The sequence below is a fragment of the Paenimyroides baculatum genome (assembly GCF_008629655.1).
Lineage (GTDB): Bacteria > Bacteroidota > Bacteroidia > Flavobacteriales > Flavobacteriaceae > Flavobacterium > Flavobacterium baculatum.
Genome location: NZ_VWSG01000007.1, coordinates 1 through 201197 on the forward strand (window position 1 = coordinate 1; position 201197 = coordinate 201197).

At 34.8% G+C, this 201197-nt stretch carries 191 protein-coding genes and 1 tRNA gene; 79 read left to right on the plus strand and 113 right to left on the minus strand.

The genetic code is table 11. The features are described from left to right. Positions 1-144 precede the first annotated feature (144 nt). From rpsA to F0460_RS10020, 3 genes are all read right to left on the minus strand, one after another. Positions 145-1911, minus strand: a complete 1767-nt coding sequence (rpsA, locus tag F0460_RS10010; protein WP_150012789.1) for a 30S ribosomal protein S1 — start codon at positions 1909-1911, stop codon at positions 145-147. Positions 1912-2110: 199 nt separating this feature from the next. Next, positions 2111-3772, minus strand: coding sequence for a DUF6029 family protein (locus F0460_RS10015; protein ID WP_150012791.1), 1662 nt, complete (start codon positions 3770-3772; stop codon positions 2111-2113). Then, a complete protein-coding gene (locus tag F0460_RS10020) occupies positions 3772-4260 on the minus strand; it encodes a TlpA family protein disulfide reductase (RefSeq protein ID WP_150012793.1) in 489 nt (162 codons plus the stop codon). The genes F0460_RS10015 and F0460_RS10020 overlap by 1 nt, the downstream gene beginning before the upstream one ends. A gap of 120 nt (positions 4261-4380) precedes the next feature. Here F0460_RS10020 and F0460_RS10025 point away from each other — a divergent pair, with 120 nt between their 5' ends. Continuing rightward, positions 4381-5214, plus strand: a complete 834-nt coding sequence (locus F0460_RS10025; protein WP_150012795.1) for an Omp28-related outer membrane protein — start codon at positions 4381-4383, stop codon at positions 5212-5214. 96 nt (positions 5215-5310) lie between these two features. Further along, positions 5311-6780, plus strand: coding sequence for an MAC/perforin domain-containing protein (locus F0460_RS10030; RefSeq protein ID WP_150012797.1), 1470 nt, complete (start codon positions 5311-5313; stop codon positions 6778-6780). 77 nt (positions 6781-6857) lie between these two features. On the opposite strand, the gene dinB is transcribed toward F0460_RS10030, so the two are convergent. Together dinB and F0460_RS10040 are read right to left on the minus strand one after the other, a co-directional pair. Beyond that, on the minus strand, positions 6858-7940 hold the full coding sequence (dinB, locus tag F0460_RS10035) for a DNA polymerase IV (RefSeq protein ID WP_150012798.1): 1083 nt from the start codon (positions 7938-7940) through the stop codon (positions 6858-6860). Between the two features lie 11 nt (positions 7941-7951). Further along, a complete protein-coding gene (locus F0460_RS10040; protein ID WP_150012800.1) occupies positions 7952-10000 on the minus strand; it encodes a recombinase in 2049 nt (682 codons plus the stop codon). A 47-nt stretch (positions 10001-10047) separates the two neighbouring features. Here F0460_RS10040 and F0460_RS10045 point away from each other — a divergent pair, with 47 nt between their 5' ends. Then, positions 10048-10521 carry a CYTH domain-containing protein gene (locus F0460_RS10045; protein WP_150012802.1) on the plus strand — a complete coding sequence of 158 codons (474 nt, stop codon included), beginning with the start codon at positions 10048-10050 and terminating at the stop codon, positions 10519-10521. On the opposite strand, the gene F0460_RS10050 is transcribed toward F0460_RS10045, so the two are convergent. From F0460_RS10050 to F0460_RS10065, 4 genes are all read right to left on the minus strand, one after another. Beyond that, positions 10502-10903 carry a septal ring lytic transglycosylase RlpA family protein gene (locus F0460_RS10050; protein ID WP_150012803.1) on the minus strand — a complete coding sequence of 134 codons (402 nt, stop codon included), beginning with the start codon at positions 10901-10903 and terminating at the stop codon, positions 10502-10504. The genes F0460_RS10045 and F0460_RS10050 overlap by 20 nt on opposite strands. After that, the gene (locus F0460_RS10055) at positions 10887-11531 is read right to left on the minus strand and encodes a septal ring lytic transglycosylase RlpA family protein (RefSeq protein ID WP_150012805.1); all 645 of its coding nucleotides are present in this window, start codon (positions 11529-11531) and stop codon (positions 10887-10889) included. The genes F0460_RS10050 and F0460_RS10055 overlap by 17 nt, the downstream gene beginning before the upstream one ends. A gap of 82 nt (positions 11532-11613) precedes the next feature. Further along, positions 11614-12036, minus strand: coding sequence for a hypothetical protein (locus F0460_RS10060; protein WP_150012807.1), 423 nt, complete (start codon positions 12034-12036; stop codon positions 11614-11616). 146 nt (positions 12037-12182) lie between these two features. Then, positions 12183-14438 carry a TonB-dependent receptor plug domain-containing protein gene (locus tag F0460_RS10065; RefSeq protein WP_150012809.1) on the minus strand — a complete coding sequence of 752 codons (2256 nt, stop codon included), beginning with the start codon at positions 14436-14438 and terminating at the stop codon, positions 12183-12185. Positions 14439-14531: 93 nt separating this feature from the next. On the opposite strand from F0460_RS10065, the gene F0460_RS10070 reads away from it, so the two are divergent. The 4 genes from F0460_RS10070 to F0460_RS10085 all read left to right on the plus strand — a co-directional run bounded on the left by F0460_RS10070 (position 14532) and on the right by F0460_RS10085 (position 17166). Beyond that, the gene (locus F0460_RS10070; protein ID WP_150012811.1) at positions 14532-15188 is read left to right on the plus strand and encodes a metal-dependent transcriptional regulator; all 657 of its coding nucleotides are present in this window, start codon (positions 14532-14534) and stop codon (positions 15186-15188) included. 1 nt (position 15189) lies between these two features. After that, positions 15190-16020 carry a ZIP family metal transporter gene (locus F0460_RS10075; protein ID WP_150012813.1) on the plus strand — a complete coding sequence of 277 codons (831 nt, stop codon included), beginning with the start codon at positions 15190-15192 and terminating at the stop codon, positions 16018-16020. Positions 16021-16089: 69 nt separating this feature from the next. Further along, positions 16090-16758, plus strand: coding sequence for a phytanoyl-CoA dioxygenase family protein (locus F0460_RS10080; protein ID WP_317132147.1), 669 nt, complete (start codon positions 16090-16092; stop codon positions 16756-16758). 102 nt (positions 16759-16860) lie between these two features. Beyond that, positions 16861-17166, plus strand: coding sequence for a GIY-YIG nuclease family protein (locus tag F0460_RS10085; RefSeq protein ID WP_150012817.1), 306 nt, complete (start codon positions 16861-16863; stop codon positions 17164-17166). Between the two features lie 72 nt (positions 17167-17238). Here the strand turns inward: F0460_RS10085 and F0460_RS16395 are convergent, their stop codons facing one another. From F0460_RS16395 to F0460_RS10105, 4 genes are all read right to left on the minus strand, one after another. Continuing rightward, positions 17239-17445, minus strand: coding sequence for a FeoB-associated Cys-rich membrane protein (locus tag F0460_RS16395; protein WP_317132146.1), 207 nt, complete (start codon positions 17443-17445; stop codon positions 17239-17241). Continuing rightward, positions 17367-19478 (minus strand): ferrous iron transport protein B, encoded by a 2112-nt coding sequence (gene feoB / locus F0460_RS10095; protein ID WP_150012821.1) that lies wholly within the window; start codon positions 19476-19478, stop codon positions 17367-17369. Before feoB ends, F0460_RS16395 begins: the two co-directional genes overlap by 79 nt. 6 nt (positions 19479-19484) lie before the next feature. Then, positions 19485-19706 carry a FeoA family protein gene (locus tag F0460_RS10100; RefSeq protein WP_150012823.1) on the minus strand — a complete coding sequence of 74 codons (222 nt, stop codon included), beginning with the start codon at positions 19704-19706 and terminating at the stop codon, positions 19485-19487. Positions 19707-19813: 107 nt separating this feature from the next. Next, complete coding sequence (locus F0460_RS10105) at positions 19814-20512, minus strand: SCO family protein (protein WP_150012825.1); 699 nt, start codon at positions 20510-20512, stop codon at positions 19814-19816. A gap of 121 nt (positions 20513-20633) precedes the next feature. On the opposite strand from F0460_RS10105, the gene F0460_RS10110 reads away from it, so the two are divergent. Together F0460_RS10110 and F0460_RS10115 are read left to right on the plus strand one after the other, a co-directional pair. After that, entirely contained in the window at positions 20634-22685 is a 2052-nt protein-coding gene (locus F0460_RS10110) for a M13 family metallopeptidase (RefSeq protein ID WP_150012827.1), read from the plus strand. Between the two features lie 73 nt (positions 22686-22758). Beyond that, complete coding sequence (locus F0460_RS10115; protein WP_150012829.1) at positions 22759-24810, plus strand: M13 family metallopeptidase; 2052 nt, start codon at positions 22759-22761, stop codon at positions 24808-24810. A 133-nt stretch (positions 24811-24943) separates the two neighbouring features. Here the strand turns inward: F0460_RS10115 and F0460_RS10120 are convergent, their stop codons facing one another. From F0460_RS10120 to F0460_RS10130, 3 genes are read right to left on the minus strand one after another with little or no spacing between them, the layout of a single operon-like run. Continuing rightward, positions 24944-25504, minus strand: a complete 561-nt coding sequence (locus tag F0460_RS10120) for a DUF3575 domain-containing protein (RefSeq protein WP_150012831.1) — start codon at positions 25502-25504, stop codon at positions 24944-24946. 38 nt (positions 25505-25542) lie between these two features. Then, complete coding sequence (locus tag F0460_RS10125) at positions 25543-26271, minus strand: metallophosphoesterase family protein (protein ID WP_150012833.1); 729 nt, start codon at positions 26269-26271, stop codon at positions 25543-25545. Then, a complete protein-coding gene (locus F0460_RS10130) occupies positions 26264-27409 on the minus strand; it encodes a DUF5929 domain-containing protein (protein ID WP_150012835.1) in 1146 nt (381 codons plus the stop codon). Before F0460_RS10130 ends, F0460_RS10125 begins: the two co-directional genes overlap by 8 nt. A 153-nt stretch (positions 27410-27562) precedes the next feature. Here F0460_RS10130 and F0460_RS10135 point away from each other — a divergent pair, with 153 nt between their 5' ends. The 10 genes from F0460_RS10135 to F0460_RS10180 all read left to right on the plus strand — a co-directional run bounded on the left by F0460_RS10135 (position 27563) and on the right by F0460_RS10180 (position 38324). Then, the gene (locus tag F0460_RS10135) at positions 27563-28567 is read left to right on the plus strand and encodes an AAA family ATPase (RefSeq protein WP_150012837.1); all 1005 of its coding nucleotides are present in this window, start codon (positions 27563-27565) and stop codon (positions 28565-28567) included. A gap of 74 nt (positions 28568-28641) precedes the next feature. Beyond that, the gene (locus F0460_RS10140) at positions 28642-29505 is read left to right on the plus strand and encodes a DUF58 domain-containing protein (protein WP_150012839.1); all 864 of its coding nucleotides are present in this window, start codon (positions 28642-28644) and stop codon (positions 29503-29505) included. Further along, positions 29459-31108, plus strand: coding sequence for a BatD family protein (locus F0460_RS10145; RefSeq protein WP_150012841.1), 1650 nt, complete (start codon positions 29459-29461; stop codon positions 31106-31108). The genes F0460_RS10140 and F0460_RS10145 overlap by 47 nt, the downstream gene beginning before the upstream one ends. Beyond that, positions 31101-32102 carry a vWA domain-containing protein gene (locus tag F0460_RS10150; protein WP_150012843.1) on the plus strand — a complete coding sequence of 334 codons (1002 nt, stop codon included), beginning with the start codon at positions 31101-31103 and terminating at the stop codon, positions 32100-32102. Before F0460_RS10145 ends, F0460_RS10150 begins: the two co-directional genes overlap by 8 nt. Position 32103: 1 nt before the next feature. Next, the gene (locus F0460_RS10155) at positions 32104-33138 is read left to right on the plus strand and encodes a VWA domain-containing protein (RefSeq protein ID WP_150012845.1); all 1035 of its coding nucleotides are present in this window, start codon (positions 32104-32106) and stop codon (positions 33136-33138) included. A 1-nt stretch (position 33139) separates the two neighbouring features. Next, the gene (locus tag F0460_RS10160; RefSeq protein ID WP_150012847.1) at positions 33140-33946 is read left to right on the plus strand and encodes a tetratricopeptide repeat protein; all 807 of its coding nucleotides are present in this window, start codon (positions 33140-33142) and stop codon (positions 33944-33946) included. A 4-nt stretch (positions 33947-33950) separates the two neighbouring features. After that, positions 33951-35783, plus strand: a complete 1833-nt coding sequence (locus tag F0460_RS10165) for a BatD family protein (RefSeq protein ID WP_150012849.1) — start codon at positions 33951-33953, stop codon at positions 35781-35783. A 1-nt stretch (position 35784) separates the two neighbouring features. Further along, the gene (locus F0460_RS10170; RefSeq protein WP_150012851.1) at positions 35785-36543 is read left to right on the plus strand and encodes a tetratricopeptide repeat protein; all 759 of its coding nucleotides are present in this window, start codon (positions 35785-35787) and stop codon (positions 36541-36543) included. 58 nt (positions 36544-36601) lie between these two features. After that, a complete protein-coding gene (locus tag F0460_RS10175; RefSeq protein WP_150012853.1) occupies positions 36602-37900 on the plus strand; it encodes an NAD-dependent succinate-semialdehyde dehydrogenase in 1299 nt (432 codons plus the stop codon). A gap of 22 nt (positions 37901-37922) precedes the next feature. Continuing rightward, positions 37923-38324: a DUF4279 domain-containing protein gene (locus F0460_RS10180; RefSeq protein ID WP_150012855.1), complete on the plus strand. Its 402-nt coding sequence runs from the start codon at positions 37923-37925 to the stop codon at positions 38322-38324. Between the two features lies 1 nt (position 38325). Here the strand turns inward: F0460_RS10180 and recO are convergent, their stop codons facing one another. From recO to F0460_RS10195, 3 genes are all read right to left on the minus strand, one after another. Beyond that, on the minus strand, positions 38326-39036 hold the full coding sequence (recO, locus tag F0460_RS10185; protein ID WP_150012857.1) for a DNA repair protein RecO: 711 nt from the start codon (positions 39034-39036) through the stop codon (positions 38326-38328). Further along, positions 39036-41315 (minus strand): type IX secretion system anionic LPS delivery protein PorZ, encoded by a 2280-nt coding sequence (gene porZ / locus F0460_RS10190; RefSeq protein ID WP_150012859.1) that lies wholly within the window; start codon positions 41313-41315, stop codon positions 39036-39038. The genes recO and porZ overlap by 1 nt, the downstream gene beginning before the upstream one ends. 120 nt (positions 41316-41435) lie before the next feature. After that, entirely contained in the window at positions 41436-42578 is a 1143-nt protein-coding gene (locus tag F0460_RS10195; RefSeq protein WP_150012861.1) for a cystathionine gamma-synthase, read from the minus strand. Positions 42579-42669: 91 nt separating this feature from the next. Here F0460_RS10195 and F0460_RS10200 point away from each other — a divergent pair, with 91 nt between their 5' ends. From F0460_RS10200 to F0460_RS10260, 14 genes are all read left to right on the plus strand, one after another. Next, positions 42670-43425, plus strand: coding sequence for a DUF3298 and DUF4163 domain-containing protein (locus tag F0460_RS10200; protein WP_150012863.1), 756 nt, complete (start codon positions 42670-42672; stop codon positions 43423-43425). Between the two features lie 5 nt (positions 43426-43430). Next, a complete protein-coding gene (locus tag F0460_RS10205) occupies positions 43431-44900 on the plus strand; it encodes an oligosaccharide flippase family protein (protein ID WP_150012865.1) in 1470 nt (489 codons plus the stop codon). Next, positions 44897-45331, plus strand: a complete 435-nt coding sequence (dut, locus tag F0460_RS10210; protein ID WP_150012867.1) for a dUTP diphosphatase — start codon at positions 44897-44899, stop codon at positions 45329-45331. Before F0460_RS10205 ends, dut begins: the two co-directional genes overlap by 4 nt. 16 nt (positions 45332-45347) lie before the next feature. Further along, entirely contained in the window at positions 45348-46358 is a 1011-nt protein-coding gene (locus F0460_RS10215; protein WP_150012869.1) for a sugar phosphate nucleotidyltransferase, read from the plus strand. 58 nt (positions 46359-46416) lie between these two features. Beyond that, positions 46417-47232 carry a DUF4292 domain-containing protein gene (locus F0460_RS10220; protein ID WP_150012871.1) on the plus strand — a complete coding sequence of 272 codons (816 nt, stop codon included), beginning with the start codon at positions 46417-46419 and terminating at the stop codon, positions 47230-47232. Between the two features lie 25 nt (positions 47233-47257). Then, entirely contained in the window at positions 47258-48550 is a 1293-nt protein-coding gene (locus tag F0460_RS10225; protein WP_150012873.1) for a murein hydrolase activator EnvC family protein, read from the plus strand. A 2-nt stretch (positions 48551-48552) separates the two neighbouring features. Further along, positions 48553-49086: a 3-hydroxyanthranilate 3,4-dioxygenase gene (locus F0460_RS10230; RefSeq protein WP_150012875.1), complete on the plus strand. Its 534-nt coding sequence runs from the start codon at positions 48553-48555 to the stop codon at positions 49084-49086. 62 nt (positions 49087-49148) lie between these two features. Next, positions 49149-50669 carry an L-piperidine-6-carboxylate dehydrogenase gene (gene amaB, locus F0460_RS10235; RefSeq protein WP_150012877.1) on the plus strand — a complete coding sequence of 507 codons (1521 nt, stop codon included), beginning with the start codon at positions 49149-49151 and terminating at the stop codon, positions 50667-50669. Positions 50670-50679: 10 nt separating this feature from the next. Beyond that, positions 50680-51087 (plus strand): DUF2059 domain-containing protein, encoded by a 408-nt coding sequence (locus tag F0460_RS10240; protein ID WP_190304132.1) that lies wholly within the window; start codon positions 50680-50682, stop codon positions 51085-51087. A gap of 109 nt (positions 51088-51196) precedes the next feature. Then, on the plus strand, positions 51197-51622 hold the full coding sequence (locus F0460_RS10245) for a hypothetical protein (RefSeq protein WP_150012881.1): 426 nt from the start codon (positions 51197-51199) through the stop codon (positions 51620-51622). Between the two features lie 72 nt (positions 51623-51694). After that, the gene (locus F0460_RS10250) at positions 51695-52078 is read left to right on the plus strand and encodes a YchJ family protein (protein WP_150012883.1); all 384 of its coding nucleotides are present in this window, start codon (positions 51695-51697) and stop codon (positions 52076-52078) included. A gap of 26 nt (positions 52079-52104) precedes the next feature. Then, positions 52105-52263, plus strand: coding sequence for a hypothetical protein (locus F0460_RS16190; protein WP_190304133.1), 159 nt, complete (start codon positions 52105-52107; stop codon positions 52261-52263). 1 nt (position 52264) lies between these two features. Beyond that, positions 52265-53479, plus strand: a complete 1215-nt coding sequence (locus tag F0460_RS10255; protein ID WP_150012885.1) for a metallophosphoesterase family protein — start codon at positions 52265-52267, stop codon at positions 53477-53479. A 3-nt stretch (positions 53480-53482) separates the two neighbouring features. Next, complete coding sequence (locus F0460_RS10260) at positions 53483-56521, plus strand: SbcC/MukB-like Walker B domain-containing protein (RefSeq protein ID WP_150012887.1); 3039 nt, start codon at positions 53483-53485, stop codon at positions 56519-56521. Here the strand turns inward: F0460_RS10260 and F0460_RS10265 are convergent, their stop codons facing one another. Next, positions 56522-57337 carry a hypothetical protein gene (locus tag F0460_RS10265; RefSeq protein WP_150012889.1) on the minus strand — a complete coding sequence of 272 codons (816 nt, stop codon included), beginning with the start codon at positions 57335-57337 and terminating at the stop codon, positions 56522-56524. It abuts the gene before it with no gap. Between the two features lie 61 nt (positions 57338-57398). On the opposite strand from F0460_RS10265, the gene F0460_RS10270 reads away from it, so the two are divergent. Together F0460_RS10270 and F0460_RS10275 are read left to right on the plus strand one after the other, a co-directional pair. Continuing rightward, positions 57399-58223, plus strand: coding sequence for a UDP-2,3-diacylglucosamine diphosphatase (locus tag F0460_RS10270; protein ID WP_150012891.1), 825 nt, complete (start codon positions 57399-57401; stop codon positions 58221-58223). Further along, positions 58220-59188 (plus strand): glycosyltransferase family protein, encoded by a 969-nt coding sequence (locus tag F0460_RS10275; protein WP_150012893.1) that lies wholly within the window; start codon positions 58220-58222, stop codon positions 59186-59188. The genes F0460_RS10270 and F0460_RS10275 overlap by 4 nt, the downstream gene beginning before the upstream one ends. Positions 59189-59339: 151 nt before the next feature. Here F0460_RS10275 and F0460_RS10280 read toward each other — a convergent pair whose 3' ends face one another. The 6 genes from F0460_RS10280 to F0460_RS10305 form a co-directional block, all read right to left on the minus strand. Continuing rightward, positions 59340-59573, minus strand: coding sequence for a VF530 family protein (locus F0460_RS10280; protein ID WP_150012895.1), 234 nt, complete (start codon positions 59571-59573; stop codon positions 59340-59342). 50 nt (positions 59574-59623) lie between these two features. After that, positions 59624-60124, minus strand: a complete 501-nt coding sequence (locus F0460_RS10285; protein ID WP_150012897.1) for an FKBP-type peptidyl-prolyl cis-trans isomerase — start codon at positions 60122-60124, stop codon at positions 59624-59626. Between the two features lie 231 nt (positions 60125-60355). Next, the gene (locus F0460_RS10290) at positions 60356-61120 is read right to left on the minus strand and encodes a hypothetical protein (RefSeq protein ID WP_150012899.1); all 765 of its coding nucleotides are present in this window, start codon (positions 61118-61120) and stop codon (positions 60356-60358) included. A gap of 85 nt (positions 61121-61205) precedes the next feature. Next, positions 61206-62753, minus strand: a complete 1548-nt coding sequence (locus F0460_RS10295; protein ID WP_150012901.1) for an acyl-CoA carboxylase subunit beta — start codon at positions 62751-62753, stop codon at positions 61206-61208. A gap of 68 nt (positions 62754-62821) precedes the next feature. Further along, on the minus strand, positions 62822-64267 hold the full coding sequence (gene accC / locus F0460_RS10300; RefSeq protein ID WP_150012903.1) for an acetyl-CoA carboxylase biotin carboxylase subunit: 1446 nt from the start codon (positions 64265-64267) through the stop codon (positions 62822-62824). An 86-nt stretch (positions 64268-64353) separates the two neighbouring features. Next, positions 64354-64839, minus strand: coding sequence for an acetyl-CoA carboxylase biotin carboxyl carrier protein subunit (locus F0460_RS10305; RefSeq protein WP_150012905.1), 486 nt, complete (start codon positions 64837-64839; stop codon positions 64354-64356). A 115-nt stretch (positions 64840-64954) separates the two neighbouring features. Between F0460_RS10305 and F0460_RS10310 the strand changes: the two genes are divergently transcribed. Both F0460_RS10310 and F0460_RS10315 read left to right on the plus strand, forming a co-directional pair. Continuing rightward, on the plus strand, positions 64955-65509 hold the full coding sequence (locus F0460_RS10310; protein WP_190304134.1) for a 2'-5' RNA ligase family protein: 555 nt from the start codon (positions 64955-64957) through the stop codon (positions 65507-65509). 32 nt (positions 65510-65541) lie between these two features. Continuing rightward, a complete protein-coding gene (locus tag F0460_RS10315; protein ID WP_150012909.1) occupies positions 65542-66408 on the plus strand; it encodes a CPBP family intramembrane glutamic endopeptidase in 867 nt (288 codons plus the stop codon). Here F0460_RS10315 and pgi read toward each other — a convergent pair. The 15 genes from pgi to uvrC form a co-directional block, all read right to left on the minus strand. Beyond that, on the minus strand, positions 66405-67997 hold the full coding sequence (pgi, locus tag F0460_RS10320) for a glucose-6-phosphate isomerase (RefSeq protein WP_150012911.1): 1593 nt from the start codon (positions 67995-67997) through the stop codon (positions 66405-66407). The genes F0460_RS10315 and pgi overlap by 4 nt on opposite strands. Further along, positions 67997-69244 (minus strand): peptidoglycan DD-metalloendopeptidase family protein, encoded by a 1248-nt coding sequence (locus F0460_RS10325; RefSeq protein WP_150012913.1) that lies wholly within the window; start codon positions 69242-69244, stop codon positions 67997-67999. Before F0460_RS10325 ends, pgi begins: the two co-directional genes overlap by 1 nt. Beyond that, a complete protein-coding gene (locus tag F0460_RS10330; protein WP_150012915.1) occupies positions 69244-70179 on the minus strand; it encodes a tryptophan 2,3-dioxygenase family protein in 936 nt (311 codons plus the stop codon). The genes F0460_RS10325 and F0460_RS10330 overlap by 1 nt, the downstream gene beginning before the upstream one ends. Then, positions 70179-70949 (minus strand): DUF3108 domain-containing protein, encoded by a 771-nt coding sequence (locus tag F0460_RS10335; RefSeq protein ID WP_150012917.1) that lies wholly within the window; start codon positions 70947-70949, stop codon positions 70179-70181. The genes F0460_RS10330 and F0460_RS10335 overlap by 1 nt, the downstream gene beginning before the upstream one ends. 259 nt (positions 70950-71208) lie before the next feature. Beyond that, positions 71209-72369, minus strand: coding sequence for a 4-hydroxyphenylpyruvate dioxygenase (gene hppD / locus F0460_RS10340; protein WP_150012919.1), 1161 nt, complete (start codon positions 72367-72369; stop codon positions 71209-71211). A gap of 37 nt (positions 72370-72406) precedes the next feature. Beyond that, positions 72407-72841 (minus strand): CCC motif membrane protein, encoded by a 435-nt coding sequence (locus tag F0460_RS10345; RefSeq protein ID WP_150012921.1) that lies wholly within the window; start codon positions 72839-72841, stop codon positions 72407-72409. 11 nt (positions 72842-72852) lie between these two features. Beyond that, complete coding sequence (locus F0460_RS10350) at positions 72853-74010, minus strand: homogentisate 1,2-dioxygenase (RefSeq protein ID WP_150012923.1); 1158 nt, start codon at positions 74008-74010, stop codon at positions 72853-72855. Between the two features lie 190 nt (positions 74011-74200). Beyond that, a complete protein-coding gene (locus F0460_RS10355) occupies positions 74201-76408 on the minus strand; it encodes a patatin-like phospholipase family protein (RefSeq protein ID WP_223810800.1) in 2208 nt (735 codons plus the stop codon). A gap of 113 nt (positions 76409-76521) precedes the next feature. Beyond that, positions 76522-76800, minus strand: a complete 279-nt coding sequence (locus F0460_RS10360; RefSeq protein ID WP_150012925.1) for a hypothetical protein — start codon at positions 76798-76800, stop codon at positions 76522-76524. Next, positions 76800-78152, minus strand: a complete 1353-nt coding sequence (locus tag F0460_RS10365) for a TolC family protein (RefSeq protein ID WP_150012927.1) — start codon at positions 78150-78152, stop codon at positions 76800-76802. The genes F0460_RS10360 and F0460_RS10365 overlap by 1 nt, the downstream gene beginning before the upstream one ends. A gap of 4 nt (positions 78153-78156) precedes the next feature. Then, positions 78157-79254 carry an efflux RND transporter periplasmic adaptor subunit gene (locus tag F0460_RS10370; RefSeq protein ID WP_150012929.1) on the minus strand — a complete coding sequence of 366 codons (1098 nt, stop codon included), beginning with the start codon at positions 79252-79254 and terminating at the stop codon, positions 78157-78159. 97 nt (positions 79255-79351) lie between these two features. After that, entirely contained in the window at positions 79352-80620 is a 1269-nt protein-coding gene (locus tag F0460_RS10375) for an ABC transporter permease (protein WP_150012931.1), read from the minus strand. A gap of 1 nt (position 80621) precedes the next feature. Further along, positions 80622-81869, minus strand: a complete 1248-nt coding sequence (locus tag F0460_RS10380; RefSeq protein ID WP_150012933.1) for an ABC transporter permease — start codon at positions 81867-81869, stop codon at positions 80622-80624. After that, entirely contained in the window at positions 81862-82563 is a 702-nt protein-coding gene (locus F0460_RS10385) for an ABC transporter ATP-binding protein (protein WP_150012935.1), read from the minus strand. The genes F0460_RS10380 and F0460_RS10385 overlap by 8 nt, the downstream gene beginning before the upstream one ends. Before the next feature lie 98 nt (positions 82564-82661). Then, the gene (gene uvrC, locus F0460_RS10390) at positions 82662-84458 is read right to left on the minus strand and encodes an excinuclease ABC subunit UvrC (protein ID WP_150012937.1); all 1797 of its coding nucleotides are present in this window, start codon (positions 84456-84458) and stop codon (positions 82662-82664) included. A gap of 98 nt (positions 84459-84556) precedes the next feature. Between uvrC and F0460_RS10395 the strand changes: the two genes are divergently transcribed. The 4 genes from F0460_RS10395 (at position 84557) to F0460_RS10410 (ending at position 86815) form a co-directional block, all read left to right on the plus strand. Then, the gene (locus F0460_RS10395; protein ID WP_150012939.1) at positions 84557-85555 is read left to right on the plus strand and encodes a succinylglutamate desuccinylase/aspartoacylase family protein; all 999 of its coding nucleotides are present in this window, start codon (positions 84557-84559) and stop codon (positions 85553-85555) included. Beyond that, positions 85524-86087 (plus strand): 5-formyltetrahydrofolate cyclo-ligase, encoded by a 564-nt coding sequence (locus F0460_RS10400; RefSeq protein WP_150012941.1) that lies wholly within the window; start codon positions 85524-85526, stop codon positions 86085-86087. Before F0460_RS10395 ends, F0460_RS10400 begins: the two co-directional genes overlap by 32 nt. 4 nt (positions 86088-86091) lie before the next feature. Then, positions 86092-86340 carry a hypothetical protein gene (locus tag F0460_RS10405; protein WP_150012943.1) on the plus strand — a complete coding sequence of 83 codons (249 nt, stop codon included), beginning with the start codon at positions 86092-86094 and terminating at the stop codon, positions 86338-86340. Positions 86341-86434: 94 nt separating this feature from the next. Beyond that, positions 86435-86815, plus strand: coding sequence for a DoxX family protein (locus tag F0460_RS10410; RefSeq protein ID WP_150012945.1), 381 nt, complete (start codon positions 86435-86437; stop codon positions 86813-86815). Between the two features lie 100 nt (positions 86816-86915). Here F0460_RS10410 and F0460_RS10415 read toward each other — a convergent pair whose 3' ends face one another. The 9 genes from F0460_RS10415 to F0460_RS10455 all read right to left on the minus strand — a co-directional run bounded on the left by F0460_RS10415 (position 86916) and on the right by F0460_RS10455 (position 96610). After that, positions 86916-87242: a hypothetical protein gene (locus F0460_RS10415; RefSeq protein ID WP_150012947.1), complete on the minus strand. Its 327-nt coding sequence runs from the start codon at positions 87240-87242 to the stop codon at positions 86916-86918. 15 nt (positions 87243-87257) lie between these two features. Further along, positions 87258-87947, minus strand: coding sequence for a Bax inhibitor-1/YccA family protein (locus F0460_RS10420; RefSeq protein WP_150012949.1), 690 nt, complete (start codon positions 87945-87947; stop codon positions 87258-87260). Between the two features lie 60 nt (positions 87948-88007). Beyond that, positions 88008-88604: a lipoprotein signal peptidase gene (locus tag F0460_RS10425; RefSeq protein ID WP_150012951.1), complete on the minus strand. Its 597-nt coding sequence runs from the start codon at positions 88602-88604 to the stop codon at positions 88008-88010. 73 nt (positions 88605-88677) lie between these two features. Then, positions 88678-89064 carry a TraR/DksA family transcriptional regulator gene (locus tag F0460_RS10430; protein ID WP_150012953.1) on the minus strand — a complete coding sequence of 129 codons (387 nt, stop codon included), beginning with the start codon at positions 89062-89064 and terminating at the stop codon, positions 88678-88680. Positions 89065-89075: 11 nt separating this feature from the next. Continuing rightward, entirely contained in the window at positions 89076-92477 is a 3402-nt protein-coding gene (gene ileS, locus F0460_RS10435) for an isoleucine--tRNA ligase (RefSeq protein WP_150012955.1), read from the minus strand. A gap of 293 nt (positions 92478-92770) precedes the next feature. Further along, positions 92771-93502 (minus strand): DUF3575 domain-containing protein, encoded by a 732-nt coding sequence (locus F0460_RS10440; RefSeq protein WP_150012957.1) that lies wholly within the window; start codon positions 93500-93502, stop codon positions 92771-92773. A 133-nt stretch (positions 93503-93635) separates the two neighbouring features. Further along, positions 93636-94670, minus strand: coding sequence for an asparaginase (locus F0460_RS10445; RefSeq protein ID WP_150012959.1), 1035 nt, complete (start codon positions 94668-94670; stop codon positions 93636-93638). Continuing rightward, positions 94663-95796 carry a 1-acyl-sn-glycerol-3-phosphate acyltransferase gene (locus tag F0460_RS10450; RefSeq protein WP_150012961.1) on the minus strand — a complete coding sequence of 378 codons (1134 nt, stop codon included), beginning with the start codon at positions 95794-95796 and terminating at the stop codon, positions 94663-94665. Before F0460_RS10450 ends, F0460_RS10445 begins: the two co-directional genes overlap by 8 nt. A gap of 43 nt (positions 95797-95839) precedes the next feature. Continuing rightward, positions 95840-96610 carry a TatD family hydrolase gene (locus F0460_RS10455; RefSeq protein WP_150012963.1) on the minus strand — a complete coding sequence of 257 codons (771 nt, stop codon included), beginning with the start codon at positions 96608-96610 and terminating at the stop codon, positions 95840-95842. A 145-nt stretch (positions 96611-96755) separates the two neighbouring features. Here F0460_RS10455 and F0460_RS10460 point away from each other — a divergent pair, with 145 nt between their 5' ends. Then, positions 96756-97193 carry a retropepsin-like aspartic protease gene (locus tag F0460_RS10460; protein ID WP_150012965.1) on the plus strand — a complete coding sequence of 146 codons (438 nt, stop codon included), beginning with the start codon at positions 96756-96758 and terminating at the stop codon, positions 97191-97193. On the opposite strand, the gene F0460_RS10465 is transcribed toward F0460_RS10460, so the two are convergent. After that, on the minus strand, positions 97176-97760 hold the full coding sequence (locus F0460_RS10465; RefSeq protein ID WP_150012967.1) for a DUF3109 family protein: 585 nt from the start codon (positions 97758-97760) through the stop codon (positions 97176-97178). The two genes, F0460_RS10460 and F0460_RS10465, sit on opposite strands and share 18 nt — an antisense overlap. Before the next feature lie 134 nt (positions 97761-97894). Between F0460_RS10465 and F0460_RS10470 the strand changes: the two genes are divergently transcribed. From F0460_RS10470 to F0460_RS10480, 3 genes are read left to right on the plus strand one after another with little or no spacing between them, the layout of a single operon-like run. Further along, positions 97895-98470 (plus strand): MarC family protein, encoded by a 576-nt coding sequence (locus F0460_RS10470; RefSeq protein ID WP_150012969.1) that lies wholly within the window; start codon positions 97895-97897, stop codon positions 98468-98470. Positions 98471-98517: 47 nt separating this feature from the next. Then, positions 98518-98712 (plus strand): hypothetical protein, encoded by a 195-nt coding sequence (locus F0460_RS10475; RefSeq protein WP_091520752.1) that lies wholly within the window; start codon positions 98518-98520, stop codon positions 98710-98712. Position 98713: 1 nt separating this feature from the next. Next, positions 98714-99328 (plus strand): FAD-dependent oxidoreductase, encoded by a 615-nt coding sequence (locus F0460_RS10480; protein WP_150012971.1) that lies wholly within the window; start codon positions 98714-98716, stop codon positions 99326-99328. Between the two features lie 51 nt (positions 99329-99379). Here the strand turns inward: F0460_RS10480 and F0460_RS10485 are convergent, their stop codons facing one another. Next, entirely contained in the window at positions 99380-99613 is a 234-nt protein-coding gene (locus F0460_RS10485) for a DUF6341 family protein (protein ID WP_091520745.1), read from the minus strand. A 109-nt stretch (positions 99614-99722) separates the two neighbouring features. On the opposite strand from F0460_RS10485, the gene F0460_RS10490 reads away from it, so the two are divergent. After that, positions 99723-100652, plus strand: a complete 930-nt coding sequence (locus F0460_RS10490) for a DUF6427 family protein (RefSeq protein ID WP_150012973.1) — start codon at positions 99723-99725, stop codon at positions 100650-100652. On the opposite strand, the gene upp is transcribed toward F0460_RS10490, so the two are convergent. Beyond that, positions 100647-101288, minus strand: coding sequence for a uracil phosphoribosyltransferase (gene upp, locus F0460_RS10495; protein WP_150012975.1), 642 nt, complete (start codon positions 101286-101288; stop codon positions 100647-100649). The genes F0460_RS10490 and upp overlap by 6 nt on opposite strands. 67 nt (positions 101289-101355) lie before the next feature. On the opposite strand from upp, the gene F0460_RS10500 reads away from it, so the two are divergent. The 4 genes from F0460_RS10500 to F0460_RS10515 are packed head-to-tail and all read left to right on the plus strand — an operon-like array spanning position 101356 to position 104391. Continuing rightward, the gene (locus F0460_RS10500; protein WP_150012977.1) at positions 101356-101961 is read left to right on the plus strand and encodes a DUF4254 domain-containing protein; all 606 of its coding nucleotides are present in this window, start codon (positions 101356-101358) and stop codon (positions 101959-101961) included. 42 nt (positions 101962-102003) lie between these two features. Then, entirely contained in the window at positions 102004-102303 is a 300-nt protein-coding gene (locus F0460_RS10505; protein WP_150012979.1) for a hypothetical protein, read from the plus strand. Position 102304: 1 nt separating this feature from the next. After that, positions 102305-103336 (plus strand): glycosyltransferase family 9 protein, encoded by a 1032-nt coding sequence (locus tag F0460_RS10510; RefSeq protein WP_223810801.1) that lies wholly within the window; start codon positions 102305-102307, stop codon positions 103334-103336. Continuing rightward, entirely contained in the window at positions 103333-104391 is a 1059-nt protein-coding gene (locus F0460_RS10515; protein WP_150012981.1) for a M20 family metallo-hydrolase, read from the plus strand. Before F0460_RS10510 ends, F0460_RS10515 begins: the two co-directional genes overlap by 4 nt. A 1-nt stretch (position 104392) precedes the next feature. On the opposite strand, the gene F0460_RS10520 is transcribed toward F0460_RS10515, so the two are convergent. The 4 genes from F0460_RS10520 to F0460_RS10535 all read right to left on the minus strand — a co-directional run bounded on the left by F0460_RS10520 (position 104393) and on the right by F0460_RS10535 (position 109465). After that, a complete protein-coding gene (locus F0460_RS10520; protein ID WP_190304135.1) occupies positions 104393-104821 on the minus strand; it encodes a hypothetical protein in 429 nt (142 codons plus the stop codon). A 302-nt stretch (positions 104822-105123) separates the two neighbouring features. Next, positions 105124-105540 (minus strand): hypothetical protein, encoded by a 417-nt coding sequence (locus F0460_RS10525; protein ID WP_150012985.1) that lies wholly within the window; start codon positions 105538-105540, stop codon positions 105124-105126. Next, the gene (mfd, locus tag F0460_RS10530; RefSeq protein ID WP_190304136.1) at positions 105537-108887 is read right to left on the minus strand and encodes a transcription-repair coupling factor; all 3351 of its coding nucleotides are present in this window, start codon (positions 108885-108887) and stop codon (positions 105537-105539) included. Before mfd ends, F0460_RS10525 begins: the two co-directional genes overlap by 4 nt. Continuing rightward, a complete protein-coding gene (locus F0460_RS10535; protein ID WP_150012989.1) occupies positions 108887-109465 on the minus strand; it encodes a hypothetical protein in 579 nt (192 codons plus the stop codon). Before F0460_RS10535 ends, mfd begins: the two co-directional genes overlap by 1 nt. Positions 109466-109617: 152 nt before the next feature. On the opposite strand from F0460_RS10535, the gene F0460_RS10540 reads away from it, so the two are divergent. Together F0460_RS10540 and F0460_RS10545 are read left to right on the plus strand one after the other, a co-directional pair. Further along, entirely contained in the window at positions 109618-110562 is a 945-nt protein-coding gene (locus F0460_RS10540) for an L-threonine 3-dehydrogenase (RefSeq protein ID WP_150012991.1), read from the plus strand. Between the two features lie 93 nt (positions 110563-110655). Then, on the plus strand, positions 110656-111054 hold the full coding sequence (locus tag F0460_RS10545) for a DUF3794 domain-containing protein (RefSeq protein WP_150012993.1): 399 nt from the start codon (positions 110656-110658) through the stop codon (positions 111052-111054). A 15-nt stretch (positions 111055-111069) separates the two neighbouring features. Here F0460_RS10545 and F0460_RS10550 read toward each other — a convergent pair whose 3' ends face one another. Beyond that, positions 111070-111624, minus strand: coding sequence for a CvpA family protein (locus F0460_RS10550; RefSeq protein WP_150012995.1), 555 nt, complete (start codon positions 111622-111624; stop codon positions 111070-111072). Between the two features lie 75 nt (positions 111625-111699). Here F0460_RS10550 and F0460_RS10555 point away from each other — a divergent pair, with 75 nt between their 5' ends. The 3 genes from F0460_RS10555 to F0460_RS10565 all read left to right on the plus strand — a co-directional run bounded on the left by F0460_RS10555 (position 111700) and on the right by F0460_RS10565 (position 113711). Then, positions 111700-112056: a hypothetical protein gene (locus F0460_RS10555; RefSeq protein ID WP_150012997.1), complete on the plus strand. Its 357-nt coding sequence runs from the start codon at positions 111700-111702 to the stop codon at positions 112054-112056. 70 nt (positions 112057-112126) lie between these two features. Continuing rightward, positions 112127-113146: a phenylalanine--tRNA ligase subunit alpha gene (gene pheS / locus F0460_RS10560; protein ID WP_150012999.1), complete on the plus strand. Its 1020-nt coding sequence runs from the start codon at positions 112127-112129 to the stop codon at positions 113144-113146. Between the two features lie 70 nt (positions 113147-113216). Beyond that, on the plus strand, positions 113217-113711 hold the full coding sequence (locus tag F0460_RS10565; protein WP_150013001.1) for an RDD family protein: 495 nt from the start codon (positions 113217-113219) through the stop codon (positions 113709-113711). 26 nt (positions 113712-113737) lie between these two features. Here the strand turns inward: F0460_RS10565 and F0460_RS10570 are convergent, their stop codons facing one another. The 3 genes from F0460_RS10570 to F0460_RS10580 are packed head-to-tail and all read right to left on the minus strand — an operon-like array spanning position 113738 to position 115117. After that, positions 113738-114076 carry a hypothetical protein gene (locus tag F0460_RS10570; protein ID WP_150013003.1) on the minus strand — a complete coding sequence of 113 codons (339 nt, stop codon included), beginning with the start codon at positions 114074-114076 and terminating at the stop codon, positions 113738-113740. Positions 114077-114095: 19 nt separating this feature from the next. Further along, positions 114096-114773: a hypothetical protein gene (locus tag F0460_RS10575; protein WP_150013005.1), complete on the minus strand. Its 678-nt coding sequence runs from the start codon at positions 114771-114773 to the stop codon at positions 114096-114098. Next, on the minus strand, positions 114773-115117 hold the full coding sequence (locus tag F0460_RS10580; protein WP_150013007.1) for a PadR family transcriptional regulator: 345 nt from the start codon (positions 115115-115117) through the stop codon (positions 114773-114775). The genes F0460_RS10575 and F0460_RS10580 overlap by 1 nt, the downstream gene beginning before the upstream one ends. Positions 115118-115350: 233 nt before the next feature. Between F0460_RS10580 and F0460_RS10585 the strand changes: the two genes are divergently transcribed. Together F0460_RS10585 and F0460_RS10590 are read left to right on the plus strand one after the other, a co-directional pair. Further along, positions 115351-116397: a ferredoxin--NADP reductase gene (locus F0460_RS10585; protein ID WP_150013009.1), complete on the plus strand. Its 1047-nt coding sequence runs from the start codon at positions 115351-115353 to the stop codon at positions 116395-116397. After that, the gene (locus tag F0460_RS10590; RefSeq protein ID WP_150013011.1) at positions 116387-116863 is read left to right on the plus strand and encodes a hypothetical protein; all 477 of its coding nucleotides are present in this window, start codon (positions 116387-116389) and stop codon (positions 116861-116863) included. Before F0460_RS10585 ends, F0460_RS10590 begins: the two co-directional genes overlap by 11 nt. Positions 116864-116913: 50 nt before the next feature. Here F0460_RS10590 and purD read toward each other — a convergent pair whose 3' ends face one another. The 12 genes from purD to F0460_RS10650 all read right to left on the minus strand — a co-directional run bounded on the left by purD (position 116914) and on the right by F0460_RS10650 (position 131638). After that, complete coding sequence (gene purD / locus F0460_RS10595) at positions 116914-118185, minus strand: phosphoribosylamine--glycine ligase (protein ID WP_150013013.1); 1272 nt, start codon at positions 118183-118185, stop codon at positions 116914-116916. Positions 118186-118230: 45 nt separating this feature from the next. Continuing rightward, positions 118231-119574 carry an exopolysaccharide biosynthesis polyprenyl glycosylphosphotransferase gene (locus F0460_RS10600; RefSeq protein WP_150013015.1) on the minus strand — a complete coding sequence of 448 codons (1344 nt, stop codon included), beginning with the start codon at positions 119572-119574 and terminating at the stop codon, positions 118231-118233. Continuing rightward, positions 119574-120557, minus strand: coding sequence for a UDP-glucuronic acid decarboxylase family protein (locus F0460_RS10605; RefSeq protein ID WP_150013017.1), 984 nt, complete (start codon positions 120555-120557; stop codon positions 119574-119576). The genes F0460_RS10600 and F0460_RS10605 overlap by 1 nt, the downstream gene beginning before the upstream one ends. A gap of 49 nt (positions 120558-120606) precedes the next feature. After that, a complete protein-coding gene (locus tag F0460_RS10610; RefSeq protein ID WP_150013019.1) occupies positions 120607-121686 on the minus strand; it encodes a glycosyltransferase in 1080 nt (359 codons plus the stop codon). Then, entirely contained in the window at positions 121664-122890 is a 1227-nt protein-coding gene (locus F0460_RS10615) for an O-antigen ligase family protein (protein ID WP_150013020.1), read from the minus strand. The genes F0460_RS10610 and F0460_RS10615 overlap by 23 nt, the downstream gene beginning before the upstream one ends. Beyond that, positions 122877-124034: a glycosyltransferase gene (locus tag F0460_RS10620; protein WP_150013022.1), complete on the minus strand. Its 1158-nt coding sequence runs from the start codon at positions 124032-124034 to the stop codon at positions 122877-122879. The genes F0460_RS10615 and F0460_RS10620 overlap by 14 nt, the downstream gene beginning before the upstream one ends. Further along, positions 124006-124854, minus strand: coding sequence for an O-antigen ligase family protein (locus F0460_RS10625; RefSeq protein WP_150013024.1), 849 nt, complete (start codon positions 124852-124854; stop codon positions 124006-124008). Before F0460_RS10625 ends, F0460_RS10620 begins: the two co-directional genes overlap by 29 nt. Positions 124855-125324: 470 nt before the next feature. Then, complete coding sequence (locus tag F0460_RS10630; protein ID WP_190304137.1) at positions 125325-126515, minus strand: MATE family efflux transporter; 1191 nt, start codon at positions 126513-126515, stop codon at positions 125325-125327. Between the two features lie 110 nt (positions 126516-126625). After that, a complete protein-coding gene (locus F0460_RS10635) occupies positions 126626-127582 on the minus strand; it encodes a hypothetical protein (RefSeq protein WP_150013028.1) in 957 nt (318 codons plus the stop codon). Position 127583: 1 nt separating this feature from the next. Continuing rightward, entirely contained in the window at positions 127584-129269 is a 1686-nt protein-coding gene (locus tag F0460_RS10640) for a DUF6909 family protein (protein WP_150013030.1), read from the minus strand. Positions 129270-129274: 5 nt separating this feature from the next. After that, a complete protein-coding gene (locus F0460_RS10645) occupies positions 129275-130144 on the minus strand; it encodes a peptidase associated/transthyretin-like domain-containing protein (RefSeq protein ID WP_150013032.1) in 870 nt (289 codons plus the stop codon). 3 nt (positions 130145-130147) lie between these two features. Next, positions 130148-131638 (minus strand): GH3 family domain-containing protein, encoded by a 1491-nt coding sequence (locus F0460_RS10650; protein ID WP_150013034.1) that lies wholly within the window; start codon positions 131636-131638, stop codon positions 130148-130150. Positions 131639-131811: 173 nt separating this feature from the next. Here F0460_RS10650 and tatA point away from each other — a divergent pair, with 173 nt between their 5' ends. After that, positions 131812-131997 (plus strand): twin-arginine translocase TatA/TatE family subunit, encoded by a 186-nt coding sequence (gene tatA / locus F0460_RS10655; RefSeq protein ID WP_150013036.1) that lies wholly within the window; start codon positions 131812-131814, stop codon positions 131995-131997. Positions 131998-132010: 13 nt separating this feature from the next. After that, positions 132011-132202 (plus strand): twin-arginine translocase TatA/TatE family subunit, encoded by a 192-nt coding sequence (locus tag F0460_RS10660; RefSeq protein ID WP_091520626.1) that lies wholly within the window; start codon positions 132011-132013, stop codon positions 132200-132202. 441 nt (positions 132203-132643) lie between these two features. Here F0460_RS10660 and F0460_RS10665 read toward each other — a convergent pair whose 3' ends face one another. Continuing rightward, entirely contained in the window at positions 132644-134776 is a 2133-nt protein-coding gene (locus F0460_RS10665; protein WP_150013038.1) for a Tex family protein, read from the minus strand. Positions 134777-134827: 51 nt separating this feature from the next. Between F0460_RS10665 and F0460_RS10670 the strand changes: the two genes are divergently transcribed. Continuing rightward, on the plus strand, positions 134828-135103 hold the full coding sequence (locus F0460_RS10670) for a DUF1294 domain-containing protein (protein WP_150013040.1): 276 nt from the start codon (positions 134828-134830) through the stop codon (positions 135101-135103). A 127-nt stretch (positions 135104-135230) separates the two neighbouring features. Here F0460_RS10670 and rpiB read toward each other — a convergent pair whose 3' ends face one another. Beyond that, positions 135231-135662 (minus strand): ribose 5-phosphate isomerase B, encoded by a 432-nt coding sequence (rpiB, locus tag F0460_RS10675; protein ID WP_150013042.1) that lies wholly within the window; start codon positions 135660-135662, stop codon positions 135231-135233. Positions 135663-135707: 45 nt separating this feature from the next. On the opposite strand from rpiB, the gene F0460_RS10680 reads away from it, so the two are divergent. From F0460_RS10680 to F0460_RS10700, 5 genes are all read left to right on the plus strand, one after another. Then, positions 135708-136283, plus strand: a complete 576-nt coding sequence (locus F0460_RS10680) for a hypothetical protein (RefSeq protein ID WP_150013044.1) — start codon at positions 135708-135710, stop codon at positions 136281-136283. A 96-nt stretch (positions 136284-136379) separates the two neighbouring features. Beyond that, entirely contained in the window at positions 136380-138563 is a 2184-nt protein-coding gene (rnr, locus tag F0460_RS10685; RefSeq protein ID WP_150013046.1) for a ribonuclease R, read from the plus strand. Next, positions 138563-139246 (plus strand): GIN domain-containing protein, encoded by a 684-nt coding sequence (locus F0460_RS10690; protein WP_150013048.1) that lies wholly within the window; start codon positions 138563-138565, stop codon positions 139244-139246. Before rnr ends, F0460_RS10690 begins: the two co-directional genes overlap by 1 nt. A gap of 68 nt (positions 139247-139314) precedes the next feature. Then, positions 139315-139986, plus strand: a complete 672-nt coding sequence (locus F0460_RS10695; protein WP_150013050.1) for a LysE family translocator — start codon at positions 139315-139317, stop codon at positions 139984-139986. Between the two features lie 100 nt (positions 139987-140086). Next, on the plus strand, positions 140087-140485 hold the full coding sequence (locus tag F0460_RS10700; RefSeq protein WP_150013052.1) for a hypothetical protein: 399 nt from the start codon (positions 140087-140089) through the stop codon (positions 140483-140485). A gap of 32 nt (positions 140486-140517) precedes the next feature. Here the strand turns inward: F0460_RS10700 and F0460_RS10705 are convergent, their stop codons facing one another. The 5 genes from F0460_RS10705 to folB all read right to left on the minus strand — a co-directional run bounded on the left by F0460_RS10705 (position 140518) and on the right by folB (position 143693). Beyond that, positions 140518-141981, minus strand: coding sequence for an APC family permease (locus F0460_RS10705; protein ID WP_150013054.1), 1464 nt, complete (start codon positions 141979-141981; stop codon positions 140518-140520). A gap of 141 nt (positions 141982-142122) precedes the next feature. Then, a complete protein-coding gene (locus tag F0460_RS10710; RefSeq protein WP_150013056.1) occupies positions 142123-142674 on the minus strand; it encodes a hypothetical protein in 552 nt (183 codons plus the stop codon). A gap of 36 nt (positions 142675-142710) precedes the next feature. Beyond that, a complete protein-coding gene (locus F0460_RS10715) occupies positions 142711-143016 on the minus strand; it encodes an NTF2 fold immunity protein (protein ID WP_150013058.1) in 306 nt (101 codons plus the stop codon). 184 nt (positions 143017-143200) lie between these two features. Then, a tRNA-Cys gene (locus F0460_RS10720) sits at positions 143201-143271 on the minus strand. Positions 143272-143333: 62 nt separating this feature from the next. Beyond that, positions 143334-143693, minus strand: a complete 360-nt coding sequence (gene folB / locus F0460_RS10725) for a dihydroneopterin aldolase (protein ID WP_150013060.1) — start codon at positions 143691-143693, stop codon at positions 143334-143336. A gap of 101 nt (positions 143694-143794) precedes the next feature. Here folB and F0460_RS10730 point away from each other — a divergent pair, with 101 nt between their 5' ends. Then, positions 143795-145480, plus strand: a complete 1686-nt coding sequence (locus F0460_RS10730; RefSeq protein WP_150013062.1) for a glutamine--tRNA ligase/YqeY domain fusion protein — start codon at positions 143795-143797, stop codon at positions 145478-145480. A gap of 144 nt (positions 145481-145624) precedes the next feature. Here F0460_RS10730 and F0460_RS10735 read toward each other — a convergent pair whose 3' ends face one another. Beyond that, complete coding sequence (locus F0460_RS10735) at positions 145625-147061, minus strand: dicarboxylate/amino acid:cation symporter (RefSeq protein WP_150013064.1); 1437 nt, start codon at positions 147059-147061, stop codon at positions 145625-145627. 160 nt (positions 147062-147221) lie between these two features. Here F0460_RS10735 and F0460_RS10740 point away from each other — a divergent pair, with 160 nt between their 5' ends. From F0460_RS10740 to F0460_RS10750, 3 genes are read left to right on the plus strand one after another with little or no spacing between them, the layout of a single operon-like run. Beyond that, positions 147222-147602: a YtxH domain-containing protein gene (locus F0460_RS10740; RefSeq protein WP_150013066.1), complete on the plus strand. Its 381-nt coding sequence runs from the start codon at positions 147222-147224 to the stop codon at positions 147600-147602. A 3-nt stretch (positions 147603-147605) separates the two neighbouring features. Continuing rightward, positions 147606-147956, plus strand: a complete 351-nt coding sequence (locus F0460_RS10745; RefSeq protein ID WP_150013068.1) for a hypothetical protein — start codon at positions 147606-147608, stop codon at positions 147954-147956. A gap of 5 nt (positions 147957-147961) precedes the next feature. Continuing rightward, positions 147962-148225: a DUF6327 family protein gene (locus F0460_RS10750; protein ID WP_150013070.1), complete on the plus strand. Its 264-nt coding sequence runs from the start codon at positions 147962-147964 to the stop codon at positions 148223-148225. 20 nt (positions 148226-148245) lie between these two features. Here the strand turns inward: F0460_RS10750 and F0460_RS10755 are convergent, their stop codons facing one another. The 9 genes from F0460_RS10755 to F0460_RS10795 all read right to left on the minus strand — a co-directional run bounded on the left by F0460_RS10755 (position 148246) and on the right by F0460_RS10795 (position 161114). Next, positions 148246-149235, minus strand: coding sequence for an SPFH domain-containing protein (locus F0460_RS10755; protein ID WP_150013072.1), 990 nt, complete (start codon positions 149233-149235; stop codon positions 148246-148248). Between the two features lie 59 nt (positions 149236-149294). Beyond that, entirely contained in the window at positions 149295-149780 is a 486-nt protein-coding gene (locus F0460_RS10760) for a hypothetical protein (RefSeq protein WP_150013074.1), read from the minus strand. 198 nt (positions 149781-149978) lie between these two features. Continuing rightward, positions 149979-151496, minus strand: a complete 1518-nt coding sequence (gene gltX / locus F0460_RS10765; RefSeq protein ID WP_150013076.1) for a glutamate--tRNA ligase — start codon at positions 151494-151496, stop codon at positions 149979-149981. Positions 151497-151530: 34 nt separating this feature from the next. Then, the gene (locus tag F0460_RS10770) at positions 151531-152817 is read right to left on the minus strand and encodes a phenylacetate--CoA ligase family protein (protein WP_150013078.1); all 1287 of its coding nucleotides are present in this window, start codon (positions 152815-152817) and stop codon (positions 151531-151533) included. Continuing rightward, positions 152814-154430, minus strand: coding sequence for a C45 family autoproteolytic acyltransferase/hydolase (locus tag F0460_RS10775; protein ID WP_150013080.1), 1617 nt, complete (start codon positions 154428-154430; stop codon positions 152814-152816). Before F0460_RS10775 ends, F0460_RS10770 begins: the two co-directional genes overlap by 4 nt. After that, entirely contained in the window at positions 154423-155949 is a 1527-nt protein-coding gene (locus tag F0460_RS10780; RefSeq protein WP_150013082.1) for a phytoene desaturase family protein, read from the minus strand. The genes F0460_RS10775 and F0460_RS10780 overlap by 8 nt, the downstream gene beginning before the upstream one ends. Beyond that, on the minus strand, positions 155936-159580 hold the full coding sequence (locus F0460_RS10785) for a 1-acyl-sn-glycerol-3-phosphate acyltransferase (RefSeq protein WP_150013084.1): 3645 nt from the start codon (positions 159578-159580) through the stop codon (positions 155936-155938). Before F0460_RS10785 ends, F0460_RS10780 begins: the two co-directional genes overlap by 14 nt. Continuing rightward, positions 159580-160746, minus strand: a complete 1167-nt coding sequence (locus tag F0460_RS10790; protein WP_150013086.1) for a DUF2062 domain-containing protein — start codon at positions 160744-160746, stop codon at positions 159580-159582. Before F0460_RS10790 ends, F0460_RS10785 begins: the two co-directional genes overlap by 1 nt. Continuing rightward, complete coding sequence (locus F0460_RS10795; protein ID WP_150013088.1) at positions 160746-161114, minus strand: hotdog family protein; 369 nt, start codon at positions 161112-161114, stop codon at positions 160746-160748. Before F0460_RS10795 ends, F0460_RS10790 begins: the two co-directional genes overlap by 1 nt. A gap of 192 nt (positions 161115-161306) precedes the next feature. Here F0460_RS10795 and F0460_RS10800 point away from each other — a divergent pair, with 192 nt between their 5' ends. Then, entirely contained in the window at positions 161307-162023 is a 717-nt protein-coding gene (locus F0460_RS10800; RefSeq protein WP_150013090.1) for a 3-ketoacyl-ACP reductase, read from the plus strand. 29 nt (positions 162024-162052) lie between these two features. Here F0460_RS10800 and F0460_RS10805 read toward each other — a convergent pair whose 3' ends face one another. The 23 genes from F0460_RS10805 to F0460_RS10915 all read right to left on the minus strand — a co-directional run bounded on the left by F0460_RS10805 (position 162053) and on the right by F0460_RS10915 (position 181906). After that, positions 162053-162676, minus strand: a complete 624-nt coding sequence (locus tag F0460_RS10805) for a LolA family protein (RefSeq protein ID WP_150013092.1) — start codon at positions 162674-162676, stop codon at positions 162053-162055. Next, positions 162676-163449: a polysaccharide deacetylase family protein gene (locus F0460_RS10810; protein ID WP_150013094.1), complete on the minus strand. Its 774-nt coding sequence runs from the start codon at positions 163447-163449 to the stop codon at positions 162676-162678. Before F0460_RS10810 ends, F0460_RS10805 begins: the two co-directional genes overlap by 1 nt. Further along, entirely contained in the window at positions 163443-164492 is a 1050-nt protein-coding gene (locus F0460_RS10815; protein WP_150013096.1) for a beta-ketoacyl synthase chain length factor, read from the minus strand. Before F0460_RS10815 ends, F0460_RS10810 begins: the two co-directional genes overlap by 7 nt. Further along, positions 164489-165682, minus strand: coding sequence for a beta-ketoacyl-[acyl-carrier-protein] synthase family protein (locus F0460_RS10820; protein ID WP_150013098.1), 1194 nt, complete (start codon positions 165680-165682; stop codon positions 164489-164491). Before F0460_RS10820 ends, F0460_RS10815 begins: the two co-directional genes overlap by 4 nt. Next, entirely contained in the window at positions 165682-165939 is a 258-nt protein-coding gene (locus F0460_RS10825) for a phosphopantetheine-binding protein (RefSeq protein ID WP_150013100.1), read from the minus strand. The genes F0460_RS10820 and F0460_RS10825 overlap by 1 nt, the downstream gene beginning before the upstream one ends. Position 165940: 1 nt before the next feature. Beyond that, a complete protein-coding gene (locus F0460_RS10830; RefSeq protein WP_150013102.1) occupies positions 165941-166531 on the minus strand; it encodes a 3-oxoacyl-ACP synthase in 591 nt (196 codons plus the stop codon). Beyond that, entirely contained in the window at positions 166518-167648 is a 1131-nt protein-coding gene (locus tag F0460_RS10835; RefSeq protein WP_190304138.1) for a beta-ketoacyl synthase N-terminal-like domain-containing protein, read from the minus strand. Before F0460_RS10835 ends, F0460_RS10830 begins: the two co-directional genes overlap by 14 nt. Then, positions 167648-168094 carry an acyl-CoA thioesterase gene (locus tag F0460_RS10840; RefSeq protein WP_150013104.1) on the minus strand — a complete coding sequence of 149 codons (447 nt, stop codon included), beginning with the start codon at positions 168092-168094 and terminating at the stop codon, positions 167648-167650. Before F0460_RS10840 ends, F0460_RS10835 begins: the two co-directional genes overlap by 1 nt. Next, entirely contained in the window at positions 168069-169346 is a 1278-nt protein-coding gene (locus F0460_RS10845) for an ABC transporter permease (RefSeq protein ID WP_150013106.1), read from the minus strand. The genes F0460_RS10840 and F0460_RS10845 overlap by 26 nt, the downstream gene beginning before the upstream one ends. Before the next feature lie 175 nt (positions 169347-169521). Further along, the gene (locus tag F0460_RS10850) at positions 169522-170661 is read right to left on the minus strand and encodes a beta-ketoacyl-ACP synthase III (protein WP_150013108.1); all 1140 of its coding nucleotides are present in this window, start codon (positions 170659-170661) and stop codon (positions 169522-169524) included. A gap of 13 nt (positions 170662-170674) precedes the next feature. Next, positions 170675-171454 (minus strand): dialkylrecorsinol condensing enzyme DarA, encoded by a 780-nt coding sequence (locus F0460_RS10855; protein ID WP_223810802.1) that lies wholly within the window; start codon positions 171452-171454, stop codon positions 170675-170677. Between the two features lie 249 nt (positions 171455-171703). Further along, positions 171704-172453 (minus strand): ABC transporter ATP-binding protein, encoded by a 750-nt coding sequence (locus F0460_RS10860; RefSeq protein WP_150013112.1) that lies wholly within the window; start codon positions 172451-172453, stop codon positions 171704-171706. Between the two features lies 1 nt (position 172454). Then, positions 172455-173450: a BtrH N-terminal domain-containing protein gene (locus F0460_RS10865; RefSeq protein WP_150013114.1), complete on the minus strand. Its 996-nt coding sequence runs from the start codon at positions 173448-173450 to the stop codon at positions 172455-172457. Beyond that, entirely contained in the window at positions 173451-173852 is a 402-nt protein-coding gene (locus F0460_RS10870) for a hypothetical protein (RefSeq protein WP_150013116.1), read from the minus strand. A gap of 1 nt (position 173853) precedes the next feature. Continuing rightward, on the minus strand, positions 173854-174318 hold the full coding sequence (locus F0460_RS10875) for an ABC transporter permease (protein WP_223810803.1): 465 nt from the start codon (positions 174316-174318) through the stop codon (positions 173854-173856). Continuing rightward, a complete protein-coding gene (locus tag F0460_RS10880) occupies positions 174315-174749 on the minus strand; it encodes an ApeP family dehydratase (protein WP_150013118.1) in 435 nt (144 codons plus the stop codon). The genes F0460_RS10875 and F0460_RS10880 overlap by 4 nt, the downstream gene beginning before the upstream one ends. A gap of 1 nt (position 174750) precedes the next feature. Continuing rightward, positions 174751-175887, minus strand: coding sequence for a beta-ketoacyl-ACP synthase III (locus tag F0460_RS10885; protein WP_150013120.1), 1137 nt, complete (start codon positions 175885-175887; stop codon positions 174751-174753). Next, a complete protein-coding gene (locus F0460_RS10890; RefSeq protein ID WP_150013122.1) occupies positions 175862-176791 on the minus strand; it encodes a dialkylrecorsinol condensing enzyme DarA in 930 nt (309 codons plus the stop codon). The genes F0460_RS10885 and F0460_RS10890 overlap by 26 nt, the downstream gene beginning before the upstream one ends. A 99-nt stretch (positions 176792-176890) precedes the next feature. Then, entirely contained in the window at positions 176891-177769 is an 879-nt protein-coding gene (locus F0460_RS10895; protein WP_150013124.1) for an LpxL/LpxP family acyltransferase, read from the minus strand. Between the two features lie 2 nt (positions 177770-177771). After that, positions 177772-178026 (minus strand): acyl carrier protein, encoded by a 255-nt coding sequence (locus tag F0460_RS10900; RefSeq protein WP_150013126.1) that lies wholly within the window; start codon positions 178024-178026, stop codon positions 177772-177774. An 8-nt stretch (positions 178027-178034) separates the two neighbouring features. Then, complete coding sequence (locus F0460_RS10905) at positions 178035-179258, minus strand: beta-ketoacyl-[acyl-carrier-protein] synthase family protein (RefSeq protein WP_150013128.1); 1224 nt, start codon at positions 179256-179258, stop codon at positions 178035-178037. A gap of 388 nt (positions 179259-179646) precedes the next feature. Continuing rightward, positions 179647-180381 carry a 3-oxoacyl-ACP reductase FabG gene (fabG, locus tag F0460_RS10910; RefSeq protein WP_150013130.1) on the minus strand — a complete coding sequence of 245 codons (735 nt, stop codon included), beginning with the start codon at positions 180379-180381 and terminating at the stop codon, positions 179647-179649. Between the two features lie 7 nt (positions 180382-180388). Further along, complete coding sequence (locus F0460_RS10915) at positions 180389-181906, minus strand: HAL/PAL/TAL family ammonia-lyase (protein WP_150013132.1); 1518 nt, start codon at positions 181904-181906, stop codon at positions 180389-180391. Between the two features lie 102 nt (positions 181907-182008). Between F0460_RS10915 and F0460_RS10920 the strand changes: the two genes are divergently transcribed. The 9 genes from F0460_RS10920 to F0460_RS10960 form a co-directional block, all read left to right on the plus strand. Further along, on the plus strand, positions 182009-183253 hold the full coding sequence (locus tag F0460_RS10920; RefSeq protein WP_150013134.1) for an NAD(P)/FAD-dependent oxidoreductase: 1245 nt from the start codon (positions 182009-182011) through the stop codon (positions 183251-183253). Between the two features lie 674 nt (positions 183254-183927). After that, entirely contained in the window at positions 183928-184347 is a 420-nt protein-coding gene (ybeY, locus tag F0460_RS10925; RefSeq protein WP_150013136.1) for an rRNA maturation RNase YbeY, read from the plus strand. Between the two features lie 39 nt (positions 184348-184386). Beyond that, positions 184387-186264 (plus strand): tRNA uridine-5-carboxymethylaminomethyl(34) synthesis enzyme MnmG, encoded by a 1878-nt coding sequence (gene mnmG, locus F0460_RS10930; protein WP_150013138.1) that lies wholly within the window; start codon positions 184387-184389, stop codon positions 186262-186264. A 64-nt stretch (positions 186265-186328) separates the two neighbouring features. Continuing rightward, positions 186329-187159 carry a class I SAM-dependent methyltransferase gene (locus F0460_RS10935; RefSeq protein WP_150013140.1) on the plus strand — a complete coding sequence of 277 codons (831 nt, stop codon included), beginning with the start codon at positions 186329-186331 and terminating at the stop codon, positions 187157-187159. A gap of 302 nt (positions 187160-187461) precedes the next feature. Beyond that, entirely contained in the window at positions 187462-188094 is a 633-nt protein-coding gene (locus F0460_RS10940) for an OmpH family outer membrane protein (RefSeq protein WP_150013142.1), read from the plus strand. Between the two features lie 43 nt (positions 188095-188137). Next, on the plus strand, positions 188138-190381 hold the full coding sequence (locus F0460_RS10945; RefSeq protein ID WP_150013144.1) for a helix-turn-helix domain-containing protein: 2244 nt from the start codon (positions 188138-188140) through the stop codon (positions 190379-190381). A 375-nt stretch (positions 190382-190756) separates the two neighbouring features. After that, positions 190757-192424 carry a sensor histidine kinase gene (locus F0460_RS10950; RefSeq protein WP_150013146.1) on the plus strand — a complete coding sequence of 556 codons (1668 nt, stop codon included), beginning with the start codon at positions 190757-190759 and terminating at the stop codon, positions 192422-192424. 169 nt (positions 192425-192593) lie between these two features. Then, positions 192594-193235 (plus strand): response regulator, encoded by a 642-nt coding sequence (locus F0460_RS10955; protein WP_150013148.1) that lies wholly within the window; start codon positions 192594-192596, stop codon positions 193233-193235. 717 nt (positions 193236-193952) lie between these two features. Further along, positions 193953-201197: HYR-like domain-containing protein (locus tag F0460_RS10960; protein ID WP_150013150.1), on the plus strand; the 7245-nt coding region annotated here is incomplete at its 3' end.

The window sequence follows — 201197 nt, forward strand, 5'->3', positions numbered from 1 at the left end:
CACCAAATACTTAATCGAATTTTATGTTAGCTTCTATGATGATTTTTCCAGATTTTGTTTTGAAACTAAATGTAAGGGGAACGCCCAAAAACAAAAAAATCCCGCTAGTGAACTAACGGGATTTGATTTACTGGAGAAAACTAATTAGTTTTTACCTTCCATTTTAGCTTTTAATTCTGCTAAAGCGTCGATATCACCTAAAGTTGTTTTTTCGTTTGATGAATTGTTAGAAGAAACTTTTTCTTCTGATGCTCTTACATTCTTCTCTTCCTCTTCGCGGAAAGTAGCAGTATGTGAAGCTACAACTCTTTTGAATTCTTTGTTGAATTCGATAACTTTGAAATCAGCTGTATCGCCTTTTTTCAATTTTTTACCGTCTTCTTTCTCTAAATGACGTGTTGGGATGAACGCAACTACATCTTCTTCGAAGTTTACAGTAGCACCTTTATCGTTTAAGTCTGCAATTGTACCGTTTTGTACTGTACCTACACCGTAAGCTGCTTCGTGAGCATCCCATGGATTGTCTGTAGTTTGTTTGTGACCTAATGATAATTTACGACCTTCAACATCTAATTCTAACACTACAACATCTAACTTGTCACCTACGTTAACAAATTCTGATGGGTGTTTGATTTTTTTAGTCCAAGATAAATCAGAAATATAAACTAAACCGTCGATACCTTCTTCTAATTCAACAAAAACACCAAAGTTTGTAAAGTTACGAACTGTACCTGTATGTTTAGAACCTACTGGGTATTTAGATGTAATGTCTGTCCAAGGATCGTTTGATAATTGTTTGATACCTAATGACATTTTACGATCGTCGCGATCTAATGTTAAGATAACTGCTTCTACTTCATCACCGATTTTTACGAAATCTTGAGCTGAACGTAAATGCGTTGACCATGACATTTCTGAAACGTGGATTAAACCTTCTACACCTTCTGCAACTTCGATGAATGCACCGTAATCAGCCAAAACAACTACTTTACCTTTTACTTTGTCACCAACGTTTAAGTTAGCATCTAAAGCATCCCATGGATGAGCGTTTAATTGTTTTAAACCTAATTGGATACGTGTTTTTTCGTCATCAAAATCAAGGATTACAACGTTTAATTTTTGGTCTAATTCTAATACTTCAGATGGGTGGTTGATACGAGACCAAGATAAGTCTGTAATGTGGATTAATCCGTCAACACCACCTAAATCAATGAATACACCGTATGAAGTAATGTTTTTAACAACACCTTCTAATACTTGACCTTTTTCTAACTGACCGATGATTTCTTTTTTCTGAACTTCGATATCAGCTTCGATTAATGCTTTGTGAGAAACTACTACGTTTTTGAATTCGTGGTTGATTTTAACAACTTTAAATTCCATAGTTTTGTTTACGTATTGATCGTAATCGCGGATTGGTTTCACATCGATTTGAGATCCTGGCAAGAAAGCTTCGATACCGAATACATCAACGATCATACCACCTTTAGTTCTACATTTAACAAAACCGTTAACGATTTCGCCTGTATCATGAGCTGCGATAACACGATCCCAAGCTTTGATTGTACGAGCTTTACGGTGAGATAATACTAATTGTCCGTTTTTATCTTCGCGAACGTCGATTAAAACCTCTACTTTATCACCAACTTTTAAGTGAGGATTGTAACGGAACTCATTTAAAGAAATAACACCTTCAGATTTAGCGTTGATGTCAACGATTGCATCTCTGTCTGTGATTCTTACTACTACACCTTCTACAACTTCTTCTTCACCAGTTGAGATAAAAGTTTTTTCTACTAAATCTTCGAATTCTTGTAAGTTTTGAGCGTCTACTGCATCAATACCGTTTTCATAACTTTCCCAGTTGAAAGTATCTAAGAATTCTTTTGCGTTTTGTGTTTGTTCAGACATGTCTGATAATAAATTTGTATTCTGTTTATTTAAGGATTGTAACGAAGTTTTAAACAGAAGTTGTTATTGATTTATGTTTCAACCTTTTAGCCATTCCTTTATCTTCTACTAAAAAGTGGTGCAAATTTACGTTGTTTTTTTTTATCTTCCTAAAAATCAATAAAAAAAAGTCTGAATATTAATTCAGACTTTAAGTTATTTAGAAATTTGTTGTTAGGTTTAAAGTAAATCCTGTAGCCTCTGGCACCATTCTACAAACACCGCCTACACAGATTAAACCTCCGCGTTGACGCCCGTAACTTGCAGCAACACGAGTTGCACCTTTAGTAAAACTTCCTCCAACGCTGTAATAATGTAACTGCATATCAGGGTCATCATTTCCATAATTATAGATATCATGCACAAAAAACGAAAATTTACTATTTGGCATATACTCTAATGTACCACCTGCCCAATTTTTACGATCTCCATCTGCCCATTGATGCTGTAATTCTAAACGAACCGAACTAGTTGGTTTGAAAAAATACAAACCTTCTGCAACAGCAACATTTGAATGAATCTGCCCGTATGTTTCTTCAACATATTCTCTGTTGTAATACTGATTAAGATACATAAAAATTGAACTGAATTTTTCAGACCATTTTCTTCTGTATTCAACAGCAAAATCGCGATAATATTTTTGACCAAAATCTGCAAAACCTGTAGATTTAAGATTACCATCTGGCTGTTCTTCTGTTTTTAAACCAGCCCAATATGATCCATTCACAATTAAATTTGCACCATATTTACCACCTAAAAAAGTTTCTTTTTTCAGTTCATAAAACACATCAAACTGCCCGCCAATTTCACCAATTTTATGAATATTCATATAACCATATTTAGGTTGAGACTGATAAACAAAGATATTTTGTAAAGCAAAATCGTATTGTTTTGTTAATGCTGGAACATAATTTATCATACCTACATTAAATGCATTTCCTGTTAACTCCCGGTTTGAGAAGAATGACATATTTTCCATTCTACGTAAATTAACATTTGCTGCAAAACCTTCAACGGTATAACCCATATTAACTAAAAAGGCATTTCCGTAACCTGATCTTTCAGGAAAAATTGTGCCTAGATTTTCAACAAGAACGTCTTCTGTTTTATAAACGTATTCACCGCCAATTGAGAATTTTTCACCAACGTAATCCAATCTTGTAGACATTACGTTTGTGTTTGGGTCAACTGTTGGATACTCAACAGATATGTCTTCGCGACGTCCAACAAACGAAGCTCCAAATTTCAGCAGATAATTATCTTTTTCTAAAATATTTGTGATATCAACTTCTGCATTGGCGCCGTAAATAATTCCATCTGATAAATCAAAACCTAAACCAACACGTTGTTTACCACCTAATAATGTTAAATTGGTTGAAGGATGCATACGTACTTTAAAACGCCCCCCAAAAATAGCATTGTTAATACCTAATGCCCTATCTTCCCAAGAACGCAAGGCTAAACCGCTACCAAATTGCTCGTAAAAGTGTCCTAATGTAATATCTACACCTTTATCGTAGTTATTGTATCGGGCATAAACAGTTCCTATACCCATTCCCTCTAATTCGGGATTGTAATTTAAAAGTGCTTTTGGAAGATAGCCTTCAGCTTGCATTCCTACTTCGAAATAATTTTTAAGATAATCTATCTTTATATAGTTATTTGAACGGAATGGATCCTCTTTTGCGCTTTCATCTAATTTAATTTTATCGTCTTCTGTGTAGTATTGAGAATTAGATTCGATCCCCACATTAACTTGAGCTTTACCTTGGTAAGACAACAGTACTATTAAGCCTGCTGCAATTAAATATTTAGATTTCATTACGATTTACCAATAGCTTTTTTAACTTGTTTGTAGATTTCGTTTTCGATACCTGGCGTATAACTAGAATGTGAATAAACCACTTTTCCTTTATAAATCACCATAGTATAAGGAACATTACCTACATTTAAAGCACGCTTTAATTCTTGGTTTTCATCTAAGACCACGGTATATTTCCATGATTTACCTTTAACCTGCGGTTTAACTCTTGCTTTTGTTCTAGCATCATCAATAGAGACCGCTACTAGTTCTACACCAGTTTCTTTTTGCCAAGAGGCATAAACTTCATTAATAGCAGTAAGTTCTTTTACACACGGACCACACCAAGTTGCCCAAAAACTTACAATTATTGGTTTATCAGAATTATTATACTTAGACATGTTAATAGATTTACCGTCTAAATCCTTTAACGTTACATTAGGTAACTTTTGTGCGTAACTAGCAAAGCTTAATAATAGAAACGCAACAAACACTTGAATTTTTAACATATTAGTTATTTAAATAAATTGGAAAAACAAATTTATAAAACTTTTTAACAACTTTTTTTTTTATTCTCAAAAAATTTACGTTTACTTTGTTTTAAATTAACAAACAATTAAGCTGACTTTATGAAAAAATTACTTTTTTTAAGTACGATTGCCTTGGGCGGATTAGTGATGGGATGTTCATCATCTGATGATTCTCCTAAAGAAGAAGAAAATCAATCACAAAAAATGAAAGTTGTGGTTGCTGTATTAAATGCAAATGGTGATGCTATTAACGTACAACAAGCGGATGCAAATACAACAAAAGACTATGTTATGGTTGGAAATAAATTTCAACACAGAGTTCTAATTGAAGATTTTACTGGTGCTTGGTGCGGATGGTGTCCACGCGTAACTTTTTCTATTGAAGAATTAGAAAAAAACAATGGAGATAAAATTGTTCCTGTTGCACTACACAACGGTGACAAGTTTGCTTTTTCTCCACATGAAAGAACATTATCTACTGCTTTATGGGAGAAATTTGGAATTCCTTCAAACCAAAGAGGCTATCCATTTGCTGTGTTAAACAGATCTGCCGAATGGGAAGCTGCTAGTGGTAATGCTATGAAAACTGCTCAAGCTTTAGCTTTGGCAAAAACTGATTCTGAAGTAGGTATTAAAATCGCATCTAGTTTAACTGAGACAAGTGGTAAAATTAATGTTTCTTTTAAATTTGCAGATGGTATTGCGAAAGATTTAAAATATGTTGTTTATGTGCTTCAGGATGGAGTGGTTTTAACACAATCTAACTACACTACTAATTTTGGTGGAAAAGGTAACAAACCTGATTTTGTACACAATGCTATTGCAAAAGCTTTGAATGGGGACGTTATGGGTACTGCAATTCCTTCTGACAAAATTGTTGTAGGTCAGGAATATACTCCAGCAGAAATTAATGTTTCTTATAAAAACTTTTAATAAAAAGTTTTTTCAAAAAAAGCTGTTTCAAAAAAACAGCTTTTTATATATATATTTTAACTTTTTAATAAAAAAATTACTGAATAAATTAAACTTATGAAAACAAAAAATATTTTACTGTTAGGAATTTTATCTATACTATTTAGCTGTAGTCCAGAAGAAGTACAAGAAGATAATAACACAATGAATTCCGAAATGGAAGCTGTGACAGACTCTGGTTATCAAACTTACAGTTCTGGAGATGGACTCTGGGATGTACTTGGATATGGATATGACGTTAAAGGTGATTTTGCTGATCCAACTTACGCCAAAGCCAATATATTAAAATTAAATTTACTAGAGAATGAGAATAGACTTACTTCACATACGCTTACAGTAAGTGAATCATCAGTAATAGCAAATTACAATGCCACAGAATACAAAAAAGATGTATCTACCAAAGTTAACCTTGGCGGCAGTGGTTTCTTTAAATTATTTGATGCCTCATTATCAGGGAAATTTGATAAAGGAGTAGTTGCTAATGGCGCATACTCCTTTGGAAGTAGTGATTATTTAATTTTAAGAAAGAAATTTTCTATTGATATAGACCCCTTAGATTTAACTCAATATCTAACAACTAACTTCAGAGAAGATGCTGATCAATTAACGCCACAAGCCTTTACAAATATTTATGGTACGCACTTAATTAAGACTGCTTATTTAGGAGCTAAATTAAGTGTTTCATATACAGGAAGTTCTACTCTTAATTCTTCTGCAAAGAAAACGGAAGCTGGTTTAACGGTTTCTTTTTTATCTGGTAAGATTTTTGGATTAAATGTTGGCGCAGGATATGACTCATCATATAATTATGCAAATAAATTCGCGAATAGCCAAGTATATTGTAAATCTATTGGAGGTTCTTACCCTATTGCAATAGGACCTCTTGACATTAGTAACCCAACAAATGTTCCAACAATGAATATTGATAATTGGTTGAATTCTATTACTGATAGTAATTCCAGGTTAATAAATTTTGATAGTACAAGCCTTTTGGCTAATTATGAATTAGTATTAGACACTAAAATTTCAAACGAAATAAAAAATTACATTAAGACAGGAATTAATAGTTACGCATCAGACAATCTAACTGAATACACTAATTTTGGACAGAAAACTTTCGTACCAGGAGATATGGTTATGTATTACAAAGCCAATTTTGATAGAGTGATCTTAATGAAAACAAGAAGAGGTAGATGGATTGAAGTAGCAGATGTGAGTAATTATAACAGCACTACAGGCTCCTACACCACCTCTTTAAAAAATAATTTATTGATTTTTCCAACAACCTTACCATTATTGCAAGCAAGCTTTACTAATGAAAATTTTGAAATCGTTAAACAAAATTCTTACATAAGTTTAGTAATCAATCAAGAAAATGGTAAAAAGTATATGGTATATCAGAATGGATATGATAAAAGAGCCTACCTGATAAAGAATGATTTGACTGCACAAAAATATAAACTTATTTATGGCTTACCAACTACATCTATTTCAAATTTGGATAATTTTATTATCAAAGTTCTTTAATTGCTTAATTGATATCAACAATTACAAAATTAAGAATTTCTCAAAAAACTCAAACCTTTCGGTTTGAGTTTTTTATTTCAAAACCTAAACTTCAGCTGCACGTATTCTGCTTTTTTCTGGTTGATGTTTAAATTACTTACCTGAATACCAATTAAGCGTACCGAAGCTTTTAAATTGCTTTGTTGTAACAGTTCCAAAGAAGTATCAAACAATAAATCAAAACTGCTCATGTAATACAGCAACGTTAAGCTTTTTGTCTGTAAATTAAAATCGCTGTATTTTATTTTAAGGGTGATTGTTTTGCCCGAAAGATTTCGTTTTTGCAATCGAGTTGAGACTTCTTCACAGATATCAATAAGCTTTTCTTTTAAAGGAATGATTGATGTAAAGTTTTCTTGAAACGTTCGTTCGGCTCCGATTGATTTTGGTAAACGATTTGGAACAACCGCCGAATTACTTATACCACGCGCCAACTGATAAAAATGAACACCCGAATTTCCGAAATGATGTTCTAAAAAATCTAACGATTTTTGGCGTAAATCGGCACCCGTGAAAATACCCAGATGATACATTTTTTCACAGGTTTTTTTTCCAACACCAAAAAAGCGTTTAATTTCTAACGAATCTAAAAACGGAATTATCTCGTCAGGTTTAATTGTTTTTTGTCCGTTTGGTTTGTTGTAATCGCTTGCTATTTTTGCAAGGAACTTATTGATTGAAATTCCTGCTGAAGCTGTTAACCCTGTAGTTTGAAAGATTTTCAAGCGAATTTCTTCTGCCATTAATGTGGCACTTTTCAACCCTTTTTTATTAACGGTTACATCTAAAAAAGCTTCGTCTAACGACAATGGTTCTACCAGATCGGTATATTCTAAAAAGATTTGTCTTATTTGGTTTGATACTTCTTTGTATCGACCAAAACGAGGTTTTACAAAAATTAATTCCGGACATTTTTTTATTGCAAGCTTACCGCTCATCGCACTTCGAACTCCAAATTTTCTAGCTTCGTAACTGGCTGCCGATATCACGCCTCTTTCTTCAGATCCGCCCACGGCAAGTGGTTTACCTCTTAATTCAGGAAAATCTAATTGTTCTACCGAAGCGTAAAACGCATCCATATCAACATGAATTATTTTGCGATGCGTCTGATTTATTTCCATTACAATCTACATCAATTAATAACAGTTTCTTTGCTTTTACGAGGTGGAAAAAAGAAATGTAACGGCTGTTTTTTAAAGTGTTTCCAAACCGATTTCTGCAAAGAAAAAACTTCTGTCCAAGGAATATTTCTTGATCGGAATGCCAAACCTAACGACAAACCAAAACTTACGATAAAATTCATAAATCCTACAAAAAACAAACCTAAAACACACCACACCCAAGTTATCCATGGTAGTTGAAAATCGGCTCCGTAAGCACCTAATGCTATATTTCCACTTACAAAAGTAATATGACGGATATCCAAATTCAAACCTAAAAAGATTCCAATGGAATGTGTGCTTCCCATAAAAACACCAAACCAAAGATTAGAAATAATTCCCGGCCATTTTTTCTCTAACCAACCAGCTAATCTGTTTGCTTTATACGCACCAATGGTCGATTTTAAAAACGGATTTTCCTGTATGCGATAATAAACCTGATTGTGCTTATTCTTGTTTGATACGTTACCCGAAATAATTCCCGACAGAAAAAGAAAAACGCCCGCAATAGCCGCATGAAAAATAGCTAACGAATGTGCCGGACTTGAATCTTTTAGCAACGTATGCCATTTGGTATCGGTAATATTAATGCCGGTAATGCTGTCAATTACCCAAATTAAAAGCAATGCTACGCCAAAAGCCATAATTACGTTGCCCACAAAGGCAATAAACTGCGAGCGGAACAACCTTGCAAACAATTTCGCAAAAGAACTATGTTGTTCGGTTGTTGATGTCTGATTTTTTCTACCTTCTTCAATTGCCTTTATAATGGTCGATGCTGTCATTGCAGGCTGTTTTGTTGCCAAGGCAAAACCGCATAAGTAAATTACAATGAAACCGAAAGCGTAATTAAGACTGTACAAAAAGGCAAAGCCAAAATCGCTTGTGTTTGCTTTAGATAAAAGCACTTTAAAAATACATAAGAAACCAACCACAAGCCCTGCACCCATTGATGCTTTAAACATTGAAAAATATTCTTTGGCAGTTTCGGTAATGTAATGCTCGCCTGTTTTGGCGGTGTACTGGGTAATTTCGTACGATACAACCTGCGTACTTTCGGCAATTAATTTGCTGATATTATTTTTGTAACAGTTGTATTCTATTAATCGTAATGATAGTTTTACGGTATTTTCGATTCGATCTTTAGAATGATCTACAACCATAAAATTCATTAAAATTTGAATTCTTTCCAATTGCTGTCTTATACGCAGTAAGCTTTGATTTACTTTAAGGGTAATACCAAATGTTGCACTGTTTTTATAGGCGTGCTTAACCAAATCTACACACTGGTTATACAAAATAACCATTTGCTTGTAGTTTAAATCATTGGAATCTACAAACTGTATTTCACCTTTTCGCAAACGGTTTTCAATCTCTAAAAACTCGTTTTCGAAACCTAAAAACGGACTTCCCAAATGGTTGTATTTCGGTATCATGTTCAAAATACTTGTTTCCATAGAACGCCCGCTCATTCGCTGGGTTAAAAGTCCCATGGCATATAATATTTCAGACAAAGCACCGTCATCTGCCTTTTCAAAACTGTAAATATCTTTGATCTGTAAAATTTCAACCAGTTCAATTAATTCGGCTAATGGAATTTTATTGATCCATACAAAATCGTTTTCCTTATAAAAAACCTGATTCAAGGCATATTCTAACGTATCTCTTTGTGGCTGATAAGGAAGTATTTTTGCCGAAATACGCTTTCTGATCTCATACAAAAAATCTGAATCCTGCAAAATACCGGCATCTGAAACCATTCTATGGAAAGATCTTCCCGATAAAATATTTTTCAAATAATTAGCAAGGATTACACGGTGCTTGTCGAATTCTATCAAATGATCCAACAGTTCGCGCAAGGTAATATTGGCAACTGCTTTTGGATTTCTTGGACGGTAATATCGCACCAAATCGTATAAAAAATACAGTCGTTCTTGCAAAACCACCTGATCATCTACAATGTATTTTGTAAATATTTCATTGACATTTTTATAGGTTAACTGTTTTTTTATTAAACTCATAAATTCTTTTTTACGATATTTGATTTCGAAGAAAATCCAGAAAATCAATGTTAGAAATTGAAAGAAAATTCAGCGTTAAAAGTACTACTTTTTTGGCGAATGCTAAAGAAAGCTACAAGATAACTCAAGGCTATTTGAATACCGATAAAAACCGAACGGTTCGCGTGCGCACCAAAGGAAACAAGGGGTTTATTACTGTGAAAGGCATAAGTTCTGCGGATGGTTTATCGCGGTTTGAATGGGAAAAAGAGATCGACATTAAAGATGCCGAAGCGCTTTTATTGCTGTGCGAAGATTTTGTGATTGATAAAACCCGGTATTTAATTCCGTTTGATACTATTGTTTTTGAGGTTGATGTTTTTGAAGGCGCAAACAAAGGACTTGTTATTGCCGAAGTGGAACTGCAAACAGCAGATCAGCAATTTGAAAAACCCGACTGGTTGGGAGATGAACTAACAGGCGACGAACGTTTTTACAATGCGTATTTAAGCAATGTGCCTTTTACTTCTTGGAATCGTTAATCAATTCTAATTTAACCTGAAGTTTACCCGCTTTTTTATCGTGCGAAATGGCATCGAATGCTTTTTTGCTTAAATCAATTTCCAAACCTTTTGTAAACGGTCCGCGATCGTTAATTTCAACAATTACGCTTTTATCGTTTTCTATATTGGTAACTTTAACTTTAGTACCAAACTGCAATTTTTTATGTGCTGCGGTTAATTTACTGTTAGAAAAAACTTCTCCGCTTGCTGTTTTTCTGCCATTAAATTTGTTGTGATAATAACATGCAAAAACCTCATCTTTATACAATGAGGTTTTTGTGTTTTTTGTGCGGTTTGCCGTTTTACAACTTGCAAAACACAATATTATTAAGATACTAAAAAGGCTATAACGCAAATTCATGTAAGTCTAAATCATTTGGAACCGAAGTTACTACATTCAATTCTTCTTGTATTTCGATTTTCTTGTCTTCGTAATCTTCCGGTAACACTTCAACTTTAACGCTTAATGTACCGTGGTTGCGGTTATGGGTTAAGTCCATAAAAGCTTTTTTGCTTAAATCTAACTGGCGTCCTTTAGAAAATGGTCCGCGATCATTGATTTCAACAATCACTTCTTCATCATTTGTAAGATTTGTTACACGCACTTTAGTACCAAAAGGTAATGTTTTATGCGCTGCCGTGTATTTTTTATTACTAAAAACCTCACCGCTTGCTGTTTTTTTACCGTTGAATTTATCGTGGTAGTAAGATGCTTTGGTTTCTTCGTGAACTGTTTCAACTTCGCTTTCTAAAGCTTCTAGTTCAGCATTTAACTTAATTAATTCACTCTTTAATTCAGCTTCTTTTTCGTTTATTTTAGAAGAATCTTTACTCAAATTATTAGCTGTTGCTATTTCTGCATACGCTAATTCCTTCCCTACAACTTTTACATTGTTATCCGTCTCATTGTTTTTTGTTACAACACTAAATCCAGTTACTACTGTTAGTGTTACTAATCCTGCTAAAATTAATGAAAAATGCTTCTTCATAAATTGTAATTTAATTAAACTTCTTTTTTTCTTGTAAAGACAAGAGAATTCTTTTTCTTTTTACGGAATTAAGAATCGTATTTTATAACCAAGCGCTCCAAGGAATTCTTGATAAAATCAAAATTGTTCCTAAAGCAAACATGATTGCAATTGATTTAAATTTTGCTTTGCTTGTTGTCATTTTTTTATGACGCGACCAACCAATTGTAATTAATACTACTGCTATAATATTAATTAATGGGTGTTCTAAAGCATACAATCGTAATGTACTGTCTTTCATTGCAACTGAAAAAGACTGAACCATTGGAGACACAAAATAAAGTATGATTCCAATTAACAATTGTGTGTGTGTAAAAATTAAAGCGAATAACGATAATTTACGATCGCCATCTTTAAATTCTTTGTTTGATGTCATCCCGATAATTGCATTTATCGATGCTACAATCAGTAAGATTAAAGCCGCAAAAGCAATGTAAGAATGCGCATGTTGTAAACCTGTGTACATAGTTATATTTATTGTTGTTTGCTGGCAAAGATAGGCTTTTTTCGTTGCAAAAAACTACCTTTAAATTTTCACACAAAAGCAAATATATTGAATTACAACAACATAGCAAAATTAATTATTAAAATAGTTTTGTTTTTAACATAATTTTAGAAGTTGTATCGCACACCAAAAAACGTTCTTAAGCCTTGGTTTGGTGCGTAAATATAGGTAGGATCAAACACTAAACCGTACGGATTTTCGGGTGTAACCAAAGCCGTTCCGTTGGCATCATATTGCACATTTTTGTTAAACGGATCGTTAGATCGGGCAATTAAAAACGGGTTATTCTTATTAGGCGTCCAATTCAATAAATTTTTAACGCCACCGTATAATTCAAAATGCTTAAAACCTTTATAAGTTAACTGAATATTCTGAATACTGTAAGTTTCGGAATACGGCAAACGCGGATCTAATTCGCTAACCAAAGGCAAACGCATGGGTCCGTACAAATTTCCAGAATAATCTGCGGTTAGGTTTAAACGGTTAAAAGTGTAGGAAACAACCCATGTTCCAGAAAATTTTTCGGTAAGCATTTGCTGTGTGCGTACATTATCTTCTACCTTGCTTACATCTTGCAGTGTTACACCCATCATTATTTTAAGATTGTTGGCATAAACTGCATCAACATTTAGGCTGATACCTTTTGTTTCAGCATATCCTTCTAAATTTTTATAGATGATCTGGTTTGGATTGCTGTCGTAATCTGGAATTATGGAATTGGTAAAATAAGTGTACCATGCAGCAGCTTCAGCCTGAAGGATAAAATCATCTTTCAACATCCAGGTTTTTAAATAATTTACATTTACGTTATACGATTTTTCGGGCTTTAGATCTTCTAAAACAAATACATCACGAGCACCCGAAAGCGCGGCGTGTTCTTCGGTAAACAAATTCACTACACGGAAACCTGTTCCGGCATTCAAACGTAAAATATCTCCTTTATCAGATTCGTATCTAAACGCAAAACGTGGTGTAATAATGCTTTTGTGATCTTTATGATAATCATATCTTAATCCACCCAACAAACTAAAATGCTTGTTTATTTCGTACGAATCCTGAACAAAAACACTTGGAATAAATGTTTCATGGGCTGTTGGTGTTGCTGCACTGTTGTCATCGTACATCTGATATCTTGCGGCTGTTCCAACTAACAAATCGTGCTTGCCGTAGGTTTTATCCCAATAAAACTGTGTAAAAGCAATGTTTTGTTTTGCCATAAACGGCGTATCGCCATACATTGAATTCTGATCGTGTGCCGTAATAGAAAACTGACTCGTAATTTTTTCGGTAAATGGCAGTTCATATAAACCAAGCAATTCAAATCTGTTCGTATAAATCGATTCCCCGTAAACATCGGTTCCGCCACGGTGACTTCTGTTCCAATTCATTTGTCCGCCCCAACGGTCTTCGTAAAAATAGCGGGTTGCCAGTGCAAATTGTTTTTTAGATTTTCGATCGAAAGTAAACTTGTTAAAAATCGAAATACGGTCTTGCAACGTAACATCGGTAAATCCGTCTTTATTTTTATCGATCGGATTGGAATAATTGAAATAATTCACGCCCATTAACCAATGAACTTTGTCTGAAACTTTTAAAGACAATCCCAAATCGGTATTTATCTCGCCCCACGAAGTCCCGAAAACATCAACAGCATATTTTGATGCATACAACGGATTTTTTGTAATGATATTGATCAATCCGCCCACAGCCTCACTGCCGTACAACGACGAAGCCGGACCTTTTACGATTTCGACTTTCTCAATCAATGAATTCGGAATTCCCGATAAACCATAAACGGTTGACAAGCCACTTACAATAGGCATTCCATCGATCAAAACAAAAGTGTACGGACCCTCTAATCCGTTAATATGAATGTCGCCCGTATTACAAACACTGCAATTTACCTGCGGTTTTACGCCGTTTACGTTTTGCAAAGCTTCAAAAATATTGGGCGTTGGGTTCTTTCTGAAAAATGTTGGCGTGTAAACCTCAACCGGAACCAAACTTTCCGATCGAAGCACGGGTTTCATAGTGCCCGATATCACAATTTCGTTCAGTAAATCGGTTTGCGGATTTTCGTTTGATAAAACAAATTCAAATTGTTCTTCCGGTTTTGTTAGATTCAATTCAAAAGCCTGAATGAATCCGCTGCTGTTTTCAATATTGATATGATAAATACCTGCATTTTCGAATTGATACGTAAAAGCTCCTTCTGCATCAGTTTGAACTTCCTCATCGGCTTCAACAATATAAACCGCTGTTTGTATAGCATTTTTGTTATCAGTCACTTTTCCGGTGAATTGTACTTGTGCCGCTAAAGTTGAAACACTTAAAAGTAAACTGAAAAATATAATTAGTTTCATTTGAATTAAATTTTAGACAAATCTAAAAATATTTTTTAAACAACTTAAATTAAAACTAGATTATTTAATTATATTTGATTTTTATTTGAAACTATGCTTACCCATACCGAAGAAAATTACCTGAAAGTGATTTATCATTTGTCGCAAACCGAAGATGAAGGAATTTCAACCAATGCCATTGCGCAGAAAATCGATACAAAAGCGTCATCGGTAACCGATATGATTAAAAAACTGAAAGAAAAAAAACTGATTACACACGAACGATATCAAGGTGTTTTTATAACCACTTTAGGCTTACAAACAGCTAAAATGATTATTAGAAAGCACCGTTTGTGGGAAGTTTTTTTGGTTAATAAGTTGAATTTTAACTGGGACGAAGTGCATGATGTTGCCGAAGAATTGGAACACATTAAATCTGAAAAGCTTATTAATGCATTGGATGCTTTTTTGGGTTTCCCGAAAGAAGATCCTCATGGCGATCCTATTCCAAATTCTAAAGGCGAAATTCCGTACCGTGAAAAAGAACTGCTTACCGAAACCAAAATCAATCATAAATATATGTGTGTGGGTGTAAAAGATACGTCAGCTGCTTTTCTTCAATATTTAGATCGACAAAAAATTGCCTTGGGAAGCACTTTTACCGTTTTAAAGCACGAAAATTTCGATCATTCGGTAACTATTCTGTTTCAAGAAAACGAGCTGACCTTATCTAAAGTGGTTGCTCATAATTTATTTGTAAAAAAGATCTGATATGTTTGATCAACTCATAGCCTTTTTTGAATCGGTTGACCCAGTTTGGGCAGCACTTTTCGCAGGATTATTCACTTGGGCATTAACGGCAATTGGTGCGGCTTTGGTATTTGTTTTTCGAAATCCGAGTAAAAAATTATTAGACGGAATGTTGGGTTTTACTGGTGGTGTAATGATTGCAGCCAGTTTTTGGAGTTTGCTTGCACCAGCTATAAACATGAGTCAGGGCGAAGGTTTTACTAAAGTAATGCCCGCTGCTATTGGCTTTGCGTTAGGCGCGTTGTTTTTGTTTGTGTTAGATAAAATTTTGCCGCATTTACACTTGAATCATCCCGTATCGAAAACCGAAGGCGTTAAAACCAAAACTCCTTGGCAAAAAACAACTTTATTGGTTTTGGCAATTACCTTGCACAACATTCCCGAAGGTTTGGCAGTTGGCGTTTTGTTTGGCGGTGTTGCAGCCGGAATTCCCGAAGCGACTATTGCCGGTGCTTTAACATTGGCAATTGGAATTGGTTTACAGAATTTACCCGAAGGTTTGGCAGTTTCGTTTCCGTTGCGAAGAGCCGGTATGAGCAAAGGCAAAAGTTTTATGTACGGACAAAGTTCTGCTTTGGTTGAACCTATTGCGGCGGTAATTGGTGCGTTGGCTGTCGGTTTTTTTACGCCAATTTTACCTTATGCGTTGGCTTTTGCAGCCGGAGCCATGATTTTTGTGGTGATTGAAGAAGTTGTTCCCGAAACCCAGCAAGGCGATAACGGCGATATTGCAACCCTTGGTTTTATAGGTGGATTTATTGCCATGATGATGTTAGATGTAGCTTTGGGGTAATCGAAAATAAAAGAATATGCAGATAATTTAAATATAGCTAAAGATAATTTATACAACAAAGGTTTTTCAATTGTTGATGGAATTTTTAATGATGCAGAAATCGAATCAATTATTTCGTGCATTAATAAAGCTGATCAAACAAATACTACTTTTCGTAAATCGGAAGATTTATTCGCGATAAGACAAGTTGTTAAAGAAATCCCGGAAATACTTCAATTCATTTTTAATGATAATCTTAAAGATCTGATATCAAGTATTCTTGGGAATGATTATTTCATTGTGAAAAGCATCTATTTTGATAAACCCGAAAATTCTAATTGGTATGTTGCTTATCATCAGGATCTGACCATTTCGGTAGATAAAAAAGCGGAAATTGAAAACTTTGTTAATTGGACTAAAAAGCAAAATCAGTTTGCTGTTCAGCCACCAATTTCTATTTTAGAAAATATTGTAACCTTACGAATCCATTTGGATGAAACAAATTTAGAAAACGGCGCTTTAAAGGTTATAGAAAATTCTCATTCAAAAGGAATTTACAGACCGGAATCTATCAATTGGGAAAATGAAAAAGATGTAACCTGCAATGTTAATAAAGGCGGAGTTATGCTTATGAAACCATTGCTACTCCATAGTTCGGGCAGAACAACAAACAGTAAAAAGCGAAGAGTAATTCATATTGAATTATCAAACATCGATCTTCCAAAAGAAATAAACTGGTCTGAAAAACAAGAAATATAAAACGTTTCGACAGGCTCAACGTCCGAAGAATTTTAATATTTAAAGATCTCACCCACCGGTCACTGAGCTTGTCGAAGTGACTTCTCACAAAAATTTAAAGTTATGAAAGGATATATGTATATTTTAATCTGCTGTGATGGTAGTTATTACACTGGAAGCACAACAGATTTAGAACTTCGAATTACACAACATCAAGCAGGCGTGGGAGCGAATTATACAAAAAAGAGACTTCCTGTAAAACTGGTTTATTATGAAGAATTTCAGAGAATAGATGAAGCTTTCTATAGAGAAAAACAAGTTCAAGGTTGGAGTAGAAAGAAAAAAGAAGCTCTAATTAATAACAACTCAGAATCTCTACCTTTATTATCAAAAAATTATTCCCAATTCCCTAAAGATTCTAGTCACTGATTTTGTTTAAGTGACAATTTATATATAAAAAACGTTTCGACAGGCTCAACGTCCGAGAAACTTTATCGTTTTTTACCCACAACCACAGTTATTATCATTACCGCAACTGCCCTTTTTCTTCTTTTTAAAAACAAACTTTTTCAGTAAAAAGGCAACTGCCATGCATAACAATATATAAACAATAACATCTTGCATACGCTTTATTTTAAAAGTTGATAAGCAATTAACGCTGCAACATACGCTACGGCTGTCATAAACACCAACTGAACAAACGTCCATTTCCACGAGTTAGTTTCCTTTTTGGTAACCCCAACAGTTGATAAACACTGCATAGCAAAAGCGTAAAACAACAATAACGAAATTCCGGTTGCGACAGTGTAAACCGGCGTTCCGTCTGCGCGTTTTTCATTTGCCATTCTGTCGATAATCTTGGTTTCGTCTTCGGCAGCTTCTTCGCCTAAATTATATAAGGTTGCTAAATTTCCAACAAAAACCTCACGTGCAGCAAACGATGTTAAAACAGCAATACTTATTTTCCAATCGTATCCCAACGGACGAAAAACAGGTTCAATTGTTCTACCGATGATTCCAATGTACGAATGTTCTAACTGATAACCTGCAATTTCGCTTGCCAATTGTTCTTCGGTCAAACGTTCGGTCAAACGTTCGTTCATCTGCTTTTCGGCAACCATTTCTTCGGCATTTCCAAACGTATCACTCGGCCCGTGCGATCCTAAAAACCATAAAATAACCGATAACGCTAAAATAATTTTTCCGGCACCCACAACATACGAAACTACTTTTTCGTACATATTTAAAAACACATTCTTTAAAATGGGTGCTTTGTACGTAGGCATTTCAATCACAAAAAACGATTTTCTGTCGGCTTTAATAATCTTGCTTAAAACCAAACCAGAAAGCAACGCAGCTAAAAATCCTAAAACGTACATCATAGTCATTACAAAAGCCTGCAACGGTACAAAACCTAAAATATATGTTTTTGGAATAATGAGCGATATAATGATAATGTACACCGGAATACGTGCCGAACAGGTTGTAAACGGCGTAACCAGCATGGTGATTAATCGTTCTTTTGGATTTTCGATGTTACGTGCACTCATGATTGCCGGAATGGCACATGCTGTTCCCGAAACTAACGGAACGACGGATTTTCCGCTTAAGCCGAAAGGTTTCATGATACGATCCATTATAAAAACCACTCGGCTCATATAACCGGTTTCTTCTAAAATCGATATTAAAAAGAATAAAATGGCAATTTGCGGAACAAACATCAACACGCCTCCCAATCCGGGAATTACACCATCGGCAAGTAATTCGGTTAATTTTCCTTCAGGCAAATTGGCGCTTGTCCAACTTGATAAATCGGCAAATAATCCATCAACAAAATCCATTGGGAAAGCTGCCAGTTCAAAGATCGATCCGTAAATCAACAGCAAAACAAAGAAAAAGATAATGTAACCCCAGAATTTGTGCGTTAGAATTCGATCGAACTTCATGCGGATATCCGTTGCCTTTGAAGTATCTATTTTATAGGTGTCCTTTAAAATCTTGTTAATAAACTGATAACGCTTTATGGTTTCGCGCTGTTGTAATTTTTTGAGTTCGGTTTCTGATTTTTGAACGGTAGAACTGCTTGAAACAACCGGACTTAATTGTTCGAACTGAAAAACACCTGTCTGCGTAAGCCAAACTTTGTAAGGATTTTGATTTGGATATAAATGCCCTAAAAGCGTAAAATAGCTTTCATCGATCGATTTTAAATCGAAAACACTATTGGTATTGTAGTTTGAATAATTTAAAACGGCTTGTTTCAACTCATCAATTCCTTCATTTTTTCTTGCGGAAATCAGAACAATTTTAGTATCCAACGCTTTTTCCAACGCAGGCACATCAATAGAAATTCCTTTCTTTTCCATTTGATCTGCCATGTTCAATGCCAGAATAGTAGGAAACCCCAAATCTTTAACCTGCGTAAAAAGCAACAGGTTTCGTTTTAAATTTTCTACTTCTGCAACCACAACAATTACATCTGGAAAATCTTTGTTCGATGCATCGAAAATGGCGTTCAACGCAATTTCTTCGTCTTTAGAATTTGGATTTACAGAGTAAACACCCGGTAAATCTATAATATGTGCTTTGGTATCTTTTGCTAAAGTTGCCGTACCAATTTTACGTTCTACGGTTACGCCGGGATAATTTCCTACGTGTTGGTTTAAGCCTGTTAACGCGTTAAAAACGGAAGTTTTACCTACATTTGGGTTTCCAATTAACGCTACTTTTAGTTGTTTCATTAAATGTTATATCAGTTCAACTTCAATTTCTTTTGCCAGATCTTTACGAATGCTTAAAAACGAATCGTTTACTTTTATGTAGATCGGATCTGATAGAGGTGCAATTTGCAAAACCTCGACAATATTGCCGGGTAAGCAGCCCATTTCAATTAATTTTAAAGGAACATTGTCTGCATTTATAGCGATGATAGTTCCTTTTTGGCTCTTTTTTAAAAAATTAAGAGTCATAATCTTTTTATTTAGATTGATTTTAGATTACAAATCTACTTATTAAAAAAGGAAATCCGAATTTAATTTGAATTTCCCTTCTTTTTTTGATCTGTTTTATAAATATTTTAACTTTTGCTATTCAACCATTTAATGTCTTCTAAAAGTTGTATCATGTTTTTGGTATCATCGCCTTTGTCTTGATCTAAATTGGTTCCGTCGTAAAATCCGCGAATGCGTCCGTTTTTATCAACCAAGATAAAATTTTCTGTGTGAACCATATCGTACAATTCGCCTGTGGTTTCGGTTTTTACAGCCAAAAACGATTTTCTTGCCAAATAATAAATATCCTTTTTATCGCCTGTAACCATATTCCACTTGGCATCAATCACTCCTTTTTTATCGGCATATTTTCGCAAAACTTCGGGTGTATCAATATCAGGCGTAACAGAAAATGACAATAGCTTTACATTAGGCATATCTTTAATTTTATCTTGCAGCCACACCATATTATCGGTCATAATTGGGCAAATAGTTGGGCAGGTTGTAAAAAAGAAATCGGCAACATAAATCACGTTTTCGTAATCTTTCTGGGTAATGGTTTTATTGTTTTGATTTTGAAAAGAAAAATCGGCAATCTTGTGCTTCATTTTATTGTTTTCGTGCTGAACCAAACTGTCAACCAACTCCGGATTTACCATTGCAGGTGTGTAAATAGGCAATTGTTTTTCGGGTTTCAAAGCATTGTAAAACAGCGATAAAATAATAACCGACAATACACCAATGGTAAGAAACAAGTAGCGGTAACGATAAAAAAGATCTTTCATTACTTAAATTTTGTGCAAAATTACAAAACGTTTCAGCTAAAAAGGGTTAAATAAGTTATAAAACAGTCTTTTAATTACGTTTAGTTTTTATTTTTGTAAGTATATACCTAATCTATTAAAAATGAATAAAAAATTTATGTTTTTACCTGTAACCTTGCTAATGATTTTTTCATCGGTAAATGCACAGGATAAATCTGCAGAAAGTCACGGAATCAACTTGGAATACATGGATAAAAACGTGAAGCCGGGCGATGATTTCTTTAGATATGTAAATGGCGAATGGTTTGATAAAACCGAAATCCCTGCCGATAGAACGCGTTGGGGAAGTTTTGACGAACTGCGTCAGAATACCGATATTGATGCGTTGACCATTTTAAAAGAAGCAGTTAACAATAAAAAGTTAGATCCAAAATCGGATCAAATGAAAGCGGTTAATGTTTTTAAAACCTATTTAGATCTTGATACGCGTAACAAATTAGGTATTAAACCTATTCAATCTACGTTAGATCAAATCAACAAAATTAAAAATGCGAACGACGTTGTTTCTTTATTAAAAGAGAAAATGCCCGAAGGTAGTTTAGGATTTTTTGGATTGTACGTAGGTGCTGATGCTATGGATTCTAACAAAAATACCATTTACGTTTCTCCAGGAAGCATTGGTTTACCAGACCGTGATTATTATGTTTCTAAAGATGCAGACTCGCAAGATAAAAAGCAGAAATACGAAGTACACGTTGCCCGTATGTTGCAGTTTTTAGGCATTGATGAAGCGTCGGCAAAAAAACAGGCAGCACAGGTTGTTGCTTTAGAAACCAAAATGGCTGAAGCACGTTTAGACCGTGTGGAACGTCGCGATCGTAGAAAAACCTACAATCCAATGTCGGTTGCCGAATTGCACAAGCTAACTCCATCTGTAAACTGGAACAATTATCTAACGGCAGCCGGATTAAAAAATGTGGATCAAGTAGTGGTTTCTATGCCAAAATACATGGAAACATTAGAAAATATTTTTAAAACTGCAAGTGCCGATGAATTGAAGGCGTATTTACGTTGGATGTTGATCAACAAAAACACCGGCGTTTTAACTACAGCTATTGATGAAGCGAACTTCGATTTTTACAGCAAAACCTTAACCGGAGCCATTGCACAACGTCCAATTGAAGAGCGTGCGTTGCAAGTTGTAAACGGAACGGTTGGTGAAGCTTTAGGTAAACTGTATGTGGAGAAGAAGTTTCCGCCAGAGGCGAAAGCAAAAGCAAAAGAAATGATCGATTATGTTTTCTTGGCATTTGAAAACCGTATCAACAATTTACCTTGGATGACACCTGCAACTCGTCAGGGAGCTATCGAAAAATTGCGTAAATCAACCGTAAAAATTGGATATCCTGACAAATGGGAAGATTATTCAAAAGTTGAAATTAAATCACCAGAAAACGGAGGAACGTATTACGAAAACATGAAAAACGTAGCACGTTGGGGCTTTGCAAAAAACATTGAAGAATATGGCAAACCGGTAGATAAAACCAAATGGGGTATGTCGCCACAAACGGTAAACGCGTATTTTAACCCAACAAACAACGAAATTGTGTTCCCTGCTGCTATTTTACAACCACCTTTTTACGATTATAAAGCCGATATGGCGGTAAATTTTGGTGGAATTGGTGCGGTAATTGGTCACGAAATTTCGCATGGATTCGATGATTCTGGTTCTCGATACAATGCCGACGGTAACTTGGTGAATTGGTGGACAGAAGACGATTTAAAACAGTTTACAGGATTAGGTGGAGCTTTGGCAAATCAATATTCGTCTTTAGAACCGCTTCCAAATACATTTGTTGATGGTAAATTTACTTTAGGCGAAAATATTGGCGATTTAGGTGGAGTGAACGCAGCTTATGACGGATTACAGTTGTATTTAAAAGATAAAGGTCGTCCGGGATTGATCGACGGATACACGCCTGAACAACGTTTCTTTATTTCATGGGGAACCATCTGGAGAACAAAAATGCGCGATGAAGCCATTAAAAATCAGGTAAAGACTGATCCACATGCTCCGGGAATGTATCGTTCGTATGTGCCGTTGCAAAATGTTGATTCTTGGTATAAAGCTTTCGACATTAAACCAGGTGATAAATTATACGTTTCACCAGAGAACCGAGTAAAAATCTGGTAAAACAATTCTTAAACTGCAATGTAACAATTGCAGTTTTTTTATACTAATTTTAAAAAATTAACTTTTTGTACTAATGAAAAAAATAACGCAACTAAGTTTGGTGGCTGTTTTGGCATTGGCGTCTTGTAAAAAAGATAAGCCAGATACAGACAACCAAACACACGGTATCGCTTTACAGTATATGGATACTACCGTTAAACCGGGCGATGATTTTTACCGTTTTGTAAATGGTAAGTGGTTCGATAAAACCGAAATTCCTGCAGATAAATCAACTTGGGGTAGTTTTGACGAACTGGCTAAAAACACCGATTTAGATGTTTTGAACATGCTGAAAGAAGCTGCCAATAACAAAGATTTAAAATCGAGCTCTGATGAAGGTAAAGCGGTAAATCTTTATAAAACCTATTTAGATACGGTTTCGCGTGCCAATTTAAGTATTAAACCTATCGAAGCTGATTTAGCTAGAGTTGCAGCCATTAAAACCATTGATGATGTAAATGCCTTGATTCAAGCTACTATTTTTGAAGGTGGAACAGGATTATTCGGCACGTATGTAAGTGCTGATGCATTGAATTCAAACAAAAATGTAGTTTATGTTTACGGAACTTCAACCGGATTAGGCGAACGCGATTATTATCTTTTGAAAGATGCCGAAACAACAGAAATTCGCAAGAAATATGAAAAGCACGTTGCCCGAATGCTTAAAGCGATAGGCAATAATGAAGCAGATGCTACAGCTAAAGCAGCGAAAGTTTTGTCTTTTGAAACTAAAATATCTGAAGCAGAATTAACAAAAGTAGAACTACGTGACGATCGTAAAACCTACAACCCAATGCCTGTTACCAAACTGCAAAGTATTGCTTCAAACATTAATTGGACAGCTTATTTTGATAAAACCGGTTTAAAAAATATCGATTCTGTAGTGGTTTCACAGCCTAAAGCATTGGCTAAAATGAACGAATTACTTAAAACAACACCTATCGAAGATTTAAAAGCTTACTTAACATGGAATGTGATCAACGGTTCTGCTTCTATGTTGTCGCCAGAATTAGAAAGAGCAAACTGGGAGTTTTTCAGCAAAGTTTTATCGGGTGCGCAAAAGCAAAAACCAATCGAAGAACGTGGTGTGAACATTGTAAATAGTTCGTTAGGTGAAGCTTTAGGAAAATTATATGTAGATAAAAAATTCCCGGCTGAAGCGAAAGAAAAAGCACAGGAAATGATCGAAAATGTGGTTAAGGCATACGAAAACCGTATTAAAAATCTTCCTTGGATGGCTCCGGCAACGCGTCAGGGTGCATTAGATAAATTAGCGAAATTGAGTATCAAAATCGGATATCCGGACAAATGGGAAGATTATTCAAAACTTACTGTGAAAAGTCCAACTGAAAAAGGAACTTATTACAACAATATGAAAGCCATTACACAATGGAACATTAAAAAGAATTTTGACGAATACGGAAAACCTGTTGATAAAACCAAATGGGGTATGCCGCCACAAATGGTAAATGCTTACTATAACCCGGCTTATAACGAAATTGTTTTCCCGGCAGCGATTTTACAACCGCCTTTCTATGATTACAAAGCAGACGAAGCTGTAAATTATGGTGGAATTGGAGCTGTAATTGGTCACGAAATTTCGCATGGTTTTGATGATTCTGGTGCACGATACAATGCCGATGGTAATTTAGTTGACTGGTGGCAACCAAGCGATTTAACGCAGTTTACCAAATTAGGAAAAAGCTTGGCAGCACAATACAGTGCATTACAGCCTTTCAGCGGTATTTATGTTGATGGAGATTTTACTTTAGGAGAAAACATTGGTGATTTAGGTGGAATTACTGCTGCTTACGATGGTTTACAGATTTTCTTGAAGAAAAATCCACAAGAAAAAATCGATGGATATACTCCGGAACAACGTTTCTTTATTTCGTGGGCAACCGTTTGGAGAACAAAATCTCGTGACGAATATGTAAAAAATCAGGTTAAAACTGATCCACATGCACCAGGAATTTACCGTTCGTATGTGCCTTTACAAAATTTAGATGCTTGGTACGAAGCTTTTAATGTTACACCAGAAAACAAGTTGTACATTAAACCGGAAAACCGAGTGAAAATTTGGTAAGTTATCACTAAAATAGAACATTTAAAAACCTCTGCCAAAGTTTAAAACTTTGGCAGAGGTAAACATAGAGTTTTAAATAAAAAAAACTGTTTCAAATTGAAACAGCTTTTTTTATTTTATAATGTTCTTTTAATTAAAAACGGTAACCAATATTAATACCTGCATTTAATTCAACTCCCATAAATTCATCAGAAACTTCTTGACTAAAGTTTCTACCGATATTAACGAAAGGTGAAACTGTAAAGGCGTCGTTTTTAACTAATTTGTATCCTGCTCCTACTCCAAGAATAAATGCATTCATATCTACTGTTTGTCTTTGGTAAACACTTTTAGCGATTTCTACATCGTGTTCGTAATCACCAAAACGGTATTTTAAGAACGGTTGTGCGTAAAAGCCCGATGCATGTTCGCCTTCTTTACCACCAAAATAAAAGCTGTAGTTTACGGCAATTGCATTGGTATTGAACTGCTTAAATTTCCCTTCTTTTTTGTTTTGTCCGTAGTAAGAAAAACGATCGTTAATTAATAAATCTACACCAACAGATTGGTCTTGATCTATAAAATGCTCATAACCAATTTCAACCGACTGATTTACAATTGTGTTAAAAATGTTTAATTCTACTTCGTTTAAAGCCTGTGACTGCGCGTTTGCTGTGCCCACTAAAGCGCAAACTGCTAAAAGTAATCTTTTCATAATCATGATATTTTTGACAAATATAAATATTTTTGTAGTTAATTTCTTCCTTTTTCGGCAGGATATAAATCGGGCAGCGAATCACTTTGCCAATATTCCTTGGTATCAACATTTAAAATGGATAGTTTTCCGGTAAAAGCTGCACCTGTATCAACATTCCAAACATTTGCGAAATTCATGGGTGCCGATGCTCCAAAACGTATAACCGGCGTGTGCCCAACATAGATTTCTTTGTACAGTTTTAAACGTTGCGGATAGCGTACACTGTCTGCACTTAAATTGCCGTCTACAGCCATGGCGGTTTCCCACAGAGTTCTGTCCCACCACAGCATTCCGCGAAAATATTCAAAAGCAACGCCTTTTAAATGTGTAAAACCGGCATGTACAAACAGTCGGTTTTTGTTATCGATATAATATTCGTTCAGCTTTTCAAGAAAAGAAATATGTCTTTCTATTGTTTTCAGCGGAATATTCTGATATGCCTGTACCGTAGCTTCGCCACCATGAAAACGCCAAAGTTCGTTATCGTCTTCCTTCTTCAACCATTTTATAAGCATTTCTTCGTGATTTCCCTGCATAAAAACACAGGAATAGGTTGTAGATAAATCAATCAAAAAATCTAAAACAGCAGGTGTTTCGCTCCATCCATCAACATAATCGCCTAAAAAAATCAGCTTGTCATTGGTGGTTACATTTGCACGGTTTATAACCTGTTGCAATGCTTTTAAGCCTCCGTGAATATCGCCAATTACAAATGTATTACTCATTTTGTGTTTCGTATTTTAATTTTCGAAGAATGCGCATTACTTCTTTAAAAGAGGTGTATAAAAAAGGTTGTTTGTAATTTTTAAAGACCTCTTTATGATTAATAAGTACTTCTTTGGCTTTCTTGAAACCGTGAAGATAACATAACATAAGCGAATAACAAAGGTTTTGCAGATCGTTTTGTTCTGTTAAGCCCAGGCGTTTGTGTTGCAAAAGTTTGTTTAAAATAAGCGTGTAGTAATTGTACAGATGATATAGGTGGCGCTTGTCTATTTCGGGCGTTTCAAAAATAATTTCCGATGTAATTTGATACGTCATAGAATCGCTAAAGATAATTTTCTGCATGCTGAACGGAATGTATCGGTTATTTTTACGGAAACCTATTTTCACGTATTCGGTAATTATAAATTCGTTTTCGTTATAAGTGATCGAAACCTCATCGAGTGCCGAATAAAATATTTTAACCTGTTCGTTGATCAGCTCGATATCAACCCGAGATAAATAAACTTCGCCTTTTTTTACTTTTTCGATACCTGCCCAACAAAGCGTAAAATATTCTTTAAAAACATGATATTTCGGCTTCATGTCAGGATGCTTTTTTGTAACAAAATGTAGCACACTGTCAATAGTACTCTGCAAATTGGTAACCGATGCCTTTAAAATACTGTCGACAATTTCACTGTTGTTAATTTTTACCGATAGATATTCCGGATGTGATATACTGCCAATTCGTGAAAACGATGCACCTTCGTCTACGGTATAAATCCGTTTTTTAAAGTAACATTTACCTTTTTTGGGATAAATGGTAACCAAGCCAACCACCATTCCGTTTTCCAAATGCGGAAAAATAACGTTCTCGTACTGAATCTGCGGCGGATTTTCCAAATAAGCGTTCAATAGGTTTTGAATATGACTGTCGTCGTAAAAATCAATACCCATTATGGTATTTTTCTCGTCTTCAATTCCCACCAAAATAAAAGACTGATTGTAAGGATTTGAATTAGATAAAGAACAAACATGTTTTAAAAATTTGGCTTTTCCTTCTAAAGTATGTAAGTTTAGCTGCTGCTTTTTATCAAAGAAGCTATTTTCGGTATGGTGAGCCAGTAAATTCTTTATTAAAAGGCGTTTGTTTATCACAATTAAAGATTTATCTTAAAATTATAAAAAGAAAATGATAATACATACTTAAAACAAATATACAAATGTGTATTTTAACCATTTGTTAACAAGTTAAGCAAATAAATTTTAATCAATTTGTAAGGAAAATTAATACATAGAGAAAACAATATAATGGAAGCAACAACATCCACGACTGACATTCGATCTATTAACGATAAAATAGAACGTGAAAGTGCATTTATTGATTTGCTTACTGCCGAAATGAACAAAGCAATTGTGGGGCAAAAACACATGATTGATCGCCTACTGATTGGTTTGCTTGGGCAAGGGCATATTTTACTGGAAGGTGTACCAGGTTTGGCTAAAACATTAGCCATTAATACACTTGCAAAAGCTGTGGACGGATCTTTTAGCCGCATACAGTTTACACCCGATTTATTACCTGCCGATGTGGTTGGTACTATGATTTATAACGTAAAGGTTAACGATTTTAGTATTAAAAAAGGACCTGTTTTTGCTAATTTTATTTTAGCCGATGAAATTAACCGTGCCCCTGCAAAAGTGCAGTCGGCGTTGTTAGAGGCTATGCAGGAAAAACAAGTTACCATTGGCGATACTACACATAAACTGCAAAAACCATTTTTGGTAATGGCTACGCAAAACCCTGTGGAACAAGAAGGAACGTATCCGTTACCGGAAGCACAAATGGACCGTTTTATGCTTAAAACAGTGATTGATTATCCAAAGTTAGAAGAAGAACGTTTGGTAATCCGTCAAAATTTAGCAGGAACCGTTCCAACTATTAATTCTGTGGTTTCTATTGAACAGATTCTTCGTGCACAACAAACCGTGAAAGAGGTTTATATGGATGAAAAAATCGAAAAATATATTTTAGATATCATCTTTGCAACACGTTATCCGGAACAATTCAAACTAGAAAGTTTAAAACCTTACATAAGCTACGGTGCATCGCCTCGTGGATCTATCAATTTAGCTGTGGCAGCAAAATGTTATGCGTTTATTCGCCGTCGTGGTTATGTAATTCCAGAAGATGTACGTGCGGTTGTTTTAGATGTACTGCGTCACAGAATCGGAATTACTTACGAAGCCGAGGCCGATAACGTAACCAGCGTAGACATCATAAACAAGATTGTTAACGAAATTGAAGTGCCATAAAATTTTGTTTCAAGTTTAATGTTTCAAGTTACAGCAACCTGAAACAAAGAAAACTTTAAACCTTAAACAAAAAAATGGAAACAAAAGATATTTTACAAAAGGTTCGAAAAATCGAAATAAAAACCCGTAGGTTAAGCGATCATATTTTTTCGGGCGAATACCATACCTCTTTCAAAGGAAAAGGAATGTCGTTTGCCGAAGTTCGCCAGTATCAGTACGGAGACGATATTCGTGCAATCGATTGGAATGTTACTGCGCGCTACAGCGAACCTTATGTAAAGGTTTTTGAAGAAGAACGCGAGTTAACGTTAATGTTGATGATTGATGTAAGCGGATCGCAGGATTTTGGTTCTACAAACGATTTTAAACGCGATATTGTTACAGAAATTGCCGCAACACTGGCTTTTTCGGCAACTACAAACAACGATAAAATTGGTCTGATTTTATTTTCAGATCAGATCGAACTGTTTATTCCGCCTAAAAAAGGAAAATCGCATATTTTAAGAATCATTCGCGAACTGATCAATTTTCAGCCAAAAAGCAATCAAACCAATATTGGGCAGGCGTTTGAGTATCTTTCTAAAGTAATGAAAAAGAAGGCAATTGTTTTTGTACTGTCTGATTTCATGACGAAAGATTACGATCGTATTTTGCGCATTGCAGCCAAACGCCACGATGTTACCGGCATAAAAGTGTACGATAAACGCGAACAAGATTTAAACAATGTTGGTTACGTTTTAATGCAAGATGCCGAAACAAACGAAGCACAATACGTAAACACAAGCGATGCCAACGTACGCAAAGCCTACCGCGAACATTACCAGGAATTAGAAGATTATTTTACAACAACATTTACACGCAGCGGCGCCGGAGTTATTAAAACAGCTACCGATGACAGCTACGTTAAAAAACTATTGGCTTACTTTAAAGCACGATAATATGAACAAATTAGTAGTTGCGTTATTTTTAAGTTTATGTACTTTGGCAAGTTTTGCTCAGGTAACATCGGCGGTAGATTCAACTCAAATAAAAATAGGTTCGGCGTTTAACCTAACCGTTAAAGCAACCGCTAACGAAGGCAGCAAAGTTGTTTTTCCAAACCAGCAGAATATTGGTCCGTTTGAAGTGTTAGAACAATCTAAAACCGATACTGTTTTAGACGGAAAACGCATGGAACTGATCAAAAAATACACCTTAACCCAGTTTGATGAAGGTGATTATGTAGTTCCGCGTTTATCGGTTTATATCGACGGGAAAAATCATCAAACCAATTTGTTCAACATAAAAGTGAACAATGTTACGGTTGATACGTTGAAACAGCCAATGCACGATATTAAAGCACAAATTGGCGGCGAAACCGATACCGATAAATTATGGAAATATCTGGTTGCTATTGCACTTTGCTTTTTAGCCGGTTTGGCAGCCTATTTTATAATAAAACGCATACAGAATAAGAATTTAACCGAAGAAGATTTATACAAAACTCCGTTAGAAAGAGTAACCAAAAAATTACAGTTGTTAGATTCTAAACGATTGGTTTTAAACGGTGATGTAAAATCGTATTATTCTGAAATGACCGATGTTATCAGGGATTACATTGAAGAAGTTTTTGAAATTCCGGCAAAGGAATCAACTACATCAGAAGTTATTCAGATGCTTTTTCAAACGATACAATCTAAAAAATTACAGTTAAGCAAAGAATCGATTAACGATTTAAAACGCGTTTTGCAAACTGCCGATCTTGTAAAATTTGCAAAATCGGAACCAATGATGAACGAGATCGAACAAGATCGAAGAGCATCAGAAGTTATTTCGGTTTCTATTGATAAAGCCATTCCTCGTTTTTCAGAAGAACAGTCCGAACGTGTAAAACTGCGTGAACGTCGTTTCAAGAAACGTCAGCAAATGCGTTTGTGGATACCAATCGGTGTAACAACATTGTTGCTTTTCGCTACTTGTATTGTGTACATAGTTCAGGCAGTTCGTTCGGGGTACGAATGGAGCATTTTTGCATCGAACAAAAGCTTGTACGAACGTGAATGGGTAACGTCTGATTATGGTTTTCCGGCAGTTATCTTAAGCACGCCCGAAGCGTTAACGCGTGTTCAAATGCCACAATCCGACAAAGAAAAACAGCAATCGCAAACCAGCGTTTTTGCCTATTCAAACCTTAAAACTCAATTGATAATCGCAGTTGGTACAACCGCAACGCAAACAAACGATTCTATTAATTTAGATCAAATGCTGAAGTACAAACTCGATCTAACAGCAAAACAATACGGTGCTAAAGATGTTACCTACAATGCCGAAGAATTCACCCAAAACGGTGTTCGCGGAATTAGAGGCACAGGAACATTGGTTGCGCAGAATTTTGTATCGGGCGAAGCAATAAAAATGCAGTACGATATGTACGTTTTTATTCAACAAAACGGTATTCAAGAAGTAAGTGTGTTGTATAAAGAAGGTGATGAATACGGAGCAAAAATAGATCAACGAATTATTGAATCCATTCAATTAAATGTAGCAAATCCAAATGAGTAATATAACCTTTTTAAATCCGCAGTTTTTTTGGTTGTTATTACTTTTACTGCCATTGGGCTGGTATTGGTACGTTAACAGAAAAAACGAGAAAGTTCCTGTAAAAATAAGCAGCATACAAGGTTTTAAAAACAGTAAAACCTTATTAACAAAAATGTACCCATTGCTTTTTGTATTGCGTGCCATAGCATTCGCTGCGTTAATTGTAGCGTTGGCTAGACCACAAACGGTTGATAAAAGCACAAAATCTAAAATTACAAACGGAGTTGATATTGTTTTAGCTACCGACGTTTCTGGTTCGATGCTTTCACGCGATTTAAAACCAAATCGTTTGGAAGCCTTAAAAAGTGTAGCTGCCGATTTTATTAAAGAACGTACCGATGACCGTTTGGGAATTGTAGTTTATGCTGCCGAAGCATACACCAAAGCACCTGTAACAAGCGATAAAAACATGTTGTTGAATCAGTTGGCTGACATAAAATATGACCGAATTATTCAAGACGGAACAGGTATTGGCGTTGGTTTGGCAACAGCGGTTAACCGTTTAAAAGACAGCAAGGCTAAAAGCAAAGTGGTTATTTTAATGACCGATGGTGTGAACAATTCCGGATTGATCGATCCGCAAATGGCTGCCGATATTGCCAAAGAGTTTAAAATTAAAGTTTACACAATTGGTATTGGTACCAACGGCATGGCAGAGACACCTGTATCAGTCAAACCTAACGGCGAACTGGAATACAAACGCATGAAAGTAGAAATTGATGAAAATCTGATGAAAATCATCGCTCAAAAAACAGGCGGTAAATATTTCCGTGCAACAGATACCAAACGATTAGAAAATATTTATGATGAAATTAATCAGCTGGAAAAAACAAAAATCGATGAGCAAAAGTTTGTCCAACGTACCGAATTATTTCGTTCGTTAGTGCTTTTAGCATTGGTTTTATTATTGGTTGAATTTATTTCGAGAAAAACATTATTTAAAGGATTCGTGTAAAATGTGGGGATTAGATACACCTTTTTATTTCTATTTACTACTATTAATTCCAATATTAATAGCAGTTTACCTATGGAATACCGTTTGGAAAAAAAAGAAAATTGCCGAATTTGGTTCTGGTAATTATTTAAAACGTCTGGCTCCAGAAGCATCAACCACTAGCAAACCGCTTATAAAAATGGTTTTGCTGGCTGTAACGGTTTTTGCTTTGATTATTACATTGGTAAATCCAAAATTCGGAACAAGAATAGAAACCGTAAAGCGCCAAGGTGTTGATATTGTGTTTGCAATAGATGTTTCTAAAAGTATGCTGGCAGAAGACATTGCGCCATCGCGTTTGGGAAAATCAAAACAACTGGCATCGCAAATCATCAATAATCTGGCATCTGATCGTATTGGAATTGTAGGTTATGCGGGATCGGCTTTCCCAATGTTGCCAATTACTACCGATTACAGCATGGCAAAAATGTATATTCAGGATATGCACACCGATATGGTTTCTAGTATGGGAACTGCACTGCGTGAAGCTATTGAAGTTGGAAGCAATTATTTTGATGATCCAAAAACCAGTAAAGTAATGATTTTGATTTCTGATGGAGAAGATCACGGCGAAGGAATCAGCGATGCTATTGCAATGGCGAAGGATAAAGGCATTAAGATTATTACCGTTGGAGTTGGAACACCAGATGGCGGACAAATTCCTATCAAACAAAACGGCAGAACAATTGATTATAAGAAGGATACCGACGGATCTACCGTTGTTACCAAATTAAACGATGCTACTTTAAAGGAGATTGCAAAAAGTACTGGCGGCGTTTTTATTTACGGAAGTAAAACTGATGAGGTGTTGCAATTGGTAGATCAAACATTACAAAAAATAGAAAAAACCGATTTTGAATCACAGCAAATTGCCGATTTTCAATCGCAGTTTCAATGGTTTGTCGGTTTGGCTTTATTGCTATTGATTATTGATAGTTTGGTGTTGGAACGCCGCACTGCATGGGCAAAGAAAATTAATTTATTTAACGAGAAATAACATGAAACACTTTTGGTATATCATATTAGTACAACTAGTTATGCTGAATGCTGTTCAGGCACAATCATATAAATCGGAATTAGCGAACGGTAACCAGAGTTTTAGTGTGAAAAATTACACCAAAGCAGAGCAAACCTACCGCAAAGCATCGGCTAAAGAAAAACAGAATACTGCTGCACAATACAACAAGGCAAACAGTATTTACAAAATGCAGTCTATGAACGAAGCAGTTTCGGCGTATCAAACTGCAATAAAATCAGCAAAAACAAAAGAAGAAAAACATCAGATTTTTCATAACATGGGCAATGCTTTTATGAAATTGAAAGATTACGGAAGTGCCGTTGAAGCTTACAAAAATGCGTTGCGAAACAATCCGAACGATAATAAAACGCGTTACAATTATGCGTTAGCAAAAAAAATGCAGAAAGAAAATCCTGATCAGAATAATGATAATAAAGACAACAAGAAAAATCAGGATCAAAACAAAGACAAAAAAGATCAGGACAAAAAAGACGATCAAAACAAGGATCAGAAAGACAAGAACGATCAAAATAAAGATAAAAAAGACGATAAAGGCGATCAGGATAAAAAAGATCAACAAGATAAAGACGGACAAGGCGATAAAGATAAAAAAGACAAAGAACAGCCTAAACCAAATCCGCAGCAACAAAAACAAAATCAGTCTAAACAGCAAATGGAAAACATGTTAAAAGCGTTAGACAATCACGAACAAGGCGTTCGCGAACGTATTCAGGGTCGTGAACAAAAAGGCAAACCGGTATCGTCACCAACACAAAAAGATTGGTAAAACTATGTACGCAAAACATTTCATATATATGTTTTTAGCTTTATTTACAAGCGTAGCTACTTGGGCACAGTTTCAGCTTAAAACCCAGGTTAGCAGTCAGTCTATTGGAATTAATCAGGTATTGGAAGTTCGCTTTACAATGACCGATGACGGCGACGATTTTAAACGACCTTCGTTTGAAGGATTTGAAGTTGTTGGCGGACCTATGCAATCTGTTAGCCACAGTTGGGTAAACGGAAAAACAAGTATGGAGAAAAGCTTTTCGTTTTTTGTTCAACCTAAAAAGAAAGGAAATCTGGTTATTGGATCGGCTTCGGCTACGTTTGAAGGTAAGCAGTACAAATCGCAACAAGTTACCATAAAAGTTGGCGATGCTGTTCAGGAACAACCGCGTCAGCAGCAACGTCGTCGTGATCCTTTTGCTATTTTCGACGAGATGGAAGAGGAATTGTTGCGTAGACAACGCCAACAACAACAACTTCCTAAAAACATGGGGCAAGGCATTCATTTGGTTGCAAAAGTATCAAAAACCAGTGCCTATGTTAACGAACCTGTTACCATTGAATATGGTTTATATGTAAGCGATCAGGCTGGATTTAATACTATGGCGGTGAAAAATATGCCGAAGTACCAGAACTTTTGGAATCACATGATCGAACAAAAACAGCAAAATGTAACAAGAGCAACATTAAACGGAAAAAGCTACCGCTACCTTGCCTTGCAAAAAGCTGTTTTACTACCACAAAAAGACGGAACTCTGAAAATTGATCCTTTAGAGCTAGAATTAGACGAACAATACTATACAGGTCGTGCGGATGTTTTTGGAATGCCCGAAATAGGAATCCGTAAAAAAGTATATTCATCGGGTACAAAAACAATTCAGATAAAACAATTACCGCTCGATAGTCAACCTGCGGGCTATACTGGCGCAGTGGGATCGTATCAGTTTAATGTTCAGGCAAACAAAACATCGGTAAAAGCAAACGAACCTTTAGAGTTGATTTTAACCGTTCAAGGAAAAGGAAATTTAGATTTATTAACCTTGCCAAAACCGGTTGCGCCAACTGCTTTGGAATTGTACGATCCTGAAAAAATCAACCGTGTAAATAAAAGTATATCGGCAGGAATGGAAGGTTCAAAAGCCGAAAAATATGTAATTGTTCCGCAGTATAAAGGTACATATACTATTGAACCGATTACTTTTTCGTATTTTGATACCGCTTCAAAAACCTATAAAACCATCACGTCGCAACCTATAACGATTGAAGTGACCGATGGTCCGGAATTGCCTACGAACGCTTCTATGAACAATAAAGCCGAAGTGGTTAGCGATAAAATGCAAATGCAGCCGCTGAATAAGAACATTGAATGGTTTAACGGGAATTTCATTACACAGAACAAATCGTTTTATGCATGGTGGTTAGCGCCTTTATTACTGTTGCCAATTGTATTTTTGGCTAAAAATGCATCCGACAAAAAAGCAGGAGATGTTAGCGGAAATAAACTTAAAGCAAGTAACAAACTAGCTAAAAAATACCTTTCGGCAGCTAAAACGCAAATCGGAAACAAAGAAGCGTTTTACGAAGCGTTGGAACGATGCCTTCACAACTATTTAAAGGCGAAGTTAAAAATTGAAACTACCGAAATGAGTAACGATACCATTACCGAACTGTTGCAGAACAACCAGATTAACAGTGAGGATATTTCTACATTTATATCGATAAAAACAACGTGTGAAATGGCTCGATACGCTCAAATGGATATTCAAACCATGCAGAACGATTACGATTTGGCGGTCCAGTTGATCAATTCAATCGATAAACAAATAAAAAAGTAATATGAAACAGTTACTGATACTTTTTTTAAGTTTTTGCTTTTCGTTGGGTTTACAAGCTCAAGAAAATAACGATGCGCTTTTTACCAAAGGAATAAACGCTTTTAACGAGAAAGATTACGCAGCATCGACACAAGTTTTTGAAAAATTAGTTAAGACAGATTCTTTAAACGCTACGTTGCATTACAATTTAGGAACCGCTTATTTACGTTTGCAGAATACGAGTTTAAGTATTTATCATTTGGAAAAAGCGTTGAAATTGCAACCAGATTATGAGCCTGCACGCATCAACCTGAATTTTGCCGAAAAGCTTAAAACCAAAGTTACAAAAGGTAATTTGCCAATTCCGCAACAGCAAATGTTGTACAGCGTTTTTAATTTTCTAAAACCAAATGCGTGGGCTTACCTGGCAATTGCTAGTATGTTTTTAACGGTTATTGTTCTTGTGATTTATCGTTTAAATAGTAATGCAACTGCTAAGAAAGCGCTTTTTACGTTGAGTATTTTTACGTTGGTAATTAGTATCGGAAGTTATTTTATATCTAAAAACCAGTCCGATTATTTGTTGATGAACAATTATGTGATTGTAAAAGATAGCGATGTTTCGCTAATGAACGAGCCAAGATCAGTTGCTAAAATAACCGCGACGTTGAACGAAGGCGAAAAAGGATTTATACAGGAAGAAACCAATCAATGGATAAAAATTCAGCTGCAAAACGATACCATTGGCTGGGTTGATAAAAAAAATGTGTTACAGTATTAAATTTTGGTAAGTTTCGGCTTACCATTTTTATTTAATAACTTTATAAAAACAAATTTCTATGGCACAAGACAGCACCTCCGTAATTATAGAAACTATGCAATCGAGTTTTTTAAAATGGCGCGATTTTTCTCTGGATGACCGAATTTCGGTTTTAAAAGATATCAAAGAAAAGTTGCTTCAAAACAAACGCGATTATGCAGACGCAATTACAACCGACATGAACAAGCCAATAAAACTAGCAATTGCCGAGGTGGAGAAATGTGCTTACTTGTGCGATTATTACATAGAAAATGCAGCAAAGTTTTTAGAAAATCAGGAAGTAAAAACTGGTTGGAGTAAAAGTTATATTACGTTTCGTCCGTTGGGTGTATTATTGGGTGTTATGCCTTGGAATTTTCCTTTTTGGCAGGTGTTTCGTTTTGTAATTCCAAGTTTACTTACCGGAAACGTATTTGTGGTGAAACACGCAAGCAACGTACCTTTAAGTGCCAAAGCATTGGAAGATGTTTTTAATGTTGATACCATTGATTTCCCAATTTACAAAGATCTTTCTATAAAAAGCAGCGAAGTTGCCAATGTAATTGCTAATCCAATTATTAAAGCGGTTTCATTAACAGGAAGCGAAAACGCAGGAAGATCGGTTGCAGAAACGGCAGGAAAACATCTTAAAAAATGTGTATTAGAATTAGGTGGAAGCAATGCGTTTATTGTTTTGAATGATGCCGATTTAAACTACGCTGCCGAAAAAGCAGTTAGCGCACGCATGCAGAATGCCGGACAAAGCTGTATTGCATCGAAACGATTTCTGATTCAGGAGGATGTGTATGCACAGTTTATAGATTTGTTCAAACAGAAATTAAACACTTTGATTCTAGGCGATAAATACGATGAAACGGTTACTTTCGGAGCGATGGCGCGAGAAGATTTAGCGATAGAATTAGAACATCAATTGGAAAAAAGTGTAGCAAAAGGTGCAACAATCATTGCGGGCGGTAAACATAACGGAGCATTTTTTGAACCTACTTTGGTTACAAATGTTACGGTTGATATGCCTATTTTTGCCGAGGAAACTTTTGGTCCGTTGGCTGCAATCATGCCTTTTAAAACCATTGACGAAGCGATTGAATTAAGCAACAAATCAAACTTTGGATTGGGTGCAAGTATTTTTACTAATGATCCGCAACAATTAGATACTTATTTACATTTGTTTGATGAAGGTGCTTTGTTCATTAACGAAATGATTGTATCGGATCCACATTTGCCTTTTGGCGGTATTAAAAATTCCGGTTACGGACGAGAATTGTCACATTTTGCTTTGTATGAATTTGCGAATATTCAAACGGTTGTTGTGAAATAGATTAAAATGAAATTTAACTAAAATGAAGACAGAAGGAGAAATTTATTTTGTTATAAAAACTGAAAATCCTGATATTGATATTGACATTTTTAATCAATATTTATCAATAAAACCTACAACATTTGATAAAATGTTTGTAAAAGGAATTATTCCAAAGTGTACAAGTTGGATATATTCGTCAGGAAAATTGATAAATGCTGATTACTCTTTAGAGATCGAAAAATTAATTTCTAAATTAATAGATCGTCGGAAAGAATTTATCAATTTACAGAACTTTTATCCTGAATTTCAGTTTTCCATACAAATTGTAATTTATCTAGGAACAGATAATCCTGCATTACATTTCAACCTTAATATATTAAATTTTCTAAACAATATTAACACAGAGATTGATTGTGATATATACAATAGTTTAGCTAAGTAATTTAAAAAAGTTCTGACAAAATTTCTATTGACTTAACCTGTTTAAATCCTAGAATATGTATTTCATAATAAGCCAGCAACAGTTTTAAAAGTGTCCTTCGTTGAATATAGGTTAACTGTGTTTGCTTTTCGTTTACAGAAAGATCGAACAATTTTCGGAATAAAGCTGTTTCTTCATCATTAAAACAGTTTGGAGTATAATGCATGGTAAAACTACCTTCGTGCGGATTGAAATATATCGAATTTTTATCGGAATCATCAGGATAAAAACCCAAATATTTAGTAAGGTTTATTAAAATCCACAAATGAAAATCGGGCGAAAAAGAATGTTCATCGAACCAAACCAAAGTGGTTTTTAAAAACAGAAACAAATCACTGTTTGGCTGTTCTTCTTTTATGCTGTGACTTAAAACTTCAGCAATAAAAATGCTGACGCTGTTTTTGTAAAATTCCAACGAAATAGTCTGATACGGATAAGACAGCTTCAGTTCGTTAATATACTCTAACGAACCTTTATTTTTATGTGTCGCATCAATAGACAACTGATTCAACGGTTGAAAATACGCGCTGTTTAATCCTTTGTTTTTTGCCGAAAAAGCATTGCGTACAAAATAGGTTTTCAAGCCGAAATGTTGCGTAAAACATTTAACAATCAGACTTTTTTCCTGATAACGCAAGGCACTTAAAACAATAGCTTCGGTTTTAATCTGCATTAACGAATAATCATCACTTTTTTAACTGCGTCTAATTCGCCGTCTGCCGATGTAATAAAGATCATATATACACCAGATGGCACTTTCGTTCCAGAAAAAGAAAGCGTGTTCCAAGTTACCGTTCCACCTAACGATTTGGTTTCGTGAACCAGATTTCCTGCGATATCGGTAATTTTTACAGTAGCATCGCTAACCAATCCGCTGATTTTTACATCTCCCGAAAAACCAGGCTTCACAGGGTTTGGATACACTTTAATATTGTCTAAATCTGCTGTAGGTGTTGTTGCAAAGTTTTTAAAAGACACCATACCTTCACGTGTTACAAAATACACCTCTCCAGTAGATCCATCGATAGTTACAGCAGTAACATCGTTACTTGGCAGAGGAGAATTAGATGTTGTAAAATTATAAATAGTTTCATCTCTGTCAGAAATTAAAAACACTCCTGATTCTGCTATAGAAACCCATTTATTGTTCGATCCATCAATCGTAATATTTAAAATTTCCTGTTCATAGAACAATTCCTGCGCCTTGCCTTCTTCTTCAATAATGATATTAGTTGCTGTTAACTGCGTGCTGGTTAAAAATTGATCTATGTTTCTAATAACTCTTAGTCCTTTTGCTGTACCAATCCACAATGCATTTTTATAATCTATTGCAATAGATCGTACACCTACACTAGGCAAACCATTATTTGTGCCAATTTTCATTGCCTTATTGTTGCGTGTTTCGTTAAAAGCAAACAAACCACTTAAACGGCTGGCAAACCATTTGGTATTGTTTTTATCGATCACTGGCAGTAAATACGCATCACTTTCAGTATTATTGCTTTCAAGAATATTTGATATGTATTTATTAAACTGAATGTTTGTATTTATAGAAATCAAAGCGGGATCTGCACCTGCCGTATTTGTCATCCAACCTGTTCCGTTTCTGTCAAAAGCTACTCCATAAATACGTAAGTCGGTTGGGATAATAGGTGTAAAAACATCAGTATTTGTATCGTCGTAAACAGCCAGTTCCTTTTGGTTTAGATCGAAAATTCCCAATCCGTCGTTAAAAGTACTTAAATACGCGAAGTTGGGTTTTTGAGGATTGAAACTGATATTTACTGTTGATTGTAATCCGTTTAATTCTTGATTTGAAATATGTTGCCACGACTGCATATTTTTGTAGGTACTAATACCATATTTTGTTAACCCATTTGGCTGATAAGGATCCATAGCAACTCCATACCCTCCAAAAGTTAACCATAAATCTTTTTTGTTTATAACTGCCGACGAGATATTGTTACTTAACGGACCGCTTGGTGAAATAACTTCGATATTTTCTTTATTTTCTAAAGGCACTTTTAAACCACCGTTTTTATTGGATGCCAAATAATAATTTCCGTTAGAAAATGTAGCATCACTTACACCACCTTTTTCATCAAATGAGTAGATAAAATCGTTGTAAACCGATAAATCTGTAGCTCGTAAACGAGCCGCTTCTCTAGTAATTTCAATTAAAACATCGCCCGAAATACTAAATTTTAAAAAACCACCCCAAACATCACCTACATTATCAATCTGATTTGTTGCAGAGATCGTATTTAAAGATAAATCGTCCTTAACACCGATTAATTTGTTTGAAAAAGTTGCCAATTCAATCCAATTACCAAAATCAATAACCTGCCAATTGTTATAATCGATCAAATTACTGTTGATCGATGCTTTTTTAATTCCTTCGTTTTCAACCGCAGCATACACCTGATTATTAAAAATAGCCATTGTTTTTACGTTCGCCATTTCGCCACCAACTGCTACATAAAAGGTATCGCCAAAATGATTGTCGTTTAACCGAACCGTTGTTATACCGTAACCCGTAGCCAGATAGGCAAAACCGGCATGAATAACTATTTTATTGATTTTCTTTTGATTGTCTGGAATGTTGGTTTTAGAAAAAATATCGTTTAAATGATAAATTTTATCCGCAGCCAAGTCAATAATCGCTACTTTACCATTGTTGCTTCCTATAACTAACTTTTTATAATCTTTGGCATAACCAAGAGCATTAATTCCATTGATTTTTAAGCCACTAACGGTATTAAAAATCTCGGTTTCTTTACTATACTCGTTATAGGCAAAAACGCTGTTATCTGTTGCAACGTATATGTTTTGATCGTCTTTTTCAATGGCTTTTGTTTCCTGATACGAATAGTAACCTTTCCACAACTGGCTTGTTTGTGCTACTGAAACAAACGATACTAAAAAGAAAAATAATTGATAATAGAATTTCATACGGACTTGATTTCAAAGATTGAAACGTTTTTTTTATAAAAATAGTATAAATTGAGATATGTAACGCTATGAAATTAAAAAAGTCATTTCTAAAGAAATGACTTTTTATTCTGTTTGTTTTTATTTCAACGCCTGTTCAATATCGGCAATTAAATCTTCAATATCTTCTACACCAACGCTTAAACGCACCATATCGTCGGTAACGCCGATTTCTGCACGTTTTTCAGCTGGGATTGATGCATGTGTCATCAACGCCGGATGATTCGCTAACGATTCAACTCCACCTAACGATTCTGCCAAAGTAAACACTTTTAATTTCTCTAAAAACGAAATAGCATCGGCTTTTGTACCCGATTTAAACGTAAGTGAAACCATTCCGCCAAAACCTTTAGGCATTTGCTTTTTAGCCAAATCATGTTGCGGATGCGATGCCAAACCAGGATACAACACTTTATCAATTAGCGGATGTTGCTCTAAAAACTCCGCTACTTTTTGTCCATTAAAACAATGACGTTCCACACGTAAATGCAAGGTTTTAATTCCGCGCAAAACCAAGAAACATTCTTGCGGTCCCAAAGTTGCACCCGTTGCAAATTGTGTAAAATGAAGTTGTTTTCCTAATTCTTCGTCTTTAATAATCAAGGCTCCGGCAATGACATCTGAATGTCCGCCTAAATATTTTGTAGCAGAATGCATAACGATATCAGCACCCAAATCTAACGGTTTTTGTAAATACGGAGTTGCAAATGTATTATCAACCGCAAATAATAAATTGTGCTTTTTGGTAATGGTTGCAATCGCTTCGATATCTGCCAGTTTCATTAACGGATTTGTTGGTGTTTCAATCCAAACTAATTTAGTTTTATCGTTAATCTTCGATTGAAACAACTCTAAATCGTTCATATCGATAAAATGAAACTTAATACCTAAATCCTGATAAAATCGAGTAAATAATCTATACGTTCCACCATATAAATCGTCCATCGCAATTACTTCATCGTTCGGTTTCAACAAGCGCATAACGCAATCAATGGCAGCCAAACCAGACGAAAATGCCAAACCGCGCGCGCCGTTTTCAATACTTTCTAAAGCATGCTCTAAAGCAGTACGTGTAGGATTGTCGGCACGGCTGTATTCGTATCCAGTATGGACGCCCGGACTTGTTTGTGCAAAGGTTGATGTATGATAAACCGGCGGCATTACCGCACCTGTCGATGGGTCGTGATGCTGCCCGCCGTGTATAACTTTGGTGTTGAATTTCATAATTTTTAGACTTTAAAAAATATGAGCAAAGATACCACTTAAAACCGACTAAAATTTATAGATTTGCTTAAAATTAGAGGCACTGTTTTTAATGATAAAATATTTACTATTTATTTGTTTATCAGTAGGTTTTGTAAGCTGTAAGAAGGAAATTCCGTTGCAGATTACTACTAAAACCTACGATCTTAAATCGGATTTGGACTGTACGGCGGGCAATTGCACGTATGTTCATTTTGAAATTCCATTTGTATCGGGTAACGACGCGGTTTCAAAATCTATGAACAATCGTTTTTTTAAGTTTGTTCAAAGCATTGTAGCTCTTCAAAACGATAAAAAAACCAGTTCGTACGATACACTGGCATTAAATTTTATTCATAATTATAACGAAGTTTACAGAACCTATCCGGATCATGCTGTTGCTTGGGAAGCCAATTTTAAGGTAAACCATAAAGAGGTATCGCCTAAAGTTTATCAGGTAGTTTGGGATTATTATATTTTTACGGGCGGTGCACACGGAATGCAGGCTTCAAAGGTTTTTTTGTTTGATTTATCAACGGGAGATACCATTCCGACCAAAGATCTGTTCATCAATTTTGAAGGATTTAAACAGTATGCAGAAACCGAATTTAAAAAGCAATTGAATATTTCAAGCAGTTTGAACGATGCCGGATTTACTTTTGAAAAAAATCAGTTTAAATTGCCCGAAAACTTTTACGAAACCACAAACGAATGGATTTTATATTACAATACGTACGAAATTGCGCCGTATGTACAAGGATCAACCATAATAAAACTGCCTAAACAACAAGTAGAACGTTTTTTAAACCCACTTTACTTTAAAAATTAATTATTTTGAGCGTTTATAAAAATCTGTTTAAAACCACTTTAATCTACGGAATAGCTACGGTTGTTCCTAAAATGATTGGTTTTTTCATGACACCGTTTCATACTAAATGGCTGCCTGTTGGAGCATATTCAGACTACACGTTAATTTTTTCGTGGATGATGTTTTTCAATGTGGTACTTTCTTTTGGAATGGAAACGGCTTTTTTTCGCTTTTATAACAAACAAGAAAATAAAAACGAGGTTATTAATAACACTTTGTGGTTTTTAATTGCCGTTTGTGCTATTTTTTTAGGAGGGATTTATCTTTTTAAAGATATTATAGATGCTTACTTTGGAATTCCGCCAATTGTTGTTAGTTTTCTTATCTGGATTTTGGTTTTAGATACCTTGGTTGTAATTCCGTTTGCAGTATTAAGAGCCCAGCAACGACCGATAAAATACAGCTTTTTAAAAATTTTGAATGTTGCTGTTAACGCAGGTATTTCAATTGTTTTATTATATTTAATTCCTACTTATTTAGAGCAAAATCCGGCAAGTGAAATATCAAATTATTTTATTCCTCATTTTGAAGTAGGTTATCTGTTTATTTCAAACTTAATCGCAAGTGCTTTAGTTTTAATACTGCTTTCTAACTATTATCGAAATTTAAATCCAAAATTCAATAAAGTTTTATGGAAGGATATGATTATCTACAGTTTTCCGGTAATGATTGCAGGTTTGGCTTTTGTAGTGAATGAAACATTTGATAAAGTTTTTTTAAAAGAATTACTGCCCGAAAGTTTTAAAGGGCTTGGTTTGGCAAGTTATGGTGCCATCTATAAAATTGGTGTTTTTATGGTTTTATTTAGAACAGCCTATTCTATGGGAATTGAACCTTTCTTTTTTAGTTATGCCAAAAACGATGATGCACCTGTAAAATATGCTACAATAACAAAATACTTTATTATTTTTGGAAGCTTGGCTATGTTGATCATTGTAGTTCTTGCCGATTTTATTAAACCATTTTATATACCCGAACAAAAGTATTGGATTGCAATGGAAATTGTTCCATACATTATTTTAGCAAACCTTATGTTGGGTATTTACACTAATTTATCAGTTTGGTACAAAATTCAAGACAAAACAAAAATCGGAGCATATATTTCGGTTTTCGGAGCAATTGTAACAGTAGTTTTAAATTACATCTTAATTCCAAAAATCGGTTTAATCGGATCTGCCATAACAACATTAGCAGCGTATGCAACAATGATGCTTATTTCGTTTGTGTTGGGGCAAAAATCGTATCCAATTCCTTATGATAAAAAAGCAATTGCGCTTTATTTAGGAACTGCCGTTTTGTTTTCTTTTGGATACTTTTACAATTTCAGAGAGAATTATTTCGTTGGAATAACATTCATTCTTATATTCGTAGCATTGATTTATTACAACGAAAAAGTAATGATTCAACGCATATTAAAATCTGTTTTAAAAAAATGAAAATAAATATTATCAACAAATCGCAACATGCTTTGCCAAGCTACGAAACTATTGCTTCGGCAGGTATGGATCTGCGTGCAAACCTAACACAGCCAATCGTTATCGAGCCTATGGAGCGTGCATTGATACCAACAGGTTTGTTCATGGAATTGCCAATTGGTTACGAAGCACAAGTGCGTCCGCGCAGTGGTTTGGCATTAAAAAAAGGAATCACCTGTTTAAATTCACCCGGAACAATCGATGCTGATTACCGTGGCGAAGTCGGTGTTATTTTAGCTAACTTATCAAAAGAAACCTTTGTGGTAGAAAACGGCGAACGCATTGCACAAATGGTGATTGCAAAGCACGAACGTGCCGAATGGGTTGAAGCAGAAGAATTATCAACAACAGAACGCGGTGCAGGCGGATTTGGCAGCACCGGTGTAAAATAAAATCAGAAAAAAGAAAATGAAAATAATCGTACCAATGGCAGGTCGTGGTTCACGCTTGCGTCCACATACATTAACAACTCCAAAACCATTAATTCCAATTGCAGGTAAACCGATCGTTCACCGTTTGGTAGAAGATATTGCTAAAGTAATTAATCAACCAATCGATGAAATTGCATTCATTATTCACGAAAGTTTCGGTAAAAACGTAGAGAAAGATTTAGTTGCTATTGCAGAAAAATTGGGAGGTAAAGGAACTATTTGTTATCAAAACGAAGCATTGGGAACAGCGCATGCCATTTTGTGTGCTAAAGAAAGTATGCAAGGACCAATTGTGGTTGCTTATGCTGATACTTTGTTCCGTGCCGATTTTACATTAGATGCTTCAGCCGATTCTGTTATCTGGGTTAAAGCTGTAGAAGATCCATCGGCGTTTGGAGTAGTTCAATTGAACGATAAAAACGAGATTGTTGATTTTGTTGAAAAACCGACAGAATTTGTTTCTGATTTAGCAATTATTGGAATTTATTTCTTTAAATCTGCCGAAAATTTACGAAGCGAATTAGAATATCTTTTAGATAATAAAATTGAAAAAGGCGGCGAGTATCAGTTAACCGATGCGTTGGAAAACATGAAACAGAAAGGTTTGCGTTTTGTTCCGGGTAAAGTTGATGAATGGATGGATTGCGGAAACAAAAACGTAACGGTTGATACCAATAACCGTATGTTGAACTTTTTACATATCGATAATGAAAACCTTGTAGCATCAACAGCTGTTTTAGAAAATTCTACCATTATCCCGCCGTGTTATATTGGCGAGAATGTAGTGCTTAAAAACGCAACGGTGGGGCCAAATGTTTCTTTGGGCGATAATTCTAAAGTTGAAAACGCTACGATTAAAAACAGTCTGATACAAACCAACGCCACCGTAAAAAATGCCGATTTAGACAATGCAATGATTGGTAATTTTGCAAGCTTTAACGGTAAGTTTACCAACATAAGTATAGGCGATTACAGTGTGTTAGAATAATCATAAAAAAATCCGTGTTCGCGGATTTTTTTGTTTCTTTATAGTTTTAATTTCAAGAATGAAACAATTTTTTATCATATTAAGTATTGCTCTTTTTGCGGTTTCCTGTAAATCGTCAAAGAAAAATACGTCTGCGCCGGAAAATCAAACCGAAAATACTGCAGAAACTATTATCGTAGAACCAAAACCCGAAAACACTTCAAAAAAAGCAAATAAGAAAGCTGTTACCGAAATCGCCATTAATCATTATGCCTTGTTTAACGATTTTAATACGTTAAGCATTACTGCCGATGTTGATTATAAAGATAAAAACATGGATCAGTCGCCACGAGCGGATATCAAAATAGAAAAAAACAAGCAGATCTTAATTTCTGTAAAAATGTTCGGAATTACAGGTGCCAAGGTTTATTTAACTCCAGAACGAGCAAGCTATTACGAAATTGTGAACGGTACACATTACGATGGCAACTATAAATTTATTAAAGACTTTTTAGGAACCGAAGTAACTTACGAAAACGTTGAAAACTTGTTGTTAGGTAAGGCTTTTTACGATTTAAACACCAACGATTATCAAAAAATAAAAAGCAATGAATTAGAGTTAAGACTGAACCAATTCTTAATGCGTTTGGTTTTAGGATCTAAAAATCAGGTGTCATCAACAGAAGTTACCGAAGATAACGTTGCCGATAAACTGGTTATTCAATATCCGTCGTATCAGTCAAGCGAGAACATCTATCTCCCTAAAGAAATAAAAATTCACGCAATGCGCAAAGACGATGTACAAATCAGGATCGATTACAAAAAAGTTTCGGTAAATCAATCAGTTGATTTTAAATATAAAATACCAAGTGGTTCCAAAGCAATAAAAATTTAGTTATTTTTGAACAAAATTCAAAGTAATGCATCGCATTTTATCAATCATACTATTATTATTTTCCGTTAATACATTCGCGCAACAAGATTACGAAGCACAACAACGTAAGCTGGAAGAGCGTAAAGCCGAGATTTTAAAAGAAATCAAAGAATTTCAAACCTTGCTTAACACCAATAAAAAGCAGGAACGCAATATTTTGGCAGAATTAAACGAGCAAAACAAGAAAATAAAACTTCAAACCGAATTAATCAATAATTCGCAAAAACAGATACGAACTTTATCTAACGATATTTACGTAAACACACTGGCATCAAACAAATTAAGACGCGAATTAGGTGTTTTAAAAGATGATTATGCTAAAACCATCGTAAAATCGTACAAATCTCGATCGGAACAAAACAGAATTATGTTCATTTTATCGAGTAACAACTTCTTGCAAGCCTACAAACGTATGCAGTATATTAAGCAATATGCGAAATACCGTAAATCTCAAGGTGATGAAATTCGATCAAAATTTGAAGAATTAGAACGCATTTCTGCCCACATGGAATCGCAGAAAAACAAACAGCAAAAGGTTGAAAACGATCAACAAAGCCAGCGTAAAGAATTAGAGGTTGAAAAAGGCAAACAAACCGAATTAATGAGCTTGGTTAAAAAAGACAGCAAAAAATTCAGCTCTCAAATTAAGACCAAACAGCAGGAAACCAAAAAGATCGACCAGCAGATTAAAGCGATTATTAAAAAGATAATTGAAGAAGAAAACCGTAAGCGTCGTGAAGAAGAAGCGCGAAGAAAACGCGAAGAGGAAGCTAGAAACGCAAAATCGGGTACCAAAACAACATCAAAACCAACGGTTACAACAACAAGCGCTGCCGGTAAATTTGATATGACGCCTGAAGAAAAAGCTTTGGCAACAAGTTTTAGCAATAATCGCGGACGTTTGCCTTGGCCGGTTGAAAAAGGATATATTTCATCGCGTTACGGAACGGTTAAACATCCGGAATACGATATTGAATACGAAAACCACGGAATTGAAATCAGCACCGAAAAAGGATCTACTGTTCGCAGTGTATTTGAGGGTGAAGTTTCACAGGTTCAGGTAATCGGAAATTCGCGCACGGTATTCATTCGTCATGGAGAATATATTTCGGTGTATCAAAATCTGGCATCGGTAAGTGTATCAAAAGGACAAAAAGTATCAACCAAACAAAAAATTGGAACCGTTGGAACCAATTTTGAAGGTGTATCGGTTTTAAAATTCCTTATTACCAAAAACAGTGATTACAACAACCCGCAATCGTGGTTAAGCGCTAAATAATTATGGAAATGAAGAAACCTTTTAATTTAAAAAATTGGATCGATGAAAACAGAGGGTTACTAAAACCGCCTGTTGGCAACAAGAATATTTACACGGAATCGGGCGATTTTATTGTAATGGTTGTAGGCGGACCAAATGCCCGTAAAGATTATCATTACAACGAAACCGACGAGTTCTTTTTTCAGTTAGAAGGAAGTATTTCAGTAGCAGTTCAAACCGAAAATGGTAAGGAAGTAATGCAGTTGAATGCTGGCGATGTATTTCTTTTACCAGCTCAAACACCGCATTCGCCAATTAGAACAGAAGGATCGGTTGGCTTGGTTGTTGAAATGAAACGCGCTAATGCTGATGCTAAAGATGGATTGCTTTGGTTCTGCGAAAACTGTAACGAGAAACTATACGAAGTATATTTTCCGTTAGAAAATATCGAAACCGATTTTCTGCCTCATTTTAGACATTTCTATTCTTCGGAAGATTTGCGTACCTGCAAAAAATGCGGAACGGTTATGGAAGCAGACAATCGCTTTATTGGTTAATTTATACAATTTCAGCATCTTACAAAAAATATATAAAAACAAAATATTATCATAAAAAAGCAATGAAAACAATTTTATCGCAATTAGGCTTAAACAATACAAACCTGGGTTCATCAACAGGAACACAGTGGTTTGCAAACGGATCAGAGATTTCATCATACACACCGGTAAACGGTTCGTTAATCGGTACGGTTCAAACATCATCAAACAGTGATTACGAAAAAGTAATGAGTACTGCCGAAAAAGCTTTTAAAGAATGGAGATTAGTCCCTGCACCAAAACGTGGCGAAATTGTACGTCAGGTTGGTGATGCATTACGCGAAAACAAAGATGCTTTAGGTAAATTGGTTTCGTACGAAATGGGTAAAAGCTTACAAGAAGGTTTAGGAGAGGTTCAGGAAATGATCGATATCTGTGACTTCGCGGTAGGTTTATCTCGCCAGTTATACGGTTTAACAATGCATTCAGAACGACCAATGCACCGCATGTATGAGCAGTATCATCCGCTTGGAATTGTAGGAATTATTTCTGCATTTAACTTCCCGGTAGCTGTCTGGGCTTGGAATGCTGCTTTGGCTTGGGTTTGTGGTGATGTTTGTGTTTGGAAACCAAGTTCAAAAACACCATTATGTGCTATTGCATGTCAAAATATCATTTCTAAAGTATTCGAAAAAAACAATGTACCAGAAGGTGTTAGCTGTTTAGTTACAGGAAATGCTTCGGGAGATTTAATGAACAACGACAAACGCGTACCGTTGGTTTCTTTTACAGGATCAACACGTATTGGTCGTCACGTATCAAAAACAGTTGCAGAACGTTTTGGGAAAACTATTTTAGAATTGGGTGGAAACAACGCCATTATTGTATCAGAACATTCAGATTTAAGTATGGTATTGGTTGGTGCAGTTTTCGGAGCAGTAGGAACTGCCGGTCAACGTTGTACATCAACCCGTCGTTTAATTGTGCATGAAAGTGTGTACGACAAAACAATTGAAACATTGAAAAATGCTTACGGACAGTTGAGAATTGGCGATCCATTGGACGCTGCAAATCACGTTGGTCCGCTTATCGATACAAAAGCTGTTGAAGATTATTTAAAAGCAATTGAAAAAGCAAAAACCGAAGGCGGTAAAATAGTTGTTGATGGAGGTGTAGTTGAAGGTGCTGGTTACGAAAGTGGTTGTTACGTAAAACCATGTATTATTGAAGCTAAAAACGATTTCGAAATTGTTCAGGAAGAAACTTTTGCACCAATTTTATATGTAATGAAATACAGTACAATTGAAGAAGCTATTGATATGCAGAATAATGTTCCGCAAGGATTATCTTCGGCAATTTTTACAAATAATTTACGTGAAGCAGAATTGTTTTTATCGCAAGCTGGATCTGACTGTGGTATTGCAAACGTGAACATTGGTACATCGGGTGCAGAAATTGGTGGAGCTTTTGGTGGTGAAAAAGAAACAGGCGGCGGACGTGAATCTGGTTCTGATGCTTGGAAAGTGTATATGCGCCGTCAAACAAACACCATTAATTACGGTACTGAATTGCCATTGGCACAAGGAATTAACTTTAATTTATAAAATACAGCACATGAAAAATTTATTTATAGCTGCAACAATGTTGTTATCGGTACAGTTTGTATCGGCACAATCAGCAGATTTTAAGAAGGATGTAGTAAATTACATTAAATTATCAGGTTCAGCATCACAAATGACAACAGTTTTAGAACCTCTTTTAGATCAAATGTCTGCTGAAGATCGTACGGCATTTAATAAAGAACTTCAAGAAAAATTGCCAAGTTTATACGATAAGATGGCAGAATCATTAATGAAATTCTACACGCATGAAGATATCAAGAAAATGAATGAATTTTACAATTCACCTGTTGGAAAGAAAATTCAAGAAACTACTCCTAAAATTACCAAAGATTTACTTCAAATTGGTCAATCGTGGGGAATGTCTGAATTGCAACCAATCATAATGAAGTACATGCAATAATTATAAAATCGAGGTTTAATAAACCTCGATTTTTGTTGTAATAATGTTAATCAATAACATTAAAATGAAAAATAATTGTAATTTAGATGTCTATTTTAAATAAAAAATTATGAAAAAGTTTATTTACGGCGCAATCATGATCTTTGCAGTGCAAACGGGTTTCGCTCAAACACAAGATGCTAAAACGTTCGTTGATAATATGGGAATGAAAACCAATATTGATGGCGTAAAAGAACAAATTTTACCAATGATTGATACTTCAAAAGTTGCTGATTTTAATAAAGAATTCGATGCATTAGTGAATGGCTTTGTAACAGATTTCTCAAAACTAATTGATGAAAGTTACAATGCTGCAGATTTAAAAGCAGTTAATAAAAAGTTTGCAGACACTAAAGAATTAGATGTAATTGAACCTAAAGATAAAGCTACATTTGAGCAAAAAGCAGGTGCTTTAAGCAACGAAGTAAACATGACTATGCAAGGTTTGGTTATGAAATATGCAAGTGCAGAAGTATTACAGCAAGCACAAGAATAATCAATACAAAAAAGATAAAGAGAGGCATTTACGCCTCTTTTTTTATGCGTATTTTTGAAAAAACATTAAACAATGAATTGTCCGTGCTCTTCCAATAAATTATACGCAGAATGCTGTGAACCTTATCATACTAAAGAAAAATATGCTCCAACTGCCGAAGCCTTGATGCGTTCGCGCTTTTCAGCCTTCGCTATTCCAAACGGCGACTATTTAATGAACACAACCTTACCGGCAAAACGTAAATTTCATACTAAAGAAGAACTTCAGGAATGGGGCGAAATCAATCAATGGATAAAGTTAGAAATCGTTAATGTTCCAACCATAAATCAAGTAGAATTTAAGGCATATTATATCGATCAAGATCAAAACGAGCAACTGCATCACGAATTATCGGTGTTTCAAAAAATGAACGATCGCTGGTATTATGTTTCGGGCGAATTTCTAAACGACAATTAATGTCTTAACTTCAATGTATATTTGATATGGGAAGAAGGAACGAAACCAACCGACTGGCACACAAGAAAAAGGTTGATCAGAAAAAGAATAAAGCAAGCAATGCCGAGGCACTTCGAAAGGAAAAATTAAAACAGATCCAGCAACAATTCAACCAGCAAAATAACCAAGATTTACAACAAGAATAACATGAAAATTCTACATACAGCCGATTGGCATTTAGGAAAACGTTTAGATGGTTTTTCACGATTTGAAGAACAGATTGATGTAATGAACGAAATCGTGGAAATTGCCGATCGCGAAAAGGTAGATTTGGTTTTAATTGCAGGCGATTTGTTCGATGCTTTTAATCCTGCTGTTGAAGCGGTTGATTTGTTCTACAAAACATTAAAACGCCTTACAAATAATGCACAGCGACCTGTAATTGCCATTGCCGGTAATCATGATTCACCCGATCGTATCAATGCACCCGATCCGTTAGCACGTGAATGCGGAATTATTTTAATTGGTTATCCAAACGAAAAGATACATTTGTTTGAATTAGATCATTTTAAAATAGAAAAATCTACTGAAGGTTTTATCGAAATAAATATTAAAAATATTGATTTCCCAATTAGAATCATTCATACTGCTTATGCAAACGAAATTCGTTTAAAACAGTATTTTGGCGAAGAAAAAGAAGAGCAACTAAACAATGTTTTAAAAGAACAATGGACAAAAATTGCCGATGAATTTTGTGACGATAGAGGTGTAAATCTGCTAATTTCACATTTATACATGAACAAGCGGGGAACATCACTTTTAGAAGAACCCGAAGGCGAAAAACTCATTAAAATTGGCAATGCAGATATGGTTTATTCCGATTGTATTCCGCCGCAAATTCAATATACTGCACTTGGTCATTTGCACGCGTTTAACAACATTAGCACAATCGAAAAGCCGGTTGTGTATTCGTCATCGCCTTTATGTTACAGTTTTGGCGAAGCTGGTCAAACCAAATATGTTTCCATCATAAATTCTCAGCCAAATCAAGCTGTAATCTTTACCAAAATAAATCTTACCAAAGGAAAAGCGTTAGTTCGTAAGACCTTTCAACTAGTTGGTGATGCAGTAAACTGGCTATTGGAAAATCCGGATACCTTGGTAGAATTGACTATGGAAACCGATACTTTTTTAACCACCGATGAGCGAAAAGCCATTTTTCAGGCACATTCGGGCATTGTGCATTTAATTCCGAAAATAAAAAGTAGTGATTTAAATGAAATTTCAGCAACGGAAATCAATTTGAATCAGGATATAAAAGACCTGTTTAAAGATTATTTTAAATCTAAAAACGCCCAGCAAGAACCAAACAATGAATTAATTGATTTGTTTAACGAAGTTTTAAATAATCACGAAAACTAATTTATGATCCCAATTAAACTCACAATAGAAGGTTTGTATTCTTATCAAAAAAGACAAACGATTGATTTTGAAAACCTGATAAATGCAGGTTTATTCGGTATTTTTGGTTCTGTTGGTTCGGGCAAATCCTCTATTTTAGAAGCCATTACTTTTGCGTTGTACGGCGAAACCGAACGATTAAATTCAAAGGACAAGCGCGCATACAACATGATGAATTTAAAATCGGACACTGCTTTTATTGCGTTCGATTTTTATAATTACGAAGACAAAATATTTCGTGTAACTCGTGAATTTAAACGAAATTCTAAACGGTTTGATGATATTAAAACGCCAACTGTTGTTTTTTATAAATGGATAAATAACGATTGGGTTCCGTTGAATCACGGCAATGCACAAGAAATTGTAGGGTTGAGTTATGTTAATTTTAAACGAACCATCATTATTCCGCAAGGCAGATTTAAAGAATTTATCGAATTGGGAGCGAAAGAACGAACCGAAATGATGAAGGAAGTTTTTAAACTGCATCGGTTTGATCTGTCTGATAAAGTTTCGGTTTTAAATAGTAAAAACCTGACAGAATTAAATCAGTTGGAAGGAAAATTGTGGGGTTATAAGGAAGTTTCCGAAGAAAACATTGCAGTTTTAAATGAAAAACTTGATAATGAAACGTTAATCCAAAACGAAAAACAGAGTGTTTTTAAAGCGACAAACGAAAAACTACAGCATTTAAAAAGTATAAAAACCGATTTTGAATCGTTACAAAGTAAAAGAAATCAGTTTACAGAATTCAACCATCAAAAACCTGCAATTGATCGTAAAAAATCGGAGTTAGAAATTTACGAACGTGTTTACAAAACCTTTAATCAGTTGTTGGTTGACAGTAAAAAATATGAAGTTGAAGTTCAAGAAAAAACCAATCAATTAACAAACCATAAAACACTTTTACAACAGTCGGAAGCTGAATTACTTAAGATTGAAGCTGCAATTAACGAAATAAAACCTTATTTTGATGATTTGCCAAACAAACGTTTGCAGGAAAACGATTTAGATTTTATTGCTAAAATACTTCAGTTTACAATTGATGTTGTTGAGTTAAAAAATAGAACTTCTAACGGCGAAATTAAAGTCCGTGAAATAGAGCAAGTTGTTAATCAACTGCAGCAAACCATAAAAGAAACCGAAATTGAAATAAACAATCTTGCGAAAAACCAGATAGAAACCACTGTTTTAATAAATGTTGAGAATTGGTTCAGCAAAAAACAGCATTTGGAGAAAGATTGGAATCTGCAAGAACAGAAAAATAATCAGTTAAAAAATGAAATTCAGCTTATTGAAAACGAATTAATCAGTGATAACATTAAAATTTCGACTTTTGAAGAAGATGTAAAAGTTTTGAACGATACTTTTTCACAACAAAAGAAGGAATTAACTGCAAAATTGCAATCTTTTCAGGTTCAGCAGGAATTGGCTCATTTTGCACACAACCTGCATAACGGCGAGGCTTGTCCGCTTTGTGGATCTTTAGAACATCCTGAAATTTTGACTTTAAATGACGTAGCATCGAATTTAAACGAAATTCAAAACGAAATAGATTTAGTTGATGTAAAACAGAATGAGTCAGTTGAATTAGCTAATAAAAATCGACAGAAAATTCAGAAGTTAACGATGCTTGAAGAACAATTTTCTAACGAAGATATGCGTTTAGAAGATTTAAGAAATCAAATGATTCAGCATAATATCGGTTTTATTTGGACAGATTTTAAGGCAGATAATTTTGAAGATTTTCAACAGAAAAAACAAGTATCGTTTGATTTAACCAAACAAATCGAAACTAAAAATAAATTCATTTCAGATCAAAGATCTCAATTAGAAAATCAGCAGGAATTACTCTTAAAATGTCGAAATAAATTAGCGGAATTGAAGTTAAATGAAGCCGAAAAGCAAGCGCAAATCAATCAAAATTTAAGTAATTTGAAAGTTCTTGATTTCGCAGATTTTAATAATTTTTCTGTTGAAGAAATCGAACAAAAATTAAATGATTTAAAAGTATTCAATCAAAAAACTGAAACTGATTTTAGTCTGTATAATCAGCAATATAATCAGTTAAATACTCAAATTCAGGTTCAAAAAGCATCGATTATATCAATAGAAAAACAATTGTTCGATCTAAATAAAAATCTGGAAGATTTAAATGATCTTTTCAACAAAAATCTGACCGATCAAAATATCGAAAACAAACAAAAAGTTGTCAAAATACTGCATTTAAACCTAAATGTGGAAGTTGTTCGAAAAGAAATTGAAGAATTTACGGTTGCTTACAAAACGTTGAATAATGAAATCCAAAATCTAGAAACAAAACTTAAAGACGAATTTTTCAATGAAGCTACTTATTATCAGTACGAAAAAGATTTTGAAACTGCAGAAATTGAATTAAAAATCGCAACCGAGAACGTTACTAAAACCAACGCAGAAATCACTCGTTTAACAGAAGCTTTCAATCAGAAAAAAGAATTATTGACAGCTTTGGATCAGCTTAAAAAAAGAGCAGAAAACCTGAAAACAATGAGCAATTTGTTTAAAGGTGCTGGTTTTGTTCAATATGTATCGTCGATTTATCTTAAACAATTGTGCGAAAATGCCAATGTGCGTTTCCGAAAAATGACGCGAAACCAGTTGAGTTTGCAGGTTAACGAGGCAAATGATTTTGAAGTGATCGATTATTTAAACGAAGGCAGAACGCGCAGTGTAAAAACGCTTTCGGGCGGACAATCGTTTCAAGTTTCGTTAAGTTTGGCGTTGGCGTTGGCAGAAAGTGTACAGACAAACAGCATTGCAAGCAAAAACTTTTTCTTTATTGATGAAGGTTTTGGAACGCAAGATGCCGAATCGGTTAATATTGTGTTTGAAACGCTGAACAACCTGCACAAAGAAAACCGTATTGTTGGAATTATATCGCACGTTGAAGAACTAAAAGAGCGTATTCCCGTTGCTTTGCAAATCACTAAAACCGATGAAGACGGAAGTTTAATTAAAGTTGTTTAACTATTCCCACCAAGCGGCTTCTTCTGCATCAAGTGCTATTTTATCGTTTTTTAAATAGGCATCGTTGTAGGTTTTCCAACCTTTATTGTTGTATTTCTCGTTGGGACTGAATTCGCCTGCTCCAAGATCGAAATCGGAAGGAACATCGGGCACACGGAAATCTGCCCATTTGCAAATTTTTGCTTCTTTTGTCTGATAATCTGTCCAAAAACCTTGGTATACGTTGTTTATGTAACTGTCGCGGTATAAATCCAAATCGTTGTAATAAACCTTATTGTCCTCTTCTACAATTTGAAACATTGCCTGATAAGTTCCTTCAAAAACTCCGGAATGATCCCGATCTGTAGGCTCTTTAAACTCATAAACACCCGAAATTATACCCTGATAAGTTGTAGGTAAACTTACCATTGTATCATCTAATTCACGATCTTTTATCTGTTTAATGGTTTGCAATTTAATAGTTCCTGCAAAACTTTCAATATTGTTGCCAACTTTCGATTTTCCTTTTACATGATACAAATCCGGATTGGTTTGATCTTTTTCAACATCGGTTATTTTTACGTGAATGCGTTTGTAACTGCTGCCAATTGTTCCAAAAACATTGTTCATTTGCAAACCTAAAATCACAGGCGAAAAATCGTAATTGTTAAACTCTTTTAACTCGTTTCCGGCAGAAATATATTCGGTTTCGGGTAAAATCTGCGTGAATCTGTTTTGTGCATTTCCAACAAACTGCCAAAGTAGTACAAAACATAAAATATAATTTTTCATATCGATATTTTCTACAAATGTAAGCGGTTTTGTTGTTCTAAACATAACTTTTTAAAAACCATAAGTTTACAGCACAGCGGTATCTTCGGTAAAATTCTGTTTAATTATGAAGAGAAGCGTTGAAGTAGCGGTAATTTCAGATACACATTTGGGAACTTACGGTTGCAAAGCCAAAGAGTTACTGAATTATTTACGATCGATCGATCCAAAAATATTGATTTTAAACGGCGATTTTATCGATATCTGGCAATTTAAGAAAAGTTATTTTCCTGAAAGTCATCTCGAAATCATCAAATACATTCTGAATCTGTCGCTAACAAACTGTCAGGTAATTTATCTTACAGGCAATCATGACGAGTTTCTGCGGAAATTTTCGCCTATGACTTTTGGAAAGATTCAACTGTTAGACAAGCATATTTTTGAATTAAACGGAAAGAAAGCCTGGGTTTTTCATGGCGATGTTTTCGATTCGTCTGTTCAGCATTCTAAATGGATCGCGAAATTAGGCGGCATTGGTTATGATTATTTGATCCGTTTGAACAACCTTTCAAACTGGATTTTAGCTAAAATGGGTCGCGAGAAATATTCCTTCAGCAAAAAAATAAAGAACAACATTAAAAAAGCCGTTAAGTTTATTGGCGATTTTGAAGAAACTGCTTCTGAACTGGCTATAGAAAATAAGTTTGATTACGTGATCTGCGGGCACATTCATCAACCGCAAAAAAGAGAAGTTTCTACTGCAAAAGGAAGTTGTTTGTATTTGAATTCCGGCGATTGGATCGAAAATTTAACAGCTTTGGAATACAACAACGGTTCGTGGGAAATTTATTATTACGAAAACGATTTGTTGATTGATTTAATGAATCAGATCGATCAAAAACCACAACAAACTCCCGATCAATACAAAGAAATTGAAGTTTTTTTTAAATGAAAATTTTATACGCATTACAAGCAACCGGCAACGGACACATTGCGCGCGCCAACGTTTTAGTACCCAAATTAAAAGAATATGCCGAAGTAGATGTATTTATTTCGGGTCAGAATTCACAGTTGCCGTTTAAAGGAAACGCCGTGCAGAACAAAGGAATTTCGTTGTTCTATTCTAAAAAAGGCGGCTTGAACTACAAGAAAATCATCAAAAAAAATTCGTTTGTGCAGTTTTTAAGATCGGTACAAAATGTTCCCATTCAACAATACGATTTAATTATTAACGATTTTGAACCTGTTACGGCATATGCTGCCAAGTATCGAAACAAAAAAATCATCGGATTAAGCCATCAGGCAGCGGTTTTACATGATAAAGCGCCAAAACCGCAGAAAGATTTTCATTTAAGTAAGCTTATTTTAAAGAAGTACGCGCCTATTCAAAATTCGTTTGGGTTTCATTTTACGAAATATGATGACAATATTTTCCATCCGATCATTCGTAGTTCTATCAAAAATTTAAACTGCGAAAAAGAAGATTACATTCTGGTTTATCTTCCAAGTTTTCATAACGACGAGTTGTATAAAGTACTTTCGCAAATTAAAAATGTTGATTGGATCGTTTTTTCGCCTTTCAGCAAAACATCCAAAAAGCAGGGGAACTGTACTTTTTTTCCTATTGATGAACAGTTGTTTACATCGTATCTGGCAACAACAAAAGGCGTTTTATGCGGGGCAGGTTTTGAGTTTCCTGCCGAAGTGTTGCATCTTAAAAAAATGCTTTATGTAGTGCCGATAAAAGGGCAGTTTGAGCAATACTGCAATTATTTGGCATTGAAAGAACTGGGCGTAACCGGAAGCGAAGATTTAAAAGTTGATAAATTAAAAAGCTGGTTATACAGCAACGATATTGTGGATATTTCGTTTAAAGATGAAACCGACCTTTTGATTGAAAAGGTTTTAAATACTTAATTTGTGCAAAATTTATTAAATAGTGCCGGGCTTTAGCCCGATGCTTCTATTAAAACAAAGTTGGCTTTAGCCACATCTCAATGAATTTTTGGCTGAAGCCTATTCTTTTTGCTTTTTACAAAACGAGCTAAAGCTCGTTTCAATTCATTTATTACAGCTTGTTTTTCTTTAAATGCGGATAAATTTTAATATATAAATGTTCAACTTTTTCGCGAGCCCATGGTGTTTTGCGCAAAAAAGTCAACGATGATTTTATGCTTGGATCTTTTGTAAAACAATTAATAGGAATTTCTTTGCCCATTGTTTCCCAGCCTTCAAAAAACTCTACCATTTCTTCGAGCATTTTTTGAAGCGTCATTCCGTGTAAAGGATTGTTGTTTGTCATAATACTAATAAAAAACCGACTCTCAATTGAAAGTCGGTTTCGTTTATAAATTAATGTGTTTCAGTACCGTCGATACCATGCGCGTGTCCGTGAGACAATTCTTCTTCGGTAGCCGGACGTGCAGCTATAACTTCTACATCGAAATTTAATTTTTTACCAGCCATTGGGTGATTTAAATCGGCAACAACTGCATTGTCGTTTACTTCAACAACAACCGCACGAAACTGATTTCCCTGATCATCAGTCAACGGTAACATAGCACCAACTGGCGGCAAGCCCGATTCGCTGAACATATCTAAAGGCAGTTGTGCCACAGCACTAGGATCGATTGTTCCGTAACCTTCTTCTGGTAAAATAGTGAACGATTTTTTATCGCCCGCTGTTAAACCATTCATTTCGTCTTCGAATTTAGGAATCATCATACCTACACCGTGTAAATATGTTAGGGGATTTTCTGTTGTAGTTTCTTCAACAAATACTTTTTCTCCGTTTGCTTCAATAGTATGAAGTTTGTAGTTTACCGTAACTACGTGGTTGTTTTCTATTGTCATTTTTTTGTATATTTCTTTGTTTTCCGAATAAAATCAACAATTGTTCCGCGTTGCTTTTATACCTTTTATGGCGTATAATTAAGTCGTTAATATGACTTTATGACATGTTTTGTGTTGCTGGCGATTGATTTTGGGCTACTCATAATTCATCTTCAGTTGCTCAAAGTCGGGAGACTTTGCGTAGCGGGTAAAAGTTGAGTGACTTTGCACAGCGAGGCGTGTTGTGCTGTGTTAAAATTCAACATATGTGTTAGCGTCTTTAATAAGGTAATCTTGTAAATCATTTGGGTTTATCAATACACTTTTCACAATATTTTCTCCTCTATATTGTAGTTTTAGTTCATTCATTTTCCAATAAAATGACTCTTTTAAAAAAATCAATTCTAAATTTTCAACATCATTATTTAAATAGTGCTTTCCTAGTTCTTTTAATGAACATATTGATATATTTTCAAAAGGCTTTACATTTTCATAAATTGGATATTCAATTATTTTTCCATATTCATCGTCGTAAGGAACAAGGTAACTCACTTTGTCTTCTTTTATCCAATTCAGACTCTCATCAAAAGCATAACCGATACAATATTTTACATTCTCAATAGGTTCAAAATAATAATATATTGAGTATTTTACTTTACATTTATCTAAATCTCTTTTTAGAGCATTGTTTTTGAAATTATCGAGACTATCTTTATACACTTTTTCAAAACTTTGGAATATTAATTTCTCTTTAAAATAAGCAGACGCCTCCTTTAAAATTATATTTTTAACTATTGAGTCAATTTTGATATAATCATGTTTAACCATTTCTATATTGCCTTTTTCGAAAGGATGTTTAATGTAACTGAAGTTTTTCGATTCTTGATTATAAGAATACGTTGGGCATTTTAAAATGTATTTAATATTTTCAAAAGTACCGCTCAGTAACTTTTCATTACACTGAGAGAATCCAGTATAACTGAAAAAGAAAATTAATAGAAATAGCATATTTTTCATATCTGCAATATAACAAAAAACCCACAAGGTCAAGCGGACCTTGCAGGTTCTAATATCTAAAATCTAGTATCTAAGTTTTAACAGACTACAACGGAATGTTTCCGTGTTTACGGTTTGGTGTTGCTACTTCTTTATTTTCGAGCATTTTAAATGCTTTGATTAATTTGCGACGTGTATCTTGCGGAAAAATAACTTCATCAATAAAACCACGTTGTGCTGCACGATACGGATTAGCGAATTTTTCAGCATATTCTGCTTCTTTTTCTGCTAATTTGGCTGCTGGATCTGCTGCTTCGGCGATTTCGCGTTTAAAGATAATTTCCGATGCTCCTTTTGCTCCCATTACTGCAATTTCAGCTCCTGGCCACGCAAAATTCATATCGGCACCAATGTGTTTAGAGTTCATTACATCGTACGCACCACCATAGGCTTTACGCGTAATTACGGTCACTTTTGGCACAGTAGCTTCAGACAACGCATACAATAATTTTGCACCGTGCACAATGATTCCGTTCCATTCCTGATCGGTTCCCGGTAAAAATCCAGGTACATCAACCAAAACTAATAACGGAATGTTGAAAGCATCACAAAAACGCACAAATCGAGCTGATTTTATTGATGAATTCACATCTAAACATCCTGCCAAAAACATTGGATTGTTTGCTACGATACCAACCGATTTTCCGCCGATACGTGCAAATCCTACAATAATATTTTCGGCATAATTTTTATGAATTTCGTAGAACGAATCTTCGTCGATCACATTGTTGATTACATCGTGCATATCATAAGGCTTGTTGGCATTATCTGGCACAATATTGTTTAACTGATCGCGGATTTCATCGCCAAATTCAAAAGGTAAGTCTTCAACAACTTCCTGATTATTTTGCGGAATGTAGCTTAACAAGCGTTTTACATCTTCTAAACACTCAATATCGTTAGCCGAAGTTGTATGTGCAACTCCTGATTTTGTTGAATGCGTTGATGCTCCACCCAATTCTTCTGCCGAAACGGTTTCATTGGTAACGGTTTTAACAACATTAGGTCCGGTAACGAACATATATGAAGATCCTTCAACCATCATAGTAAAATCGGTCATTGCCGGCGAATAAACTGCTCCACCTGCACATGGTCCCATGATTGCTGAAATTTGAGGAATAACGCCTGATGACTGTACATTTCTAAAGAAAATATCGGCATAACCACCTAACGAACGAACACCTTCTTGAATACGCGCTCCACCTGAATCGTTTAGTCCGATCATTGGTGCACCTACTTTCAACGCCATGTCCATTACTTTACAGATTTTTTCGGCATGCGTTTCAGACAAAGCTCCACCAAAAACGGTAAAATCCTGTGCAAAAGCATACACTAAACGTCCGTTTACTGTTCCGTAACCTGTGATTACACCATCACCTAAATAATGTTCTTTATCTAAACCGAAATCTTTGGTACGGTGTGTTACAAAAGCACCGATTTCTTCGAACGATCCTTCATCGAAAAAATATTCGATACGTTCACGAGCCGTTAATTTCTTTTTTGCATGTTGCGCTGCAATACGCTTTTCGCCACCGCCTAATTGGGCTTCGGCTAATTTTTTATTTAAAATATCGAATTTTGTATTTGATTCCATTTTCTTTCTTTTATTTAGCCCTTAGTCTTTAGTTATCAGCTTTAAGACTTAGAACTTTAGACTTTCGACTATAGCTTCGTTGGTACGCGTAAAACTTTTTGATCAGCAAAATAGTTCTTTAAAGCTACCAATACAGCAACTTCTGCCTCTTTTGCCTGATTTTCTTTAATGATATCGGCACTGTAAAATTTCTTAACGAAATTGGTATCGAAATCTCCAGAAACAAACGCATCATGCTTAAACACAAACGTACCAAAAGGCAATGTTGTGCTTACACCCTCAATCTTATAATCTTGAATTGCCTTTAGCATCAACTCAATTGCTTCGTTACGGTCTTTACCATACGTGATTAGTTTTGAAAGCATTGGATCGTAATAAATAGGCACATCCATACCTTGTTCAAAACCGTTATCTACTCTTATTCCCTCACCTTCCGGCAAAATGTAAGTAGATAAATTTCCAACCGATGGCAAGAAATCATTCAAAGGATCTTCGGCATACACACGTAATTCCAACGCATGGCCTTTTATTTTTAAATCTTCTTGTTTAATTGGAAGTACTTCGCCACGAGCTACACGAATCTGCATTTCTACTAAATCAATTCCTGTGATCAATTCCGTAACCGGATGTTCAACCTGCAAACGCGTATTCATTTCTAAAAAGTAGAAATTCTTGTTTTCATCCAATAAAAACTCAACCGTTCCTGCACCAACATAATCACACGATTTTGCCACTTTTACAGCAGCTTCGCCCATTGCCTGACGAATTTCGGGAGTTAAAACGGCAGAAGGTGCTTCCTCAACGACTTTTTGGTGACGACGCTGAACCGAACATTCACGTTCGAACAAATAAATCACGTTTCCGTGTGTATCTGCCATTACCTGAATTTCGATATGGCGCGGAGAACCTACATATTTTTCAATAAAAACAGATCCATCTCCAAAAGCTGAAGTTGCTTCGGAAATAGCGCGCTGCATTTGCGATTCAAAATCTTCTTCCTTCTCTACCACACGCATTCCTTTTCCACCACCACCGGCAGATGCTTTGATCAAGATAGGAAAACCGACTTCTTTTGCTACTTGTTTCGCTTCATCGATATCGGTAATTGCGTGATCCAAACCAGGAACCATAGGGATATCGTAGGCTTTTACAGTATCTTTTGCTGCCAATTTATCGCCCATTACTTCAATGGCATGCGATTTTGGACCGATAAACGTGATTCCGTTTTTCTCTGCCATTTCGGCAAATTTCGAGTTTTCTGATAAAAATCCGTAACCCGGATGAATACCGTCAACACCTAATTCTTTACATACTTCGATGATTTTATCGCCTAAAAGATACGATTGGTTCGATGGTGCTTCGCCTATACAAACAGCCTCGTCGGCAAATTTTACGTGAGGCGACTGGCGATCGGCAACAGAATAAACAGCAACGGTTTTAATTCCCATTTTTTTTGCCGTTTTCATTACGCGCAGTGCAATTTCACCACGGTTTGCAACTAATATTTTTTTCATTATGATTTTCTACAAATTAAATGATTCAAAGATTGAATGATTAAAAAATTGTTCTATTCGTTCGACTTTTCTCTTTAAGAATAAATCTATTCGAATTCAATTAATAACTGACCTTTTTCAACTGCCTGACCTTTTGTAACCGCAATAGATTTAATGATTCCGGCACGAGGCGAATCGAAACTGTTTTCCATTTTCATGGCTTCTAAGATCAACAGGTTATCGCCTTCGTTTACTTCTTGACCCACGGTAACGTTAATTTCCAAAATCAATCCCGGCATTGGCGCTTTAATGGCATTTACCACTTTGGCTTTACCAACTTCAAATCCCATTTCTTTAATCAACTGGTCTAAATGGTTGGCAATGCTAACCACGTATTCGTTGTTATTTACAACTACGGTATATGTTTTGTTGATAAAATCGGTGTTCACAACCTTGGCGTGGTACGAAGTATTGTTGTGTAACACATGAAAGTTTTCCTGATCTAAACTCACTGCATCGGCTGCAAGCATTTGCTCTTCTGTAACATCAAAGTTGTATTCTTTATTTACAGAAACTTTAAGTGTGTTGTTCATTTTATTTAATTGTTTCTAGGGGTAAAGTTATTTAAAAAATCGCAATTATTTTATTAAAACAGCGGTTTAATGCATTAATTAAATGCTTCTTACGATATTTGAAAAAAATAATGAAATGAATAAATATTCTGTAGTTTTTATGCCCGATTTGCAAACTATTGAAGCAGTTAAGCAGATGAAATTGCTGTTAGCGGATAAAATAGGCTGGTTTAACAGTAAAAATTCACTGGCACATTTTACTATTTTTGAATTTTTTGAAGACGATTTACAAGAAGATAAATTTTGTGCGCAGTTAGATAGAATTGCTTCTGAAATCAAATCTTTTAATATGCAGTGTGATGCATTTGACTGGTTTAATAACGGTGCTTTTTACATTAAACCCAATGAAGTTTCTGCTACAAAAATGACCGAATTGATGAAACAGGTTCTAAAAGAGTCGACCCAAATTAAAAAGACCATTACCAATACAAATCCACATTTATCAATCTCCAGAAGGTTATCACCAGAAAAATTAGAAATTACCAAACAACTGTTTACCAAAATTAATTTAGAATTTGCCGTAACAAACCTCACTTTAAGAAAGTTTGATGAAAACTTGAAACAGTTCACTGTTTATAAAGAATTTCCTTTACTTGGAAAGCCTAAAGAAATACAAGGAAGTTTGTTTTAAGATATTTTGTTATTTTTGCCGAAACGTTACTTATGAAACAAATTATTACCGATTTCTTTTCTTTTATCAAGAAACCAAAAGACTTTCAATACTCTGGAATTGACAAAACTTATAAATGGAAGGTGTTTTTTACGCTTTTTATATTCAATATATGTTTCACAATTATCTCCGTGGGAATAATCTCAGTAATTGAAGAATTCTATCCTTTAGATCATAAATTAGATGAATTAGATTTAAGTCCGCTTCTTATGCTTTTAGTGGTTTCAATACTAATTCCATTTATTGAGGAAGTTATTTTTAGATTGGGATTACGCAGAAAAGGAATTTTAAAGAGGTTGTTTACTGTAGAAAAATGGTCAAAATGTTTCTCAATATTTACCTATATCTCCGTCTTGATCTTTGCTTTAGTACATGGTACCAATTATTATTTCGATAATTATTGGTTTTTGTTATTAGTTCCCTTTTTAACTTTATCACAATTTGCTTCTGGTTTTATCATGACCTACTTACGCGTTCAATTTAATTTTTGGATAGGATATCTATTCCACGCTACATGGAATTTCACAGCAATCTCTTTAACAATTTTACCAAATCTTTTTGGGTCTGAAACCATTATCAATAAAGAAACTTATCATTTAGAAATTAGAGAAAATTCTCCTTTCCAAATCAAAGATAAAGAACTAATTTTTTCTACAAATATTGACACAATCTATCAATTAGAAACGGAAGGCAATAAAACAGAAGAAATTTTAAAAGCGATTCATGCCGAAAATAAATTTGAACCTGTTTCAGACTATATCGATATCAAATTTACTTCTGAAAAAGGAATACCAACAGATTCTTTACTTCATATTTTGGAAACAGAAGGATATATAGAAAAGAAAGCGAAAACCAATTAGTTTTCGCTTTTGTTTTTTAAGTAATGATTCAACAAAAAGGCAGTTGAACAATCGTGTTTTTTTATTTCGTTTGCCTGCAGTTCGGTTTTAATGTTGTTTGCTAAAACCTTTCCGTACTCCACACCAAATTGGTCAAAACTGTAAATGTTCCAAATATAGCCTTGCACAAACGTTTTATGTTCGTATAATGCCAGCAAACTTCCTAAAGATTCAGGTGTTAACTTGTCAATCAAAATAGTGTTCGATGGTCGGTTACCTTTAAATTCTTTGTAAACTGCGTTTTTATCATTGCTGTCTTCTGTATGATAATTTCCTTCCTTACCATTCATCAATGCTTCGGTTTGGGCAAAAAAGTTAGCCATTAACAAATCGTGCAAATCACTTTCGTAAAAAGGTTTTATGAATCCAATAAAATCGGTCGGAATAATCTTTGTCCCCTGATGAAACAACTGAAAAAACGCATGTTGCGAATTGGTCCCAACTTCGCCCCAAACAATGGTTCCGGTTTCGTAATTCACCGGACTTCCGTTTCTATCGACACTTTTCCCGTTACTTTCCATAATAACCTGCTGCAAATAAGCTGGCAACATTTTTAATTTATCAACATACGGAACAACCGCTTCGGTTTCAAAACAGAAAAAGTTGTTGTACCAGATAGAAAGCAACGCCAAAATAACCGGAATATTTTCTTTAAAAGGCGTGTTGGCAAAATGCTGATCCATTTGGTTGGCACCGCTTAATAATTGTTTAAAATTATTAAAACCTATGGACAAAGCCGTACTTAAACCAACGGCACTCCACAACGAATAACGTCCGCCAACATAATCCCACATTGGGAAAATGTTCTGTGCTTCAATGCCATAATTTACCGCTTCGGGAATGTTTGACGAAACCGCCACAATATGATCTTGCGTTTTTAAACCGTTTTGCAACAGCCAGTTTTTAAAAATATCGGCATTGCTAATAGTTTCCAGCGTTGTAAACGATTTTGAAACCATCACAACCAAGGTAGTTTCTAACTGAAGTTTGCCCTTTAAACATTCAATAGTATCATTGTCGATGTTTGATATATAGTGAACATTTAAATGATTTTTATAATCAGCCAAAGCTTCGGTAACCAGTTTTGGACCTAAATCTGAACCGCCGATTCCGATATTAATTACATCTGTAAACGCTTTTCCTGTTGATCCTTTAAAATCGCCCGAAATCACGCTCTCTGTAAACTGCTGAATTTGTTTTAAAGCCGCAGCAACTTCTTCGGTCTGCTTTTCTGATTCTTTTCTTAAATCGGTATGAAGTACTTTTCTGCCTTCAGTTTCATTGATGGTTTCTCCGCTTAAAAGCGCATTGATTCCTTCTTTAAGATCAACCTCTTCTGCCAATTTAACCAACAGATCAATTGTTTCTTTAGTTATTCTGTTTTTGGAAAAATCGACTAAAAAATCGTTCCAAATAATATTAAAATCATTAACACGCGTTGGGTTTTCGTTAAAAAGTTCCTGCATCTTTACAAACTGAACTTCGTAAAAATGTTCACGTAACTTTTGCCACGCCTGTGTTTCGGTAGGATTATTCTTTGGTAATGACATTAATTTTCAAATTTTTCTTGAAGTTTGTCTTCTATAGCTTTTTTAACTGGTTTTATCTGGGTTAGATAAGTAGCAATATCTTTATTATCCATAGCCAGAGATGTTGGTAATTTTTGTTTTAAAGGATCTACCTGAACGCCGTTTTTCCAAAATCGGTAGCAAACATGCGGACCTGTAGCCAAACCGGTACTGCCCACTTTACCAATTACCTGACCTTGGGTTACACTTTGTCCGGGACGAACCAATATTTTAGACATGTGTAAATATTGGGTTGTGTACATGCCGTTATGCTTTACTTTTACATAATTACCGTTACCCGATGTTCTGCCGGTTTCAACTACAACACCAGATGCGGTGGTCATAATTGGTGTTCCTTGTGGCGCGGCATAATCGGTTCCGTTATGCGCTTTAAAACGTTTTTGAACGGGATGAAACCTGTTTTTCGAAAACTTTGATGTGATGGTAAAATATTTTAAAGGCGATTTTAAAAACATGGTACGCATTTGCTTACCGGTTTCATCAAAAAACTGTGCTTCTTTTTCGCCTTCTTGTTTGTACGGAAAACCATAAACATCTTTACCGTTGTAACTGAAATATGCTCCTAAAATTTCTTCGGTTCCCACGTAAATAGAATCGTTAATGAACTTTTCTTTTACGGAAAGGGCAAATTTATCGCCACTTTTAAACTTAAAAAAATCGACAGTCCATGCGAAACGTTTTGCCAAACCTGCTGCTAAACCTGGATCTAATCCTTCTTTTTGGATCGATGCCGATAAAGATCCGTCAATTTCGCCGGCAATTGTTTTAACTTTGTACGATACCGGATAATCTACGGTGTAAGCATGAATAGAATCTCGAAAATCGATCACCTGAAAACCCATTTTATCGGGTTCGTAAATTAAAATTTCTAATTTAGGAATGGTTTCTTTCGATTTTAACAACGTAAATGTTTTACCTGCTTTGATCTTTCGAACATCAAACGAATCTTTTACTTTACCAACAATGTCGTGAATTTCGGTAGCATCGTAATTATGGCGTGCCAAAATCAAACTTAAATTATCTCCACGCTCAACGGTATCACGCTCTACATGATATTCGTTCAAAGAAAAACCATAGGCAAATTCAGGTTTAACTTCTTCTTTGTCTTTCACGGCTACTTCGGCAAATTCAGGTTCTGACTCCTTTTTATTGCACGCAAAAAGTACCGAAAAAACTGTTAGAGATAATATGAGCTTGAAAAACTTCATTACAAAGCGTCTTTTCCCCAGTTTGCTAATTCTTCTTCGCTCCACAATTCCGGGAAGAAAATTCTGCGTTGGTATTGCGGTAACATGTATTTTTTCCAATCGCTTCCACCTGTCGCTTCTTGCGGACCTGCTTCACTTTCGATGTATTTTTTTGCCGCTTTAAAATGCCCCATAACCCATGTAATATTCACGGTTTTATCGTAATGACGCATTGCCTGGCGTAAATCTTCGTTCTGTTGATCTTCTATTGGAAGTTGTTTGAACTTTTGCCAAAGGTTTGATGTGTTGTATTTCTGCATAAAATCAATGAATTCTTTTTTGTATTTTTTTTCGAATTCATTGATTAAATAAGACTTTTTTCCTGTTTTGTAATCTTTACCCGCAGCTTGCCAATACATGTGTTCAAAAGCATTTTCGTACGGCGTATTTCTGTCGATAGTTTCACGGTAACGAGCATCGATCAAATTAATTAAATCGGTTGAAGCAAATTCAATCAAACGATATTGTGCACTTTGAAATCCACTTGCCGGTGTTAAGGTGTTGCGGAATTTCAGGTATTGTTCTGTTTCCATTCCGTCACCCATAATGGTGAACGATGTGGTTAACATATCAAAATAACGAGAAATTCTTCCTAAACGTTCGGTAAAAAATGGCGTTGTTAAATTTTCTGCGAAGCAAACCTGTTCCATTTCCCACAAGATCATTTTAAACAACAATTCGTTTACCTGATGGTACATGATAAAAACCATTTCATCTGGCAGGGTTGAACGTTGGATCTGTAAATTAAGTAGCGCATCGGTTTGTATGTAATCCCAATAAGTAATTGGTTTTTGCCATAACATTCCTTCTAAATGTGTGTCTAATTTTTGATCTATTTTAGTGAATTTATCCTGTAAGGCTTCTATTTTTTGTTTGCGTTCGTTTGAGATTTCCATTATTTTACGACTTTCAAAGTAGTTTTTAAATTTTTATATTGAGTTAACTCTGCCTTTAAAGATCCAACCAGTAAACTTGCCTGAATTTTCAACGGAACTCTGTTCTCATCGTTTGAAACCCAAAGAGTTAAACTTTCTTCTTCTTTAAAAACACGCCCCGACATTACATACGGACGGAACTTCATAGTGTTAACCGTACCAAATTTAGTTTTAATTTTCTCATAACCCATAAATTTTAGTTTAAATTTAAAGATTTCGTCATCAAAAAACATATCAATCTGTATGGTTTCGCCCACCTTAATATTGTCTAACTTTTCGTGATTACGCAAATGGTAAAACGATGAAATAACATCTTGAATTTTTGAATTTACGTTGTATGTTTTTTCAGTTTTTGCTTTGTAATCTTTCAATAAAACAGTGTTGGTTTTGTAGTTTATAAAACCTTCTTGATTTTTGGTGTATCCGCCCTCGTTAATTTTTCTTACAAAACGGTAAGGTTGCCCTGTTGTTTTATCGAAATAACTTTGATAATCGTCTTTTACCTTAAAAAAAGATTTCGATAAACCAGTTGTATGCCCATCGCCTTTTGCATGGTACACGCTTTTGCCGTTATACGTTGTTTCTTTCAACTCTAACGTGGCAATTCCCGCATTTATAAAGCCGTAAGAAACCTGAAATTTAAAATATTCACCTGATTTAAAAGCCGATGACTGCCCATAACCAAGCATAGTTATAAATAGAACCACAAAGGTTAAAAATGTATTTTTCATATTCTTCAATTTTTAGGAAAGATACAAAACAATATTTATTCCAAAGTTATTAAAAAACAAAAAAACCCAGTTGTTACCAACTGAGTTTTTATGCTATTAACCAACCAAAAAACTATAAATTATGAAAAATTTATTACAATTTCCAAGGCTTTTAACCACCCTGATTTTGTGAGTGCAAAGGTAGGTTTTTAATTTAAATGTATAAACACTATTTTGTATTTAACACAACTTTAACTGTTTGTGCTTAAAAAGCAGATTATTAAAGTGTTCCACGTTTTTCTTGCTCTCTCTCTATTGATTCAAATAACGCTTTAAAGTTACCTGCACCAAATCCGCGAGCGCCCATACGCTGAATTACTTCAAAGAATAATGTTGGACGATCTTCTACCGGTTTAGTGAAAATCTGTAACAAATATCCTTCCTCATCGGCATCAATCATGATTCCTAATTTTTGTAATTCATTGATATCTTCTTTGAATTTATCCATGTGATCTTTTAAACGCTCTGGAATTGCATCGTAATATTCTTGTGGAGGAATAGATAAAAATTCTACACCACGCGCTTTCATTTCAGAAACTGTTTTAATGATGTCGTCAGTAGCAACTGCAATATGCTGTACACCCGGACCTTCGTAGAAATCCAAATACTCTTCAATTTGTGAACGTTTTTTACCTTCAGCCGGCTCGTTGATCGGGAATTTAATTCTTCCGTTTCCGTTTGCCATAACTTTAGACATTAACGCAGAGTATTCAGTTGTGATTTGTTTATCATCAAAAGACAAGAAGTTTACGAAACCTAAAATATCTTCGAACCACTTAACCCAAACGTTCATTTCGTTCCAACCTACATTACCAACCATGTGGTCAATAAATTTTAAACCAACCGGAGCCGGGTTATAATCGCTTTCCCATTTAACATATCCAGGTAAAAACAAGCCGTTATAGTTTCTACGCTCTGTAAACATGAAAACCGTTTCGCCATAAGCATAAATTCCTGCTTGGATAATTTCACCGTTTTCATCTGACGTTACTTTTGGTTCCATATACGAAACAGCACCACGTTTAGTAGTTTCTTCGTAAGCCGAAACAGCATCTTCAACCCATAAAGCCACAACTTTTACACCGTCGCCATGTTTTTTAACGTGCTCACCGATTGCAGAATCAGAATTTAAAGCCGTTGTAAGAATAATACGTATTTTATCTTGTTTGATAACGTACGATGCTCTGTCACGAACGCCAGTTTCTAATCCTGAATAAGCTTCAGACTGAAAACCGAATGCCGTTTTGTAGAAGTGAGCTGCCTGTTTTGCATTTCCTACATAAAATTCAACATAATCTGTACCTAAAATTGGTAAGAAATCTTGTGCTCCTTCAAATATTTTTTCTAATCCGTACTCAACAGATTTTAATTCGTTTGACATAATATTAAAATTATATTTTGTTACTATTGTTGTTATTTTATTCTTGATTTAAAGAATCTTGGTAATTGTAAATGGTATCTTCTTCTACTTGCTGATCCCATTCATATTCATCGTTTTCGTATGAAATAGTATCGGTTTTACTTTTATTTAATTCTTCTCTGATCGATGAAAACATGAAAGTTCCATACACAATAAGGTATCCAAGAAAAATAAATGTTATTATGCCATTTAAAACAAGGGCAATAATATTTAAAACCTTTGCCGTACTAACATTCTGTCTGCTGTTTGGTAAATATGCGTTTGGATTTAACTGATATTCACGTAAACTTTTGTTAGCACTTATTAATCCTATGATCGAAAGAATAAGTCCTATAATAGAAAAGCCGCAGCAACCTAAAATAATTGCCATACATAAGGCAACTATTCCTAAAATTAATGAACTTGGATCGGCAGGTAATTTGTTTTGATACATTTATTATTTTATTAATCTAGCCAAGATTGGTAATATTGTTCATCGGCTATTTTCATAGCTTCTTCGGTAACCATTAATGGCTTAAAGGTATCAACCATTACGGCTAATTCTTGTGTGTCAACTTTACCTATGCTTCGCTCCATTGCGCCCGGGTGCGGTCCGTGTGGAATTCCGGCTGGGTGTAACGAAATATGTCCGGCTTCTATATCGTTACGGCTCATAAAATCACCATCTACATAATAAAGTACTTCATCAGAATCGATATTACTGTGATTGTAAGGTGCCGGAACAGATTCCGGATGATAATCATACAAACGCGGAACAAACGAACACACTACAAATGCATCTGATTCAAAAGTTTGATGCACCGGTGGCGGCTGATGGATTCGACCTGTAATCGGTTCGAAATCGTGGATTGAAAATGCATACGGAAAGTTGTATCCATCGTATCCAACAACATCAAACGGATGTGAAGCGTAAACCATATCAAAAATTTCGTCTTGCTTACGTACTTTAATTAAAAAATCCCCTTTTTCATCGTAGGTTTCCAATTCTTCTGGTCGGCGGATATCACGTTCGCAAAACGGCGAATGTTCTAACAACTGCCCAAACCAGTTGCGGTAACGTTTTGGCGTATAAATTGGTCGGCGCGATTCTACAATAAACAAACGGTTATCGTCTGTATCAAAATCAATTTTATAAATAACTCCGCGTGGAATCAGTAAATAATCACCGTATTTAAAATCTAAATTACCTAAAATGGTGCGTAATTTACCTGTACCTCTGTGAATGAAAATTAATTCATCGGCATCGGTATTCTTATAAAAATAATCTTGTGTTTTATCTGAAGGTGCAGCCAAAACTATCGTTAAATCGCTGTTTGTTAAAACGGCTTTACGGCTTTCTAAATAATCGGGCGTTTTTGGCACCTGAAATCCGCGTAAACGATACGATTGTATGTTATTTGCACGTGCAATTTTAGGCGCAACGCTGTAAGAACCTTTAATTTCTTTAACCTGTGTTGGACGATGTTCGTGGTACATGTTTGAAGACATACCGTCGAAACCAACTGTGCCAAACAACTGCTCGTAATAAAAACCGCCGTTAGGCTTGCGAAACTGTATGTGGCGCTTATGTGGAATTTTTCCTAATTTATGATATAAAGGCATATTTGTTAGTTTTTAATTAATGATAAAAGCATAGCTCAGCCTTCTTCATTCGGGATTCCGCTTAATGAAGTATTTTAGTTTTGATAATAATCCTTGCCATGTTTCCATACCAAACAAATATAAAAACTATTTTTTTGTGATTATTAATTTTAACCAAAAATAAAAAGAATCACGTAAATTTTTACCTTATTTAAAACCAAAATCCTAAACTAAACCAGGTATAATGGATTTTTACTTCGGGTGAATAAGACTGCTTTATTTCCAGCGGACCAACAACGGTTTGGAAGCCGTATCCTAATGCATATCCCGAATTTATTGGCATTTCTAACCAGTCGTTGTACTGAAACATGGCATCTTTTAAATACATATAATTTGCTGTGAAATTTAAATGATGCTTTTTATAAAAACGGTAATCAACGCGTAAAAGTGCTTTAAGATAGGTGTTTGCATTTAGACTTAAAAAATCATAGCCATAAAAAGGTTTGATGTTCCATATGGATTGAAAACCGTATCCGCCCAGAAAATAATTCATGTTTGTAGATGGAGTGCGTCCGATTGTTAAACCAACATCAGCTTTTGTTTCGATTGAGATCCGATCGAAAAATGTTTTTACCATTCCCAATTCTCCGTTTACCTGCGTAAAAGGTTCAAAATTTTCGTTATAGTCCGATGAGAAAATGGTATGCTTAATTTCTGCATTAAAATTAACGCCTCGGGTTGGAAAATACTTGTTATCATAGGTATCTAAAACCACATTAAAATACGGACTTATGTAATGACTGTTGTCTAACCAGCTTTTTTGTAAGCTTAAATTCGCGATATCAACAATCTGATATTTGTGTTCCACACCCATTCCAATTACAAACTTGTCGTTGTAATAATTTTGCAGATACAGACGGTTTGTTAGATCGTTCCAATCGGTATTAAAAATATCAAAACCAAGAAATTCTGGTGGAATAACGCCGGTTTCGTAAGGCTTTGCGTTGTATTTAAATTTGTTGAAACGGCTTTGCGCACCAAAACTCCAACGGAAACCATTATCTACCAAATAATTAAAATTATATCGAATATTATCGCCAAAAATAAAATCGAGCGATGCCAAATCGTTCTTAAAAAGTAGTTTTTTCTGCGTAACATTGACCAATGCGGCACTTTTGTAAAGGTTATCGAAATGCAGACCAAATTTTAAAAATCGATTTACCGTGTTTTCCTTCAAATTCAAAACTAAATTGTCGCCCTCTTCGTCGGCCTTTTCAAAATGATACGAAATCCCACTAAAGTTCTGCGTTGCATTTAGGTTTGTGATACCATTTTCCAATCTTTTAAACGATACGCATTCGTCTCTAAAATAACCCAGTTTCCCAAAAACATAATCTTTGTTGTAATTTTTTAACTTGTTCATACTAACCGAATGCACATGAATATCATCGGTAAACATATAGTCAGGCAATTTTGGTTTTTTATAATTACTGCTGATTTGTTGCAATTGCGGTATTTTTTCTTTGGCTGCTGCTATTCCCTTTTGAATGATCTCGTTTCCTTTATCGAAAGTCACCACCGAAAAAGTAGAAATATCGGGTTTTATGTAGATATCGGTTTGCTTTTTCTTCTCGTCCATGCCACCATACATGCCGTAATTGGCAATCTGCATTAAGATATCCAAAGCTCCTTTTAGATTTTCACGATCTTTTTTACCGTCTTGAACATCAACACCAATAATGATGTCGATGCCCCGATCGCGAAGTTCCTTAATAGGGTAATTATTAACTACACCGCCATCAATCAACAAACGATCATCAATTTCAACAGGTGTGTAAAGCGACGGAAATGCGCCACTTGCCAAGATACTCTGCGGTAGATTTCCTTTTTCTAACACAACGGCTTCGCCCGAAACTACATCGGTTGCAATGCAAAGAAACGGAATGGAAAGTTTAGAAAAATCTTGTTCGTAGCGAACATGCGCCAACAGTTTGTTTAGCAGATTGTAATTGTACATTCCTTTTGAAAGCGATACCGGACTGCCTATTTTGAAATCATCAAATGGAAGCTGCAACGCATAAATTTCATCGTTACGCTTTTCATAAAACGATTTTGAATTTCTAGGGATATAATCTTGTAAAAGGGCATCGGCATCAACCGATTTAAAGATAGAATCTAATTGCGAAGCATTGTAGCCCGACGCGTACAAACCGCCAATGATAGCACCCATACTTGTGCCGCCGATATAATCGATTTTGACGCCCTGCTCTTCCAACACCTTTAAAACACCTATGTGCGCCAAACCTTTTGCACCTCCACCACTTAATACCAAACCAACTTTAGGACGCTGATTTTCTTGGGCAAAAGCCGAGAAGCATGCTGTAAAAAGAAACAAGCATCCAAGGAAAAGTTTCATCATGGCTGTTTTGGTTTTTGGTGTTCATCAAATTTAATTAAAAAATTGAAACAAGCGTATTACCAAATGCTAAAGTATGGTATAAAAAAAAGCTTCCGGTTAGGGAAGCTTATCTATTATTTCTTTTCTGTAATAATCATAATCAACAGTGTAAGTAAAAAAGAAGCTGTAAACGCAATTACATTTCTATTACTAATCTCTGTTTTAAATTTCTTGAGTATAAAACGTAAAATCATTCCTCCAACAAAAGTAAAAACCAAGATTCGAACAACAACAAAAATAGAATTGGTAAAATTTATAATTTCAGAAATTCCTGCTTGTCCTTCTGCATAACAGTGGTTATTGAATAGAACAATCGATAGTAATGAAACTATTAAAAACCTTTTGCTAATCATTAATTTCTCTGAATAATTGGAATCCCAAAATAGAACTCTAATATTCGGGTGCGGAACAAATAATCGTATTTTGTACGCAATAAATCAGATTGTGTGTTTACCAAAAGCGTTTGCGACTGGTTGTAATCAAAGGCAGTTGCCATTCCGTTTTCGTAACGTTCTTTTGTATAGCGAAAAGCTTCTTCTCGCGCTTTTAACATTTCTTCGGTTGCCAGATACGTTTCCATTGCTCCTTTCGCGTCAGAATACGCGGTGTAAATATTTCGTTCCAAATCCAATTCGGTTTGTTCAAACGTTAACTTGTTTTTTTCTAAATTCACCCTGCTGCGCGCAATATTGTTTTTAGCTGCAAATCCGTTGAAAATAGGAATGTTTAACTGCACACCAAAACTGTGACCTTTGTATAAATCGAACTGATCAAAAAACGGTTGCGGATTAATTTCTCCACCTCTTCCGTCGGGAATTTTAGCATACGAAACACGCGAGCTAAAACTGTAAAATCCGGTTAACGATGGTAAAACGGCAGCTTTTGCAATATCTACGTCTTTCTCGGCAATTTTTACATTGTTTTCGGCAATCTTAAGTTCGGTACGTTCAAAACGAGCTTTTTGAAAGATTGATTCCGGAGTTTCTAACAAAATGGTCGTTGGTTCAAATTCATACTCCACATCGGCGATATCAAAATCTTTGAAATCTTCCATCTGAAGCAGTTGTGCCAAACTCATTTTTGATACAATCAACGCGTATTCTGCCTGAATAATTCGTTGTTTATCGGTTGCTAAAGTAGCTTTCATATCAAACAAATCGCCACTTGGTATCATACCGGCATCAACCAAAGCTTCGGATCTTACCAACTGTAAACTATCGGTTTGAAACTGCTGTTTTTGAACCTTTTGATTTTCTTTGTTAAACAAAATCTGCAAATACGCATTTACTACGTTCAACGCTACATCTTCTTCAATTTTTAAATGCTGATATTGCGAAGAAATCAATGCCAATTTCGATTTTCTGAAACGGTTTTGATTTTGCAATCCTTTAAAAATATCAACAGCAGACGACGCCCCCATTGAGGTAAACTGCGTAGTTTGATTTTCCAGAATACCGGTTGTAATGTTGGTATTTAAACCCACGTTCCACGAATGCGATGCGGTTGCGTTTAGGTTTGGAAGGAAATTTCCAAACGCATCTTTTATATCGATTTCCGCCAGTTTATTGTCTAATTCGATCTGCTTGACAGATACGTTGTTTTCAATGGCATGTGCCACGCATTCTTCTAATGTCCATTTTTTTTGAGCAAACGAATTGACAGTAAAAAGCAGACTGATTATAAGCAGTGTTTTAATGTTTTTCATTTAGCTACTTTTTAATTTGATTCCAAACTTTAATCTTGTCGTTTTTGGTAATTCCTTTTTTAATTTCCACATAAATACCGTCGCTAACGCCTAATTCAACATTTCTACGTTCGAATTTCTGCGGACTAACCTCAACTTCTACAAACGATTTCTTAGTTTTTTCGTCGTATTGAATCAAACCTTCTTTCACTGCCAGAACATTATCGGCTTTTGAAAGAATGATCGATGCATTTGCACTTAAACCAGATCGGATAAAAGTAGAATCTTTATTTACCAACGTACCTTTAATTGGGAACTGCATGGCTCCGTTTTCGTTCACACCTTTTGGAGCGATATAATCTAAAACAGCGTTGAATTTCTTGTTTTCAATGGCACCGACGGTAATTTCTAACGGAAGTCCCAATTTAATTTTTCCTACTTCAGATTCGTCTAATTTTCCTTCAAAAATCATGTTCCCAACATCTGCCAAACTTGCAATGGTAGTTCCCTCGTTAAAATTATTTGCCTCGATTACCTGATTTCCTTTTTTAACAGGGATATCCAACACCATACCCGAAACCGTAGAACGAATAAGGGTTTGTGCGATATTACTCATTCCACTGGTTGTTCCGGTTCTGATAATTTCGGCACTTTGAACCATGGCGCTGTACGTTTGCTGTGCTTGTTTGTAAGAAGTTTCAGCAGTATCGAAATCGTTGGCAGAAATTACACCTTTATTGAACAATGTTCTTTGGCGTTCGAACACTTTTCGTTGGTTTTCCAAATCGATTTTTGCCGTGCTAATTTGATTATTGGCAGAGTTTAAGCTTGATACATTTGGCACTACTTTAATCTTTGCAAGCAAATCGCCCGATTTTACGTAATCGCCGGCTTCTACATAAACTTCATCAATAATTCCTGAAATATTCGGTTTAATTAATACTTCTTCTTTCGGGTTGATGTTTCCTGTAGCAACGGTGCTTTTAGAGATCGATCGAACCTCGGCTTTTTCGGTTTCATAAACTACCGGCGGCTGTGCGTTTTTCTGATACAACCAAAATAATGCGCCTGCAAAAGCTATTGCTAAAAAGACTAAAATTGAAATGGTACAACCTTTTTTCATATATATTTTTGTTTGTTTATTCGTTGATTTGTTTAATTGTTTATCTGTTTATTAGAACATTTCTATGCTCTATATTCTATTCTCTTTTATCTTAATTCTATTCCGTTCTTAATGCGTCAATTGGTTTTACTCTAATGGCTGTAATAGCCGGGATTAATCCTGCTAAAAGTCCGGCAACTACCAATATTAACAAGGCAATTACAACCACGCCTAAATGTACGCTTGGGTTTACAATAGGTATCTGTTCGCCGTTTGGTGCGTTTTCTAAACCTAAATTAATTAGTGCCAGTACAAGCGATGCAAAAATGATTCCCGCCATACCTGCAATGAGTGATAACACAACTGATTCGGTCAAAATTTGTTTAATAATGACAGCCGGCGTTGCGCCTAATGCTCTTCGGATTCCTATTTCCTGGGTTCGCTCTTTAACGATGATTAACATGATGTTTACGATTCCTATAATTCCCGATCCCAGAATGAAAATTCCTACGATATAAGAAACTGTTGTTAAGATCGAAAACAAACCGTTGATTTTTTTAAATTCCTGATACAGATCAAAATGTCCAATGGCTCTATCGTCTGTAGGATCTACCGTATGGCGATCTTTCAACAACTTAAAAACATCTTCCTTTAAATCGGTAATTGGTTTATCATCTTCTGCGGTAATGGTCATCCAACCCACAATATCGCCATAATTAAACGCTTGCTGAAAAGTTGTAAAAGGTATAAAAAGCTGTTTCTGACTTTCTTCGGCATCGCCACCCATGTTCGAAATACTTTTATAAACGCCGACTACCAAAAAGTTAACGCCTTGAACTTTAATGTACGATCCCAAAGCTTCTTCGCCCGGCGCATACAATTCCCTGATAACACCTTCGCCAATTACAGTTACTTTGCGGTTGTTAGCAATGTCGCCGTAATTAATAAATCGACCTTTAAGAATGTTCATGGGCTGTTGCAGGATAAATTCCGGATAATCGCCATACACGTTGTAAGCACCGGTTTTTGTTCCGCGCACCACATTGTTGCTTCCCCTAAAACCACCCAACTGATTTCGTGGCGATACATACAGCAAACCGTCAATATCTCTTTTTAAAGCTTCCACATCAGGGTTCTTAAAGTTGAAACTTCTACCTTGCGGTAAACCTTTAAACGGTTTCGATGTTGGCTGTGTCCACATAAACATGGTGTTGGTAGATAAACCACCCATTTGCCTTTTAATGCCGTTTTGTAACCCTTGACTTGCAGAAAGAAGAATTACCAGGATAAAAATTCCCCAGAAAACTCCGAATGCAGTGATCAGCGTTCTGAACGGATTGGCAGAAAGCGCCTCTATAATTTCATTCCATTTATCTCTGCTAAACATACTATTCTCCTCTTAATGCTACAATTGGTCTAATTTTCGCGGCACGGTATGCAGGAACAAATCCGGCAAAAGCCCCGGCAACAATCAATATAATCAGTGTGGTAATTGCCACGTTAAAATCTACTTCAGGGCGGGTAAAGAAATCGGCTTCTACGTGCGGAGCAACAACTTCCCAAACCACCAAACCAAAGATCAATCCTGAAAATCCGGCAATAACGGTTATAAAAACAGCTTCCTGCAAAATCATGGTAATAATTGAAAAAGGCGAAGCGCCCAAGGCTTTTCGTATCCCGATTTCTTTGGTTCGTTCTTTAACAATAATCAACATAATGTTTCCTACCCCAACAACGCCGGCAATAATGGTACAGATTCCCACAAACCAAAAAAACGCTTTTACACCACCGGTTATAATGTAGATGTTTTTTGCCTGTTCTAAAGAGTTGTTGATAAAAATTCCGCCATCATCGTCAGGTGCAACAGTATGTCTTGCTTTTAAAAATGTTTCCAGCTTTTTTGTAAATTCATTCGATTCTGCTACTGCGGTGTCAAAATCACTGCTGGTACGCATGGTAAATGACATACTACGAATACTGTCACCGGCACTATATGCTTTTTGAGCGGTTGATATAGGAATAAAAACGCGGCTTTCTTCGCGTTCGCCACCCGGATCGGTGTAAACACCAACCACTTTGTAGATCATTCCCGAAACATTCAATTCCTGCCCCAAAGGTTCTTCGCCGTTTTTAAACAGATCGGTAGCTACTTTTTGACCAATGATTACATTTTTTTCGTAGTTTGAATTATCGGAATGATTAATGTATCGACCTTTAACAATGGAAGCATTTTCGATGAACTGATAATCAGGATGAACCCCTTCTACCCGATACGTTCCTGTTTCTTTTTTATAAACGATGTTTCCGCTCCAAACCGAAAAAATTGCCGATTTGTATTCAATATAGTCTTTGAACAAAGTAGTCGCCAAATCGTAATCGGCATTCCGAAGCTGCACTTCACGACCAACGCCCAAACCTTTGTATTCTTTTTTGGTTACTCCGGGCCAAACCGAAATCTGGTTTGCCGCATCTTTTTCAAACTGACTCTGAATTCCGTTCTGAATCCCGTTTCCGGCACCCAGAAGTATCACCAGAATAAAGATTCCCGAAGCAACAGAAACGCCGGTTAAAGCAGTACGGAGCTTGTTTTTATAAAGCCCTTCGAATATTTCCTGCCAACGTTCAATACTAAACATATTGCGATGCTCTTATCTGGTTTACCAATTTATCCGATTCTATTTGTCCGTCTTTCAAAAACACAATACGTTTGGTCATTTCGGCAATATCGGGTTCGTGCGTTACAACAAGTACGGTTTTACCTTCGTCGTTAATCTGCTGGATCAAATCCATAACTTCATACGATGTTTTTGTATCTAAAGCTCCCGTAGGTTCATCTGCCAATAAAACTTTAGGATCCGATGCCAATGCGCGCGCAATTGCCACACGCTGTTTTTGTCCACCCGAAAGCTCGTTAGGTAAATGCTTTGCCCAGTTTGCCAACCCAACTTTTTCCAGGTAATGCATAGATCGCTCCATACGTTCTTTACGTGCCATACCTTGATAATACAGCGGTAACGCCACATTATCTAAAGCGGTTTTATAATTGATAAGGTTAAAAGACTGAAATACAAAACCCAAAAATTTGTTACGATATTGCGATGCAATTGTTTCGTTTAAGTTTTTAATGGGAACATTATCTAAAGTGTACGAACCTTGATCGGCTTCGTCTAAAATTCCGATAATATTTAAAAGAGTGGATTTTCCGGAGCCGGAACTTCCCATAATGGAAACAAATTCGCCTTCTTTAACATTGAAATTAATTCCTTTGAGAACATGCAGTGCATTTTTTCCCATTTGATATGATTTGTGAAGGTCTTTTATTTCGATCATTATCTTGAGTTTTTGAAGTGATACAAGTGTTGTTTAACAAGTAAGTATCGCTTTTTACAGAAATGTTACAAGAAAATTGAAAGAATTTATAATTATAACTAACTGTTTTTAAAATACGACATTACCTTTTCTGCTTTTGATTTACCAACCAATTTCACGATTTCCTCTTCGGGAGTTTCGCCCAAACGTTTTATAGATTTAAACTGAATCATTAATTTTTCCATAGTTTTTGGTCCTATACCCGGAATGGTCGTCAAACCACTATCTATGGCATTTTTACTGCGTTGGTTTCTATGAAAGGTAATTCCAAATCGGTGTGCTTCGTTTCGTAAATGCTGAATAATTTTTAAAGTTTCAGACTTTTTATCCAAATACAACGGAATACTGTCACCGGGATAAAACAGTTCTTCCAAACGTTTCGCAATACCAATAATGGCAATTTTTCCGCGTAAGCCTAAAATATCCAGACTTTTTAAAGCAGCACCCAACTGACCTTTACCTCCATCGATAATAATTAAATCGGGCAACGGTTCGCCTTCATCCAACAAACGGCGGTAACGACGAAAAACCACTTCTTCCATCGACGCAAAATCATCGGGACCTATTACTGTTTTAATATTAAAATGGCGGTAATCTTTTTTGCTTGGCTTTCCGTCTTTGAAAACCACGCAAGCTGCCACAGGGTTTGTTCCCTGAATGTTCGAGTTATCAAAACACTCAATATGGCGCGGTTCTTTATTTAAACGCAGATCAGATTTCATCTGTGCCATAACTCGGTTGGTATGCCTGTCCGGATCTACAATTTTTATCTGTTTTAACTGATCTAATCTGTAATAACGTGCGTTGCGTTCAGATAATTCCAACAACTGTTTTTTATCGCCTAATTTTGGAACAGTTACCGAGATTTTCTCGCCCAGATCCACTTCAAATGGAACAATAACTTCTTTTGTTAGCAGCTTAAAACGCTCGCGAATTTCAACAATTCCCAAAACCAGTAATTCATCATCGGTTTCATTCAAACGTTTTTTTAATTCCAAAGTATGCGATCTTATAACGGCACCATGCGCAATCTGTAGAAAATTGATGTACGCCATGGTTTCATCGGATACAATAGAAAAAACATCCACATTTGTAATCTTTGGATTTACAATGGTAGATTTTGCCTGATAATTTTCTAAAATCTGCATTTTTTCTTTAACCGCCTGCGCTTCTTCAAACTTCATTTCTGAAGCGTATTGCAACATCAACTGCTTAAATTCTTTTAGGTTTTCTTTGAAATTTCCTTTTAAAAGCTGACGGATATGTTGAATTTTGCGTAAATATTCTTCTTCGGTTTCATGTGCTTCGCAAGGTCCCAAACAATTCCCGATATGATATTCCAAACAAACTTTATACTTTTCGTTTTTTATGTTCTGAACGCTTAAATCGTAATTGCAATTTCGCAACGGATACAGTTCTCGAATCAAATCTAACAACGTATGCAAGGTTCTACCGCTGGTGTACGGGCCAAAATATTCAGATCCGTCTTTAATAAAATTTCGGGTAGAAAAAACTCTTGGAAAACGTTCGTTTTTAATGCAAATCCACGGATACGTTTTATCGTCGCGCAATAAAATGTTGTAACGTGGTTGCAGGTTTTTTATTAAATTGTTTTCCAGCAACAGCGCATCGGTTTCGGTTTTAACGACAATATGCTTAATAACCACAATTTTTCGAACCAAAACATTTAAACGCGCATTGTCGTGCGTTTTGTTAAAGTACGATGCCACCCGCTTTTTTAAATTCTTTGCCTTGCCCACATACAGCAACTTCTGGTCTTTATCAAAATACTGATAAACACCGGGTAATTGTGGTAAAGTTTGTAATTGTAAAGAAATATCGGAATTTGTTGTCATAGCGGCATTGGGTTGCACAACAAATTTACATTAAGTTTTTGTAATTGTTAAAGGTTAAAAGAGTATCTTTAAGTTATGATTTTCATAAAATTTAATAAATGCACTTTACTACACGTAATTTTGAAATTTTAGGCAAATCGGTTATACCGGGCGAAACAAAAACCATTGAATTAAAAATTGCAACACTACATACAATGACGGAATTAAAGGTTCCGATTATTGTTTCACGATCTGTTTACGACGGACCAACCGTGTTACTAACAGCAGGTTTGCATGGCGATGAACTAACGGGAATTGAAATTTTACGGCAAGTGATTCGTCAAGGAATCAATTATCCGAAATGCGGTACCATAATTTGTGTGCCGTTGGTAAATGTGTTTGGTTTTGTGAATCAATCGCGAGATTTTCCTGATGGTAGAGATTTAAACCGAGTTTTCCCAGGTTCACAGTCGGGTTCTTTGGCAAGCCGTTTTGCTTACCGAATTATGCAGGATATTATTCCGGTTGTTGATTATGTGATTGATTTTCATGCCGGTGGTCGTGGTCGATTTAATGTGCCGCAGATTCGTATCGAACCAAATAATGAAGAATTAGATGCGCTGGCAGAAGCTTTTTCTACGCATTTTATTCTGTATTCAAAAAATATCGAAGGATCTTTCCGTGCAGCTTGCGATAAGTTAGGTAAAAAATATTTGTTGTTTGAAGCCGGCAAAGCATTGGATATTAACAACGATGTTATTGAAGAAGGCATTCAGGGAACGATTCGTTTTTTGGACAAACTGCAAATGCTCAACAACAATTTTGCCGTGAAAGAGCCTAGCCAGACAATGGTTTGTATTGAAAATTCTACTTGGGTTCGTGCACAATATTCTGGCTTACTGCATAATTTTGTACGCCCTGGAGCTTTAGTGAAAGCCGGCATGCAATTGGGTAAAATCACCGATCCGTATGGTTTGGTAGAAGAGCCCATTTTAGCACCTAACGATGGATATATAATTTGTAAAAACCAAGCTGCCATTGTTTTTCAGGGCGATGCTGTTTATCATATTTCAACCAAATTAAAAAATGACCAAGAAAGAATTACGCAAGAAATATAAAGAACTACGTAACGATTTAAGTTTTGATGCGATTGAAGATTTAAGTCTGCAAATTGCCAATCAAGCCTTAAAACTGCTTATCTGGAATTTCGAAAACTATCATATTTTTTTGTCGATACACGAGCATAAGGAAGTTCAGACCGATTATCTGCTGCATATTTTAAACGGGAAAGATAAAAACGTAATTGTGTCAAAATCTGATTTCAAAACCCGAACAATGAATCACATTTTACTGACCGATAATGTAACCATTAAAAAAAACGAATGGAACATTCCCGAACCACAAAACGGCTTTTCAGTTGCAGATAACCAGATCGATGTTGTTTTTGTTCCGCTACTAGCTTACGATGTTTTTGGAAACAGAGTCGGCTACGGCAAAGGTTTTTACGATCTTTTTCTATCGAAATGCAAACCCGATGTAGTAAAGATTGGCTTGTCTTTTTTCAATCCTGAAAAACTAATTGAAGATGTGTTTTTAGAAGATGTTCGGCTTGATTATTGTATTACACCTGATACAATAGTTAAATTTTAGTTTTATGAAAAAGTTATTATTTAGTAGAACAGCTCGCTACGCAACCATATTTTTATTGTTGCTGGCATTTTCGGCAACTTTTACCAGTTGCGTTGTAAGACCGCCACATCATAGCGAACGTAGAAAACTTCCACCAGGGCACGAGAAAAAATTACGTGGCGACAGATCGGCAAAACGATATGCACCCGGACAACAAAAAAAGCAACATCACAAAGAACATAAACAACGAAAAGGAAACAAACGCGGTAGCTAACTACCGTTTTTTTTTGTAAACATTTTCAACAACAAACAGCTTCTTTGGCAAAAACCCAAATTATATTTTACCTTTACAAAAAATAAACGTACACATGAATTACATTACAGAAATACTTATTTTATTGTTCTTGGCAATTACTTTTTTACAATCGGGTTACGATAAAATAGCAGATTGGAAAGGAAACGTTGGTTGGTTAAAATCGCATTTTGCAAATACCTTTTTAGGAGATAAAGTTCCGTTTTCGTTAGGAATTATCTTGATTCTGGAAATCATTGCAGGAATTTCAGCATTGGCTGGAATCTGGTTTTTATTTAACGACTGTAAAGAAATTGCTTTATACTCGGGAATTGTTTCTTGCGTTACCTTATTGTTCCTATTATTAGGTCAACGTATTGCAAAAGATTACGACGGTGCCAGAACCATTGTAATTTACTTTATACCGGCAATATTTTTAGTTTTTCTATTAAAATAATATTTTTGGCACACTAATTGATTAACCGATATAAGTTATGAAAAGGAAAATTTATTTTTGGTTAGTTTAGTTGTAAAAAGTCCCGCGTTTGCGGGACTTTTTAGTTTTTATAATTTGGCATCCAAGTTATTCCGTCTAAAGTAATGCTATAAACCAAACGCATGATTAACAAAGTAATCACTCCTAATAAAAATCCGTAGAGATAAATCTTTTTCAATGTTAACACATTTACCCATTTAATAAAAAAGTAAACGGTACATAATACGGTAACAACTACAGAAATTAAAACACCCAATTCATAAATTACACCAAATAGCACAAAATCCCACAGTATCGGAATTTTTGCTAACACCCAGAATATAAAACATAAAATAGTTGCAGTTGCAACTATTTTATCCCAATCGTTCAATCGATTGTAAACTTTCATATTTAAAGTAAACTTTTAGTTTCTACTCATTAACAAACGTAATACATACCAAAACAACAACATTAACGATGAAAACAAAGACAATGCTGCTGCAATGTATTGGTTGGTTCCAAAGTTATTTTTTATTTGATGTGTGTTGTATAAGATTGATCCCGATGCCAAAACGATCATTCCGACAGAAAACCATAAGCCTAAATCGAAATTAAACAACATACCGGCAACGATTGCGCCTATTGCTACGAAAAATCCGATGGCTAAAATGCTACGTAAAAAAGAAAAATCGGCTTTTGTACTAAATACCACAAAGGTTAATCCTAAAAACAAACTACCTGTAATAATAGCTGCCTGTGTTAACAATTCGTAACTTCCTGTGTAATAAATGGCAATGTAAAGTATCGGTACAAAAATAATTGCTTGTGCAACAATGTATAGAAAATATCCTAAATACTGTTTTGCCAAGCTGGTATCGTTATAAGCCATTTTTTGTGCGATATACGAAACGCCCATAAATCCGCCTAATAAAACTAACCACAAATAGCCTTGCGTTAAGCTTAACATAAATTCAACCAATGGTTGAATACGTAAGAAAATAGTTTCTAAAATTACAAAGGCTACCAAACCTAACGCCAAATTAAGGTAGGTTTTTTTATAAAACGTAGCTTGTTCTTGTTTGGTAGCCTGTGCGGCTAACTGAAATGCTTCCATAAATTTATTTTAGTTTAATATTTTAAAGATAAAAAAAAGATTTCTGTTTGAGCAGAAATCCTATTTAAAAACTTTTTTGTTGAATACAATTAATAGTCCTACACCTACTGAAATGGCTACATCGGCAACATTAAAAATAGCGTTGAAGAATGTGAAATAATTGCCGCCCCAAACAGGCAACCAATTTGGCAGATAACCTTTCCAGATAGGGAAATAAAACATATCTACCACTTTACCATGAAACCAGCTTCCGTAGGGTTGATCGCTGAATAGTGTAGCAATTTGGTTGTGACTGTCGTTAAAAATTACTCCGTAAAAAACAGAATCGATAATATTACCAACTGCACCCGCCAAAATCAAGGCAATGGCAACAATTAATATATTTGAACCTCTTTTTTTTACAGAATCATTCAACCAGTACAAAATTCCGCCAACTGCAATAATTCTGAATGAAGTTAACAACAGCTTACCGTAATCGCCCGGAAGTTCAACTCCCCAAGCCATTCCGTCGTTTTCTATAAAACGAATCTGAAACCAGTCAAAACCAAATACTTTTACAAAATCATCAATTGCAAAATTGGTTTTGATATATATCTTTGAAATTTGATCGATAAGAATAACTACAATCGCTAAAAATAAAGCCTTGTTAAACGACATAATATGCAAAAATTTTGCACAAATGTAAGTTATTTAAAACAAAAAACGCTCTTAATTAAGAGCGTTTTATAAATTAACGTTGCTGTAATTTGGCTTCCATGCTCATTGTTGCATGCGGAACCAATTTAAGACGTTCTTTTTCGATTAATTTACCGGTTACGCGGCAAATTCCGTAGGTTTTGTTTTCAATTCGCACCAAAGCATTTTTCAAATCGCGTAAAAACTTTTCTTGGCGTGTTGCCAATTGTGAGTTTGCTTCTTTAGAAAGAGTTTCACTGCCTTCTTCAAACGCTTTAAATGTAGGCGATGTATCATCGGTACCGTTATTTAAATCGTTCATATAAGCGCTTTTAATCAAATCTAAATCTGCCTGTGCTTTCTCTATCTTTTTTAAGATGATTTCCTTAAATTCTGCTAAATCTGCGTCTGCGTATCTAACTTGTACATTTTCCTTTTCCATAACTAAACAATTTATTTTGAAACACTAATTTTGGTTACTAAATCGTCAAACTCAATTTCTGTACCATTTTCTAAACTATCAACAAATTCAAGCGTTTCCGTAAGGGTTTCTGCTTTAATATAATCAATGTTTGCTGTAACGGCATCTTGGATAACCGAGTTTTGCTGTATTTTAATTTTTACTTTATCGGTTACTTCAAACCCTGAATCTTTACGTATATTTTGGATTCTGTTAACCAGTTCGCGTGCAATACCTTCTTTCTTTAATTCGTCGGTTAACGTAATATCTAAAGCAACCGTAATTCCGTTTGCATTTGCTACTAACCAACCTTCGATATCTTGCGATGAAACCTCAACGTCTTCATTTGTTAATTTAACCAGATTCCCTGATATTTCCAAAGATATTTCGCTGTTTTTTTCGATCTCGCTGATCTGTTCCTGACTGAAATTTTGAATAGCTTTTGCCACATTTCCCATTTCTTTTCCGAAGCGCGGACCCAATGCTTTGAAATTCGGTTTGATCTGTTTTACCAGAATTCCCGAAGCATCGTTTAACAATTCAATTTCTTTCACGTTCACCTCTGCCATGATTAAATCTGCAACTGCCTCTATTTCTGCCTTTTGATTTTCATCTAAAACAGGTATCATTACTTTTTGTAACGGCTGGCGTACTTTAATCATTTCTTTCTTACGCAATGATAATACTAAAGATGACACGGTTTGCGCTTTTTCCATTTTACTTTCTAACGACTTATTAACAACTTTTTCATCGTAAGTAGGAAAATCGGCCAAATGTACAGATTCAAATGATTCTTTTGCAGTTGCCTGTGTTAAATCTTTGTAAAGCTTGTCCATAAAAAACGGTGCAATTGGTGCCGACAATTTTGCAACCGTGGTTAAGCAGGTGTGCAACGTTTGGTAAGCAGCAATTTTATCTTGTGCGTATTCGCCTTTCCAGAAACGGCGGCGGCATAGGCGAACGTACCAGTTTGAAAGGTTTTCCTGAACAAAATCTGATATAGCGCGTGCTACTTTTGTTGGTTCGTAATCAGCGTAAGCTTCATCAACCGTTTTTATTAAACTGTTTAGTTCCGATAAAATCCAACGATCAATTTCCGGACGATTTTCCATAGGAACTTCGTCTTCGCTGTAAGTAAATCCGTCGATATTTGCATATAAAGCAAAGAACGAATAGGTGTTGTACAACGTTCCGAAGAATTTACGGCGAACTTCGGTAATTCCGTCTAAATCGAATTTTAAATTATCCCACGGATTGGCATTCATAATCATGTACCAACGCGTAGCATCTGGTCCGTGTTCTGCGATTGTTTGAAAAGGATCAATGGTGTTGCCTTTACTTTTAGACATTTTGATACCATTCTTATCTAAAACCAAACCATTCGACACGACGTTTTTATACGCTTTTTCGCCAAAAACCAACGTTCCGATTGCGTGCAGCGTGTAAAACCAACCGCGTGTTTGATCGACACCTTCTGCGATAAAATCAGCAGGGAAGTTTTCGTGATTGTCGATATATTCTTTATTTTCAAACGGATAATGCCATTGTGCATACGGCATGGCACCAGAATCGAACCAAACATCAATTAAATCGGCTTCACGTTTCATTGGTTTGCCCGATGGAGAAATCAGCGTAATAGCATCAACCACATTTTTATGCAAATCGATTTTATCATAGTTTTCCTCGCTCATATCGCCCACTACAAAACCATCGAACGGATTTTGTGTTTGAACGCCCGCTTTCATTGCTTTTTCCATTTCGGCAACCAATTCTTCTACCGATCCAACGATTAATTCTTCGGTCTTATCTTCGGTTCTCCAGATTGGCAACGGAATTCCCCAATAACGTGAGCGAGATAAATTCCAGTCGTTGGCGTTTTTCAGCCAGTTTCCAAAACGTCCTTCGCCTGTTGCTTTAGGTTTCCAGTTGATTTCTTCGTTTAAATCGAACATTTTATCTTTCACTTCGCTAACCTTGATAAACCAAGAATCTAACGGATAGTATAAAAGCGGCTCATCGGTTCGCCAACTATGTGGATAACTGTGTACGTATTTTTCTACCTTAAAGGCTTTGTTTTCTTCTTTTAAACGGATTGCAATTTCAACATCAACCGATTTTTCAGGCGCTTCACCTTCATTGTAATATTCGTTCTTTACATACTTGCCTGCCATATCGCCCATGTGCGAGGTAAACTTTCCTTGTAAATCAACCAACGGCACAGCGTTTCCGTTTTCGTCTAAAACCAACATTGGCGGCACTTCTGGGGTTGCTTCTTTAGCAACTTTTGCATCGTCTGCACCAAAAGTTGGCGCGGTGTGTACAATACCTGTTCCGTCTTCGGTTGTAACGAAATCGCCCGCAATTACGCGGAATGCATTTTCAGGGTTTTGATACGGCAAGGTGTAAGGCAATAACTGCTCATAACGGATGCCAACCAAATCAATTCCTTTAAATTCTTTTACAATGAAGTAAGGAATTTTTTTATCGTTTTCTTTATAATCTGCTAATTCAGCTTCGGTTTCAACAGCTGTAAATTTTCCCGCAAACTGCTTTGCAACCAAAGGTTTCCCTAAGATTATCGTGATAGGTTCAAAAGTATATTGGTTGAATGTTTTTACCAACACATAATCAATCTTTGGACCAACGGTTAATGCGGTGTTACTTGGTAACGTCCACGGAGTGGTTGTCCATGCCATGATATCGATTTGTCCGAATCCTTTTAAAAACTCTGGTAACGAATTTTCTATGGTTTTAAATTGTGCAACTATGGTTGTATCGGTAACATCGCGGTACGATCCCGGCTGATTCACCTCATGCGACGACAATCCTGTACCCGCTTTCGGCGAATACGGCTGAATGGTGTAACCTTTGTACAGCAAATCTTTGTTGTAAATTTGCTTTAATAACCACCAAACGGTTTCCATATATTTGGGTTTGTAGGTAATGTACGGATCGTTCATATCTACCCAATATCCCATTTTTTCTGTTAAATCGTTCCATAAATCAGTGTAGCGCATTACGGTACGTTTACACGCCTCGTTATACTCTTCTACCGATATCTTTGTTCCGATATCTTCTTTGGTAATTCCCAGTTCTTTTTCGGTACCTAATTCAACAGGTAATCCATGGGTATCCCAACCGGCTTTACGCTTAACCTGAAAACCTTTCTGGGTTTTGTATCGGCAGAAAATATCTTTAATAGCACGAGCCATAACGTGGTGAATACCAGGTTTTCCGTTTGCAGAAGGTGGGCCTTCAAAAAACACAAACGGTTGGTTGCCTTCGCGAGAAGTAACCGATTTATCAAAGATGGACTGATCTTTCCAATACTGTAACATTTCGCTTGCTACGGTTGGTAAATCTAATCCTTTATACTCTGTGAATTTGGTGCTCATGATACTGTTTTTAAATTCAATGTGCGAATTTAAGGAATTTAGGTTAAATAGTAGTATTTAATTTAGTTACGATTTATTTTACTTTTTTGTTTGATTTTAAACGATACGCAGTAGAAACTTTTGGAGCAAAAGATTATTTAGCAAGCTTTGGTAAAGTTTAAAACTTTGACAGGGTTAAAACATAAAATCCCGAACAATTGTTCGGGATTTTATGTTTTAGATATTATTATGAGAATTTTAGATTCTTTTTAGAGATCTCTCCTTCGTCGGGATGAAAAAGCTGGTACTAATAATTAAAACCGATACCCAACTGCTACGGCTAATTTAGCATTTGCCCACGGGCCTTTTATTTTAACATCAACTCCATCATCGTTTACATCGTAAGTATATTTTACAACAGGAAGTTCTACTTCTTCTATTGCTTTGCGTACTTCAGCTTGTTCTTCGGCATCTAAAGAGCGTCTGCCGCTTAATTCGCCCGATGCAAAACCGTAACTTAAGCCTACAAAAGTAACATCGAGATACCATTGTGAAGCCAATCTCCATTGTGCACCAAATGACAATCCGCCGGAGAAACCATCGACATTTCCGTTGATGGTAACGCTTTCTAATTGTTCTTTGTAAATGTATTCTACCGGAAGTTCAACAGAAAAACGATCGTAACGCAAAAAAGGCGCAATGTAAAAACCACGCATGCCTTCTTTTCCTAAATAAAAACGGACTTCGGGCGTAAACGAAAACGCGTTCATTTTTACATCTTTTAAAATATCGATCGCGCCTTTGTCTTTCACAATATCTTCTACCATACCAAAAAACGGAATACTGCGTTTAGGCATGATGTTGATATTGGCAGCGATGCTGGTTTTTGGAGCGATTAATCGTTCGTATTGCAGAGAAATGGTTGATGATGTTAAACCTAACACATTCCATTTCACCATGTTTTTATCGTCAGAAAAATCGGTTGTCTCTTGTGCAAATCCACTAAAGTAAAGCAAACTAAAAAGTAGAGTGACTGTATTTTTCATAGCAAACAGGTATTTATACTTCAACGGTTAATTTACGCAAAATATTTCTGCCTTTTTGTTAAATAGCAAGTTTCTTAACTCTACTATGCTGCATACAAAATCAAAAAAACGAACCTATTAAAGTTCGTTTTTGCTATTCTTCTATAATCAGTTCGCCACAAATAGGCGTTTGAAAAGCTTTGGAGAATTCTTTTGCCGGTAAATTTTTTGGAAGTAAAACCATTAGTTTGGTAATGGCGGCTTCGGTTGTGATATCATAACCCGAAATAACACCAATCTGTTTTAAAGCAGTGCCGGTTTCGTATTTGCCCATATCTACACTGCCACCCCAACATTGCGTAACGTTTACAATTTTAACGCCTCGATCAATTGCTTTTTGCAAGGTGTTAATGAACCAAAACTGCGTTGGTGCGTTGCCTGATCCGAAGGTTTCTAACACGATTCCTTTTAAATTAGGAATGTTTAAAATTGCTTCCAATACGTTTTGGGTAATCCCAGGGAAAATCTTTAGAATAAACACGTTGGCATCTAATTCTTTCTGAATGATTAATTGTTTCGATTCATAAAAATCGTCCAACAAATGTTCGTTTATTTTTAAATGCACGCCACTTTCTGCCAAATGCGGTAAATTAGGCGATGTAAAGGCATTGAAATGTTCGGCTGAAATTTTGGTAGTTCTGTTTCCTCGGTATAATTTGTATTCAAAGTACAAACCTACTTCTTTTATAACAGGTATTTTATTTTGATGAAGCGATGCAATCTGTATTGCGGTAATTAAATTCTCTTTGGCATCGGTACGAAGATCACCAATTGGCAGTTGCGAACCGGTTAATATTACCGGTTTTGAAAGATTCTTCAACATAAAACTTAATGCCGATGCAGTGTATGACATAGTATCAGATCCATGCAAAACCACAAAACCATCGAAATCTTGATAGTTTTTTTCAACAACTTCAGCAATCGTAATCCAATGCTCCGGATTCATATCAGAAGAGTCGATAGGATCTTCAAAAGAATAGGTATCAATGGTGCAATCTAATAACTGTAATTCGGGAATACGTTCTAAAAGCTGGTTAAAGTTAAAGGCTTTTAAGGCACCGGTTTCAAAATCTTTAACCATGCCAATTGTACCGCCCGTGTAAATTAAAAGAATAGCCGGTTTATGCATTTTGTAACTTAAATTTGTTAACCACCGGGTTGGCATACATTTCTAAAAATGTATCAACCAAAGGTTCGTTGCCTTTATCTAATTTTAATTCTAATCTGCGTAAAAACAATTGTTTTTCCTTATCGGTATATTCATTGGCAAAACGATCGGTATCGTTCAATAAATCGTATGCAATGTAATTGGTTGGCCACAGTTTGTAATTAGCAATAATCTGCTCGTCTATTACTTTAGCAAGCATTTGAATTTGCTTGTTTACGTTGGTAGTTTCGTTTTTAATAATTTCTAATTCGGTATCTAAAGCGGTACCTACATGCAGATGAATGCGTTTTTTTTGACCTACTACGCCGCTCATTAAATTTAAAAAATCTTCGTTTTTGTCTTTAATATACAATTCGTCTGCCATTTTTGCCATTAATTGCGGCATTTTTAATTTATCGGTAGGATCATATTCGTACGATATAGAAACAGGCACAATACGCAAATTCTTAAAATAATCCATCATTGAATCTTGGTTGCACGCCATACCAATCATTTTTAAAACGCCCTGATGTGTTGCGTCGTTTCCATCTTTCGTTCTTCCTTCGCGCTGTGCAATCCAAACCGAACGGTTTTCTTCTTTCAGCAAATAACACATGTATTCTGATAATAATTTACTGCTGCCCAACAATTCTCGAGGTGAAAGTCCGCGTTTTACGATAAAATTTCGATTTAATTTAGCAAGATCCATAAACAACTGTTTCTGTACCAGATTATCGCCAACCGCCGAAGCTGTCATTATTTTACCGTGTTCCATTAAAAGTACGTTCAAAAAACTGGTATCTAACAGAATATCGCGGTGGTTTGATATGAAAAGATAAGATGTATTTGGGTCTAAATTTTCAAAACCCGAACTTGACAAACCTTCCGATGTATTTTTTAAAACCTGCTGTAAGGTGTGGTAAATAATTTTCGATTGAAAGTCGCGTATGCTGTGTATGCTGTTAACCAATTCGTTAACTTGTTCATCTGAATATTCCGGAAATGTATAATCTATCAACGATTTTACCATGGGATGATGAGAGATATTCTGAAGTATTTTTGTTACTTCTTCATCGTGATAAAAACGTATCGAATCGAATTTAGACATAGTTTGATTTTATTTTCGTAACTGAAACAAATATACTTCCAATTTACAATTTAAAAATGTTTAATGCGTTTTTTGTTGTCTGTTGTGCAATTTCTTCTACCGGCAGGTTATAAATAGCTGCTAATTTCTGTGCAACCAAGGCTACATAACTGCTTTCGTTACGTTTGCCGCGGTGTGGTGCGGGTGCCAAATAAGGCGAATCGGTTTCTAAAACGATTTGTTCCAACGGAATTTGATCTAAATATTGATCTATTTTTCCGTTTTTAAAGGTTGCTACACCGCCAATTCCCAATTTCATGTTTAAATTCAATGCACGTTCTGCCTGATTAAAATCTCCTGTGAAGCAATGGAAAATTCCGAATAAATCATCGCTTTTTTCTTGATCTAACACTTCAAAAACCTCATCAAATGCATCACGACAATGAATATTTATAGGCAAACCTAATTTTTTTGCCCATTGAATTTGTGTTTGAAATGCCTGCTGCTGAATTTTAAGGGTTGATTTATCCCAATACATATCAACACCAATTTCGCCCACGGCAACATACGTTCCTTTCGCCAATTCTTGTTCTACAAAAGCCAATTCCTGTTCAAACGTTTCGGGTTTTACATAACACGGATGCAACCCCATCATTAAATGAACGTTTTGCGGATATTGCTGTTGTATTTGCTTCATACCGTTAAAATAAGAAGAATCGATCGCCGGAACAAAAAAATGTTCTACTCCAACAGCAAGTGCGCGCTCCATCATCTGGGTTCGATCACTTTCAAATTCTTCACTATATAAGTGGGTATGTGTATCAATTAAAATCATTTTGTATTTTTAATTTTTCTTTTTACCACAAAGAACGCATAGATTTTAGCAACAAAACTATGCAACTAATCTGTACTGTTTTAGATAAATTCTATGTGGTTAAATTATATCTACCTATTTTTGCTTTTCAACAGATATTAAATTAATGAACGATCTTGTAACTGTATTAGAGCAGCAAAATTATTATAGTATTCCGTTTCGCATTCGTAAATCGAACCATTTGTATGTAAACGCAAAGGTTAACGGCATTAAAGGTTTGTTTTTGATTGATACCGGAGCATCAAACACCTGTATTGACAGTAACGAAAAATTGTTTTTTAAATTACTATCAAAAGCACATAAAGCCAAAGCTTCGGGTGCGGGCTCAAACGATATGCATGCCGAAATTTCTACCGACAATACCATACAATTAGGCAAATGGAAAAAGAACGATATTAATTTAATTCTGCTTGACTTAACCCACGTAAACATTGCCTTAAGCGAATACAACCTACCAAAAGTCCACGGAATTATTGGTAGCGATCTGCTTAAAAACAACGGAGCAATTATTCATTACCCGTTACAATTACTTTTTATTAAGTGATTGTTTTTGCCACTCGGTAGCCACGGTTTCTAATTCGGCATACCAGCTTTCGCCGTATTTGCGAATTAATGGTTCTTTTAAAAACTTGTAAACGGGCACTTCCAATTCTTTCCCCAATGAACAGGCATCGTCACAAATATGCCAACGATTGTAATTTACCGCCGAAAATTGTGAATATTCTTTAATACGAATGGGATACAAATGACACGAAATTGGTTTTTTCCATTTCACTAAACCTTCGTTATACGCTTGTTCTATACCGCATAAAGCAGTTTTTCCGTCGAAAATAACATAAGCACATTCCTTGTTATCGATCAAAGGTGTTTCCAAATCACCGTCTTCGCCCACAACCCAAGTTCCTTTTTCTTCAATTACGGCAATTCCTTTTGCACGTAAATACGGTTTTATAATAGGATAAATTTCCTCTAAAATAGCTGTTTCTTCCTTATCTAAAGGCGCACCGGCATCTCCATCCACACAACATTGTCCTTTACAAGCTGTTAGGTTACATACAAATTCTCTTTCAAGAACCTCGTCTGAAACTATTGTTTTTCCTATCTGAAACATAAATCAATTCATTTGCAGCCGCAAAGTTACAACTATTTACCGTTTTACAAGTGTTACCAAAAATGTAAAATTAACGTTGAATTTATTCTTATCTTTTAACACATTATAAATACCTTTGCAAAAACTTTAAGACTATGGAAATTAATTTTAAAGAGATTTTTACCGCTGGTATGATTTTATTCGCCGTGATTGATATTTTAGGATCGATCCCTATTATTGTTGATTTACGTGCGCGTGTTGGGAAAATTCAGTCGGAAAAAGCATCAATTGTTGCAGCCTGCATTATGATTGCCTTTTTGTTTGTTGGTGAAAGTATTCTGACTTTAATTGGGATAGATGTAAATTCGTTTGCAGTTGCAGGTGCTTTTGTATTGTTCTTTTTAGCTTTAGAAATGATTTTGGGCATTCGGTTGTATCGCGATGAAGAACCCAAAACGGCATCGATTGTTCCATTGGCTTTCCCATTAATTGCCGGACCGGGAATTATGACCACCATTTTGGCGTTACGTGCAGAGTATCAAACCATAAATATTGTATTCGCTATTATTCTGAATATTATCGTTGTTTATGTGGTTTTAAAATTATCTGGACAGATAGAACGCCTTATAGGAACCAATGGTTTAGGAGTGATTCGCAAAGTATTCGGAGTAGTTTTACTGGCAATTGCTGTTAAATTATTTGCTACTAATGTTAAAGGCTTGTTTAACTAATTAAATATTTTGTACTTTCGTTTCCTATTCAACAAAATAAATCAATAATGAAATACGTTACATACATAGTTATAGCTATTGCTATTGCTTTGATTGTATTAAACATTACAAAATTAGATTTTAACAACTTATTTCAAGGTGAAAGTGTTGTAGCTTTAATTTGTATTATTGCCATTTTGTGTGCAGTAATCTTATTGCTTATCTTTAATACTTCAAAAGCAATAGACAATAAAAACAAGTAAAATGTTTGACTGTTTAATAATAGGCGGAGGCGTTTCGGGGGTTTCTTGTGCCTTGGTTTTAGGATCGGCAAATGCTAAACCATTTGTAAACGATAAAAAAATCGGTATCATTGCCCACCAAAAATCATCAATGCTGCAAGATGCATTGTTCAACAACGCCTACGGAATACCACCCGGTACTTTAGGAAGCTACTTATTACACCAAACCCTTACCGATTTAAACAATATATACCCGCACATTAATCAAATTTTAAACGAACGGGTACTTTCTATAATTAATCACAAAGATTATTTTTTAGTTACTACTACCGAAAATATTTACGAAAGTAAATGTGTAGTTGTTGCTATCAACTCAAGCAATCCTTTTACCATTAACGGTTGTTTGGAACCTTATGTAATTCCTCACGGAAAATCGTTACCGCAGAAAAACCGTATTCAATTAGCAAATAATGATCATTTGGTTTTTGAAAAAATTTATGTTGCCGGAACTTTAGCAGGACATCGCAGTCAGCTGGCAATTGCCGCAGGAAGTGGCGCTGCCGTTGCGACCGATATTTTAACTTTGTGGAACAACGGTATTGAAACCCACGTACACGATAGTATTAGAAAGAAGTAAAAAATATATAATCAATAAAAAAGCAGGTTTAAAACCTGCTTTTTTATCTTTTTATTTTAAGAACGAATGTGCTGTAGTGTCTTGATCGTCTTCATTGTTAGCTGCAAAAATACGTAGTTGTTTTAACCAGTAAACAAAAGCAACTGTACAAATAATAATGAAAATCCAGTTAAGTAAGTTTGCAACCCACCAGTTTGTTAATTCTAATTTCGCAAACCAGTCCATTGGTACAAACAAAACATCAACGAATAAAAATTGTATCCCGTGAAAGAAAGATGTCCACATAATATTGTTATTAAATTATTTATGTTTAGTTTTAGTTTAATTCTAACTTTGCAACAAAAGTAAAAAAAATTATTAACAACTTATTTACAAAAACAAAATAATATCATTAATGCTTACAAATCTTTTTTCTAAAAGCAGACCAATAGGATATGTGGTTATAGGGCTAATGCTTTTAATAACGTATCTCATACATTTGGTAAACGATTTAAAATGGTTACAGTCGCCGGCTGTAATTATAGAAAAAAGTTTTTTGTTTGTAGTTGTGGCATTTTCGGTTTTGCTGATACAGTTTATCACCGTAAAAAACTATCTGGCGGTTAACAACCTGTATTCGTTGTTTTTGTATGCCTGTTTTTTAATTTTGTTTCCTACTTTTTATGATGATGCGCAATTAATCATTGCAAACCTGCTGGTACTTTTGGCATTGAGAAGAGTTATTTCGCTACAAACTTTAAACGAACCAAAAATTAAGATTTTCGATGCCAGCTTATGGATTTTCGTTGCAACGTTGTTTGAATCATGGACGATTCTTTATTTTGTAATGATCTACCTTGCAATAATTTGGTATGTGAATCAGGATTACCGCAATTGGATTATTCCGTTGATTGCATTGTTAACCGTTACCATTTTATTTTACACTTACAGTTTGTTTTACAATATTAACCTGGTGGAATTTTGGACAGATAAGTACGATATTGGTTTCAACTTTAGTTATTTCGATAACATTTATCAAAACATAGCGCTTTCTTTTCTGGCAACAATTGCGGTTTTATTTACCGTTTATCAGTTAACCAATTTAAAAAGTATCGCCACAAACCAGGTAACACTTTATAAAAACATTGTACTTTGCTTTGTAATCGGAGCCGCTATTTACATCATCACTCCAGAAAAATCAAACGGATTACTGGTTTTCACTTTCTTTCCGTTATCGATTATCGGTGGAAATTTCATTGCCAACACACCAAATAAATGGGTTAAAGAAGCTGTTTTAGCAACAATTCTTGGAGTAAGTTTATTACTGTTTTTACTGAAATTATAATTTTTCGCCATAAGCCAAATCGCCTGCATCGCCAATTCCGGGAATAATGTATTTGTTTTCGTTCAAAGAATCGTCTAAACTGGCAACCCACAAATGAATATTTTCCGGCAGATGTTCCTTTAAATATTCAATTCCTTCGGGTGCGGCAATAACTACGCAAATATGAATTTCCTTTGGATGTTCCTTCTTCATTAACTGATCAAAAACAGCAACCATAGAATGTCCCGTTGCCAACATTGGATCCAACAAAAGCAGACATTTTCCTTCAAACGATGGTGCTGCCTGATATTCAACCAAAATCTCTTCGGCTCCGTGTGTTCTGGCTGCCGATACAAATCCGTTTTCGGCATCATCAAAAAAACTCATAAAACCGGTATGTAAAGCCAATCCAGCACGAAGTATCGAACACAAAACCACCTCATCTTTAATCATCATCGTATCTTTTGTCCCAAGTGGTGTTTGTATCGAAGTGTCTTTATACGACAATTTCTTGCTTAATTCATATGCCATAATCTCTCCAATTCGTTCCATATTTTTACGAAAACGCATCGAATCGTTTTGTACTTTAACATCGCGCAACTGCGCCAAAAAATGATTTAAAATACTGTTCTGTTCTGATATGTAGTGAATATGCATAAGTTTACTAATGAATTTTATTGTTGTAAAAGTATTAAAAGTATATTTGTAAATAAAAATTATAACAATGTTTGCAGAATTAGCTTTTCCTGTTTTTGAAAAAAGTATCGAAGATTACCACCAATTTGACGATGTTAACCAACCAATAGCAAACCCTTACGAAAAAGGTTCTATTGAACATTTGCTGTATGCAAAAAACTGGGTTGATACCGTGCAATGGCATTATGAAGATATTATTCGCGATCCGCAGATTGACCCCGTTGCTGCTTTGGTTTTAAAACGTAAAATTGATGCATCGAACCAAGTAAGAACCGATATGGTTGAATATATCGACAGTTATTTTTTAGATAAATACAAAAACGTTCAGGTTAAGCCAAATGCTAGAATAAATACCGAAAGTCCGGCTTGGGCAATTGATCGTTTGTCTATTTTGGCATTAAAGATCTACCACATGCAAGAAGAAGCTACGCGACCAGATGCATCGGCAGATCACCGCGAAAAATGTCAGGCTAAATTAGATGTTCTTTTAGAGCAGAAACAAGATATGTTTACATCAATCAGCCAATTGATTGAAGATATAGAAAACGGCGACAAATTCATGAAAGCGTACAAACAAATGAAGATGTATAACGACGAAGAATTGAATCCGGTATTGTATCAAAATAAAAAATAAGTACTTTTGAAAGACTTTCTTAAACAGAAAGTCTTTTTTACTATGAACAAACTTTTAAAAATAGCGCAGGTATTCGTTTTTACCATTTTAATACTTTTAATTGCTGTATTTATATGGCAGTTTTTCGATGCTTACGCCAAATTACTTTTTATTCCGCTGGGCTTTTTAAGCATTTATTACCTGTTGATCTATCTGTTTGCAAAACTGTTGCAGCAAAACCAATCGAAAGTGTGGTTTTATGTAGGTATTTTCTTTATGATCATTCCGTTGCTCGCTTTTTCAATGGCTTACAAACCCGTTTTAGAATTTTCGTACAATATTTTGCAGACTTTAGGCAATTAAAATGAAGCATATTTTAGTAATACGATTATCGGCAATGGGCGATGTTGCTATGACGGTTCCTGTTATACGATCGCTTATTCAGCAACATACAGATGTAAAAGTCACAGTGGTTTCACGTCCTTTTTTCAAGCCTTTTTTTGATGATATGGATCGGGTTGATTTTTTTGGAGTTGATCTGGAAAATCGTCATAAAGGATTTTTTGGGATTTACAGATTATATCAACATCTAAAAAAGCTAAAAATTGATTTTGTTGCCGATTTTCATAATGTATTGCGATCTAAAATACTTCGTACCTTTTTTAAATCAAACGGAACAAAAACAGCATTTACTGATAAAGGCAGAAAAGAAAAAAAGGAATTAACCCGATTAGAGAAAAAAGTATTAAAGCCTGTAAAACCAATGGTTGAACGACATGTTGATACCTTGGAAAGTTTAGGTTTTAAGGTTGATCTATCAAAAATTGTGTTTCCTGAAAGATCGGTTTTGGCTGATGAAATTTTGGCTGTTACTGCCGAAAAATCAATTAATAAATGGATTGGAATTGCCCCTTTTGCACAATATCAAACAAAAGTGTATCCAACCGAATTAATGCAAAAGGTTATTTTAGATCTTTCTGCAAATCAAAATCACAAAATTTTCTTGTTTGGTGGAAAAAATGAATTAAATTCGTTAAAAAACCTTCAGCAAAACCTTGAAAATGTTATATTAGTTGCCAATAAACTTACTTTTAAACAAGAATTACAGTTTATTCCGCATTTAGATGTAATGCTTTCAATGGATTCGGGCAACGCGCATATTGCAGCAATGTACGGCATAAAAGTTGTTACGTTGTGGGGAAACACGCATCCGTTTGCAGGTTTTGTACCATTTAATCAACCGTTAGAAAACAGTTTGATTCCAGATTTAGAGAAATACCCGTTTTTGCCTACATCGGTTTACGGAAACAAAATTGTAACAGGCTACCAAGATGTTATGCAAAGTATAACTCCCGAAGAAGTTGTTGCGAAAATTAGTACAAATTTATACGAATGAAAGATTTAATAGAAAAAAGCATTGGGCTGCTAAAAGATTTAATTAAAACACCGTCGTTTAGTAAAGAAGAAGATATTACAGCCGAAATTATTGATACTTATATAAAAAGTTTCGGCGTAGAAACATACCGCGAATTAAACAACGTTTGGGCTTTTAACAAGTATTACGATCCGTTAAAACCCACTATTTTATTGAACTCGCACCACGATACGGTTCGTCCGAATATCGATTATACGCGTAATCCTTTTTTAGCGGAGATAATTGATGGAAAATTGTATGGTTTGGGATCGAACGATGCCGGCGGATGCTTGGTTTCGTTGATTTCTACCTTTTTGCATTATTACAATCAGCCTAATTTAAAATACAATTTAGTAATTGCCGCTACTGCCGAAGAAGAAATTTTAGGCTTGCACGGTTTGGAATTTGTGGTACCAAAATTAAGTGCGTTAGATTTTGCAATAGTAGGCGAACCAACACAGATGCATTTGGCAGTTGCCGAAAAAGGTTTGATGGTTTTAGAATGCACCGCTTCCGGAAAATCGGGACACGCAGCACGTAACGAAGGCGAAAACGCCATTTACAACGCTATTGAAGATATTTTGTGGTTTAAAACATTTGAATTCCCTAAACAGTCTGAAATGTTTGGACCGATAAAAATGTCGGTTACCATGATAAATGCCGGAACACAACACAACGTAGTGCCATCGAGCTGCGATTTTGTGGTTGATGTTCGTATTACCGATGCTTACACCAACGAAGAGGTTTTAGATATTATAAAGGCACATACAAAATGTGAAATTAAACCGCGATCAACCCGTTTGCGTCCGTCATTTATTTCGTTAGATCATCCGATTGTAAAAGCTGGAATGAATTTAGGCAGAACTACTTATGGCTCGCCTACAACAAGTGATCAGGCTGTTTTAAAAATTCCATCGTTAAAATTAGGACCGGGAAATTCGGCACGTTCGCACACCGCAGATGAATTTGTATATGTTAACGAAATTGAAGAAGGTGTAGAACTGTATATTAAAATTTTGGATCAGTTAGTGTTGTAGACTAAAACATTCTTAATTGATTGTTATTCGTACTTCTTTTTAAATTGCTGTTTTTTGATTTAGGATATGGTATTTCAATAACACACCAAACTGTATTATGTATGTGAAAAATCATGGTAAGTTTATTATTTCTCATCCAGTCTCTAACAATAATATATGAAAACATATTAGCTTGAATATGATTCCATTTTTTTATCCTGAAGTTTTCAGAATATGTTAGCATATATATTTCCGCGGGTCTAGTTTCTTTATTTTCAAAAGGATAAAAACCAGTACAATTAAATTCTTTGATATTTGCCCTCTTTTTATATCTGTGATAAAATAGACCTAATGCATTTTTTTCTATTACCTTTTTAATTCTGTCATTTTCAGCTTTAAAATATATTTTACCACTTTCATCTTGAAAATATGACTCTTCAATTTTAGCCATTAATTTTGGCGAGCGCTTTCTCGCTCTATAGACATTACCTCCTTCAGATTTTCTTGCTACTAAATTGGGATTATTGGAAATTTCAGTTAGTACATTAATGAAATACTCTTCATCTAATGAAAACGAATTATTACATGTTTGCAACAGGGAATTGTTATCAGATTATCTGGATACGGCTTTTCAAGTAAACTTTTAGATGGAATGTGATCTTTAGTATTGGATACATTATCACAAAAAGAACATTGAATTTCAATACTCATATTCCTCACAATTAACTTTAAAACCCTACTCCTATCCTACTTTTAAAAATCTCCAATATTTGCTTTTATCGGTATCACCATAAACTGTTTTTTATATTGATTGTCTTTTGTGGCAACATTCCAACGTGTTGATGCAATTACTCGGACTGCTTCTTTATAAAAACTGTTTTCTGCCGAAATTTCTTTGGGCGAAAATTCAAATGCTTTACCGTCTTCACTCACTGCAAATACCACATAAAACACAAAATAAGGTTTCTTTTTTGCTGTTTTAGGTATGTCTTCTTTTTTTACGTTGTTGTAGTTAAAATTATTGTTTACGTAATAGTATAAATCTTCGGTGTTTCCGCCGGCATAATTGGCATCTTTAACAACCGGTTTGTAAGGCAGAACCAATGTGTCTTGAGCAAATGCTGATAAATTACTTAAAAATAAAAATAATAAAATACTTAAATTTCTCATAATTGTTGTAGTTTTTGAAGGTTTTCTAACGCTTTACTGATTGATTTTATATGATCGAATGTTAACAGCAAACGCAAGCCGTTTTTAGTCTGTTTCTCTTTTAACGTTGCCAGTTTTGGATACAGCTGAATAAACTGTAATACTTTGCGGAATTGTGCCGATTGATAATACATGGATTGTTGGTCGCTTACAAAATAACCAATCATTTTTCCTTGTTTCAGCAACAGTTTTTCTATTCCGGCTTGTGATGCGATCCATTTGATACGAACCGAATCTAACAGATTCACGACTTGTCTTGGCAATGCACCGAAACGGTCGATCAATTTGTTTTGAAAAGCTATTAATTCGTCTTCGGTTTTCAAAGTCGCCAGTTCATTATACAACGCTAATCGTTCGGAAACATTGTTGATGTATTCATCAGGAAACAAAATCTCAAAATCAGATTCTATCACAATATCTTTTACATATTCTTTGGTATCGATATTCTGTTCCTCTTCGTATAAATCTTTAAACTCGTTTTCTTTCAGCTCATCAATCGCTTCATTCATGATTTTCTGATACGTTTCAAAACCAATTTCATTAATAAAACCACTTTGCTCACCACCCAAAATATCACCTGCACCACGAATTTCCAAATCTTTCATGGCAATATTAAATCCGCTGCCCAAGTCGCTGAACTGCTCTAATGCCGAAATACGTTTACGCGCTTCTTCGGTCATTACGCTGTAAGGCGGCGTAATAAAATAACAAAATGCCTTTTTATTGCTTCGACCCACACGACCGCGCATTTGGTGTAAATCGCTCAATCCGAAGTTATTGGCATTGTTAATAAAGATCGTATTTGCGTTTGGAACATCCAATCCACTTTCAATAATCGTGGTAGCAACCAACACATCAAATTCGCCCTGCATGAACGACAAAAGCAGATCTTCCAATTTCTTCCCTTCCATCTGTCCGTGCCCAATTCCCACTTTTGCATGCGGAACCAAACGCTGGATCATTCCGGCAACTTCCTTAATATTTTCAATTCTGTTGTTGATGAAATAAACCTGCCCGCCACGTTCAATTTCATACGCAATAGCATCGCGAATAACTTCCTCATTAAAACCAACCACATTTGTTTCGATAGGATAACGGTTTGGCGGTGGTGTTGTAATTACCGATAAATCTCGCGCTGCCATTAACGAAAACTGTAAGGTTCTCGGAATTGGCGTAGCTGTAAGCGTTAAGGTATCGATATTTTCGCCTATGGTTTTTAATTTGTCTTTTACGGCGACTCCGAATTTTTGTTCTTCATCAATCACCAATAATCCCAAATCTTTAAAAACAACGTTTTTATTGACCAACTGATGCGTTCCAATTAAAATATCGACTTTCCCTTCTGCCAAATCTTTCAAGGTTTCGGCTTTTTGTTTTGCAGTTTTAAATCGATTTAAATACGCAACATTCACTGGCATATCCTTTAAACGCTCGGTAAATGTTTTATGATGCTGAAATGCCAAAATAGTCGTCGGCACCAACACCGCGACTTGTTTACCGTTATCGACCATTTTAAATGCAGCACGAATAGCAACTTCGGTTTTTCCGAAACCAACATCACCACAAACCAAACGATCCATTGGACGGTCGTTTTCCATATCAGCCTTTACTTCAATGGTAGATTTTAACTGATCGGGCGTATCTTCGTAAATAAACGAACTTTCTAATTCTGCCTGCAAATAACTGTCGGGCGCACAAGCAAATCCTTTCTCTAATCGGCGTTTTGCATACAGTTTTATAAGGTTGAACGCAATGTGTTTTACACGCGCTTTTGTTTTTTGCTTTAAGGCTTTCCACGCGCCGGATCCAATTTTGTAAATCTTTGGGGGTGACCCTTCTTTACCGTTGTATTTTGATATTTTATGCAGCGAGTGTATCGACACGTACACAATATCGTTATCGGCATAAACAAGCTTAATAGCTTCCTGCTTTTTGCCTTCTACATCAATTTTCTGCAAACCGCCAAACTTTCCAATTCCGTGGTCAATGTGCGTTACATAATCGCCAACCGAAAGCGTAGTAAGTTCTTTCAGCGTAATGGTTTGCTTTTTTGTGTAGCCGTTTTTTATGCTGAATTTATGGTATCGTTCAAAAATCTGGTGATCGGTATAACAAACAATCTGGTTTTCTTTATCGATAAAACCTTGAAACAATGGCATTACAACAGTTTTATACTGCTGAATACTTTTGTTTTGATCTTTTAAACTCGAGAAAATTTCCTCGAAACGTTTACTTTGCGATTCACTTGAACAATACAGATAATTGGTGAATCCGTTTGCGGTATTTTGGTTTAGATTTTCAATAAGCAAATCGAACTGTTTATTGAACGACGGTTGCGGATTGAAATGAAAATCGACCGAAAAATTGGGTGTAAAAAAGTTTTGTTGCGCTAGTTCAACTACCGTAAAATCATCAGCTTTTTGAAGAAATTCTGCCGAAGGCAAAAACATTTGATCCGGCGCCAAATGCTGAACATCTTTATTCAGTTTATCGAAAGCTTCGGTAGCTTTCTGAAACATTTTGGTAAGTTGTTCCTTTATTAAAACGGTGTTTTGAATAAACAAAACGGTATTTGGACTGATGTAGTTTAGGAAGCTTTCGCGATTTTCCTGCAAAAATTTGTTTTCTACATTAGGGATAATCGTGATTTTTTTATTGGTTTCGATCGAAAGTTGCGTTTCTACATCAAAAGCACGAATGCTGTCGATTTCATTTCCAAAAAATTCAATTCGATACGGATTTTCGTTCGAAAAAGAAAATACATCGATAATTCCACCACGAACAGAAAATTCGCCAGGTTCCGAAACAAAATCAACTCGTTTAAAATTATATTCAAACAAAACCTCGTTCACAAAATCGATCGTCATTTTATCGTTAACGGCAATTTTCAGTGTGTTTTTATCTAATTGTTTACGCGTAACCACTTTTTCAAACAACGCATCGGCATAGGAAACAATTACAACCGGTTTTTTACGGGCATTTAATCGGTTTAAAACTTCGGCACGCAACAAAACATTCGCGTTATCGGTTTCTTCGATCTGATAAGGTCTGCGGTACGATCCCGGATAAAACAGCACATAATCTTTCGAAATCAAATTCTCCAAATCATTCAAATAATAAGCAGCTTCTTCTTTATCGTTAAAAATCAATAAAAAATGCTGATCAGACTCTTTAAACAATGCCTGAATTTGAAACGACAATGCCGAGCCGATAAATCCTTTCGCATGAATTTTATTACCTAACTTGTTAAGTTGCTGTTGCAGTTGCTGCGATTTGGTTGCTTGTTCAAATACTTTTTTAATACTCATTATTCTTGTGGTAATGCATTTAAAGTGGCACGTTTAATGGTGTCTATCGGTTGAATTAGTTGGTCTTCGCCAGATTCTTTCGGTATTTTTGATTTTACTTCGAACTCGTTAAACTGATTAATGATCGAATTGGTGCTTTTTTGAATATTCAAAAGCAACGTATTTATTTCCTTGATATTCAACGGTTCTAATTCCAATTGCATGTTCAAGTTTTGGATATGAGTTTCCAACAAAGAAAAACGCGCTTTAGTTTCGGGTCTGTTGTACATTTCGGGAATATCGGTTTTTAAAACTGCAGCTTTTTCAACCAAAGCATTCGATTTATGAACAAGATTTCGAAGTCCTGCATTTGGTGTGATCGTTAATTCGTTTACATAATTTCGCCAGTTTTCCCAGTTGTTTAATTTCGAACTAATTGCCGGATTTGAAACGTTAACAGTGAACTTCCATTTTTCATGAATGTTCTTAACCATAGAGTCTTGCGAAATTTTGGTGGTTGTATTCGGTGTGGTTACTACCTCTTTTTTACAACTAATTGTAGCTGTTGCAAGCAGTATTAAAACAAATATATATTTCATAAAAATGGTATCTAAAACAAACCACAAAATTACTAATATTGACGGTATGAAATAGTTTAAACAACAAATATTAAGATGCTTTTGAGGAATTTTTACAAAAGATTTAAAAAAAATAGTTACAAAAGCTATCTTTGTAAAAGAAATTAAACAACATGAACGATACCAAAATATTAATTATTGGAGCTTGCGGACAGATAGGCTCTGAACTTACCTTAAAATTACGCGAATTATACGGAACGGATAACGTGATAGCATCAGACATTAGAAAAGGCGAACAAGAGGTTTTTAAAACTGGTCCTTTTGAAATTGTAGATGCTATGAATTACGAGCAGGTTGAAGCTTTAGTTGACAAATATAAAGTTGACGAAGTTTATTTAATGGCGGCATTACTTTCTGCCACTGCAGAGAAAAATCCGGCGTTTGCGTGGGATTTGAATATGAATTCGCTTTTCCACGTATTAAATTTAGCGAAAGAAGGTATAATTAAAAAGATATTTTGGCCATCGAGCATTGCGGTTTTTGGACCAACAACTCCAAAACATGATACACCGCAATATACCGTAATGGAACCATCTACCGTTTACGGAATTTCTAAACAAGCTGGTGAACGCTGGTGCGAATATTACTTTAATAAGTATGGTGTTGATGTACGATCTATTCGTTACCCGGGATTAATTTCTTGGAAAACACCTCCAGGTGGCGGAACAACCGATTATGCTGTTGATATTTATTATAAAGCAGTTGCTGACAATAAATACACGTGTTTTTTATCTGAAAACACCGAATTACCAATGATGTATATGGATGATGCCATTCGTGCAACTGTTGGAATTATGCAGGCAGATAAAGAAAAAATCAAGATTCGTTCTTCGTACAACTTATCAGCAATGAGTTTTACTCCAAAAGAAATCGCAGAAGTTATTGCAAAGGAAAAACCAGGTTTCGAGATTTCGTATGAACCAGATTTCCGTCAGGCAATTGCCGATTCTTGGCCAAGCAGCATCAACGATTTTGAAGCCCGCAAAGATTGGAACTGGCAACATGATTACGATTTAGAAAGCATGACAAAAGTTATGTTGGAAAATTTATCGAAATAAATAATTCTCTTTTAAAAATTATTTTTTATCATTGTAAATTATAAAAATTTATTACATTAGCATAAAAAATACATAAACTATAAACAAATAACTATGAAAAAAGTATTTTCACTTTTATTAATAATATTACCATTAATGCTTTTAACAGTATCTTGCCACGATGAGGAAGATCCTATAATTAAGACAACACCATATTCTAAGTTTAAAGGACCTTGGTCGGGAACATATTCTGGTGGTGATTCAGGTATTATAGAATTTTCTGTTAAAGATGATGGTACTATAACTGGCACAATAGAGTCTGATAAATTTCCTGGATCTGATATGTCTTTGAAAGGTAAAGTAACTATTGAAGGGGTTGTGAATATAAGAATTCTGTATATTGGAGAAATTGATTGGGGGGGATTTGTTGGTACAATGACAGAAACTAATGCTTCTGGTTCATGGACTAATACATCTGCTAAAGTACAAGGAACTTGGATAGCTAGTAAATAATATCAAAATCCACTTCTAAAACGAAGTGGATTTTTTATTTTCTTTCATTGCTTCAATATTTTCAGAAGCCTCACTTAAAGCTATTTTGTACCATTCTTCCATTAACGGAAATATTTCTTTAGAAACCTTTTCAATCGGTTCATAAAAAACCGATTCATCTAACCTTTCTTTTGATACTATCAAGTTATTGAAATTTATCTTTTGGAATATGTTCAGAAAAACCGAAATGATCAATAACATTTTAATTCCTTCAAAAACAGCTCCCAAAATTTTATTTACAAAGCCAAGTGCCAAACTTTCGGCAAGTTTTGTAACTGCTTTTCCTAAAAAATAGAGTAAAACCAGCACTGCAACAAATGTTATAAAAAACGCTGTAATGGTCAGTGTGTTTGGATTCCACTGTGTATTTTCGGTTAAAAAATTGCGTGTAAAAAACGAAAATCGCAACGAAATATAAATTCCCACAATCAAAGCAATCAATGAAATTACCGAAACCACCAAACCGTTTTTTATCCCTTTAAACAAGGCGTATCCCAATAAAACGGCAATTATTAAATCTACAACAATCATATCGTTAAAATAAAGTACAAATATAAAGCAGTTTCGGCATTATGAAATATATTTGCAGTTCAAGAAAACAATTTTATGGCAAGAGACGAAGAATTAAAAGAACGATGGAATTTGCTGGTTGAAAAACTATCTGATCAATTTGCCGACGGAGATACACTGGATGTTGACGGGATAACGTACTTAATTGGCATACAGGAATTGGGTAAATTCAACAAAAAATTTAAAAAAGACGAAAAAGTAAACATTATGCACATTGCCATTTGTCGTTTGCTGGAACCGTTTGGATATTATGAATTTTCGCATTTCGATGCCGACGGCTGGCCGCATTACACCATTAAAGATCAACTGCCGCACTTAAAAGCCGGCGAACAGGCTGTTTTAATGAAAGATGCCATTGTGCAATATTTTATAGATAACGGTTATATAAAGTAATTTTTAACCATTCTAATTTTCAGCATCAACCAAAAAGCGTAAATTTGCAGAATACCTGTTTTATAAAACAATGATAGATAAAATTAAAGAATTAATTGGCGAAGCAGAAGCTTTTACTACCGATAATAAAGACACTTTAGACACTTTTAGAATTAAATTTATTTCTAAAAAAGGACTGATTAATGAAATTTTTTCCGAATTTAAAAATGTTCCGAACGATCAAAAGAAAGAATTCGGGCAGGCAATCAATTCGTTGAAAAATGCTGTTGAGGGTAAAATAAAATTTATTCAGGATGCATTGGAATCTAAAGAAGAAACGGCAGGTATTTTTGGCGATTTAACGCGTCCGGGAACACCTGTAAATATTGGTTCGCGCCATCCGATATCTTTAGTAAAAAATCAGGTAATCGACGTATTTTCGAACATTGGTTTTAATGTTTCCGAAGGCCCGGAGATTGAAGACGACTGGCATAATTTCGAAGCGTTGAATTTCCCGGCACACCACCCGGCACGAGATATGCAGGATACGTTTTTCGTACAAATGAACCCTGATTATTTGTTGCGTACGCACACATCATCGGTTCAAGTGCGTTATATGGAAAACAACCAGCCACCAATTAGAACCATTTCGCCAGGGCGTGTTTTTCGTAACGAAGCTATTTCGTCGCGTTCACACTGTATTTTTCATCAGGTAGAAGGTTTGTATATTGATAAAGATGTATCGTTTGCCGATTTAAAGCAGACCTTATTATACTTTACAAAGGAAATGTTCGGAAAGTCGAAAATTCGTCTGCGTCCGTCTTATTTCCCGTTTACCGAACCAAGTGCTGAAGTTGATGTTTATTGGGGTTTAAAAACCGAGACCGATTACCGTATTACAAAAGGAACAGGTTGGTTAGAAATTATGGGCTGCGGAATGGTAGATCCTAACGTTTTAAAAGCATCAAACATAAACCCGGATGAATATTCTGGTTTTGCTTTTGGAATGGGATTAGAACGTATGGCAATGCTTTTGTATCAAATTGGTGATATTAGAATGTATTTTGAAAACGATGTACGCTTTTTAGAACAGTTTAAATCGAATTTTTAAAATTTTACATAATTATATAAAGCTCTTGTTTATTCAAGGGCTTTTTTTATTTTTGATAAAAAACATTTTTATGAATTTAACAGACATCGTTCAGAAAAACAAAGCAGACAAAGGCTTGCGCTTTGCAAATTTTTTAATTGATACTGTCTTATTTTATTGTTTTCTGTTCTTCATCGGATTAATAATCGCTTTAGTCGCAATTATTTTAAATAATGATTTGACTTTTCTTGAAGATTTATATATTCATCCAATTATTGATTATTTATTAACTGCAATCATTAGGGTTTTCTATTATTTTGGAATGGAAATCTTAACAAAAGGAAGATCAATAGGAAAATTTATCACAGGTACACAAGTAGTTACTTTAGAAGGTGAAACACCAACAGCAAATGTATTTTTAAAGAGAAGTTTTTGCCGAATTATTCCTTTTGAAGCATTTAGTTTTTTTGGCGAAAACGGTTGGCATGACAGTATTCCTAAAACTGCTGTTGTGGTTAAAAAGCATTTTGACTATGAATCGAATTTATCTTTAGATGTAGATACAATCGGGAAAGAGATCGAATAAAAACAGACTTTAAAAATCAATATTTTTTAAACTTGATCTGTTGTTTCCTTATAAAACAATGGTTTAGGACCAATAATAAAAAATACTAAAGCAGTAGCAAACGATATAAAACCAACGTTTACAATAAAACCCAAAGCAAAACAAATTACCCAAATTAATTTTTCACCTGCAGGCATTTTTCTCGATTTGTAAATCATAAAGTAAGCCAATGCAATATAAATAACCGATGAAATTAAACCTACGGTAATTAAATTGTTTCCGTTTAAAAAACCTAATTCTGTATGGGTTACTTTTAAAACCGATCCTACAATTAAAATGATAAAACTTAATACAAACGATATTCTGTAATATTTAAAAAGACTCATAAATTACATTTTTACAAATTTAAGCAAATTGAAATCTTTTTTCGGTTTGTATTATTTCGTTTTTCAATAAAGGAATAATTTTAGAATAAAGTACTATTAAGAATAAAATATACAATGTTGAACTTGTGGTACTAAATAAAACTTTAAATAGCGAAGGATTTAGTGTTGATGTTGTAAACCCAAACCTAAAGTAAATTAATAACGATATTGGTAAAGTGTACAAATAATTTGCCGTATTTTGAATAAGCCATTTTTTGGGTGTTTTAAAACTTATTTTCTGATAAACGAAAACCGCAACTGTTATTGCTACAATACTTATTAAAATAACATAATCGTTTGCTACCATCCATTCGTTTGGATTTGCAAAAATTTGAAAGAGAATATAAAACAATGCTGCTGAAAAGATAATTTTAGGAATAGAGAAGAAATCAATTAGTTCTTTTTTTATTAATCGCCAATAATGATTTTGCAATGCAACTTGCTTTTGTTCAACCAAACCTGTAAATCCGAAGATTCCAAATTTTTTAAATTCGGTTTGTAAAGCATCTTCAAACAAAATATTTGGGTTTTCTTTCCATTGATCTTCAATAGCATTTGCTAAATGATCAACTAATTCTACCTGAACATCGTAATATTCTACAAAATGTTTCTTGGTGAAATCGAACAATTGTTCTATTTGTTCTGCTGATAACTCCATTAATAATCTAATTTTAAATTTGGGTTCACAATTGTCTGCATATTGCGAATAAAATTCTCTAATTCTTCCATACGCGAAATCGTTTCTTTCACCCCGCTTTCTGTCAGTTTGTAATATTTACGAATACGTCCGTCTACACGATCCATTTCCACATCTAAAAAACCATCGGCTTCCATTTTGTGTAATGCCGGATACAAAGCACCTTCGGTAATATTCATTTCGCCCTGCGTAATTTCTTTTACCTTTTGGGTAATTTCGTAGCCGTACATTTTTCCTTGTTGTTCCAGAAGTTTCATAATAATGGTATTTAAACTTCCTTTATATAATTGTTGTTGCTTTTTCATATGTAGATAATTATTTGCTTTTTATTGGTCATATGGAATCGCTCCTCTTCATTGGTGTTTGTTTGCAACAAACAATTTGTCAATGGCGATCTCATATACTTATGAATTTTAGGTATATCAAATATACATAATTTTTTTATGCATCAAAATTTTAGGTATAAAATTGTTTCAGAAATGATAAATATCAGTATTAAGCGATTGTAATTTTGTATTTTTGCTGAAATTTAATTAAAATGTCAAAATTCAATCCTTTAAAGGTTAAAGAAATAAGAAGAGAAACGCCTTTGGCTGTTTCGATTGTTTTTGATGTTCCTGCCGAATTAAAAGCAGATTACCAGTTTAAAGCAGGTCAATATATAAACATCAAAGCAATAATAAACGGCGAAGAAGTAAGAAGATCATACTCTATAAGCTCATCGCCAAAAAGCGAAGAATTACGTGTTGTTGTTAAAGCAGTAGAAAGCGGAGTATTCTCTAATTACGTTACACAAAACTTACAAGTGGGCGATGTTTTAGAAGTAGCGCCACCCGAAGGTAAATTTATTTTAGAGAACAAAGAAGCAAAAGTTATCGTTGGTGTTGCTGCCGGAAGCGGTATTACACCTATTATTTCATTAGCTATTGATGCATTAGAAAGTGCCGACAATACTACTTTTATATTGATTTACGGAAATAAAACGGTAGAAGACACCATTTATTTTAATGAGATCGATGCATTGAAAAACAAATATTTAGGTCGATTTTTTGCACATTATACCTTTACAAAAACGCATCCTGAAGGTGCTTTGTTTGGAAGAATTGAACGATCTACCATAAATTTTGTACTTAAAAACAAACACAGTGAAAAACGTGTAGATGAGTATTTCTTGTGTGGTCCGGAAGATATGATTAAAAAGGTTACCGATGTTTTAATTGAAAACGGAGCTAACGAAGATCAAATTCATTACGAATTATTTACCACAAGCTCAACCAACGGCGAAATTCCGGTTACTGGCGAAGGTATGGTAAAAGTGACTGTGATGGTTGATGATGTGGAGACGACGTTCAACATGCCACGTACCGAAAACATTTTAAATGCCGCATTAAAACACGGTATCGATGCGCCGTATTCATGTCAAGGCGGTATTTGCAGTTCGTGTATGTGCCGTAAAGTGAAAGGATCGGCAGAAATGAAAACCAACCATATTTTAATGGACGATGAAATTGAAGAAGGCTTGCTTTTGGCTTGTCAGGCTTACGTAACATCAGACGAAATTTATATTGATTTTGATGATGTTTAGAAATCTTATTTTCTTCGGTTCGATAGTTTTAATTTATTCTTGTAATCGAACTATTGATGATAAATTTCCTATTATTTCTAAGTTTAATGTATCAAAAGATCAATACAAAAGAGACACTATTAGTTTAGAAGGATTTTCATTAGAAGGTGGCGAATTAATAGTTTATCACAAAAAATCTGATACATTAGTTCTTGACTTCTTTCTATACGGTGAAACTGGAAAATTGAATTATACTTATTTCACAGATAAAAATTTTGAATATAAGTTTGTAATAAAAAGAGATTATAGGTATAGGTACAATGGGCTCATTACAAATGAAAAAATGAAAATTGATTCAACCATTTATTTCGTAGAGACCAAACTTAACCCAAGGTTGTATGACCAAAATATAATTGAAGTAAAAGATTCTCAGAAGGTAGATTCTATAATATCTGAAATAGACTATTTCTTTAAAGATGTAGCCTAATACATTAAGGTTAATAAATAAAAAAAGCAGGATTTAATCCTGCTTTTTGCTTACAAATCAAAACCTAAATCAGTTCTGTAATATTTTTTGTCGAAGTTTATTTTTTCAACGTTTTTGTATGATTGTTTTAAAGCGTCTTTAAAGTTTTCTCCGTACGATGTTACTGCAATTACACGTCCGCCGTTTGTAACGATATTCCCATCTTTTTCGGCAGTTCCTGCATGAAAAACAATAGAATCTTCAATTTGATCCAAACCAGTAATCGCCTTGCCTTTTTCGTAATCTTCAGGATATCCACCCGAAACAATCATTACGGTGGTAGCCGTTCTTTTGTCGGTTTCTAAAACAGCATTTGCCAATGTTTGGTTTGCAACTGCCTGGAACAATTCCACAAGATCTGATTTAATTCGCGGGATAACCACTTCGGTTTCCGGATCGCCCATACGAACGTTATATTCAATCACAAACGGATCATTTCCTACTTTTATCAAACCAATAAAAACAAAGCCTTTATATTCAATAGAATCATTTTTTAAGCCGTTAATTGTTGGTATTACAACACGTTCTTCAACCTTCTGCATAAATTCTGCATCGGCAAACGGGACCGGAGAAACAGCACCCATTCCACCTGTATTTAAACCGGTATCACCTTCGCCAATTCGTTTGTAATCTTTAGCCGTAGGCAAAATTTTGTACGATTTTCCGTCAGTCAAAACAAAACAAGAAAGTTCAATTCCGTCTAAAAATTCTTCAATAACCACTTTAGACGATGCGTCGCCAAATTTGGCATCAACCAACATATTGCTTAATTCCTGCTGTGCTTCGGTTAAATCATTCAATATTAAAACACCTTTACCAGCAGCTAAACCATCGGCTTTCAATACGTAAGGCGGGATTAAAGTCTTTAAAAAATCGCAACCTGCTTCAACGGTATCTTTTGTAAAGGCTTCATATCTAGCTGTAGGAATGTTGTTTTTCACCAAAAATTGTTTGGCAAATTCTTTACTTCCTTCTAACTGTGCACCGTGTTGTGACGGTCCAATCACAGGAATATCGCTTAAAGCACTATCATTCTTGAAAAAATCGTAAATACCTTTTACCAAAGGATCTTCCGGACCAACAACTACCATTTCTACAGCGTTGTCTAAAACAAACTGTTTAACAGCGTTAAAATCCATTGGGTTTACAGCAACATTGGTTGCAATTTGCGCAATACCTGCGTTACCTGGTGCTACAAATAACTGACTGCATTTGGTACTTTGAGTAATTTTCCACGCTAATGCATGCTCTCTTCCGCCCGATCCTAATAGTAAAATATTCATATTGTGTGTGTTGTAATTTATTGCAAAAATAATATTTAAAACTGATTAATACGCCTTTTTCTCACCCTTGATTGCATTTTTTACGGTAAGGTAAATAATCTTCATATCGAGCAGCAACGACCAGCTTTCCATGTAAAAAATATCGTATTTAATTCGGTTAATGATATCTGTATCGTTTTCAATTTCCCCTCGATACCCGTGTGTTTGTGCCATTCCGGTGATTCCAGGTTTAATAAAGTGTCGTGCCTTAAATTTATTAACCTTAACGGCATATTTTTCTGTGAAATTCAACATGTGCGGACGTGGACCAACAACAGACATGGTTCCTACAAAAACATTAAAAAACTGTGGCATTTCATCAATGCTTGTTCTACGGATAAATGCACCAACTTTTGTTATGCGGGGATCGTTCTTTACGGCTTCGTCTATATCTGCATTCTCGTTAACAAACATTGACCGGAATTTGTAACAGTTAAACTCTTCGTAATCTAATCCGTTTCTTTTTTGTTTGAAGAAAATAGGACCTCTAGATTCTAATCTTATTAAAATGGCAATTAACGGAGTTAACCACGACATGATGAAAATGATGACTAATGTTGAAAAAACGATATCGAAAAGTCTTTTTATAAAGTAATTCAACGGATCGTTCAAAGGTGTTGTTCTTGATGCCATTACAGGAATCACACCATAATAATCGACCTTTAAATTGGCAGAAAGCAAGTCTTTTCGTGAAGGCAGAAACTTTAAAAGTTTCAGATTATTATCAACATAATCAATAAAAAAAGAAACCTGATTTGTCGTAGTTTTCTCTAAACTTAAATAAATTTCATCGATATCATTTTCTATACAAAACGAAATAACATCTTCGGGAGAAGTATCTATTAAAGAAAAACTTCCGAATAATTTATATCCGTAATCATCGTTTCCGGTTACAAAATTTATAAAATTAGCAGTTAAATCATCGTGACCAACGATAACTATTCTACGTAAATTTCCTTTGTAATATTTTCTAAAAACTTTAAGTAACCAAAAAATAAGGTACTTTGCTAAAACTATAACAATTGCAGTAGCTAACAGATAAAACCCAACCACATTATACTCTTTTGTTAATGAAAACAATCCGTTTAGGGCAAAGATATTTAAGGCGAATAAAAAGTACTGTTTTATTGTTTTTTGTGCAATTTGAATAAGCTTCGTAAAACGATAAACCTGATAAAATTTAGTAGTGATTGATATTACAATCCACGAAAAGGCAAGGTACAGATAAAAATAAGTTGCCTGAAAACTGTCGGGCAACAACCAAATACCAAAAATTACCAAAACTATTAAGTCAAAAGTTATGGTAATGGGTCTTAAATACTTGGAATATCTACCTATTTTGCGCTGCACTAATAAATGTATTTAGAAAAATCTTTGTGTTCTTCTTTTTGTAATTCTTCTGCCGATAAAGTTTTAAAATAATCGAACGTTTTCTGCAAACCGGTTTTACGGTCGGTTTTTGCTTCCCAATTTAATATTTTTTTTGCTAACGAAGTATCGGGTTGACGTTGCAACGGATCATTTTCCGGCAAGGGTTTGTAAACTATTTTTTGATCAGTTCCGGTTAACTGAATAATTTCTTTTGCAAAATCGTTAATGGTGATTTCATTAGGATTTCCAATGTTTACGGGTAAATGATAATCGCTCATCAACAACCTGAAAATTCCTTCGATCTGATCATCAACATAACAAAAAGAACGCGTTTGGTTTCCATCGCCAAAAATGGTTAAATCTTCGCCACGTAAAGCTTGACCCATAAATGCCGGAATTACGCGACCGTCGTTCAAGCGCATTCTTGGTCCGTATGTGTTGAAAATACGAACGATACGCGTTTCCAAACCGTGAAAATTATGGTATGCCATGGTTAACGATTCCTGAAAACGCTTGGCTTCATCGTAAACTCCGCGCGGTCCAATCGTATTTACGTTTCCGTAATAATATTCGGTTTGCGGATGAATTAACGGGTCGCCATAAACTTCGGATGTTGATGCAATTAAAATTCGAGCATTTTTGGCTTTTGCCAACCCTAAAAGATTATGCGTACCTAACGATCCTACTTTTAATGTCTGTATGGGAATTTTTAAATAATCGATCGGACTTGCTGGCGATGCAAAATGCAGAATGTAATCTAAATTTCCGGGTACGTGAACAAACTTGGTTACATCATGGTGATAAAACTCAAAATGTTCATTTTTAAACAAATGTGCAATGTTTTTTAAATCGCCGGTAATTAAATTATCCATTCCAATAACATAAAAACCTTCGTTTATAAAGCGATCACATAAATGCGAACCCAAAAAACCTGCAGCGCCTGTAATTAATACCCGTTTCATTGTTAAAATGTTTGGTGTAAAATTAACACTTTAAAACTAAAAGTATCTATTATTTTATATGTAAGTTTATAAATTGTAAAATATTCTCATGGAATTTTTTTTCAGAAAACCGCTGTGTTTGTTCGTGTATTTCTTTGTGGTTCCAATTCTTCTTTTCAAATTTTTCAATACACTTATTTAAAGATTCGGCATTTTGCTCTGTAAAAAACAAACCTGTTTTATTTTCGGTAACAGTTTCAATTATTCCACCTTTTTTATAACAAATAACAGGTGTTCCGCAAGATTGTGCTTCAATAGCTGCAATACCAAAACCCTCAACACCCATTTGTATAAAGGCTTTTGCATTTTGAAGATAATCCGACAAAACATCAACATTTTGAAAACCCAAAAATTCAATAGTTGGTGAAGTCGCGAGACTTTTCAAATGTTTTAACTCTTCGCCATCGCCAATTACAATTAATCTCTTTTTATTGATATTAAATGCTTCAATCACTAAATCAAAACGTTTAATAGTTGCCATTCTACCTGCAATTACATAAAAATCTTGCTTAATCTCTTTTAAAGGAAAATCATTCAAATTTACAGGCGGATAAATCACGATTGATTCACGCTTATAATTTATTTTAACCCAGTTCTGCACAAATTTTGAATTACAGATAATAAAATCAGGATTTTGAGCATCGCTATAATCCCACTTTCTAAAAACAGGCAAAATCCATTTTACTAACGGATAGGCTTTTTTGAAATACAAAGGAGCCTCTTGCCAAATATAATTAGAATTGGGAGCCTGAAAATAACTTATATGTATTTGATTTTGATTTGACTTTTTTACACCTTTCGCTACAGAATGAGAGCTAGAAAGGATTAAATCAACATCGTTTGAAATTTTAAGCTGCTTTATTGTTTTAAAAAAAAACGGATATAAAAACCTAAATTTTGAACCGAATTTTTGTAAAAAAGTAGTATTAATTTTTTGTTTGTTTGGGAACATCGTATTTAATTCAGAAGTATTCATGATGTTTACCAAACAATGAATTTCATCGAAATTTACACTCGCTTCCAATGCCTGAATAACTTTTTCAGCACCGCCGTATTTATCCAACCAATCAACTACTAATGCTTTTTTCAACCTTGTTTAATTTAAGAATTACAAAAATAGTATTTAACAACGATATGAACACCACACCTATTTGGCGGTCTAAAAGATTTTCTGTTAAAAAGCTGATGGAAACAACAATTATAAATGTTTGATATAAAACCAACGAATTAGGATAGAAGTAAAATAATGCCAGAACAAATAAGATCAATCCGATAGTTCCGAACTTCAACATCTGATCAAAATACTGATTATGTGTATTGTAGGTTACTTTTGAAAAATCTTCGTAGGATTTATAACTAAATCCATTATAACAATCATTTAGTTTTTCTTGAACCTTATCGGCACCAACTCCTAAAATAAAATGATCTGATATCAGATTGGTAGCACAATGCCAAATACCGTAACGATAATTTACTTCATGCGGTTCCTGATCTTTATGTGGCAAAACCAGATCTTTTTCAACCACTTTCATATATCGTTCCTTCATCGGCGAAAACCAGAAAAAAGCCAAGGCAAATAAAGGCAATGCAATTAAAAGACTCCATTTTACAGTTTGTTTTTTGATCGATTTAAAAACGATAAACAGCAAACCGATTAAATAACAAACCAATGCCATTCGCGCCGAATAAATGTAGGCCGAAAACAATAAAAATACAATTGTAAAAACACTTAATAGATTTATTTTTCTGTTGCAAAACATTTTAAAAGTTAGCCACAAAGCAGCGAAAATTGTCAACAATCCTAAATAAGGTAAGTGTAACGAAGTTGCTTCTGCAAACAAATTCCGGAAAATAGGATGGTAAAAATCGTTTTGCTTCCAAGCGTTGTTCCAGCCAAAACTAAACACTTTAGTCCAACCTAAACAATTCAATACAAAAACAAATATTATATAAACTGATCCGAAAGTTTGTAACAGTTTTTTGGTCACCATGTCTTTGTTCAGAATAAATCCTAAAGGAAAAATAAGAAAAGGCAGACTTTTAGTAATCGATTTTCCTAATTCTTTAAAATTATCTGCAAACGGAAGGTAAAACACATACATTAGGCACAAAAATGCCAATAATAAAAAGGTAAACTTATGTGTTTTTAAAAGCGGAAATGTTTTATTTTTAAACGCATTTATCAATGCTAAAACAAACCAAATCATCATTAAAATAGAGAAATGGTTCAGTTTTAAAATCGGGAAAATCCCTAACGCACAGGTACTAAAATAAAAAACTTTAGCTAAACGCATTCAATTCGGTTTTTAAAACATCAAGATAATTATTTCTTTTAAGATATTCTTGCGCTTTCAAGGTTTTTTCAATAGCTTTTTGCTGATTATTGATGACTGATAAAATCTGATTTTTAAATTCAAAAACATCATCTGCATGAAAATACATATCATGCGTTAACCCGATACCTTCGGCACCAACACTTGTGCTTACCAGTGGAACTCCGTTTATCAACGCATTTACCGATTTTACCTTAACACCGCTGCCGTGAAACATGGGGTTTACAAATACCTTTCCTTTTTGATAATACTGCTTTAAACACGGCGCGTTTACAACAAAATTTACGCGTGGCAAGTAACTGTATTTTTGCTGAATTTCTTTATCTTCTTCTTTTAAAGATCCAACAATGTAGAAATGATAATCAGGAACTTCGGTTATCAGCAAAGGATGAATATTTTTTAAATACCAATCTAAACCAAAAGTATTGTTCTGCATAAAAAGCGATCCCATAAAAACCACATTATTTTCTACTTTTTCGATAGGAACAACAATTTCATCGTTTATAGGAAAAGGCATAAAAACACTCTTATTTAAAAGGTTTACAGCAGATAAATCATCTTTTGAAATAAACCATAATTTATCGGCTTTATCAAAAACCAAGGCAGACAAATGTTTAATTTTAGATGTTTCCAGCTTATAATAAATCTTCTGTATTAAACTGTTTGAGCTTTTGCCCAGCATTTTAAAATAATGACTTTCGATATTATGAACCCGAACCACAATATTTTTATAGCTGATTGTTTTATTAAGAGTAATTGACCAACAAAATTCGCTTTCCAAGATCACTAAATCATAGGTTTGATTTATATCAATTGATGCCAAACCTTTCCGACTTAAAAATTGCAAAGGCAAATTACTGAAAAGCTGCTGCAACTGATTTTTACGGCGTGTAAAGAAAAAATGACGCGTATGTAAAGTAATCTCATCGATTTGTTTCTGCGTAGGATTTACTTTTTCGGTAACCACCAAATCAACTTCGTGCCCTAAAGAAGTAAGCCCTTTTATTCGTTCCCAAACATCGATAGCTCCGCCAAAAATGGGAGGCGAAGGAATAAATCCGCTAACAACAAGTATTTTAAGTAGTTTCTTTGGTTGGTTCGGCATTTTTGTAATAATATTCTTGCACAAAATCTAAAAAGGCTAAAAACAGCCAAACTTCATATTTTATGTGGTAAGTAATGTAAATAATTCCTGCTAATATAATGAATAGCAAAGGAATTCTTAAGAAATATGTTTCTTGTCTTGCAATTTTTGACAGGTTATAATAACGCTGAATGAAAAATTTATAGAAGAAATACAGGTAAACAATTCCGCCAAATATTAAATTATCAAAGAATTCCGATTTGGTTGACAATGCTTTTGTAGTAGATAGGTACGCTTTAATTTCCTGCAGGTTAAATCCGTCAAAAACTCCCGAATTCATTGCAGCTTCAATGGACTGTGGATAGAAATTTACAAAACCGCTGTATCCAACCCCAATATAAGAATGTAAAAAAACATCAATTGCTGCATAAATACTTGTAAAACGTGTTCCGAAAGTTATACTGTTGTTAAACTGATCAAACATTACGTCGCGTAAATTAATTACAGCCACAACAAATAACGCCAGAATAAAACCCGCTAGTATAAAACTAATTCTACGTAAATACTTGTGCTTTTTAATAAACTGAAATGCCAACGGTAAAACGCAGATCATTACTAAAACTAAAAAACCTTTAGATTCACTTACAATTACATAACTAATAAATATTATTACAGATGCTGTTATTGTTAAGGCTCTTTTCCATCGATATAAATTCAACTTATAAAGAAAATAAACAGGGAAAAATGTAAGTAGAATTAAAATTGTACCCGTCCAGCTTTCTTCTAATGTCCATAAACGTACACGCCAATATTTTATTGGATTTGCATGAATGAATGACATAAATGATATTGGTTTCTTTAAAAAATATATTTCAAAAGCCAGCCAAACAATTGTAAATAACTGTAAAAGCAAAAGTGCGTGAAAAACAACATACAGTGGGTTTTTTAACTGCTTTAAAACAACATATATGAATTGATAAAATATAATACCGACTATTGGATAAACCAACATTTTTAAAGTCTTGATAACTAGATTTTCATAGAAAACCTCTAAAGAGCCATTGAGTATTTTTATGAGATACAAACAGGCTATACTTAAAAAAAACAGGTATATTAAATAACTAATCCAATACGAAAGATACTTGCTAAATATAATTTTTTTATGCGAAAGAATATAAATCAACATAAAAGGGGAAAAAAACACAATAGGTGAACGTGCGATTTCTCCAAAATTGTTCATTAACGGAAAATCCTGATAAGTTGCCAGAAACAATATCATTAAAAAAAACAAAATGGGAACTATTTGCTTTTTTATTTCCATAGTGTTAAATAAACTTTATCGGTTTTAAAACTAAAATAAGTTACCAAAATATTCCAAAACAAAACAGTAACAGCATAACTTATCGCTGCGCCAACCATATTAAATTTAGGAATTAAAACTACATTACAAATTATATTTACAAGAACTGCGAAACCCATTATTTTATGAAAAATTTGCTGTTTCCCAGTCATATTCATATACATTGGTACCATTCCGAATAATGAAACGATCATTTGAGTTACAATTAAAATATTGTACGCTGGTAATGCTTCGGTGTAATTTTCGCCAAAAAAACTTAAAAAGAATTTTCCACCTAAAAGCAATATTAATCCTATCACAAAATTTAAGAAAGCGATTGTTTTAGCCGCTTCTTTTAGATTTCTGTTTAATAATTCAAAATCTTTATTCTCATAATTCACCGCAATTTTTGGTGCATAATTTATATTTACACCAACAATAACCATAGATAAAATAGACATTATCTTCATTGCAATAGCATAGTATGCAGTATAATGTAAATTAAAAAACTGTGCTAAAAGAAAAATATCAATAGTCATTAACAAATAAGTATAAAAACTACTTATTGCCATTGGATATGATACTTTAAAAATCTCTTTTGATGTTATTGCCGAGATATGTTCTTTGGAATTTTTATTCATTAAAATCAACAAAACCAAAAAAGAAATTACTGCCAGTAAAATAAAGCCATACAAATACCAATCTAACAAAGTACCTACCTTAACAACTTCAAAAATAATTAAAACGGTTCCTGTAATAATTGGAATATATTTAAAAATGTTTCGAAACCATTCTGAAAGTATAACTTTATTATAAGCTCTGATAGTTTCGGTATTGAGTATTGTTGTTGAATAAAAAGGTAAAATTAAAAGACATTTTTTCAATACATTAAGCAAGTTTTCTTTAATTCCTACTGATATTAAGAACGATTCTGGAATAATAAGACTGACAACGAGGACAGTTACAGAACAAATCCAGATTATTTTCAGCATTTTAAAATAAACTAACCTTAATTCGTTTGTTTGATTTTTAGCTTCTAGTCTTCCTGCAAAATATAAAATAGATTGTTCGGTACCTAAAATTCCAAAGGTTGCAATGGTTAATAAAACAACACGCGCAAATTCGTACGAACCAACGTAAACCTCATCAATGTTTCGTGTCATTAATGTAGATAGTCCAAATAGCGTTGCAACACCTATCATTCTTATGATTAGTGTAAAAAAACTATTTTTTAGCGTTTTGTTATTTAACTGCTTTTTAAAATTCAAAGCCTTTAGCTTTTTGTAGTTGTAAATCTTTTATACTTGTTTTTTAAATTTACATAAATTCCATAGATAAGTACAAAAAGTACAGGTAAATATATAAAAGGTGGTATGGGAAAACCTGTACTTTTATTTACAGTTCTAAAAACATCAAAAACAACTTTATCGCTTTCTAAAAGTTCTGCATCAATAAAGTTTATCTGATCCAATAAATATTCTTTACTCATAAACAGTTTATCCATATCAGAATAATCGTTACTTGTCACTGTTGACCCGCTTGTTGATTCTTTACCAAAACTTTCGAACATTCCATTAAGCTGATCTACCGAACGTTGTAATTGCTCACGTTTAGCAACAAGATTCACTTTTTCAAACTGCATTCGCTTTTTAAAATAATCTGTACTGTTCACTTTATCAAAAAAGTTGTTGATTACCAAATCGGTACTATCCGGTTTTATTTCTGTAAAAAATGTAATTTTATGATAGCGGTAACTTTTTTCTGCTACCTTACTTTTTAAATATTTCTCTATATCAATTCCTCTTTCAGATAAAATTCTGAACGCTTCCATTCGCTGATAATTCGACAAAAGAAAATCAAATGCGTTGTAAACAGGTTCAATATCAACACTGCTTATTCCTGTTAACAAAATACTGTCTAGCGGTGTAGATGCAGCGGCTTTCATAGCACCAAAGTTTTTAACTTTGGAATATAAGTATTCATTACTGTTAAAATTCGCAGCAACAATTACCTCATTTTTAAATTTAGGTTTCGAAGTGAATGTCTGTAGTACCCCTAAAGCCATACCAATTACGATTAACGATAAGGTAATCCATTTGTTTCTGTATAAAAGCTGTATAAAATTGAAAATTCCGCTTAAAAAAGAATCAAAGAAGTTTGAAACTCTACCTGTAAAATTACCTAATTCTACTTCGTTATCTGAATTATGATTTGATAGTTTTTCTTGCATATTAACAGTTAAAAATTTGTTCTAGTATTTTTATGGTTATTAGATATGTTGGTTTTACGCCCGATGCTCCTAAACCACCCGAAGCCAGTGTGCTTCCTGTTTCCAGTGGATTATCTGATGCGTAATAGGCATACCGTACTTTTATGTCTGGGTTGATGCTTTTGCGTATTTTTGATGCCGATTGTATGGCTTTTTGATAATGTGCGCCTTCCATTTCTAACCCAATTACTCGCCAGGTTGAATCGTGAAAGAACTTTAATAAATCTTTGTTTTGTAACGATGTTCCTAAAACAGTAATCATAGATCCGCCAAAAACCGGAATATCGTTTCCTTGGAACATTTCTACGTTTAATTCGTTTTCAAACGGATAATTATCGCCTGTTCCTTCATTAATATGCGCCGTTGGAATCATGATATCGCCTTTTTCGCCTACCAAAATTCCTGCTTTTCCCATTATAGAAACCGATTCTACATTCAAATGAAAATCTTTATTAAATGGTTTCAACAATTCATCGATCGTTTCATAAGCTTGTTCGCCAAAAGCATAATCCATTACAATAAGCACCGGTTTATCTGCTGTATTTTCTGGAACTGCGTATTTACTAAACGGGGTATTGTCGAACTTTATTTTAGCGGTATCAAAAATCTGTACGTCTATATTTGTTCCCGATGTATCCGGCAAAAAAAGCATTCCTTCATTCGTAGCGCGTTCGGCAACCAAAGCACGTAAATCGCTGTTTCCGGTCTTGCTTAATTCTTCAAAAATCTCGGTTTTATCTTTCCCTCGTAATTTCGATTTTAAAACATCCGCAGCAAAAATCGAATTCATTACACTGTGCATGTTCGCGCTGATAATGTGCAACGGACGATCTAACAACTGTAAACGCTGCAATTCGGTTTTTATTTTGGTTGCCCAAATTTCGCCGTAAATATGATGCCCCAGACGTTCACGCAAAATCGGACTAAAAGTAATGGTTCTTTTGTTGTTTTCCAAAACTTCTTCCAAAGCAATTTTTCCAAGCCAGTAAATTACGTGTAAAAAACGATCGGGATTTTCTTCGGTGGCAAATGCGCTGTAAATATCGTTAATTTCGGCGAAGCTTCTGCCTAAAATAATGGTGGTGTGCGATATTGCAATTTCACGTTCTGTCAGCGATAAAGGTTCTTGTGTTAAAACGGCATGTTCGAGTTTTAACCAATCGCGCGAAACATTGTCGTCATCGTCGATTAAAATGCGGTCTTTAATTTTGTGCGATTCCACAAACATAAAGGTTAAATGCGTTAAAACATCATAAATATCTGATCTTCCGCGCGTGATTTCAATGTTCATTTGTTCGTAATCGATACGGTAACAATTACGTCGGCGTTTTGGCGGAACAATCGGTTTAAAGTGTGATTGCGAATAACCTTCGTCTGATGTTAGGTTGATGTATCGGCATTCTTCAATACCAATTGGCAAGCGTTCAATTACATACAACAAACCGCTTAATTCTACTTTTTCATCGGCTATCGATCCGTAAATTTCTGGTCGTAAAAGCAATAAAGCCTCTCGCAATGTTTCGCCCGAAACGCCCATTGGTTTGTAAAAACCGCGGTTAAATAAATGGCGCATGGTAATGTACAAACGTTCTACCGCTGCCGATGATTCTTGTGCCCGTGTTCTTGTTATGTATTTTATTTCTGTCATTCTTTCTAATTTGATAAAATCAACCCGATTGCCGGATCTACTATTTCTCTTGGTGCGTTTGGATTTCTTGGTTGAAACTGATTATTTGGAAACCATTCGCCGTACATGTATCTGAACGATGATGTTTTTTCTACCTTATTGTTCATAACATCAGGCTGATATCGAAAATCTTTAAACAACTGATCTCCTTTTACAAAATTTGCCGGACGAAACTGATTATTTTCGGTCATTAACCATTCAACTGCAACGAAAATTCCGTTTTTAGGAATTTTAATATTGTACTTTAAAACGTTGATTAAATTTTTCTTGGTTCCGCGTTTTACTGTTGTAATTATAGGATCAATCAGTAAATCATCGCTTGGGCAACCGTATTCGTTCATTCGTAAAAAACGAATTTTAATAGTGGCTGCGGCAACTGCGCTTTTGGTGTACACAATTACTTTATCTATGTATTGAACCGATTTTATTTCGGCATCGTTCTCAAAAAACTTTCCATACATATATGGAACATTTCCCGGAGCAAAATACATGTTTTCGAAATGCGCATTGCCAATGGTATGATGGAACGATTTTTCGGGCAGAACCAACAACGCAGGCTGCGGAATTTCGTAAGATTCTAATATAACATTTGTGGTTTTTGATGCTTCTTCTCTAAAGATTTTATGTCCCGATGCGTTAAAAACCAAAGTATCTGTAGCCAACGCCAACGGTATGTAGAACATGCCTAAAGAATCGGTTGTGGTGCCGTCGCTTCCATCTAAAACCCAAATATTTGTGAGCGGTAAAGGTTTGCTTTCGGTATTCACCACCTTTCCGCTAATCTGTGCAAAAACACATATTGGAGTTATTAATAAAAGAAACAGCAACTTTTTCATACGCTATTTTAGTTCATGAATAAAATCGGCAATTTTACGATCGTTCGCCAAACGCGGCAATTTATTTTGCCCGCCCAATTTTCCTTGCGATTTCATATATTCGTTAAAACCACCAACAGGAACTTTGGTAATTACTAAAGTACGCAAAACATTGCCAACAATTAAATCATCATAATAAACATTTTGATTTCTTAACGCAGCATCGATTTTCAGTGCGAAATCTTCCAAATTGGTCGGCTCTTTTTCAAATTCTACCAACCATTCGTGATAAGGCAATCCGTTGTCGGGATTAATTTGTGGCGCAACCGTAAATTCGGTAACCATAGCATCACTTTCAGTCAAAGCTTGTTGCATTGCTTCTTCAACTTCTTTACCAATCACGTGCTCGCCAAAAGCCGAAATGTAATGCTTAATGCGACCGGTTACAATAATTCTGTATGGTTTTATCGACGTAAACATAACGGTATCGCCAATATTGTACGCCCATAAACCCGCATTTGTACTAATAATTATTACATAATTAACGTTTAAAGCTACTTCGCCTATTGTGTATCGTTTAGGATTTTCGGTATAAAATTCATCGGCTTTTATAAACTCGTAAAAAATACCGGCGTTTAAAAGCAGCAACATTCCTTTTGCTTTTTGAGAATCCTGATAAGCAAAAAATCCTTCGGATGCCGGATACAGTTCGATACTATCTACTTTTCTGCCAATTAGCTGCTCAAACTTTTTGCGGTAAGGTTCGTAATTCACTCCACCATAAATAAACAGATTGAAATTTTTAAACAGATCGCCTATTTTCTGTCCCGAAACCTGAATTAATCGATCAAAATACATCTGTACCCAAGAAGGAATTCCTGAAATAACCGACATATTTTCATCTTTTGTTTCCTGCACAATAGCATCAACTTTTGTTTCCCAATCATCGATACAATTAGTTTCCCAACTTGGCAAACGGTTTTTTTGCAGATATTTAGGAACATAATGTGCTGCAATACCCGATAATCTGCCAACTTTTACTCCGTTTTTCTCCGTCATTTCAGGACTTCCTTGTAAAAAGATCATTTTACCATCGACAAAATCGGCGTTGCCTGTTTCTTGAATGTAAAACAAAATGGCATTTCGCGCACCTTGAACGTGATAAGGCATTGATTCTTTTGTAATAGGGATATATTTTGCACCCGATGTAGTACCCGACGTTTTTGCAAAATACAATGGTTTACCTTTCCATAAAATATCTTTTTCACCTGCAACCACTTTATCAACATACGGTTTTAAAGCCTCGTAATCGCGCACGGGAACGTATTTTACAAAATCAGCATGCGATTTTATTGCCAAAAACAAATGATCTTTACCAAACTGCGTTTGCTTTGCCTGTTGAATTAACGAATAAAACAAATTTTGCTGCGTTACAACGGGTTTAATCATCCATTTTTGCTGCTGCATTACAACAACATTGGCGAATATTTTTGCAAAAAACGACTTTAAAGACATACTTTAGATTTAATTATACAAAAATCGAACATCTAATTTTAATAAAATAACAAAGCACCAAAAAGTTTAATTATTTTAATATTAACACTTTCTACTGTTAAAAATTACAAAATAAAAAAATAAGATAGCTTTAAAATGTTATATCTTTGCTTGATATTTTATAATTAAATATAATGAATTCTATAGTAGTATTTTTAGGAATGCCAAGTGCATGGGGTATAATTTTGATTCTTGCCGTGATTTTGCTGATGTTTGGTGGTAAGAAAATTCCTGAATTAATGCGCGGATTAGGCTCTGGCATTAAAGAGTTTAAAGATGCTACGAAAGATGATGAAAACAAAGATCAATCTAAAAAATAAATAAAATAATAAAATGGGAAGATTTGGTGCTACCGAGATAATTTTAATAGTAGTTGTTGTACTATTATTGTTTGGAGGAAAAAAAATTCCGGAATTAATGAAAGGATTAGGTTCTGGTATTAAAGAATTTAAAGATGCTACGAAGGATAACAGTGGAGCAACTTCAAATCCGAATAAAAACAATACAGATTCTAAATCTGAATAAAACTTAAAAGATGCTAAATGCATCTTTTTTATTTAATAAGTTCTCGACTCCGCTCGAACTGACGAAAGTCTAAATTATTAAACTTATAAATAAACAAAAATTAAATGCCCGCTTGAAAAGTATCAAGCGGGCATCCCTTATAAAACATAATAAAAACACTACTTTTTTTTAATTCCGCTCATTTAAAATTTAAATGATTGGTCTTTTTCATAACAATTTCTTTTTTGTAATTTTCTTTTTCATATTATATAAAGCAAATGAAAGACCAAAAAACAGAAACTATATATTATTTTCAGCAGATCTATCACAAACCCACGTAAATCAACACTTTGAGTGATAAATCATTTTAATCAATAAAAAATCAATTTGCCAATTACTCAATTTAAATCGTGAAAACGTACCCGAATTGAGTATTATTTCCACTATTTTAGTGTGTAATTGCTAATCGTTCAAAATCATGGTTAATTGCAATCGCTTTTTCTGCTGATCTACTTCCAACACTTTTACTTGAACATGTTCGTGCAGTTTAACCACTTCGTTAACATCTGCCACAAAACCCGCCTTTAACTGCGATATATGCACCAAGCCGCTTTCTTTAATTCCGATATCGACAAAACATCCGAAATTTGTAATGTTGTTAATGATGCCGTTGTAAACTTTACCAACCTCAACATCGTTAATTGATTTTAACGACGCATCAAACTCCAATACTTTTGCTTTTTTACGCGGATCTAATCCTGGTTTTTCCAATTCTTTCAATAAATCAGTTATATAATGAATTCCATATTGTTCTGAAATGTATTTAGAAGGATCTATTTTTTCGATTGCAGATTTATTTCCGATCAATTCATTAGTACTGATTTTTAAATCTTTTACCATTTTTTCTACCAAAATATAAGCTTCCGGATGCACCGCAGAATTATCTAACACAAAATCGCCATTTACAATTCTAACAAAAGCTGCCGCCTGCTGATACGCTTTTTCGCCCAAACGCGGAACACTTTTTAGTTCTTTTCTATTGGTAAAAGCTCCGTTTTCTGCTCTGTACGCCACAATTTTTTCAGCCAGTTTTTCACCGATTCCCGAAACATAACTTAACAGCGATTTACTTGCAGTATTTAGGTTGATACCGATTTTATTTACACTGCGAATTACCACCTGATCTAATTCTTCTTTTAATAGCGTTTGATCCACATCGTGCTGGTACTGACCAACTCCAATTGATTTTGGATCGATTTTTACCAACTCTGCCAACGGATCTTGTAATCTTCGGCCAATTGAAACGGCGCCACGAACGGTAACATCATAATTAGCAAATTCGTCACGCGCAATTTTCGATGCCGAATAAACCGATGCACCTGCTTCGCTTACCACAAAAACCTGCAAAGGTTTATCAAACGCAACTTTTTTTATGAAAAATTCGGTTTCACGACTTGCCGTTCCGTTACCAATGGCAATGGCATCAATTTTATACGAATTCGCCATAGAACGCACTTTTTTGGTAGCCATGGCAATATCTTTTTGAGGTGCATGCGGAAAAATAGTTTCGTTGTATAACAGATTTCCGTTTTCATCGATACACACAACTTTACAACCGGTTTTAAATCCGGGATCTATTCCCATAACGCGTTTTTCGCCCAATGGTGCCGACAATAACAACTGCGATAAATTCTCTGAAAAAACTCCGATCGATTGTAAATCGGCTTTTAGTTTGTATTCCTGCAAAACTTCGTTAGACAATGCCGGTTCTAACAAACGCTTATACGAATCGGCAACTGCTTTTGAAATTTCGGCAGCTGTTTCGTGATTTTTATTTTTAATTACGGTATCTTCTATAAATGTAATGGCTTCGGTTTTATCAATGCTTACGTCTAACTTTACAAAACCTTCGTTGTTGGCGCGCAACATTGCCAACAATCGGTGTGCAGGTGCTTTAAACAAAGGTTCGTTCCAATCGAAATACTGTTCAAATTTCTTTGCAGCATCTTCGTCTTTCTTCGTTTTTACAACTTTAGTCGAAATTTCTGCATTGCGCTGAAACTTGCGTCGAAGTGCTTTTCGAACATAAATATTTTCATTGATCCATTCGGCAATAATATCGCGAGCACCTTGCAAAGCATCTTCACCAGAAAAAACTTTGCTGTTTAAATATCTTTCTGCAGTGTATTCCAAATCATCCACATTTTGCGACATAATCATTTTTGCCAAGGGTTCTAATCCCGCTTCACGAGCGGTATCGGCTTTGGTTTTTCTTTTCTTTTTAAAAGGAAGATACAAATCTTCAATTTCGACCAAATCAAAAGAATTCTGAATTTTATCTTTCAGAAAATCGGTCAGCAATCCTTGTTCTTCTATCGATGCCAAAACAGATTCTTTTCTTTTAACCAATGTTTCAAACTGATTGGAAAGTTTGGCAATTTGTTCGATTTGCACTTCATCTAAATTTCCCGTAGCATCTTTTCTATACCGCGCAATAAACGGAATGGTACAATCTTGTGCTAATAATTCTAATGTACTTTGTATGGATTTATCGGAAATGGTAACTTTTTCCTTTATATATTGAATAGTGTTCATTGCATGAATTTTGAACTGCAAAAATACTACCTTTGCACCAATTACTACCGTATGAAATTTGTATTTGTATACTTAATTATTATTAATTACATTGCCTTTAGCCTGTACCATTTAGATAAACAACGGGCAATTAAGGGCAAACAGCGTATTTCTGAAAAAAATCTGTTAACTATTGCTGCTTTTGGCGGAACTTTAGGTGCTTATATTGGTATGCAGAAGTATCGAAATAAAACCAACAAACTGTCTTTTAAACTGTGGTTTTACGGTATCTTAATTTTACAGATTATATTCTTTTTTGCTTTTTATAAGAAGAGGTTTTTTATATAAAACAGATATTTATAATGTTGTCAAGCTGAACTTGATTCAGCTTCTCATCTATATACTAAAAATGAGATTCCGGAACAAGTCCGGAATGATAAAAATTGAATTTAATAAAGTATTGAGTCCTCATTACTTAACTACAAGCAATTTTATTTACACGGGTTTCGTGACGTCCGCCTTCAAATTCGGTAGTTAAAAAAGCATCAACCATTTCTAAAACTTGCGGAATAGCCGTAAAGCGAGCTGGGATAGAAATAACGTTTGCGTTGTTATGTTGGCGTGCCAAAACGGCAATTTCTTTCGTCCAACACAAAGCACAACGAACACCCTGATGTTTGTTTGCACTCATGGCAATTCCGTTACCCGAACCGCAGATTACAATTCCAAAATCAACATTATGGTCTTCTACATCTTGTGCTACTTTGTGTCCGAAATCTGGATAATCAACAGAATCAAAAGTATCTGTTCCGTAATTAACTACTTCAATTCCTTTGTCCTGAAGCATTTGCACAATGGCTTTTTTATATTCCGGACCTGCGTGATCGTTTCCTATTGCTATTTTCATGTTGTTTTGCTGTATTGTTTGTACAAAGGTAATTATTTTGAATTATTGAAAGATTTAAAAATTTATGGATTTAATATTATATTTGACAAAACACCATTTGAAATGCTTAACGTAATTTATGGCAAAAACTCTAAAGAGGTACTAACTTTTTTTAGTGCTTTATGTCTTTTAATTATCATTTTAATAACTTACGGGTTATATAATAAAAACTCATTATGTTTAGTCATAGGAATATCAATTTTTGTTAATTTACCATTTTTACTAATTGAAAAAGGTATTGAAATTGATAAACTTCAAAATAAATATCGCTTTTATAACTCAATATTTGGTTTAAAGTTCAACACCAAAAAATGGTATCTGTTACCAAACACTCAATACATTTCTCTTTATAAAGCCAAGAAAACACGTGAAGCACCAATGGGTGTCAATTACAACTATTCGTACTTTTACATTTATGAAATAAATTTATTTGATGAAAACAACCAACACTACATGTTGTTTCAAATAGATTTCAACTATTTAAGTCATGCGTTATTCTGTTCAAAACAAATTGCCGCTTATTTAAATATTCCGGTAGTTGACGCTACAACCCACGAACATAAATGGATAAATAACGTTTAACCCAAAATTATTATTTAAGACAAAATTTACATTTACACTTTAATATTTTCTTATCTTTAATACGTATTTGGGCTTTATGCTTAAACAAATTTATATATGACAAAGAAAATAAGAAAATTCAATAAAAAACCGGGCAAAGATTATTCCGGACAAATTTTAAAATTACTTTCGCAAAACAGCTCTAAAGATTTTAACTATAAGCAAATAGCCGCTGTTTTAGAAGTTACCGATACTAAAGGAAGAAACGAAATCATCAAAGAATTAAAATATCTGGTTTCAACCCAAAAAATTGAAGAAGTAGATCGTGGAAAGTTCCGTATTTTGGAACAATCGAGCTATTTTGAAGGAACAATTGACATGACTGCCCGTAAAGCAGCCTATTTTATTAGTCCTGAATTCGACGAAGATCCGTTTATTCCAACCAACAATTTAAACAAGGCATTACACGGGGACAAGGTTAAAGCCTACGTTTACAACAAGCGTAAAGGCAAAAAGCCCGAAGCCGAAGTTATAGAGATTATAGAACGTAAACGCGATGAGTTTGTCGGCGTAATTCAGATCAACGGCACGTTTGCTTTCGTTGTTACAGCAAACCCTAAAATGTATGTGGATTTGTTTATTCCGAAGGAAAAATTTGGCGATGCCGAAAACGGCGATGTTGTTTTGGTTAAAATGACCGATTGGCCCGAAAAGGCAAACAATCCGTACGGACAAGTTATCAAAGTTTTAGGAAAACCCGGCGAACACAATACCGAAATGCACGCTATTTTGGCCGAATACGGTTTACCGACCGATTTCCCTGTGGAAGTTGAAGCGTTTGCGCAAAAATTAGATACATCGATTACCGAAGAAGAAATTGCAAACCGCCGTGACATGCGTGATGTATTAACGTTTACGATTGATCCGCGCGATGCAAAAGATTTTGATGATGCGTTGTCATTTCAGGTTTTAGAAAACGGAAACTATGAAATTGGTATTCACATTGCAGATGTTTCTCATTACTTACAAGAAGGAACCGTTTTAGACGAAGAAGCCTACAACCGTGCAACATCTATTTATCTGGTTGATCGTGTGGTGCCGATGCTTCCTGAAGTATTATCGAACTTTGCGTGTTCGTTACGACCAAACGAAGAAAAATATACTTTTTCTGCAGTTTTCGAACTGAACAAAAAAGCCGAAATCATGAATTCGTGGTTTGGAAGAACAGTGATTTATTCCGACAAGCGTTTTGCTTACGAAGAAGCACAGGTTATTATTGAAACCAAAGGAAATAAAATTCCTGCCGAAATATCGTTAACCAACGAAGAGCAAACCGTAGAAGAACCAATTGTTAATGCAATTTTAACGATGGACGATCTGGCTAAAAAAATGCGTGCAAAACGTATGGCAAATGGTGCAATTTCGTTTGATAAAGTAGAAGTAAAATTCCATTTAGATGAAAATGACGAACCAACGGGCGTTTATTTCAAGGTTTCAAAAGATGCCAATCATTTAATTGAAGAGTTTATGTTGTTGGCAAACCGTAAGGTTTCAGAATTTATTGGTAAACAGAAAAAAACCTTTATTTACCGTATACACGATGAGCCAGATCAAGATAAATTATTCAATCTGCAAACGGTTATTTCAAAATTTGGTTACGGTTTAAACTTTAAATCAAAAGGTGATATTTCTAAATCGCTTAATAAATTGTTAAGCGATGTTCAGGGTAAAAAAGAACAGAATTTGGTTGATACGTTAGCGATTCGAAGTATGAGCAAAGCAGCATATTCTACCCAAAACATTGGTCATTACGGTTTGGCGTTTGATTATTATTCGCACTTTACTTCACCAATTCGTCGTTACCCTGATGTAATGGTTCACAGGTTATTGCAAAGTTATTTAGACGGAGCAAAATCGGCAGACGAAGAAGTGTACGAAGCTAAATGTGTGCATACCTCGCAAATGGAAAATTTAGCGGCAAATGCAGAACGCGACAGCATAAAATACATGCAGGTTAAGTTTATGCAGGATCATAAAGATGAAGAGTTTGTTGGTGTAATTTCAGGTGTTACCGAATGGGGAATTTACGTGGAAATTGTTGAAAACAAATGTGAAGGAATGGTGCGTATCCGCGAAATTAAAGACGATTATTATACGTTCGACGAAAAACAATATGCTTTAGTGGGCGAGGTTACCAAAAACTTGTTGCAGTTGGGTGATGAAATTATCGTGAAGGTTAAAAATGCCGATTTGGTTAAAAAACAGTTAGATTTTACGTTTATTAAAAAAGTAAATGATTAATGAAAAAGTATTTTTTTACAGCAACCTTACTTATAGGATTACAAACAATGGCAAATGCCCAGGTTGATAAAAACGTGGGCGATTTTACATCGTTAAAAGCTAGCAATCGCATTAAAATTGAACTGATTCCATCAGCAGAAAACAAGATCGTTGTAAAGGAAAGTCAGGCTGATGCCGTTAATATCATCAATAAAAACGGTCGGTTGGTTTTAAAAAACACCTTGAAAGAACTGGTTTCAGAAAGTGAATATTCGGTTACCATTCAGGTTCATTTCAACAATTTAAAAGAAATCGATGCACAAGGTGGTTCGTATATTTTTAGCGATGCCGTTATAGATCAAACCAAAATAGAATTAAACGCCAATTTAGGTTCTACCATAAAACTGAACCTGAAAACAGAAACGTTGACAGCCAATGCCAACACCGGTGCAAAGCTGCATTTAAACGGATCGGCATCAAAATCGGTTAAGCTTTCGGCATCGTCAGGCGGACAAATTACTGCCAACGAATTAACTACTTTACGTAATGTTATTAAGGTAAATTCGGGCAGTGTGGTAAAAGCAACAGCGACCGATTATTTGGAAGCACAGGTATTGGCTGGAGGAAGTATTAAAATTCACGGAAAACCCAAAGATGTTAAAGAAAAAATAACCTTGGGCGGCACAATAGAATATATTAAATAATTTTATCGTAAATTTGTGGTAACATTAAATTAAAATGCCAACTAAAATTGGCATTTTTTTTATACTGTATGGATTTATTTTTAACAGGAATATTGCTTGGTTTTTTTCTCAGTTTCATGATTGGGCCTGTCTTTTTTATATTGATAGAAACCAGCATTACCAAAGGATTTAAAGCCGCATTAACTTTTGATGCTGGTGTTATTATTGCCGATATCTGTTTTATTTTAATAGCTTATTTCAGTAGTTTTCAGCTGATAAACAGAATTAAAGACGATCCCGCGCTTTTTCTTTTTGGCGGAATGATCATGATTACTTACGGAGCTATTTCGTTTGTAAGACTTCAAAAATTAAAGAAAGCCGAAATTCATATCGAAGCTACTTCTTACAAAAACAACTACTTTTCGTTATTTGCCAAAGGATTTTTACTGAACTTTATTAATGTGGGCGTATTAGGATTCTGGCTTACAATCATTATTACCATTGGTCCGCAGTTAGAAATGAATCACGGAAAAATGATTAATTTTTTCGCTTTTGTTATTGGAGCTTATTTATTGACCGATATTTTTAAAATGCTCTTAGCCAAACAATTACAAAGCAAACTTACGCCAAAAAATATCTTAAAGGTAAAAAAAATAAGTTGTGTGCTTTTAGTGGTTTTCGGATTAGTAATCATGTCGAAATCATTCATTAAAAGCGAAATTAAAATTCCTAAAACCATAAAGGAACATCAGTTTCAATAAATAATTCTTTTCTGAATAAATCTTCCGGAGAAAAAAAAATCACAATCGTTTACAACCTTTTTGTTTACATTTACGTCTATACTTTAAACAAACATTTTATATGAAAAAACATTTTCTAACAATCTGCATTTTTAGCGCATTGGCTTTCGGTTCTATTTCTTGTTCTAGCGATGACAATCACGTTCACCAAGAAAACAAATTGGAAAAATTTAAAGGAACATGGGTTGGAACATTCTCTGGCGGAGACACCGGAAATTGGACAGCAACAATTGATGCGGCAGGAAAAGCAACAGGAACAGTATCTTCAAACAGCGTAGCATCAGTAAACTTTGTGTTAACTGGCAATGTTACAGAAAACGGAACTATAAATGTTTCATATTCTTACAGTGGTGAAGAAGTAGGAACAATGACAGGAACTTTAACCGATAAAACGGGATCAGGAACTTGGAACAGTCCGGTTCAAGATTTAGATGGAACTTGGACAGGTACCAAAAACTAAAAAAATCAGCTTTAAAAGCTGATTTTTTAGTTTTATGGGTTATTCAATTTACTATTTCTTTTACTGTACGCAAAATAAACGATTATTCCCAGAACAAGCCAGAAACCAGATAGCATCAACGCTAGTTTGTCTAATGTAATTATTAAACCTATATTAATAATAACGCCTAATATGACAATTATTTTATAGGCAGGTACTTTAAATGGTCGTTCAATATTTGGTTGTCTTTTTCGCATGATCCAAACGGCAATACAAACCATTGTGAAGGCAAACAAAGTTCCAAAACTGGTCATGTGCGCCAAGGTTGATATAGGTGTTAAAGCAGAAACCGTTGCTACTATCAATCCTAATAAAATGATTCCTTTATACGGGGTTTTTGTTGTTGGATGCAATTCGCCGAAAAATTTAGGAATCAGTCCGTCTTTAGACATTCCTATGAAAATACGAGATTGTCCCATCATCATTACCATAACAACTGAAATCAATCCAACAGTAGCAGCAATGGTAACAATATTACTTGCCCAATGTTTCCCGGCAATTTCAAACGCGTAAGCCACCGGTGCTTTTATTGCTTCAGGGTATTTCCCTAACGGATCAAAATCAGAATAATGCATCATTCCGGTCAATACTAACGAAACCATAATGTATAAGGCAGTACAGATCAATAAAGAGGTAATAATGGCAAACGGAACATCTTTTTTAGGATTAATTGCCTCGCCTGCCTGTGTAGAAACAGCATCGAAACCTATATAAGCAAAGAAAATTGCTGCCGCACCCGAGATAATTCCTTGAAAACCGTATGCCGGAGCCATTTCGCCGCTTGTTTGCTTGATCATTGTTTGTTCCGGAATAAAAGGCATCCAGTTTTCTGGCACTACATAAAATGCGCCTACAATAACCACAAATACAACAGCGGTAGTTTTTAAAATAACGATAAAATTATTTGTTTTAGCAGCTTCTTTAGTTCCTTTTACCAATAAAGCGGTTACTAAAAGTACAATGATGAATGCAGGAAGGTTCATTGCAAAGCCTTCGCCTGTGTAACTTACGGGATCTGTAGTAAGATAATCGGGCAGGTAAATGCCAAACATCTTTAAAAATTTGGTAAAATAACCGGACCAACTCACGGAGACCGCCATACTTGCCATGGCATATTCTAATATCAGACACCAGCCTAATCCCCATGCAAAAATTTCACCTACGGTTCCATACGCATACGCATAAGCAGATCCTTCTACAGGAAGTATCGAAGCAAATTCGGCATAGCACAACGCCGCAAAAATACAGGCAATACCAGCAATTACGAATGATAATGCCAAAGCCGGACCCGCGTTATAATACGCTCCCGTACCAGTAAGCACGAAGATTCCGCCACCAATAATGGCACCAACACCAATAGCTGTTAAGCTCCATTTACCTAATATTTTCTTTAAATCACTTTTTTTAATATCTGCCTCGTAGGCACTTAAAGGCTTTTTTATCCAAATATTCGACATACGTTCGATTTGTTTTCTATCAATACCAAATATATATTTTTTTTATCAAAAAAATACGTCTTCTTTCTTTATAATCTTTGGCAACTGACGAAAAGTGAAAAATCGACACCAAATATTACGTTTTTATCAAAATTGAATTCATTATCTGGCTACATACCAACCAGTTTCTTTGTTGTATTTCAAGACAAATTTCTGCATGATAAAGGCAGCGTTTGGATTTTTATCTTTACTTAAACCCGCAAAAGGTGTGCTGGTTTTAATAAGCTTTGCAGATGCCGTTGCTTTGGTTTTACTGTTCAATTCTAACTGAACATCAGAATCTTCCTGAATAGTAAAAAGATAGGTTTTAACCTGTGCTTTGTTCTTTTTTTGATCGATCACAAAATCGTCAGCTTTGGTTGTTAAACCAATATTTACCACTAAAACAGAATCTTTAGAAAGGAGTTTTTTATGTGAACTGATGGTTTCTAAAATGATTAAATCTTGTGATGCCAGATTTCTTAAAACCGACAGTTCCGCGGAATCTTTACGAACACTGTATTTCTGTTCGCCTAACTGTAAATTCGTTTTTTCGAAATAAGGATATTTCTCGGTATGCGTTTCAATCAGGTTTGTAGCCTGTTTAACCGATAAAGATTCAGACGAACACGCTGCGATAACCATCAACAGAAAGAATAATGCAATTTTCTTCATAGTATGATTTTTAAGATAAATATAGTTATTATGAAATTATTTGTAATGTGTTAAATGTAATACTCTCGCATTTTTTTCATCAATAATAATTACAAATGTTCCTCCAATAGATCCACCAGGTAAAGTTCCTGTAATTATATAATATTGTTCAATTTTATGAACTTCATAAGGTTTCTGTAAATCTATTCTTTCTTTGCCATATTTTCCAATTACAATTGGTTCTATTACTTGAATTGCCATTTCTTCATCCTTAATTAATGGTTTCTCACCAATATAATTACGATTCTCTTTTTCAATAGCCAATACTAAATTAAGCTCTTTTTGTGCAAACTTTTTTCCCAAGTAAATACGATTATCTTGTGCATTTACTATGTAACTGTTCAATAGAAAGAAAGAAAGAAAGAAAGAAAGAAAATATAATGACGAAGTTTCTCATCTCATAAAGTTTTAAGATAAATATAGCAATTTGGTAAATGCAAAGTGTAGTAAAACAAAAAAACCTTCAATAGTTGAAGGTTTTTTGAAGAGGCATCTAGCGGATTCGAACCGCTGTAGTCGGTTTTGCAGACCGGTGCCTAGCCGCTCGGCCAAGATGCCATTCTGTAATGTGTTTGCAAATCTACTACAAAAAATTAAATATCAAAACCTAAAGCATAAAATTATGCCCGGTATTCTTCCATAACAATAGTAACTTGCTGTACATCACCACCAATCGGCGGATTTATTTTTGATACTTCCAGCAAAATACGCGAAACCATAGGCAATTCGTCGAAAACACGCACTACAATTCGTTTGGCAACATGTTCTAACAATTTAGATCGTATCGCCATTTCTTCAACTACAATACGGTTTAAATGTACGTAATCTACGGTATCAGCCAATTCATCTGTTTCGGATGATTTTCTTAAATCGGCTTTAATTTCTAAATCAACACGGTATTCCGATCCTATTTTAGCTTCTTCAATTAAGCAACCATGATTAGTAAAAACGCGTATGTTTGTTAAGCGAATAATTCCCATTTCTTAAAATTTATATCGTAAAATTAAACCTTTTTTATAACATATCATTACCGCTTAAAATCAAACATTTTTTGATAAATTTGTAATCTTAATTCAAGAATATGTCAACAAAAGAAAAATCATTGAATTTTATAGAACAAATCATTGAAGACGATTTAAAAAATGGTTTGTCACAAGATAAATTACGCTTTCGTTTTCCGCCCGAACCTAACGGATATCTGCACATTGGGCACGCATCATCGATCTGTTTAAACTTTGGTTTGGGATTAGATTACAACGCACCGGTAAATTTGCGTTTTGACGATACCAACCCTGCAAAAGAGGAACAGGAGTTTGTTGATGCTATTAAGCACGATGTGGAATGGTTGGGGTACAAATGGGATCAGGAAGTTTATGCGTCTGATTATTTTCAGGAATTATATGATTGGGCTGTTCTTTTAATTAAGAAAAGCAAAGCGTATGTTGATAATTTATCGGCAGAGGAAATTGCAAAGCAAAAAGGTACGCCAACACAGGCTGGAGTTAATTCGCCAAACCGCGATCGATCGGTTGAGGAAAACCTGGATTTGTTCGAACGAATGAAAAATGGTGAATTTGCCGAGGGCGCTTATATTTTACGTGCAAAGATCGATATGGCATCGACCAATATGTTGATGCGTGATCCAATTATGTATCGAATCATTAATGCATCGCACCACAGAACGGGCGCAAATTGGAAAATTTATCCTATGTACGACTGGGCTCATGGTGAAAGTGATTATATCGAACAAATTTCGCATTCGTTCTGTACGTTGGAATTTTTACCACATCGCGAATTGTACGATTGGTTTTTAGATCAGATTTATGACGACGAAAAAGTTCGCCCTAAACAGCGCGAATTTGCTCGTAGAAATTTATCGCACACCGTTGTATCAAAACGTAAATTGCTACAATTGGTAAACGAAAAACACGTTACCGGTTGGGACGATCCGCGTATGAGTACCATTTCGGGTATGCGTCGTAGAGGTTACACGCCAACTGCAATCCGTAATTTTGCCGATACCATTGGAATTGCAAAACGTACCAATTTAATTGATGTTTCGTTGTTGGAATTCTGTGTTCGTGAAGATTTAAACAAAATTACCGATCGTGTAATGGCTGTTTTAGATCCGGTTAAAATGATTATTACCAATTATCCCGAAGGTCAGGAAGAATGGTTAGATGCTGAAAACAATCCGGAAGCAGAAGAACTAACGTTTAGAAAAGTCCCTTTTTCAAGAGAATTATATATTGAACGCGAAGATTTTCTGGAAGAAGCAAACAACAAATTTTTCCGTTTAACATTGGGGAAAGAAGTCCGTTTAAAGAACGCGTACATTATTAAAGGCGAAAGCGTTTTTAAGGATGAAAACGGAAATATTACCGAAATTCATGTGACGTATGATGCTGATTCAAGATCGGGAAGCGGAACAGAAGCATCAAAACGCAAGGTAAAAGGAACCATTCATTGGGTTTCGATTCCGAATGCTGTTGAAGCCGAAGTACGTATTTACGACCGTTTGTTTACGCACGAAAATCCTGATGGTAACAAAGAGGTTGATTTTAAAGAATACATTAACCCTGATTCGTTAAAAGTAATCACAGGCTATGTAGAACCAAGCTTAAAAACAGCTGTAAGCGGCGATAAATTCCAGTTTCAACGTTTGGGTTATTTCGCAACCGATAAAGATTCTACTGCAGAAAAATTGGTGTTTAATAAAACGGTTGGCTTACGCGATACGTGGGCTAAAGTTGAAAGTAAAGAGTAAGTTTTTTTTGATTTATAAAACAAAGAACCCCAACCGAATAGTTGGGGTTTCTTGTTTTTATTAAATTTCGTAGTATTATAATTTACTTATTCATACCTCACAGGTTTTAAATTTGCTGTAATTGATAAGATTCAATTTTTAAATCTAAACCTCATCCAACGTTTCATCAGTTAATCGGTATGGAGCTTCATCATCAAACTCGCCTTCCCATTTGGCAATTACAACCGTGGCCAAACAGTTACCAATAACGTTTACCGATGTTCGAGCCATATCCATTAATTCATCGATCCCTAAAATAGCGGCGATAATAAATACCGGCAATCCAAATTGTTCTGCTGTCGCAATCAACACGATTAACGATGCACGCGGAACGGCTGCCACTCCTTTTGATGTGATCATCAACGTAAAGGCAATTCCCAACTGTTGACCTAAATCTAAATTCATTCCGGCTGCCTGTGCAACAAATATCGATGCTAACGACAGATAAAGCGAAGTTCCGTCTAAATTAAAACTGTAACCTGTTGGGATAACAAACGATACAATCTTACGCGGCACTCCGAATTTTTCCATTGCACTCATAGCTTTTGGTAAAGCAGCATCGGAACTTGTAGTTGCAAACGCAATAGAAACGGGTTCTTTTACGGCCGCAATAAACTTTTTAATCGGTATTTTTAAGAACAACATAATCGGTACAAAAACCAGCAGTATAAAAAATACCAGCGCCATGTATAAAGATCCTAAAAGCATGAACAGGTTTTTAAGGATATCAACACCTAAATGTCCCACCGTATAAGCCATTGCTGCCCCAACACCAATTGGTGCAAAATACATAATGATATTGGTGAATTTAAACATGGTTTCAGACAAACTCTCGGTAAAATCAACCAAAGGTTTACGCTTTTTTTCTTCGACCATTGCCAAACCTATTCCGAATAAAACCGAAAATACAACAACTTGTAATACCTGATTTTCATACATTGATTTTACAATGTTTTCAGGAAATAAATCGTAAATAAAATGAGCAAACTTATAAATTCCGTGAACATGATCAGGTAATGATTGTAAGGCAGCGTCGGGCGGTTTTGGTGCAGGAAGTACTTCGTGCGGCATGCTTTGCATATCAATCCCCACACCTGCCTGCGTAATGTTAATTACTGCTAAACCAATAAAAATGGCACATGACGTTGCACAAAAGAAATACAGCATTGACTTCCAAGCCATACGTCCAACCTGTTTTAAATCCGAATGTCCGGCGATACCATAAACCAATGTTGCAAAAATAATTGGCGCCACAATGGTTTTAACCAGCTTGATAAATCCTTTGCTTAACGGTTGCAGTGCCATTGCCGCATTAGGAAAATCGACCCCCACGAAAACCCCAAGTATCATACAGGTGATAATCCATGTGGTAAGATTTTTTCTTGCCAAAGCGTTTATGATCAATACCAATGCAGTTGCCCAACGGACGCCGATCATGAAATCTGCCGAAACAGGTAAAATATCAAATTCGTATAAAAGGGTAATTATAATTGCAAGAGTAATAAATATCGAGGTAAAAATTCCTAATTTGTTTTTAAACATGTTAGTTATGTAAAATGTTGAAAAGCAAATATAAATAGATTTTTCGGGCTTATTTAGTTACGGTCTATTAAATTTTAACCGGTTATTAACATCGTTCTAAAAAAAATTAGTTAACTTTAGTACTCATTAAATCATTATTAAAAATTAAATAAAATTTGTTATGGGAAAAACAGGAAACACATTGGTAGCTATTTTAGCAGGAGCAGCAGTTGGTGCTGTAGCAGGAGTATTATTAGCACCTGAGCAAGGAGAAAAAACAAGAAAGAAAATTTCGGACGGATTTAAATCTGGAACTGACGATTTAAACTGCAAAATGGATGAATTGAAAAACCAGGTTAAAAGTTTGATTTCTTCTAAAAAAGCTGATTTCGAATCGTCTTTAAACACTTTTGTAAATAAAGCCGATGATAAAAAAGAAGACGTTATTGCAAGTTTAGAGCGTAAATTGGCTGAATTAAAAGGACAAGCTTCTAATGCGGTTGACAGAGCAAAAGATATGACTAACAAAGCTGCAGATAATATTAAATCTGAGTTAAAGTAGTCTATGGCATTTAATGAAGATCTAAAAAACAATCTTCATGAAATGAAGTCTGAAGCTAAAGCTTATTTAGAAACCAACATTGATTATTATTCGCTGTTGGGGTTTAAAGTAGCATCAAAAGCTGCAGGCTTCATTTTTAAAATTTTCGCTTTAAGCTTATTTGCTGTTTTATCGTTGTTTTTTTTATCGTTTGCTGCAGCATTTGCCATAGGAAAAGCCTTAGACAGTAACACTTTCGGTTTTTTGATTATAGGTGGTTTTTATATTCTTGTTGCACTTATTGTTTATTCAATGCGCAAGGCTATGATAGATATACCTATTCTTAAAAAATTTTCTAGAATCTTTTTTGACTGATATTTATGAAGATACGTTACAAAACATACGAAGAGGTTGATAAAGAACTGGAAATACTTAGACTTGAACGCGAAATTAGTATCAGGAAGATTGGTAATAATGCTGAAGAAATAACCGAGCTTTTTTCACCTAGGCAGTTACTTCAACAAGGATTAGCTTCTTTTGGTAGTTCGGTAAAAAATTCACAAGGCGTTAAAACTTTAGTATTATCAACCGTATTTAAATTTTTATTCAACAAATTCATTAAAAAAAACAAACACCAACTTTAATAGTTGGTGTTTGTTTTTTACTATTCTTCTGTATTATGTTGTGAAGGGAAATCGGTTTGTGGTGGAAGATTTTTCTTCGGCTGGCTGTAGCCTTTATCTCTTACATTCACTTTCTTCATAGATTCGCCTACCTGATTACTTGCCGTAAACGATGCCACCATGTTGTTTAACATATCGCTACCCGCTTGTGGCGAATTCGGCAATAAAATTAAGTTTGAATTATTTTCTGCACCTATCGATTGTAAAGTATCATAATGTTGCGTAACAACGATCAACGCCGACGCTTCTTGCGAATTAATTCCTACTCTGTTCAAAACATCAACCGATTCTACCAAACCGCGTGCAATTTCTCTACGCTGATCTGCAATACCCTGTCCTTGTAAACGTTTTGATTCTGCTTCTGCCTTTGCTTTTGCAACAATTCGTATACGTTCTGCTTCTCCTTCGTACTCTGCGGCTGTTTTTTCACGATCTGCGGCATTAATACGATTCATTGCATGTTTTACCTGAATATCCGGATCAATATCGGTAATCAGCGTATTAATAATATCATATCCGTAAGTAACCATTGCATCGTTCAACTCACGTTTAACGGCAATTGCAATATCGTCTTTACGTTCAAAAACATCATCTAACTTCAGTTTTGGAACTTCGGCACGCACCACATCGAAAACATAAGAAGTAATCTGATCGTGCGGATATTCCAACTTATAAAAGGCTTCGTAAACATGCTCCTGTATTACTTTAAACTGAACAGAAACCTTCATTTTAACGAATACGTTGTCTTTTGTTTTTGTTTCGATAATAACATCTAACTGCTGAATACGAAGATTTAATCTGCCGGCGATACGATCTACCAACGGAATTTTAATATGTAAACCCGAATTACGAATAGAATGGTATTTTCCGAAACGTTCAACAATTACAGCCGATTGCTGTTTAACGGTAAATAATGATAGCAGTACTATTAATAAAATAACACCAATGATAATGTAAATTGTAAAATCCATTTTAAATTGTTTTTTGGTAAGATATAAAAAAAACCTCTTTTTTCAAAGAGGCTTAAATGCTATTTTTTAATGAAAGACAATTTTACTGTTCCGCCTTCCAATAAACTTAAATATTGTTCGTATTCTGGAAACTGCGCTGTTATTAAAGGAATGTATTCTGAAATATCGCTGTGAATTTCCATATTAGTAGCTGTTTCTACAGCAACCGTTCCGCTAATTTTATAACCCAATACATTTAAAGAAACGTTGTTTCCAGTACGTTGAAAAGCATCGGCGTATTCTGTTACTTTACAATCGGTACCTTCGTGTCTAAAGAAAATTGCTTTGTTGCCAGCAGAAAGTTCTAAATAATCTTTATTGCAATTAGCTGTATGCGGATAATCGATAGTCTGTAACGGCACCACTTTTACCAATTGAATGGTAGTTGGTTCCCATTTACCTGGTTTGGTAACCACTTCCCTGTCATTTTTTTTAGAATCGTCTGATCCGCACGAAGTAAAGAATAACCCTGCAGATAATATAGTAAGGAAAAGATATTTTTTCATAATTTATTGATTTTTAAATACTTACCGAAGATAATAAAAAAATCCCATTTTTAGGGAATGGGATTTAGAAAAATTTAGAAAAAAATTGTTGTTGTTGATATGAAAAAAATATCATTGTGAATAACGCTTGGGCATTTGTTAATCACATTTCAAATATAGAAACTTATTTTTTAACTACAAAATAATTATTTGTTAAAATTAAATATTTTTAAAATTATTTATTGCAGCGTTTAATCTTTTAGTGGTTTCGGTTTTACCTAGAACACTTATAATTTCAAATAAATCGGGACCTTTCATCTCGCCAACCAACGCAATACGAAGCGGTTGCATAATTTTACCCATTCCTAATTCGTTTTCTTGAATCCAGTTTTTAATATCTGATTCAATTTCTTTTGCTTCGAAATTTTTAACATTTTCGATAACAGAAATAACCTGCTGCATTAAACCAGATGTATCTTCTTTCCAGTTTTTCGATGCTTTTTCATCGTACTTTTCAGGCGCAACAAAGAAAAAATCTGCCAAAGAGTATAAATCGGTCGTTAAATTCGCACGGTCTTTTACTAATCCGGCTACTTTTTCAACAACTGCGTTATCTGCAGAAATTCCTTTTTCGTTTAAAACCGACTTTAAGTAAACCGCCAATTCGCTGTTTTCTTTCTTTACCAAATATTGATGATTGAACCATTTGTTCTTTTCAGGATCGAACTTTGCTCCCGATTTGTTTACACGAGCCAGATCAAAAGATTCGATTAATTCTTCTAAAGTGAATAATTCTTTCTCTGTACCATCGTTCCAACCTAAAAGCGCCAAGAAATTCATTACAGCTTCAGGGAAAAATCCTTGTTCGCGGTAACCCATTGATGTGTCGCCAGTTTCTGATTTCCAATCTAACGGAAAAACCGGGAAACCTAATTTATCGCCGTCACGTTTTGATAATTTTCCGTTACCAACCGGTTTTAATATTAATGGTAAATGTGCAAATTCTGGTGCATCCCATCCAAAAGATCGATACAATAAATAATGTAACGGTAACGATGGCAACCATTCTTCGCCACGGATTACATGTGATGTTCCCTGCAAATGATCGTCTACAATATTTGCCAAATGATAGGTTGGCATCCCGTCTGATTTATACAATACTTTATCATCTAACAAAGCGGTATCAAACGTAACTTCGCCACGAATAAGATCTTTCAGCGTTAGTTTTTCATCGATAGGCATTTTAAAACGAATCACATACGGATCGTTGTTATATAAACGTGCTTCGATTTCGTCATTAGTCATATTTAACGACGTTTTTAAACTCTCTCGCACCGTGTGGTTGTATATAAAGGTATTTCCGTTTGCTTCGGTATCTTTTCTCAAGGCATCTAATTCTTCGGCAGAATCAAAAGCGTAATAAGCAAAACCATTGTGAATTAAATCTAAAGCGTATTGTTTGTACAAATGTTTACGATCGCTTTGACGGTAAGGTCCAAATTGTTCATTTACCCCAATAGTTTCATCAGGTTCAATTCCCAACCATTTTAAAGCTTCAAAAATATATTCTTCGGCACCCGGAACAAATCTGTTTTGATCGGTATCTTCTATTCTTAAATAAAAAACGCCGTTGTTTTTCTTTGCAAACAGGTAATTAAATAAGGCTGTTCTTACACCACCGATATGTAAAGGACCGGTTGGGCTTGGTGCGAAACGTACACGTACTGGTTTTGTCATCTTTTTCGTATTTTTTTTCAAAGATAAAAAGTTGTTAGCGTTTATCTATGAATGTTATTGGTTTTCTGCTTAACGGATCGTAAATAATCTTTTGCAAGGCTAATTCTTCTTCAAAAATGATCTGCGGCGTTACACGTAATCTTGCTCTAAAATAATCTTTTAGCTTGCCTGCAAATTCATCGGATGTATCAACAGAAAAAATACGAACCAAAATTTCGTCGGTACCTATTTCGTTTGATGATATTTCGATTAAATGCAGTTTTATTTCTTTAAAATGTGCTACAGCATCGTGCATTGCCGGCGGATATAGCGTTGTCCCTTTGTATTTTATCATTTGCTGTTTGCGACCTTCTACCGGACCTAAACGATAGGTTGATCTGCCGCATTTACATTTTTCTGAATGTTTACGCACCATATCGCCGGTTTTAAAACGCAGCAAAGGCATGGCTTCCACACCAAGTGTTGTAACAACCAATTCGCCCAATTCGCTATCGGCAACAGGTTCATTGTTTTCGTTTACAATCTCACTGATGATTAATTCCGGGTGATGATGACCGCCTGCAAACTGATCGCACTCGGTAAAAGCAGCACTCATTTCGGTTGATGCATAGGTAGAAAACAGATTGATGTTCCATTTTTCCTGAATGCGCTGTGCCAGAAGTGTCGGTTGCAAATCGGTTGTTCTTAAAGCCTCGCCAATGCAGATGACTCCTTTTACGGAACTGTTTTTATAATCGATGTTATTTTCTTCGGCATATTCGATCATCTTTAAAATGAACGACGGAACGGCAATTAAAAATTTAGGCTGATAACGCAAAATAGAATCCCACTGCAAAGGCGGAACACCCGCACCTACCCTAACAATTCCGGCACCCAGTTTTCGCAAGCCCAGAAAATATGCCAAACCTGCCATAAAACGTCGATCCATCGTGGTCATAAGCTGCACTAAATCTCCTTTTTGAACTCCAGCACACTGAAAAGACAACAATTCGTTATTTGCCAAACGTTCCAGATCGTTATCGGTTAATCCAAAAGTTACGGGGTCGCCCAAAGTACCAGATGTTGTAGCATAATCACGGATTTCGGTTTTATCAACACAGAAAAAATCCTGATTGTGCAACTGCAGATCGGCTTTTGTGGTTACCGATATTTTTTGCAGATCTTGAATGGTTTTAATAGTATCGATCTGAATATTTTCAGCTTTGAATTTTCGTTGGTAAAATGGTGAATGTTCCAATAAATACGCCATGTGCTTTTGCAGAAGCGCATTCTGAAAGTTTTCAATATCGGTTATACTTTTGGTTTCTATAGCGGGAATCATAGCTTTTTCAGGGTTTTCTTTAATTTTTGTTCGATGCTCTTTTTCTGATCTTTAGAACTTATTACTTTTTGCAATGCTTTTTCATAATTATCTGCCGCATTTTTCCATTGTTTTTTGCTGTAAAAATAATCGCCTAACTGTTTATAAACCAACCAAAGTTCGGAATTTGATTTTTCATAAGCCGTTAAAATTTCATTAGAAACAATTTTTTCTGAATTTGTTGCTGTTTCGATCATCTTGTGCAGCTCTCTGAATTTTTTGTATTGTTTGAAATCTTTCGATTTAATGAAATCATCTTTAGGTAACTCAAGTGATTTTTTAGGTTTCAACTCTTTCGATTTAAAAACGGTATTTAAATCATACGCATCAAAAGCGCCTAACTGATAAGGATTGTTTGACACCCACATTTTTAATTCGGCTGGTTTAAAAATTACACCGTGATGCGCCATTAACTGGTTTAACGCTTTTTCGCTCCCAAAGCCTAAATCTTCATTTTGCAAACCCGAAACATCGCGCAAAACCTTTAAAACATCTTTAATCTTGTATTTTTTATCGGCTTGAAAAGATTCTTCTAATTTCTCCTGTCGATAGTAAGAATGTGATTCTTCGATTTGATTTTGATTTCGCTTATCTGCTTTATATCCGTTCGACTGAAAATGATTGGTACAGATCAGCTTGCCGTTGTTGGTTTCGTAAACATCCATCCTTTTCGGACTCATTTCAATCACAACCGCTTTATTGTCTTTTGCACTGCCGATTAAAAAAGATTCCGACACAAAAACATCAAACTTGTCTGCTATTTCAACAGCCTCATCAATTGTTTGGGCATTCTGTAAAATACTTCGTGCGACAATAGAAACCGGCGTTTTTCCCCGCATTGGAATGCTCGATTTTCCTGCATTCAGCGTTACTGTTAACCCTTTTTCGTTCATGCCCGAAACCACGCCAACCATACCCGGCCAAGTTACCGATGCGTATTTGTAACCACTGTCGGGACTTATAAATTCTACAATTTTGTTTTGTGCGAATTCATCGTTTACATAAAAATCGAAATTTCTGCCAATAAGCAAATTTCCATCTTCGGTAAAATTATCCCACAAAGCAATCGATGAACAGCCAACCAGCATTAAATCTTGCATGGCGTGACCAATATCATGCGAACTGTGCAACAATAAATTACGTTCGAATTTTGTACCGATGTCGTTAAATTCATCACTCCCAAACGTTGAAACAGCGTAAAGTTCCTGCTTTAAATCCGTTGGAATCGCCGAAAGAATGTTGCGGTTGTACCATTTTAAAAAGTAGAGTAACTTGTTTTGTTTGGATGGATTCGGAATCATTTCTGAAACCTTTCCGAAAAATATTTTTTCTTGATTTTGATATAATTGCTGCGTTAAGAATCCTTTCTTATAACCCAATTCAAACGGATTTCCAGAAATACGCAATTGCCAGTTTCCGTTGACCGATTTGTTTAAAATATCTCTTTTTTCTATTGAAAAAGTTTGTTGTTCAAATTCGGTTTCAAACAAATCAGATTCCTTTTTCAGGTTTTTAATGCTTCCGCAACTTATTAAAGAAAGCAGCAGAACAAGTGAGAATATTTTTTTACTCATACCCTACTTTTTTAAACACTTTATCAAAAAAATAATCTTTCCCAACCATTTCGGCAACCGTTAAAAAACCGGTAATCGTTACACCTAAAATGCCGTGCAAACGCACATTTTGTCCGGTTAAAAATAAATTATCAATCTTCGTTTTTGGTGAAATCATTGTTTTTAAAGGCTGTGAAGCTTCTTTTTCAAAACCGTACATAGTTCCGTCTAAAGTTCCGATATAATCTCGATACGAAAGCGGTGACGAGGTATGCTTTGAAACAATATTTTGCTGAATATTTGGAAAATATTTGTCTAAAATCAGTAATAATTCGTTTACAATTTCACTTTTAAATTGTTCGTAATCACTTCCGCGATCATTTTCATTTCTAACCGTGTTAAATGTCTGCTGCCATTTTTCAACCTGATTAAAATCCATATATGTCATTAACGAAATGCTTTGCGCAAATTCTTCGTTTTTGTTGTGTGGATTTGTAGTAATTATAGCAGATTGCGGTTTGTTTCCGATCCAATTATTTTCGTACGAAAACACATTATCTTCATTTTCAAAATGATAAATATTGTGATTGAAATAAGGAACAGTATTTGGTTTTAGAACAATATGAACAGAAAAAACCGATGGTCCGTTCTTTAACTGATTGATTCGTTTTATGTAAGGTTTTCGTTGATTTTCATCATTAAACATCGAAAAAAGCTGTTTTAGATCGATATTCGAAACAAACTGATCGGCTTTATAAATACAATCAACCGTTTCGCAACTTTCTAAAACATTCTCTTTAAAATTGAGTTTTTCTACTTTTTGATGTTTGAATAAATCGGCATTAAAACTACGCAATTGCTTGATAAATGCTTTTGTAATCTGGCTTCCACCTTTTACACAACGCCACGAACTTTGTATATATGAATTTACCGTTAAGGCATGAACGTAAAATGGCGTTTCGGTTGCTTTTATCGCATACAAAAAACTGTTACCCAACAAAACTGCCTGTAATTCTTTGTTCGAAGTGATTGAATTTAGTACGCTTTCAACCGAATGTTGCATGATTTCTTCGTTGTAACCCGTTCCGTTTTTTAGGTTGTACAACGGAAATTGATCGCAATAAAACTGAATGGTTTCGATATACTTTTTTAACGACTGTTCTTCATTAGGAAAATAAATTAGCAACTGCTGTACGAAATTATCATAACCTTGTGCCTGCGGATATTGAATGGTTTCGTTGCCAAAACTAATCACATCAAACTGATTTTGATCTAATTGCGATAAATCCAAATCGTTTAAAATGTTTAGATATGAAAAATATCGACCTAAATTTTCATCTTTATTTAATGCTCCAATGTAATGAACGCCGGTATCGAAAATGGTTTTATCGCGCACAAACGTTTGCAAATTACCGCCGTACTGGTTGTTTTTTTCTAAAACACAAACTTTTTTACCTTCTTGTGCCAGCAATAATGCCGAAACCAGACCGCCCAAACCGCTGCCAATTATAACAACATCGTATGTTTTAGTTTGCTTCATTACGTTGAAATACTTGTATTTTTAATTCATCGTGTGTTTGTGTAAAACCGTTGAAATTTGGTTTAAATTTACAACAAACCAATACAATTTGGTTGATATTTTGCGGAATCTCGTTATTAAACTGCTGTAAATGAGAAAGTATTAATACGTTGCTGTTCTGCCAAATTTCCGATAGATCATCGGCATATTTTATTTTAAATTTTTGATTGATGTAACTCGCTTTGGCAATTGATCTGTTTTCTTCGTTTAAATTATAGGTATGTACTTTTCGCGATGGAAACTGGTTCACCAAAAGAAAATCAAGTTGCCCAAAATCGGTTGTTATGTGCGCAATTGAAGCTTTATCGCTAATTAAATAAAATAACTGATGATAAATCGATTTATTCTGACCGAAATCTCTCTTAACCGTCTTTAAAATTCCGTGTTCCTTATACAAAAAATTCAAGAGTAGTTTCTGCTTAAAATAATCGGCATCTTCTGCATTCAATCGAATTTTATTGAATTCCTGCTTAAAAAAACTGCTTATTTTCTTGGTTCGATCTGCATACGATTTTCCAAAAGAATCATCGTTAACCGCAATGGGATCTCCCACATACACATGACAATTTGTGTTGTAGATGATGAAATCGCCTTTCGGCAGTAAATCGGCATTTCCGTGGATGTATACAGGCTGAATTGGCAAATTTAATTCTTCTGCCATAAAAAAAGCACCTTTGTGAAAACGACCAATTTCTGATGTTCGCGAGCGCGTTCCTTCAGGAAAAACCATGACGGAAAAGTCGGTTCCGATGCGTTCTTCCAACGGAACCAATCCTTGTTCTACTCCTTTCGTTGCCGGATAAAATCCTAAAAACTTAACCGCTCTGCCAAAAACCGGCGATTTATAAACCCAGTCGTTCACAATATAAACCACTTTAGAATAGGTCATTCCAAGGGTCAATGAATCTAAAAACGAGGTATGGTTTGATATAATTACCGATTGCTTTTGCAAACGTTCTTTATGGAATATTTTCTTGCTTACGGCAGGGTTTAAGTATAAAACCGATTTCATGTAGCCCGACATTACGCTGCTGAAAAAGTGCCATTTTTTGTTTTTGGATATAGGTAAAACCCAGAAAAACACCCGCATGAACACCGATATGGTTAAACTGGCAATCACATAATAGGTAAACATTAAAATTGACCGAATAGTAAGAACAAATGTTGTTGGCGACAATCCTTTTTTAACTCGATTAAAAAACAGAAATTTAAACAACAGCGGATACAGTACGAAAGTTACCAAAACTGCCACACTTACACCGATCAATGCGATTAACGCGATTGATTTTAATGCCGGATGTTGTGCAAATATCAATGCGCCGATTGCCAGAATTGTGGTTAAAACCGCCAGAATAATCGACGTTCGATACAAAGGCATTTCGTCTTTTCCGTCGGTATATTGCTTTTGCAGCGCGCTGGTCATGAAAATGGTAAAATCGATCCCGTGACCAAAAACCAACGTACAAACTATAGTGCTAAAAATATTAAACGGAATATTTAAAAGTCCCATTAATCCTGCAGTGATAAAACCTGTCAAAGCAATAGGAATCGATGCTGTTATTACCAATTCGATCCTTCTGTAAAAGACAAACAGAATTACAAAAACGGCGATAAACGAATATGAAACCAACGAATTAAAATCGTTAACCAAGAAACCTAAATATTGTTCGTTCAACGCTTGTCGATCAATTAAAAGCAACTGTTTTCCTTGATTTTCTTTTTCGAAATTCTTTACAAATTCATCACGGTTTTGTGGGTCGATTGTTACAACGGTTGATAATAAATAACGATTTTTACCATGAACAAATTCGTTATACAATTGTTGATTAAACTGTTTTAATGATTCCAGATTTATGGTTGAAAAATCTTTGTTCAGTAATTGATAAAATGCAGCGTGCGTCTGTGAGTTAAAACCTGCCGCAACACTTTTTGTTTCGATTTCTTGTACGGTTTGATTGATTTTAGAAGTATTCCAAAATTGTTTCCAACGTTCAATGTCTTTTAATTGTTCAGTTTTTGAAGGAATCAAACTACTAACCGATTGCACATTGTTTACATAATTATTTGATTGCAGCTTACTGAAAATCTGCTGGTTATCTTCTAAAACTTGATCTTCGTTTTCATTATAAGCAACCACAAATAAGCTCTTGGCAATTTTATTATCTGTATATAATTCTTTTTCAGCCAGTTGCTGTTCCGCAGGCATGAAATTAATTTTAGACAAATCGCCATCGAACTGTACTTTATGATATGTAAAAGCGCTTATTACAATCAAAAGCAATGTAAAAGCAATTAAAACCTTGTTTTTTTCGAATGGATATTTCGCAATTTTATCAATAGCATGACTGTGTTTTAAGGTCTTGCCTTTATAAATATGCGGTAAAATAATCAAAGTAAAAACGGCTGTGGCAACTACCGAAATACTTGCGAAAATTCCCAGATCAATCAATGCGTCCGAATGCACAAAAAGCAAACAAAGAAAAGCAACTGCGGTTGTAGAACTACTCATTAAAAGCGGCTTTGCGACATCTTTAAACAACGCTTGCATGCTTTGTGTGTTCTTGGAATGCGTTAAAAAATGCAGTGCATAATCAATGGTAATTCCTATTAAAATAGCAGCGATTGATAAAGAAATCGCAGAAATTTCGGTTCGTAGAAAGTACAAGCATAACAAACCAAACAATCCGCCAAAAACCGTAGGAATCATCACAATTATGGGAACAAGCCAGTTTCTGTAATAAAAAATCAGCAGCAGCATTAAAGCCGAAACCGAAATGGCTACCGTGGTTAAAATATCGCTTTTAATCTGTTGTGCATTGGCAACGGATATAAATGGCGAACCAAAATATTGCACCTCAACCTTTGGATTTTTATCTGCAATATGCTGTTTTAAAGCATTTAGTTTTTCTACAAAAATTTCGTTATGTTGGGTTTCGCTTCCGCCATATTTCGGATTAATGAACAGTACAATTTTTTCTTCGTATTGCGTAAATAAAAATCCGTCTTGAAATTTGTAATCACCGTTTCCTTGAAACTGCTGCAGTTTCTTCAAAGCCAAAAACGATAATTGCAAAGGATCATCAACCACAACATCTTTCATAAAAGACGCATTTCCGCTAATTAATGTTTCGTAATTCTGCTCAATCTGATTGGAAAGACTGTCGTTATTCAGTTTATGTTCGATCGTTTTATAATCGGCTTCGTTCAGATAAATCGGTAAATTTTCATACACAAAACGAAATGATTCCTGAAATAGATCTTCGTTCAACGTGCCCTGAACCGACAGATAATAATCTTTTACAGCAGGCAATGTATCGGTAAAACTTTCGGCTGCGCTGATTAAATCATTATTATCAGCTCCTTTATTCTTTTTAAAAATTACCGCAATTTTATCGGTAAAATTCATTTCGTTAATAACTTGTGCCGTGTTGTTATTGGTTTTATTGCTTGGAATAATCCGTGTAATATCCTCGTTAAACGTAATTTTTTGAAGGATAAAAACCGCGCACACCAAAAATAACAACGAACTTAAAAGTGCTGTTTTAGGATATTTCTGAATTTTTTGAAACAAATAATAAAATCCGTTAAACATTATACAGTTGCTTTTCGGTTGTAAAAATTAAGAATTACGTAACAAGTCAATCCTAATAAAAGGGACATAAATGTAGCCAAAATTGTGCTTCCTACAATATATTGCAGTAAATGGTTTTTTATAGAATCGAACGAAATATTATCAAAATCTATCAGAATTTCGCCACTTTCTCCTACAAAAAAACTCCCAACTTTTAGCGATGCCAGCACAATAAACGGAATAAATGGAGGAAGGCTGATGTTAGATCCTACAAACGAAATGGTTTTATTTAATTTGAAAATCGCTGCCAAAAAGATCGACAAAAATGTTTGAAAACCCCAAACAGGAACAATGCCAATAAAAACGCCCAAAGCAAGCGATAGTGCTTTTACTTCGTTGGTGTCGTTGGTCTGTAAAATATCTTCCTTTAAAAAAGCTTTAAAACTTTTTTTTTTGAATTTTAAAAGGATGTTTCTCGGTTTAATGTACAACAAAGTAATCAAAACCAAGACTGTATTTAGGATACTTATGCGGGTAAAATCGCGAAATGGACGAAAATGCGAAACGCGTTCGTTAGGATCGTACAAGACCTGAATGGGTACATTTTTTACTTGAATGTTTTTCCATGCTGTACGTACGATGACTTCAATTTCAAACTCGAATTTTTTGGTGAAGAATCTTTTTGGAAGATGTTTCAAAGGATACAAACGATAGCCTGATTGTGTATCTGTCAGTTTTATACCTGTTTCAAATTGAAACCAAAAATTAGAAAATCGATTCCCGAAACTACTTTTTTTAGGAACACTTTCGTGTGTCATGTTTCGGCTACCAATCAAAAGAACCGGTTCGGTTGCTGCATTTAATTCCTCTAAAAAAACAGGAATATCCGAAGGATAATGCTGACCGTCTGAATCAATCGTTAAAGCATAATCATAATTTAACGATAATGCTTTTTTAAATCCCAATTGCAAAGCGTTTCCTTTGCCTTTGTTTTGTGCGACATTTAAAATGTAAAGTTGCTTGTAGTTTTCAAGAATATCGGCAGTTTCGTCGGTACTTCCATCATTAACAATAAAAATATGGTTGGTATAATTTAAAACTCCATCTATAACGCGCTTTAAGGTTTTCGCATTGTTATAGGTAGGAATAATTACGCACCACGTTTTATTATTTTGCACGATATTCATTATAATTGCTGGGTTAGCAAAGCATTTACCTTTAGGGCAACGGTTTCATCAAAACTAGCCGAAGCCTTAATTTTAAAGTTTTCTTCTACTTGATTTATATCGATTGTAATTGTCAAAACCGCGTTCACTTCCGGGTTTATCAATGCCATGAACTTTACGTTGCTGCATTCTTTTGTAAACAGATTTGTATTGGTTGCTTGTTCTGTTAATTCCTTTAAAATTTGCAGCATACAAACACCAGGCGTTACCGGATTATTGGGAAAATGCCCTTTAAAAACATCGTGTTCAGGGTTTAATTCAATAATCGCTTTTAACTGGTTGTCTGTAAAATTAAATTCTTTTAGGCTGTAAAAATGAGGTATTAACATACAAATTGTTTAAAAAGCGAAATTAAGGATTTATTTTAAAGTACCACCAACCGCTGTTTTATTTATCTGTTTAAAAAAAGGTAAAGACATGCGTTGCAAACAATATGTTTTTCTTAACTTTTAAAAGAAATGATTTAAAACATTATTTTCTGAAATTTGTAGTACTTAATTAATTTAATTCGATTTGAAAATATGAGTTCATTAAAAGGAAAAAACGCAATAATTACCGGTGGTGGTCGTGGTTTGGGTAAAGCTGTTGCCCTGCTGCTTGCACAAGAAGGTGTGAACATAGGGATTACCGGACGTAACGAAGATCATTTAAAAAATACCGTTGCAGAATTACAAAAAAGTGGTGTAAAAGCTGCATATTCGGTTTTTAATGTTGCCGATAAAACGGAGGTTGATAATGGTATTAAAGAATTAGTATCAAACCTTGGTGGTGTGGATATTTTGGTAAATAATGCCGGAATCGGTTGGTTTGGCAAATTAGAAGACATGCCTGCTGCAGATTGGGAACAAGTAATGCAAACCAATCTTTTCGGGGTTTATTACACAGCAATGGCGGTTTATCCATTTATGAAAGAAAACGGCAGTGGCGATGTAATTAACGTAGCTTCTACAGCCGGATTAAAAGGCGGCGAAAACATGTCTGCCTACGCTGCATCTAAAGCAGCGGTGATTTCATTATCGCAGTCTATGATGGCAGAATGGCGTAAAAGCAACATCCGCGTATTTACTTTGACCCCGAGTACCATTGCTACCGATATGAGCATCGACGGTGGTTTAACCGATGGAAATCCAGACAGCGTGTTACAACCTGAAGATTTCGCCGAATGGGTACGTGATATCTTGAAGATGAAAAGCAGAGCTTTAATTGCAAATGGATCTATTTTTTCGACAAATCCATAAAAAAATCCGTTCAAATGAACGGATTTTTGTTATAACTGAAAAACACTATCGCCCAATGCGGTGTTTAATTTTTTATTCTTTAATTTGATTAATGAATAATCGTTAGAACTCTCAACAATTTTAATTTCCGAAACCGTATCTTCATTGTTTAAAAACGTTAAAGTAACTTCTTTAATGTGCTTACTCATGTCTTTACTTTTTGGTTTTAACAGGGCAAAACGCGTAGCTCCGTTTTTAAAATAGGTTATATTGAACGATTTCTCATCGAACAGATTTCCCGTATAACTTCCAACCATTAATTGCTGTAACTGCTTAAAACGCTTGTTTTTGTTCAGATCAATCGATGTTATCTTTCCTTTTTCGTTTTTGATCTTTAAATTGTCTTTGTTAAACAGCATCGCGTTCTTTTTAGGCGCATTGTATTGCCAAAGCAGTTTTTCGCCTTTAAAACGTAAAATTCCTGATGATTTCGAGGCGTTTTTTAGAACGCTAACATGTTTTGTTTCTTCAAAATCGGCAGTAATCGATGTTGTTTTATCAGCCTGGTTTGCAATTTCCTTTTTAAATGTAGAAACTTCACTCGCTGACATCTGAGTTTGTGAAAACGCCAATGAACACGTAAAAAAAAGAATTCCTAAAAAAATATTTTTCATTATTTGTATGCTTTAATATTAAGTAATTCGTCAACTGTAACCGATTGTATTTGTTTCTTTTCCATAATTATCAACAACCGTTCCAATACGTTCAATGTTTTGGTTGATGTATCGTGCAGCAAAATTATAGAACCTTTTTCAAATCGATCTAAAATTCGACTTAAAATTTTGTCTCCTGATGTTATTACTGTATCTAACGATCGAACATTCCAACCTATCACCTCTACCCTATTTTCTTTGCAAGCCGATGCTATATTAGGGTTTGTAACTCCGAATGGTGGTCTAAATAAATTAGGAATTTTCCCTGTAATCCGCTGAATGATGTTTTGGGTTGATGCTATTTCGTTATTAACTTCCTTTTTCGATAAAAATCCCATTTTATTGGTATGCGAATAGGTATGATTTGCGATTACATGTCCCTGCCCTACTATGCTTTTTAAGATTTCAGGATATTTTTCGATTTGCTTTCCAATACAGAAGAATGTTGCTTTTTGATTGTATTTTTCCAGCAGATTTAGAATTTCCGGAGTAATTTCTGTGGGTCCGTCATCAAACGTTAGCGCAACTACATTTCGATTTGTTTTTTTGTTTGATGAATGTGCTTTTACAAAGTAATTTAATCGAATATCAAACGATCCCCAAGCGGTGATTCCCAACCAAACAATTATCGCAATAAAAAATAAAAATAAGGGCAGTTTACCCGAAAAATAAGCATAAAACAAGCATGTTAAAAGGGCAATAAAAAGCCATTTTATGTACTTGTGACTTAACATTTTGATAGTAGAACAAAACTAAAATCGGTATTATTGAACTGATTGATCATCAACACTTTTTCAATTTTATTTGGTTCGATGTTATTGTATTGAACAGCCTTTGGAAGCTGTTGTTTTTGAATGATTTCTGCTGCTACTTTTAAGCCGAAAGCCGATGCAGTATCGTAACTTCCTGAAATATGTTGGTAGTAACCTTGCGGAATTTCACTAAAAACAGCATTCATTTTGTTATAAAATTCTTGCTGATGAGCATCTGCATTCACACCAAAAAATACTACATCCAAATCAGCAACAGAAATATTATTTTTTGCTAAAAAAGTATTGATTTCGGTAGCTTCGTCATCTTTAAAAGCGTTAAAAAGCATCACATCTAAAACTTCCGCATAACTGTTATTGGTTTTATTATTTGATAGTGCAAAAAAAGTAGCTCCTTCTGCCAACGCAATTCCCTTTGTCTGCGGATCTTTAAAATTCACTTCTTCCCCACTCTGCTTCACTTTTCCAATCATTTCGTACATTGAAAAAGTGTAGGGCGCAATTTCATCCACTCCACCAATCAATATATTTTCTTTGTTAAAATGTTTCAATTGCATAAAAGCATCAAACAAGGCACTTTCAAACGAATTTGCTCCATTCACGTAGGTGAAATTGTATGCTTTGCACTGCAAATGCAAGGCAATTTGTGCTGCAACAGTGTTGTGTGTAGATTGTATAAACGCAGTGGGAGTTAAAAACTGCTCATCATTTTCTATAATGGCATCTAAAAACTTTTCAGAATCTTCGATACAACCCAAACCAGTTCCGACAATCACTGCCTGCGGATCGACCATTTTGGCGTTAAACAACGCTTTATTGGCAGCAAAAATTCCCATTTTTACTCCTTTTGCCATTCTTCGGCTCATTGCACGAGCAATTAAGTCTGTGTATGATGGTTGTTGTGCTTTGTTTAATATCTGAATTTCAGTAATTTCCGATTCAAATAAATCGAAATCAACCGATTGAATACTTACGTTGCCGATACCGTTTATATAGCAGTTTTTCATGATTTCGAAAAGATTAAAGTGGAACAATTTCCGCCAAATCCGAAAGAATTTGAAAGCACATGATTAATTTCTGTTTGAACAACTTCGGTTTCGGGAACAATATTCAATTCTTCCATAGGCGTTTTAAAATTCAGGTTAGGGAAGATGGTGCTGTTTTGCAACGCTAGTACGCTGTAAACCGCTTCAATTGCAGCCGCAGCCGCCAATGTATGACCTGTAAATGCTTTGGTTGAACTGAATTTTGGTACGTTGTTAAAGATTCTGCTCATCGCTCGACCTTCAGATAAATCGTTGTTTGGTGTTGCTGTTCCGTGTACGTTGATGTAATCGATTTGATCGGGTCGGATAGAAGCCTTTTCAAAAGCTTGTTTCATTGCCAAAAACGCACCTTCACCGTTTTCTGACGATGCTGTTTGATGGAAGGCATCATTAGCATTGCCGTAACCCGCAACGTAAGCCAAAACCTTTTTGTTGCTTTTTTCAATAACCTCATCCGATTCTAAAACTAAATAAGCCGCTGCTTCGCCCAAATTCAAACCTTTACGGTCATTGTCAAAAGGGGTGTTGTAGGTATCAGACAAAATCATCAGCGTTTTAAAACCGTTAATGGTAAATTTGCTCAACGCATCGGTTCCACCAACAATTACTCGGTCTAAATAGCCGTTTTCAATCATGCTTGCGCCCAACATTATAGCATTTGCAGCCGATGAACACGCAGTTGAAATGGTAGTTACAAATCCTTTCAGCCCTAAATAATTGGCGATTTTATTTGATGAATCGCCGGCATCGTGACTTTGAATGTACTTTTGATATTCCGGATGTTCCTCGTATTTTTTGTAATGTTTTTCGGTAAAATCCATTCCGGCAACACTGGTCGATGAAATTAATCCCGTTCGAAACTCGTTTATATCATTAATACCAGCACTTTCAACCGCTTTTTTGGCAGCATACGCACCCAACAAACCGGTTCGCGTAAAGGTATTTTCTTCTGGTAAATTCAAAAGTTGTTGCAATTCTTGGTTGGTGATTTTAATTTCGCCGACCTTAATTTCTGAAGCGTGACGAGTTTGGATATTCTCCAAATTTGAAATACCGCTTTTTTTAGAAATTAACGACTGGAAATTTTCTTCGACCGATAAACCGATGGAAGATATAATGCCCATTCCTGTTATTGCAACTTTTTTCTGCATTATTTTGTACGGTTTGCAGCTACAAATTGAGCCATTGTTTCAACTGATTGGAAAATTTCTTTTCCTTGTTTTGGATCGGCTAATTTAATACCGTATTCTTTGTCTAAAAGCACGATTAATTCCAATGCATCAATAGAATCCAAACCTAAACCGTCGCCAAAAAGCGGATCGTTGTCTTGAATATCTTCAATAGAAATGTCTTCTAAATTTAATGCGTTAATAATGCGTTCTTTTAATTCTTGCTTTAATGCGTCCATTTTATTTTGTTATATCGTTAATTTGTTCTTTTGAATGCTCTAAAATACCCATTTTTTCCACCAGATAAAAATCAGCTTTGTAATCTCCGTTTAAAAAGTGAATCCAACCACACAAAACCTTTTGCGCTTTATTGGTTTTTAGCAGATATTCAGCGTATTTGTACAGGTAATCGGTTTGATACTTTTCTGCTACAAAAAACGCACTTTCGCTTTTTAATTCATGACGAATACTTACTTCACCAATGGTAATATTGGGCAGCGTGTAAACAAAAACTGCCGGACTTGGGTAATAATCTTTCGGATTTTGGATGCTTTGCTGATGCTTTAAATCGGTATCTAAACTGGCTTCGTTGTTGCTGAAAAGCAAAGCGATGTCTTTCTCTGTTTCGTTCTGCAAAAGTAGTTCTGATGCGATAAAAGCCAGTTTGCACAAATCGTCCATTTTATAAAATTTCGGGTACGATATGTTCAAGCTTTTATACAAGTTTTTCATAAACGCAGCAAAAGTATCTTCCTGATTATGAAAGATCTGCTTGTCGTTTTCACAGACAACATCTTGACTGATATTTATGAATTTACTAATTGCGTACATGATCTACATTTTTAACCAAAATCATTGCCGAATTGCTTCCGCCAAAACCCGAAGCTGTTTTTAAAGCCGTTTTAAGCGTTTTTTGTCCTTTTTTGGTAATGATGTTGATTTGCTGCGTTGTTCCTTGCTGTTGGTAGCCAAAAGAAGGAATTAACACATTGTTTTTTAAACTTTCTATTGTGATAACGGTTTCCAGCAAGCCCGATGCACCTAATGTATGACCAAAATAACCCTTTAAACTATTGGTTGGAACATTTTGCAGGTTTAATCGGTTAAAGGCAACAGCTTCCATTTCGTCATTAAATAAGGTAGCGGTGCCGTGTGCCGAAATATAATCTATTTGGTCTGATGTTATTTGCGCTTCGTTCAAAGCTTTTTCAATACTTAAAAACAAACCTTCACCTGTGCGCGATGGTCCTGAAATATGGTTGGCGTCGTTGATATTGGCATCGCCTAAAATTTGTATTGATTCCGTTCGATTTTCGTTCGATACAAACACCGCAACAGCTGCTTCGCCCAAATTTACTCCGGATCTATCAGCATCATAAGGTTTGCAAGGTTCGTTACTCATTGCCTGAAACGATTGAAAACCCGAAACTACAAATGGCGTTAATTCATCAACAGCCACAACATACGCATTGGTAAATTGTTCCATTTCTATGAATCTTTTGGCTAAAGATAATGCTACAACGCCCGATGTACAAGCGTTTGAAACCACAATTGGTTCAGTCTTAAAACCAAAATAACTATTTATATTTTTCGCTAATTGATCAATAAAAGCGGCGTTTAAATCATTATTTGCTAATGCGGCGATGTTTCCTTTGGTTGTTGAAAGGATTAAAACCGAATCGTTTTTTAACGGATTTTTTTCAACAATAGGGGAAAGGGCAGCGATCAATAATTTTACAATTCGCGATCCTTTAAAATCATCATTTATCGTTTGAAAATGGTTGTTGAACAAATCCTCATTAATTTTTCCAGCATACACAGATCCAATCTTATCATCGATAAAAACTTGTTCAATAGCTGACTTTCCCGAAAGTATCTTTTGGAAATTATCGTCGGTTGAAAAACCCAGCGGACTAATAATATTGGTATCGTGAATAAAAACTGCCATTATAATAAACCTACTTTTTGTTTCCACTGTTCAAAAAACTCCGGGACGGTGATGATTAAATTTCCGCCGAAATCGGTAAAAACCTGCGTTGTTTCTCCTACACAAACCAATTCGTGCTGTGCGTTGTAAATTTCGAAACTAAAAATCATTTTTGCAGCAGGCGAATCTATAAAAGTGGTTACAATATAGGCGTCGTCGGCATATCGCAACGGTTTTTTATGTTCGCTTTGTGTTTTTACAATCGGAGTTGCAAAACCGTGATCTTGCACATGCTTGTAAGAAATTCCGTAATGGCGACCAAAAGCCTCGCGACCGTCTTCGAAATAATCGATATAGTTGCCGTGCCAAACAATGCCCAATGCATCGGTCTGGTTAAACTTTACCTTAAAATGTTCGGTATGCTGTAAGGTTTTGCCCTGATTAAACGGTTCTTTTCTTTTTATCATATAGCAATGCAAAGGTTGTAAAAACAACAAAAAACAAAGTTAGTAATATCATTTCAGGAATAATATCAATTAGCGAACCATTTCGTAATATAATATCATAATAGCCGTTTAATGCCCAGTTCATAGGAGATGCTTTTGATGCAATCTGCATAACTTTCGACATGGCGAATACGGGAATCCAAACACCGCCGACAGCTGCCAGAATAATTACGAATGTTGCGCCAAAAGGTGCCGATTGTTCTTGGGTTTTACTTACAATTCCTAACAAAATTGCCATACCTATTGCCGCTAAACCTGCGGTTAACGTTAATGCAGACATTAAAGCTATTTTCTTAAATGAAAGATTTAGCTCGGGCAAATTCATATATGGAAATACAACTTTTGCAATAATTAAAATGGTGTAAAATTGCAACAGACAAATAACCAGATACGTAATTATTTTACCTAAATACAATATACTGTTTGATGTGGGGCTGCTGATTAAACGCAGATACGTTCCCTGATTTTTTTCTTTTACAATGTTGATCGACAACGGAACCATGATAAAGAAAATAGCAAAAAGTGTCCAAGCCGGTACGTTGTGTTGAACCGAGTTTGGTACAACATCTGCATTTTTTTCTTGCGGAACAATTTCTTTAAAGCTGATAAACGTATCGTTGAACGATGTACTGCTGCTACCACCCAATTGTGTTTCAAAGGTTTTATAAATAGCATCAGATTCCAACTGAGCCACCATTTTATCGATATTACTTTTGATTCCGTTTTTAAAAGCTGCTTGTGTAGCCGGATCAAAATACAGTCGGATTTCTTTTTTCTCAACTTCAACAGGATCATAAGTAGAAGTATTCATACCCATTTCGTCTAAAATTCCGTCTACATTTTGTCGAACTTTTATGTTTAAATCGCTTGTTAGGTTTTTAGGAATTACAATTGCCATTTGGTACTTTCCTTTAAAAACCAATTCTTTTGCGGTTACTTCCGTTATCGCTTTATTATTTTCAGTTGTTATCAATGAAAAACTTTGCGAAGCTTCCAGTTCTTTTTTAACGTGCAGGGAAATACTGTCTTGATCGTGATCGATCCAAAGAACAGGGATTTTTGATGCGCTGAAGCTTTGATACGTGCTGTCTTGTATAGATGTTACCACCACCACCAAAATTACCGGCATGATGAATAAGGTGATTAATCCGCCAATATCGCGAAGCAACAACTTAAATTCTTTTACAATACACTGCCACAATTTAAACCACATCGCGCAATTTTTTACCGGTTAATGTATCAATTAAATTATGGTTCATCTTTTTCATTAAAACTTGAAATAATGCGTAAAAATACCAAAATCCATTGGTAAATGACCAAAGGATTTTAATTTTAAATATTAGATTAGAATTATCTTAAAATACTTAAGACTGTTGCTAGGTTTAAAATTAGCATACGTTTAACAATGCGCATGAATAGGCAAATCTGCCACTTTCTGGCACGCAAAGTAATACTTTTTCACCTTTTTTAAGTTTACCAGAATTCATTAATTCTTCGGTTACAATAAAGATTGATCCTGCGCCGATATTTCCAACTTCTGATAAGTTATAATACCATTTTTCCACAGGAAAATCTAAACCAACATTTGCAAATTCTTCTCTCAACCCATCTTTAAAGTAGTTGGAAGAAATATGTGCTAAAACATAATCCATATCTTCTGGTTGAATTTGGTGTTTATCAAACGAAGCTCTTAAAGCCTCGGCACCTTTTTTCAAAATAAATTCATCCAACAAACGGGTATCTTGTTTTAATGCGAATAAAGATTGTTTCAACCATTCAGCTGAAGGATAATCTGCCCAAGATTTTAGGCTTCCGTCTTCTTGTTTTTCGCAACCAGAATACATGCATGCTTCGATTTCGTGGGCAAATGAATGAAAATCGATCCATTCAATTTTTAAATTCAGGCTTCCTTCTCTCGGCTTATTTTCCAATAGAAATGCACCCGCACCATCGGATAGCATCCATCTTAAAAATTCTCTTTTGAAAGCTACAATTGGTTTTTCTTCTAATAATTTTAAATTTTCAACTTCATGGTTAAATTTATCAGCGGTCATCCAAGACGAAAAACGCTCGGAACCCACACAGATTGCATTTTCTGTTGCACCTGCTTTTACCGACAAAAAACCATAGTTTAAGGCATTCATACCTGCATTGCAAAGCCCCATAGAAGTGTTGATACCAATAGATTTCCCCGGTTTTAAAACGCCATGAACCATAGACGCGTGCGAAGGCTGAATTTGATCTGCAGAAGTGGTTCCGCAAGAAAGTAACTCCATATCTTCTTTTTTAAAGTTTTCGTCGAAAAGACCTTCAACTGCTAAAGCGGTGATTTCTGCATTGGTATGCGTAGGATTTTGGTTTTTATCTAATGCATAATATCTTGTTTTTATGCCATTATTCCTTAAAATCAGAGGTCTTGCCTTAGATGTTTTATTATTCACTAAACCTAAATATTGTTCCATTTCATCATTTGAAACAGGCTCGTTGGGTAAATAGGTTGATGCTTTTGTGATATAAACGTTACTCATTATAATTTTCTTTTTATAGTCCTTGATAATATTGAATTTGTTTTTTTCTCTTCCACCAAAAAATGGGAGTTGTTATATTGTAGATAATCAAAACAATGGGCGAAATTACCCATATTGCAGCCATTAGGTAAAATTTGTAAACGCCTACCCAAAATTTTCTTTTTTCAGGTTTTTTAAGAATAATTCCTGAAAATACGGTGAAAAGCTTATTACCTACGGTTTCAACTTTTATAAGGAACGGTCGTATTTCTACTGCTCCGTTCTTAACAAGTTCATTTTGCAACCCATTATAATTATCTTGCGAAACGTACTTTTCAATAATCGTTCCATATTTATCTGCGCTTGCAATTTCTGCATCAGAAACACCTGCTTTTGGAAATGGTTTTTTCTGTTCTTTATTGCCGGTTTGCATCCAATTTAATATGGTTATTACGCTTGTGTAATTGTCATGACGATCAACCAAAGCTATATTACCCACAAGTTTTGCTTGCAAACGCTGTAAATGAATTTTAAGTTTTTCTTGAGAAAGCATCCACATATTTCTGGTAGCAGAAATTGTTATAACGGGTGTATCACACATTATTTGCGCAGCATACGCACTTTTAAGAAAAGAAATAATGGGTATAGACGGAGTTAAAAACCAAACTTGGTAGCCAAATAATATTAGATCAAATTTTTGATTAAGCACTTCTTCAGGAGGTGGTAAAATGGCTCTTGGAATTTGCCTATACGTTTCCGGAAAAGTATCGTAAAAAACTTCACTTTTCCATGGAAAAGCAAAATCTTTTTCCATTTTAATTTCGTAATACGTAACGGTATATGAATCCTTTAATTGTTCAAAAGGTTTTGCGATATTGTTTACGATGTCCTTTAACTGTCCTGTTTGACTGTAATATAGCACTAATATTTTCTTCGGCATAAATCGGGATCACTTTATACAAAAATAGATTTTTTTTGGAAAAAACAGTCGCTTTTGGCTCTTCAATTCTGTTAATCTTTATTCGGAAAACAATAATGTAAAATACGACGCGAGTTTAACTATTTAAACCACATCACGCAATTTTTTACCGGTTAATTCAATAAAAACTTCTTCTAAACTGTGCGCATTTGGAACGCTTTCAATGAGTTCTTTTGGTGTTCCCTGAACAAAAACGCTGCCTTGATCTATAATGGCAATATCGGTACAGAAATCTTGTGCTTCTGCCATTAAATGCGATGTATAAACAATGGTTGTTCCTTGCTGATTCAGCAGTTTTAAATAATCGATTATCGTTGCGCGTGACTGAACATCAACACCAACCGTAGGTTCGTCTAAAAACAACACTTTTGGATTGTGTAAAATACCGGCAATTAAATTTACCCTGCGTTTCATTCCGCCAGAAAACGTTTGTATTTTCTTGTGCATGAAGCTTTCCAATCCTAAATGAATTAGAAATTCGGGGATTTTTGCTTTTAAATCTGCTTTTGACACATTGTACAAACTTCCAAAATACATCAGATTTTCATAGGCTGTAAGGGTAGGGTACAAGGCATATTCTTGCGGAACCACACCAATAATATTTTTTATAGATGTGCTGTTTTTGTTTGATATACCGTTGATTTCATAACTGCCTAAAGTTGGCTGAATGATTCCGCACAAAATAGAAATCAAAGTCGTTTTTCCGGCTCCGTTTGGTCCTAATAATCCAAAAACTGACTGTTGTGGAATGTTTAAAACCACATTGTTTAGCGATTGAAAATCGGCACCTTTATATTGTTTCGATATATTTTGTATCTTGATGATTGACTGCATTTTACACGGCTTTTTTCAATTTCTTAAAAAAGGCTTCTTCCATATCTGCCAGTTTCATTAAATCGTTAGAAAGTACTTGATACACATTTTCGGTATTACTGCGTTTTTTTACCACGCGCGATGCTTCTAACGCAAAATCACGCCATTTATCGCCAATTAAAGCCATTTCTTGCGAAAGATTCAACAATTCCTGATTTTTTAAATATTCACCCGCTTCCTGCAAAAAAGCAGCGTAAATAAAGCGAAAACCGCCACCGCCTGTGCCAATTTCTTCTTGCATACGGATCATATTAGCCAAATTGTAATTTGTTTTTGCAACACCCAGCTTTTTATGCCATTTTAAAATGTCTTTTGCTACCCATCGTATAGCTTTTACACCTACAAGTGGTACGGGCGCTAACATATCATTACACGTTTGTTTTATGGCTTTTTTAATAGGATTTGTCAAATCCATGGCATCGGGAACAGAAACAGGGTAGTACAAATGTCCTTTCGGAGCCAATGCTCCTTTAGCGTAACGCACTTTTTCTAATTCGTCTTCGTTTAGTGAAACGGTATAATCCATAACCGAATCGCTAATTAAATAGTTACCATTTTTTTTACCAAAAACCACAATGTTGTGTGCATTGAAGTGAAAGCGGTATTCGTCTGGAAAATAAGGTAAATTGTAAACACCTACTACCAAACCCGTAGGAATATTTTTAGAAAGATTTTCATCTAACTTTTGCTGTGCTTTTTTAGGATCAGAAAATTTGAAACGTTGTACTTTTATCCCCAAACGCTTTGCCATACGGTTAAATATTTTACCTGGCATGGGTCTGTACGAAATTCCCGGCGCGTGATTTATTTTAAGAAACGGCAAGTAAACAAAAAACAAACCAGAGCCCAAGCCAAACGCCATAGGTTCTGATATTTTAAAGCCTTTGTCGCCCAATAAATTTACAATAGCACCGTTTTCACAATGTGCTGCTTGTTTGTGTTGAAAATCCGCCTGCATTTATCCTTTTAAATTTTGTAAATCGTTTAAAGAAATACCGAAAACATCGGCATATTTTTGAAGTGTTTTTGTGTTTAGGTTTTTAAAAACGTTTGGTTTTCCATGACGTTTTACAAAGAATGTCCATTTACCCACATAAGCCGCCAGCGTTTGCCAGTCCATACGGTTTAATTCCATAAAATAAACAATAGGGCTTACATTGCCTGCTTTTACATCGTTTAAAGCCTGCTGAATACGTTGATCCAATACTTCTAAATTTTCGTGCTGAACAACTGTTTTTGCTTCCCAGCCAGTACTTTGAACGCTTACAAATTTTCCGTCATCATCAACCGCATAAACCATTTCGTTAATGTTTTTCCTTTTTAAAGGACTATCGTCTTGTGGTACTTCGTTCTTCTTCATCTTAATTTTTTTGTAAGAATAAATTCATTTCGCCTTCCAAAAATAACGTATCTAAATGATATGCAGTAACTTTTAACGTGCAAATAGAATATTCGGGCATCTGAACCTGTGAAATCAAAATAGCTTCCGTTTGAATTTTTGTTCCTATTTCGGGTAATTTATGAATGGTAATTTTTTTGATGGAACTTATAAAACCTAAAATACCCGGATTACCTTGAGATTCTGCCGATGGTTCTTTATCAAAATAATGCTGCCCTGAAATTGATGAACAGGTTTGCGCTGCGTTTTCGATCAATCCCGAAGCAGACAAACAATTGTCTTCAATAAAAATACAGTCGGTTTTTATTTCAAAATGCGTTAAAACTCGTTCTAAACATATATGTTCAATAGCATCAACCATCAACATTGGCTGTAAATGTGGCAGATAATTTTTAATATCGATATATGCTTTTTCAGAATTCATCATTTGGCAATTACTGTTTTCATTTGTGCGGTTGCAATTGTTTCGTTGTTGATCTGGCAAATAATATCAACCAGCGTAATACCCGCAAATTCCTGCAGAATTGTTGCGGTGGTATGTATTTTTTCGCCTGCAATTGGCAAGCGGTTAATTTTAAGGTTTGCAATACTGCCAATGTACCCCATTGGTGCCTGCTGGTTTTTTACGTAAAACCCAAAACCGGTATGTAACGCCACTGTTTGCGCCATGTGTTCTATTAAACCGGGTTCTTGCAGTGCATTGTTTTTTATAAATAATCCGGTAGTATCAATAGATAATCCTGCCGAAACTTCATTGTCATTAAAAGCATGTAGCGTATCAACCATAACAATAGGATTGCGTTGAGGAATGCATTTTAAAAGGATTTCTGCCGATGTTATAGGGAACGATATATTCATGCTAAACAACTTTTAAAAATGCGTATGCATAAGAAAATCGACCACTTTCTGGAACCGACAACATAATGGTGTCGCCACTTTTTAATTTGTTGGAATGATACAGCTCTTCTAACATTAAATAGATCGATGCCGAACCCACATTTCCTACTTTTGGCAGGTTTATGAACCATTTATCTTTTGGAATTTCCAAACCGGCATTTTTAAAACATTCATACAGTTTATCTCTAAAGAAAACCGATGAAATATGCGGTAGAAAATAAGTAATATCGCTTGGTTTTATGTTGTGTTTCTGCATGGCATCACCCATACTTTCCACACCTTTTTTAAGAATGAATTCATCTAAAATCTTCACATCCTGCTTTAATGAAAAAACCGATTCTTTTTTCCATTCGTCTGTGCTAAATTCGCTCCATGCTTTAACAGATCCATCTGCCTGTTTCTCGCCACCGGCATACATACAGGTTTCCAATTCATGTGCATACGAATAGTTTTCCATCCACAGAATTTCAAGCGGTAATGATCCTTTCGGTTCATTTTCTAACAAAATCGCTCCGGCACCGTCTGAAAGCATCCAACGTAAAAAATCTTTCTTAAAAGCTAAAATTGGTTGTTCTTCCAACGCTTCTAAATTGGCAATTTCGGCTTCGAATTTATTAGCCATCATCCAGGTTGAAACACGTTCAGATCCTGTACAAACGGCATTATTTGCGTTTTCTGCCTTAATAGCCAAATAACCGTATTTTAAAGCGTTCATTCCCGAACAACATACGCCTGACGATGAATTAAGCTCTACCGATTTATTTTTAAGTAAACCGTGAACCATTGCAGCGTGCGACGGTAACAATACATCGGGAGTAGAAGTTCCACAAGATAGAATATCAATATCGTTCAAGGAAAAATCATCGGCAACCAGTTTTTTTATGGCTAAAGCAGTTAATTGTGCATTGTTGTGCGTGACGTTTTGTTGGTTATCTAACGCATAATAACGGGTTTGAATACCGTTATTACGTAAAATTAATCTGCGTGATTTTGAAGGTTTATTGTTTATTTCACCCAAAATATGCTCCATTTCATCGTTTGAAACAGGATTATTGGGTAGAAATTTTTCTATTTTATTGATATAAACTTTTGCTGACATACGATATTCCTTGGAAATACTTTTTCTTTTTCTGAATGCTAAAATAAGTAATTGGAAACAAAATTAATTCAATTAAATGAACAATTGGCGATAATACCCAAATGGCGGCAAATAAATAACCTTTAAAAACTTTTAAAAGCGTTTTGCGTTTTGCCGGATTTTTTAGAATTAAAGTTGACCATATTGTAAACATTTTGTTGGCTTTTTTATCCATTGATAGTAGAAACCAACGAAATTCTACAGCGCTTTTTGCCAACAATTGCTTTTGCAGTCCGGTATAATTATTTTTTTGTAGGAAAGGTAAAATAGTTTTTCCAAATTTTACCGATTCGTTGATTTCTTGGGCTGATACACCGGGTAAAGGTAAAAATCCGTAGGTTTTTCTTTTAACTCCGCTGAACATCCAATCAACAACCGTAATTACGCTTATCAGGTTAATATTTCTGTCGGTCAGTGCTATGTTTCCAACCAAATGTGCATTAACATCTTTCAACAATACTTTTACTTTTTCTTGAGCAAATGCCCACATATTGCGGCTTCCGCTAATGGTAATTACCGGAACATTGTTTAAAATAATTTTGGCATATTCGCTTTTTAAGAACGAATTTATTGGAATTGATGGCGAAAGATACCAAACCTGAAAATGCAGTAAAACCAAATCGAATTTTGTTTGAAGGATTTCGTTGCTCGGCGGAATGATTTCTGTAGGAACCTGTTTGAACGTTTCGGGAAAAACATCGAAAAACGAATCGTTATCCCACGGAAAAGGAAAGCTTTTTTTAGTTTGAATGTTGTAATAAGTTACATTCACATTGGCATCTTCAACAAACGGAAGACTTATTTTATCGGCAATTTCTTTTAACTGACCCGATTGCGAATAATAAATAACTAAAACATTTTTCATAGGTGGTTTGTTTTGATGATCTTGTCATTCAGTATAATCATAAATGATAAAAAAGATTCCTTCGGAATGACAAACTGTATGCTTACTTCCAAGTACTTTTTAATCCTTCCAAAAATCGAAATAATTAAACCACTGATACGGATACTTTTTCAACATCTGTGAAACACTATCGGTATAACTATTTAATACTGACTGTGCATCGCGATGCTTAAATTCGAGTGCTCTGCGGGTGTATAAATGGTAATGCAAATTAGGTTCTTTCATAACATACACGTAAGCAACCGGTGTTTTTAGGCGCGATGCCAGCATAAAAGTTCCTGCAGGAAAATGTGCTTCTTTCCCCAATAATTCTGCCTGCATTGTTTTAGAATACTCGAAATATCGATCGCCCGTAAAACAAATCAAATGATTTTTAGAAAGTGCATCGTTGATTTCAAAAATATGTGACATATCTTCTTTTACATAGATAAACTGCACGTTTGGTTTTTCGTCTGTGATGCTTTCTAAATACTGCTTGATTACCGAATGTTCCTGATCTACGGTTACAATATGGATCTGACAGTTAAAATCAATATCGGCAAAAAACTTTTCGGCAATTTCAAAATTACCAATATGTGCGCTGATTAAAATGCCGCCTTTGCCTTCGCTTAACAGTTGTTTTAAAATATCAATTCCATCGAAATCAAAAGTAAATTTACTGCGTAGACCTGCCGAAATAGCTATTTTATCGATTAAAACCTGACCAAAGGTAAAATAGCTTTTGTAAACGGCAAAAACGGCTTTAAAAAACGAAAACTGCTGACGGTTGCGGAAATACGAAAACATAGCCTTAAAAGAAGTAGGGTAGGCCACAAAATAATAAAAAGCCACGAATACCAAAACGCTGTAAGCAGCACGTATTCCCAGCTTTTTTATGCAATAAACAAATATTTTGTAACCTAAAATTGTTCCTTTAGATTTTCCGCTCCATTGGGTCATTTTTAAGCGTTTTTAGCAGCTATTTTATTGTTGATGATGTTGTAGAAATCTTGAAAAGTTACCATGCCCATAAAATCAGCTTCGACTAATTTCACGCCAAAATTTGATTCGATTATTACAACCAAATCCACATAATCCAAGCTGTCTAAATCTAAAGTTTGCTTTAAATTTTTATCTGCTTCGATTACCTCTGCATCAACTTCGAATTCTTCAACTAAAATCTCGTTTACTTTATCGATGATTTCCTCAATCTTCATTTGTGTGTTTATTTATATTTTTTTACGATTACCGCAGAATTTGTTCCTCCGAACCCGAAAGAATTCGACAAATATACGTCAAAATCTTTATTAATTGTTTTGGTAGCAATATTCAGCTTTTCTGAATGTTCATCGGGTGTTTCATAGTTTATATTTGGTGCGATAAATCCTTCATTCATCATAATTGTAGAATAAATAATCTCGCTTGCACCTGCCATCCAACATTCATGACCTGTCATTGATTTGGTGCTTGAAACATATGGTTTTGTTGCTCCAAAAACTTCATCTATAGCCTGTGCTTCGTTTGCATCGCCAACCGGAGTTGATGTTGCATGTGCGTTGATGTACTGAACATCGGCTGCATTTAAACCTGCCTGTTGCAAGGCTTTTCGCATAGCTGTTGCAGGTCCATCAACATTCGGCGTTGAAATATGTCCGCCGTTTGATGAAAATCCGTAGCCGACAATTTCTGCAATAATGTTTGCACCACGAGCCAAAGCACTATCTAAACTTTCAATAATGATTGTAGCACCGCCGCCGCTTGGAACCAAGCCATCGCGAGCAGCATCGAATGGGCGGCATGCTTTTGCAGGTTCGTTTTCACGAGGCGAAAAAACACCTAAACCATCGAAACTTGCCATTCCGTATTTGTTGATTTCTTGTGCACCACCGCAAATAACCAAATCCTGCAAACCGTTTTTAATCATCATATATCCCAAACCAATCGCATGCGATCCACTTGCACAAGCTGCACTGATGGTCATGTTGATTCCGGTGATGTTAAAAATGGTTGATAAATTCATGGTTACCGTAGAATTCATCGACTTAAAAATAGCTCCGGATCCTATTAAAGCGGTGTCTTTTTTTTCACGAACAATATCGGTAGCCTCAATAATAGCTTTAGAAACACTGTCGTTTCCGTAAATAAGACCAATTTCGCGCTTGTTGAAATCGTCTAAAGAAATACCTGCGTTTTGTAAAGCCTCCATGGTTGCCACATACGCGTATTCGGTTTCTTCGCCAATGGTTATACGCTGCCTGCGACTTAAAAATGGTTTTAAATCGGGAGTTGGAACTTTCCCTGTTAATGACGAACGAAAACCGTATTCTTTGCGTTCTTCATCGAACACAATACCTGATTTTCCTTCGTATAACGATTGTTTAACTTCTTGTAAATTGGTACCGATGCACGAATAAATTCCCATACCGGTTATCACCACTCTGTTATTCATAATTTTTTGTATTCCGTATATTGTAGATTGTATTTTTGTACAATTGAGAATTAGCGTTTGAAATTTTTTAATGAAAACACTTTTATAGATACTTTATATATCAGAAAACAGATGAAAATTATGTTAATTAAATACCATAAATTCAAACTAATATAACTTATCTTTTGCCAAAAGGTCATACTTTCCAAACTGAAATATGTGCCTTTACTTTCATCATAAAAATCTTCATAATTCAATAAAACCAACCCAAGAAAAATATATATAGCTAAATCAAAAATGATTAGTCCAATTCCGATTAATATGTTTTTTATTGAAAACAATTTTTTCATTTCTGAACAACTAATTTATTGATCATATTACATTATACATTTCTACATTTTACAATCCTTTAAGAATAAATTCCTCCGTTTATATTTATAATTTCACCTGTTATGTAACCCGATTTTTTTGAAGCCAAGAAAGCAACTAAATCGGCTACTTCATCTGCTTCTCCAAAGCGGTTAGCAGGTATCATTTTTACTAATTCTTTTTCGTCTAATTCCGCAGTCATATCGGTTCTAATAAAACCTGGAGCAACCGCGTTTACGGTTACTTTACGTTTGGCAACTTCTTGCGCTAATGCTTTTGTTGCTGCTACCAACGCACCTTTTGCCGCCGAATAATTGGTTTGACCCGGAGTGCCTTTTACACCCGAAACCGAAACCATATTAATAATTCTTCCGTATTTACTGCGCAACATTTCCTGAATAAAGAAATTGGTTACGTTATAAAAACCGTTTAAGCTGGTATCAATAACACTTTTCCAGTCGTTTGGCTGCATCCACATAAACAAACCATCGCGCGTTATTCCTGCATTGTTCACAATTACTTCTACAACAGCCTCAGGATTGGTTTCTTTCCAAGAATTTAAAGCAGCTTGTGTTTCTTCTAAACTAGCCACATTAAACCCGATTACTTCTGCCGATCCGCCTTCGTTTTCAATCAAGTGTTTTGTTTCTAACGCAGCTGCTTCGTTCGATTGGTAATTAATCAATACATGGTACTGCAAATCCTTTGCCAATTTTAAGCAGATGGCTTTTCCTATGCCACGAGATCCGCCTGTAACTAAAGCACATTTTTTCATTTGCTGCCTATTTTTTTAAAAATTCATTAACCTTTTTAACATAAGGATACATTACAATATCTTCTGCAAAAACAGGCACTATGTTTCTAATTTCGTTGTACAGTTTCTTTGATGGACTGCTTAATTTATCCTGATAATTCAACGCATCAATTGCCTGAATAATCGTAATTAGTTCAATCGCCAACACTTCAAACGTATTTTCGATCACATTGCTGCACATAACGGCTGCATTGGTTCCCATACTTACAATATCCTGATTGTCGTTATTGTTCGGAATACTGTGAATGTACATTGATGTTGATAATGCCTGATTTTCTGCAGTGGTTGATGTTGCCGTAAACTGTACACCCTGCATACCAAAATTGAATCCTAATTTACCCAAATTGACAAATGGTGGCAGTATTTCGTTAATTTTTGAATTCAACAGATAGTTTAACTGACGTTCTGCCAACATGGAAATTTTGGTAACAACCAGTTTTAATTTATCCATTTCTAATGATACATAATCGCCGTGGAAATTTCCGCCGTGGTAAACCTGTTCTGTTTCCACATCGATCACCGGATTGTCGTTTACCGAATTTATTTCTTTTTCTAAAATATCTTTAACTGATAAAACGGTATCGTAAATTGGACCTAAAATCTGCGGTACACAACGAATTGAATAATATTCCTGAACTTTTTCCTTAAAAATTTCTTCGGTATTTTCTCCGCTGTACAAATGTTCCTGACGGTTACGTGTTAGCTGGCTGTTTTTTAAATGATTGCGCATTTTTTCGGCAACAACCTGCTGTCCGTTATGTAATTTGGTGTTGTTCAATTCTTGCGACAAATGATCGTCATAAGCCTGTACAATTTCATTAATCATACAAGATGCCTGTAATGAAAAATCGACCAATTTATCAGTCAATAACGCATTCACAATACCAATTCCCGTCATTACCGATGTTCCGTTCATCAACGCCAAACCTTCGCGAATTTTAACATCGATTGGCTGTAAACCTTCCATTTTAAAAACTTCTTGGGTTGATCTGCGTTCGCCTTTATAAAAAACTTCGCCTTCACCAATAAGTATCAGTGCCAAATGCGCCAACTGAACCAAATCACCACTTGCACCAACACCACCATGAGCAAAAATAAGCGGCGTAATATCGCGGTTAATCAATTCTTTCATCAAAGAAATTACGGTCATATTTACACCCGATTTTCCTAATGCCAGCGTATTTAATCGAGCTAAAATTGCTGCTTTTACATGAATAGGCGACAACGGATTACCAGTACCCGATGAATGGCTGCGAATTAAATTGTACTGCAACTGCAACTGATCTTCTGGCTGAATGCGGTATTGCGCCATTGGACCAAAACCTGTATTAACACCGTAAATAACTTTATTTGCAGAAAACGATTTTAAAAAATTAAAACTTTTTTCCACACGATTTACAAGTAAATCGTCTAATGTAATGGCTTCATTATTAAAAATGACCGAAGCAAAATCATTTATCGTTAAATAATCACGTATAACTTTCATTAAAAATTGTTTGATTAAAATGTATTAAATGACTGATTTCTTGTAATTTTGAAACATCATTTTACAAAGGCAAAAATATAATTTTAAACTATCTTTTTTACTATGAATACAGAAAATGTTGATATCCTAATTATTGGAGCAGGTCCCAGTGGAAGTGTTGCAGCCGGATATCTGCAAAAACAGGGCTCAAAGATAAAGGTTGTAGAAAAACAAAAGTTCCCGAGAATTGTAGTGGGCGAGAGTTTGATACCGCGTGTTATGGATCATTTTGATGAAGCCGGATTGTTTGAAGCACTTGATTCTTACGGATTTGAAAAGAAGCCCGGAGCCCGTTTTATTAGAGGTAAAGAAATTTGTATTTTTGATTTTAGCAATAAATTTGGTGAAGGATGGGATTGGACGTGGCAGATTCCGCGTGCCGATTTTGATAAAGCCATGACCGATGAATTGCAACGTAAAGGGGTTGATATTGCTTTTGAAACCGAAGTTACCAATGTGGAATTTAACGGAACCAATTCTGTAACTACCATTAAAGATAAAAACGGAACTGTTTCGCAGATAAATGCAAAATTTGTAATTGACTGCAGTGGTTACGGGCGTGTTTTGCCGCGAATTTTAAAGTTAGAATCTCCTTCTAAATTAGATCCGCACTCTGCAATTTTTACTCATGTTAAAGATGTAAACCGACCAGATGGAGTAGAAGGTACCCAGATTTCTTTTGATATTATTGAAACCGAAGTTTGGTTGTGGGTTATTCCATTTTCTAACGGAAATACCAGCGTTGGAATTGTTGGTCCTACAGAATATATCGATAAATTATCAGTAACAGGAAATACCGAAGAAGCTATTAAAAATGCCATAAAACTTTCTGATTTTTATGTAAAACGATTCGATAAACTTTCTTTTGAATTTGATCCGATCCATTTAAAAAATTATTCTGTTGCTGTATCTCAATTTTACGGCGAAGGATATGCGTTAACAGGAAACAGTACAGAATTTTTAGATCCTGTATTTTCTTCAGGTGTTTGTTTTGCAACAGAATCCGGAATTTTAGCTGCTAAATTGGCTTTAAAACAAATTAATGGGGAAGATGTTAACTGGGAAAAAGAATATACCGAATACATGAAATACGGTATCGATGTTTTTACCACGTACGTTAAAGAATGGTACACCGGTAATTTACAGGAATTGTTTTATCATCAGCCGGAAAATCCCGATGTTAAAAGAAAAATTTGTGCTGTTTTAGCAGGTTATGTCTGGAATAAAGAAAACACATTTGTAGCAAAACATCATAACATTATAAAGAACATGGCGTACATGATTCGTGAAAACAAAATGGATTCCTAATTGGAATCCATTTTTTATTTATCAAACTATCATGCAATTTTAAAGCCATTAGGCTAGTTTTAAAATAAAATTAGTTCATCTGTTAGCTAACAAAATTATAGATGTTTATAACCTTAATTTTACTATCAATAACCTGTGTTAATAAGTGTGAATAACTTTACATAACTAATACTTTTTAAATCTTAAAATTTTGTTATAGCAGTTTATTTTTGTTGACAAGCGTAGTTTTTATTGAAACTAATCAACGATTACATTGACACATTTTATCAACTTATAAACACTTATTCACAACTAAACTTTTAAGCAATTTTTGTTAGTGAAAGTAAAAATATATCAACACCCATTTTTAAATTGACTGATATTTAGAACTTTGATATATTAAGTTAATGTTAACAACTTTTAATAAGTAACATATTAAAATACTTTACCAAAAACTTATGCTACATATTAACAAGCATTATAAAGAAGAAATCTTTTTTTAAAATTTTAAAATTTAATTATTTAATAATAATATGTTGTTAACAACGAAAACTGTTTTGTTTCAGTTTTACTAATTGATATAATTATATATTGTATTAAATAACTGATAATCAATTAAATATATTTTTTAATACAATCTTATACTTCTTTTTTTTAGTTTCGTTGTACCTTTGCAAGTATTTTAATGTTTAATTATGGTCATTTTTAATTACGAGACCGATTTTCAGTTAGAAAAAGAGTCTGACTATGAACGATGGATTGATGCTGTTATAGAATCGGAAGGAAAAGAACCCGGTGAAATTAATTATATTTTTTGTGATGATGAATATTTGCACAACATAAACATGCAGTATTTAAATCACGATACATTAACCGATATTATAAGTTTTGATTATTGTATTGGAGATTTAATTTCGGGTGATATTTTTGTTTCGATTGAAAGAGTGCAGGATAATGCAAAAGATTACGAGGTATCGTTTAAGGAAGAGTTGTTACGAGTTTTAGCACACGGTGTTTTACACTACTGTGGATACAAAGATAAAACACAAGACGAAGCTTTATTAATGCGATCTAAAGAACAAGAAAAAATTAATATGTTCCACGTGGAACAATAGTTTTTTCTGAATGTTTAATTTAATGTTTCACGTGGAACAATGAGTTTATTTCAAGATAAATATGATGTAGTTGTAGTCGGTGCAGGTCATGCGGGATCCGAAGCAGCAGCAGCAGCAGCAAACATGGGAATGAAGACTTTGTTGGTTACAATGAGTCTTCAGAATATTGCACAAATGAGTTGTAATCCTGCTATGGGCGGGATTGCAAAAGGACAAATTGTTCGAGAGATTGATGCGCTTGGTGGTTATTCGGGAATCGTTTCCGATAATTCTGCTATTCAGTTTAAGATGTTGAATGTATCAAAAGGTCCGGCAATGTGGTCGCCACGTTGTCAAAGTGACCGTATGCTTTTTGCAGAAACTTGGAGGTTGATGTTAGAAGGAACGCCAAATTTAGATTTTTATCAGGAAATGATTTCTGGTATTTTGATCGAAAATAATAAGGTTGTTGGAGTGAAGACAAGCTTAGGGATAGAGATAAGATCGAATACGGTTATTCTTACAAATGGAACTTTTTTAAATGGATTGATTCATATTGGTGATAAACAATTCGGTGGAGGTAGAGCAGGTGAAAGTGCATCGTTTGGTATTACAGAAGATTTAATTAAAGTAGGTTTTGAATCAGGTAGAATGAAAACAGGAACACCACCTCGTGTAGATGGTCGTTCGTTAGATTATTCTAAAATGGATGAGCAACCAGGTGATATAAATCCTCAAAAATTTTCTTATTCAGATGTAACAAAACCGCTAACAAAACAGCGTTCTTGTTATATGACCTATACTTCGCCCGAAGTACATAATCTGTTACGAGAAGGTTTCGATCGTTCACCAATGTTTAATGGTAGAATTAAAAGTTTAGGTCCGCGTTATTGCCCGTCGATCGAAGATAAAATTAATCGTTTTGCCGATAAAGATCGACACCAGTTATTTGTTGAACCAGAAGGTTGGAATACGGTTGAAGTTTATGTAAACGGATTCTCAACATCATTACCAGAAGATGTTCAATTTAAAGCATTGCGATCTGTTGTAGGGTTCGAAAATGTAAAGTTTTTCCGTCCTGGATATGCAATCGAATACGATTATTTTCCACCAACACAATTAAAACATACACTAGAAACCAAGTTGGTTGAAGGTTTATATTTTGCTGGACAGATTAATGGAACAACCGGTTATGAAGAAGCGGCTGCACAAGGTTTAATGGCTGGTATTAATGCTGCATTAAAAGTTCAAGAAAAAGAACCTTTAATTTTAAAAAGAAACGAAGCGTATATTGGGGTTTTAATCGATGATTTAATTACAAAAGGTACAGAAGAACCTTACCGTATGTTTACATCTCGTGCAGAATATAGAACTCTTTTGCGTCAGGATAATGCCGATTTCAGGTTAACACCAAAAGCATTTGAGATTGGTTTAGCTAGTGAAGATCGATTGAAAAGAATGGAATATAAGAAGGAATCTTCTGATAATTTTGTTCAATTTTTTAAAGAAACTTCGGTTCAACCTAAAGAAGCAAATCCAATTTTAGAAGAAAAAGGAAGCGAACCAATGAAGCAACCTGATAAAATGTTTAAGGTTTTTTCTCGTCCGCAATTAGAAGATAATGATATTTTACAGTTTAGTAAAGTTGATGCTTATATCAAAGAAAATAGTTTAGACGAGGAAATTATTTCACAAGCAATTATTCAGGTTAAATATTCAGGCTATATTGAAAAAGAAAAGAATAATGCTGATAAATTAAATAGATTAGAAGATTTAATTATTCCTGAAAATTTCGATTATAATAAGATTAAATCTATGTCGTTTGAAGCTAAAGAAAAATTAAAAAAGATACGTCCGGTTACAATATCACAAGCATCAAGAATAAGTGGTGTAGCCCCTTCTGATATTTCGATTTTATTAATACACATGGGAAGATAATTTTATGTTCCACGTGAAACAAAACTCCTTTGCAAAGGAGTTTTTTGTTTTATATATTCGCACTATGAAAAATAAAACCATTAAAGATTACAGTATAACAAAAGAAGACTTTGAACTAATCTACGATGATAAATATGAAATGTATCAAACAAAATTTAATTCGTTTGATAGGTTAGATCATTATTACAAAAGTGAAAATTATATTTCGCATACCGATGCGAAACGTAATTGGTTTGAGAAAGTTTATCAGTTGGTTAAAAATTATACGATCAATCAAAAATGGGAGTTAATTAAAAAACACACCAACAATAATTCAATTTCAGTCTTAGATATTGGTTGTGGAACCGGTGATTTTTTAAAACACGGAATAAATAAATTACATGTAAAAGGAGTAGGAGTAGAACCAAATAATGAAGCTGCTGCTATAAGTTCATCAAAGCAAATTAATGTTTATAATAATATTGGTGAATTAAATAATGATAAATACGATGTAATTACATTATGGCACGTTTTAGAACATGTGACTGATTTAAATGAATATTTCAATTTCTTTAAAAATCACTTAAATGAAAATGGATCACTTATCATTGCGGTTCCAAATTTTAGATCGTTCGATGCGGATCACTATAAAGAACATTGGGCAGCATGGGATGTACCTAGACATCTTTGGCATTTCAGTAAACAATCTATCAAAAAGCTGGCTAAAGAAAATAATTTTAAGTTGATACATATTAAGCCTATGTATTTTGATAGTTTTTATGTTTCCCTTTTATCAGAAGAATATAAAACCGGATCAAAAAATATACTAAAGGCGGTTTACATTGGATTAGTTTCAAATATTAAAGCAATTTTCTCTAAAGAGTATTCTTCGCACATTTATATTCTTAAAAAATAATTTTAAATAGGTTCTTTTTAAAGATTGAATATTAAAATGTGTCTTTATATTCAAATTTTGTAAAAGTGTCTTAAATCGAAAATTTTAAGTATCAATTTTATAAACAGATTCTATAATAATATTAAAAAGTATATAAATTTCTTATAATTGATCAAATTAGATAATTTTAAATACTTTTGTTGAAATTTAAATTTTAAATTAAAAATTCATCTCTATGAAATCGTAAACAATAAATTTTGCTTTAGCAAATACCAATTAATAAAAGCGATTCCATATAACATTAATATTAAATAAAAAATAATATGAAAAAAATAATGATGTTGGCTGTTGTAGCATTAAGTGTAATTGCTTGCAATAAAGAAACAGCGGCAAATGCAAATGTTGGTAAAACTGTTTCTGCTAAAGAAGGTTTTAAAACAGCTTATATCGATACAGAAGAATTAATGAAAGAATATCAGGAGTTCAAAGATTTCGAAGCAAAGTTTAAAACAATGTCCGATAAAATGAAAAATGAATTGGATAATGATGCAAAGAGATTTCAGAACGATGTAGTGGATCTTCAAAAAAATGCACAGTCTAAAGGAATGGAATGGGCGCAAAAACGTCAGGCAGAATTAGAACGACGCCAGCAAACTTTAGCAGAAAAAGAGCAAAACTATATGAAAAAGTTTCAGGAAGAAAGTGCTGTTGAACGTGATTCAATGGTTTCTAAAATGAAAACTTTCATTAAAGATTACGGTAAAGAACAAGGTTACGATTATATCTACGGAACAGGCGATGCAGCATCGGTTTTATACGGAAAAGAAGAATACAATTTAACCAAAGAAATTTTATCGCTTTTACATAAACAGTACGAAGAGAAAACGGGCAAAAAAGTTGAAGTAAAAGAAGAAACAAAAAAAGAAGAGGTTAAGAAAACCGAAACTAAAAAATAAAAATTAAAACCACCAATTCTGGTGGTTTTTTTATCTTTACTGCATGACAGCCGAAGCACAATTAGTTTTACAATACATACAGCACACCAACAAAAACGTATTTTTAACCGGTAAAGCAGGTACGGGTAAAACAACGCTGCTTAAAAAAATTCTGTCAACAACCCATAAAAATACAGTGGTTGTTGCACCTACAGGCATCGCTGCGTTAAATGCGGGCGGTGTAACCATTCATTCGTTTTTTCAATTACCTTTTTCGGGCTACATTCCAACTGCCGATTTTAAGAATGCAGACAACGGTATGTATTTTGAAAGCAAGCAAACCATTACAAGGCACTTTAAAATGCCGCAATCCAAACAAACTGTTATCAGAAATTTAGAATTGCTGGTAATTGATGAAGTTTCAATGCTGCGTGCCGATTTGTTGGATGCCATGAACGAAATGCTACAATTTGTTCGCAGATCAAATTTACCTTTTGGCGGAGTTCAGTTGCTGTTTATTGGCGATTTGTGGCAGTTGCCACCGGTTGTAAGACATGCAGACTGGCAGGTAATGAAACAGTTTTATAGTGGAATTTACTTTTTTAACGCTTGGGTAATGCAGCAAACGCAGCCGGTTTATATCGAATTAAAGAAAATTTATCGTCAAGATGATGAAGCTTTTATTCGTCTGCTGAATAATTTTAGAACAAGCAACAATACACCGCAAGATTATGAACTGCTTGAAAAACAGGTAAACGAAAATTTCGATACCAAGAAAAATAAAGGCTACATTACCCTTACAACGCACAACCGCAAAGCAGACGATATTAACGATAAAGAATTAGATAATTTAAAAGCGCAGGAATATGTTTTTCTGCCCGAAATTATTGGCGATTTTCCTGAAAAAATGTATCCGTTAGAACCTGAATTGGTTCTGAAAAAAGGGGCACAGGTAATGTTTGTTAAAAATGATTTGAGTTTTGAAAAACGATATTACAACGGAAAAATAGGAACCGTTTTTTATGTATCAGAAAATGAAATTGAAGTTTATCTTCCAGATGATAACGTAAAAATTACCGTAGAAAAGTATGAATGGCAAAATGTTCGATACGCTTTAAACGAGCAAACAAAGGAAATTGAAGAGCAGGTTTTGGGAACTTTTGTACAATATCCGTTGAAATTGGCGTGGGCAATAACTGTTCACAAATCGCAGGGATTAACGTTTGATAAAGCTGTTCTGGATATTAACGATGTGTTCATGAGCGGGCAGGCGTATGTTGCCTTGTCGCGCCTTCGCAGTTTAAGCGGTTTGGTGTTGTCAAAGCCGGTTGCAATCCGAACGATTTCTGCTGATGAAAATGTATTGTCGTTTGCCAGACAAAATGAATTGGCCGATAACGAAAATCCGTTGGTTCAGGCAAAACTAGAATATTTATGGTTGCAGGTGAAAGATACGTTTGATTGGATCAATGCACATAAAGAATTTCTAAAATGGATTGAAACCTGGGTTGCCGAAAAAAAATCGACACGAAAAATTTATCAGGCATGGGCACAAAAGCAAGAACGTTTGCTGGAAACTATCAAAAATGTCGGATTAAAATTTCTGCAGGAATTACATACGCTTTTCACGGCAGATGATTTTAGGATTGATCATTTACTGCAACGTTTAACAAAAGCATATTCGTATTTTTATCCGAAGTTAGATGAATTGGCGTACGATACACTTTTTGTTTTGGAACAGTCTAAAAAGAAGAAAGGTTTTGTGCTGTTTACAGAACAATTACGTGTTTTTGAAGACGAGCATATTAAAATGGTTTTAAAGTTGATTAAAACCAATAAAATGGTGCAATTATTTAGCAGTGGCATCGATTTTTCAAGCGAAAATCTGAATGATCAGGATATCACATCGTATCGATTGAATCATTTAACCGGAATTAAGGAAATTCTCCGCACACAGATTTTGGATATTGACGAGATCGATGATATCAAACAAATTCCTAAAACCGTAAAAGTTGCAACAACAGATAAAACGTTTGATCTTTGGCAGCGCAAATTAACCATTGCCGAAATTGCCAAAGAACGCAAATTATCAGTCCAAACAATTTATCAGCACATTGCCAAATTAATAGGCGAAGATAAAATAGATATTACAGCGGTTATATCAGTCAAAAAACTTACCATTTTAAAAAAATTATTTCATAATAACACCGATAAAAACTTAACCGAAATAAAAGCCGAAGCTCCTGAAAATATCACTTGGGACGATCTTCGCATTTACAAATCATCAATCAAATCAGTTTCAAATTAATAAACAATGGTTTTAATGCTTCAAAATTATAGTTAAGAATGTTAATAAAAATATCTATATTTGTTCGGGGAAACTACTGATTTACAGGGAAAAATTTAAAATTAAAAAACAAAACGGTTAAAATTCAATACATTTATGGTACATAAAGCGATATTTTTATGTAAAGGAGAAATTTTGCTAAAGAATTTTTAAGTTTTTGTAGTTTATAAGTATTAAGTGTTTTTTTATAAATTGACCAAGTTGGTTTTGGTATAAAATTAATTTAATAGGGGGATTATTTTGAAAGAAAAAAAGCGGCAGAATTTTAATTTTAAGTCAGATAAATTTAAATACAGAAAAGCAGTACACTATACGCTTCTTACAAGTGTTATATTTTTGCAGCTAATTCTGTTATTAATTCTGTACAATGAAATTTTTAACGAACCTAAATTACAAGAATTAGAAGCAGAACTGCATATTTCTGAGCAGGCACAACATTTTAGCGATCTTACAAAAGACGATTATATCACCGCACAAAATAATTTGCAAAATTATATACATACCAAAGACGATCAGTATCTGTTGGCATATAACGATGCGCTGACCAGTTTAAACAAAAACATTCAAAATCTGGCAAATACAGCCGGTAAAAGTGATTTGTTTTCTTTGCATTTAAAAAAGGGCAGTAGTTCAAAAATGTCGGTTAATAACATCAATACCAAAATAGATTCGCTTCGTGGTATAGAATTTATTCCAAATGCACCGTTTAACTATAATGTTTTTAAGCTGAAAACGGTTAAATACGATGATATTTTAGACAGTATAAATGTTGAAACTACGGTTTCTGTTGACAGTGTGGAACGTAAAGGATTATTTTCACGTGTAAGTAATGCTATTGCTGGGAAAGTTGATGTTCAAAAAGAAAAATCGAATGTGGTTTTAACCCTTCGAAAAGGCTCTAATGTTAGTTCTGGAAGCATCGAAAAACAACTGGAATATCTGTTTAAAAACACAAACGAATATTATCAGAAACAATTCCAAGATTTCAAACAAAATTATAAAAAGCAGTTGGCTGCCGTTAAAAAGAACGATGCCGGATTTTTCGATACAAACAAAGAATTGTTGAATTACAGCAACTTGCTTTTAAGAAAGTATAACGATGCGTTGGTTTCTTTTACAAATGATGCCCGCCAGAAATTTCAAGCCCAATACCAAACCAACAAACAAATTAGAAATTATGCCATAATCGGGGTAATCTTTTTTATGGTGTTAATCTCTGTAATACTGGCATTTATCACCCGTTTAACCTTTGCGTACGAAACACGTTTGGTTGCGGCACAGAAAAAAATCGAGCAAAACTTAAATTTCAAGAATAGAATTGTAGGGATGATCAGTCACGAAATTAGATCGCCATTAAACATTATTTCTATTTACAGTCGCGGAATCAGAAGGCAAATTGAAGATCAGGAAGTACAGGAATCTTTAAAATCTATTGAATTTACCACGCATTCGCTTTCGTTATTGGCAAATCAGATTTTAGATCTTTCTAAAAACGAAAACAAAAAACTGGAATTAAACAAAACAACCTTCAACTTAAAATATGAGCTGGACGAAGTTTTAAAATCATTATCTAGTTTTGTTGAAAATAATGAAAATAAATTGTTGGTAACCAACAGTATAACAAAAGATGTAATTGTACATTCCGATGTTGTTAAGATACATCAGTTATTTTACAACATTGTGGGTAACGCCAATAAATTCACCAAAAAAGGACAAATTTCTGTAAATGTATCGTTAGAAAAAGCTGTTAAAAATACACAAAGACTTTTGGTTGAAGTTAAAGATAACGGCGCAGGAATTAATGAAGAAGATTTAAAACATATTTTTGACAGTTACCATCAAGGAGCAATTTCTGACGAAGTTAAAAATCTGGGAGCCGGTTTAGGGTTAAACCTATGTAAGGAAATTATAGAATTATTTAAAGGAAAGATTAAGGTTAGAAGCAAACAGAATGTTGAGACAGTTGTAACGTTCGATTTAATTTTAGACACTCCGGGAAAATAAAACATTTCCTAGAAACTAACAAAGTTAGGAACAAAAAAATTACTGATTGTATTAAAGAATATTCTTAGTAGATTGTAGAATTTATTCTACAGTTATGTGAATGGAATACTACAAATCTTTAATTGATAAGTTGCTAAATTTAGCAAAGTACATTAACACTTTATAGAACATGGATCATAAATTAAATTTTATAACTGCTGATGATCATAATGTAGTAACTAAATCTCTTAGTTTTATTTTAAGAGAGCTGCATCCTGATGCAAATATAATTCAAGTACATAATATCAGCGACGTAACCAAAAGTCTGTATAATTCGGAAATAGATTTGTTACTATTAGATATCACTTTTCCCGACGGCAATTCGCTAAATATTATTCCAGTATTAAAGGCAATTCAGCCAAATTTAAAGATTCTTATTTTTTCCGGTTTGGATGAGGATATTTACGCCGTAAGATGTATAAATGCTGGAGTAAATGGTTTTTTAAGTAAGTTGAGTTCAGAAGAGGAAATTAAAAATGCAATAACTGAAGTTTTAGTTTCAAAAAAGTATATTAGTAAAAATATACAAGAAAAAATTATGGATAATTATATTTTTAAAAAACCAGAAAATCCAATAAATCAATTAACAAACCGAGAGTTAGAAATTGCCCAATTAATTATTGAGGGATTTAAGAGTAGCGAAATAGCTAATACACTTAATCTGCAAAAATCAACTGTGAGTACATACAAAAACAGGATTTTTGAAAAATTAGGTATTGATAATATACCTGACCTAATAAAGAAAATAAACTTATACGAAAATATGAAGTAGAGCTTTTTAAAATAACTCTCATTACAAATACTGTATTGTTTCTTAAAACGATATGGAATTTTTAGACCAAAAATCGTTAAATGTTACAGCATCAAAATTTTTTGATGCTTTTTTTGTTTTAATAGCTTTTTTAACATTATTCTACAATAGTTTTTGACCGTTTAAAATCTACAAATCATTTTCCCGTTCAATTTTGCTATACACTAAGGTGATTAATGCTGCCGGTTATGATATTTCCATTTTTTATATTCTTAAAATAATTGGAGTAATGAATTTTTATGAATATCGATCATATCAAGCGTGATCATTTCATAGAGCAATTTCCTTATAATTTTCCATTGTTACATATCACTTTTCACTACAAGATAAAACACAAAGACATGCTAACTCTTCATTAATTATGAATTGTAGAATTTGTTCTACAAGCAAACCTGCCAAAGGACTACTAAAAAGATAACAGAGCACTACAAGCTTTGTTTTTTTATGTATTTAGTTTTGAAGCATAATTAACGGATACATTTTTAAGATATAACTTATTAAAATACAATGTCTTAATTACCTTATAATTATTATAGATCATCTTATCTAACGCTACAAATTAATAATAATTAAAATTATTGTTTAACCCTTAAAATATGACACTATGTAACCAAACCAAGATTGAAATTTACGATTTTAAAAAGCATTTATTTACTTAACAAGTAAAAAACATTATTTATGAATTATAAAACTACGCTAATGCACTTTAGTTCAATTTTGAGAAAATGGAACCCAGTTTCGCTGTTGGTACTCTTTTCTTTTTTATTGTTATCGGCAAGTGGTACACAAGCACAAACACTGAAAACAGACAGCAGTGTCCCTGTGTTAGATGTATGCGAAGACTACCAGCAGTTCACAGTTAGAATTGCAAAAGGAAGTCAGCCTTGCCCTAATGGAAAGCTTAAAATAGTTGTTCCAAATGGCTTTGAACTTCAAACAGGTTCCTTAAAAGTCGACGGCAGTCCGGCAACGGTTAACTTACAAACAACTCAAGAGGTTACCGTTGACGTAAATATTCCTGCGGGATCTTCTACTCAAGAAATTCAAGTAACTTTTAATGTAAAGGCTTTGTGCGGCATTATAAGTTCTACAACCGATGCAGTTGTGAATTATACTTTGAGTGGTTGTACAGGCAGTACGCTGACCAATACAAGTGAGACTATTAATATCCGTTATGCGGTTTTAAGGGTTTCTGTTAGTCCTGATCCTATCGTGGGAAATATAGGCGATCAACCAGAAAGAGAAGTTACTATTAGAAATCAAGGAAATGGTGAAATTTCTCAATTTACTTTAGACCGCAACCTAGGTAATGGTTTAACTCATATTTCATATAACTTTGCTAACCTAACAGCAGCAGGCTGGTTAGTAAATACTTCTAATCCAAATAAGCTTGTTTTTTATGGAAAAAAATTGCTAAGTGGAGAAAGTATTACCTTAAAAGAAAAAGTACAGATAGATAATTGTGCACTTACTGCAACAAGCTATGAAGTATATTACGGTTGTTCAACAAAATGTACTGTTTCTGCCGTTAACGGAGCAGCAACACACATTATTAATTTAGCTGTATCTGGCGCACCAAGCCTTTCGGTTACACCTTTATCAAGTTCACCCGTATTAAATTGTTTTAATGATTACGGAACAAATACATGGACTGTTAAAAACAATGGTAGTATTGCTACAGAAGTTATTACATTCGAAATTATAACTCAGGGAGGTATTAATGCCACTTCTATTACATTAAATGGTTTACCTGTTACGGTAGTTAGTTCAACAGCAACAACAGCAATAATCCAGATACCTGCTTTAGCAGCAGGCGCTTCTGCTAGTATTGTTTTTAATCAATATTATGTTGCACCGGACGGTTTATCTTCAAATTGTACCTCTGCCCCAACACAATTTAGTAACGGACAGAATTCATTTAGCGCAACTTACGGATATTTAAATGCATGTGCACCTGTTAACAGCGGGGGTAGTGTAAGTTCAGAAACATCATATTCTTATGAAGGGATGCATATTGGAGAAGTAGATATTATTTCGGGGACTCCACTATTGGCAGACTATTTGTTTACTAATTTTAGTCTTCCATCAAAAGGACTAAATGCAGGTGATCAGTTTGTCATTACGGTAGAACTTTCAAATGACCTTTCTACTTCAGGTATCAATTTTGAAGGAATTTCTGCAGTAAACGTCGGGGGTAATAAATACGAACTTACTTTTACTTATGGTACATCACCTTGGATTTCAGGTAATCTAAATTTTTCATTTGACAGGTTACAGTTTCCTTTAACCCTTACCTGCCCATCAACTAATTTGGATAATTTGTGGTATAGAGTAGGCGGAGAACTTAGAAAAGTGAACGGAGGGGCTTCTTGTTCTCCTATTGTTTTTAAATGTAACGAAACAAAACTAAAAGGTTTTTGTGATCCAGGAACCTGTGTTAACGGCTTGATAAACGGTTCTGCATTTATTAACAGAGTTTCTTTAGGTCATGAAGTTAACGGTACAGGTGTTCCTACTGTTGGAACAAATGCAACTGGAGCAGTTGAAAGATCATTTATAAAAGGTGATATTTTAGAAATTTACCAGAATTCAACAGCCCATGTTACAACAGGTAACTTTACTAAGTTACGTTTAGTAATTGAAAAAGATGCAAATGCAAATACAGTATTAAGAACTACCTCTGGTAAGGTTGTTATCAATGGAGCTACAATTGTTTCAAACGCTACGGTTACAGAAACATCTTCTACATATGTTCTAAATTACACGTTGCCAACAGCATTATTGGATAATGATAAAGTTCGTCTCTCTATCGAAATAAAGGCTGGTAGCTCATATACAGGATTAAAACAATTTCCTGCAAAATCATATTTAATAGACGATGTATCTGCAGAAGAATTGTTATGCGGCAGAACCTATACTGCAACCGGTTTTTATGTTACGAACGGGTTCAATTTTACAGGAGGATCTAAAAGTTTTGTAAATTGTAGCGAGAATACCAATACAGCTACATTTACTGCGGATGTTTTAGGATTCAGCATTCAAGATGCGATTTTTAATGATGAATACCGTAATCTGTTTCAGCCAACAAATGCTGTTTTAAGTGTACCTAGTTATATTACATTGACAGGTGTTACAGTAACGGTTAAAAACCAACCATGGTTAGGAGCCAGTACTTCAACAACCATTTCAGGACTTAATGTAAACAATGCAAGCTATACTTTAGACGTATCGACTGTATTAAAAACGATAACAGCAAACATTTTGGGAGCTGGAAACGGTATTGATTATCTGGATGAAGGTTTTCAATTAGAAATTATTCCTATTGTAACTCTTTCTGAATGCGAACCTATAACCAACGCAGTAAATCAAGTAGTAGGTGTAACGATAAACGGAAATGTTATTGATGGTGAAGGATTAACAACACCATATACCAATACTCAGAACCTTACCTACAATACAGGCATTGGAACACTAAAGTTAGAGACATCAAACAACAGTTTGTTAGGAGCTTTAAGTGCAGATGGAACAAAAGTTTCCTGGGTATTAAAAGTTTCAAGTTCAGGATCCAGAAATTTTAACAGCGTATGGTTTGCTAAAAAAGCAGGCAATTTAGTAATCAACTCTGTGGAAGAAGTTGCTAATTATACTGCGGTATCAGGAACTCCATTAACAGCCAATGCTAATGCTATTTATGAGTTAGGTGATTTTGCACCAGGTGCGGTAAAATATTATTTAATAAAATCGGATGTTATTAATTGTCAGGTTGAAAATTTAACCATTACTTTAGGTTACAGCTGTTCAACTGCCAACTATCCTGCATCAATTACAGATGGTTGTTTGCTAACTGATAAAGTTTTAACACATAAAGTAATTGAAAATATTTTACAGACAACTATTGCAGATCAGTTTAACGGTATACTTACTAAGCCAGATTTGTGTAATGAAATATGGTACAGTGTACAGTTGCACAACGCCGGCGATTCGCAATTAGATAATTTAAAGATTACTATTCCTTTAAATACGGCTGCAGGTTTAGGTTATAACAATAAGTTTGAGTACAGTAATACTTTTGCAGCAGCAGGAGGTACAGCAACAACCTGGACAACAGGAAACACGGCAAATGCAGTTATTAATGGAACTAATTTAGAAATTACATTACCTAACAATGTTGTTTTAAATTCTGTAGAAAGAGTTAAAATAAAGGTCTATTTTAAAGTTAACAGTTGTGATTTCAGAAGTGGTGTTAAGCATACCGTTACCCCAAGTGGAACAAATACCTGCGGTACTACTGTAACAAATATTACTTCGGCAACAACAAAACGATTGATCATAGATGGAGGTTCTGATTCTTTCCCTGAATTAAGACAAGAAGGAACAACTAATGTAGTTTTAGATCCTGTTTTGACAACGGGAGGTGTATTAAGAGCGGTATATAATGCTGAGATTAAAAACTCGGGTGAACTTGGTGTAAATGATGCTGTAACCGATGATTATCAGGTTGCCCTAAAATTACCAACAGGTTGGAGCATTGTAGGTGATCCTGCAGCTTACTTATTACCAGTAAACAAGTTTGATTATATAGGCATAGACCCGACGCGCGGTTATTTATATCAGGTAAAATCCGGACAAACAATAACAGTGGGACAAACTTTAGAATTCAGTAACGTACCTTTAAAATATACGTTAAGTAACGAAACCAGTTTGACTTGTGATTTTAATTTCGGAGAAATTAAGGTAACAGTATTCCAAAACATAGATGTATTACCTTGTGCTCCGAACCCAAATTGTTCTGCTAACGGTATTGATCAGGTATTGTATGAAAATAGTATATCAATGGAATTACCTGTTGATTCTGTATTAACAATTACTCCGGAATATCAAAATCCTGAAATTTGTAATCCTACAATAAGTGGCGGATTACCTACATTGGCAGATGTTCCTTTTGAATCTTCAACAACCGTTTATCATTTGGACTGGTATGAGAATGAGCAAGAGGCTCAGGGTGATGATCCTTCAGATCGTTTACCACTAACAACTCCATTGGTAAATGGAAGAACATACTACGTAATTAACAGATTTATAGTAGACGGTGTATGTAAAAGCAATATTGGTAAGATAACAGTAACATTTAAAGACAACAATCTTTCAGGTGTTGTAACTACTCTTTGCTCTGTAGACAACCAAACATATCAGGTTCAGGTAACATTAACAGGCGAAGCTCCTTTTGCCGTGACAGGTACCGGAACTCCGGGTACTTTTGCAGGAAACGTATGGATGTCTAATCCGTTAGCGGCAACCACACCTTATGGTGCAGGAGCACCTTACAATGTAACCTTTACAGATGATAATAACTGTACACCGTTAAACCTAACAGGAATAGCGCCAATGTGCTGTACCTTGGAAATTACATGTCCTGCGGCAGTAACAATTGTTTGCGGAACAAGTATCGACCCATCAGTTACAGGAATGCCAGTGGTAAATAAATCATGTGGTAACACATCGTTTGTTTACAGTGATTCCGCAATGTCTTCTTGTGTTAACGGAATTAAAACCTTTACAAGAACATTTACAGTAACAGATGAACAAGGTAACACACAAACATGTACACAAATCATTAATGTTACTGATTTAGCAGATCCAATATTTAATGAGGCACTGCCACAAAATATTACTGTTTCATGTACTTCTTTAGTACCTGCAGCAGCAACATTAACAGCAACAGATAATTGTGGAAATGCGGTAGTAACTTTTGTACAAAGTATCACGGCGGGAACTTGTGCGAACAATTTCACAGTAACCAGAACATGGACAGCAACTGACGGCTGCGGCAACACAACCGAACATACGCAAACCATCACAGTTATTGATAATGTGGCACCAACATTTGTAGGTTCATTACCTGCAGCTGCAGTAATGGTATCTTGTTCTAAAGATCTACCAGCAGCACCAACATTAACAGCAAGCGATAATTGTGGTACAGCAACTGTAACTTTAGTTGAAACAACCACAGCGGGAACTTGTGCAAACAATTTTACATTAACCAGAGTATGGACAGCAGCAGACGCTTGTGGGAACACAACAACTTATACACAGGTAATTACAGTTAACGATGATATTGCTCCTGCATTCGTAGGAACATTACCAGCAAATGAAACTGTTTCGTGCGATAACGTACCAGAAGCCGTAACTTTAACAGCGACTGATAATTGCGGAACTCCAACAGTAGCAATGACCGAAACAAGAACGAATGGTTCTTGTCCAAACAGTTATGTATTAAACAGAGTTTGGACGGCTACGGATGCTTGTGGAAACAGCGTATCTCATACACAGATAATAACTGTTACCGATACTGTAAAACCTGTATTTACAAGTACTTTGCCAACAGATACAACCGTATCGTGTTCAGCTGACGTACCTGTAGTACCAACTGTAACAGCAATTGATAATTGTGGAGCGGCTAATGTAACATTTACAGAGACAAGTGTAGCGGGAAGTTGTGCAGACAATTATGTACTTACCAGAATCTGGGCGGCAACTGATGAGTGTGGAAATACATCAACACATATGCAGACCATCACAGTGGCTGATACTGTTAAACCGGTATTTAGCGGAACATTGCCTGTTGCCAAAATTTCTGTTGCTTGTGACAATATTCCATCAGCAGCAATATTAACAGCGACAGATAATTGTGGAACGGCAACAGTTATATATAATGAAACAAGAGTGAACGGCTTATGTGCAAACAGTTATGATTTAGTTCGCGTTTGGACTGCAACAGATTCTTGTGGAAATATATCAACACATACACAAACGGTTAAAGTATTAGATACAGCTAAACCTGTATTTGTAGAAGCTTTACCGACAAACGTAACTTATTCTTGTTCTTCAGAAGTACCAGCAGCAGCAATATTAACAGCGACAGATAATTGTGGCATTGCAACGGTAACTTTCAGTGAAACCAGAGTAGATGGTTCTTGTGCAAACAGTTATGTTTTAACCAGAACTTGGACAGCAACAGATGAATGTGGAAATTCAACAACCCATTCTCAAACCATTACAGTAGCCGATACGACCAAACCTTTATTTGTAGGTACATTACCTGTGAACGTGACTTATTCGTGTTCAACAGAAGTACCATCAGCGGTAACACTGACTGCAACGGATAACTGCGGAACTGCAACAGTTACCTTTAACGAGACAAGGGTATCGGGATCATGTGCGAATGCATATGTACTGACCAGAACATGGACAGCTGCAGACAGCTGCGGCAACACAACTGTACACACGCAGACCATAACGATAGACGATAAAACCAAACCTGTATTTACCGTAGAACCACAAAACAAAATTGTTGAGTGTGACGGTTTAGGAAACCTTGACGGACCTGAAGGATTTAATGCATGGCTTGCATCAAATGCAGGGGCAGCAGCCACTGATAATTGCGGTGCCGTAACTATAAGCTACCTAATTGAAGATACCAATACCATTTGTGGAGGTTCAGGTACGATCATTGTTGATTTTATAGCAAAAGACCAGTGCGGTAACTTTACTGTTAAACAGGCGGTGTATATGATTTTAGACAGAACACCTCCGGTAGTTACCCCTGCATCAGATTTAGTTATCCAATGCAGTATTAATGGGGAAGACGAGTTAAATGCCTGGTTGTCTAACAACGGTGGGGCAACGGCTACAGATTCCTGCGGACTGATAACTTGGAAACATAATTATCAAAGTTCACTTGCCATCTGCGGTGCACCGATTCTGGTGACCTTTACGGCAACGGATTCATGTGGAAACTTTAGTACGACACAGGCAAGTGTAAGCGTAATAGATACGATCGTACCCGTACTTACAAAACAAGCTCAGGGATTAACGGTACAGTGTGGTACAAACACCACACAGTCATTAAACAACTGGTTGGCA

What these genes read in the sequence shown, in the direction of transcription:
- F0460_RS10555 (WP_150012997.1), top strand. Translation starts at nt 111,700, where the DNA reads ATGGCAAGAGACGAAGAATTAAAAGAACGATGGAATTTGCTGGTTGAA.
- F0460_RS10365 (WP_150012927.1), bottom strand. Translation starts at nt 78,152, where the DNA reads ATGAAAAACATTAAAACACTGCTTATAATCAGTCTGCTTTTTACTGTC.
- F0460_RS10150 (WP_150012843.1), top strand. Translation starts at nt 31,101, where the DNA reads ATGAGTAATATAACCTTTTTAAATCCGCAGTTTTTTTGGTTGTTATTA.
- F0460_RS10380 (WP_150012933.1), bottom strand. Translation starts at nt 81,869, where the DNA reads ATGTTTAGTATTGAACGTTGGCAGGAAATATTCGAAGGGCTTTATAAA.
- F0460_RS10875 (WP_223810803.1), bottom strand. Translation starts at nt 174,318, where the DNA reads ATGATGAATTCTGAAAAAGCATATATCGATATTAAAAATTATCTGCCA.
- F0460_RS10025 (WP_150012795.1), top strand. Translation starts at nt 4,381, where the DNA reads ATGAAAAAATTACTTTTTTTAAGTACGATTGCCTTGGGCGGATTAGTG.
- porZ (WP_150012859.1), bottom strand. Translation starts at nt 41,315, where the DNA reads ATGAAATTCTATTATCAATTATTTTTCTTTTTAGTATCGTTTGTTTCA.
- F0460_RS10470 (WP_150012969.1), top strand. Translation starts at nt 97,895, where the DNA reads ATGGAAATTAATTTTAAAGAGATTTTTACCGCTGGTATGATTTTATTC.
- F0460_RS10245 (WP_150012881.1), top strand. Translation starts at nt 51,197, where the DNA reads ATGAAAAAGTTTATTTACGGCGCAATCATGATCTTTGCAGTGCAAACG.
- F0460_RS10580 (WP_150013007.1), bottom strand. Translation starts at nt 115,117, where the DNA reads ATGAAAAAGCAACAACAATTATATAAAGGAAGTTTAAATACCATTATT.
- F0460_RS10455 (WP_150012963.1), bottom strand. Translation starts at nt 96,610, where the DNA reads ATGATTTTAATTGATACACATACCCACTTATATAGTGAAGAATTTGAA.
- fabG (WP_150013130.1), bottom strand. Translation starts at nt 180,381, where the DNA reads ATGAAAAAATGTGCTTTAGTTACAGGCGGATCTCGTGGCATAGGAAAA.
- F0460_RS10295 (WP_150012901.1), bottom strand. Translation starts at nt 62,753, where the DNA reads ATGGAATCAAATACAAAATTCGATATTTTAAATAAAAAATTAGCCGAA.
- F0460_RS10625 (WP_150013024.1), bottom strand. Translation starts at nt 124,854, where the DNA reads ATGTCATTCATTCATGCAAATCCAATAAAATATTGGCGTGTACGTTTA.
- F0460_RS10045 (WP_150012802.1), top strand. Translation starts at nt 10,048, where the DNA reads ATGTTAGAAATTGAAAGAAAATTCAGCGTTAAAAGTACTACTTTTTTG.
- F0460_RS10140 (WP_150012839.1), top strand. Translation starts at nt 28,642, where the DNA reads ATGGAAACAAAAGATATTTTACAAAAGGTTCGAAAAATCGAAATAAAA.
- recO (WP_150012857.1), bottom strand. Translation starts at nt 39,036, where the DNA reads ATGCAGATTAAAACCGAAGCTATTGTTTTAAGTGCCTTGCGTTATCAG.
- F0460_RS10485 (WP_091520745.1), bottom strand. Translation starts at nt 99,613, where the DNA reads ATGTGGACATCTTTCTTTCACGGGATACAATTTTTATTCGTTGATGTT.
- F0460_RS10700 (WP_150013052.1), top strand. Translation starts at nt 140,087, where the DNA reads ATGAAAAAACATTTTCTAACAATCTGCATTTTTAGCGCATTGGCTTTC.
- F0460_RS10275 (WP_150012893.1), top strand. Translation starts at nt 58,220, where the DNA reads ATGAAAATTTTATACGCATTACAAGCAACCGGCAACGGACACATTGCG.
- F0460_RS10225 (WP_150012873.1), top strand. Translation starts at nt 47,258, where the DNA reads ATGCATCGCATTTTATCAATCATACTATTATTATTTTCCGTTAATACA.
- F0460_RS10260 (WP_150012887.1), top strand. Translation starts at nt 53,483, where the DNA reads ATGATCCCAATTAAACTCACAATAGAAGGTTTGTATTCTTATCAAAAA.
- F0460_RS10075 (WP_150012813.1), top strand. Translation starts at nt 15,190, where the DNA reads ATGTTTGATCAACTCATAGCCTTTTTTGAATCGGTTGACCCAGTTTGG.
- F0460_RS10420 (WP_150012949.1), bottom strand. Translation starts at nt 87,947, where the DNA reads ATGGAAGCATTTCAGTTAGCCGCACAGGCTACCAAACAAGAACAAGCT.
- F0460_RS10355 (WP_223810800.1), bottom strand. Translation starts at nt 76,408, where the DNA reads ATGATGAAACTTTTCCTTGGATGCTTGTTTCTTTTTACAGCATGCTTC.
- F0460_RS10835 (WP_190304138.1), bottom strand. Translation starts at nt 167,648, where the DNA reads ATGGCAGTTTTTATTCACGATACCAATATTATTAGTCCGCTGGGTTTT.
- F0460_RS10750 (WP_150013070.1), top strand. Translation starts at nt 147,962, where the DNA reads ATGAAGATACGTTACAAAACATACGAAGAGGTTGATAAAGAACTGGAA.
- F0460_RS10250 (WP_150012883.1), top strand. Translation starts at nt 51,695, where the DNA reads ATGAATTGTCCGTGCTCTTCCAATAAATTATACGCAGAATGCTGTGAA.
- F0460_RS10370 (WP_150012929.1), bottom strand. Translation starts at nt 79,254, where the DNA reads ATGAAAAAAGGTTGTACCATTTCAATTTTAGTCTTTTTAGCAATAGCT.
- F0460_RS10175 (WP_150012853.1), top strand. Translation starts at nt 36,602, where the DNA reads ATGGCACAAGACAGCACCTCCGTAATTATAGAAACTATGCAATCGAGT.
- F0460_RS10270 (WP_150012891.1), top strand. Translation starts at nt 57,399, where the DNA reads ATGAAGAGAAGCGTTGAAGTAGCGGTAATTTCAGATACACATTTGGGA.
- F0460_RS10785 (WP_150013084.1), bottom strand. Translation starts at nt 159,580, where the DNA reads ATGTTTAACGGATTTTATTATTTGTTTCAAAAAATTCAGAAATATCCT.
- F0460_RS10920 (WP_150013134.1), top strand. Translation starts at nt 182,009, where the DNA reads ATGAATACAGAAAATGTTGATATCCTAATTATTGGAGCAGGTCCCAGT.
- F0460_RS10815 (WP_150013096.1), bottom strand. Translation starts at nt 164,492, where the DNA reads ATGAAAAACTGCTATATAAACGGTATCGGCAACGTAAGTATTCAATCG.
- F0460_RS10620 (WP_150013022.1), bottom strand. Translation starts at nt 124,034, where the DNA reads ATGCCGAACCAACCAAAGAAACTACTTAAAATACTTGTTGTTAGCGGA.
- F0460_RS10885 (WP_150013120.1), bottom strand. Translation starts at nt 175,887, where the DNA reads ATGTCAGCAAAAGTTTATATCAATAAAATAGAAAAATTTCTACCCAAT.
- F0460_RS10740 (WP_150013066.1), top strand. Translation starts at nt 147,222, where the DNA reads ATGGGAAAAACAGGAAACACATTGGTAGCTATTTTAGCAGGAGCAGCA.
- F0460_RS10570 (WP_150013003.1), bottom strand. Translation starts at nt 114,076, where the DNA reads ATGAGTCTTTTTAAATATTACAGAATATCGTTTGTATTAAGTTTTATC.
- F0460_RS10070 (WP_150012811.1), top strand. Translation starts at nt 14,532, where the DNA reads ATGCTTACCCATACCGAAGAAAATTACCTGAAAGTGATTTATCATTTG.
- F0460_RS10345 (WP_150012921.1), bottom strand. Translation starts at nt 72,841, where the DNA reads ATGTATCAAAACAAATTACCTGCCGATCCAAGTTCATTAATTTTAGGA.
- F0460_RS10360 (WP_150012925.1), bottom strand. Translation starts at nt 76,800, where the DNA reads ATGATTAGCAAAAGGTTTTTAATAGTTTCATTACTATCGATTGTTCTA.
- ileS (WP_150012955.1), bottom strand. Translation starts at nt 92,477, where the DNA reads ATGAGCACCAAATTCACAGAGTATAAAGGATTAGATTTACCAACCGTA.
- F0460_RS10810 (WP_150013094.1), bottom strand. Translation starts at nt 163,449, where the DNA reads ATGTTAAGTCACAAGTACATAAAATGGCTTTTTATTGCCCTTTTAACA.
- F0460_RS10410 (WP_150012945.1), top strand. Translation starts at nt 86,435, where the DNA reads ATGAATTACATTACAGAAATACTTATTTTATTGTTCTTGGCAATTACT.
- F0460_RS10860 (WP_150013112.1), bottom strand. Translation starts at nt 172,453, where the DNA reads ATGCAGTCAATCATCAAGATACAAAATATATCGAAACAATATAAAGGT.
- F0460_RS10350 (WP_150012923.1), bottom strand. Translation starts at nt 74,010, where the DNA reads ATGCCTTTATATCATAAATTAGGAAAAATTCCACATAAGCGCCACATA.
- F0460_RS10615 (WP_150013020.1), bottom strand. Translation starts at nt 122,890, where the DNA reads ATGCGTTTAGCTAAAGTTTTTTATTTTAGTACCTGTGCGTTAGGGATT.
- F0460_RS10375 (WP_150012931.1), bottom strand. Translation starts at nt 80,620, where the DNA reads ATGTTTAGCAGAGATAAATGGAATGAAATTATAGAGGCGCTTTCTGCC.
- feoB (WP_150012821.1), bottom strand. Translation starts at nt 19,478, where the DNA reads ATGAAACAACTAAAAGTAGCGTTAATTGGAAACCCAAATGTAGGTAAA.
- F0460_RS10890 (WP_150013122.1), bottom strand. Translation starts at nt 176,791, where the DNA reads ATGAAAAATGTTTTAGTTATTTATTATTCGCAATCGGGTCAGTTAAAA.
- F0460_RS10585 (WP_150013009.1), top strand. Translation starts at nt 115,351, where the DNA reads ATGTCAAAATTCAATCCTTTAAAGGTTAAAGAAATAAGAAGAGAAACG.
- F0460_RS10535 (WP_150012989.1), bottom strand. Translation starts at nt 109,465, where the DNA reads ATGAAATATATATTTGTTTTAATACTGCTTGCAACAGCTACAATTAGT.
- hppD (WP_150012919.1), bottom strand. Translation starts at nt 72,369, where the DNA reads ATGTCAAACGAATTAAAATCTGTTGAGTACGGATTAGAAAAAATATTT.
- F0460_RS10030 (WP_150012797.1), top strand. Translation starts at nt 5,311, where the DNA reads ATGAAAACAAAAAATATTTTACTGTTAGGAATTTTATCTATACTATTT.
- F0460_RS10060 (WP_150012807.1), bottom strand. Translation starts at nt 12,036, where the DNA reads ATGTACACAGGTTTACAACATGCGCATTCTTACATTGCTTTTGCGGCT.
- F0460_RS10575 (WP_150013005.1), bottom strand. Translation starts at nt 114,773, where the DNA reads ATGGAGTTATCAGCAGAACAAATAGAACAATTGTTCGATTTCACCAAG.
- F0460_RS10230 (WP_150012875.1), top strand. Translation starts at nt 48,553, where the DNA reads ATGGAAATGAAGAAACCTTTTAATTTAAAAAATTGGATCGATGAAAAC.
- F0460_RS10400 (WP_150012941.1), top strand. Translation starts at nt 85,524, where the DNA reads ATGACCAAGAAAGAATTACGCAAGAAATATAAAGAACTACGTAACGAT.
- F0460_RS10085 (WP_150012817.1), top strand. Translation starts at nt 16,861, where the DNA reads ATGAAAGGATATATGTATATTTTAATCTGCTGTGATGGTAGTTATTAC.
- F0460_RS10795 (WP_150013088.1), bottom strand. Translation starts at nt 161,114, where the DNA reads ATGTTAATACCTCATTTTTACAGCCTAAAAGAATTTAATTTTACAGAC.
- F0460_RS10780 (WP_150013082.1), bottom strand. Translation starts at nt 155,949, where the DNA reads ATGAAGCAAACTAAAACATACGATGTTGTTATAATTGGCAGCGGTTTG.
- F0460_RS10760 (WP_150013074.1), bottom strand. Translation starts at nt 149,780, where the DNA reads ATGAAAAAATATCTTTTCCTTACTATATTATCTGCAGGGTTATTCTTT.
- F0460_RS10935 (WP_150013140.1), top strand. Translation starts at nt 186,329, where the DNA reads ATGAAAAATAAAACCATTAAAGATTACAGTATAACAAAAGAAGACTTT.
- folB (WP_150013060.1), bottom strand. Translation starts at nt 143,693, where the DNA reads ATGGGAATTATTCGCTTAACAAACATACGCGTTTTTACTAATCATGGT.
- uvrC (WP_150012937.1), bottom strand. Translation starts at nt 84,458, where the DNA reads ATGACAACAAATTCCGATATTTCTTTACAATTACAAACTTTACCACAA.
- F0460_RS10280 (WP_150012895.1), bottom strand. Translation starts at nt 59,573, where the DNA reads ATGACAAACAACAATCCTTTACACGGAATGACGCTTCAAAAAATGCTC.
- F0460_RS10440 (WP_150012957.1), bottom strand. Translation starts at nt 93,502, where the DNA reads ATGAAAAATACAGTCACTCTACTTTTTAGTTTGCTTTACTTTAGTGGA.
- F0460_RS10840 (WP_150013104.1), bottom strand. Translation starts at nt 168,094, where the DNA reads ATGATAAAAAGAAAAGAACCGTTTAATCAGGGCAAAACCTTACAGCAT.
- F0460_RS10220 (WP_150012871.1), top strand. Translation starts at nt 46,417, where the DNA reads ATGAAACAATTTTTTATCATATTAAGTATTGCTCTTTTTGCGGTTTCC.
- F0460_RS10775 (WP_150013080.1), bottom strand. Translation starts at nt 154,430, where the DNA reads ATGAGTAAAAAAATATTCTCACTTGTTCTGCTGCTTTCTTTAATAAGT.
- F0460_RS10015 (WP_150012791.1), bottom strand. Translation starts at nt 3,772, where the DNA reads ATGAAATCTAAATATTTAATTGCAGCAGGCTTAATAGTACTGTTGTCT.
- F0460_RS10065 (WP_150012809.1), bottom strand. Translation starts at nt 14,438, where the DNA reads ATGAAACTAATTATATTTTTCAGTTTACTTTTAAGTGTTTCAACTTTA.
- F0460_RS10755 (WP_150013072.1), bottom strand. Translation starts at nt 149,235, where the DNA reads ATGGATTTTACAATTTACATTATCATTGGTGTTATTTTATTAATAGTA.
- F0460_RS10790 (WP_150013086.1), bottom strand. Translation starts at nt 160,746, where the DNA reads ATGAATATCGTGCAAAATAATAAAACGTGGTGCGTAATTATTCCTACC.
- F0460_RS10520 (WP_190304135.1), bottom strand. Translation starts at nt 104,821, where the DNA reads ATGGCTAAAATTGAAGAGTCATATTTTCAAGATGAAAGTGGTAAAATA.
- F0460_RS10955 (WP_150013148.1), top strand. Translation starts at nt 192,594, where the DNA reads ATGGATCATAAATTAAATTTTATAACTGCTGATGATCATAATGTAGTA.
- F0460_RS10900 (WP_150013126.1), bottom strand. Translation starts at nt 178,026, where the DNA reads ATGAAGATTGAGGAAATCATCGATAAAGTAAACGAGATTTTAGTTGAA.
- F0460_RS10825 (WP_150013100.1), bottom strand. Translation starts at nt 165,939, where the DNA reads ATGGACGCATTAAAGCAAGAATTAAAAGAACGCATTATTAACGCATTA.
- F0460_RS10395 (WP_150012939.1), top strand. Translation starts at nt 84,557, where the DNA reads ATGCACTTTACTACACGTAATTTTGAAATTTTAGGCAAATCGGTTATA.
- F0460_RS10335 (WP_150012917.1), bottom strand. Translation starts at nt 70,949, where the DNA reads ATGAAAAATACATTTTTAACCTTTGTGGTTCTATTTATAACTATGCTT.
- F0460_RS10050 (WP_150012803.1), bottom strand. Translation starts at nt 10,903, where the DNA reads ATGAATTTGCGTTATAGCCTTTTTAGTATCTTAATAATATTGTGTTTT.
- F0460_RS10170 (WP_150012851.1), top strand. Translation starts at nt 35,785, where the DNA reads ATGAAACAGTTACTGATACTTTTTTTAAGTTTTTGCTTTTCGTTGGGT.
- F0460_RS10805 (WP_150013092.1), bottom strand. Translation starts at nt 162,676, where the DNA reads ATGAAAAATATTTTTTTAGGAATTCTTTTTTTTACGTGTTCATTGGCG.
- F0460_RS10545 (WP_150012993.1), top strand. Translation starts at nt 110,656, where the DNA reads ATGAAAAAAGTATTTTCACTTTTATTAATAATATTACCATTAATGCTT.
- F0460_RS10665 (WP_150013038.1), bottom strand. Translation starts at nt 134,776, where the DNA reads ATGAACACTATTCAATATATAAAGGAAAAAGTTACCATTTCCGATAAA.
- F0460_RS10310 (WP_190304134.1), top strand. Translation starts at nt 64,955, where the DNA reads ATGAATAAATATTCTGTAGTTTTTATGCCCGATTTGCAAACTATTGAA.
- F0460_RS10155 (WP_150012845.1), top strand. Translation starts at nt 32,104, where the DNA reads ATGTGGGGATTAGATACACCTTTTTATTTCTATTTACTACTATTAATT.
- pheS (WP_150012999.1), top strand. Translation starts at nt 112,127, where the DNA reads ATGATAGATAAAATTAAAGAATTAATTGGCGAAGCAGAAGCTTTTACT.
- F0460_RS10565 (WP_150013001.1), top strand. Translation starts at nt 113,217, where the DNA reads ATGAATTTAACAGACATCGTTCAGAAAAACAAAGCAGACAAAGGCTTG.
- F0460_RS10865 (WP_150013114.1), bottom strand. Translation starts at nt 173,450, where the DNA reads ATGCAGGCGGATTTTCAACACAAACAAGCAGCACATTGTGAAAACGGT.
- F0460_RS10490 (WP_150012973.1), top strand. Translation starts at nt 99,723, where the DNA reads ATGCTTACAAATCTTTTTTCTAAAAGCAGACCAATAGGATATGTGGTT.
- F0460_RS10660 (WP_091520626.1), top strand. Translation starts at nt 132,011, where the DNA reads ATGGGAAGATTTGGTGCTACCGAGATAATTTTAATAGTAGTTGTTGTA.
- F0460_RS10265 (WP_150012889.1), bottom strand. Translation starts at nt 57,337, where the DNA reads ATGTTTAGAACAACAAAACCGCTTACATTTGTAGAAAATATCGATATG.
- mnmG (WP_150013138.1), top strand. Translation starts at nt 184,387, where the DNA reads ATGAGTTTATTTCAAGATAAATATGATGTAGTTGTAGTCGGTGCAGGT.
- F0460_RS10115 (WP_150012829.1), top strand. Translation starts at nt 22,759, where the DNA reads ATGAAAAAAATAACGCAACTAAGTTTGGTGGCTGTTTTGGCATTGGCG.
- gltX (WP_150013076.1), bottom strand. Translation starts at nt 151,496, where the DNA reads ATGACAAAACCAGTACGTGTACGTTTCGCACCAAGCCCAACCGGTCCT.
- F0460_RS10415 (WP_150012947.1), bottom strand. Translation starts at nt 87,242, where the DNA reads ATGAAAGTTTACAATCGATTGAACGATTGGGATAAAATAGTTGCAACT.
- F0460_RS10255 (WP_150012885.1), top strand. Translation starts at nt 52,265, where the DNA reads ATGAAAATTCTACATACAGCCGATTGGCATTTAGGAAAACGTTTAGAT.
- F0460_RS10695 (WP_150013050.1), top strand. Translation starts at nt 139,315, where the DNA reads ATGGATTTATTTTTAACAGGAATATTGCTTGGTTTTTTTCTCAGTTTC.
- F0460_RS10385 (WP_150012935.1), bottom strand. Translation starts at nt 82,563, where the DNA reads ATGATCGAAATAAAAGACCTTCACAAATCATATCAAATGGGAAAAAAT.
- F0460_RS10290 (WP_150012899.1), bottom strand. Translation starts at nt 61,120, where the DNA reads ATGAAAAATATGCTATTTCTATTAATTTTCTTTTTCAGTTATACTGGA.
- F0460_RS10635 (WP_150013028.1), bottom strand. Translation starts at nt 127,582, where the DNA reads ATGCAAGAAAAACTATCAAATCATAATTCAGATAACGAAGTAGAATTA.
- F0460_RS10425 (WP_150012951.1), bottom strand. Translation starts at nt 88,604, where the DNA reads ATGTCGTTTAACAAGGCTTTATTTTTAGCGATTGTAGTTATTCTTATC.
- F0460_RS10500 (WP_150012977.1), top strand. Translation starts at nt 101,356, where the DNA reads ATGTTTGCAGAATTAGCTTTTCCTGTTTTTGAAAAAAGTATCGAAGAT.
- dut (WP_150012867.1), top strand. Translation starts at nt 44,897, where the DNA reads ATGAAAATAAATATTATCAACAAATCGCAACATGCTTTGCCAAGCTAC.
- upp (WP_150012975.1), bottom strand. Translation starts at nt 101,288, where the DNA reads ATGCATATTCACTACATATCAGAACAGAACAGTATTTTAAATCATTTT.
- F0460_RS10510 (WP_223810801.1), top strand. Translation starts at nt 102,305, where the DNA reads ATGAAGCATATTTTAGTAATACGATTATCGGCAATGGGCGATGTTGCT.
- F0460_RS10800 (WP_150013090.1), top strand. Translation starts at nt 161,307, where the DNA reads ATGAGTTCATTAAAAGGAAAAAACGCAATAATTACCGGTGGTGGTCGT.
- F0460_RS10405 (WP_150012943.1), top strand. Translation starts at nt 86,092, where the DNA reads ATGAAAAAGTTATTATTTAGTAGAACAGCTCGCTACGCAACCATATTT.
- F0460_RS10770 (WP_150013078.1), bottom strand. Translation starts at nt 152,817, where the DNA reads ATGATTCCCGCTATAGAAACCAAAAGTATAACCGATATTGAAAACTTT.
- F0460_RS10605 (WP_150013017.1), bottom strand. Translation starts at nt 120,557, where the DNA reads ATGAAACGGGTATTAATTACAGGCGCTGCAGGTTTTTTGGGTTCGCAT.
- F0460_RS10525 (WP_150012985.1), bottom strand. Translation starts at nt 105,540, where the DNA reads ATGAGAAATTTAAGTATTTTATTATTTTTATTTTTAAGTAATTTATCA.
- rnr (WP_150013046.1), top strand. Translation starts at nt 136,380, where the DNA reads ATGACAAAGAAAATAAGAAAATTCAATAAAAAACCGGGCAAAGATTAT.
- F0460_RS10915 (WP_150013132.1), bottom strand. Translation starts at nt 181,906, where the DNA reads ATGAAAGTTATACGTGATTATTTAACGATAAATGATTTTGCTTCGGTC.
- F0460_RS10475 (WP_091520752.1), top strand. Translation starts at nt 98,518, where the DNA reads ATGAAATACGTTACATACATAGTTATAGCTATTGCTATTGCTTTGATT.
- F0460_RS10630 (WP_190304137.1), bottom strand. Translation starts at nt 126,515, where the DNA reads ATGACACGAAACATTGATGAGGTTTACGTTGGTTCGTACGAATTTGCG.
- F0460_RS10285 (WP_150012897.1), bottom strand. Translation starts at nt 60,124, where the DNA reads ATGACAATAGAAAACAACCACGTAGTTACGGTAAACTACAAACTTCAT.
- F0460_RS10240 (WP_190304132.1), top strand. Translation starts at nt 50,680, where the DNA reads ATGAAAAATTTATTTATAGCTGCAACAATGTTGTTATCGGTACAGTTT.
- F0460_RS10055 (WP_150012805.1), bottom strand. Translation starts at nt 11,531, where the DNA reads ATGAAGAAGCATTTTTCATTAATTTTAGCAGGATTAGTAACACTAACA.
- rpiB (WP_150013042.1), bottom strand. Translation starts at nt 135,662, where the DNA reads ATGAAAATAGCAATAGGAAACGATCACGCAGGTCCGGAATATAAAAAA.
- F0460_RS10040 (WP_150012800.1), bottom strand. Translation starts at nt 10,000, where the DNA reads ATGAGTTTAATAAAAAAACAGTTAACCTATAAAAATGTCAATGAAATA.
- F0460_RS10690 (WP_150013048.1), top strand. Translation starts at nt 138,563, where the DNA reads ATGAAAAAGTATTTTTTTACAGCAACCTTACTTATAGGATTACAAACA.
- F0460_RS10670 (WP_150013040.1), top strand. Translation starts at nt 134,828, where the DNA reads ATGAAATTTGTATTTGTATACTTAATTATTATTAATTACATTGCCTTT.
- F0460_RS10850 (WP_150013108.1), bottom strand. Translation starts at nt 170,661, where the DNA reads ATGAGTAACGTTTATATCACAAAAGCATCAACCTATTTACCCAACGAG.
- F0460_RS10450 (WP_150012961.1), bottom strand. Translation starts at nt 95,796, where the DNA reads ATGTCTAAATTCGATTCGATACGTTTTTATCACGATGAAGAAGTAACA.
- F0460_RS10880 (WP_150013118.1), bottom strand. Translation starts at nt 174,749, where the DNA reads ATGAATATATCGTTCCCTATAACATCGGCAGAAATCCTTTTAAAATGC.
- F0460_RS10505 (WP_150012979.1), top strand. Translation starts at nt 102,004, where the DNA reads ATGAACAAACTTTTAAAAATAGCGCAGGTATTCGTTTTTACCATTTTA.
- F0460_RS10905 (WP_150013128.1), bottom strand. Translation starts at nt 179,258, where the DNA reads ATGAATAACAGAGTGGTGATAACCGGTATGGGAATTTATTCGTGCATC.
- F0460_RS10165 (WP_150012849.1), top strand. Translation starts at nt 33,951, where the DNA reads ATGTACGCAAAACATTTCATATATATGTTTTTAGCTTTATTTACAAGC.
- F0460_RS10820 (WP_150013098.1), bottom strand. Translation starts at nt 165,682, where the DNA reads ATGCAGAAAAAAGTTGCAATAACAGGAATGGGCATTATATCTTCCATC.
- rpsA (WP_150012789.1), bottom strand. Translation starts at nt 1,911, where the DNA reads ATGTCTGAACAAACACAAAACGCAAAAGAATTCTTAGATACTTTCAAC.
- F0460_RS10710 (WP_150013056.1), bottom strand. Translation starts at nt 142,674, where the DNA reads ATGAAGAAAATTGCATTATTCTTTCTGTTGATGGTTATCGCAGCGTGT.
- F0460_RS10215 (WP_150012869.1), top strand. Translation starts at nt 45,348, where the DNA reads ATGAAAATAATCGTACCAATGGCAGGTCGTGGTTCACGCTTGCGTCCA.
- F0460_RS10895 (WP_150013124.1), bottom strand. Translation starts at nt 177,769, where the DNA reads ATGACCCAATGGAGCGGAAAATCTAAAGGAACAATTTTAGGTTACAAA.
- pgi (WP_150012911.1), bottom strand. Translation starts at nt 67,997, where the DNA reads ATGTCATTACCAAAGAATAATCCTACCGAAACACAGGCGTGGCAAAAG.
- F0460_RS10480 (WP_150012971.1), top strand. Translation starts at nt 98,714, where the DNA reads ATGTTTGACTGTTTAATAATAGGCGGAGGCGTTTCGGGGGTTTCTTGT.
- F0460_RS10020 (WP_150012793.1), bottom strand. Translation starts at nt 4,260, where the DNA reads ATGTTAAAAATTCAAGTGTTTGTTGCGTTTCTATTATTAAGCTTTGCT.
- F0460_RS10180 (WP_150012855.1), top strand. Translation starts at nt 37,923, where the DNA reads ATGAAGACAGAAGGAGAAATTTATTTTGTTATAAAAACTGAAAATCCT.
- F0460_RS10160 (WP_150012847.1), top strand. Translation starts at nt 33,140, where the DNA reads ATGAAACACTTTTGGTATATCATATTAGTACAACTAGTTATGCTGAAT.
- F0460_RS10705 (WP_150013054.1), bottom strand. Translation starts at nt 141,981, where the DNA reads ATGTCGAATATTTGGATAAAAAAGCCTTTAAGTGCCTACGAGGCAGAT.
- F0460_RS10870 (WP_150013116.1), bottom strand. Translation starts at nt 173,852, where the DNA reads ATGAAGAAGAACGAAGTACCACAAGACGATAGTCCTTTAAAAAGGAAA.
- F0460_RS10940 (WP_150013142.1), top strand. Translation starts at nt 187,462, where the DNA reads ATGAAAAAAATAATGATGTTGGCTGTTGTAGCATTAAGTGTAATTGCT.
- F0460_RS10590 (WP_150013011.1), top strand. Translation starts at nt 116,387, where the DNA reads ATGATGTTTAGAAATCTTATTTTCTTCGGTTCGATAGTTTTAATTTAT.
- F0460_RS10745 (WP_150013068.1), top strand. Translation starts at nt 147,606, where the DNA reads ATGGCATTTAATGAAGATCTAAAAAACAATCTTCATGAAATGAAGTCT.
- F0460_RS10465 (WP_150012967.1), bottom strand. Translation starts at nt 97,760, where the DNA reads ATGTTTCAGATAGGAAAAACAATAGTTTCAGACGAGGTTCTTGAAAGA.
- F0460_RS10200 (WP_150012863.1), top strand. Translation starts at nt 42,670, where the DNA reads ATGATAAAATATTTACTATTTATTTGTTTATCAGTAGGTTTTGTAAGC.
- F0460_RS10135 (WP_150012837.1), top strand. Translation starts at nt 27,563, where the DNA reads ATGGAAGCAACAACATCCACGACTGACATTCGATCTATTAACGATAAA.
- ybeY (WP_150013136.1), top strand. Translation starts at nt 183,928, where the DNA reads ATGGTCATTTTTAATTACGAGACCGATTTTCAGTTAGAAAAAGAGTCT.
- F0460_RS16190 (WP_190304133.1), top strand. Translation starts at nt 52,105, where the DNA reads ATGGGAAGAAGGAACGAAACCAACCGACTGGCACACAAGAAAAAGGTT.
- accC (WP_150012903.1), bottom strand. Translation starts at nt 64,267, where the DNA reads ATGAAAAAAATATTAGTTGCAAACCGTGGTGAAATTGCACTGCGCGTA.
- F0460_RS10315 (WP_150012909.1), top strand. Translation starts at nt 65,542, where the DNA reads ATGAAACAAATTATTACCGATTTCTTTTCTTTTATCAAGAAACCAAAA.
- F0460_RS10445 (WP_150012959.1), bottom strand. Translation starts at nt 94,670, where the DNA reads ATGCATAAACCGGCTATTCTTTTAATTTACACGGGCGGTACAATTGGC.
- F0460_RS10195 (WP_150012861.1), bottom strand. Translation starts at nt 42,578, where the DNA reads ATGAAATTCAACACCAAAGTTATACACGGCGGGCAGCATCACGACCCA.
- F0460_RS10550 (WP_150012995.1), bottom strand. Translation starts at nt 111,624, where the DNA reads ATGATTGTTGTAGATTTAATAATTGCCGTTTTATTGGGATACGCCTTG.
- F0460_RS10330 (WP_150012915.1), bottom strand. Translation starts at nt 70,179, where the DNA reads ATGGAAATCTCAAACGAACGCAAACAAAAAATAGAAGCCTTACAGGAT.
- F0460_RS10100 (WP_150012823.1), bottom strand. Translation starts at nt 19,706, where the DNA reads ATGACTCTTAATTTTTTAAAAAAGAGCCAAAAAGGAACTATCATCGCT.
- F0460_RS10855 (WP_223810802.1), bottom strand. Translation starts at nt 171,454, where the DNA reads ATGGAAAAAGATTTTGCTTTTCCATGGAAAAGTGAAGTTTTTTACGAT.
- tatA (WP_150013036.1), top strand. Translation starts at nt 131,812, where the DNA reads ATGAATTCTATAGTAGTATTTTTAGGAATGCCAAGTGCATGGGGTATA.
- dinB (WP_150012798.1), bottom strand. Translation starts at nt 7,940, where the DNA reads ATGGAAATAAATCAGACGCATCGCAAAATAATTCATGTTGATATGGAT.
- mfd (WP_190304136.1), bottom strand. Translation starts at nt 108,887, where the DNA reads ATGAGTATTAAAAAAGTATTTGAACAAGCAACCAAATCGCAGCAACTG.
- F0460_RS10830 (WP_150013102.1), bottom strand. Translation starts at nt 166,531, where the DNA reads ATGTACGCAATTAGTAAATTCATAAATATCAGTCAAGATGTTGTCTGT.
- F0460_RS10105 (WP_150012825.1), bottom strand. Translation starts at nt 20,512, where the DNA reads ATGAAAGATCTTTTTTATCGTTACCGCTACTTGTTTCTTACCATTGGT.
- F0460_RS10120 (WP_150012831.1), bottom strand. Translation starts at nt 25,504, where the DNA reads ATGAAAAGATTACTTTTAGCAGTTTGCGCTTTAGTGGGCACAGCAAAC.
- purD (WP_150013013.1), bottom strand. Translation starts at nt 118,185, where the DNA reads ATGAATATTTTACTATTAGGATCGGGCGGAAGAGAGCATGCATTAGCG.
- F0460_RS10460 (WP_150012965.1), top strand. Translation starts at nt 96,756, where the DNA reads ATGAACGATCTTGTAACTGTATTAGAGCAGCAAAATTATTATAGTATT.
- F0460_RS10845 (WP_150013106.1), bottom strand. Translation starts at nt 169,346, where the DNA reads ATGTGGTTTAAATTGTGGCAGTGTATTGTAAAAGAATTTAAGTTGTTG.
- F0460_RS10945 (WP_150013144.1), top strand. Translation starts at nt 188,138, where the DNA reads ATGACAGCCGAAGCACAATTAGTTTTACAATACATACAGCACACCAAC.
- F0460_RS10645 (WP_150013032.1), bottom strand. Translation starts at nt 130,144, where the DNA reads ATGAAAAAGTTGCTGTTTCTTTTATTAATAACTCCAATATGTGTTTTT.
- F0460_RS10640 (WP_150013030.1), bottom strand. Translation starts at nt 129,269, where the DNA reads ATGACAGAAATAAAATACATAACAAGAACACGGGCACAAGAATCATCG.
- F0460_RS10540 (WP_150012991.1), top strand. Translation starts at nt 109,618, where the DNA reads ATGAACGATACCAAAATATTAATTATTGGAGCTTGCGGACAGATAGGC.
- F0460_RS10110 (WP_150012827.1), top strand. Translation starts at nt 20,634, where the DNA reads ATGAATAAAAAATTTATGTTTTTACCTGTAACCTTGCTAATGATTTTT.
- F0460_RS16395 (WP_317132146.1), bottom strand. Translation starts at nt 17,445, where the DNA reads ATGGACGTTTGTTCAGTTGGTGTTTATGACAGCCGTAGCGTATGTTGC.
- amaB (WP_150012877.1), top strand. Translation starts at nt 49,149, where the DNA reads ATGAAAACAATTTTATCGCAATTAGGCTTAAACAATACAAACCTGGGT.
- F0460_RS10145 (WP_150012841.1), top strand. Translation starts at nt 29,459, where the DNA reads ATGACAGCTACGTTAAAAAACTATTGGCTTACTTTAAAGCACGATAAT.
- F0460_RS10430 (WP_150012953.1), bottom strand. Translation starts at nt 89,064, where the DNA reads ATGGAAAAGGAAAATGTACAAGTTAGATACGCAGACGCAGATTTAGCA.
- F0460_RS10325 (WP_150012913.1), bottom strand. Translation starts at nt 69,244, where the DNA reads ATGAAGTTTTTCAAGCTCATATTATCTCTAACAGTTTTTTCGGTACTT.
- F0460_RS10650 (WP_150013034.1), bottom strand. Translation starts at nt 131,638, where the DNA reads ATGTCTTTAAAGTCGTTTTTTGCAAAAATATTCGCCAATGTTGTTGTA.
- F0460_RS10730 (WP_150013062.1), top strand. Translation starts at nt 143,795, where the DNA reads ATGTCAACAAAAGAAAAATCATTGAATTTTATAGAACAAATCATTGAA.
- F0460_RS10515 (WP_150012981.1), top strand. Translation starts at nt 103,333, where the DNA reads ATGAAAGATTTAATAGAAAAAAGCATTGGGCTGCTAAAAGATTTAATT.
- F0460_RS10125 (WP_150012833.1), bottom strand. Translation starts at nt 26,271, where the DNA reads ATGAGTAATACATTTGTAATTGGCGATATTCACGGAGGCTTAAAAGCA.
- F0460_RS10735 (WP_150013064.1), bottom strand. Translation starts at nt 147,061, where the DNA reads ATGTTTAAAAACAAATTAGGAATTTTTACCTCGATATTTATTACTCTT.
- F0460_RS10305 (WP_150012905.1), bottom strand. Translation starts at nt 64,839, where the DNA reads ATGAACAACACACTTAAAGTTTCTGTAAATAAAGAATACAACTTTGAT.